The sequence below is a fragment of the Carboxylicivirga litoralis genome (assembly GCF_025499605.1).
In the GTDB taxonomy this organism is placed as follows: domain Bacteria; phylum Bacteroidota; class Bacteroidia; order Bacteroidales; family Marinilabiliaceae; genus Carboxylicivirga; species Carboxylicivirga litoralis.
The window spans coordinates 57,672-241,257 of record NZ_JAFMVC010000006.1 but is presented as its reverse complement, the minus strand read 5'-3'; the positions used below and the strand labels follow the sequence as shown (position 1 = coordinate 241,257).

The following is a 183,586-nucleotide window of genomic DNA, read 5'->3' as shown; positions in this document are numbered from 1 at the left end:
AAATACGGACTGATTAGAATCGCAAATGCGTTAATCAATCCAATAAATAACAGCGATTTAGATAAATGTTATAAACTTTTGTCATGTACTTAGGTCCAAAACATAAAGTCGCACCTTTATTATATCATGTAAATAAAGATGCGATACTTTTTTACTCTTGTGCTTACCGCTTCCTTTTTCCTTCTCCCTTATACGGGCTGTGATAACAAGGCATGGCACTAATGCCATTTTTTGATTTTGGCTGTTTCCCTTTGGGTTCATCACAGCGGGGTACAATACTCAAACCAAAACGCAGGTTGAGATTGCGTTGGTTTTCGAGTTTGAAGAAACCAAACAGGTTATCGGCGGCAGCATGCAGATGAAACACGCCCATCTTAACACCTAATCCGGCACCTATATTAAAGTAATCGCCATTGATGGCGGTATACGACAGCGACGCATTGAATCGTCTATAATCATAAGTGTTAGCCGATAGAGTGAAGGCCGGCATTAGTTTATTACGTTGCAGTCGGCTGTAAAAAACAGCTCCTGCGTTCAGATGATTGGTGAGCGTTCGCGTGGCTCCCAGGTAGAGCTCTGGCGTTAAGCGGGTGGTAAAACCGCCATTGTCGGGAACCGGCAAAAACTGGTGACGCAAGCTGTCATTAAGTTCCTGGGCATAATCGCCACTGTTAAAGTCGGTGGATGAATCGGTGCCTGTGAATTCAAACACCCCATCCGATACAAAGGTATTCAGATCGCTGCCCCAGCTGATAAGCCCCAGGTTAAGCAAACTGCCTGAGAACGTCGTCTTTTCATCGTATTGATAGATAAAACCAAAATCGAAGCCCATGCCCAGGTTCTTTTTGTTCATCATGTATTGCATCCAGTCAACATCTTCGCGTAATTCAATATTTTCGACATATCCTTCATCATCCAGCTCTACTTCAATGGGAAAAGACGTGTGGATTTTGGTATCTAAATCAATAAGCAAACCAAAATTATTGGAATTAGTGGTCAAGCCTCCTTGTGTTTTGGGCGTATAAACCGATCCTTTACCAAACAACAACTTGGCATGCACCCCTAATGTTAATCGTTCAGACACATCGCGCGCAATGCCCAGGGCATACTCCCTGAAATGCAGGCCATTTACTCTTAAACCATTGATGGAAGCCTGACGCCCCACAAATGGAGTGTTTCCATACCATACTAGTTCGGCCACTTCTTTAGGTACAGTGTTGTAAGACGTTATTTTCTCAGTCACTGATAAGGTTATCCAGTTATTCTTTAACCAGAAACCGGCATATAGCGGGGTATAATAAACCGATGATTGCACTATCTCGGTATTATTAAAATTATCAACCACCTGGTCGAAATTAAAGTAGGTTGAATCCACCGAGCTATCGTAGCGCAAGCCTTCATTCAGTGAAAAAGCACTGTTGTTATAATTAACATGCGTTGAAGCCAGCCCCGGGAAACCAACAATCCACTTGCATTGGTAGCTAACGGCCGGATTGACATAGTTGGCTTGTGGCACATCGTGCATCAGAAACAAAGTAAGGTTTTGTTGTGCTTCAGTGAGTTTGATGCTAAAAACCAACATTATAAGGAGTATATACCTGAGAGCTTTCTGCATCTAAAAGTTATTAATGCTATAATCGATTTGTGCCTGCACTCCGATAGCCGCTAACAGGCTATAATTATCAAAATTATTAACAACCTGCTGAGTCAATAGTAATTCATTAACAGCTCCTTTAATCACAATCTTTTCGGAGAATAATAAACCATCAATTTGTTCATCACTCAATGGAAGTTTATATGGGTATGGATCGGTGTGCATTTCTTGAATCACTCGTCCATTCTCATCAATTTCAGCCGCTTTTATAGAAAGTGGAGTAGGAGTTAAAGGAACATCCCTTCCATAGATGTCAATAAAGTACAGATCCACTTCAATTTCAGCCGGATAGTGGTTGGTAATATCAAATTGCAGCATCAACGAAACAATGTATTTGCGCTCGGCCACCGACGATTCAATGTTAAAGAAAACAGTATCCGACTCTGTCCAGCTAACCGGTGTTGAGCCAATAGGATCGGGTAAATCAAAAGGCAAATCAGTCACTTCATCGTACCGTGCTTCCAACTTACCCAGTGGCAGCGATAAGTTAGGTTTGAACTCGATTTCTTCAGATATTTTATTAGTATCTAAATCGGTGCAAGCCAACAAACTAAAAGCATATAGAAATATAAACAAAAGGCGTTGAAACATATTTCTCAAATTTGTGTAACTGGTGGTGCTTTATAATATTAACCATCAAGAAGACGAAAATATTGCCCGCTTAGTTGGCAATTTAAGGAATTAAAAAATGGTTTTCACTGAACTTCGTTTGTTAAAGGCTGTTTGATTTTTATGAAAGTCACTCTTCTTTTAATAGACTGTTTAATCATCTTATCGAGTGTCGGATGTCAATCATCACAAAAAAAAAGGAACATGCACACAAACGCTTTAATCAACGAAACCAGCCCCTACTTACTACAGCATGCACACAATCCTGTCGATTGGTATCCCTGGGGCGATGAGGCCTTGCAAAAAGCCAAAGAGGAAGATAAGCTGTTGCTGATAAGCGTTGGTTATTCGGCCTGCCACTGGTGCCATGTGATGGAGCACGAGTCCTTTGAAAATGAAGCTGTGGCAGCTATTATGAATGAGCATTTTATATGCATTAAAGTGGACAGAGAGGAACGGCCTGACGTGGATAAAATATACATGGAAGCAGTGCAAATGTTAACAGGACGTGGAGGCTGGCCCCTCAATTGTTTTGCCCTGCCCGATGGTCGGCCAGTTTGGGGTGGTACCTATTTCTCAAAACAACAATGGATACAGGTGCTTCAGCACTTAGCAGAATTAAATCAGAATGGCCAGGATAAACTACAGCAACAAGCTGAGGCTTTGACTCAGGGCATACAACAGCTGGAAATGCCATTAGCTGAAGCAATGGATACGCCTGATATTTATCAAGCGCTTGTTGATAGCCGCAGTCGATTTGATACTCACCATGGGGGCTTTGGTGCGGCGCCTAAATTTCCAATGCCTGTTTCGCTGCATTTAATCCATCAGCTGGGAAGCAACAAACAGGATAAAGAACTATTAGATTTTGTGCATTTAACGCTTGAACGCATGGCTTCTGGTGGCATCTACGACCAGGTGGGAGGTGGCTTTGCCCGCTACTCGGTTGATGAGCGGTGGTTTGCACCTCACTTTGAAAAGATGTTGTATGATAATGCCCAGCTCATCTCGTTGTATAGCAATGCCTATAAAACCACTCAAAATAAACTATACAAGCGCATTGTGGATGAAACTATTCAGTTCGTTGAGCGGGAGCTAACAGCACCCGAAGGCCTCTTTTATTCGGCACTCGATGCGGATAGTGAGGGAGAAGAAGGGCAGTTTTATGTTTGGAAGTTTCAAGAACTAAAAGATATAGTAGGCGATGACGAGCATTTTTTCCGTTATTTCAATATTGAAGCTTACGGCAACTGGGAAAAGGGTAACAACATTCTTCATGGTGATATAACACGTGAAGTATATGCTACTAACAACCAACTGCCTGCAGATGATTTTGACAAACAAATGACAGCCTCTCTACAGAAGCTATTAGAGGTGCGGGAGGGCCGCGTTCGACCCGGATTAGATGATAAAGCACTGACGGCATGGAATGCCCTGATGATAAAAGGTTTTTGCGAGGCTTACCAGGCCTTTGGCGAGCCAAGATATCTGTCACTGGCCGAAAAAGCGATGCACTACCTGATGCAGCATGCCAAACAAGAAAATGGCTCACTGCTTCGAACCACCAAAAACGGCATTAGTAAAATTGATGCCTTTCTCGATGATTATGCGTTTATGATTGATGCGCTCATCAGCTTGTATGAAGTAACGTTTAACGAAAGCTATCTGGATGAAGCAAATGTTATAACACGTTACACCATTGAGCACTTTTTCAACACAACGGCTCAGGTGTTTTATTATACGTCTAAAAGTGGCGAGCAGCTCATTGCCCGCAAAACCGATGTGCAGGATAATGTGATTCCTTCGTCGGTGGGTGCCATGGCGAACAACCTGATTCGTTTGCATCAGTTGTATCATATTCCCAAGTATGAAACCGTAGCCAATCAATTGATTCAAAAGATGTACAAATTAGCCTCAGAACACCCGACCTACTATGCACAATGGGCTTTACTAACACACTTACAAAATCAGCGACAGGAAATTGTTATTGCCGGTAAAGATGCTGAAAAGTTCAGAGGCGAACTACAAAAGCAGTTGCGACCGGGTGTTATTTATGCCGGCTCTTTGGATGGGGAATCAGAACTTGAACTATTGAAAAATCGCTATAAAGAAGGAGTGACTTTGATTTATCAATGTCAAAATAAAACCTGTGAGTTGCCGGTTGAAAAGCCTGAGGATATACAAACGCTTTAAAGTTAACCACAAAGGTCACTAAAAAAACTTCGTGTTCTTTGTGCATTAGTGGAATCGCATTTAAGAAATTCTTTTCTCAACTCAAGCCGTTGAGGCTTCCCCTTTTTGTTCATAAAAATTAGCCTTTGAAGGAATTCACGATTTACGCTACGCTTCAATTGCCTTCAGCGCAAAAAGGGGAGAAAAAGGCCGCCGACTAAAGCACTCGTTTACCCATTATGACATCACTACGGGAAAAATTTAATGATTGACAGCTTGGTATCAAATTTTTCTCCCCTCCGTTTATGCCAATGGGTCCCAAACTGCGTCACTTATGTCGGTATAGCGCAAGAAAAAACTTCATTAATTTTAAATGCGATTGCCGTGGTGGTAAAACAAAAAACATGCGAACCATCCTTCGATAATTCGCATGCAATCTATTAGGGTTGATTGTTATTAGTTAGATGATATACGAGTCCCCTTTCCTTTTTTATCAACAATAATTGATTCAATTGTGCCATCATCACCAAAAACTATTTCAACGCCTTTTTCTTTGTAATCCTTAATCATCTGAGCTTGCTCTTCCGGTGAGTAAGTCTTTTTGTTTTTCTCACGCTGCTGCTTAATATCCTCACCATCGTTTAGTGAAAAATTAATCGGCACTGTGAAACTCACATTAACTGCTTTTCCTCGTTGTTTTCCTGGTGTCCATTGTGGCATGGATGAAACAACACGAATAGCTTCCTCATCTAAAATAGAATGTCCACTACTTCGGGCTACTTTCACATCTTTTACGGTGCCATCATCAGCTACAATGAATGTAATATAAGCTCGTCCGAAGGCACCAGTATTTTGTGCTTCAGGCGGATACTTTACATTTGTGGCAATAAACTCGCGAAGCCCTTCCTCTCCCTTAGGGAATTCTGGCATTTCTTCAACTATAAAAAATACAGGTCCTGTCGTTCCCTTTAATTGGGCATTGGTATTTTCAACGGCTTCTTGTATCTCTATTTCGTCTTGTGTTTTTTCCGGCTCTATATCGCGCAGTTCACAAGCAAACAGCACTGCTACCAGCGATAAGGTAACAATGGCAAACACCGATTTTAAACTAAATAACTTTTGAATATTATCTTTCTTCATCATGGTAAATCGTTTTTTAGTAAGCGACTGGTTGAAGTTATTCACCGGCAGCAGGCGGGCACCCGTGGCCTGAAACAACAACAACTCTTTGTAACTTTTAGCTGAATAGCCCTTTTCGAGCACCTGCTTATCGGCCTGAAACTCGTGTAGCTCTTTGAGCAAACTGCGTAAGAACCACGCAAAAGGGTTGAACCATTGAACAATCAGCAGCAATTCGAGCAAAAGCACATCCCAACTGTGCCTGAGTCGAACATGGGTGAGTTCGTGAATCATAATCTGCTCCAGCTCCTTTTCGGAGTAGCGCGATTGATTGACAAACACCACATTAAAGAATGAAAAGGGATTGAACTGACCGGGCAGGTCAGCTACTTTATACCCATTAAAACTAATCAGTTTCACTTTACCGGCCAATCCGCCCAATCGGATAAAACCATAAAGCAAGCGCAGCAATAAACCACCGCAACCAATAATATAAAGCCATTTAAAAGCCGACGACTGTGCCACAACAGGCACTACAGCCGCTTTTGTGTTTTGGGCATAAACAGTAATGGCTTCCAACACATTTCCCACATATACTTCGCCTTCGAGCGCCACTGTTCTGTAAATTGAAAACGTAATCAGCGGAACAACGGTAGCAGCCAGCAAGGAGCTAAGCAGGTAAATGCGATTGAACTTAAAGGTTGGTTCGTAGTGCATTACCAAACGGTAAAATGCCGTTAGCAAGCCCAGTATGACAGCAGATTCAAATAAATAATTGACGATTAGGTTCATGACATTATTATTCTTAAATATATTAAGGTCGATGAAACATTAAATAAACACAGAGACGCAAAGACGCTGAGCTATTTAAGCTTGAAAAAAACACTCTGCGACTCAGTGCCTCAGTGTTGTTTTTTTCAGAGCATTTGTTTTTACATCATCCATCTTAATATGCATGATTACAAGTATTATTCTTTATCCAAATCTTTCTTTACATCATTCAGCAATTCCTCTAGTTGCTTGACATCCATTTTATCTTCTTTGGCAAAAAAGGACACCATGTTTTTAAACGAATCCTGAAAGTAGTTTGACATAAAGCGCTTCATAAAGGCTTTTTTATAAATCTCCTTTGAGACAATCGGAAAATACACATATCCCTTGCCGAGCTTTTCATGGTCGACAAATCCTTTGTTCTCGAGAATACGCACAATGGTGGATACTGTGTTATAGGCCGGCTTGGGTTCCGGCATTAGCTCTATGATGCTCTTCACATTGGTCTTGCCCAGTTCCCAAAGTTTTTGCATCACTTGTTCTTCTGCTTTAGTTAGTTCTTTCATTCTATTCAACTAAATTGTTAGTTCAAATATAAGGCATATTTTTAAAGGGAAGCATATTTTTCCACTATTTTTTTAGTTGGTAAAAATTCAGACCTCTTCTTCCTGCAAAATTTTCTCTGCTAAATCACGCACAAAATCGTGCTTCCTTATCTGCTCTTCTGCATCACCAAGGTCATAAGCTTCGAGTGTAAGCACATCAATCAACACCACGCCCAAAGCTTTAAATACCCGCTTAAATTGCTCAATGGTTATATCGCAGTCACCTTCACCCGAACCAGCAGGTAGTATCAATGCAGCACGTTTGCCATGTAGCTTTTTATTGACAAAGTAGGGTCTGAAGCGGTCAATCATTAGTTTTGTTTGTGCAGTGGGGCCAAACCAGTAAATGGGTGTACCAAAAATAATCACATCCGCCCATTCCATGTTTTTATATAAAACCGACATCCCATCTTTTTGGATACATTCCTGCTTGTCTACTTTACATCGGCGACAATCGATGCAAGGTTGAATTTGATGATGATACAGATAATAGGTTCGGCATGTAGCTCCGCTCTTGCTTAAATGCTCATCTAATCGTGTTGCGATAGTGGCTGTGTTTCCGCTCGTTCGTGGGCTTCCGATAAATATGGCAACGTGCATAAGGTTTTGATTTTATGTGTAACGCACAAAATACTAATGTTTTACAATTTAATCCATTTTACTTTGATTTTTAGGTGTAACAAATGAAGAAACCAGCTCGTCCTACCTCTGAATAACTTAAAACAAGGATGATGAAGAAAGCTATACTAATTATATCCATTATTTCAGTTGTATTACTCACATCAACGAATAGCACAGCACAAGAAAAATCGAAGAACCTTATTTCTGTTGAGGAAAAAGGAGGAAAGAATATTATTAAAGCACCCGGCGTAAAACTGGAAGTAGATGAACGCAACGACACCATCACCAAAATTACCATTGGTCGTCGGCGTTTTGAAGTGATTGAAGATTATAACCGGGCCCGCATAAGAATGGTGCGTGTGCCACGCGAAAAGTTTAAAGGCCACTGGGCAGGTTGCGACCTTGGTTTTAACGGTTATATGACCTCTGATTTCTCGACCGACCTGCCACCCGATGCCTTATTTATGGATTTAAACGCTTCTAAATCGGTTACTTTCAGCATTAACTTTTTACAATATAACATTGGATTGCAAAAACATAAAAACAACTTTGGTATGGTGTTGGGTGCCGGCTGGACATTCTATAATTACCGTACCGATCAGGCTTTTTACTTTGAGCGCGATGAAGCAACAGGCAAAACCATTGGTGTGCCGGTAGAAGATACGCGTAAGGTAGAAAAGAACAAGATTACCACGTCTTTTATTAATATTCCTTTGCTGTTTGAATGGCAGATACCCGCATCTGAACCTTTTCATCGTTTTTACATCTCAGCAGGGCCTTATTGTGGTTTTAAGCTGGGTGGACATACCAAAATCGTGTACAAAGAAGATGGCGATCGCAACAAAGACAAAGGCCGTGATGACATTAACCTGAACCCCTTCCAATATGGCGCCATGGTGCGCATGGGTTATCGCTTTATCAACCTGTATGCGACTTATAATTTTTCAACTTTTTATACCGATAATCGCGGACCTGAGCTTTATCCATTTACCATAGGCATCTCACTCATTCAATTTTAAAACACCAGCTACCATGCAAAAATTATTGGCTATATCATTATTACTTTTCACCTTCTCACTCTTTACGGCATCGTCGCAAACCATCGAACCTGAAATAGCTTCGCTGTATGAGCGCCATTGGGAGATTAAACCAGGGATTTACCGGGTATTGAAAGATGGTAAAGTAGGCATAGTGCAAGCCAGTGGAGAAATCATCGTGCCCTGTGAATATAACCAGGTGTGGAACCTGGATGATAATGGCTTTTTCAGAGTGTTGAAATCGGGCAAAGCAGGTGTTTTTCATATTAGCGGTCAAATTATTATTCCGGCTGAATATGATCAGGTTTGGCCGTTTAACAATGGCTTAGCCAAAGTGCTTAAACAAGGAAAATTAGGTTATTTCAATAAGCAGGGTCACCAGGTGGTGCCTTGTGAGTATCAGCAAATATGGGCTTTTGACAACGGACGCGCACGTGTGTTGCGAGCTGGTAAAATTGGCTATATCGATGAAAGCGGTAACGAAATTATTCCTTGTGAATACCAGCAAATTTGGTCATTCGAAAATGGTAAAGCCCGCATTTTAAAAGATGGTAAAGTTGGTTACATCGATTATATGGGTAACGAAATAATTCCACCCATGTACACCCACATCTGGGCCTTTGATGAAGGTAAAGCCAAAGTACTATTGGAAGGACAGATGGTGTGGATAGACGAAAGCGGTCAGCCATTGGATTTGCCGGTGCCGCAGAACGATTATGTGGAACCCTCATCAACCAAAGTAACAACTAAGGGCAAGGATGAAAAAGAAGTGCTGATAGAAGATGAAAACGGCAATAAAACGCATATCCGAATACTAGGCGGTGATATTGTGGTGAATGAGCGAGGTAATGACACTTATATTGAGATTGGTGGTGAAAAGCGTGATCGTTATCGCTATCGTAACCATCGCTTTAAAGGGCACTACACGGGTGTTGAGTTTGCTTTTAATAACTACCTCAACTATAATAACGAAACCGTATCGGCTAGTGACTTTATGGCGCTGGACGCTGGCAAATCGAACAGTTGGGCCATCAATGCCATCCAGTGGAGCATTGGTCTCGACCGAAGAGGCAACATTGGCCTGGTAACCGGTCTGGGGATTGAATGGAACAATTATCATTTTTCCAACCCCATACTATTAACGAAAGATGCCGATGGCAATATTACTTACGAAGATGCCACGCGTCCGCTGGATAAAAACAAGCTGGTAACAACGCATTTAAATATGCCATTGTTGATGGAGTTTCAGGTACCGACCAATCGTTATGGAAATACGTTCTATTTCTCGGCCGGTGCCATTGGCGGCATGCGCATTAACTCCTACAACCGCATTGTGTACGATGACAATGATAATCCGCACAAACAAAAGAAAAAAGGCAGCTACAATGTGCAGCAATTCCGCTATGGTGCCATGGTGCGCATGGGCTACCGCGCCATCAACCTGTTTGGCACCTACTATTTCTCAACCCTGTTTGAAGAAAACAAAGGGCCAGAATTGTACCCGGTTTCGGTGGGTTTAAGTATCTATCTGGATATTTAATAGAACGACTTTCGTAGCTTAAATAAGCTGTTAATAAAGATACGCTCCTTATTAAAAGATTAAACCACAAAGGCACAAAGTTGACAAAGTATTTCTTCGTGTTCTTCGTGCCTTTGTGGTAGATATGCCATACGTAATAAAACCTACCAACAAGCTATCAGCTAAGCCCCTTCTTTGGGATCAACCTCGCTGGGAGCGAGGTTAGGACGACCATGCCCCGAAGCTGTTACGAAGCGGTTCCTAAGGATGAATAACGGAAATACAATCTCTGCTTCACCTGACAGCAATATAGATTTTCAGTTGTCAAGGAAGGTCAATCAAACATTACTTTCATGCCTCTTATCAAAATATTTTATAAACACATGTAATTTATGTGTTCACTTGTTGGTGTAATCATATATTTGCCGGACTAACACTTTAAAACGTAATAAATGAAAAAAATTCTATTGCTTTTAACAGCTTGTTTAATTGCAGGAGCAGGCTATGCGCAAAAATTAAAAACCCTGGACGGAAAGCCGGATTGTATTAAGGGCGACCAAAACATAAACATCATATTTACTTATGATGATTTGAAGGTTGGTAAAATGAGTGAAGCTGATTACATTGAGCGCGAGACGGCTGAACGCAACGAGAAAGAAGCTGGCACTGGAGATGAATGGGCCGTTAAATGGGAAAAGGACCAGGAAGACAGATACCCACCTAAGTTTATAGAGCTATTCAACATTCACGGCGATAAGCTTTTTGGCTCAAAAGTAGTGGCAAACAGCGAAACGGCTAAATACACCATTTGTGTTAATACACCTTTTATCGAGCCAGGTTTTAACGTTGGTGTGATGAGAAAGCCAGCAAAAACCAACCACATCATCACTATTTATGAAACGGCTAAGCCTGATGTGATTTTACACAAATTAGAAATTATCGCCAGCCCGGGTACAGGAGCGGCAGGTTACGATTTTGATGCAGGTTATCGTATCCAGGAGGCCTTTGCTAAGGCTGCTAAGGAATACGCTCAGTTTATGTATAAGAAGCATTTGAAATAGGCTTCAAATACAGAAACGAAAATTAAAGAGGCTGTGTAAAAACACGAATATTTCTCGCAAAGTGCGCAAAGCAAGAAAATCGCAAAGAACGCATAGTATTGAAAAATAACAGTTTAAATTTTGCGACCATTGCGAAAATCTTAGCGGTCTTTGCGTGAATCTTTATTTTCGGATACCCTCTTTTTTCATGTCAAATGTGGTTTTTACCATTGGCCTAAAATAAAAGACATAAAAAAAACCCGGTGAACTCATTCCACCGGGTTTTAATATTTTAGAAGTCGACTTATTGAAAACGACTCTTAATCTTACAAATTCTTAAAGGCTTCGCGCATACTTACTTTTTTGCTGATAATACCCTGAAGATCTGAAATCTTCACGCGCTCCTGTTCCATGGTGTCGCGGTAACGAATAGTTACGGTATCATCTTCTAAAGCCTGGTGGTCTACCGTTACACAGAAAGGCGTACCAATGGCATCCTGACGGCGGTAACGCTTACCAATGCTGTCTTTTTCATCGTACTGACAATTGAAATCGAACTTCAGCTCATCAATAATAGCACGGGCTTTTTCAGGCAGACCATCTTTTTTTACCAATGGCATCACGGCCAGCTTAATTGGAGCTAATACCGGAGGCAGGTTCAATACCACACGGGTTTCTTTTTTGCCGTCTTTTCCTTCTATTTCTTCCTCATTATAAGCACCGGCCATAATGCTTAAGAACATGCGATCCACACCAATAGATGTCTCTACCACGTAAGGTACATAGCTCTTGTTTAACTCAGGGTCGAAGTATTGAATTTTCTTGCCCGAGAACTCCTGATGCTGCGATAAATCGAAGTCGGTACGCGAGTGGATACCTTCCACTTCTTTAAATCCAAATGGCATCTTGAATTCGATATCGGTAGCGGCATTGGCGTAGTGAGCCAACTTCTCATGATCATGATAACGGTACTTTTCTTCACCCATACCCAACGACTTATGCCAGCGCAAACGGGCATCTTTCCAGTAGTCGAACCACTTCATCTCTTCACCCGGACGCACAAAGAATTGCATTTCCATCTGTTCGAACTCACGCATACGGAAAATGAACTGGCGCGCCACAATCTCGTTACGGAAAGCTTTACCAATTTGAGCGATACCAAATGGCAGCTTCATACGACCTGTCTTTTGCACGTTGAGGTAGTTCACAAAAATACCCTGTGCTGTTTCTGGTCGCAAGTAGATGGTTTGAGCACCATCGGCTGTTGAACCCATTTCGGTTGAGAACATCAGGTTAAACTGACGTACATCGGTCCAGTTTTTAGTGCCTGAAATAGGGCAGGCAATTTCGTAATCAACAATAATCTGACGCAAATCTTCCAGGTCGTTATCGTTTAAGGCCTTGGCAAATCGAGCGTGCACTTCATCAATTTTCTTTTGATTAGAAAGAACACGAGGATTGGTTTCCAGAAATTGTGCTTTATCAAAGCTCTCACCAAAACGTTTCTCAGCCTTCTTAACTTCCTTATTGATTTTCTCTTCGAACTTCTGAATCAAGTCCTCGATCAACACATCGGCGCGATAACGTTTTTTACTGTCTTTGTTATCAATCAAAGGATCGTTAAAGGCATCCACATGGCCCGAAGCCTTCCAGGTTGTTGGGTGCATAAAAATAGCCGAGTCGATACCCACCACATTTTCGTGCAACAACACCATGGCATCCCACCAGTATTTCTTAATGTTATTTTTGAGCTCAACTCCATTTTGCGCATAATCATACACAGCGCCTAATCCATCATAGATTTCGCTCGATTGAAAAACAAAACCGTACTCTTTACAGTGAGCCACCAGCTTTTTAAAAACGTCCTCTTGTGCCATATTATATTGTTATGATTTTTAATCGGAAGCACAAAAATAGTTGAAATTTGAAAAGTAGGGAAGTTTTTTTGTGTTAACCTTTAATTGTTTTTGATATAAGCACTTATAGCTTCAATATCTCATGAACGATAAATGATGACCTTATCTTTACCCAATAAACCCTGATACCTGTCAGTTATGTAACTATTAGTGAGTTATCACGTATCTGACTTCTAGCAACCTAGTTCCAAAGTATTGAATATTATATTGAGCATTTGAGAGAAAGGCTTTACAAAGCCGTGGGGATTACTTTTTTGTGGATGAGGAAATATAACAAACCAATTTTATCAGAGGTTAAGATTGACACCAGTACATCGTTAATATTAATGAGTACTGTTTTAGGCGGTGGCAATGGCCAGGGTGGTGGCTGGGGACCTGGTGGAAAGCCCAAAGGTGCAGCCCAAGTTGACAATACTCAACTCACCAGTAATCCTTTTGAAACCAATCCTTTTCAATAATGCACGGTGCTCTCTAATCAAAAATCGAATATATTTTTACTTAAAAAGCCACCCCGAAAAACGGGATGGCTTCAACATTAAGATGTGTGTGTCCTGAATTTCACAGGTTTAAATTCTCGTTAGAATTTAAAGTTTAGTCCGCCGAGCACCATGCCCGGAATTTCATCCATATAAGCAAACTCTCTGTCTTTCATGTTAAGGATATTGCGTCCGTTAACAAAGAAGGTTAAGTTATCATTGGCTTTATATGATACTTTGGTGTTTAATAAGAACTTGCCAGCAATGTTTTCGGTGCTGTATTGCCCCTCGTAGGTTTGCTCGCCGTAGAAGTATGCTTGTGGGAAAATCTCCAGCTTCTTAATTGGGCGATAGGTTAATGAGAAACCACCGAAGTAGGATGGTGTTGATTTATGCTCGTAATCGTCTTTGGTATCTGTTGGCCAGGTTGATGATTCTGCATAGAAAATCTGCGACGGCACATCGGCAGGGGTAATAGCACCAGTAGCCAGACCGTAACCCAATTGCTGTAGTTTCAAAGTGGCAGCATCTGTTTGTTCGGTATTGGCGGATGCTCCAGCAGCTAAAAAGCCAATCAGCTCATTCCGGTTATAAGGCATATAATTATCCAGCTTCGTTTGCTGAACAGTGAAATGCGCATTGGCAACCAATTTTGCATTAATAACCCAGTCAATATTAATGCTTGCTCCCAATTGCTTCGATTTCAAATCTAAATTAGTATACTGAATATTTACTGAATCGGGAAGAACTAATGGCTGTGCTCCTTGTGTTAAAATTGCTAGCGGGTTTTTAATTGCCAAATTGGTATAAACTGGCATCAAGGCACCAAAGCCTTCAGATACATTGTAGAATGCTTCAAAATCAATCAATAAGTTTTTTGTGGGACGTGTACGATAGCCCAATTCAATCATGTCCATGGTTTTTAAATCATGGCTTTTGTTTCCATCGAACTGCATCACACGAGGATAAGGCATGTTGACAATATTCCAGGTGTAGTTAGAATACGTATTAACCAGGAATGATGACTGGTTAGCACGTGAATAAACGGCACGGATAATATTATTGTCATTTAGCTTGTACGAACCTACAAACTGCCATGAAGCATAAATATCATCAGGGTTGTTGTACTGCTCAGCGCGCAAAGCAGCCACTAAACGCAGCTTATCAGTTGGGCGGTAATCGAAGCGAGCACTACCGGCAAAGATATTGATGGTTTGCTCTTCATTTAGATAACCATTACCCACTTTGGCAATGTGTTTTGAATCATCATAAGACATCGACTGGTAGCTAACACCAGGACGGATGCTTACTTTACCCAAATTCCAATCATACTCGGCCTGAATATTGAACTGTTCATTATCCAACTCGAAGCCCTCGTTGCCGGCCATATAATCGATGGTTCCGCCATTATAGTTGGCCTGAAGACTCAGTCCTTTATAGTTCGCTCTTAAATCAACATATGATGTAGCTGCAACTTTTGTGGTATATGGTGTTGGTACATCACCCATACTTGAAGTAACAGCCTGTGATTGTTGATGTCCAGCCATCAGGTTGATGGTCGTATTCTCGTTTGGCATAAAATCCAGATAGGCATTTACCCCCATACGCTCCTTTGCCTGATCAGGATCAGGGAATGACTTATAAATATCATAGGTTTCACCTTTTACATCGTATGGAGGCCATAATGGCAATGTGCCATTTTGCATGCGGTTAATTTCATCACGAGTAAAATAGCCAGGATCAACCGGATTACCATCTAAAGAATACTGAGCTCCGCCTCTGTCATAGATGAGAAGCTCTTCACGTTCACGATCGCGGGTTTCGAAGTTCCCGGTTAAACCGATATTGAATTTATCGCTTATTTTTTTGCGAAATGCCACATCTCCCAGGTAGGTGTTTAATGTACCAGCTTGCACATTACCCGATACAAGAGGCGACTCTTTTGTAATATTCTGGGTGATGATATTGATTACGCCCGACAAGGCATTAGGGCCATACAGTGCACTGGCTGGGCCACGCACTACCTCGATTCGATCGATGTCCTCGAAACTTACCGGAAGCGTTTCCCATAATGTGCCACCATGCGAGTAGTTAAATACCGGACGGCCGTTAATCATTACCAGCGTATTCATATTTTCGGAATACAAAAGCATGTTTTTAGCCGGTAAGTTATCGTTACCACGAATGTGCACATCGTAGTTGCCATTCGTTTTCTCGCGTACAATAACACCAGGCACCAGGCGTAATGCTTCTTCGATTGATGTAGCTCCCGATGCAATAATCTGCTCGTGCGACAAAACGGTTGTTGACAATGGTGAATCGAACAGACTTTCTTCTGACTTTGATGCAGAAGTGACATCCTTATTCAATAGTAATTCATATAATTCTTCAAGCGATGAAACGCCAACAATATCAATGGCTGCCATCAGGTCGTCAAGATCCAAAGCACTTAACTCCTCTGTCGTCATCGATAAAATCTTCTCTTTCGTTAAAGATTTTTCACCTTCCTGAGCCATCGTATTTATGCCTAAGAAAAGTGAAACCAATAAAACTGTGATATATTTAATTCTTAACATTTTTTCGACTTTAAAACGTTGTTATTGCACTTGCATACCCAAACTGAGTACTTTTTGTGTCACCTTTAGGTTATGGCTTTCGATAATAGATGGGCAAATTTCGTAGCGCAATTTACCTCCTACAGTCAAAAATGAAATGCCCGCTCCTTGTTTACATAGGCCACCTTTGTCGGCCACCAACAAAACAGGCTTGCCTTCATTTTCGTGACTTAAAGTGTTCATCAACGAACTTTTTGCACTCCCTAAAAACACCATGTGCGTATCAGCAATGTCTTTTACGCTTCTCGCGGTAACAACCTTAATGCTTTTATTACCTGCTTTTTTAACTTTTGCAATCTTTTCCAGTTCGGCACTAATTTCATCATCACCCAAAACCGTAATAACTAACTCGCTACCAACTGCAGAAGCAGGCCATTCAATGTTTTTGGTAAAGTTGTACAGGAAAAGTGCTTTGAAAGTGGCAGTCTGCCCTTTCATCTCACTCATCATTGCGCCCAAGCACAGGACGCACAGTAACAGAATTGTTTTCTTCATTTGATTTGTTTGTTTTGCATGTATATCAATTTTAGATAGTTCCATTTCTATCAGGCAAGACAAACATTTAGATGACTCTGGGAGATTAACGGCATAGCACACTCATTAGTATTTCTACTGCATGTTACCGGTTGTGAAACCGACCATCACTTAATAGGATGTTTTTATACCGCTAATCCCAATGAGTTTTATATCCAAACCGATTATCTTCCCCAAATAACCTGCTCTTAATAATAATGCGGCGAAAATAGATTTATCGCCACTAATGCCAAAATAATTATGATTAAAGACCATAATATTATGACGAATGAAACAGGTAAAGAAGTACTTATTTCATATACTGCGACATATAATCCTTGATCGTGAAATAGCAAACGATTGAGAGTGGAATCGCTTACAAAAACCGGCTGCCTTTGTTAGAAATGTTTATTAACCCTTATGTTGTCAGTTAAATGGTCGATAATCATAAATGCTTGTGTTATTATCATTATTCGGTGAGTAATATTAGTTCTTCACTTCAATGCTACTATAACCAGAGGCATCTTTTTTCAATTCGATTTGAGTTGTCACACGTTCCTTAAGGGCAGGTACATGACTAATAATACCAATTGTTCGATTGGTTTCGTTCTGCAGTTTCTCCAATGCCGACAATGCCACATCCAGCGTATTTTGGTCGAGGGTTCCAAAGCCTTCATCGATAAACAAGCTACCAATGACCGTGTTTTGTCCTGCCAAATCAGATAATCCTAATGCCAATGACAAACTAACCAAAAAGCTTTCACCACCTGACAGGGTTTTAACCGAACGCTCGGCATTGCCATGATACATATCAACCACAAACAACTCATCGGTCGTATCGTTTTTAACGTGTTTCACTTTGTACCGATCGCTCAACAGTTTCAAATGGTTATTCGCTAATTGAAGCACTTGCTTTAAAGTCAACTCTTGCGCAAACCTTGAAAATTTATTGCCCGTTGCATCTCCAATCAAGCTGCTTAATTCATCCCAGCGCTGAAAATTCTTTTGTTGTTTCTCAATGGCTTGAACTTTCTCCTTTTGCTTCTCTTTATTTTTAATGTCTGTTGCGATTTTTTGTTGCAAGCTGCCCGCATTACCCAAATCAGCTTTCAGTTGCAATTCCTGCTGCGCGATAAGCTCCTTTAATTCAGGCTCGGTGAGTCGGTTGTTTTCAACGGCTGCTTTTATTTGGCTCAGCTTTTCATTTTGCTCTTTTAAAGAATGGTTTAATTCGGTAGAAGTCTTAACAAAAGCTTCTTGTTGCTGCTGTATGCGTCTTGCCTCATCATCTGTCAACAATAAAGAGAGGACATCCTTTATAGAGGCTAATCCTCTTTGTTTTAATTTTTCATTGAGTTGGTGGCTTTGCTGTAACAAATTTTGCTGCTCTTCTTTTAATTCCTTTTCCAAGTCGAATAAACGTTCTTCCAAGGTCTTGAACAGAACAGTTGACTTTTCCAGATTAACCTCCAACAGCTTGCGAGCTTCATCCAGTTGGCTTTGTTGTTTATTTAAGGCCTGTTCAACTTCTTCAGGCACACGGTCTCCGAATAATTTATGGCGTTTATCTTTTTGCTTTACAAGAACTTGCTTGACTTCATTCAACTCATTACTTTGCCTAGCAAAGTTTTGTATATGCTCTTGTAATTGTTTTCCTTTTTCTTTCCAGGCAGTTGATTGTGCCGATAGTTCTTTTTCCTCCAGCTGCAACTGCTCTTTCTTTTTAGCATACAAAGAATAGCTCTTTCTAAGGTTTTCGATGCTTTCACTCAAAGGCATTCCGGCGTTAAATCCAAATCCGGCAAGTTTATCTGTCACCTGATTTTGCAACTTTACCAATGCTTTCAAATCATTGGCCAGCATGGTATATTCTTTGTTTCTTGCAATTGCCTTCTCCAGGCGTTCAATGGTCGTTATTTGTTGCTCCAGTTTCTTAAAATCATTCAAATGCGACTCCCTGGAGTCTTTTACTATTTCCTCGGTAACCTCATTTAAGCCCAACGAATAATTATCAATTACTTGTTGAATTAAATTAGTGTAATCACCTAATTTATTATCACATACAGCTAATTGTTTTGTGTAATTTACAACTGTTGTTTTTAGAACCGACAGCTGTTCACCAAATAGTTTTTCTTTATTCTGCAGTTCGCGATGCTGAGCATTGGTTTTCTTAAGAGCCTCATCTGTCTCACTCTTTGTTGATTGGTAATTATCAATATACGGATGTTGATGAGAACCACATAGGGGACAAGCTTCATCGGGCTTTAAAAGCCGACGTGCATCTTCATACTTAGCCTCCAGTAATTCACGTTCGTGTCGGGCATTAAGTTCGTCAAGGCGTTTTTGATTAATCTCTAAGGCTTGACCAATCTTATTTAACTCTTTCTCCTTTATTGCAATGTTATTAGAGCTTATATCTAACTCTTTAGTTAAGCTTTCTTTTTCGGCCCAAACTCTTTGTTTTTCTCTACAGACATCCAACATGCGTTCAAAAGCCTGGCTCTTTTGCTGAAGTTTTTTAGCGTCTTCTTTTAGTGTCTCAATACCAGGGAGCTCTTTGGGCAAAATGTTTTTTTGGTCCTGAATAAAGCGTTCACTTTGTTCCACCACCTTTTGTACAAGTGTCAAACGCACAGCCTCCTCTGAAGTTTCTTGCAATGCCGTTCGGGTTTGTGCCGATTCCACCGAATTGATGCTATTGTTTACCAGCTCAGCACGATGAGTTATTGTTTGAAGTTGTTGCTCAAGGAGTGGCAATTGGTCACCGGCATTAGCTATGCGGCTATTTTTCTCAAGAAAAGTGGTAATGCTTGTTATTTCTTTTTCTTTTGAACTCAAAAGAGTTTCCTGCTTCTTAATTTCCAGATGCAGCTCATCAATTTGTTGGCCAATAGTTTTGTTCTGCTTCTCAAGTGATTGATAACTATTTTGAACAACCTGTATCTCCGAATCTAAAACACGGACTTGTTTAATAAGCAATTGTGTTTCTTGTTGCTTTTTATCAAAAACATCACTTTCCAGTTTTAGTGACTTAAGTTGAACTTTAGTTGCATCCTGTATCTCCTTCTCAGAATGTAATTTAATACTCTTGTCTGTTTTTTCTTTCTGCTTCTCTTTAATGTTTTTTTCTCTCTGTTCAACAGCAAGTATTTCAGCTTTTAGTGGTACTATTTCCTGATGCTTTTCGAGGCTGATTTGCTTCGTTTTAAACGCCTCTAATTCATTGTTTAGCTGAGCCAGGTGTTTTTTCTTTTCTTCAATTGAAGCTGTTAATTGATTGTATTCCTGAATTTTTTGTAATTGCTTTCTGAATTTACCTAAATCATCCTCGCGCTTTTTATTGCATTTTTTTAAAGTCTCCAACTCATTTTCTGCCGCTTGTCGCTGTTCTTCACTAAGTATCTCAATCCCTTCCAACTGTATTTTTAAATACTCCAGTTCTTTTACCTCTTTGCCGCGCCGCTCATAGCAAGCACGCCCCAATTGACGATAGATCTCTGTCCCTGTAATTTTCTCCAGCAATTCTCCTCGCTCATTGGCATTCGATTTCAGAAAACGGGCAAAATCACCTTGTGACAGCAAAATTGAACGTAAAAACTGGTCGAAGTTAAGACCTATTAACTTAGCATTTTCCTTGGGCACTTCATTTCGTTTGTCAGCCATACTTACAAACTGCCCATCATCTTCCTGCTTAGAAAGCACCAAAGTGTAATCGCGCAGATTACCATTACGATTGCGCGAAATTCCCCACTGAGAGCGGTAAGTAATGTTTTTTACCCGATAATCAAGTTGTGCCCAGGCTTCATCGGTGTTGCGAGTGATAATACTTCCCAGTCGGGCAATGTCATTTTTTGATACTGAACCACTGCGCGGTGTCTGGTTGTATAAGGCCAGAGTAATCGCATCCAAAATGGTGGATTTACCAGCTCCTGTTGGTCCGGTGATGGCAAACAAGCCGGTATTGCCAATTGGCCCTTTTTCAAAATCAATCAGGTGTTCACCTTTCAGCGAATTCAGGTTTTTTATGCGAAGTTGAAGTAATTGCATGTACTATTCGTTTTCCGATTGATGAAAGAAATCATCCATTAATTCAGCAAAAGTTTCCGATACGCTTTCTTGATTATGCACTTTTTTGGCCGATAATAAATTATCAAACACATCATTAATACTTAAATCTGCCAATGAGTTCACGGCTTCATAATCATCCAACTGATTATCGTTTATAAATCGTAAACTTGGCTTGGTAATAAGTAATTGATTATCTGTCTTATTAACATCTTCAATTAAAGTTTCAAACTTAGCTCTGATTGAAGTATCCAGAACCTGCTCTTCAATCATCACCTCAGCCCAGTCTTCGAGTTCCGAAGTGCCTTTATAGTTAGTTAGCTGCTCCGAAACCTCTTCAAAACTACCTTTAAAAGCGATCAACTTGCGGAAGGCTGGCACTTTAATATCACGGATATCTACTATCTTTTTTCCTTCAACCGATAATACGATAACCTGCTTGTTATCTTTTCTCTCTGAGAAACTTAAAGGCAATGGAGAACCTGAATAACGAATGGTGTCTTTAAACTTTTGCGGGCGATGAATGTGCCCTAATGCCACATAGTCAAATTTGTCCGGAAATGAATCCACCCTTAGACCTGCCAGGTTACCAATATGAATATCACGTTCGCTTTCTGACTGGCTGGCACCCTGCACATATAAATGGCCCATTGCGATAAGCGGACAAGTATATTTGCCGGCTTCTTCTGCCAATTGCTGGTAGTGTTTTACGATACCATTGTTAACAGCGTCTTTGGCTTCTTCATAAGATTCACTGGCATTAATCTCGCGAATATCTTTATCGCGCAAAAACGGAACGGCCGCTACCACACATTGCAGCTCATTATTAATAGATACCTCAATTAATTCGTCACTGATAGTCTCTTTTGCACCTCCAATTACCTGAATATTTAGCGCTGACAACACATCGGCAGGCGCTTCCAGGGTGCTAATATAATCGTGATTACCTCCTGTAATAATCACCTGACGACAGGAACTACCAATTAAAGAGGTTAAAAACTGGTAATACAGCTTTAGGGCGCTGTTCGAAGGAAAACCAACGTCGAATACATCACCTGAAATCAGGAGCACGTCAATGCCCTCATCCTGAATTTGCTGATGCAACCAATTAAATAATAACTGAAACTCCTCGTCGCGATCATGGCCATGCAATTTTTGTCCAATGTGCCAATCGGAGGTATGAAGTATCTTCATTAACAACTATTTAAATAATTCTTCCAAAATAATGATGGATGATTCAATGCACTTTGAACAGACTCTGTCTTTAAGCTTGTGCTCTGTGAAAAACTGCCTGCCGGCATCTGTTCTGATATCACATTCCAACAAATGAACACACTGATCGGTTTGGTGTCGCTGGCAAAACTCCTTGCGAAATGTTTGAATCATCTCAGGTGTTAACGTTTTTCGTTTATCAAAGTCGTCAATCACCTTTGAATTATGAAGTCCAATCACCATGTAAGCTCCAGTTACCGCGCCACAAGCTTTTTGCATTTTCCCCATGCCACCTCCAAAACCAAGGGCCATATCTAGGGCTTGTTGCTCGTTCACATCTAATTCGTCAACGTAGGCTTTTATAACCGATTGTGCGCAATTGTTGCCATTGTAGAAAGCATCAATTGCTGTAGTTATTTTCTTTTCCATGTGCAGGTGATTTGTTAGCACTGTAAAAATAACAAATGATTTGTTTTTTGTTGAGTATAACAGCTGTTGATTCTACTAAAAACAATATTGCAATTGAACTTTCCATTCTGTCAGCTGATTGCCATCTATCAGCTGGTAAGCTGAGCCTATCTCATCTAAATTGGAATAATTGGTATGAGCCAGCCTCGCCCAGATTCGAAGGTTTTTAACAGGCTTAACGCTGGCGTTTAAAAGCACCCTTGTGCCTTTATTCATATAAGCCGGAATGGTAAAAGCATACAGCACATCTGGCTCGTAAGCATAGATGCGACTGTTGTAATCTTCAATATTAAAAAGCACATAGCGAGCACTTAAGCTGAACTTCGCAGCTTTAAAACTCACATCCTGAAAAGCCATCCAACCGGCGCTTGATGTTTCATCTTGTTTATAAAAAGCTTGCTCAAGCTGTGTTTGAAAACGCCATCTATCACTTGGTTTATAAGTATAAAACAATCGCAAATTATCCTTCTGGTAATTAACTACTTTATACATAACTACACTTTCACTTGTGTTGATTTCTTTCTGAGTTGACTTGTAGCGTAAATAGGCCGAATGATGATTATTTAAATGATAATCGGCTTGAGCAAACCACTCAAATCCCGTTGAAGGACGATAGACATTATAACGTAACCAATCGTATGAAAACACGTCGGCAAAGGCTTTTAATGACAAGCGACTTAGGGGTTTCAGGCAGATGGATGCAAACGCACCAGATTCACCGCCTCTGCTGGATGATTCAGAAAATGGGTTGGAAAGGATGGCCGAGTAACCTTTACTATATTGACGATAAGCCACTGAAACAGCTATATCAAATCCAGGATTGTAAGTTAATCCCTGGTAAATACCATAATCTGTATAATTTTGGACAGCGACCTCGCCAAACAGGGTTAAGCGATTTAAGAATAAGGCATTGGATAACCATACTGTTTCCTGCTTATTGCCAGAAAAGCGGTATTTATCTTTTAAATGTTCTTTTTTCGCTATCGACTCATCAATCGACCAATTGACATAACCCGCATCCAAATGAAACAGATGGTGCCGATAGGCTGTTTGCAGACCATAAACGGTTTCATTTATTGCCAAACGATTATCCAACTCGGTTTGAGTGCGATGATAACCCGTTTCCTGTAGCGATGAGATGCTGAGCTCGTTAAGGGTATCGTTTACAAAGGATGCATCGCGCTTTTTGTACGAAGCAAAGGGCGACACCGACCAAGAGCCAAAATTAAGTTTAACAGCTGTTCCTCTTAAAAATGAGCTTTCATTAACCGATGTATAGGAATTGATACCTTTCGCACGCCGTCGTAATTGAGCTATCTCTGTCGATTTTGAAAAGGCCATATCTGTCCAAACACCTAAACCCTGCCCAAATGACAAGCGATAATCTCCTATAATCCATGTATCGATAAATTTTATGGGATTGTTGATACGTACAAATCCCGATGTGAAATCTGCTTCCGGGAAATAATTAGGAAAAGCCTTTTCACCCTGATCCTTTTCCAAGGTGAAGCCAGCCTCAATCTTATCTCCATAGTAAAAGCGTGCTCGCGCCAGCCATTTCTCTTTCGAACCCAAATAGGCAGATGGGGTGGTGTCATTTATAGCTTTATAGCCAATTGGTGTTTGCACCGTGCTTTGAACCCGAGACAAAACATTGCCGTAGAACCTGTTATTCTTCTTTTGCTCAGTTGGTTCAACCACCACAAATGGCAAAAGGTAAGAGATAGTCAGGCTATCCATTTGCTCCACTGCCTGCAGTTCATAAACAGAATGCAGCTCGCCATTGGTATAACGGTAATACAGGAAATTCTCAATCTGATAATCGTTTAAGAAAAACAGTTGCTCCAAATCTTCTTTTTTCGCCTCGTTTAGGTTAATTGGATGCTGACTAATCATTATTAGCTCATTAACCATTTCTTCGTAATCTATATTACCAAGCTGCTGGTCGGCCATCGTTTCCAGCATGTCGCTTATCATTTTTTGCAAATCATCAGTTTGTTGAGCAAACATCAATAACGGCCAGCACAAACAGACTGTAAATAACAATCGCTTTACCATTATTTTTGTTTCTTCTTAAATGAATACGTTAAACCAGCACCCGATGTGATGCCCAATTGCTGATGATGTGCAAAGCCAACATCGATGGCTAAACCTGCAATGTGGAAAGCTCCACCGAAAGTCAATTCAACAGGCTGACCTTTAACACCACCTCGAACAAACAACTTGTCTTTAAAACTAAACTGAAGTGCTGCTTTGTAAACCAGGTCATGCTCTAATTGCTTTTCGACTTCAACTACTGACATAAAACGTGAAGCAATAGAATATTTAATGGCAGTATTAAAGAAGGTTGGCAAGGCATATTCATCATCTTGGTATTTGATTTTGCCTTGCTCCGGATTTTGAATGTAAACACCCAGTTCAAAACTCCCTGAAATTGTAAATCCCAATCCTAACGAAGCATAAAAAGCATCGGCTCTATCGGCTGCTTCAATCTGATGCGATAAATAATTGAATTGCATTCCCGCTTTTACATTTTCGCCAAATAGGCGACTATAGGACAAAGCATATCGGCTATAATTACTTTTGGAATATCCTGTCTGAAAAACCAGTCCTGAGAAAGTGCCAACACGCGAAGGAAGCACCAGAGTTACGGCCCTAGAGCTGAGTTCATCCATATTAAAACGCATCTGATAGGCTGCTCCAACCGAAATGTTTTGATAGGCAGAAAGATTAGCTGTATTACTTAGACTGGCCCAGGGCGAATCTTCAAAAACTTTGGTGAATGCCAACGATGAACTGACAGGTCCTGAATAATCAAGAGATTGTGCATGGATTGAAAATTGAAAGCTATAAAGCCCCAATAAAAGGATTAAGGTTGATTTAGTCATATCTGGATTTTAGTCTTATCAATAAAAATATTTACATAAATCCAGAATGTCAAATGATACAACCAGGCTAATTGACTAAATGTATATAAATAGATATATATTGAGACCTCTTGAGGGAATCGTTAATGATGCATTTAGAACATGAAACCTTCTAAACTATTTTTCGTATTCAGTGCTCATGAGCCAATCTAATCACAATATAAAAAATGCTAACACCCTCAATCAGGTATTTTCAAGTCTCAATTCTTTTTTAATAGAACACCTTAAACACTCCATTGTTGTTATAGTTCAACTTGATGAAAAGCGTGATGCGGGTTATGTTAAGAGTATAGGAGGGATTAATAAGCCGATATTTAACAAACTCATTCGTATTTTAGGTTTAAATCCGGTTGGAAAATATTTCAAAAACACGACTTATGGTCGCAAGCACATCTATTCCTCGCGACACTTCAAACAATTCCCAAGCAATTTATATGAATTATCTGGAAAGCTTTTTCCGGAATGGCTATTCAAAACCATCGAAAATCTGTTCAATTTTGATAACATCTATTACAAAGGTCTTACGTGTGATAATCAGGCCATGGGTGCGGTCGTTGTGTTTACACGTGAAAATGAAGATTATAAACTGAGTGCTCTGGAAATCGAAGTGGACAGGTATGCCCTCAAAATGAAAGAAATCCTGGATGATTACAATAGCGAAATACTTGGCATTGGCATCAAAGAACGTTTTACCCATGCCTTATTGGCCAATATTAATCATGAAATTAGAACTCCATTAAATGGCATTATTGGTTTACTGGATGCGGGACTCAAACTTTTAAATGAAAATGAAAACACGCGTGAGCTTACGCATACCATTTGGCAAAATTCAATAGACCTAACAAACAAACTCGACAGCCTTTTGCTTATCTCCGAGTTTGAAGCCAAAAGCGTTTCCTTGAAACTCAGAATGCAAACCATAGAATCACTTATTATTCAACTAAACAATGTGATACGTGGGATAGGAAATGAATATAAGTCAAGAGAAATTAACCTGTTTTATAATGCGTCTGTCAATCTGGGTTTAACAACCTACATTGATTTGTATTATTTCGATTTTACTATTAGAGAGTTGTTGCGTAATGCAATCAAGTTTTCGGAAGAGAAAATCGACATTAAACTAAAAACGTTTAAAAATGCAATTGTGATTGATGTCATTGATAAAGGCATTGGAATGACGGCGCAAGAACAAGAGTTTCTTTTCTCGCGCTACTTTCAAAGCCATAAAAAAACAACAACACGTAATGGATTGGGAATTGGCTTAAGTATTATTAAACACATCGCCAGACACCATAACTGGTCAATTAACATTAAAAGTGAAACAAACAAAGGTACTTGTGTTCAATTACGCCTGCCTATAACCAGCTAAATAATTTTTCAATTGTTTGCTCTTTGCTTATTAACAGTGTTTGAAAACCCAGTTTAGCAGCAGCATTCAGGTTAATTTGCGAATCATCTAAAAACAATGTTGTCGAAGGGTTGAGCCCTGTCTCTTCAACCACTTTCTTAAAGGCCCCTAAATCTGGTTTGCTCTGCTTGATTTTATACGAATAAAATACCTCAGTAAAAAGCTTTTCAGCATTTTCATAACCATCGGCCATTTGCGTATATTTCTTACAGTGTAACTCATTGGTATTACTCAATAAATAGACTGGGTAGCGGCACTTTAGCTTTTCCACGACTTCAATGCGCTCTTTACGGAAAGCCACAATCATTTCGTTCCAGGCATTAACTATTTGTATGTCTTTAACTCGTTGAGGTAAAAGCTCCTGAATCTGTTCAATAAACTCATCCGTAGTAATAGCTCCCAGTTCATATTGCTTAAAAAGTCCTTGGTGATGAGCTTGTGTAATTTGCACATCCAGGTTTTTTAAACCCAGCCGGCTAAAAGCTTCAATGGCTGCAGCTGGACTGATATCAACTATCACTCCTCCAAGATCAAACAAATAAGTATCAATTTCAGGCCAGTTTATTTCCTTTTCTTGCATTGCGATGAGTTTCAAGCGTTGACTACAAATGTATAAACAGAAACAAGAATGATTATGCTTAAAAGATAAATAATTAATTGAATCTATCTTAACCTTATTACAATTTGTGGGCTTCATACCACTGTTAATTCATTTAAATTCTTAGTTTTGCTAACCTGAAATGTGCTAATGTTTTTTTAGCAAACAGAAACCTCAAATATCACCATCTATTATGTCAATATTGGAAAACATTCTGGAAGAAGCTGAAGAATGGGCGGTTAACAAACATAAGAAACCTGCCGACTATGACGAATCAAAGCTTCCAAAACTAACGCAAATAGCCAATACGATCACTTGCGGTTCGGTGCTATTATGCAGCGGTACTGCAGCCGAAAGCCGACTAATTGAAGAGATTGATGGCACCGATTTTAGTCATGCAGCTATGATTGTTAAATTTAAAAACAGCAAAGAGCTTTATCTATGGACTGCCGACACTGTTGACGAACTGGTTGATGAAATCAGGAAAGAGAAAGATATAAAACATGCCGGCACGCATCTATTGAAACTGGAAGAGTATGTTGCCTCTTTGGATAAAATTTATCCCTCGCCCGATGGTTCAAGCTATCGATTTGCCGTTGCGCGCCTGCAAGGTGTTGATGTTGACGAAAAAAAACTTTGGAACATATTATATAAGTACGATGGCACACCATTTCCGTCAACTGAAGATGAGTTGCTTCACTGGCTAGCCGGACAACTTGATATTGATGCAGGTATGGACACGTCATTTTGCGCTCAAATGGTGGCAAAAACTTACCAGGAGATGGGCTGGTTATCTTCAGATAAACCAGCTAATCATTACAATCCCGGATCGTTTGCTAAAACAGATGATATAAACGAAAAGTTAATTAACGGTGCAAAACTGGCATCCCCGGAATATTTTAAGTTGTAAAAAGGCGTCAAAAAGTGGTATAATTTGAGCTTCGAAACACAGAACATAAAACAGAACTTCAGACTTTATCTAGAGGAGATAACCATAAGGTATATACCGGCTTTTACCATCTCTGCTATGGTTATCATCTCTTGGTTTGCCTATTCCGATTTATTTATCCGTCAGAGTGTTAATGCATTTTATACCCGCCTTATTCCACTTGCGCTGGGTTACTCTCTATTGTTTTTCCACTACCTTAACAAAGGGAAAAACAAACGGCTTGAATACAATTGGTACAACATACTTACTTTAAGTACCTTATTAATGATGTATGCCAAATACCTGGTCTACCTCCCATACGAAGGTGACGCTTATTCGGTAACGGGCATTATTGTACTTATATTCATTCTGGCACTTGATTTTAAGGTTAGTTTGCCAAGTGCTATCTTGTCGTTTTTCGGACCACTGCTTGCTACCATCTTAACTTTCTTGTTTGTCGCAGAACTTCCTGATTCGAAATGGGTTAATTATTCCAACTTGTTTCCGATGACCATAATTGCTTTTATCGCAAATAGGGCTCACTACAGATTGAGGTACAAACTATTTAAATCAAATTATCTGCTCAATATCGAACAACAAAATGCGAAAGAGCTATACGAGGAAACGCTTTGTGTTAACGAATATCTGAATGAGAAGAATGAGAAAATTGAACAACAAAAAAAATCCATTATTGCGGCCAATAAAGAGCTTCGGAAATTAAGTCAAACCAAAGACAAATTTTTCTCTATCATATCACACGACCTGAAAACCCCATTTAATTCAATCATTGGATTCTCCAGCTTGCTGTCTCAACACTACGATCAGTTTTCAGATGAAGATCGTAAGAATTACCTGGATATTATTGAAAAAAGTGCCAACAATACGCACAAGCTATTAGATAATTTGCTTGAGTGGTCGCAATTACAGAACTCAAAAGACAACCTGAAATTAGAGAAAACCAACTTATTTCTGCTGGGGAATGAAATTATTGCCTTATTACAGCAAATGGGCGATGAAAAAGAAATAACACTAATCAACAACATCGAAGCCGATACCGAAGCAAAGGTTGATATCAATAAAATAAAAAGCGTAATGCGCAATCTGGTTTCAAATGCCATTAAGTTCACAAAAGAAGGAGGAAGCGTTACCCTTGAAAGCAATACTTCAAATGGAGCCCTTGAATTGTCCGTTGCTGATACAGGCATTGGTATTGAACCAGATAAAGTAAATCGCTTATTCAATATTTCTGAAAAAGTATCCACTCCGGGCACCAATAAAGAATCAGGAACTGGCCTGGGGCTGCTACTATGCGACGAATTTGTTAAACGTCACAATGGAAGAATCTGGGTTGTGAGCGAAATAAACAAAGGCACTACCTTTAAATTCTCGTTACCTCAAAACACCAATGTCAACTAACTCAATAAATTGTGTTAAACCAAGTTAAATCAACACAATAAGTCACTTTTTTACTGCACAAAGCAAAGTCAAAAACTTCATTTTTGATGAAAAGCATTATCTTTGCAGCACTTTTCTCATTTTTTGGACAGAAAAGGTAACGGTTGACAGTTAATTCTGTCATTTTAGTAATATTCTAAAAATAGATTAATAGAATGAGTACGTTGGAACTGAGCGAACAGGAAATTATCAGACGAAAAAGTTTAGAGGAGCTAAACAAGTTGGGTATTAACGCATATCCGGCAGCAGAATATAAAACCACTCATCTGTCAACTGAGATAAAACAGGAGTTTGATCCTGAAAAAGACAACATGAAAGAAGTTGTGATCGCCGGCCGTATCATGAGCCGTCGTATCATGGGTAAAGCTTCTTTTGCTGAGTTGCAGGATTCAGAAGGCCGTATCCAGATTTATCTGAACCGCGACGACATGTGCCCGGGTGAAGATAAAACCCTATACAATACCGTATTCAAGAAATTATTGGATATGGGAGATATCATTGGTGTGAAAGGTTTTGTTTTCCAGACACAAATGGGAGAAACTACCGTTCACGTTCAGGAAATGACGATTTTGAGTAAGTCCTTAAAGCCACTTCCAATCGTTAAAGAAAAAGATGGTAAAACATACGATGCCTTCTCTGATCCGGAGATGCGTTACCGTCAGCGTTATGTGGATTTAATCGTGAACCCACAGGTGAAAGAAGTATTCGAAAAGCGTCGCACCATCATCAAAACCATGCGTGAGATGTTTGACGATGCCGGTTATTTGGAAGTTGAGACACCAATTCTTCAGCCAATTCCTGGTGGAGCATCTGCGCGTCCGTTTATTACACACCACAACGCATTAGATATTCCATTGTACATGCGTATTGCCAATGAGTTGTATTTAAAGAGACTAATCGTAGGTGGTTACGAAGGGGTGTATGAGTTTGCCAAAGATTTCCGTAACGAAGGAATGGATCGCACACACAACCCTGAGTTCACGGTAATGGAAATCTACGTAGCCTACAAAGACTACAAGTGGATGATGGAATTTACCGAAACCATGATTGAAAAAGTAGCCTTAGCACTTCATGGAACAACAAAAGTAATGATCGGTGATAAAGAAATTGATTTTAAAGCGCCATACCGCCGCTTATCGATGATTGATGCCATTAAAGAGCACACTGGCATTGACATTAGCGGCATGAATGAAGAGCAATTGCGCCAGGTTTGTGACGATTTACACGTTGAAATTGACGAGACTTTTGGTAAGGGTAAGATGATTGATGAGATCTTTGGTGAGAAATGTGAAGGACATATGATTCAGCCTACTTTCATCACCGATTACCCGGTAGAAATGTCGCCATTGTGTAAGAAACACCGCGATAATCCTGAATTAACCGAGCGTTTTGAGTTAATGGTGAACGGCAAAGAGCTGTGTAATGCTTACACGGAGCTCAACGACCCGATTGACCAGTTAGAGCGCTTCCAGGATCAGTTGAAATTATCTGAAAAAGGAGATGACGAAGCCATGTTTATTGATATGGATTTTGTACGTGCCTTAGAATATGGTATGCCTCCAACATCAGGGATGGGTATTGGTATTGACCGCTTAACCATGTTTATGACTGGTCAGGATTCCATCCAGGATGTCCTGTTCTTCCCACAGATGCGTCCGGAGAAAAAGGTGTTGCCAGATAGTGACGATAAATTTGCCGAATTGGGTATTGCGCCTGAATGGATTGAGGTGGTTCGTGGCTTAGGTTACACGAAAGTTGATGCACTAAAAGAAGTAAAGCCGACAAAATTGTTCCAGGACCTTTGTGGCTACAACAAAAAGAATAAACTGGGCTTAAATAACCCATCGCAAGACGATGTGAAAGCCTGGTTAGCTTAAGAAACCGTTAATTACATAAGACAAAAAAGGCAATGTTTTCTTTTTTGTCTTATTTTTATCTCTCATTTATTAAACTAAACAACACAAAACATGGATGAATCATCAAGGATAGGTCTTATTGGTAGTGGAAGCTGGGCAACTGCTATTGCTAAGATGCTCTTAAATAATGTTCCATCCATCAATTGGTATTTCCGCAATCAATCACACATCGATGATTTTAAGCGCTATAAACACAATACCAATTACCTGACGAGCGTTGAGTTTAATCCTGATAAAATTGTTTTTTCAGATGACATCAACGAAGTGGTTCGTCAGTCAGATATTCTGATTTTTGCGATTCCATCCGCCTTTATAAAATCAGCGCTGGAAAACCTTGAAGAGCCCATCAACGAAAAGTTTGTGGTCTCAGCCATTAAGGGACTTGTTCCGGATGAAAACCTGATTATTGGTCAGTACTTTAATCAAAAGTACAATGTTCCAACCGAATCGGTTGGTGTTATCAGTGGGCCCTGTCATGCTGAAGAGGTAGCATTGGAGCGCTTATCCTATTTGACCATTGCGTGTCAGGATGTGAAACGCGCCAGGGCATTTTCAGACTTCCTGAAAACACCCTATATCATGACCACCATTTCGGATGATATATACGGAACGGAATATGCTGCCGTTCTTAAAAACATCATGGCCGTAGCATCTGGCATTTGCCATGGTTTGGCTTATGGCGATAACTTCCAGGCAGTGCTTATTTCCAATGCCATCCAGGAGATGAAACGCTTTGTTGATACAGTTCACCCGATTACCCGCGACATCAAGAGTTCTGCATATCTGGGCGACCTGCTGGTAACAGCCTATTCGCAGTTTAGTCGTAACCGCATGTTTGGCACCATGATTGGCAAAGGTTACTCGGTTAAATATGCACAGATGGAAATGCTGATGATTGCCGAAGGCTACTACGCCGTTAAAAGCATTCATGAAATAAATGATAAATACAAAGTAAACATGCCCATTTCTGAGGCCGTTTACAATATCATCTATGAAAAAATTTCGCCGGCGATGGAAATACGATTGCTGACGGAGCATCTGCGTTAATAGTGCCCGCAGATAAGTGCAGAAAGAAGCTAGAAACTAGTGGCTAGTATCTAGTAGCTCAGAAACAATCAATACAAACAAACAAATACTACTAACATGTTACCAGGTATTAATCCAACTACTACCAAAGCGTGGAAAGAACTTGAGGCCTATTATGCCGAGTTCCAGCACACGCATATGAAAGACCTTTTTACAAAGGATGGTGGGCGTTTCGACAAATTCTCGTTACGCTTTGAAGACATTCTTTTGGATTACTCCAAAAACCGTATCGATGACAAAGTGATGTCGTTGTTGTTTCAACTGGCTGAAGAATGCGGCCTGAAAGACGCCATAAGCAGTGTATTTGCAGGTGAAGCCATTAATGTAACGGAAAATCGCGCTGTATTACACACTGCACTACGAAATCGCAGCAATACACCAGTAATGGTGGATGGCAAAGATGTGATGCCGGATGTAAACCGTGTGCTCGACCAGATGAAAGCCTTCTCTGATAAAGTTATCTCTGGCGAATGGAAGGGTTATTCGGGTAAAGCCATTACCGACATTGTTAATATTGGCATCGGTGGTTCTGACTTAGGCCCTTTAATGGTGACCGAAGCCTTAAAACCATACAAACAAAATGTGAACCTTCACTTTGTTTCTAACGTGGATGGCACTCACATTGCCGAGGCTTTAAAAGTGGTAAACCCGGAAACAACGCTTTTTATCATTGCATCAAAGACATTTACGACGCAGGAAACAATGACCAATGCCAACTCGGCCAAGTCGTGGTTCCTTGAGTCAGCTAAAGATGAAGCGGCTGTTGCCAAACATTTCGTAGCCTTATCAACCAATGCAGAAGCTGTTGCGGCCTTTGGTATCGACACAGCTAACATGTTCGAGTTCTGGAACTGGGTGGGTGGCCGTTATTCGTTATGGTCGGCTATTGGATTAAGTATTGCCTGTGGCATCGGTTTCGATAATTTCCGTGAATTACTGGAAGGTGCCCATGCCATGGATAATCACTTCAAATCAACGCCATTTGAGCAGAACCTGCCGGTTATTCTGGCCATGATTGGTGTTTGGTACAACAACTTCTATGGTGCCGAAACAGAGGCTATCTTACCATACGACCAGTACATGCACCGTTTCTCAGCTTATTTCCAGCAAGGAAACATGGAAAGTAACGGAAAATACATCGACCGCAATGGTGAGAAAGTCAATTACCAGACTGGTCCTATCCTTTGGGGTGAGCCAGGAACCAATGGCCAGCACGCATTCTATCAATTGATTCACCAAGGAACAAAACTGATTCCTTGTGATTTTATGGCAACAGCCAAAAGTCATAACCCATTGAGCGATCACCATCCTAAGTTATTGGCTAACTTCTTTGCACAGACAGAAGCGATGATGGTTGGTAAAACAGCAGAACAGGTGACTGCAGAATTTAAAGCAGCAGGTAAATCAGATGAAGAAATTGCAGCGCTGCTACCATACAAAGTGTTCCTTGGTAATATTCCTACTAACTCCATTTTGATGAAGGAATTGAATCCTCGTACCTTAGGTGCCCTGATTGCCATGTACGAGCACAAAATTTTCGTTCAGGGAATTATCTGGAACATTTACAGCTTTGACCAATGGGGCGTAGAGTTAGGTAAGCAATTGGCCAATGCCATTTTACCAGAGTTGCAAAGCGATGACGAGGTGACCTCTCATGATGCCTCAACCAATGGATTGGTAAACGCCTACAAAGAGATGAAGAAATAGGCTTAAGATTCAAGAAGTAAGTCATAAGACTATTGACATACGATTAAAAGCAGAAGGCTTTGGGATTTTTCTCAAAGCCTTCTGTTTTTGTTAAAACACACATATCTCTCATTTAGATGGCATTATCGCGCAGATAATTGGCAATTTGTGGTATCGTTTTTTGCTATAATATTTTTAGACATGTCATCATTTCAAGACTGTTTTTTATTACATTCGCAGCGAATTTTTTAAAAAACAAATAAGTAAACTCTAAGAAATGGTCATGCTTGATATCGACGGCTTTACAATGACATACATTGCCATTCCATTGCTGATATTTTTGTCTCGGGTAGCCGATGTTACCATAGGCACACTGCGCATTGTTTTCCTTTCGAAAGGCTTTAAAGTTCTGGCGCCGGTTCTTGGCTTTTTTGAAGTTCTCATCTGGCTGCTGGCCATGACCAAAATCTTCGAGAACCTCGATAACTGGTTTTATTTTATTGCCTATGCCGGCGGTTTTGCCATGGGTAATTACATTGGACTAATCATAGAAGAGCGTATTGCCTTAGGTGTTGTTAATATTCGTATTATCACGCAAAAATCAGGTGTTGAATTGATTAAGAACCTCAGCGAATCAGGTTATGGTGTTACTCACCTGGATGCTCATGGCAGTAAAGGGCCGGTTCATATCATCTATTGTATTTTAAAGCGCAAAGATGTGGCCGAGGTCACTGAAATTATTAAACGTTTTAACCCAAAAGCATTTTACACATTGGAAGACATCCGCTTTACTAATTCAGGGGTGTTCAGAAAACGGGTACTTGGGCAAAAGAACCCGATTCCCATTAGAAAGGGTAAATAAGGATATAAAAATGCCTGGAGTTGCCTGCTTCCAGGCATTCACTATAAGTTTTTCAAACGACTTCAACAACGCTTGTAGCGATTACATGCTAACTAAATTTTATTGAGCCTTTATTCTCTTCGTTCTCATCGTAGTTATACATTTCACGGAGAATATCAGCATATTTTTTATAGATGACTCTACGACGCAGTTTAAGCGTTGGCGACAATTCTCCACTTGGTGATGTCCAGGCTTCGTGCACCAGGCGGAAACGCTTGATTTCTTCGTGCTTTCCAATTTGCTTGTTAAATCGCATGACTTCTTTACGGAAAATAGCAACCACCTTTTCGTTGTTAATCAGCTCCTGGTTATCACGGAAATGCACTTTGTGATCATGTGCCCACATGTGCAAGTATTCAAAGTTAGGTGCCAACAATGCGCCTGCAAACTTCTCACTTTCTCCAACGATAATAGCCTGCTCTATAAAATCCGATTCCTTTAACAAATTTTCAATGGCCTGTGGTGCAATATATTTGCCACTCGACAGCTTAAACATCTCTTTTTTGCGATCGGTAATCTTAAGGAATTTACCTTTTACCAATGTACCAATATCACCAGTATGGAACCAACCCTCTTTATCAATGACTTCAGAAGTTGTCTTCTTATCCTTGTAGTAGCCCATCATAATATTTGGGCCTTTGGCTAAGATTTCGCCATCATCATCAATGCGCACATCCACGCTGTCAAATACAGTACCAACAGTACCAATCATCAGTTTGCCGCTTTCTTCGGTGTAGTTCGACGCTATCACTGGAGCGGTTTCGGTTAATCCATATCCTTCCATCAATGGAATGCCTGCAGCGAAAAATAAACGGCTTAACCGAGGTTGAAGTGCTGCTCCTCCGCTCACCACAAAACGAAGCTTTCCACCAAAAGCCTTCTGCCACTTGGAGAAAACCAATTTGCGCGCTAATTTTAATTTAGCTGCATATAAAGGGTAGTTATTACCATTGGTTCGGTAACGTTCACCTAGCTTCATTGCCCAGAAGAAAACAGCTTTTTGTGCACCTGACAAGTCATTACCTTTAGATACCAACTTATCGTAGATTCGCTCAATCACACGAGGCACTGTTACAAAAGCAGTAGCTTGAATGTCTTTTAAATCCCGGGCGATGGTTCCCAGGTTTTCGGCGTAGTAAATACTACATCCATTAAACTGGTACAAGTAGTTTATCATGCGTTCATACACATGACAAAGTGGTAAAAAGCTTAATATGGTATCTTCACGGGTTAATGGATAACGCGGAATGGCATCTCGCATGTTAGCCATAAAATTCTCGTGGCTTAGCATCACGCCTTTGGGATTGCCTGTTGTGCCCGATGTGTAGATGATAGAAACCAATTCCTTTTCGGAGATATTATCACGAATTTCTTTAAACGTATCCTTCCACTTAATACGCTCCTGCTCACCCAAATTAGTTATCTCGCTCCAGTTGGATGCTTCTTTAATATCATTGAAGGTATATATTTCTTTGATGCTTTTAATATCCTTAGCCACTTCTTTAAGGCGACGGTACAAAATAATATCGGATACAATCAACATTTTAGCATCGCTGTGTTCCAATATGTATTTGTATTCTTCATCTGAAATAGTGGGATAAATGGGTACATGCACCACACCAATCATCGACATGCCCATGTCAACAAAATTCCATTCTGGCCTGTTGTTCGATACAGTGGCTATTTTATCACCTTTTTTAAATCCCTTGGCTAATAAGCCATAGCTGAATAATCTGGCTTGTTCGCTGTATTCCTTTACACTAAATTTAACCCATTCGCCATCGCGCTTGGCACACAATATATCCTCTTTGTTGATATTATGCTTGAGATTAGCAAGCAAATCAAACGTCCTTTTAATCTCCATAAAACTGATTTATTGGATTTTTCCACTCAAACTCAACCGACAAAGATATAATTTTTTTAAAAGTAGCATTTGAAGCGTGTAACGCTTTGGTGTTAAGATACAAACCTGTATTTTGTTTAAAACTTTAGTTATGCCTAAAAATCCGATAATAATTGAACAAACATTTAATTGTGCTGCACCACGTCTTTGGCAGGCTATTACCCATGTTGATGAGATGCGCCAATGGTTTTTTGATAACATTCCTAACTTCAGAGCTGAAATTGGATTTGAAACTCGTTTTATGGTTGATGCCGGTGAACGACAGTTTATGCATGTTTGGAAGATAGTTGACGTCAAAGAAGAGGCGTTAATTAAATACCAATGGATCTACGAAGGGTATGAAGGGATTGGTTTTGTGACTTTTAAAATCACGGATGGTGATGGAGTATCTTTATTGACGGTAATCAGCGAAGGTTTAGATAGCTATAAACCACAGGTGCTGGAATTTACGCGCGAAAGCTGCGCTTTGGGCTGGAAATATTTTATAAATGAGCGATTAAAAAGCTATATTGCGAAAGCAATCCGTTAACCATGAAAAGACACTGGAAGATAGTAATACATGCCATTGTATTTATAACTCTGACTTTACTGACTCAGATTGGTGGTGTGGTCTATCTTATGTCTTTTGTTTTTTGCGGTCGTATCAAATATTCGTTCCCCTTAAAAGGGCTCGCTGCTTTTTTAGTTATATATTGCCTCGGCACTTTTGTAACCACGCCTATGCTGGCTAAGCTGTTTTATCGCGAACGCATTGAGCATCACGAGAATCTGCGTCCGGCTAATTATATGACTATCTTGATGAATCGCAATTATGTGCGCCCCGAAGTAAACGAATACCTAGGTGCTGTATCTGAGCAATTGAAAGCGCAAGACAGCAAAGTGTGCATGCGCTATTTGGATGCTTGCTTCCCGTTGATTGATGGATTTCCGCTTCTTCCTCACCTGAGTCATAGTGATGGAAAAAAAGTCGACCTTAGCCTGGTCTATGAAAACAACCAAGGTGAGATTATCAATTCTTCTAAATCAGTGAGCGGTTATGGTGTGTTTGAAGGCCCCCGCTTTGGTGAAGTCAATCAAAATAAGGCGTGCCAAACAGCTGGTTTTTCTTTGTACGACTCACCCAAATACCTGACCCTGGGTAGTATTAACGACGAATTGCGCTTCTCGGAAAAAGGCACGAAACAATTAATGGATGCCTTAACACAAAACGATGCAGTTGATAAGGTGTTTTTAGAACCTCATTTGAAAGAGCGATTGCGATTACAGAATAAAAAAATTCGCTTCCAGGGCTGCCATTCGGTGCGGCACGATGACCATATTCATGTGCAGGTGAAGTAAAAGTCGGTAAACACTGTCTATAAGGTCGGATGAAACGCTTCATCAATGTGCTCTATAATCCAGTTATCGCCATTGGGGATAAGCGTCACCACATCAAAGCGCACTTCATTTTCTATATCCATTTCGTTGATATATGCTTCAGTTGCTTCAACTATAAAACGAATTTTCCCTTTCGTTATGGCTTCTTTGGGATTTTCCCAACCATCGGTAGTGCGCGTTTTTACTTCAATTACCACTAGGTAATTATCGTGTAGGGCAATTATATCAATCTCTTTGTGGTTGTATTGCCAGTTGCGTTCCAATATTTCAAAGCCTTTCTTTTCGAGATAGTCAGCAGCTATAGCTTCGCCTGTTTTACCCAATTCATTATGGTCGGCCATCGTTTAAAAAGTTAATTGACAAGTGTCTGATTCTACTTTCATGGTGACGCGCTTACCAAATACCAATGGTAAGTTCAGATGGTCGTGACCAGCCGGAAAACCCATCATCACAGGATAATCATAGTCAGCCACCGCATCTTTTACGATTTCAAAAGCATTTTGTCCAAAAGGATCATCATTGTCCTTCATATCAGTGAAGTCGCCAACAACTATTCCACTTAATTCTTTCAGGAATCCACTTAGTTTGAGGTTTTGCATCATGCGATCGATGCTGTAAAGGTATTCGCCAATATCTTCAATGAATAGTATTTTACCGTGTGGATTGGTATCGAGCGGCGTGGCACGTAAGGCATAAATAAGTGCCAGGTTACCACCAATCAATATGCCTTCGGTTTCACCTGCTCTGTTTAATTCATGAGGTTTAATAGTATAGTCAGGTAACTCACCGTGCAATAATTTAAAGAGTGCTTCAATATCTTCTTCATCATGTGCTTTGTCGGGGAAGTTTTTGGGCATAGGCCCATGAATGGAAGCCACGCCTGCTTTATTTTGTAATGCCGCGTGCAACACGGTTATATCACTGTAGCCAATCACCCATTTAGGGTGTTCGAGGTAGTGGGTAAAGTCAATCTGGTCAATAATCCGGATGGTACCATAGCCGCCACGGGCACAAAAAATAGCATCGATATCTGTGCTGTTGAGCATGTGTTGCAGGTCGGCCGCCCGATGCTCGTCATTGCCGGCGAATTGGTAAAACGAATTGCAAGCATTTTCACCTACTACAACTTTGTAACCTCTTTTGTGTAAAAACTTTTCTGCAAAATGTATGGTTTCAGCATCAATCTTACCTGCCGGGGCAACAATGCCAATGGTAGAGCCTTTTTCGAGTGATTTGGGGAATATCATAATAGAAGTATCAAGATTTAAGATAAAAGTATCAAGATAATCTCTAAAACGAAAATAGTCTGGCGTCTTGATACTAAAATCTTATGTCTTTTATCTTTCTTCTATAATAAATTACTTTGCATATCTTTGCGCCATTAAATTCAACCATAGAATAGTAGGTTGTATACAACCATAAAATAATTCAAGCAGAATGAAGCAAGCTGGAGATTTTAAAAGAACCTTGGTAACAACAGCGTTACCATATGCCAATGGTCCTGTTCATATTGGTCACTTAGCGGGCGTGTATGTACCGGCCGATATTTATGTGCGTTACCTTCGATTGAAGAAAGAAGATGTGTTGTTGATAGGTGGTTCAGACGAGCATGGAGTGCCCATTACCTTAAAAGCCAAAAACGAAGGTATAACCCCGCAGGATGTGGTGGATAAGTTTCACGGCATTATTAAAGATTCTTTTGAGAAATTCGGTATTTCATTCGATGTGTATTCGCGCACCACGAGCAAAACACATTACGAAACAGCTTCGGAATTCTTTAAGACCTTGTATGATAAAGGCGAGTTTATTGAAAAAGAATCAGAGCAATATTACGACGAGGAAGCCAAGCAGTTTTTGGCCGACCGTTATATCACTGGTACATGCCCTCACTGTAAAAGTGAAGGTGCCTATGGCGATCAGTGTGAAAGTTGTGGTACCTCATTAAACGCCACCGACCTGATTGATCCCCGATCGGTTGTGTCAGGAAGCAAGCCGGTGATTAAAACCACTAAACACTGGTACTTACCACTGGATAAACACGAGCCATTTTTGAAAGAATGGATTTTAGATGGTCACAAAGAATGGAAATCGAATGTATATGGTCAGTGTAAATCGTGGATTGACCTTGGGCTTCAGCCACGTGCCGTGAGTCGTGATTTGGATTGGGGGGTGCCTGTGCCAGTTGAAGGAGCAGATGGTAAAGTGCTTTACGTTTGGTTTGATGCACCTATTGGTTACATCTCGGCTACCAAAGAATTGACCCCGGAGTGGGAGAAGTACTGGAAGAGTGAAGACTCGCGTATGTTACACTTTATTGGTAAGGATAACATTGTGTTTCACTGTATTGTATTCCCATCGATGTTGAAAGCGGAGGGAAGCTATATACTACCGGAAAATGTGCCGGCCAACGAATTCCTCAACCTGGAAGGTGATAAGATTTCAACTTCACGCAACTGGGCCGTTTGGTTGCACGAGTACCTGCTGGATTTTAAAGATAAGCAGGATGTATTGCGCTACACTTTAACAGCCAATGCGCCTGAAACAAAGGATAACGACTTTACCTGGAAAGATTTTCAGGCACGTAATAACAACGAGTTGGTTGCCATTTTGGGTAACTTCGTGAACCGCGCCATTGTGTTAACGCACAAATATTACGATGGAGCTGTTCCGGCACAAGGCGAATTGACCGATTACGATAAGGAGACCTTGAATGAGATTCCTGTATTGGTTAAGAAAGTGGAAGACGCTTTGGATAACTTTAAGTTCCGTGAGGCCGTTAAAGAAGCCATTAACCTGGCACGTTTGGGTAATAAATATCTGGCCGATACCGAGCCATGGAAATTGATTAAGACCGATGCTGAGCGCGTGAAGACCATCATGAACATTGCGCTGCAGATTACAGCTAATGTGTCTATTTTAATTGAACCATTCTTGCCTTTTACTGCTAAGAAGATGCAAAGCATGCTGAACCTTGAAGGTTTAACATGGGCCGATTGTGGCAAATTGAACTTCCTGGCAGAAGGACATATGGTTAACAAACCTGAGTTGTTATTCGAAAAGATTGAGGATGAAACCATCCAGGGTCAACTGGATAAGCTGGAGCAAACGAAAATTGATAACGAAGCAGCCAACAAAACAGCCGCGCCTGCCAAAGAGAACATCGAGTTTGATGATTTTGTGAAGATGGACATCCGCGTGGGTACCATCCTTGAGGCTGAGAAAGTAGCCAAGACCAAGAAGCTACTTCAGTTAAAAGTCGATACCGGCATTGACCAGCGAACAGTGGTGTCGGGTATTGCTGAGTTCTTTAAGCCGGAAGATATTATTGGAAAGCAAGTGAGTATTTTGGTCAACCTGGCTCCGCGTAAAATTCGTGGTATTGAATCGCAGGGTATGATTTTAATGGCTGAAGATGCTAGCGGACAATTAGAGTTTGTGGCACCTGCTAAGGCTGTTAAAGAAGGTTCAGAAGTGAGATAATAATTGACTGAAGACAGAGGACAGAAGTCATAAAATATAGAATCGCATCAATTTTTTTGGTGCGATTTTTTATTTAAACACGGAGACGCAAAGTCGCAGAGGTTTTTAATAATAACATCTATCATTAATTAAAACCTTATTATTAGTGGTTCATTTAAATAGGCTCTGAATTGCCCAAAAGAATCATAGCTTAAATATGTAAGCTGTCAATCAAAAACGAGCCTGAAAACTTGGTCATGGGCTCACATCTTGGTTTGCATTAAGGTAAAAAGCTGCGATCTCATTCAAAATAAACTCTGTGCCATAGTGTCTCAGTGTTTATTTTAATCATATCCTGTAAATGATTCCACTTCTCATCTCTCGCTTCTTAATTTTGCGTCTCTGTGTTTATTCCTGTAACTTGCACATCGCAAATTCTGGCTTTCTGTGGGTCAGAAGATCAATCTGGATTTTATGTATTTAAAATATATCCTTACAGGAGTCGCACTGCTTATTGGTGGTTTACTGGCAGTGCAGGGAAGTATCAATTCGCAATTAGGAGGAATTCTTAAAAGCCCTTTTTTAGCTGCTTTTATCAGCTTTTTTGTTGGCACTTTAACTTTATTTGTGCTCAATGTGCTAATGCGGGCCGAGTTGCCACCTAAGGCTATTATTGCAGAAATACCTCTGTATTTGTTTATTGGTGGCGTTATTGGAGCCATTTATGTGAGCTCGGCCATTATCCTTATCCCTAAAATTGGCGTTGCTACCATGCTAGGAGCATCCATCGGTGGTCAGATGATTGTGGCATCCATCATTGACCATTATGGCTTCTTTAATATTGCGATTCATCCGATATCAACCGGCAGAATTGTTGGAATATTGCTTTTGATTGTGGGTGTATTTTTAATAGAACGGTTTTAGAATTAAAGAAATTTAGCATTAATAACTGACTGATTAAGTTTACGTTGGAGCTCAATTGGCATTCGTAAAGTATGAAGGTTCTTGCATATGTTATTGATTATCATGCTTTACAACACCATTAAAAACAGTTAAAATATCTATTTAATATCAACAAAAGGTTTATTTTTGCGCCTTGGAAAAAACAAACAGTTACATTATGGCAGATAAAACAAATCAACTGTTATTTAGTGATTTTCCGAAAATATCTACGCAAGAGTGGATGGATAAAATCACGGCAGACCTGAAAGGGGCAGACTTTGAGAAAAAGCTGGTATGGAGAACCAACGAAGGGTTCAACGTTCAGCCTTTCTATCGTTCTGAGGACCTTGAATCATTAAACTATCTTGAAAGCCAGCCTGGCGAGTTCCCGTATGTACGCGGTAACAATGCAAAATCGAACAAGTGGTTCGTGCGTCAGGACATCGTTGTAAAAGACGTGACAGCGGCCAATGAAAAAGCATTAACTATCCTGACTAAAGGTGTGGATAGTATTGGTTTCGTTATCGAAGACAAAGCGCTTATTTCAGAAGCTAACATTGAGGCTTTATTAAAGAACATCATTTCTGACGATGTGGAAATTAACTTCAACGCTTGTTGCGGTAATAAGGAGTTGATTGAAGCAGTTGTGGCTGTTCTTAACAAGATGAACCGCACACATGCGGAAGTAAAAGGTTCTATCAATTTTGACCCGATTGGTGATTTAACCATCAACGGAAAAGCGTGCTGCGAAACTGAAAAAGCATTAGACCGAGTTAAAGAAATTGCTGAAGTAGCGAAAAACTTCCCTCAGTTTAAAACTGTAGCGGTTAATGCACGTCACTTCAACAACGCCGGTGCTTCTATTGTACAGGAGTTGGCTTTTGGTTTAGCAATGGGTAACGAATACTTAACGCAATTAACTGAGCGTGGTATGGCTATCAACGATGTTGCAGCCAACATCAAGTTCAACATGGGTGTGAGTGGTAACTATTTTATGGAGATCGCTAAGCTACGCGCCGGTCGTCTGTTGTGGGCGAAGATTGTTGAAGCGTACAAGCCAACAGGTGTTGAGGTTTGCAAAATGCACGTTCACTCTGAAACGTCTGACTGGAACAAGACAATTTTTGATCCAAATGTTAACATGCTTCGTACTCAAACTGAGGCGATGTCAGCTTCATTGGGTGGAACACAGTCGTTAACTGTTCAGCCTTACGATGCATTGTACAAGGATTCGGATGAATTCTCTGAGCGTATTGCACGTAACCAGCAGTTGTTGTTAAAAGAAGAATCTCACTTCGAGAAGATTGTTGACCCTTCAGCGGGTTCTTATTATATCGAAAACCTAACAAACAGCATCGCCGAGCAAGCTTGGGCTTTGTTTGTTGAGGTAGAAGAAAAAGGTGGTTACTTAGCAGCTATGAAAGAAGGCTTTATCCAAGGTCTTGTGAAAGAAACAGCTGAAAAACGTCGTAAGGCGGTAGCTACTCGTCGCGAAAACCTATTAGGTACTAACCAGTTCCCTAACACAGGTGAAATCATCTCTGGCAACATAGATGCTAAAAAATTAGTGAAGTCATGCTGTTGTTGTGGCGAAGCCAAAGAAGTGGAGCCAATCAGCTTGTTCCGCGGAGCACAAGACTTTGAAGAATTGCGTTTGGCGACTGAAAATGCCACTAAGCGTCCAAAAGTGTTTATGTTGACTTACGGAAACTTAGCGATGCGTTTAGCCCGTTCACAGTTCTCTGGTAACTTCTTCGGATGTGCCGGTTACGAAATTCAGGACAACCTTGGTTTCGAAACTATTGAAGCGGGTGTTGAAGCAGCTAAAGCAGCTAATGCCGACATCGTGGTGCTTTGTAGTGCTGATGATGAGTATGCAGAAGCAGCTCCTAAAGCTAAGGAACTATTAGGCGATACACCATTGGTAATTGCTGGTGCTCCTGCTTGTGCAGATGAGTTAAAAGCAAAAGGTATTAAGCACTTTGTTAATGTTCGTTCTAACGTTCTTGAAACACTTCAGGAATTCAACGGGATGGTTTTAAATAAATAGATTTTAGTACAAAGTAGTGAGTGCTGAGTACAGAGTACAAAAACAAAAGTACATCATGCATAAGTTTAAGGAATTGAAAGTTTGGCAGAAGTCAAGGGTATTAGTTAAGAGTGTTTACCAATTAACTAAGAATTTCCCTGCTTCAGAGCAATTTGGGATAACATCTCAGATGCAAAGAGCTGCTGTTTCAATTCCTGCAAATATTGCAGAAGGAGCAGGTCGAAATACAAATAAAGATTTTGCCCGTTTTCTTGATATTGCCAATGGCTCATCTTTTGAGCTTGAGACTTTGGTCTACTTGTGTATTGATTTGGAATACATTTCTGATGAAGAATTTAATCATCTTAATGAATCTATATTAGAGGTTCAAAGGATGCTATATTCATTAAAAGAAAAGGTAAAGTTTTAAGTATCTATCTCACTACTGACTACTGACTACTCATTACTAAATTTCTAAAAAATTATGCGACCAAAATTTAATAACATAGAATTCAAAACCAAGCCTTGCGGAACGACTGATGCAAAAGCTTGGGAACAAAAACACGGGGTAAAAAAAGACTGGGTGACACCAGAGCAAATCCCTGTGAAACCAGTTTACAGTAAGGACGACTTAGAGGGAATGGAGCATTTAGACTATGCTGCTGGTTTACCTCCATATTTACGCGGACCTTACTCAATGATGTATGCGATGCGTCCATGGACCGTTCGTCAGTATGCAGGTTTCTCTACTGCTGAAGAATCAAACGCGTTCTACCGTCGTAATCTGGCTGCTGGTCAGAAAGGTTTATCTGTAGCATTTGACCTGGCTACACACCGTGGATACGATTCAGACCACAAACGTGTAGAAGGTGATGTAGGTAAAGCAGGTGTAGCTATCGACTCTATCCTTGATATGAACGTATTGTTCGATGGTATTCCATTGGATAAGATGTCTGTATCGATGACCATGAACGGTGCTGTATTGCCAGTAATGGCTTTTTACATCGTAGCTGGTTTAGAGCAAGGTGTGAAATTAGAAGAGATGGCTGGTACTATCCAGAACGACATCTTGAAGGAGTTCATGGTGCGTAACACTTACATCTACCCACCAGAATTCTCGATGAAGGTGATTGCCGACATCTTTGAATATACATCACAGAAGATGCCTAAGTTTAACTCAATTTCTATCTCTGGTTACCACATGCAAGAAGCAGGTGCAACTGCAGATATCGAGTTAGCGTATACCTTAGCCGATGGTTTAGAATACCTTCGTGCAGGTACACAGGCCGGATTAGATATTGACGCCTTCGCACCGCGTTTGTCATTCTTCTGGGCCATTGGTATGAACCACTTTATGGAGATTGCCAAGATGCGTGCCGGACGTATGTTATGGGCGAAGATTGTGAAGCAATTCAATCCTAAAAATCCTAAGTCGTTAGCGTTACGTACGCACTCACAAACTTCAGGATGGTCATTAACTGAGCAGGATCCGTTTAACAACGTTGGACGTACTTGTGTTGAGGCGATGGGTGCTGCCCTTGGTCACACACAGTCGTTGCACACCAACGCACTGGATGAGGCCATTGCGCTTCCAACTGACTTCTCTGCTCGTATTGCTCGTAATACACAGATTTTCATCCAGGATGAAACACAAATCTGTAAGGCTGTTGATCCATGGGCTGGTTCATACTACGTTGAGTCGTTGACTAACGAATTAGTAGAAAAAGCATGGGCTCACATTCAGGAGATTGAGTCATTAGGTGGTATGGCTAAAGCGATTGAGTCGGGTATTCCTAAGATGCGTATCGAAGAAGCGGCTGCTCGTACACAGGCTAAAATCGATAGCAAGACTCAGACTATTGTTGGTACTAACAAGTATCGTCTTGAGAAAGAAGATCCAATCGACATCTTAGATGTGGATAACATGGAGGTTCGTCGTTCACAGATTGAGCGTTTACAGAAGCTTCGTGCTGAGCGTAATGAAGAAGAGGTACAAGCTGCATTAGCTAAGATTACTAAGGCAGTTGAAACTGGTGAAGGTAACTTATTAGAGTTAGCAGTTGATGCGGCTCAAAAGCGTGCTTCATTAGGTGAAATCTCTGACGCTTGCGAAAAGATTGTAGGTAGATATAACGCAGTAATCAGATCAATTTCAGGAGTGTATAGCGCAGAAGCAGCAGACGACAAAGAGTTTGCAAGAGCATCAGAATTAGCAAAACAATTTGCTGAGAAAGAAGGCCGTCAGCCTCGTATCATGATCGCTAAAATGGGTCAGGATGGTCACGACCGCGGTGCTAAAGTAGTAGCAACCGGTTATGCTGATATAGGTTTTGACGTGGATATGGGACCATTGTTCCAGACACCAGAAGAAGCGGCTAAGCAGGCTGTTGAAAATGATGTACACGTGGTTGGTGTATCTTCATTGGCGGCTGGTCACAAAACTTTAGTTCCTCAGATTATTGCTGAATTAAAGAAACTGGGTCGTGAGGATATCTTAGTAATCTGTGGTGGTGTTATCCCGGCACAGGATTACCAATTCCTTTATGACGCTGGTGCCGTAGCTATCTTCGGTCCTGGTACTTCAGTTGCCAAAGCAGGTTCTGACATCTTGAACTTATTGATGGAGCAAGCTGCAGAATAGTGATTAGTTTTTAGTCAGTAGGCAGTAGTCTGTTGACGAAACAGATATAAGAAAGCCACCTCGTTTTGGGGTGGCTTTTTTGGTATATCTTCTTATACATGATTAATAACCGGGAGTTTGAAAGATGCACGAGGAGCCTGTTAATTTATTATTTCATTGATTAACTCAAATGGTTTCTTACTTTTACTGTAGTATCAGCTAACTATTAAAAGATGAAAAAATTACATTTATTTCTTATTGCCAGTTTATTTTGCGGGAGTTCGATATGGGCTCAACAAAATGCGAATAATATCCAGCTAGGCCTGGAGAAAAAAGCGCAGCGCAAAAACATAATCATACCTGACATTGAAGGTTTCCAGACGCTTAAAGGTGATTTTCATATTCACACTGTTTTTTCCGATGGATTAGTCTGGCCAACTATCCGTGTGCAGGAGTGCTGGACCGAAGGCATAGATGTAATGGCCATTACTGACCACCTGGAGTATCGGCCACATCAGGATTTTATGAGCAAAGGACATAATCATTCCTATAACCTGGCAGTAAATGAGGCGCAAAAGAAAAATATCATACTCATAAAAGCATCAGAGATAACGCGCCAAATGCCACCGGGACATTTAAATGCATTATTTATTAATGATGCAGATACGCTTCATCAGGGGCAGGTTGATGAGGTTTTTAAAATGGTTAAAAAACAAAAAGCCTTAATGATCTGGAATCATCCCGGCTGGAAGGCTCAGCAGCCCGATACTTGTCTGATTTATGAAGTACATGAAAAGCTGATTAAAGAGGGGCTCATCCAGGGGATGGAAGTGATGAACTACAATGAATGGTATCCCATTGTATTGCAGTGGTGTATCGATTATAACCTGGCAGTTTTTGCTAATAGTGACATTCATGGCGTAAGTGCTTATACCTATGATGTTAAAACAGCGCATCGTCCAATGACTTTGTTATTCGCAAAGGAGAGAACACAGAATGGTGTTCGTGAAGCGATTGAATCGGCCCGCACCATTGCCTGGTTTGAACAGCAATTGGCAGGTCCGGAAGATTTGATAAAGCAGTTGTTTGACGCTTCCGTTAGCCTTCAACCAGCTTTTTATACTGACGATAAGTATCAATATATGGAGTTCACAAATTTGAGTGATATTCAATTCTCATTCAGTAACGAAACCATTGGTAATGGGGCACCCGATAAGTTTGTGCTTCAACCTCGAAAAACCATTGTTATTCGTCTTGACAAGGATGCTGAATCTTTTAAAGTTACAGTGGATAATTGTCACACAGGAATGTTTAAGAACCTTGAAACAGATTTGATGTAAAACAACAGGCAGAATAGCTGATAAAGTTAATGCCGCTGTTCGAAGAGCCATCTCGTTATAGAGATGTTTTTTTTCGTTTAATGGACGCATTTATGATGTGTTTGTAACTGCGAATTTGATGTTAACATCCAGTATATGACAATTTAGAATATTTGCTTGTAATGTTCGGTATAACTTTTTGTAACCTAAGGATTTTGAGTCAGTAGAAAGGGCTATAACCTTATAGAGCTAGTACGCACCTGTGATGACTTATCTTTTGGGGAAGGATATGTAGGAGGGCTTAAGTTCTTTATAAAACAATTAAATGAAAAAAATAGTATTGGGAATGATGCTGGGACTAATAGGTCTTGCAGCTACTGCACAAAGAATTGATGAATTTAAAGCCGAAACATCTTATTTAACTTATCCGCGAATTCCGGTTAAAGACATCGACTGGAGTCAGATTAAGGCCGAAGTGGCTCACACCGACATTACGATGGGCGACAAAACGATGCACAAAGGGGCCAACCTGTGTAAAGCCAAAGGGGCCAGCCTTAAAGATGCCAAAGTGATTGAGAATTATTACTACGAGGTAAAGCACAAAACACCATCGGGCATTTTGCGCATTACAGATAATGCTGGCAAAGTATTATTTAGCAAAAAAACGTCTGAAGCAGGCAATTCAAGCACCATGTTTGGTAAAGACGATTGTTATTTTCTGGAAGCCATATTGGTTGATGTTTGGAAAAAGCAAGGTGAGGCTTACAAGGAAATTGTTGCAGCGGATGAATTTGCACATATACAGGCCAATGCCCAGGATTTTGTAAATAAGTCGGTGATGTTCCGTTATGTGCCTGAAGAAATTGAGGTGTTCTACCCAAAAACCAGCAAAGAGCATAACTACGATGCCTTACAAACGGTAGCACAAGAGACTGCTGAGGCTTATAAACTGCTGAATGCTGATTATCAGAATGTGGAGGCAAAAGCCACACTGGAGAAGGCCATTGCTGCCTGGGGAAAAGAGCTGGAGCAGACCAACCTGAACGATCGCAAATCGCGCATTAACAAAAAAGTGGCAGCTACTCTACGTGCCAATATGGCTTTAGCATATGCTTACATGCACCAATATAATGAGGCCATTGTGCAAGTGAATAAAGCACTTAATATTTACTCGGGCACTTCTAATAACCGTACCATGAAATGGGAGGTTCTACGTGATCGTTGTAACGAACAAAACGCCTACTATCTGTTAAACAAAGATGCAGAAGTTGATTTAACTGAGCGTAAGGTAGTGGTTGAAAACCGCGGACTGGAAGCTTATGAGGCATTTAAGAGCGATTATAGTGCCTATAATTCAAAGCAACAAATGGAGGAGTATGCAGCAGCAAAAGATGCGCAGGATAAAGCAATTGCTTCTGGTGAGTTAAATAAATACGAAGGCATGGTATCGCATACAGCCACACAAGGTTATATGTTAATGTATATGTCATTTAATAAACTAGGTGAGTTTCCGGAAGAAGTGTGTGAGTTGACTCAATTAAATCAGATATATTTTAAGAATCAGAATATTGAAAGTGTTCCTGAAGAAATTGGTCAGTTGACTCAGTTGAAGAAACTGGATTTATCTAAAAACCAAATCAAAAGTATCCCTGATGAAATAGCCAACTGTAAAGAATTGAAGACACTAATTCTTAAGGGGAACCCGCTTCCTCAAAGTGAGCTTGATAAGCTTTCGAAATTATTGCCTGATTGCAAGATTAAGATGTAGAAACAGTATACCGTTTATTATTAAAAGCCACCTCGTTATGGGGTGGCTTTTGTGTTTATTTAGTCAAATAATACCGGACTGAAATAGCGGCTCCAAAGTCATATACAATTCCACTGGCATCGCCAGGTTTATAGGCATGAGGCTCTTCATGACCTATACCTAAAAAAGCATTGCAACTTGTTGTAAGTTTCTTAAAAATGGTAGTTTCTACCCCTGCTCCGAAGTTGCACATGTAAAATTTACTATCGTAATATTTATCATCGGCCCACTTATAGCTGAAATGTATTTGATAAAACATCCTAGTCTTTTTGAGATTTTTGTAGGGATATATCTGACAGCCAATAGCGAGAACGTTTCGGTAGTAATCCAAATCATCTGCCGATGTGGCAATATCGTTTTCTTGAAATGTGCTGCGTTTTCCGTAGTGAGTAAACACTACCAGCTTGTTGAATTTATAGCCAATCATAGGCGATAGTTCAAAACTTTTAGAATGAAAGGAGTAAGCGTTGGCACCAATGATGAATCCTTTTTGTTGGTTAAAGCTATTGTCTTGGGCAAACAGCACTAATTGAGACATTAGTAAAAGCAGGGTAATGCATAGGTTTTTCATAAACGAATTGTGAGGTTAGAAATGTCTTCGAAAATAAATACTTAATTGAGGAAAGCCAAAAGGAATGTTGTAAAAAGTATTCTTAATATTTGTTATAAATATAAGGTTTGTATAGAAGGCTTATTGGTTTTATTATGGTTAAATTATTAGTTCTTTTTTGTTAACTTCTGACCACTGCATTAAAATTTATTGACTATTAAATTAATTTTTATTCCTCTGTTATTCTGTCTTTAAATGGTTCGGGTTAATTAACTATTAAGTTTTAAAAAATACAGACCGACCGTTTGGTCTAATGCAAAGAATTACATTACTTTGTTGCGCATGAAAAAAATTACCGATATAAAATGTCATTGACATAGAATAACCTAACCCAATCGAACCGGTTTATTCGATTTTGATGTGCATTGTGGTAATCAGTAAGATACGTTTATACTAAACACACATCTATAATTTAAACAAAATGAATAAATCAGTCTGTCAGCTTCTGTTGGTGCTATTTGTTTTAGGTTTTGTTGCCTGCGATAAAGAGGATGTAGCAAAAACAGAACCCACCAATGAAGTTCATTTAAACTTTGACCTGAAAGGCATTAATGCTTCATTGTTAGATAATCACCTGCTGGAAATCAGGAATTCAGAGGGAGAAGTAATAAAGGAATTTACCGATTTAGAAAACCTGCCAAGTCAGTTGGATTTAGCGGGTGGAGACTACGATGCTGTTGTTTACTCTGAGTTAGTAACTCCCGCTTTTGAACAGCCATTATATGGAGGAAAGCAAAGCTTCACAGTGAGTGACCAGCAAACCAGTAGTTTAAACATAACAGTTACACAGGCCAACTTTGGTGTTAAAGTGGTTTATGCCGATGATTTTAAAGCGGATTATACCAACTATTCAACGGTTATCACAAGTGCCGATGGAAGTCTGAGTTATCCATCAACCGAAACACGTTTTGGTTATTTTGTAAAGGGCCCAATAACGGTAACTTTGACATATACTGATGGTGATGGAGCGGTTCAGACTGAAGAAAATGTGCTGGCTGCCGATAATCCATCAATTGCTCCTGGTACTGCATTAACCATCAAATTTCAGGCTGGTGATAATGCCACTTACACTGGCTATTATGCTGATGCTTCTGGCAAAACAGGTCTCGAGCTAAAATCGACCTTGGGAGATATTATTTCAAGTGGTTTTAGAGACAGAAGTTATGGTGATTTATGGGATATCTACAAAAAATCCGATATACGCCCAGATGGCACAATCTGGGATATGTATTCAGATAATCCCAACGGGCCGGAAGCATATACTTATAGTCCGGGAAGTGACCAATGCGGAAACTATTCTGGCGAAGGAAGTTGTTATAACCGCGAACACTCAGTGCCTAAGAGTTGGTTTAATGATGCTCAGCCAATGCATGACGACATGGTGCATTTGGTACCAACAGACGGCTACGTCAATAGTATGCGTAGTAATTATCCTTTTGGCGAAGTTGGTAGTGCAAGCTGGGATTCCTCAAATGGTTCTTTGGTTGGCTCTGCTCGTAGCGACCTTGGGTATTCAGGCACTGTTTTCGAACCTATCGATGAATACAAAGGTGACTTTGCCCGCATCTACTTCTATTTTGTTACTCGCTATGATGACCGAATTGCCGGTTGGGATAATGCAGTCTTCAGTAGTGACGCTTATGGAATGGAGCAATGGGCCATCAATATGTTTTTAGAGTGGAGCAAGAATGATCCGGTGAGCGATAAAGAAAGAAATCGTAACAATCACATCGAAGATTTCCAGAACAACCGTAATCCATACGTCGACCATCCGGAATTTATCAACAAAATTTGGGGGCAATTAAAATCGACTCAGCAGCTAAAAAGTGGCATTGCCGTTAAGGCAAGCGAATTAAGCTTCTCAGTCAACTAAATCAGGGATAGAAAAAAATCAACTTATGAAGTTACTTACATTATTAGCTCTATGTTGTCTCAGCTTTTCGTTGTTGGCACAAAACAGCGGACTAAAAGGAGTCGTTGTGAATGCCGAAACGGGGAATACAATAGAAGGAGCTAAGGTCACTCTGGAAAGAAGCAATGTTTCTACTACAAGTGATCAAAACGGCACCTTTGAGCTAAAAGGAGTACCAGGAACAGAAACCTTAATTATTTCTTCTTCAACCATACAAACGATCACTCTTGAGGTACAAATTACAAGCAATGAGCTATTGGATCTGGGAGTGATTAAAGTTGAACCAACCACTGCTTATGTCAATGCCTTCTTTATTGGCGAAGACGAGATTAACATTGAGGATGATAATGACCAGGTTATTTCGGGCCTTTTGGTTTCATCCGATGATGTTTATCTCAGCAATGTAGGCTTCACTTTTAGCCCAATGCGTTTTAGAGTTAGGGGCTACGATCAGGAGATGACATCAACCTTTATTAACGGCGTTAATTTTAACAGTGCCGAACGCGGACGCTTCTACTATGGTAGTGTTGGCGGATTAAACGATGTGGTTAAGAATAAAGATGTGGTGAACGGCCTTGAAATGGGAACCTACAGCTTTGGTAACATTGGAGGTGCCACTAATATTAATATGCGTGCCAGCGATTATGCCCGTGGTGGACGCATCAGCACAAGCTACACCAATCGTTCGTATAACTTTCGCGTTATCGGGACTTACTCAACCGGACTAATGGATAATGGTTGGGCATTTACGGTTTCAGGTTCGCGTCGCTATGCCAAAGAAGGCTACATTGAAGGTACTTTTTACGATGCCTGGTCGTACATGCTGGCAGTAGAAAAAGTATTTAACGACAAGCACAGTTTATCGTTCACAACCTTTGGTGCACCAAGTGAACGCGGAAGTTCAAGTGCATCGTTTCAGGAGGTATACGATATAACAGGCGATAATTTATACAATCCCAATTGGGGCTATCAGAATGGTAAAAAGCGCAATGCCCGTGAAACAAAATCTTATGAGCCTGTAGCCATTCTGTCGCACGAATGGAAGATTAATGATGAAACTAAACTAACCACAGGTGTTGCCGGTCGCTACAGTATGTACAAGAAAACAGCGCTAAACTGGTATAAGGCCGAAGACCCTCGTCCTGATTACTACCGTTACCTGCCAAGCTACCAGGAAGACCCTGAAATAGCAGCTATGTATGAGCGCCTGTGGAGAAGCGATGAGACCATGCGTCAGATTAACTGGGACCGAATGTATGAAGTTAATAAGCTGAATAACGACGAAAACGATAAGTATGGTACCGAGAAGGGGTCCAGCTATATGATTGAAGGGCGCAATAACGATTACATGGAATTCACCTTCAACTCCACATTATCTACAGCCATTAACGAGCGTTTTAAGATAGTGGGAGGGATTGAAGCACGCAAAACTATTGGCATGCACTACAAAACTGTTGAGGATTTGCTAGGTGGCTCGCATTGGGTTGATATTGACCAGTTTGCTGAACGTGATTTTAGTGGCGATTCTTATAAACTGCAAAACGATTTGAATAACCCGAATCGTAAAGTAACTGAAGATGACGTATTTGGTTATGATTATGAGATGCATCTTACTTCGGCCAATGCCTGGTTTCGCAACGATCATAGCTTCTTAAACTGGGACGTATATTATGGCGCTAAAGTAACATATACAGGTTTTTATCGTGAGGGTAACATGCGTAATGGTCGTGCACCGCTTAACTCATATGGCAAAGGTAAAGAGCACCGTTTTGGTGATATTGCTGTTAAAGCCGGAGGTAAATACAAGCTAAGTGGTCGCCATATTATGGTTTTTAATGCAGCCTACGAAACTCGTGCTCCTCTGCCTTACAATGCTTATTTATCGCCACGTATTAAAGATAATGAAGTACCGGGTATGGAGAATGGTGTTATTCAATCGGGCGACATCGGTTATATTATGAACCTGCCACGATTCAAAGGGCGTGTAACTGCATACTATACTTTGCTCGATAACCAAATGGAGATTGATAACTATTACCACGATGCCTATCGCACTTTTATGAATGTGGCCATGACAGGTATTCAAAAAGAATATCGTGGGGTTGAATTTGGTGCAGAAGCTAAGGTGACGGATCAAATCACCTTAACGGCTATTGGTAATGTGGGTGATTACCGCTACACCAACCGCCCGGAAGCAACATTCAGCTTCGATAACGGAAGCCAGCCCGATATTACGGAGACCATTTATCTGAAAAATTTCCATGTAGCAGGAACACCAAGTATTGCCGGAAGTTTAGGTTTAGACTATTTCCATCCGAAGATGTGGTTCTTCAATGTCAATGGGAATTTTTACGATCGTACCTACCTTGATGTGTCGCCAACCAGAAGAACAGAAGCTGCTGTTCAGTTCCCAACAGATGGTATGACAGAGGAAGAGATTGATGCTAAGCTTAAGGAAATTACCGGGCAGGAAGAGTTAGGTAGCAAATTCACCTTAGATGTTTCTTTAGGTAAACTAATTTATTTCGAAAATAGAAACAGTTTAAGTATCAATGTAATGGTTCAGAATGTGCTGAACAATACGGATATGCGAACAGGAGGTTTTGAGCAGGGCCGCTTCGATTTTACTGACTATAATGTCAATAAATTTCCACCGCGTTATTACTACGCACAAGGCTTAAACCTTTTTGTGAACCTTGGTTACCGTTTTTAATATTATCCAAATCAGAACAAGAAAAAACTAAATATAATGAAACTAAGAAAGTATAGCTTATTCGTTTTAACACTGATTGTAGGAGTGTTTACAGCGTGTGACAAAAGGGACTATGATGTGCCACCAATCACAGCGCCTATTTATAAAGGGGAAGCAACTCATACAATCAAAGAGTTTAAAGAGCAATTTACTGATGATTACCAGGAAATCGATTATCATGTAGTGATAAGTGGTATTGTAACCGCCAACGATGAGTCGGGTAACCTGTATAAAAAAATGATTATTCAGGATGATGATCGCGCCATTGAGATAGGTATTGATAAAAACAGCATTTACAATACGTTCCGCGTTGGCCAGAAAGTGTTTATTGAGTGCGAAGGGTTGTACACAGGCACCTATGGCGATAAACAATTAATTGGCTATAAGTATCAGAGCAATGGCGAATGGACTGTTGGACGCATGCCGGCTGAGATATTTGAACAGCATGTATTCCGACATGATTTTCCAGGTGATAAGCCAACACCGGAAGTGATTAAAATTGCCAATTTGGAGGACTCAATGAAAGACAAATTGGTGACTCTTGAGAATGTGAAGTTCACGCAAGGAGGACAAGTTACATTTGCTGATGATTCACAAAACTCTACATCTCGTGCCATTGTGGATGTAGACGGAAAGTCAATTATTACCTACAATAGTAAATATGCCAACTTTGCAAACAAAACACTTCCCAAAGGATGGGGTACACTTACAGGGATAATGTCGAAGCACCGTGATACATGGCAATTGGTAATTCGTGATACTTTAGATATTGGAACTTTTATAGATGACGGAACAGATCCGACCCCGGATCCTGATACGCCGGTAACAACTGTTGATGAAGATTTTGAAAGTGCAGCTGATTATGATCCTGCTAATATAAACGGATGGTCAGTAGTAAGTGTGTTAGGTGATCGCGATTGGCAGATCAGAACTTACTCAGACAATTACTATGCGCAAGCTTCTGCTCATAATGGAGCTGCTGAGGACTATGAATACTGGTTGATTACGCCGCTTATCGATTTTGATAACGCTACCAATAAAGTCATGTCGTTTGAAACGGCTAAATCATTTTGGAAAAGTACATCGTCATTGGAGGTTTACGTTTTAGATAGCAAGGAAATAGCCAATGCGGATCTCATTAAATTAGATGTGACATTGGCTCAGGAGAGTGATGGGGATAATACATTTATTCCATCTGGTGATGTGGATCTATCGGCACAAACAGGACAGAAATACATTGGCTTTAAGTACGTGGCTAAGGGAGGTTCCCAAAACTCAACAACTTTCCGCATCGATAACTTCAAATTTGGTATTGAAAGCGGCGGTGAAGAACCTGACCCTGTAACACCGGTTACAACAGTTAGCGAGGATTTTGAAAGTGGAAATGATTATGATCCGGCATCGATTAACAACTGGACTGTGGCCAAAGTTTTAGGCGACCGTGATTGGCAAATCAGAAAGTATACTGATAACGCATCAGGAACCAGCAATAATTACGCTCAGGCATCAGCTCATAATGGCAATGCTGATGATTATGAGTATTGGTTAATTACCCCAGCCATAGATATGGATAATGCGACGAATAAAACCATGTCGTTCGAAACTGCAAAAGCCTATTGGAATAGTACATCATCCTTAGAAGTATATGTGATGGATGGCACCGATCCGGCAGCCGCTACTGTTGAGCAAATTACGTCAGCGACCATCGCTCAAGAAAGTGATGCAGACCATACCTTTGTTGCATCAGGCAATGTTGACTTGTCGGCACAAACAGGCACAAAGTACATTGGTTTTAAATACGTCGCCAAAGGCGGTGCCAGTAACTCAACAACCTTTCGCATCGATAATTTTAAGTTTGGAGTAGCTGAATAATTATATTTTTTATCAAACAATTAAACCTAATTAAAATGAAAACAAAATTGCTTTCGATAGCGCTTGGCTTAGCCGTGCTATCTGGGTGCTCAAACGTTAAAGATGATGTATCTGAAACGGGTACATTAGAAATTAAATGTGGTGTTAATACGGCAGTTACCTTAAAGTCAACAGCGGCAGTTAATCCTAACGATTTTATCGTAAAGATTAAAGATGGACAGGACGCTGTGGTAAAAACATTTGATCCGGTATCAAGTGCGCCCGACCAGGTTGAGTTAATGGCAGGTGCTTATACAGTTGAGGCGCTTTCGGAAGAGTTTTCTGCTCCTGCATTCGATAAGCCAGTTTATGGTGGAGAAGTGGTAGTTGATGTGGTACCTGACCAAAATAATACGGCAGCTGTTAATTGTACTCAAACAAACGCTGGTGTTAAGTTCTTATGGACAGACGAGTTCAAAGCTGCCTTTTCAGAGTATGCAGCAAAAGTGAAGCTGTCGGATAAAGCCCTGGACTTTCCAAAAACAGAAGGCCGTACTGGTTATTTCCCTGCCGGTGATGTATCAATCGATATTACTATCGGTACTTCACCTAATGATGCTACTTATAGCAAAACATTTACGCTTAATGCCCGAGAAGTGGTAACAATCAAACCTGTTGCTTCCGATGCCGGTTCTGGTACTCTAACTGTGACCATTACAGTGGATGAAGATGTTACTGAGCGCGAAGAAGTATTTGTGATTGGTACAGGTGGTAATGGTGGTGGAAGTGAAACAAAACCATTAATTGATGAGGATTTTGAAAGTGGAACTGATGGAGGGACTGCTGCCATTAATGGATGGTCAGTGGCAAAAGTTCAAGGTGATCGGGATTGGCAGATTAAAGAATATTCAAGTAATAAATATGTGCAAGCATCTGCTCATAATGGAGCATCTGCTGATTATGAGTATTGGTTAATTTCGCCAGCTATCGATATGGATAATGCTACCAGTAAAATCCTAAGCTTCGAAACAGCAAAAGCATACTGGAAAAGTACATCTTCATTAGAAGTTTTTGTAATGGATGGTATTGACCCGGCAACAGCTAACGTAGAGAAGATTGATGCCAAGGTTGCTGCAGAAGGCGATGCGGATCATACCTTTATTTCTTCGGGAAATATTGATTTAGCGACACAGACCGGCACTAAATACATTGGTTTTAAATATGTAGCTAAAGGTGGTCAAAGTAACTCAACAACTTTCCGCATCGATAACGTTAAGTTTGGCGAAGGAAGTACATCAGGTGGAGGCGACACTGGCGGTGACGACACTGGTGGTGATGATACCGGTGGCGGCTCAACAGGAAGCGAAGTATTAGCCGAAGATTTTGCAGATTGTACAGGTACTGTTGATAACTCACCAGCTTGGAATGGAAATGCAAGTTTTCCAACAGTGTCAGAAAAAGTATATGCAACAAATAGTTCTGTTAAACTTGGCTCAAGTTCAACAGCTGGTTCAATTGAAACAAAAGCGCTTGATTTATCTGGTAACGGTGGTGCATTTGCAGTCTCTTTTAAAGTTAAAGGTTGGTCAGGTTCCTATGATACCAAGGTGGTTGTAGCATGTGGTTCCGAAGAGCAAACTTTGGATTTTACCAGCACAGGTAAAGATGGAGATTATGCTACTGTTTCAGCTAATTTCACCAATGGACAGGCAAGTTCAACTATTGTTGTCAAAAATGCGTTAAAAACAGATCCTGGTTATGAAGGTAAACCAATGCGCGTTATTATCGACAATTTTAAAGTAACACAATAAATCCCGTGTATTTTCCTAAAGAGGTAATCCGATTATTGGGTTACCTCTTTTAATTATATTTAAGTCATGAGAACTAAATTTATTCTTCTTTTGCTGATTGTTCTGAATGTATATGTGCAGGCTCAGAATAATAAGTATGCTGTGTATGGCGTTGCCTTTTATAATGTAGAAAACTTATTCGATACAGAGGATTCGGATGACACCAATGATGAAGAATTCACACCCAATGGAGGCTATCATTGGAATGAGATGAAGTATGATAATAAGCTAAAGAATATTTCAACGGTTCTCAACCAGTTGGGTAATAAATATTGTCCGCAAGGTCCGGCAATTATTGGCCTGTCTGAGGTTGAAAATCGCAAGGTACTTGACGACCTGGTGGCCTATGGTGACTTCGCAGAGAAGAAATACCAGATTGTGCACGAAGAGTCGCCTGATTATCGGGGTATTGATGTGGCTCTAATTTATAATCCTGACTTATTTAAGCTCGAATCATACAAAATCTTTCCATTCGTTTTGCCTGAAGATAATAAGTATAAAACACGCGATCAGTTATTGGTAACAGGTCATATTTCAGGTGAAAAAGTACATGTAATTGTTAATCACTGGCCATCGCGACGTGCAAAATCAATCCGACGTGAGCAGGCCGCCCAAGTAACACGAAGCATTGTTGATTCTCTGTTAAACGATGATGCCGCTGCCAAGATTTTTGTGATGGGTGATTTAAACGATGACCCAACTAACAACAGCGTTAAAAAGGTATTGAAGGGCAAGCGTAAAAAAGCAGATGTTAATAGCGATGAAATGTATAACCCATTCTGGGATTATTATGCCCAGGGAATAGGTACTCTTGCGTATAAGGGAAGCTGGAGTCTGTTTGACCAGATTTTGATGAGCAAAGGGCTTATTGGCTCTAATAAAAAGGAATTGTTCTTTTGGAAAGCAGAGATTTTCAACAAAGATTTCCTCATTAGCCAGGAAGGTCAGTTTAAAGGCTATCCAAAACGCACGCATTCAAAAGGCATATATTTAAATGGATATAGCGACCATTTACCGGTGATAACCTATATTGCAAAACAATTATAATGTAATGCAAAGTGCTGTAAAATCATATTTTAAAATATTGAGTTGTCTGTTGGTGGGCTCTTGTATGCTTTTAGCTTGTTCTAATAATGATTCAACTTCAGAATTAACATTTGAATTAGTGCCCAATCCAGGTGAAATTCCATCCAGTGGCGGAGAGTATGAGTTACATATTAAATCAAACACAGCATGGACGGTAGAAGAAGACCTTAACTGGCTCTCTGTTTCAACACCCTATGGTGAGGGAGATGCCATTGTAAGGGTTGATATTAGTGTGAACAAGGACGAAAAAAGAAATGCTCACATTAAGATATCAACCAGCGATAAGGTCGATTATTTACACATTGTACAAAGTAGCGATGATAATACAAATAATGGTAATGGCGGCAATACAGGCTTGGGAGATATCTCAAAACGTATTGAAATACCAGAATTATCATCGGATAATGATGCAATGTTCGTGGCGCATACACTTGAGCATGAAAGCAAGAAAATAGCCAATTTTAGTCTTGAGTATGTTAAATCTCAACGACATGCCCGATGGGTAGCTTTTACATATTACAACGAAACGGCAGGTAACAACGTTGGTCGAACAGATGCCTGGGCTGACGACCCTCAAATACCTGATGAATACCGCTCTGTTCGTCAGGATTTCTATGGCTTCGACCGCGGACATATTGTGGCTTCTTCTGACCGTGTTTATTGCGAGGAAGCCAATCGTCAAACTTTTTATTATTCAAATATGACACCAATGTACGGTAATTTTAACCGTTATATCTGGACTAAATTTGAAGGCGCAGTGCGTGATTGGGGTAGAAGTACCTCATTTAGAGATACCCTGTATGTGGTGAAAGGTGGCACACTTGATAAGGTGATTGAATATACGACATCAGATACACATGTGCCGGTACCAAAGTATTACTACATGGCTTTGGTCAATTATAAAAATAAAAAGTATTCCGGTCTCGCCTTTTGGATTGAGCATCGTGATAATTATAACTCAGGAAGTATTAAAGTAGATGAATATGCCATTAGCATCGACGAATTGGAAGCTAAAACAGGCATTAATTTCTTTCACAACCTACCCGATAATATTGAAGATGACGTTGAAGCGCATCTGATTAAATCGGATTGGGGAGGGATGTAGGAGCTTTAATGATATATTAAAGACCGCATCCTTATTTTGTTGGATAAACCAAAATACTCTATTTACATTTGCGCCGTTGTTAACTTGTAGAGATTAAGCTAATTGGCGAAAGGTCTTGTATCTTAAGTCTAAGGTATTACTTTCTATACACAGAATAGATTTTTCGAAAAATACTCCCTAACTTATTTGAGCAAAAAGCCAGCAAAATGCTCAAAAAGAAAGATCGACATAGTATTCTTATCGACGATCACGAATTGGTGTATTATCGTTGCGGACAGGGTGAGCCTTTGATGCTGGTGCATGGCATCACCACCTATTCGTTTATCTGGCGAATGGTAGTGCCATATCTTAACGACAATTTTGAACTAATAGTGGTTGATTTGCTGGGGTGTGGCGATTCCGACAAATCCATTGATGTGGAATTTTCCTTAAAGAACCATGCGAAAATACTGGCGAAGTTTTTGGAGGCATTACATGTTTCTAAAGTGCATTTGGTAGGGCATGATGTAGGTGGAGGTATTTGTCAGATTATGTCTGTTCGCTATCCCGAAAATATTTTGAGTTTATCGTTGCTAAATACGGTCGCCTACGATTTTTGGCCGGTACAACCCATTATTACCATGCGCACACCTATAATCAGGCAATTGGCTATGGCTTCGCTCGATTTGGGTGCGTTTCGTTTTATTGTCAAACGTGGCTTGTACCACACCGAGCGCTTGAACAAAGAGTTGATGGATTATTTTTGGTATCCCATGAGAAGCAGTGATGGGCGAAAGGCTTTCCTGTATTTCTCACACTGCTTAAATAATCAGGATCTTCTGGAAATATCAGATGATCTAAGACGGTTGCAGATACCGGTATTAATCATTCGGGGCGATAAAGATGTTTACCTAAGCCAGCAAATTGCCGAGAAACTACATAAAAATATTCAAACAAGTCGGCTGGTGCATGTGCCCAGTGCAGGCCATTTTATTCAGGAAGATGAGCCGGAGTTAATTGCTCAGTTTCTACTAACCTTTTTACTCCGATAAATGGATGACCGTAAAAATAAAATACGGGTGCTGGAAGACCGCGTAAAAATACTTGAAGAGGAGAATAATGCCTTGTCGAATCGGGTGGAGGAAATGCTGCTTCTCAACCTGATTAACGAAAGCTTTGAGTCTATTACCGATGAAACGGTTTTGCTGCAATCTGTTCTCGAAAAAATATCGATTCTAAAAAACATCACTTATTGTGCCTGTTACGACTATAGTTCGGGCAAGTGTATTTGTATTGTGCAGTATTGTGCTTTGCTGAATATTGAACCATGCCAGGGCGCTCTTTTGTTCTCCAATGAACTTATTGAAGAGTTTAATCACGAACCAATCATTCGGTTTAAAGTAAAACAGCGACCTGATGCTTTCAATTTTGTGCATACAGACAACTTATTTGAGCCCAACGAATTTTTGGCTCTAACCTTCCATACGCGCATACTAGAAAAAGGGGTGTTTGTTTTTATCAGTAATGGTAATTCTGCAGCCACCTTTTCCACTGATTTACATCCTTTTCATCAAATCATACAAATTGTGGTAGAGAAATGGGATCGTTTGTGCTTACTTAACGAATTACAAAAGCTTAACCATGAACTGGAAGATAGGGTTAAAAGTCGGACAAAGGAGCTTCAGCAAAGCGAAGAAAAATACCGCCAGCTATTTAACGTAGCCAATGATGCCATTTTTTTATGGGAGATAGTGAACGAGGAAATGATTGGTTGTATTGAGCTAAATGATGCTGCGCATAAGTTGACAGGCTATAGTTTAGACGAGTTAGCTACTATTAATCCCTTTATGCTTATCGATGACAAGTATTCTGAAAAAGAAAAAAGAATACTTGAAAAGAAATTTTTAAAACCAAGTTCAATATATAAAGCAACAATTAAAGGTAAATACAAACCAATATCACTAGAGGTGCATACTCGTCGCTTCTCCCTTTTAAATCGCGAACTTATTCTGGCTATTTGTCGCGATATTAGCGAACAGCAGGCCTACGAAAGAAGTATCGTAGAAGCCAGAAACAAAGCGGTGGAGTCGGAGAAATTAAAATCGGCTTTTTTGGCCAATATGAGTCACGAAATACGCACGCCGATGAATGCTATTGTTGGATTTAGTGAATTATTGGGTCAGGATAAAATGAGTGAAAATGAAGTGAAAATGTATTCGGACATCATTTTTAAGAACAGTATGCATTTGCTCAACCTGATTAATGATATTGTTGATTACTCAAAGATAGAAGCAGAGCAGGTGCATATTTATAATGAGGCTATCAATATAAATGAACTGATATCGGAATTGTCGATTAATATGATTTCGATGTTACATAATGCCTCAAAAAACCATATTGATGTGTTAACGCATACGCCCTTAAATAATAGTGCGTCGGTGATATTAACCGACGGAACCCGATTGCGGCAAGTGTTAAGCAATCTGATAAACAATGCTATTAAATTTACGGATAAAGGTTTTATCGAGATAGGTTATAAAGTTAAAGAGGCATTTCTTGAATTTTTTGTTCGCGATACTGGTATTGGAATTGAAAAGGAGCATCAGGAAAAGGTTTTTGAGCGTTTTGTGCAGTTAAGAAACGAACAGGCGGTGAATGTTGGTGGTACTGGTTTAGGCTTAGCCATCTGCTCTAATTTAGTAGAAAAAATGAAAGGAAAAATGTGTTTGAGCTCAAACTCGGGAAAAGGCTCAACTTTTTATTTTACCATTCCATATGTTGTAAATGACTGATAATAAATCAGGCCTTTGGTCAGATTTTAATAAATGAACAAGGGTCTTTATTCTTTTTTTCTTAGCTTTAAATCAAGCTTATCCATTAAACTATCGCCGTTTGAATATTAGCAGAGTAATAATATTGATTCTTTGGGCTATCACTTTTCAATGTAGCTTGGCTAACAAATCTGATTTAAGGTTCAATCATTTGACCATTGATCAAGGTTTGTCAAACAATTACGTTACATCAATTTTGAAAGACGCGCAAGGTTTTATCTGGATTGGAACCTCCGATGGTTTAAATCGTTATGATGGATACGATTTTCAATTGATAAACAGTTATGGAGAGGGTGATTTAAAATTGAGCAATAATATCATCAATTGCCTGTTTGAAGATTCGGACGGTTGCTTATGGATTGGCACCATGGGCGGTGGACTCAACCGATTAGATAATGCACGCAGTACCGTTACGCATTTCGAATATGATACTTTAAAAAACAGTATTAGTTCCAACCATGTTTTCAAAATCGTTGAAGATAAAAGTGGTGCTATCTGGATTGCCACCGGTGGTGGATTAAACAAATTTGATCGTAGAAACGGACAGTTTAGCCACTTTAATGAGGCCGACGGTCTGGGCCACGATAACCTCGTATCCATGGAACTAGATGAGGATAAACTGTGGATCGGTACCTATGGAGGAGGAATCAACATATTTAATACCAAAAACAATGAAATTTCAACATTAATCACACCAAGTGGTATAATCGACAGTGATTTGGTGTGGGATATATTTAAAGACAGTGATGGTTTAATTTGGATAGCGACCGAAAAGGAAGGTTTATGTTATTATAATCCGAAAACTAAGAGCTATAGATATTTTTTGCAAAAAGAAGGGGCTTACAATTTTTTGAATAATAATTTCCCTGTTAATATAACTGAGGACGAAAAAAAGCGCATCTGGATTAGCACTGATCAAGGTGGACTTTATTGCTATACTAAAGAGGATGATAAATTTAAAAACATTGTCAACAATCCTTATTTGATTGAGAGCATTAAGACGAATGCGCTTACCAGATTGCTTATTGATGATAATAATATGCTGTGGGTTGGTACCTACGACAAAGGTGTTTCTTTCACCAATTTAAATCAGGAAAACATTATTCATATTACTCACCAGGTTGATGATCGAAGTAGCTTGTCGAATAAAAGCGTTAACTGCATTTATGAAGATTCGGATGGTGATATTTGGATAGGGACTGAAAACGGACTTAACAAAGTTGATACGGATTTTAATGTTATTCAAAAATACGATTTAAGTAATGGCTTAAGCGATAATGTGGCTTTATCGGTTCTGGAGGTGGATAATGAATTATGGATTGGGACTTATACAGGAGGCATAAGTGTTTTTAACAAAGAAACGGGTCAATTCCGTTATCTTAACAAAGCGTCTGCTAATGATGAATCGCGGTTAACAAGCGATTTTGTGAGGGTACTATTTAAAGATTCGCATGGGTTAATTTGGATTGGTACGGTAAGGGGCGGTGTTGATGTGTACAATCCTGCAACAGGAAAAATCACCAATTATCCTAATACTTATCCCGAAGGGGCTTATCTGAATAGTAGTAATGTGATGTCTATATATGAAGATGAGGAATCAAATATTTGGTTAATGACCTATGGTGGGGGAATTAACAAATTCGACCGGGCATCACAATCCTTTTCTTATTATATGCATTCAAAGGAAAATAAGAGTTCACTATCGAGTAATCAAGCCATTTGCCAATTGTTTGATAGTAGAGGAAATTATTGGGTTGGAACCAACTTCGGATTAAACCGGCTTAATGCCGATAGGCAAAGCTTTACCTCCTTCTATATGGAAGACGGGCTTGTGAGCAATGCGGTAGTGGGTTTGGTTGAGGATAATGATGGCAACCTTTGGATAACGACTCAAAACGGATTGAGCCTTTATAACCTTGAAACTGGCATATTTTCCAATTATTATCGTGAGGACGGCTTGCAGGAGAACGTATTTCACTACAATGCGATAACTCGCCTGAAAAACAACGATATTGTTTGTGGTGGAATTAATGGTATTAATGTTTTTAAAGCGGATGTTAAGCTTGAAGTTCGTCAGCCATTTCCTGTAATTATAACCGGCCTGTCTGTATTTAACAAACAGGTGAATTTTGGGACGGAGATTGATGGAAGAGAGATTTACGAAGGGCATTTGAGTGAGACCAATGCTATCAATCTATCGTACAAGGATAAGTTGTTTGAACTAACGTATTCAACCCTCGAGTATCGTAATGCGAAGCAAACCAGTTACCAGTATAAAATTGATGAGCTGCACGATGAATGGATTAACCTGGGAAGTAAAAATCACATCTCGTTCCATAACTTAACGCCTGATAATTATACCTTTAGAATAAAGTCAATTATCACGAACGGAAAGCTCGAAAGCGAAGAAACGGTATTGGCAATTAATATTGCACCTCCATTTTATACTACTTATTGGTTTTATGTGCTAATGGTCGTGTTGTTTGTATCCTTAGTGGTAGCATTTTATTTTATTAAGAACCGAAGTGCACGAAGGCAACGGGCTATTTTACAACAAAAAGTTGCGGAGAAAACAAAAGAGCTATGGTTGGCCAATGAAAAACTGGAGAAGCACAAGGGTAATCTTGAGCAATTAATTAACGAACGTACTAAAGATTTAAAAGCGGCAAAAGAAAAAGCAGAAAAGGCAGATGCTCTAAAAACAGCTTTTCTGGCCAATATGAGTCATGAAATTCGTACCCCAATGAATGCCATTCTTGGTTTTATTGATTTATTAAATGAGGCAGAGTTGTCCATTGAAGATAGTACCTATTTTAAAGGTCTGATACAGTCTAATAGTATCACTCTTATGCGTTTAATTGATGACATAATGGATTTGGCACGCATTGAATCAGGCGATATATTTATCAAAAAGACGCGTTTTGAGATAACTGCCGAAGTCGAAAAAATTTGTGCCATTTACCATGGTGAAAACAATGATTTGAAGGAAGGAGTGGAGTTTATCTGTAATCGGATTGAACAACCAATTGAGGTATATACCGACCCTGTTCGATTAAAGCAGATAATTACCAACCTTATTAATAATGCCATAAAGTTTACCGAAAAAGGCTCAATTACCTTCAATTATAGCATCGAAAGTGGACGGATGTCCTGTTATGTCAGAGATACAGGTATTGGCATACCGCAAAAAGAGATTGGTAATATTTTTAATCGCTTCAATAAACTTGAAGGTTATTCCGAAAAAGTATACCGTGGCACAGGCCTTGGGCTTGCCATTACAAAAGAACTTATCCGTTTGTTGGGCGGACATATTTATGTTGAGAGCAAACAAGGCGAAGGCTCAACATTTTATTTCGATATTGATTTAACTGAAAACTAGGCAAATAAAAACTTAAAGGCTTCTTCTATTTTATTGGCTTTAATAATTTGAATATCAAATTTACCTAGCTCTACCCCTTTAACATAACTTGGGATGATGATGCTTTTGAAGCCTAACTTAGCCGCTTCGCCAATGCGCTGATCTAGGCGTGTTACCGGACGTATTTCTCCTGATAAGCCAACTTCTCCTGTCATGCAAATATCAGGCGATATGGCCATGTCCATGTTAGACGATAATACCGCCGTTATCACTGCCAAGTCAATGGCCGGGTCATTCACTTTTAGGCCGCCGGCAATATTGAGAAAAACATCTTTTTGAGCCAGTTTGAAACCGGCACGTTTTTCCAACACAGCCAATAGCATGTTCAAACGGCGCAAGTCGAAGCCTGTAACCGAGCGCTGAGGGTTTTGATAAGCAGCAGTACTGGCTAGCGCTTGTACTTCAATCAGGAATGGTCGAACGCCTTCCAAAGCGGCTGAAATGGCCACGCCACTCATCTGCTTCTGCTGTGTGGCCAGTAATAATTCCGATGGGTTGCTGACTTCGCGAAGCCCCGTGCCCAACATTTCAAAAATACCAATCTCGTTGGTTGAACCAAAGCGGTTTTTAATCGAACGTAAAATGCGATACATGTGGTGGCGGTCACCCTCAAACTGTAGCACAACATCCACCATGTGCTCCAATACTTTTGGCCCTGCCAGGCTACCTTCTTTGGTAATATGACCGATTAAGAACACAGGAATATGCTTTTCTTTACAAACCCGCAGTATGGTGGCGGTGCACTCCCTTATTTGTGAAACGCTGCCCGGGGCCGATTCAATACGCTCGGTTTCCAAGGTTTGAACCGAGTCAACAACCAATACATCCGGCTTTTCATTGTCGATGTGTTTGGTGATGTGTTCCACCGAAACCTCACTTACTACATGGCAATTCTCAGCTGATGCACTTGAAATACGGTCGGCACGCAATTTAATCTGTTGTGGACTTTCCTCACCCGAAACATAAAGCACTTTTACATTGGGAAGGTTCAGCGCTGTTTGTAACACCAGGGTTGATTTTCCAATGCCAGGCTCACCACCAATCAATACCATAGCACCAGGAACCAATCCGCCACCCAGCACCCGGTTAAGTTCATCGTTGCCCGTGCTTAAGCGGGGTAATTCCTCCACCGAAACTTTCGAAACAGGCATGGGTTTTGTGCGTTCGGCAATCACCGTTCCCGGGCGGCTGTTTTTTGTTTTACCGGTTATTTTTGTCTCTTCAACAAAGGTATTCCACTCGCCACAAGCATAGCATTTACCTTCCCATTTGGGCGATTCATTGCCACAGTTCTGGCAAACGAAAACAGATTTGGTTTTGGCCATTTTATATTTTTTTGTATCTCGCGGAGTTAAGCTGATCTCTGCGAAAAATATCTTTACATTGACTCTTTTATTTTCTTAACAATGGAGGTAGTGGAAAAGCCTGGAACAAAATCAATGGTTTCAACTTTACCGCCTTTGGCCATCAGTATGTCGTAGCCAACAATGTCTTCGGCATTGTAATCACTTCCTTTGACCAGTATATCGGGCTGAAGCGCTTTGATTAATTCATAAGGCGTGTCTTCATCAAAGAATACGACTAAGTCGATAAATTGTAATGAAGCCATTAAAATGGCGCGGCTTTGTTCATCTACTACCGGACGCTGGGGACCTTTTAAACGTTGTACTGAAGCATCGGTATTTAGCCCAAGAATCAATTTAGAGCCTTTGTCTTTGGCTTTGGATAAATAATCGATATGTCCGCGGTGAACAATGTCGAAGCATCCATTGGTAAAAACCATGGTTTCACTGTTTTGACTCCATTGTTTTACTATTTCCTGCGCTTCTTCGCGGCTTTTAATCTTCGTATGTATTTTATCGAGTTGAGTCATTGTAGATGTTTATTTTGTATAATTGAGCTTTGCAAAAAAAAACGGCTCTTACGTTTCAAATAGTCAAAAATAATAAAACCCCGACATCTGTCGAGGTTCTACTATTATATTTTACGTTTGCCTTTTGGCTAATTCATCTTACACCAACGCATTGGTTGCGGTATCGGGGAAGATAAAAGTTGGTTTAAACGTTTTGGCTTCTTCCACTGACATATGGCAGTAGGTAATGATGATGATCACATCTCCAACAGCCACTTTACGAGCCGCAGCACCATTCAGGCAGATAACACCCGAACCTCTTTCTCCTTTAATCACATATGTTTCAAGGCGCTCGCCATTGTTGTTGTTCACCACCTGAACTTTTTCATTTTCAATGATGTTTGCAGCATCCATCAAATCTTCGTCGATGGTAATGCTTCCAACATAATTCAGGTTTGCTTCAGTCACTGAAACATTGTGCAACTTCGATTTTACAAGCTCAATATTCATGATCCCTATAATTTGTATGTCACGTTATCTATCAATCTAATTTCACCGGCAAATACCGCAATACAACCAACAATGTACTCACTCTCGTTCCAGTTGTCAACAGGCTGTAGCGTATATCCGTCCACTATCTCAAAATACTCAACATCTAATTCAGTATCAGTATTAATAGTATCTATAACTTGCTTTTTGACCCCTTCTACCGATGTATCGGGTACAAAGTTACATGATTCAAATAAAGTACGGGCAATCAGTGGTGCATTTTTTCGTTGAGCTTGGCTAAGCAACGTATTGCGCGAACTCATAGCTAAACCATCTTCTTCTCTCACGATGGCACAAGGAACCACTTCAACTGATAATTCAAGCTGCTTTGTCATGGCTCGGATAATAGCCAATTGTTGGAAATCTTTTAATCCAAAGAAAGCTTTATCGGGTTTAACCATGTCAAACAAACGGCTTACAACCTGTGCCACTCCATTAAAATGGCCTGGACGATATTGACCTTCCATCACAGTTTCCAAAGCACCAAAATTAAACTGACGATTATCTTCTTCAGGGTATACTTCATCCACCGCCGGGGCAAATACAAAATCGCATTTGACAGTCGATAGGGCATCTAAATCCGTTTGTAAGTCACGAGGATAGCGCTCCAAATCTTTTGAGTTGTTGAATTGCGTTGGATTAACAAAAATACTCACCACAACAATGTCACACTCATCGGCAGCCTGCTTCACAAGAGAAAGATGACCATTGTGCAGAGCGCCCATGGTTGGAACAAAACCTACTTTGCGCTTGCTTGCTGTAGCGACACTAATTTGTTTTTGTAGTTGTTTAACAGTATTAACTACCTGCATGGTTTATGTTTTTAATTGGCACAAAAACAGGTACTAAGCCTACTTAATTGTGTCAAGAAAATTTAGCTGGGCAAAGTAATAAAATACTTATCACATATATCCTAAAAAAAATCAAAAACCTTGTTAAAATGTACAGTCTTAATGTACATTTGCATATGTATATACAGTTATATTATTATGCAGCAAGGGCTTTATTTGTCAGGTGGTTTATTTTTCGTACTTTTGCATTTGCTAAAAATATTCTACCACTATAATAATGGAAAAAGCAAAAGTCTTATTCATCTCTCAAGAAATAACACCTTACCTTCCCGAGACAGAAATGTCTAAAATAGGTCGTTACCTTCCTCAAGGCATTCAGGAATCAGGAAAAGAAATCAGAACATTCATGCCGCGTTTTGGCTGTATCAACGAGCGCCGTAATCAATTGCACGAAGTGATACGTCTATCAGGTATGAACTTAATTATAGATGATACTGATCATCCGCTAATTATCAAAGTTGCGTCTATTCAGGCGGCTCGTATGCAGGTGTATTTTATCGATAATGAAGATTACTTTCAGCGCAAAGCTACATTGGTAGATGCTGATGGTAATGAATTTGAAGATAATGATGAGCGAACTATCTTTTTTGCCCGCGGTGTGTTAGAAACAACTAAAAAATTGCGATGGGCACCCGATGTTGTTCATTGTAATGGTTGGTTCACAGCTTTGGCGCCTTTGTATATTAAGAGAGCCATGAACGAAGACCCGCATTTCGCCAATTCAAAGGTAGTTTACACTGTTTACGACAATGAGTTCAAAGGCCTTTGGAGCGAGAATTTCAAAGAGAAATTAAAGCTGGAAGGTGTTGAAGATAGTGACTTAGAGGTGATGGCCGCGAATGACTATGTAAACCTAACGAAGTTGGCTATTTCTATGTCAGATGGTGTTATTCAGGGTAGTGAGACAATAAATCCTGAGATAAGTGAGTTTATTAAGCAGTCGGGTAAGCCATTTTTAGGTTATCACGACGAAGAAAGCTATGTTGAAGCCTACAATGGATTCTATGATTCATTGCTTGACTAACAAACAAAACGTATGAAGAAGTATTCTTTAAACAAGATATTATTATCAGCAGGCCAATTTATTTTGATTGGCCTTCTTTCTTTAACAGTAGCATGTAAAGATGAGCCTGCACGTTTAACAGGTGATGTATTGCCCGATGGAGAAAAGATTAATGGGCATAATTTTGATGAGCATTTACTTGCTACCAAAAATATTACCAGAGAAAGTGTGCGCACTGATGATGCCACTTATGGCATTATTGGTAAGTTTAAAGACCCTAAGTTTGGTAAAACAACTGCGGGTTTTGCGACTGATTTTTCGATTGGAAACAAGGTGGCATTTAGTGTAGATATACTTGATGTTACTGACCCGAATGATACGATAGAGCACAGCAACTATTATTTCTATCAGTTTAATAATAATAACGATACGATTGCTGATGTATGGGATGTTGATAGCCTTGTATTAAATCTTCAATACCAGTTTAATAATTGGTATGGTGAAATGTTGGATGAACAGCAAATTAATGTTTACCAGCTTTCAGGACCGCTAGGATCGATTTCGCAAGAGTTTTATAATGATCATGATATGACCGGGATGTACTATCCTGATGCGATTGCATCAATGACCGTTCACCCAAATAATGAAGTGCCTGATACCTTAAAATCGGAAAACTGGACTAACATATGGGCTTATCCAGATAGCTTATGGACATATCCGCAGTATTTATGGGATAATGTCAAGGTAGCAGCATCAAAAGATAGCTCGTGGTTAGATTCGGATTTCAATGGAAATACAACAACTACTAAAACATGGAGTTTTAAATTGAAAGATGAGTTGGCAAGTGAATTCTTTGAATTCACAGAGGATGATTTAGCGTCTACCGCTTCATTCAAAGATCTTTTTAACGGCATTTATGTGGCAATTGATGAGGGCGCAACACCGGACCAGATTGGATGGCTAACGAAGGTGAACCTGTTAAGTAGTTCATCTATTTCAACCAACTTAACGATGCATTTGTCGAGAGCACATAAGTATTTGAATAGTGAGTCAGAAATCAGAGACACCGTGTCAAATTATTCATACCAATTCCCGATTAACATTGAGAATGTTCGTTTTAACACTTATAAACACGACTTTGCTGAGACAGACATAGATTCTGATATTGAAAGTCCTGATCGTTTGTATGTGCAGGGAATGGCAGGTAGCTATATGCAATTGCAATTGCCTGAAGAGATTTTAACATGGACAGATTCTATTAAATCTCCTGAGAATATTGATGAAGATTACCATATGGTATCGAATATTGAGTTGTATATGGAAGTTGATACGGTAGCATCGAATCCTGAGCGTTATCCAATTCCTGAACAATTAGCAATAAAATGGCTGAATGATAAGGGTGAATTAGTTGACCCGATATATAAGATTGTCATTAATGGCAATGAAGTTTCCACACCCTTGTTTGGAGGAAATACCGATAGCCAGGGAAATAGGATTGGAATAGGGGAACGTGTTGGGCGACTAAGAGAAGATGGTGGTGTTGATTATTTGTATCGATTTATTATGCGGGCCGATTACTTTAATTACATCATGCGTAATGAAGACGGTGCTGGTTTAAACGATAAAGTGTTCTATGTTGGACCTGAAAGTACAACTGCCAACTTCCAGCGTGTAATACTATACAGTGGTGCAAAAGCCAATGAATCTGTTGAATTAGGCGGAGAGAAACTGGATAAGCGAATGAAGATGAATATTAAGTATTTTCAATATCGTCCACGATAGAGAGTATTAAGATATAAGCTTATGCGGGTTGTTCATTTTGAGCAACCCGCTTTTTGTATAAACACAAAATATCAATCGGAATTTGTAAAACTTCTCACTGCAGCACGTGAATGTCGTATCAATGACAATTGAGGGATCAAACAAAAGCAAACGTTCTGATTCGAAAGCAAAACATCTTATGTATTACAAAAATACCTCTTTCTAATCCTTTGGAAAGGCATTCGGCATTTACGATTTTATTATAAATAGCTTTCTTTTCATTCTCGTAGTATTTTAATAGTCAATTCTTTCCTACATTCGTTCACTGAATTATTGTTTAACTGAGAGAATGAGCAACTACCGGGTATTAACCCCAGATGAAATTAAAGTACTTGAAGCGCGCCATTGTATTTGTGCAAATTGGTCGAAAATTTCAGTGGACAAAGATTTTGAAGCTGAATCTTTACGCAATGTTTCTTTATCTGGAGAAATTAAGTTGGGTACTTTTAAGCGGACATTCACCTTTCCGGGTGGTGTTGAAAAGAAAGCTGGGATTTCAAATGCAACGCTTCACAATTGTACCATTGAATCTGATGCCTACATCAATCAGGTTAAAAATCATATAGCCAATTACCATATTCATTCTAATGTGGTGATTGAAAATGTTGATTCAATCATCACTGAAAAAGAGAATTGTTTTGGTAATGGGGTGCAGGTTTCGGCATTAAATGAGGCCGGCGGTCGTGAAATAGCCATATACGATGAATTATCAGCTCATACAGCTTATATCATGGCAATGTATCGTCATCGTCCTGAAGTAATAGAAAAGCTGCAGGATTTGATTAATAAGTACCGTTCTGGTGTTTGCAGTGCTATGGGAACCATCAGCGAAGGAGCGCAACTAATTAATTGCCGGACAATAATTGATACAAATATTGGCGCATCTGCTAAAGTAGAAGGCATTTATCGCTTATGCAACGGTTCCATTAATAGTTCAGCCAAGGCGCCCAGTTATTTCGGTCCCGGGGTGATTGCCGAGGATTTTATTGCAGCTTCGGGCAGTATTGTCAGGGATAGTGTGTTGCTTTCCAAATGTTTTGTTGGTCAGGGCTGTGAATTGGGTAAGCACTATTCCGCCGAAAATTCAGTGTTCTTTGCCAATTGTCAGGGATTTCATGGAGAAGCTTGTTCCATCTTTGCTGGTCCTTATACGGTTACGCATCATAAATCGACCTTGTTGATAGCCGGTTATTTTTCGTTTATGAATGCCGGAAGTGGTTCTAACCAGAGTAACCACATGTATAAGTTAGGGCCTATTCATCAGGGGGTAGTAGAGCGAGGTTCGAAAACAACCAGTGATTCATATCTCTTGTGGCCGGCACGCATTGGTGCTTTCTCGTTGGTGATGGGGCGTCATTATCGTAACCCGGACACATCGCAGCTTCCGTTTTCTTATTTAATCGAAAATAAAGACGAAAGTATATTGGCGCCTGGCGTTAATTTACGTAGTGTGGGTACTATTCGTGATGCAAGAAAATGGCCCAAGCGTGACAAGCGAACGGATGATAAGTTGCTGGACTTCATCAACTTTAACTTATTGAGTCCTTTTACCATTCAGAAGATGATTAATGGTAAAAAGGTTTTGAAAGAGTTGACGCTTTCTTCGGGAGTCACTTCAGACTATTACATGTACAATAGTGTGAAGATTGCTAATTCATCGTTAAATCGTGGAATTCAATTATATAACACGGGAATTATAAAATTTTTAGGTAATGCGCTGATAAAAAAGCTGGAAGATGTTATCTTTGAATCGTTAAGTGAATTAAGAAAAAGCCTTTCGAAAACTTCCGATTATGGTGATGGGGAGTGGATAGATATGGCTGGTTTGCTTGTTCCCAAAGAGCGGGTAATGACCTTGCTCGATGATTTGCAAAAGGATAACATATCGGATTTAGATGAGCTAAATAAGCGATATGCCGCATTGCACGACAACTATTTTGATTATACATGGACCTGGTGTCTGAAAGTTTTTAAAGACGAATTTGAGTTGGATTTTCAAACCGCTGAAATTGATCAGATTCTTTCTTTTGTAGACAATTGGAAGAAATGTGTAATTGATTTAGATAATATGGTGTATGCCGATGCCCACAAGGAGTTCACACTGAACAACCAGACGGGCTTTGGTATTGATGGATCGGAAGAAACACGTATCTCTGACTTTGAACAAGTGCGAGGTGAGTTTGAAAAACATCCATCAGTTCAAGACATCAGTAATCACATCAGGGTAAAAAGCAGACTGGCTGAAGAACTGAAAGAAAGGCTTATCCTCTTGAAGTAGAGAATAAACCTTAAATAGATTACTATGCGATTAATCATCGAGCCAGATTATCAACTGGCTTCTTCATGGACAGCAAGTTACATTGCACAAAAAATTAACAAACACCAGGGCGATAAGCCTTTTGTTCTGGGATTGCCAACGGGCTCGTCTCCATTGGGGACATACAAAGAACTAATCAGACTGAATAAGGAAGGAAAAGTATCGTTCCAAAATGTGGTGACTTTTAATATGGATGAATACCGCGAAATACCTCGCGAGCATCCGCAGAGTTATTACACATTTATGTGGGACAACTTTTTCAGCCATATCGATATAAAGCCTGAGAATACCAACTTGTTGGACGGACAGGCCGAAGACGCTGAAGCAGAATGCCAGCGTTATGAAGATAAAATTAAGGAGATGGGCGGTATCGACTTGTTTTTAGGAGGTATTGGTCCTGATGGACACCTGGCTTTCAACGAGCCGGCGTCATCATTAAGCTCCCGTACAAGGGTTAAAACGTTAACCTATGATACCATTTTAGCGAATTCGCGTTTCTTTGATAACGATCCGAATAAAGTGCCAAAAACCGCTTTGACAGTGGGTGTGGGTACGGTATTAGACTCAAAAGAAGTGTTGATTATTGTGAATGGTCATAACAAAGCAAGAGCTTTGCAACATGCTGTAGAAGAAGGAGTCAATCATATGTGGACCATTAGTGCATTGCAGATGCATCCTAAAGGTGTTATTGTTTGTGACGAAGCTGCCACCTACGAATTAAAGGTGGGGACTTATAATTATTTCAAGGATATTGAAAAGGACAATTTAGCACCCGAAAGTCTATTGAAATAGCAAGAAGGTATTTAAGCCTTTATCGGTATAACACACATTTGTTTGAAGAGGAACGTCTGCTGGATGTTCCTCTTTTTCGTATCTGCAGCTTTAAGAAGAATTTATTTAATACTGATTTAAGAATACTATGTGAGGAGAAGAAGTCTTACATCTTATGTCTTTTATCTTGATACTTAAAAAATATGTGTGGAATTGTAGCATACCTTGGAGGAAGAACAGCTTATCCGATTATTGTTAAAGGCCTACAGAGATTAGAGTACAGAGGATATGACTCGGCAGGTTTGGCGCTTATCAACAGTGAAGTCAATGTTTATAAGTGCAAAGGTAAAGTAAAGGATCTGGAAAATCATGCCAAAGGAAAATCTATTTCAGGTTCGATAGGTATGGGGCATACGCGTTGGGCAACACACGGCGAACCAAGTGATAACAATGCGCATCCACATGTGTCTCAAAATGGCAAATTCATTGTCGTGCACAACGGAATCATCGAAAACTATGCACATCTGAAAAAGGAGTTGATTAGTCGTGGGTATGAATTTCAGAGCGAAACAGATACGGAAGTATTAGCTAACCTAATCGAAAATATTTACCTCAATAAAAAGGTAGATGCCGAAATGGCCGTTCGTCTGGCTTTAACAAAAGTGGTTGGGGCCTATGGCTTGGTAATTACCTGTACCGATGAAAAAGACCAGTTGATTGCGGCTCGTAAAGGCAGTCCTTTAGTGATTGGCGTTGGTGAGAAAGAGTACTTCTTAGCTTCGGACGCCACACCAATAGTAGAATACACCGATCAGGTTATTTACATGAATGACGAAGAAGTGGCCGTCATTAAAAAAGATAAACTGACACTGAAGAGCATTCAGAATGATGCCTTGAAGCCTAAGATACAAAAGGTTAACCTGACTATTGATGAAATCGACAAAGGTGATTTTGAGCATTTTATGCTTAAAGAGATTTATGAGCAGCCTATTTCAATTGAAGATACATTCCGTGGACGTATTGCCATGGATTACTCGAGAATATTCCTGGGAGGTATAGCCGACGTAATGCCAAAATTGACACAGGCCAAACGCATTATAATTGTGGCTTGTGGTACATCGTGGCACGCTGGTATTGTGGGCGAATATTTATTTGAAGAGTTTGCCCGTATTCCGGTTGAAGTGGAATATGCCAGTGAATTCCGTTATCGAAATCCGGTTATCAATGAAGATGATGTGATTATTGCCATTTCGCAAAGTGGAGAAACAGCTGACACCTTAGCGGCGATTAAAATGGGCAAAGAGCAAGGTGCGACGATTCTAGGTATCTGCAATGTCGCAGGTTCTTCCATCCCACGCGAAACACACGCGGGTGTTTATACCCATGCCGGTGTTGAAATTGGCGTTGCATCAACCAAAGCCTTTACATCACAGGTAACGGTTTTAACCATGATGGCTTTCTTATTGGGCAAAACAAAAGGCCATTTGAAAGATGCTGATTACAAGGATTTAATTGGAGAATTAACGCAAGTGCCAGATAAGATCAGAACCATTTTGGAGGCAGAAGGAGAAATTAAAAAAATAGCCGAAACCTATAAGGATGCTAATAATGCCTTATATCTTGGAAGAGGTTATTTATTCCCGGTGGCGTTGGAGGGAGCATTAAAACTCAAGGAAATTTCGTACATTCATGCCGAAGGTTATCCGGCGGCAGAAATGAAGCATGGACCTATTGCACTTATCGATGAAAACATGCCGGTTTTTGTATTGGCTACCAAAGATAAGTCCTACGAAAAAATTGTAAGTAACATTCAGGAAGTGAAGGCGCGTAACGGTAAAGTTATTGCAATTGTTACCAAAGGTGACGATGTGATTAAAAAGATGGCCGACCACGTAATTGAAGTGCCCGATTGTCACGAAGCGATTGCACCTTTACTAACATGCATCCCGCTTCAATTTATTTCGTACCACATTGCGGTTATGCGTGGCTGTAATGTGGATCAACCGCGTAATCTGGCTAAGTCAGTAACCGTGGAATAATTAAATTGCATTACTTCGTTGTCATTCGTTCTTTGAATGACATTCATTGTAATATTTTAAGGTTTATCTCTCAGTAAAAGCCCGTTTGAAACGTCATACGGGCTTTACTTTTTTTGTTGATTTTGTGTATTTTAGTCAGATATTATGAATTAATACCCATCATGTATGATACGCCTTGTTCAAATGGAAGATGCACCCGTCATTGCAGCCATTTATAACCATTATATAAGTCATAGCATTTCAACCTTTGAACTCGAACCCATTGAAATGGCCGAAATGGCCAGGCGTATTAAAAGTATCAGTCGGCAATATCCTTATTTTGTTTATGAAGAGGATAATCAACTATTAGGCTACGCCTACGCCAGCGAGTGGAAATCACGTAAAGCTTATTTGCAAACTGTGGAAAGCTCCATTTATTTACATCCAGAAGCACAAGGAAAGGGTATTGGTACAATGCTTTATACCCGCTTAATTGATGAGCTTAAAACATTGAATATCCATGCTGTTATTGGCGGTATATCTTTGCCCAACGAAGCCAGTATTGCCTTACATGAAAAACTGGGCTTCGAGAAGATTGGCCAGTTTAAAGAAGTTGGTAGAAAGTTTGATAAATGGGTGGATGTGGGGTATTGGGAGTTGGTGCTGTAAGAATGCTATTATTGATCGTTGTAATGAATAATTTATGATATTTTAGTGCTTGATTTATTGAAGTACCTATCATCATGAAAAATCGCTTATCAAATTGGCTTAACCGTCATGTAACGCCGTCTTTTTATTTTGTATTATTATTTATTGTTAGTGTATCTTTCCTTCACGCTCTAAGCTTTGATAAAATGCCAACCAGCGTACATGCTTGGGCGCAGAGCGATCATTATGCTTTAGCATTGGGCTTTCTTGATAATGGGTTTGATTTCTTTCATCCACAAACGTATGCTTTGAGTCACCAATTTCCACCTGCAAAGGATTTAAAGGTGGCTGCAGGAATTACAGCAGTTGATTTTCCAGTTTTACACTATGTTGTTGCTGTTTTTATGAAAGTAACAGGCGACACTAGCCCCTGGATTTTTAGATTAATTTCACTAATGGTGAGTTTTATTAGTCTGTTATTTGTTTTCAGGGTAATAAACAAGGTTAAGGGCTTTTGGTTGGCACTGATTGCAGTCGGTTTCGTTATGTTTCAGCCTATATATGTCTATTATCAAAATGGATTTCATGTTTCATCTGCAGCATTTAACGTTCAGTTGGTTGGTATAGCATGTATGCTGAACTATCGTCATTTTAAGGTTCAGAAAGCATTTTATTGGGGTATTGTTTTTTTAACGCTTGCTGCATTGATGCGTTTTACACAGATTATTACCTTAATTGCTATTTTTTGGGCAGTACTTGTACAAGCCTATCAGGAACGAAAATTTGATAAACGATTATTTCTGATTGGATGTGGCTTATTGCTTGTGGGTGCCTACTTCGTTTATAACAAATATCTAAGTTACCTATATGGTTCTGTTTTTTTAGGAAGTCCATTGCCAGCTGATTCAATTAGTGATTTGCTAGTGCAGTTATTTCGTATCGGGAAGTCTTACTTGAGAGGCTTTCTTCCATTTATGCATTTGTTAGGATTCATTATAGTTATTTCCTTGTATTTAAAACAGAAAGGACGGGATATCAAAGTTGATGAGTGGAACTTGTGGCTATTATTTTCGTTCCTGGGTACAACGATGTTTACATTAATAATGTCATGGAGTTTATCAGCTCATGATTACTATTCATTGGATACCTGGTTAGCTCCCTTGGTTTTAGCTTTTATCTATTGTTTGTGCAGTTTAAATCTGGAAGAGTATAAAACGGGAATTGTCGGGGTGGTTGCTGGATTGTTCCTGGTTGGCACTTTTTCTGTTGCTCTTGAACACCAGGTCCGAAAGTATGATGATAAAGTGGAGATAAGAGGGGCGGATTTGACCATTAAAAATTTTACCGAAAGCGCAACTTTCCTTAATTCGTTGATTCCAAATGACGCGAAGGTTTTGATTATAACTGGAACAGGTTGGAATACTCCCATGATGGGATGGCAACGACCAGCTTACAGGATAGCATGGAAGTTTGAGGAACAAATACCAGACTATCTGGGTCAGGATTTTGATTTTATTGTAACACAAAACCAATATTTCGAAGGTGAGGTTATTGATAGTTATCCATCATTTAATTCACATGTAGAATTATTAGACACCAATGAAAAAGTCAGTGTTTGGACAAAGAAGTAATGAGAATTTAAAATGTAATCGTCATTATCCAGTACAATTTGTATCGACACTTTTTTTAGTTTCTCCCCGATACAGCGTATATCGTCAACTTTGTACCTGGAGATGGCGATACAACTTGTATCAGCACTTTTTGCTACTAAAATGAGTGGATACAACTTGTATCCGTCCATTTTATTACTGAGCCGGGCCGATACAACTTGTACCGGGACTTTTTAGTGCTCAGGCAGGTCGGTACAGCTTGTATCGTTGAGTTTTGGCCCCGGGATGGCTAAACACACCGTGTATCGATGTGGAATAAAAGAAAAGCCCGGTTTTATACGGGCCATTTTCACTAATTTTCTTCCATTACTTCATTTAAATCAATGCTGTCGGCGTTGGCCAGGGAGTAAAGTCCAAGGTAAAGCCACTTACTCACATCCTCCATTATTTCTGGCACCAGTGTTTCGGGCGTATCAGCCGGGTGATGGTAATACAGTTTTTTAACCCGGTCGGTGCAGTGCACGCTGAGCGCTCTGTAGCCTTCCTGCAATAAGGCCATGCCATCGGTGCGCGGGCGACCTTTATAGCTGCGGTTTAAATAACGGGTTTTAAGTGGTCGGTGAATGTAGTTGGTGTTGGCGGTTTCAAAATGCTTATAGATGTCGGGGAAAGATGAGCCACCACCAAAATACAAGCCGGTTCCGTTGCCCACCATATCGAGGTTAATATAACAGATGGTCTTTTCTTTGGGAAACAATGGATCTTTGGCATATTCGCGTGCGCCCAACAATCCTTTTTCTTCAGCGCCAATAAAAAAGAAAGCAATGGTGCGTTTAGGAGCTGGTAAGTTGGACAAGGCTCTGGCGGCTGCCATAATATCGGCAACACCCGATGCATTGTCCAGTGCTCCCGGAAACAACTCACCCAAATTACCCTGTCCATCCAAATGGGCACCAACCATTATTACTTCATCTTTCAACTGTGGATCGGAACCTGGAATTATACCGATAACATTGGCATACGAACCATTGGCTTTATACTCGGTATCTGCTGTAATATTTATAATATGTTCTAGTGATTGACTTTGCGGTTTATTCTTGGTTTTTAACGCCTCTGTTATGTTTTTATAATCCTTATTTCTTGCAAAAAAGAACTCTTCTACCACTTTCTTATCAATATGGCAGTAAACAAGTCCTTCATGGTATTTCATGCCAGGACTAGCTAGTTTGGAGATGTATAGAACCCCCTTGGCACCGTGCTTCACAGCGTTAGTCATTTTCTCAGACGAACCAGCATATTCGGCCCAGTCGTTCCATTCTTTTGCTGTTTCAGGTTGGGGGTGACCGGGTTCAATCAAAACAATTTTACCCTGTACATCCACATTTTTGTAATCGTCGTAGTTGTGTTGAGGTGCTGTGATGCCATACCCCACATAAACCAGTTCTCCTTTAACTGTTCCATTGGCTGAGTTGGAGCCAGGAAAGTAATGTTCAGGAAATGAATATGTCTTTTCAATAGTATTACCTTTTTTATCGACGAATGTTGCAGAAAATGAGCCTATCGACTTTACTACGGTGTAATCTTGCGGAAAATGCTTGAAATATGTTTGGCCGTAACCAGGTGTAATATCCCACTCTTTTAAATGAGCAGCGACCCATTCTGCCGACTTGGTGTAACCCGGACTTCCGGCCAGGCGACCATCGAATTGTGGTTCTGAAAGCGTTTTGGCATAACCAAAAACTTCTTCAGCCGTTATGCTGTGAAAATGCTTTAAAATCTCAGCTTCATCCTGCGCAAGAAGTGATGGCACCCAAAATAATACAAGTGATAAGAGTAGTAAATTTCTCATAGTGTTTGATATGGAGGTTTAAAATCTAAAAGTAGCATAAAACTCTGAACTGGCATGGGTGCATCAAACGTATTTACAGCATCTGTCGATGCAATTCACCAACTCCAGGGCATTTCACGTAATTACATTGATGAGCTAGAGCAGGCAGAGTCTCCACGGCTATCCTGCTTTTAGCGTGGAAGATAAACGTTTTTATTTGGCTGAGTTATGAACATATGTCAAAAATAATTTTGATAATATAACATATAGATATGTAGATATAAAGAAATATATCTACATTTGTACATGTTAAATAATCAAATCAAATGACATTATAATTATAGAGGTATGAAGTATTTAATTGTAGGAGGAGTTGCAGGAGGAGCTACAACGGCTGCTCGTTTGCGTAGAATCGATGAGCAAGCTGAAATTATCATGTTTGAGCGTGGAGAATACATTTCATACGCCAATTGTGGTTTACCTTATTATATAGGAGGCACAATAAGTGAGCGTGAGAACTTGTTTGTTCAGACGCCAGAGAGCTTTGGGAAACGGTTTAATATGGAGGTGCGCACTCAACATGAAGTGGTTGCGATTGATAGAGAAGCCAAAGCGGTAAGAGTAAAAAAAGTAGCTAGCGGTGAGGAATATACCGAAACGTACGATAAGTTAGTGTTATCGCCTGGTGCCGAACCTGTAAAGCCACCACTGCCGGGCATTAATTCAGAGGGGATTTATACCTTAAGAAATGTGCCGGATACAGATGTTATCAAGGCTTATATTGACAAGCACAATGTTCAGCACGCAACAGTTGTTGGGGCTGGTTTTATTGGGCTTGAGATGGCAGAAAACCTACATGATTTAGGTGTCCGTGTAACCATTGTGGAGATGGCCGAACAGGTGATGACACCTTTGGATTATTCGATGGCTACCTTGGTGCACCAGCACCTTAAAACGCAGAATGTTGAGTTTTACCTGAATACAGCCGTTAGCTCTTTCTCCAAAAAAGATGGTGAACGTCTGAATGTACACCTAAATACAACACGCACCATTGAGACCGATTTGGTTATTTTGTCGATTGGTGTTAGGCCGGAAAGCAAGCTGGCAAAAGAGGCCGGACTAGAAATTGGTGATACACACGGCATTGTGGTAAATGAATACCTGCAAACTTCCGATCCGGAAATATATGCCCTGGGTGATGCCATTGAGTACGAAAACCCAATCATCGGGAAAAAGATGATCACCTATTTGGCAGGACCAGCTAACAAGCAAGGCCGTATTGTTGCCAACAACCTGGTGCGTGGGAATGAGCATATGTACAAAGGGGCAATTAACACAGCTATTGCCAAGGTGTTTAAACTGACAGTAGCATCTACCGGTGTATCAGGTAAGTTGCTTGGTGAGCATAATATCCCGCACATTGATTCTATTACTCACTCGTCATCACATGCCGGTTATTATCCGGGTGCTGAACCGATGAGTATTAAAATATCATTCGATCCGAAGGACGGACGATTGTTAGGGGCTCAGATTGTGGGTTATAAAGGTGTGGATAAGCGCATTGACTTATTTGCTGAAGCGGTGCGAAATAAGTATACCGTGTATGATTTGACGGAGATAGAACACGCGTATGCACCACCATATTCATCGGCTAAAGACCCGGTTAATATCGCCGGTTTTGTGGCTGAAAATATTCTGAATGGTACGACGAGAACAATCTGGTGGCGCGACTTGGTGGCCGGTAAAACGGATGATTATTTTGTTGTAGATGTGCGAACCAAGGATGAAGCAGAACTCGGCGGTATAGAAGGTTCACTAAATATTCCTTTGGATGACATACGTGAGCGTATGGGTGAAATACCAAGGGATAAAAAAGTGGTGCTGTATTGTGGAGTTGGCCTCAGGGCGCACGTTGGATGCCGCATTCTGATGCAACGCGGTTATGATCAGGTGTTTAACCTTTCCGGAGGTTTAAAAACCTACGAGCACGCTATTCAAAAGCAAAGCAACGAAGATATTTTTGCCAATAATTACATTGGTAACGATGATAATATTTATCGTAAAACAAAGCAGCCCGAAGAACAGCAGGCTGATGTGCAGGTAACCGTAGAAGCCGATGCCTGTGGTTTACAATGTCCAGGGCCAATCCTGAAGCTGAAGAAAACTATGGATACGGTGCAGGATGGTGAAAGCATTAGAATTAAAGCATCCGATCCTGGTTTTTTCAATGATGTAAAAAGCTGGGCAAAAATGACTGGCAACCAGGTAGTGGATGTGGCGCAGGATGGTTCGATTATTACTGCTGTTGTTAAAAAGGGTTCGAAGGTATTGGCACCAAGTCGAACTGTACAGGCTACCAAGAAATCTTTAATTTGTTTTAGCGATGACCTGGACAGAGCATTAGCCACCTTTGTTATTGCCAATGGAGCTTTAGCGGCAGGTCATGAGGTAAGCATATTCTTTACTTTCTGGGGATTAAATGTGATAAAGAAAACGGATGCTCCAAAGCTTAAGAAGGATGCCATCAGTAAAATGTTTGGCAAGATGATGCCATCATCAGCTCGCGAACTGACCCTTAGTAAAATGAATATGGGGGGAGCCGGTACTAAGATGATGAAAAATATTATGAAGAAGAAGAATATTGATTCTTTGGATAATTTAATACAATCGGCTATTGATGGCGGAGCGAAATTCATTGCCTGTCAGATGAGTATGGACGTGATGGGCGTACAGAAAGAGGAGCTGCTCGATTCGGTTGAAATTGGTGGAGTGGCAACTTATTTGGAGCAGTCAGAAGACTCAAACTTGAATTTGTTAATCTAATCAAAAACAAAACAATAAAAGAAAAGGCGGCCAATATGGCCGCCTTTTTTACTAGCAATCTTCAAACTATCAATCTAACTTTGTCCGAAATAATAAATCAGATTCTTAAAAACTATGATTGCTTCGATACCTGTTCCATGCCAATGTTTAGATATCGAATTTATTTGCGTCAACACCTTCGTTTACTTTAATGGTTTCAAACACAATGTCGAATGACTGTGGGCCTACCACTTGTGTCATTTTCTTTGGGAATTTAACGCCATTTACTTCTGTGTATTCACCATATGTACTGGCCATCGTTCCCTGAGGAGTTGTGCTTACTTCTTTCACTTTTAAACCAGTTGAACGGCTATAGAAAACGGTTTGTTCTTTACCCGATGGGTTAACAATTTTCATTTTAACCACATCTTGTCCGTCAACATTATCCGCACCAAGTAACTCTAGTTTGTAACCTAACTCAGTATATTGTGTTTCTGGGAACAAAATTGATTCAGTTTTCATGTTTTCTAACATTTCACCTTCAATCTTTTGCTCGCCCATTGGGCTTACCACCTTACCAGCTTCGCCGTTAAATACCTGCTTCGAAACCAGGTTGTCCTGCATGTAGGTTTCAACACATTGGTGATTTGGACGGCGGCTGTAAATTTTCATTTTTAATGGCATGCCTTGTACGCTCATGCTTCCTTCCATGGCGTATTCATTAACAGCATTAAGCGCATCGGCACCACCAATGGCGTTAACGTATTTAGCAATAACTTTTTCAGCTGTTAAATCGGCTGGTAGTGGCATCGCCTTAACTACATTGCCATAAAAATCATACATCTCCACTTGACCATCTTGAGCAAATTTTGAAAGACTAGCTTTCATATTTGGCACATCACCAACGGCAAGAATTAATGCATTATTGGGCTTCAAATATTTTTCAGCCATAGCTTTAACATCTTCCGGAGTCACAGCATTTAGCTTTTCAAGATAAGTCTCGTAATAGTCAGCAGGCAGGTTATACTTTTCAATGTTTAAAGCAAAACGTGCAACAGTGGCAGGATCTTCCAGTGAACGCGAGAAGCTTCCGGTTAATGAGTTTTTAACCATCGTTAAATCTTCCACAGGAACCAATTCAGTGCGCATACGATCCATTTCATAAATAATTTCGGTGAAAGCGCTGTCGGTAACACTTGTGCGAACATTGGCACCAGCATTGAATGAACCAACTAATTCATCAGAGCTTAATGATGAGTAGGCACCATAAGTAAAGCCTTTGTCTTCACGTAAGTTCTGGAATAAACGAGCGCTAAAAGAACCACCACCTAAAACCTGGTTCATTACGCGTGCTTTGATAGCATCCGGATTACCTGGCTTAAGATCGACATTGTATGATAATGAAATGGTTGATTGTGTAGAACCATCCTTGTTGGCAACAACCACTTTAGGTTGTTCAAAAGCTTTAGGCATATCATACTTGTAAGTAGGTACTTCTTTTGATTCCCACTTGGCAAAGTATTTTTTAGCCTGTTTTTTAGCCTCCTTAACAGAGATATCACCAACAATGACCAAATAAGCCACATTTGGTCGGAAGTAGGTGTCATAATATGCTTTTAGGTCATCAACAGTGATGGCTTCAACCGTTTCATCGGTTAAAATTTCGCCATAAGGGTGGTCTTTACCGTAGCGTAAAACACTCTTAATGTTAGAAGCAATGGCATTAGGGTCGTCTTTTTGAGATTGTAAACCAGTCAGCATTTGCTTTTGGGCTTTCTCAAGTTCTTCGGTAGGAAAAGAAGGATTGTATAAAACGTCGGTCATTAGGTCAAGAAGTTCGCCTGAGTGTTTCTTAAGTGAAGAAGCATACATGCCTGATGAATTGGTTCTTAATCTCGCACCAATAAAATCAACGGCTTCGTCAATTTCTGCTTTTGTGCGGTTGGTTGTTCCGGTGCTCATTAAATCACCAGCCATACTGGCATATCCGGCTTTGTTTCCTTCAACTATCGGGTCAAGGTCAAGTGACAGAGTATAGGAAACAACAGGAACTTTATGATTTTCCACCACAAATACTTTAAGCCCGTTTTTCAATTCAAAGGACTTTGCTTTACCAATGTTTACCTTAGGTGCAGGGCCTGGTTTGGGAGGAGTACTTCTATCTAACTGGGCATTTATATTAAAAGCAACAAGAAGCGCTAATAAAAATAAAACTGATTTCTTCATTCTGTTTTGTTTTTTGAAACCAATTAATCTTGGTTTTATCTTTTTATAATCAGTAATCTAACTCTATGTGTAATTAGTTTTGCTGCGATTTAGGCAAATAATACAATACTACACGGTTATCTTTTGTGTAATACTGATTGGCCACACGTTTAATGTCTTCACGTGTTACCGCTAAATACTTATCCAATTCTGTATTAATTAAATCAGTATTATTGAAATAAGTATAGTTGGTTGCCAGATTCTCAGCGCGGTTTGCCAGCTTTACATTTGATTGTACAAATGAATTTTCTACCTGATTACGAAGCTTTTGGAATTCACGTTCTGAGATAAGCTCATTTCTTACTTTAGCTACTTCTGCATCAATAGCAGCCTCTAAATCCCCACAGTCAACTCCCATATTAGGCAATGCATACGTTAGGGCTAGTGAAGGATCCTCATAAGGAAATGCGAACGAGCCTGCCTGTAATGCTTTTTGCTGCTCATCAACCAACGACTTGTACATGCGTGAGCTTTGTCCACTGGAAAGCAAAGTGTTTAACATGCTAACTGCATAATAATCATCGGTTCCGATAGCTGGAGTGCGGTATGCTTGTGCAATTAAAGGTAATTGAACGTTATCAAAAATGGTGTCACGAACTTCGCCGCCAAGTGGCTTTTCAACAATGTTAGGGCGATAAATTTCTTTTTTACCCTTAGGGATTTCATTGAAATATTTGCTTATCATTTGTTTGGCATTGTCATATTCAATGTCTCCGGCAATTACTAAAACTGCGTTGTTGGGCACATAAAACTGATTGTAGAAATCAACGAAATCTTGATCTTTAGCTGCAAAAATGTGGTCGGCAGCTCCTAAAACACGCCATTGATATGGATGTTCTTTAAAAGCACGTTTCGTAATTTCTTCAATTAATGTTCCGTAAGGTCGGCTGTCAACTGTTTGTTTCATTTCTTCAGTTACGACCTGTTTCTGAGTTTTGATACCAATTTCATCTACTTTGGCATGTAGCATTCGTTCCGACTCTAGCCATAATCCCATTTCTAACTGGTTCGATGGCATTATTTCGTAATAGTAAGTACGGTCGGTAGATGTATTGGCGTTTAATGTACCGCCGGCACGCTCTACGTAGTTAGAATATTCGCCACGAGGAATGTTAGCAGTACCTTCAAACATCAGGTGCTCAAAAAAGTGTGCGAATCCGGTAAGTTCGGGGTTTTCATTTTTCGAACCTACATGATACATGACTGAGACGGTCACAATTGGGGTCGATTTGTCTTGATGCAAGATAACGTGTAAGCCATTATCTAAATCATATTCTTCAAAGCTTATTTTATTCGATTGGGCCTCAATGGCGCCAACGCCGGCTAAAAAAAGCGAAAGAGCCAATAATAAAAAACGGTTCTTCATATTCAAACTTCTAAGTTTAAGTTAATGACGCGATTTTATCAATTAACAGACCGAAAATTACAAGTGTCAGAAAATGAGCACCTAGTGAATAAGAGAGCTTGCTGGCGATTGTTCGTTAATGAACAATAATCTGTTCGAATTCGTACATTAAGGACACTTTTATTTTTTATAATATTTTTTCGTCTTGTTCACTTCTTTCTTATTCCTTCCTGTTATTTTTGTAACAAAGCTTTTAGAATGAAAACAAAATGGATTGGACTGCCACTTTTAGTATCTCTTCTTGTATACATGGCCGCCTGTGATGAAAGCGATTTATGTTTGTCGGGGCAAAATGCCATTCAGGCCGGGTTATACTCAGCCGCATCGGGTGAAGAAAGTGATACAACATTAACCGGTGTGTATTTGTGGGGTTTAGAGGCAGGTACTGAAATTGCAAAAGAAGTATTAATTGATAGTGCAAATGTTTCAGGCATGTATATACCTACTGATTTGGACAGGGATACAACAAGCATTGTGCTGCGCGAGAAAACAGGACCAAGTGACTTACGGGATACAATGGTTTTTGTTTACGAACGTCATTTGAATTATGTATCGGGAGAATGTGGGTTCTCTTATAATCTGAAATTAGATACGGTTCTATACACCATCAATTTAATTGATTCGATTGTTATTAGCTACCCGGATGTATTGTATAACGAAACTCTTGAAAATGTTAAAATATATATTGAGCCTTAGTTTGTTGGTTTGTTCGTTGAGCAGTTTTGCGCAACAGGGTAAGGAAATGACAAAAGAGGAGAAAAAGCTGGCTAATAAAGGTAATCCTGGTTTATCTATTGGAATTGATCTGGCACCATTTATTAATCATATTTTTTCTGATGAGCGGTTTGGCGTGGAGGCTAATGCGCGTTATACCATCAACCGTAAGTGGCAAATTGCCGCCGAACTAGGATATGAAAATGTGGATTTGGACAATGATAAAATGACCTATACTTCAGATGGTAGTTTTATCAGGACCGGAATCGATTATAACCTGTTTCGCGTTGAAGAGATAGGCAATAACGATAATATTTTATTGGGTTTCAGATATGGCGTGGCTGTTCAGGAGCAAAGTTGCCCTCGCTATGTTGTAAAAGAAGACTACTGGGGCGATGTAACCAATTCATTAGGTTCGTCAACGGTGGGATCGCATTGGGCTGAGTTTGTTTTTGGTTTGCGCTCTGAGATAATCAAGAATTTTTACATGGGATGGTCTGTTCGATTTCGTACGATTGTTAATGTGGGCACGGAAAATGAATTAGAACCCTATTCAATACCAGGTTACGGGAGAAGGGATCGCACAACAAACATGGGATTTACATACACACTAGAGTATCATATTCCATTTAGCAAGAGGAAATAAGCTAATGACTGATGTGAATTTGAAGGATACTGACTGGCAATTGGTTATTAATCAGATTACTGATGAGGTAAAACCATTATTGCAGCATGGTAAAGTAGCAGATTACATACCAGAACTGGCAAATGTGGATAGTAACTCTTTTGGAATATCAGTTAGCTTGCTTGATGGTCGCGAATATACTTGCGGCGATGCACAAATGAAATTCTCGGTTCAGAGTATCTCAAAAGTGTTTAGTTTAACCAAGGCCTTTTCTATTCTTCAGGATGATCTGTGGAAACGGGTTGGGAAAGAACCTTCTGGTAATCCTTTCAACTCGCTGATTCAGTTAGAAAATGAAAATGGAAAGCCACGGAATCCCTTTATCAATGCTGGAGCCATAGTTGTGGCCGATTGTGTTGTAAGCCATACCGAAGATTCACTAAATACCATTATCAATTTCATTAGAGAGCTGGCTGGCAATAAAGACATTAAAATGAACCATGCCATGTTTCGTTCCGAAAAAGCATTTGGTCACCGCAATGCTGCACTGGCTCATTTTATGAAAAGCTATGGCAATATTGAGTCTGATGTTGATGAAGTATTGGATTTTTATTTTGGTCACTGTTCCTTGTCGATGAGCTGTGAAGATGTATCCCGTGCTTTTCTGTTTTTGGCCAACCATGGTATTCATCCAATTAGCAAGCGAAGATATTTAACAGCGAGCCAGGCCAAGCGCATCAATTCGCTTTTGCTCACTTGTGGTACTTATGATGCGGCTGGTGATTTTGCATTCAGAGTAGGATTGCCGGGTAAGAGTGGAGTAGGAGGTGGCATAGCTGCCATTATCCCGGGTTTGTTATCCATTTGTGTGTGGAGTCCGGGTTTAGACAAACACGGTAATTCGCTGACAGGTGTTAAAGCCTTGGAGCTGTTTACCACCAAAACAGGAATTTCCATCTTCTAAAATGAAAAGTATATGATTGCCAAAACATTTAAAACGGCTGGTCAATTTATATTACGCTATGGTTTAGCCATTACTTTTATCTGGCTGGGCTTAATGAAATTACGAAATAGTGAGGCTGATTATTTAAAGCAAGTATTGTCAAACTCCTCTATGTTTAGCTGGATGTTAAAGTATATCACGTCGTATGCTTTTTCTCAAATGCTGGCCTATCTGCAAATGATAATTGGTGTTTTAATAGCGCTTAAACCGGTGGCACGAAAAGTGTCGTTTTGGGGAGGAGTTGCCGCAACTGTTATTTTATTGATAAGCGTTTCAACGCTTTTTACATCATCATATGTCTGGCAGGCTCCATACGGTTTTCCAGAGTTGTCAAAACTCGGACAAAGCATACTGAAAGATGTTATTCTGTTGGGAGGGGCCATGTGGTGTGTTGGTGATTCGGCCTGATTGTTATGGACTTAAATTGATTTTAGATGAAGAATGTTACTGTATTTTGTGCATCGAGCCCCAAAGTGGATGAGGTATACATGAATGAAGCAGCCTTATTGGCTGAAGAATTGGTAAAATCAGGTTATGGTATTGTCTATGGAGGTGGCGCAGTTGGTTTGATGGGAAGTTTGGCTAATCGGGCTTTGGAACTTAATGGGCGAGTTAAAGGGATTATTCCACATTTTATGGTTGAAGTGGAGTGGGAACATAAAGGCGTTAAGGACATGGTTCATGTGGAAGATATGGCAGAACGTAAAAAGCTTTTAATCAATGAAAGCGATGCCATTGTTGTGCTTCCCGGGAGTGTTGGGACTTATGAAGAATTATTTGAGGTTTTATCGCTAAAGAAATTAGGCCAGGTTCAGCATCCGGTTATCATTGTAAATACAAAAGGATATTTTACACCACTTGTTCAGGCTCTTGAAAAAATGATTGATGAAGATTTTATGCGCGAAGAACACCGGGCATTATGGCATGTGGTTGATTCGGCTGCAGAGGTGTGTGATGCAATAGAGCAAGTGCCCAGTTGGAGTGCTGACGCCTTGAAGTTTGCCGCTGTGAAGTAAGGAGTAAGTATAAAACCTTGACAATTTTAGTTACTTTTGTTGAAATTGCTTTCGATGGGGGAGACAGCATTGACATATCAGCAAGTACAAGGCGTAGAAAACCAGCAGGTTGTTAACAAAGATAGTTTGTCAACAGCCACGAGTCTGCGTACCCCAATTCAGCAGTTGGAGATCAAAGAGCCTCGCCATCTGCAAACACAGCAAGTGGTAAAGCCGAAAAAGGTAGTCTATCGCACCTGGTCAGTTGAAGACTCCATTTATTTTAATCTTAAAAAAAGTGACCAGGTCATCAATCAGGTGACACAAGTTAGTGCGAGTGACGTTAATGTTGTAGCAGAGGAAATAGCTCCAGTAGAGCCGAGGCCGGAAAATGTTGTTAAAGAAGAAACAAAGCCCGAAGTAGTAGTACCTTCCCCTCCGGTTGTTGCCCGTAAAAGTGCACCATTTGATGGCTCTAAAGAGTGGTTGTCAGGTTTTATATTGTTGGCAATAATCATTGCTGGTTTTGTTAAACTTTCAGCAGGGAAATATTTAAGCGAACTATTTTCATCCATCCGTTACCAACAATCGGCCACTAAATTGTTTTCAAGTGGAAACCTGCAAAATCAAAAACCATCAGTGGCACTAACTTGTTTATTTTTTCTTTCAACCTCCATGATGTTGTTTGAATTTGCTCATATAGCAGGAAAGAGTCCGCAACAAGTCAGTTCGTTTGTTTTTTTCCTTTTGGTAATAGCAGCTGTCATTTCTTATTTCTTCATAAAAAACGTTTTTTACCTGTTTGTAGCATCGGTTTTTGATGTTCAACAACCGACAAAAGAGTATTTATTTAACGCCAATATGTTGAGTAAGGTGTTTGGAATGGCCTGTTTGCCCATTGTGGCAGTGGTTCCTTTTGTGGATGTATTAACTGCTACATTCCTTTTAAAAGCAGGGCTGGCGCTGTTTCTAATCATGTATGTGGTTCAATTACTTCGGGGGGCAAAAATTATTTTACATAGCCCGCTTTCAATTTTTTATATGTTTTTGTACTTTTGTGCCCTAGAAATTTTACCCTTGTCAATACTTATTAAGGTAATGATATACTAGGGAATAGTAAATGAGGTAAAGGTTTAGTTGAATTTAAATTGAAGTACATTGAAGATTAAAAGAATCCTGGTTTCACAACCCAAACCCTCAACACCCAAATCTCCCTACTTTGATTTGGCTGAAAAAAGCAATCTGAAAATTGATTTCAGACCTTTTATTCAGGTAGAAGCGGTTCCTGCAAAGGAGTTTAGAACGCAAAAGGTTAATATTCTTGACCATACAGCGGTTATTTTTACAAGTAGAACAGCCATTGATCATTACTTCCGCATTGCAGAAGAAATGCGTGTGACTGTGCCGGATACGATGAAGTATTTCTGTATCTCGGAAGCAACAGCCTTCTATTTGCAAAAGTACATTGTGTATCGTAAGCGTAAGATTTTCCATTCGACTGGTAAGTTTGCCGACTTGGCTGATGTGGTTAAGAAACACAAAGACGAAAGCTTCTTAGTACCTCTTTCTGATATTCATAAGCAAGAAATACCAACATTGCTGAATAAAGCAAAAGTGAAATATACAAAAGCCATTTTGTATCGTACTGTAAGTAGTGATCTGAGCGATTTAAAAGACGTTAACTACGATGTGTTGGTGTTCTTTAGCCCATCAGGGATAGCATCGCTAATGCAGAATTTCCCTGATTTTGTTCAGAACGAGACAAAAATAGCATCATTCGGACCAGCTACTGCCAAAGCAGTGAAAGATGCTGGTTTACGTCTTGACATTCAGGCACCAATGCCGCAAGCACCGTCTATGACAATGGCTTTGGAGCAATACATCAAGAAGTTTAACAAAGGACAAAAATAATACAAGCAGCCCGAGGCTGATGAATCCTCTTTGTCATTGGCAGAGAGGATTTTTTTATCTTAATAGGATGGAACAACAACGATTTACCTTTAATAAGAACGAACGCCTGTGTAGTCGCACGACTATTCAGGAGCTGTTTACAAAAGGGAAATCGTTTGTAAAATATCCATTTCGGGTAAGTTTTATGCCCATTAGTCCTGAGGAGCAAGGCAATGCTCAGATTTTAGTTAGTGTGTCGAAAAAACGCTTTAAACGCGCCTACAAACGGAATCGGTTAAAACGTTTAACCCGCGAAGCCTATCGCTTAAATAAAGCGTCATTTATAGCTGCCTTACATGAAAAGGATGTGAAATTGGCAGTTGCTTTTATCTATTTGCCAACCGATATGTTAGATTATGCATCTGTTGAAAAAGGGATGAAGAAAGCCTTAAAAAAAGTAATTAATGATTTGAGCAATGAAGGATAGAATTGTCATACGATTCATCAAACAATTGATTTCAATTCTGCGAAGTGGTCTGGTTGCTCTTTTGCTGATTCCGGTAAAATTATACCAATGGTTTATTTCTCCTGTGTTGGGTGCTTCGTGTCGCTATACGCCAACTTGCTCGCAATATACCATCGAAGCACTTAAAAAACACGGCCCGTTCAAAGGTTTGTACTTATCTATTAAACGTATTTTAAGCTGCAACCCCTGGGGTGGACATGGGCACGATCCGGTTCCTTAATTTTCAGCTTATTTTACTATATTGCCGACCAATTGTTTTTTTGAATAGGTTGTATGATAATGCTTTGAATATGAAGAAATACTTATTAAGCCTGGCGTTAATGCTGTTGTCTTTGACGATGTTTGGGCAGAAAAACACCAAAGTAGTTGGCACCTGGTTAACGCAGGATGGGGATTCGAAAGTTCAGATTTCGCAGACAGAAGAAGGAGTGTTTAAAGGTCAGGTTATCTGGTTAAAGAACCCAACAGAAAAGGATGGATCTGATAAGCTGGATAAACACAATCCGGATGAAGAGTTAAAGCAGCGTAAAATAATGGGATTGGAATTGCTGAAGAACTTTGAGTATGACGAAGACGATGAGGAATGGACTAATGGAACAATTTACGATCCGAAAAGTGGGAATACTTATAAATGCTACATGTGGTTTGAAGGAAACCCAAATAAGTTGCAGGTGAAAGGCTATATTGGTTTTTCACTAATTGGTAAAAAAGTAAGCTGGACACGTGTGGTAGGCGATGCCTAAAACATTAATCCAAACTGAAAAGATAAATAATCGGCTACGCGTCCGTGAGCCTTAAGATTTACGCCCGTCATAAGATGGGCGTTTATTTTATAGCGTAAATAATAGTTTTGCAGTAACTGGTTGGGTGCCTTTTCTCCCTTTAAAAGATATGGTCCAATCTGTTGGCCAAAACGCAACCTGCCAAGTAGAAATTCATTGCCAACTAGTGGTGCGATACTCCATTGATCGATGCTCTCCTGGTAGTCGCCTATTTCTTGAAATTCAATTAACCCGGATAGTGTTAGTGCATTAATGCGCGATACCTGCCAGCTTTGGTTAATAATTAATGTGGCAACCTGAAGGTTATTGGTATTGGTAGTGTCTTCTTTGAGCGAATAACCTGCCAGCAAATCAAATCTTTTATCTTTTTTAAACTGTCGCAATTTCTTTTTGGGTGGAACCATGTAATAGTTATTCGAAAATTCCATCCCTATTGCAATTACAGGATAGTTAATCCCCAGGTTCGGTTGTTTGATACCTCCGTTCGAAATATGTTGATACGAGGCTGTTGCCTTAATGGCTAGTTGTTTGTTGAAATAATAATAAGCACTTGCTCCCCCAAATATTGGGAAGGCGAATTGAGTGCTGTAGGTAAGGTTCTGTGGGTTGCTCATTTCATCATATGGATGACTCATATAAGCCAGGCCTCCGCCAATCTTTATGGAGTAACGCCAGCGTCCGCGAGGCTTGATGTATGGTTCTATATATGCGAGTCCTGTAATAGAATAACCTAAGTCCTCATGAGTAAAGTTAACATAGTTCAAGCCAAGTCCCCATTTGATAAAAGTGCCAAATGTTTCGCGAATATTGTCGGTAAGCAAGAGTTGACTTATTTCAAATTCAACACCATAAGGATTGGTACCGTTATAAGGGTACAATGATTTGGTATGCACCTGAAATTTGCCATAATATAACGATGCACCATAAAAAAGCGGTTTGTCAGATTGGTTTGTCTGACCAGAGGCTAATGTGCTAAATGCTAGAAAGGTAATAAAAAGTATGAATGGTATTTGCTGCGATTTTGTGTGCATAATAATAGCAATATAAGACATAATGCAGTTAATTTCCCGACAAATATCTTTTTAGGTTCATTTTTTTCAGCGTACTTTTAAGGAGCTTACCATAATCTGAGAATCATGTTTTTAAAAAGCATTAATCCGGCAACCGGAGAAATAATAAGAGAATACGAAGAATTCCATTCGGATGAAATAGATAATGCCATTGAGGCCAACTATCAGGCTTATAAATTATGGCGTAAACAACCAGTAAGCAAAAGGGCTGATTTGTTGTTAAAAGCTGCACAGGTATTGCGTGAAAAGCAAGAAGGTTTGGCATTTAACATTACTGTTGAGATGGGAAAGAACATCAAGGAAGCCCGGACTGAAGTTGAAAAGTGTGCCAAAGTGTGTGAATATTATGCCGAGAATGGTGCTGAATTTTTGTCCAATGAAATCATCGCTACCGAAGCACAGGAATCCTTCGCTTCTATCCAGCCAATAGGTCCGGTGTTGGCGATTATGCCCTGGAATTTTCCTTTGTGGCAGGTCTTTCGCTTTGCGGCTCCAACATTAATGGCCGGTAATGTTGGCTTATTGAAGCACGCATCGAATGTGCCTGGATGTGCTTTGGCAATTGAGAATGTGTTTGTGGAAGCCGGTTTTCCTCAAGATGTATTCCGAACGCTTTTGGTACGTAGCAGCAAAGTTGAGAAAATTATTGGCGATAAGCGGGTGAAAGCCGTTACCTTAACAGGTAGTACACCAGCTGGAAAAGCTGTGGCGGCAACGGCAGGTAAATATTTAAAGAAGTGTGTATTGGAATTAGGTGGAAGCGATCCGTATCTGATACTAAAAGATGCTGATTTGGATGCTGCCGTTGAGGCGTGTGTTGCAGGTCGTATTTTAAATGCAGGCCAAAGTTGTATTGGAGCCAAACGTTTTATTATTGTAGATGAGGTTTATGAAGAATTTGCCAACAAGTTTACGGATAAAATGCGCGACATCACCCTTGGCGATCCGTTTGATGAGAGTAAAGATATCGGCCCCTTAGCACGTTCAAATTTCCGTGAAGATATTCATCGACAAGTAGAAAACAGTGTGAGTAAAGGGGCTAAGCTATTAACTGGTGGTTATATCCCTAATCGCGATGGAGCTTATTACCCGGCAACAGTGCTTGGCGATGTGCAAGAAGGCATGGTGGCGTATCACGAAGAGTTGTTTGGCCCGGTGGCTTCCTTGATTCGGGCAAAAGATGAAGCAGATGCCATTCGCATTGCCAATGATACAGTATTTGGATTAGGGGCTGCAGTATTTACAAAAGACATTGAAAAAGGCAAATACATTGCTGAATATGAGCTGGAAGCAGGCTGTTGTTTTGTCAACGATTTTGTGCGTTCCGACCCACGTATGCCATTTGGTGGTGTTAAAGAAAGTGGCTATGGGCGGGAGTTATCCTACCATGGCATGATGGAGTTTGTGAATGTGAAAGGGGTATATGTAAAGTAAAGTATCTAACTTATCTGTATGGATTACCGTCAGGCACTTAATAAAGCAGCTGCTTTGTGTTCGCGCAAAGAGTATTGCAGCGCCGATATTCAAAAAAAACTGGTAAATTGGGATTTGTCTGAAGAAGAGGTGGATAAAGTGCTCAAGTGGTTGATTGATGAAAAGTTTATCGATGATGAGCGTTATGCCGGCTACTATGTGCGCGATAAGTTTCGCTTTAATGGCTGGGGACGCATAAAAATTCGCTTTCAGCTAAGGGGTAAACATATCGCATCTTCACTGATTGACGAAGCTTTGGAGCAGATAAATGAAGAGGATTACATTGAAAAGCTGGCAGAATTATTGCATAGTAAAAAGCGGCAAATCAAAAACAAGGATGTTTGGCAAACAAAGGCAGCTTTAGCCCGGTTTGCGCAATCCAGAGGTTTTGAACCCGATGTGGTTTTTCGACAAATAGACCAGATTTTAAACGACATAACCTGAAGCATAAATAGTATGAAGAAACTTATTAAACAAAGGAGTAAGACAGAAGACGGAAGACAGAAGACGGAATGCAGGGGTGTTTTCCCGATTAAAAAGCTGGCAGGTTCCGGATTTATTCTGGCACTGGCCTTTTTGTTTTTATTGCCTCTAAATGCAGATGCCAAAAAGAAGCCCGCCTGGGTAAAGCAGCGCCCCAATGATCCAGCTTATTACATTGGCATTGCTATGGTGCCTAAGCAAGGCAGTGCAGTCGAGTATAGGGAAAGTGCACGCGGGGCAGCGTTAAAGCTGATGAGTAGCGAGATTCAGGTCAATATCTCATCCAATTCAGTACTTAAGAAAATCGAAACCGACTATCAATATAAAGAGTCTTATGAGTCTAAATTGCAGGCTTCGGTTGAGCAAACGCTTGAGGGCTACGAGGTATTAACCTGGGAAAACCGTAAAGAATATTGGGTGATGACCCGCTTATCCAAGGAAAAATATGCACGCGCAAAACAAATGAAATTGGATAAGGCCAAGATGATGGCCGGTTCATACTTGTCTGATGCTCAAAAAGCCATTGATAACTATGATGCCTATTCGGCTTTAAACTACTTGGCCAAAGCTGCTGTCAGTCTAAAAGATCACTTGCAGGAGGATTTAACGTATAAAACGGTTGATGGAACTTATAATGTCGGTACAAAGGTTTTTGGAACAATTCAGGATGTATTCCGTCGTATTGAATTGGAACCAGTGCAGTCGCGCTATCAAATACAGTTTTCTAAAAAGCTGGAAGTGCCCATTGGTGTCAATGCATCATTTTTAGGTAATAATGGAGAAAAACGACCTCTGGCTGGGTTTCCTTTAAAATATCAATTTACAAAAGGCGAAGGTATCTTATCGTCGCAAAGTAAAACCAATCTCGATGGTTATACATCGGTGTCAATAACCCGACTTATATCAAAACGAAAAATGCAGGAAATAACTGCGGGATTTGATTTTAGTCACGTAGCCGAAGCGGAAACAGATGAGGAAGTTAAGCGCTTATTAAAAGTGTTTTTTCCTCAAAAACAAATGCCAACGGTAGGAATTGCAATAGAGGTACTGAAATCAAAGGCTTACCTGATTAGTGAAGAGAAGGTATTTGGAGAATTAAATGAAAGTGGTGCGTTTACCGGCATGCTGAAGACTGAGCTTAACGAAAACTTTTTCACCTTCACTAATAATATGAGCGAGGCCGATTTCGTCGTAAAAATTGCCTCTAATTTTGTTTCTGGCGATGAGCGCAAAGGAGAAGGGTATTCAGTTTTTACTGTGTTTGCCGATTTTACGATTTCAATCAAGGACTTAAATTCGCAAACCGAGATATTTACCGATAATTTAACAGGTATTAGAGGTATGCGTCCGGGTAATTTCGAATATGCTCTGAAAGATACACGAATCAAGTTGATTGCAGAGTTTAGAAAGAATATAGAGCCGCGATTGGAGCAAGTGGATATGTAATAGAAGGCCGGTTAGTTCAACTAACCGGCCTTTGTTTATTTTAAAAATCGATAGCGTATCCCAACATTACCGTAGACATACACATTTGAATTTCCAATTTGATTATCAAGTTCAAGTACTATGCTAAATGATTTCTTCTCGAATGGGTAAAAATCCATACCAATTGGAATCGAAGCCAGATCAAAGTCTGTTCCTACAAAACCAGCTCCGATATATCCACCAAAGTCATCTTTTTTTAGTAACTCTGCCTTAAAAGTTGCTTTAATTGTTGAATCTTCAAATTTTCCATCGTTAAATCCAAGTTCAACCCTGTATTTGTCATTAAACTTGTAATCAATAGAAAAATCTTGGGAGACGTTGGCGCTTACGCTCAATTGCGAATAAGATTCAATGCCCACAAGGCACAGAAGTGTTAATAATAAAACTCTCATAAATTATAAATTAAGATTAATATAAAGCAAGCAAATGTATTGCAAAATATTTATAATTAAGTTGTATAATTTACGCTTTACTCATCTAAAACCAGAAACAATTAACATTTGCTTGCGTATGCTTTCATAAAGTCATCTTATGCTTAAACTTTCGATTATATTCTCTTTTCTGCTATTAAGTGTTCTAAGGCTAGATGTTCAAAGTCCCAGGCGCGTCAGTCCCAAGCTTTTTTATTCACTTACTCAAAAGCATCCAAAGGCCATGATATTTGATGTGCGCCCTTCGGAGAAATATGCGCAATACCGTATTGAGGGTGCAATTCCTTTGCCCGAAAAGAAACAATTGTTGGATGTGGCAAAAGAACTTCCCCGAACCGATACTATTTTTATTTATTGCGAATTTGAATCACGGACAGGTCGTGTAGGAGAAATTCTCGATAGTCTTGGATTTAAGACTGTTTATGAATTAAAAGGCGGATTGATTAGCTGGCGAAGAAATGGTTTGCCATTGGATAATACCCAGTTGAAAAAATAATGCCTGATCAATATTTACTGATCAGGCACTATTAAGAATCGGATGTGTAATATATTATTCTTTGACCTTAAAGAAGCCAATCACTTCATTTAATTTATTGATCTCTTCAGAGAACGACTCGCTTAATTCAGATATTTTGTCTGCTGCCGCAGCATTGCCTTGCGAAACGCCATCCAGCTCAAGAATGGCATTGTTAACCTGTTTAGAACCTTCGTTTTGCTCATTGGATGCAGCAGATATTTCAGAAACAAGGTTGTAAGCTTTCTGAATATCCGGCACAAGCTTGTCAAATATTTCACCGGCTTTAATAGCGATTTCTACACCCGAGGTGGCATTGTTACTAATTTCATTGGCCGACTCACGACTTCGTTCAGCAAGCTTACGAACTTCGGCAGCAACTACTGCAAAACCACGCCCTTCTTCACCAGCACGCGCAGCTTCAACAGCAGCATTCAGTGATAAAATGTTGGTTTGCATCGCAATCTCTTCAATCAGCTGTACTTTTTCAGCAATGGTTTTAATGCCTTCTACAGCTTTCTTTACGATTTCACCTCCGTTACTGGTATCTTTAAAGGCTTGCGACATTAGTTGCTCGGTCTGTTTCGAATTATCTGCATTTTGACTGATATTGGCACCCATCTCTTCCATCGAAGCGGATACCTCTTCGGTTGATGTGGCCTGTTGCATCGAACGGCTCGATAATTCATTGGCCGAATCGGTTAATTTTGTTCCGCCTTCAGATATTAATTGAGCAGTTTGTTTGGCTTGTAAAATAACCTCTTCGATTTTTCCTGTCATATGACCAAAGGTCTGTGCTAGCTGACCTATTTCATCATTTCTCTGCTTTAAATCTTCATTGATTTTTACCGAAAGGTCACCTTCCGATAAGGAGTCGGCAATTTTGATTAGCTCAAGAATAGGCTGTGCCAGTGAACGTGATATAAAGTAGGCGGTTACCAATGAAAGTATAATGAAAACAATACCGATGATAAACGAGATGTTACGGATTGGATTGAGCATTTTAACCAATTCGTAAGTGGGCACCGACATCACTATTTTATGGGCAGTATTGCCAATGTTCATATAAACAAGTTCATAGGCGACATCATTGATTGGGTATTCACTAATCAGGCCATTATTGGCATCGTTGAGGATAGTTTTTGAAGCATCACCAACTATTTCACTTAAGGCTTTATTGATATCTTCGTTGTTTTGTGAAAGTTTAACAACGCCTTGGTTATCAACAACCCACAGCAGGCTGTTGTCACTAAATTTACGTTGAGTAAGATCACTTACCAATTGGTCGATGTTAATGCCAACACCAGCAACACCAAGCGGCTGATCTAAATCGCCCATTATAACATTTATAAACAGGGCAGTTTGATCTAATTCCCGATTATAATCGAGGTTCGATTGAACACGTTTTTGACTATTTAATGTATTGAAAAACCAGGCATCATCCGGGTCGTCTTTAGAAACAACATCCAGCTTTTGATAATTATGAGACCAGAAGTTGTGAGTGGTAGCATTAACTGCAAATGAGGTCAAATAACCAAAGTCATTAACGACATCATCTAATTTTTTTAGGCTGAGCGATTTTAGGTTTTCATCCATTTCTTCATCGCTAAACCAGTTCATAATTGTTGGATCGTTAGCAATGGCTTGCGATGTTTCAATTGCTTTTTCGAAGCTTGTTCGAAGGTCACTTTGCGAAGCTTCTGCAAAATTATGCAATTGCTGGGTTCTGATGTTTTCTGTTAACCGATCACTTACGGTGTAATAGAAGGTCAGGCTTATGGCTGCAATCACCATAAAAACCACAGATCCAAAAGACAATAATATCTTGGATCGAATGCTACTTAGTTGCATACAACATACTTTTATTTTCCTACTTTATTCGGAATAAATTAAACACTTAAGATTCCCCTTATCGATATTTTTAAACAGGCTATTCACCCCTGTTTGATTTCCGATGGTTACGAATACGGATGAAAGTCAAAAAAGTTGTATGATATATGAGTCAACTATGTACGAATGCGGTTAATGTGCAGGTAATAAGGCATTAATGGAAGTATTAAATGATTGTTAACTTGGCATGAATGGATCCAAAATTAAATCATACTAGTTATTATGCTGCCGTAATTGGTGTTTAGAAATGGTTTTGACCATTCTTTTTGTCAACAAGGCGCAAATTGCTCTGCGCCTTATTATTGTTGAATTAGCAATTATTTATCTGTCACTATATTGTTCGTTGTAATAGTTCTCGTAATCACCTGATATAATGTTATTCAGCCACTCTTCGTTATCCAGATACCAGTCAACGGTTTTTTCAATACCTTCTTCGAATTGAAGCGAAGGCTGCCAGTTGAGCTCTTTAGTGAGCTTAGTAGCGTCAATGGCATAACGCATATCGTGCCCTGCACGATCCTTCACAAAGGTGATGAGCTGTGCCGATTCGCCAGCTTGGCGTCCCAGCTTTTTATCCATCACTTCGCACAGTTTATGGATGAGGTCGATGTTAGTCCATTCGTTAATGCCGCCAATGTTATAAGTCTCGCCATTTTTGCCTAGGTGGTAAATGTCATCAATGGCACGGGCATGGTCGAGTACATATAACCAATCGCGTATATTCTCACCTTTGCCGTAAATAGGAATGGGCTTATTGTTTTTGATATTATTGATGGACAGTGGAATTAGTTTTTCCGGAAACTGATTGGGACCGTAGTTGTTGGAACAGTTACTAATAACCACCTGCATGCCATAAGTATGATGGTAGGCGCGCACCAAATGGTCGGAACTGGCTTTTGATGATGAATAAGGACTTCGCGGGTCGTAAGCGGTGGTTTCGGTAAAAAGGCCGGTTTCGCCCAAAGAGCCATATACTTCATCGGTCGAAATATGATAGAACAAGTGTTTATCCATGTTATCCTTCCAGGCTGATTTGGCTGCATTCAACAAATTAACCGTTCCTAATATGTTGGTTTTGATAAAAGCCAGTGGATCGGAAATGGAACGATCGACATGTGATTCGGCTGCCAAATGAATGACCCCATCGAAGGTGTATTGGGCAAATAATTCGTTCATTTTATCAGCATCGGTTATATCGGCCTTGATAAACGAATAGTTGCTCTTCGACTCAATATCTTTCAGGTTTTCAAGATTGCCAGCGTAGGTGAGAGCATCCAGATTGTAAATATGGTAATCGGGGTATTTTTCCACGAACAAACGAACAACATGTGATCCAATAAATCCGGCACCGCCGGTAATCAATATCTTTTTCATCGAATTAGTTATCTATGTGAGAAGCAAAAGTATTAAGATTATTAGTGGGCTGCAAATCCTTGACCTACGACTCAATTCGTCGTATATTCCATATATGGCTAGTCGAAGTAAAATATTGTATTGGACACCCCGTGTCATCTATATAGCAACCGTTGCATTTATATCGCTTTTTGCTTTAGATGCTTTTGATTCTACTTTCAATACCTGGCATCAGATACGGAATTTTATTATGCACATGATCCCTTCTTTTGCATTGATAGCATTCTTAATTTATGTTTGGCGCAAAGAATTAACAGGAGGGAGTATTCTCATTTTTTTGGGTTTGGCTTTATCAGTATTGGTGTTTCGTCATAATTTCAGGATGAATCATTCGGTTTTTAAAAGCCTTCTGCCCGTTTTTTTATTGACACTTCCATTTTTTATTACTGGCATTTTATTCATTATCGATTACTTTCATCGGAGAAAACGACGTAATATTTTGCATTAAAACAGTATCACATTGTTGTGGATAATGCTGTTAAGCCTATTCTTTTCAGATAGTAACTTTTGTCCGAAGCATATTTTGTTACTTTTGTAACAAGCAATCTTAAAATATGCATAAAGACGATAAAAAACAGAGAAAGCAGTTTCTGCTTGACCAACGCTATCTGGCCATGGCACGCATATGGGCACAAAATTCCTATTGTGTTCGCCGGCAAGTGGGGGCTATTATTGTTAAAGATAAGATGATTATCAGTGATGGCTATAATGGCACACCATCGGGTTTTGAAAACGAATGTGAAGATTGTGATAACAAGACGAAACCTTATGTGCTTCATGCCGAAGCGAATGCGATTACTAAGGTAGCGCGTTCAAATAATAGCTCCGATAATTCAACTTTATACGTAACTGCTTCACCTTGTATTGAATGTTCTAAACTTATTATCCAGGCAGGAATCAAACGTGTTGTCTTTGCCGAAAAATACCATAATACAGACGGGTTGGATCTACTAACCAGGGCTAACATTGAAGTTGTTCATATCGAAGATGAACTCATTAAGGTAGAAGACGGTTTAATAATTGGAAGCTCACAACAATAGATACGACTTATAGCATAAAACTAACGAAACATGTCAAATACACGCAAGCAAATATTTATGCCATTCCTGTATGCTCTTTTGGTGGCATTAGGGGTTTTTATAGGAAGAAATTTTATAAAATCTCCAGGCCCGGGCAGTAGTAATCCTTTGATGATCTACCCACAGGCCAATAATAAGTTGGATGGTATAATAACTCTGATTGAAGATGAATATGTTGATACGATAGATCGATTGAGTATTGAGGAGCGAATTATTCCGGAAATCTTGAAAGATCTTGATCCCCATTCGGTTTATATACCTGCCAAAGATTTAAACAAAGTGAACGAGGAATTACAAGGGAATTTTGGCGGCATCGGCGTGCAGTTTAGCATGCAGAACGATACCGTGATGGTGATTCAGGTGATTCAGGGCGGGCCATCGGAGAAAGTTGGTATTTTGCCGGGTGACCGCATTGTAGCCGTTGATGATTCGATTATTGCCGGTAAAAATATTGCCACTAACGATGTAATGAAGAAGTTGAGAGGTGAGATGGGGACCGATGTTAAAGTTGGAGTGCTTCGTCGTCCTAATAAAGACTTGATTGATTTTAATATAACACGTGGTAGTATACCAATCTATAGCGTTGAGGTGAGTTATATGGTGAACGAAACCACCGGTTATATTAAGGTTGACAAGTTTGCACAAAATACATATCAGGAGTTTTTAACGGCGTTGGCAAAGCTTAAGGCTAATAATTGCCAGGAGGTGATTATTGATTTTCGAGGAAACTCGGGAGGGCTGTTAGATGTAGCGATTCGCTTGTGTAACGAATTTTTACCGGCGAAAGATTTGATAGTGTATACAGAAGGAAAAGCACAAAAACGTCAGAATGTGCATGCCAACGGCGCCGGAACCTGCCAGGACACAAAAGTGATTGTGCTGATAGATGAATTTTCAGCCTCAGCCAGTGAGATTTTTGCAGGTGCTATTCAGGATAACGACCGAGGGTTGGTGATTGGTCGACGTTCCTTTGGTAAAGGACTGGTGCAACAGCAAATCCCTTTATCCGATGGTTCGGCATTACGTTTAACGGTTGCTCGCTACCATACGCCTAGTGGACGATTTATTCAAAAACCATATGACAATGGTAATGAAGATTATTACGAAGATATCTATAAGCGTTATGAACATGGCGAATTCTTTAATCAGGATAGCATTGAGTTTGATGATGAATTAAAATACACCACTAAGAATGGACGTACTGTATACGGAGGAGGTGGCATAATGCCCGATATTTTTATTCCTCGTGATACAAGCATGATAACAGATTATTTCTACAAACTAAGGATGAATGGTATTATTTATCGCTATGCCTTACAATATACCGATAATCATCGTGCAAAATTAGAGGCGTATACTAATGCTGAAGCTCTGGAAAAATACCTGGACAAACAGGCATTATTGAGCGATTTCCTCCGCTTTGCCAAAGATAAAGGTGTTGAATATAGTAGTAAAGAATATCAAACGTCAAAACAGTTGATTGAGATTGAGTTAAAGGCTTATATTGCCCGTAATATGATAGATAACGAAGGGTTTTATCCAATTCTCCACCGGGTAGACGATATTTTCCAAAAAGCGGTTGAAGAAGCTGGGAAACTGGAAAGTTAGGACTGAATTGTGACATTAAATACAAAGGATCGCATCTTTACTTGTTTTATCGCAAATAAAGATGCGATCCTTTTTTTCTTGAAACCGTGCCATTCTGTCAACTAAAACAGTTTAGAGTATGAATACTTGACATGAAGATCCCTTGCACTTAACTTTTGCACGATAATTGTCGTAATCATCTTATCTTTGATTAAAACTAATTGATATGCTTGTAGGTCTTTTTAAAACAATATTTTTTCTAATCACATTTTATTACCTCTTTAAAATAATTGGGCGCTTGCTACTTCCTTACCTGATGAAAAAAGGAGTTGAACGAATGCAGAAGCAACAACAAGGGGCTGCCAGCAATTATCAACAACAAGCACAGCAACAAGAAGGAAAAGTAACGGTACAAAAAAACTCTCAAAAGAAGTCAAACCATGTAGTGGATGACAATGAAGGTGAATATGTTGATTTTGAAGAAGTCAAGTAGGTTTTGACTTAATAGGATTTTTTATAATTTTATAAAAAGTCCAACCCTATGAAAACTTCACTTATTTTTTTAGTCTTATTATTGCCCTTTGCTATAGATGCACAAGATTATCTGGCTTCACCTGAATTTAATAAGTTTTGGCGAGATGTCGAACAAAGCCACTTTATAGAAGGAAAGGAAGAAGCTAATTATAGCGGGACTCCTTATCTGTTTGAAAGTAATTTTTCATCAATTCTGCTTCAAGATGGACATATAATTGATAGTTTGACCATTCGTTATAATGTTTATAATGATAGGATGGAGATTAAAAAAGGTGAGAATTTTTATGCCATTCCGAAAGAAAAACTATTTCCGCACATTGTGTTAGAGGATCGTCACTTCTATTTAAAGATCTTTAAAGAAACCAGTAAAAGGCAGATAGGTTATTTTGAATCTATTGTTAATGATTCGTTATGTAGTTTGTATTTGAGGCATAATGTTTTTCTACAAGAAGCAAGTGAACCAAAACCCTTCCAGGATGCAAAACCTGCAACGTTTAAGAGTAAGCCCGCAGACTTATTTATCACGTTTGATGCAGAAGTTTTGCTACTAATAAAAAACAAGAACGACTTTCTGGATATTACTCCTGATCATCAAAAAGAATTAGCAGCTTTTATTAAAACCAATAAAATTAAGTTTAAAAAGCCCGAAAGTGTCAAACTATTGGTTGAGTATTATAATGCACTTTGATAGACATCAAAATACCAAATTTATATAGATGTTCCTTTATTACCCATACCCAAATAGTTAAATTATGAAAAACTTAATTACAAGTGTCGTTCTCATTATAATAGGACTTTTTTCAATTAAAGCTCAAACCGGAAGTATTCCGGATTATGAAGTTTTTATGAGAGAACTGGGCTCCTCAAAAGTTAGAGTGTCCGAAAGTACAGCAACTTATAAAGGGTCGCCCTATTTATTTGCCGTTGAAGATGCAAGTATTATTCGGTCTGACAAAGAAGTTGTTAAGGATTTAAAAATACGATATAATGCTTATGAAGATCAAGTTGAAATTGATAAAGATGGTCAGTATTATATTGTTCCTAAAGAGGATATTTTTTCTGAACTCAAACTGGGAGATAAGATATTAGAATTGAAAGCATACACCTCAACAGCGAAGAAGAAAACAGGATATTTTGTTACAGAAATTAAAGGGAAACTGACCTTATATTCACAATATCGAGTTATTCTCAATGAACCTGAAGAGCCAGGTGCTTTTAAAGATGCAAAGCCTGCTGAGTTTATCAAGAAACAGCCAAAAGCTTTTATCGCATGTGAAAATGGCGATTTAATGAGCATTAAAAACAAAAATGACTTTCTAGAATTAGCTCCTGATCATCAAAAGGAATTGGGTTCTTTTATCAAAACGAATAAAATCAAGTTTAAGAAGCTGGAAAGTATAAGATTGCTGGTGGATTACTACAATTCTCTAAATAATAAATAATTATATTATAATTAGGCTTTTGACTGAGAAAGTTTTAAATTAGGTCTAGATAAACTAAACCTATTTTATATGAAAGCAGTTTTTTTAACTCTTAGCTTAACTTTAATTACTTCATTGGTTGTCTCTCAAGATATGATAAGTCCCCAATTTGAAGAGTTTTGGATGGATTTTAAAGGTCAAGAAATAATTGATGGAGTTCAATCTGTCAACTACAAAGGGTCACCGCATATTTTTGAAACAACTAGCGCTTCAGTTTATCTTGATGAAAGAAAGAAGATTGAGGGATTAACAATACGTTATAATGTTTATAATGATTTGATGGAAATTAAGAAGGGAGAGAAGTTTTATAATATACCGAAGGAGAGACTTGTTCCAAAAATTCAATTAGATGATCATTTATTTGTGCTGAGGTCGTTTAAGCTTTCGAAAAATAAGGAGATTGGATATTTCGAATCCCTCTTTGAAGAAGAGGGAAAATGTAGTTTGTTTTTAAAGCATAAAGTTATACTAAAAGAGGGAGAAGAGCCAAAGCCATTTCAGGAAGCGAGACCTCCAGAGTTCAAAAAGCACGCTCCAACTACATTTATGACGTTTGGTGAGGGGTATTTAGTTCCTGTTTATAACAAAAATGACTTTATTAGGCTAATACCCAAGCACCACAATGAAATAGCTCAATATTTGAAAAGGAACAAAATCAAGTTTCGTAAGCCCGAAAGTGTCAAAGAATTAGTTGAATACTATAACTCCTTATAGTTTATTTCTTCTTTTTCTTTGCGCGTTTCTTTTTGATGGCCATAAATTCGGCTTCATCTTCTTCTGCTTGTCGCATCAGTGTTTTCCAATCGGCATGCGTTTCGGTTGAGAAGTCAATGGTATCGGCATATTCTTCGTGGTCAATGTCGGTTACATCAATAGGATAGCCAGTATATTCTTCAATGGTGGCCAGAAGCTCTTTTTCTTCTTCGCTGCAGAAAGCAATGGCGGTTCCTTTTTGCTTACCACGACCTGTTCGTCCAACGCGGTGAACGTAATTCTCAGGTTGCTCAGGTAGGTCGTAGTTAACCACAATGTCTACATTAGGGATGTCGATGCCTCGTGCGCTTACATCGGTGGCGATAAGAAGCTTAATTTCACCTGTCTTAAATTGCTTCATAACCTGGTCGCGTTCGTCCTGTGTTTTGTCACTGTGAATGGTGACAGCCTCCATCTTCACTCGTTCCATGGCTTTAAGCACACGTTCGCAACGTACTTTGGTGCGAACAAAAGCCAGAATTTTTTTATCAGGATTACTTCTCAGTACGCGTTCCAGAAAGAAGCGTTTATCGTCCATCTTGATAAAGGCCACCGAATGCTCAATGTTCTTGGCCACAGGGTTTTTAGGCGATATCTGAATGCGAATAGGTCGACGAACCAAAGAATAGGCCAGCTTTTTGATTTTTTTATCAATGGTTGCTGAGAAAAACAAAGTCTGACGTTGTTTAGGCAAGTATTTTATTAAGTCCTGAATGTCCTTGTAAAAGCCCAAATCGAGCATGTGGTCGGCTTCGTCCAGGACTAAAATCTCAGCGTTATAAACCTTCACCACGCCTTGGTTGATATAGTCGAATAAACGTCCGGGTGTAGCTACTAACACATCTGTACCTTTTTTCAAACGCTCCACTTGTTCGGTTTGGTCAACACCGCCGTAAATAGCTGTGAATTTTAACGCCGTATTTTTACCGATCTGTTTAAACACATCGGTGATTTGCTTGGCCAGCTCGTGCGTTGGTACCATTACGATACAGCGTACACCAGCGTCGCGGTTTTTACGCTTTTTCTGAAGCAACTGAAGAATTGGAATGACAAAAGCTGCCGACTTACCTGTACCTGTTTGGGCAATGGCCAGCACATCTTCTTTCTCCAAAATGGCAGGTATTGCTTTAAACTGAATATCAGTGGGGCGCTTGTAGCCTAATTGGTCAATGCTTTTGGTAATCTTCTCGTTTAAGCCAAACTCTTCAAACTTCATCGTGTATCAATTTTCGGCAAAGATACGATTAAAAGTAAGATTGTGATGGTTGTTAGTACTTTGATGATGATTGCAACTGATGTTATCACGTTGAGTGATAACATCAGTTACTTTTTAATATTGAAATAGTCTGCTAATTGTTGATTTTCAGGCGTAATAAATACCAACATACATATGCAATAAAAAATAAAGATAAGCCATAAATTGTGCTAATGCTGGCTGCTTTTAATCCCCCTGCTAAGGCCGATTGTGACACACTTCCCATGCGCTGAATCACGTCTAAAATTTCATACATGCCAATGGCATTCCATACCAGACCGGCAAAGAACGCAAGACTACCAAGATAAAGCACACTGTTCAGTTTCTTTTGTGATGCCTCTTGGCCTTTAAAAAGATAATACGCATTTAGGATGGCCATAACAATGGCTGCAATGCCAAAGCCTGTAATAACAGACATTCCCAGAATGCCACCTTGTACTAAAAAATCAATCATGATGAATTAATTTGGTTTAACAATATATGCCAAACATATGGGGCAGCCATAGGTATTCAAAAGAAATGCGATGAACGTTATTAAAAGTAAGCTGAATGAATCAGAAACGATGTTTACGGTACTTTGTGTTGTTGGTCGCGTGTGACAAACCGTTGAACGCAAATTTGGTTCAGATTTAAAGTTGCCGGGCAATTTTTACTAATTTGGTGCAATGCTAACGATGGAGAATATTAATAAGCGACAACTCATCATAAATGGTGTCTTTGCTCTTTATTGGTTGTTTGCCTATTATTTCTTTAAGCTGTTTTATGGAGGTTGGGATGCGCCGGAAAAGGTGTCGCTCACGTTTACATTGATATTTCTATTTATCTCTTTTGCCTGTGTCGATATTCACCATCGCTTTGTAACAAAGACCAATCTTGCTGGTCGGCGATATTTTCGTTTTATAATCTTCTCACTCTTTGTGTTTGTAACAGCTTTTTGGCTGGAGAGTATCCTAACCTTTATTCTGCACTTTTTCTTTTGGAGTTTCGATAATGCTGATAAGATAGAAGAAGCCAATCGTGTCAGATACCAGGTGGGAGGTGTAAATATGATTGTATTTGGAGGGGTGGCTTTTCGTTTTGTTGTAGAAACATTAAGCCTTCAACGGCAGAAGGAAGAAAAGGACAAACAGGCCTTTGAGGCTCATTTAAAGGTTAAAGAGGTAGAGCTCGATTTGCTCAAAAGCCAGGTTAATCCACACTTTTTATTCAATGCACTAAACTGTATTTATGGCTTAAGTCTCGAAAAGTCGGAGCATACGCCGGAGGTGATTATGCAACTGTCAGAGATACTGGATTATATGTTGTATAAAAGTAATGATGAGGTGTTGTTGAGTGATGAAATAAAGCAAATTGAGAACTATACAGCCATTCAAAAAGTGCGTTTTGGAGAGAGTTTACAACTCACATTTACCAAGGAGCTGGAGCGAGATTTTAGCATGGCACCTCTCTTGCTTCTCACTTTAGTAGAAAATGCCTTTAAGCATGGAAAACCGTCAAAAGATGGCATCCTAAAGGTTGATATCCATATAAAAGCCAAAGAATCTATCCACTTTTTTGTGTGTAATTCCTGTAATGGAAACGAAAAAAGTGAAATAGCGACAGGCGGTATTGGTTTAACCAATCTCAAGCGACGTTTAGAGTTAATGTATGGTAATCGATTTATGCTTACAACCGAAAGGGATGAGGCCACTTTTGAAGCCATCTTAACCATTAATTCAGTAGGTAATGAAGAAGAGTAAATGCATTATTATTGATGATGAGCCAATTGCAATCAGAATACTTGAAAGGCATCTGAAAGCTTTCCCTGAAGTGGAAATAGCAGAATCATTTACTTCAGCTTCTAAGGCATTAACATTTCTGCGCAACCATCAGGTTGATATCATCTTTTCAGATATTGAAATGCCACTAATGAATGGTATTGAGTTCTTAAAGTCATTACGCCATCAGCCAGCTGTTATTTTTACTACGGCTTATCGTAATTATGCCGTAGAAGCCTATGATTTAGATGTGTTGGATTACCTGGTTAAACCTATATCTGTTGAAAGACTGGGGCGTGCCATTGACCGCTATTATGAGCGCTTAGGGATTCATACAACAAATGATGTAATCAATGATAAGGCGATAATTAATATAAAAGCCAATAAAGAGATTATTCGCCTGTCAATAGACGATATTTGTTATATTGAAAGTTTTGGTGATTATGTGATAGTTTATCACCAAAATGGGAAACTTACTTCGCGCGAACGCCTTAGTCACATGGAAGCGCAACTAACTCCGAATGGTTTTATTCGAATTCATCGTCAATATCTGGTTGCCAGTAAATATATAAAAGCCATTAAGGGCAATGTGTTGCAAGTTGGCGGCCAACTGCTGCCCGTGGGGCGCACATACCGGAGTTGCATCAATAAGCTTTTGACAGGTCTGTAATTTCTATCAAGAGGGAAATTATTTTTCTTCCTGATGAAAATATATTTTCATCTTGATGGAATTTTAATTGTCTCTTGACGAAAAACTTTTGGTAAGAGTGTATTGACTTCGAAATGCCAGGCAACTTTTAAAGCTCCCTACTTTTTCACTATCATTGTTGCCGTTTTCTAACCTAAAACAAAACGATGATTTACAACAGTCACATCCACACCTTTAAGGATGCGGATATTCCACGGGGCTTCCTGCCATTAGGACTTGTCCGTGTGTTATCAACTAAGCCGGGCTTTAAAGTTATATCCCGCATCTTAAACAACATCAACCCATTTTCGGATAACGATGCTTTCGACCGCTATGTTAAGTTTGTAGAGATTGGTCGCCTGGGTAACCAGGAAGCTATATTTAAAGAGTGCCAGCGCTTTTATCCAGCGAACAGTAAATTTGGTGTGCTGGCTATGGACATGGCCTACATGGGAGCCGGCAAAGTGCCACGGGCCTATATTGAGCAACTACGCGAGTTAGGTGAGTTAAAGCAAAAGCATCCAGAAGTGATGCCTTTTGTACATATCGACCCGCGTCGTGAAGGGTATATGGATATTTTAAAGCAATGTGTTGAAGAGTGGGAGTTCAAAGGTGTGAAAGTGTATCCGCCATTAGGTTATTTTCCTTATGATGAACGCATGTATCCGGTGTATGAGTATTGCCAGAAACATACTTTGCCTATTATCACGCATTGTAGCCCGTTTAACCCGGTACATTTCAAGGGGAAGAAAAAAGAGCTTAAGAAACTGCTGAAAAAGTCGCACGATAAGATTGATACACGAGGCATGAGCCGTAAGGTGATGTGTTCACAGTTTACCAATCCGCTCAATTGGAAGTATGTGATGGCCGATTTTCCTGATTTAAAAATTTGCCTGGGACATTTTGGTTCGTCGCATTACTGGAAAGAGTTTCTGGATAATCCTGGTAATAAGGATAATTGGTTTTTAATCATTAAAGAGATGATTGAGAAATATCCGAATTTGTATTCCGACATTTCTTTTACACTCAATGAGCAGGAGTTTTTCCCGATGCTAAAAGTGTTGTTACAAGATGAGGTTTTAAAGCCGAAAGTGCTGTTTGGCTCCGACTATTACATGGTGGAGACTGAAGCTACCGAGCGCCGTTTTAGCATTGATTTAAGGGCTTATTTGGGAGAAGATGATTTTAGGACAATTGCCAATGATAATCCGGAACGGTTTTTTAAAACAAACCTGGATGATTAATTCCAGCGTTATTGCGAACAATTTTAAAAGTTAATGATGTCATCGCTAAGAGCGATGACATCAGTTTTGTACAAATTATAAACCGGCATGGGACACTTTAGCGCTATACACAGCTCTTTATCTATTGATTTGCTCGTTTACTATTTGTAAGTTGCTGATATGAGTAACGAAGAGGATAAACAGTTAACAGTTGAGGTGTTCTCAGGCACGTTATGGGAAGCAGAAATGATACGTACACTACTGGAAGCTTCTAATATTTCTAATTTCATGAAAAACAGCTTACTAAATGTACATTTATATGAACCCATTCAATCAGAGGGTGCTAAAATTATTGTGCTGGAAAAGGACGAGAAAGAAGCTCGCAAAATAGTGACTGACTATATTGATAACCAAAATAAATGATTGTATGAATGTATTAGTATTAATGGCCGGAATCGTAGCCGGACTGGCAACATTAGGGCACTTCACTGCCGGAACAAAGATGTATCTGAAACCTTTCCTGGCATGCGATTTAGAGACAATACCCAAAAATGTGATTCTATCCGTTTTTCATTACATCTCGGTTTACCAGATTTTATCATCGCTGGTTTTGATAATGGTAGGTATCAACTACGAAAACTGCATGTACGACCCAACTATGGTACTTAATTTTATTGGGATGAATTATGCCTTTTTTGCAGGTGTACAGATAATTGTTGGTCTTTCTTCATCGGTTAAGGGAGGCTTATTCAAAATGTTCCAGTGGGTTTTCTGGGTGTTGATTGCGGTATTGGTTTTCCTTGGATAAGTAATTCGGAAGGATGCCATCCTTTTGTTTCGAAAAACAGGCTGCTCAAGGATTGAGAGCAGCCTGTAAAAATCAAGTTAAACTGATTTAATGGGTATTTTTAAGAAACCACTTTGTTGGCAGTCACCCACTCGTTGTAGGCACCATCGTATACTTTAACATTTTTGTAGCCAAGTTTGGTGGTCATAATGGTGTATAATAATCCGGCACGTGTACTTGTCTGGCAATACAGAATCACTTCTTTATCTTTTGTTACGCCTTTTGACGCGAACAACTTGTTTAATTCCTCGGCCGATTTTAGTAAGCCTTTGTCATCCCGCATCAGGTCAGAGTTGATGCTGACAGCGCCTTCGATGTGACCCTTGCTTTTGGGGTCGGTGCCATTGAAATATTCATCTTTACGGGCATCAACCAATACTACATTAGCATTACTTTTTTTAGCTTTAACATCGGCCATCGATAAGTAAACCGACTTATTTAGTTTAGCCGTAACAGTTGTTTTCTTAGGCATTTTAGGCATGCGTGTTACCGGTTTGCGAGCCGCTTTCCAGGCATCCAGGTTGCCATCTAGTAATTTCACATTAGTAGCGCCCATCATTTTCATTATCCAGTACATTCGGCCTGCATTGCTGCCTTTGTTGCAATACAACACAATCTCTTTACTGAAGTCAACACCGTGGGCTCCCATTATTTTGCACACTTCGGCATCGCTTTTTAATAGGCCTTCAATCGGTGTTTTGGTTGATAATTCTTCGACCGGAAAGCTAATGGCATTACGTATGTGTACTTTCTTATATTCTGCATCTTTGCGGGCATCGATAATGATGACCTCTTTGCTGTTGATTTTACCAGCCAGTTCTTTAACCGAAATAAAATCGCCCTGTGCAGCTGCTCCCAGTGTATAAATAACAAGCGCTGCTATTATACTTATTCTTTTCATCTTCTTTGTTTTTATCGATTAAAATTTCACTTGTAGTTGCATGTAAAGACCATCGTTTTTTACTTCTGTTGGGTCTTCTGCTCTGTATAGGTAATTTACTTGCAGGCGCGTCCAGTCGTTAAAGAAGTAGTTAACGCCAAATGTCATCACGTCTTCACGATAGTCATTAATACCAGCATCAAAAAATTCATATTTAAATACTGGCTGAACATTATACTGCGTCATGTACATGGCTTGCACATAGGCACCTTTACGCTCGTCGCCAATAGGCAATAATTCGCCTCCGCAACCACCACCTAATGAACGGTCGATAGCGCCTTCATCATAAATATATTCACCTAATAACTTAAAGTTACCATAGTTAAATTCAGCTTCAACAGCATAAGAAGTTCGTTCTTCGCCTTCGTCGGCCAAAGGATATGCTTTACGGTAACTACCACCAAGGTATAAGGCGTCAAATGGATGTAAGATAATTCGTCCTACAAAATCTTTTTTATTGTTATTTTCATGATTTAGTGTTCCAACACCATTCATAAAAGCAAGGCGATATTGCAAAAATGTTTCGCGGTTACCACCAAGCACCATGATGCCCATATCGCGCTGAGGTACTATAAACTGGTCGACAGCGCGCGAACGAAAAATTGTATGAAGACCGCTACAAGCTGTACCGCCTAAATCCATACTAAATGGGTTTTTAAATGAACCAACAGATATCTTGGCCCAATCCCAACGGTTATATGAAATAAAAGCATCTAACAAATAAGCGCTCCCATTTCCGCTAATCATCGGGCTCATTTCCATTAAAACGTAGTAGGAGAAGTCGTAAGGAATATTGCCAGTGGCTCCTATGCGGGCACGCCTGAAGTTAAAGGCGTTTTCTGTGTCATCAGTAAACTGATAATTGTATTCCGTTTGTAAGTAACCAAACATTTTAAGCATCTGGTCGCCTTCGGCCGGTTCTTCGCACCCCTGAGCAAACCCTTTGGCCGGCAGTAATAGGATGACTGCAAAGGCCAATAGAAAAATATTTTTAATCATAGTAACTTGATTTTTAATGTGTGAAGCAAGCCGCTTTTGCAAACGGCTTGGTAATAATTCCTGATTACTGGACGAGTGGTAAATCTTTAGAATTAGAGTCACCACCCCATTGGTTAGTTGACCAGCTATCTTCTGAGTTGAATAGCTTATTCATTCCAAATGTTAAGCTATACGCATCGTATCCCAATACTCTTAAGTAAGCCGTAACAACAGCGGAAGTTTGACCAGTATAGCAATAGGTGATGATATCTTTACTTGGGTCAATATTAGTCATCGATGCAACAGCTGCTGATGATGGATTAATTAATAACTCATGTAAACGGTAAGCACCATCAATATGGCCAAAAGCACCATAATCAGTTGTGTTAAAATAGTTGTTAATGTAGTAGTTGGTAGGAGTGGCTAAAACATCACTTGCTTTTGCTGTTTTAAAACCTTGTGACAAAACATACTCCACTCTTTCCTTAAGAATAGCTTCACCTGTGGTGGCTGTCGTCATAAATTCAGGGATATCATACACACTTGGTGTTGGAGCTGTAGCGTTGTAACTCCAGTTAGCATGTCCATCGGCTAAATCATCAGTTTGAGCAGACCAGCTGTCAGTAGCTGAGTTCCAACCACTCATACCCCACTTAAGCGCCTGAGCATCATGGTATCCGTATAAACGCAATAGTGAGGTGGCATAACAAGCTGTTTGGCCTGTATAACAAACCACCAAAATTGGTTTGGTTGCACTGGCAGCTTCTGTTAAAATATTAGCTAGCTGAACATTGACCGCTCCTGAAATATGGCCTGAAGCAAAAGCAGAAGCCTCACGAATATCAATGACATGTTTGGCGCTCAAATCACCATCAGCAGGGGCTGCCATTACAAACTTTTGTCCATCTGCATTTTTGAGCACGTGGTTCAAATCCATGTCAATGGTTACCAGGTGATCCATTAATACTTCAGCAGGATTAACTGCAGGTGTTTCATCACTATTATCATCTTTACAACCCGTAAAAAGCATTGCACTAATGGCAAGCATTAAAAAAGAATAACGAAATAGATTTTTCATAACTAAAAAGGATTTAATAAATAAACTGTATATAATCGATTGAATTATTTCACATTAACATCCACCACCATCGTCGTGCTCAGCCGGGCCACCAGCTAACATTTCCAGGTTTTTGTCGCAATAGTCGGGGTAAGTCAGTTCCCAGTTTTTCCAGCCACCTTCAAGTACCAAAACTTTCTCATAACCCATTGACATTAATGTCTCGGCCGTTAGCGTGGAGCGTTTGCCTTTTTTGCAATACAGGATTAATGTTTCTTTCTTTTCAGGCATATACAATCCTTCTGTTTCCCAGAATGATTCGGTGGCTATATTGAATTCGATGCTTCCGCGAGGGATATTGACGGAACCAGGAATAAATCCATAGTAATATTCATTGCTCTGACGTACATCAATCACATTAAAGATTTCTTCTGTTTCCATTATTTGCATCAGCTCGGCTGGCGTAACCTTTTTTACCACTTCGTTGGCCTGATCAACCATCATGTCAACGGTCAAGTTTGTTGGCCTCATTTGGCAGCTCATTATTGCCACAAGGCATGCTGTGTATATTAATAGCTTTTTCATAAGGTGTTATTTTGTAGTTTCTACTTGAACTTCTTTTTCATCATCATCCAATTCTTCATAACCTGTTATCATGGCTTGCAGGTTTGATGTAACCGTATGTCCGGTCGAAATCAGGTACAGGTGAGCAATCACAAAGGCCACCAATAGAAATGCACCCAATGTGTGCAGTACAGCAACTGTTTCTAAACCTTCCAAGGCAAATGGTTTATTTGGATAGTGGAAGAACAGGTAAAGGAATCCAGTAATCAGTTGAACAGGAAATACCAGAATGATTAACCCGAAATAGATATTCCGTTGAAGTGGATTTAACTTGCAGTCAACGGTTTTTTTCACGGGGTGAGGCGCTTTTTTAAAGATGCCTACCAGGTAGTACATCGCTTGTTGTTTCACGTTGTTGCGAACAGGTATAAACTGTTTGCTTTGTCCGGTTACCAGCATCCAGAAGATGGCAAATATGGTCAGTATTAAGAAGGCCCAGCCAGCTGCCGAATGCAAGCGAACCGATGTTTCAAAACCAAAAGCTTCGAAGGTACTGTGGATTTCAAATCCAGTTATCATTAATAAAAGGATGAGCACCATTTGCGTCCAGTGCCAGAAGCGTTCGAAGCGACTGTATATCTTTACGTTGTTCATAATTATCTGTTTTTAAAGAAGACCACGATGCGGCCAAAGAAATGGGCAACAATGCCAATAAGTGTTAAAAAGATGAGGCCAAAACCAGCATAGTCAACCGTTTTATTGTAATCACGTCCCGGCAGGTAAAAGTCGGTTAAGCCAGCTAGGCGTCCATCGCGTTGATGACATTCAGTACAAGTCAGCGTTTGTTCTTTTGGAGAAACCATATGATTGATGGGCCAATACACTTCTGAGGCCACAAAGTCGTAGTTTCCACTATATGGACGTTCATTGTATTCCATGCCAAGGCGTGCTGCTTCATCCCAATCAAAGTCTTTCCAGAAAGCACCATCACCTACATTCTCAGCCCAAAGCTTCAGGCTAATAAGTGTTTTGTGCTCTGTATCGAAAATCTGTTTGCCTCGGTGCACTTTAACCGGCCAAATTTTGGCGGTTGAGTCGCGATACTCGCCAAATAAGGTGTTAATTTTAACCGGCACTTCCGAAATGGTATCTGTTGATAAGTAATGATCGACAGTGCCATTAAACCAGTAATACTCTGGTTTGACATGATCATCCCACACAAAATTACCTTTGATAGAAAGGTAGTTGTGGTTACCATCAGCATCATTTTCAGAATAGCCATGACCATTTTCGTCGGTTAATCCGGCTGAGGACCAGTCCCAATACAACTTGGTGGCATTTACTTTAGCATACTCAGGAATGTGGCAGGTTTGACAAGCCACCTTCTCAAAGTGATTGTCTAATACTATATCATTGTGAGGCGTTGTTGTGTGACACTGGTTGCAATGAATACGATTAGTATTGGCCGAAGAAACCGAATATAATTTACCCATAATGTTATGGCGCTCGGTTGTGTGGCAATCGATACATGCCATATCGGGTCCATTCATGGCCATGTGCACGTCCACATCTTTGGTACACGATAATAATGCTTCTTCCAGATCGCCATGCTTCACGTTGTTGCCACCACCACCGTAGAAGTGACAGATGCCACAATTGTTTTTCTTTGGCAAGCCAACGTTTTGAGCGACGTAAGGATAATCAGGGACCTGATAAGCTGAATTTGCTGTTTCTGCAGTTGCCGGCATTCCAGCTTGGCCTTTTTGTTTAAAATAAGTATCTGTTTGATCGTGACAAACCAGGCAGTCGATGTTACGATTATTGCTAAAATCAAAGGACTTATCTTCCCAACCATAACCAATATGGCAGCGCATGCACGAGCCATTGTTACCTGCAGCACCTGTGCAGAAATTGTTAAGCAAGTTCTTTTTACCGACAGAAACAACCCCGCGGCCGGGAATTTCTTCTTCGCGCTCCCATTTCCAGTGGGCCGTGGCCATTACTTCTTCATCGCGCCCTGTATGGCATGATAAGCAGGCTTCGGAAACAGCGTGTGGTGTTTCAAAATCCTGTTGCAGAATTTCGAACTGCGAATGGTCAACCGATGAAATATGCTCCGACTTTAGTTTTACATCAACTGTGTTTGGTTCACCCTTGTAAGCGGCTACTTTAACAATTAACAGTAATACTGCAAGCGGGAGCAGCAGACTTACCAGTAGTGCCATTGCTGATTTAGAGAACTGATTTTTCATGCGTTGTATAGTTTTTTATCAACACTGAAACTCCCATTGTTTCATTGAGGCGTTTCATTTAAATTGGATTTGGAGCAAAAATAGCTTTGAAGAATTTTTTCTCTATATAAACTGAGCTGCAACAAAACGTGACCAGATGAGTAACTAATAATCTTAAAACCTGATCCAGATCAACGAAAAGACTGATGCATTACGCTTGTATTTGTGTAACTGTTTTAAACTATAAGTATGCTAGTACATAATAGTTATTAATTTGTGCTATTATTTGCTTGTTTTGTGTTGATTTATAACTGATTGAAAATTTGAAAAACTTTGCTTAAGTGCATGTTTCTTTAGAAACTATCGTTATTTTTGGCTAACCCTTTAAAGTTAGCGATATGCCAAAGTCAGTGGTTTATAATGGATGTTCAGTTGGAGAGAATCCTCTTTGTTGCTTTGATGATTTAACACAAGAGGAACTGGATTTTGTTGAACAGAATAGTGTAGAGGTCGAGTATAAAAGAGGTGAGACGATTTGCAAACAAGGCTCTTTTGCATCACATATTATGGTGATAAAAGAAGGTTTGGCCAAGATATACCTGGAAAATGGTAATGACACCCTTATTCTTAAGATTCTTCCTGCAATTAATATTATAGGCTTGCCTTCATTATTTGATGGCAATAATACCTTTCCATATAGTGCGCAGACGTATATGGATTCAACCGTAAGGCAGATAGAGATTAGTGCTTTTAAAAAGTTAATTGAAAGTAATGCTAAGTTTGCCGGCCAGGTCATTAGTATGCTGGCTGAAAATACAGTGATTATTAATGGTCGCTTTTTTTGCCTGACCAAGAAACAAACTTATGGCCGGTTAGCCGATGTGTTACTTTGTCTGTCAAATCGTATTTATAAAACGGATAAGTTTCCCTTGCAATTAACACGAAAAGATTTAGCTGAGTTGGCCAGTATGTCGGTTGAAAGTACAACACGTATATTGACCAAGTTTAAAGATGAAGGTTTGATTGCGGTGCATTGTCAGGAAATAGAAATCTTAAATGCTGATAAATTGCTTGAAATAAGTACTATTGGTTAAGCTTTAGTTCAATTAAGGAATTCACAACTGCATAAATATAAACGGCCACTAATTTAGCGGTTCGGTTGTCAGCATCAAATCGTGGAGATACTTCAGCTATGTCCATGCTACATAGCTTACCTGAGGCAATAATACCTTTGATTAGTTGCAAAACGATGTCAGGCTCAAGCCCGAATGGCTGAACGGCCGAAACGCCTGGTGCATGGGCAGCAGAAAGTACATCGGTGCAGATGGTAAGATACACTGTGGGTTTATCTCTTAAATAGTCCATTACTTGCTGTTCAATGGATTTAATTGTTGCAGAACTGATATCTTTTGCCAGGATATAATCAGCACCCATTTCTTTCGCTTTATTGAATAAGCTTTGCGTGTTGGCGTATGTTTGTGCCCCAATGCAGAGATAATTAAAAGTCTCGTTGTGCTCTTTACATTGTTGATGGATTTGGTTAAACATGGTGCCTGATGAACCTTTGTCGATTACGGGTCTCAAATCGAGATGTGCATCAAAGTTGATTATAGCCGGAGTTGCATTATTTTTTATTAAACCATTAAAATGCCCCAGTGCTATTTCGTGCCCACCACCCAATAAAATGGGGAAGAAGCCATTTTGAGATATGATATCAACAGCTTTAGCCAAGGCTTCCTGTGCCTCTTCCAGGTTGCCATCTCGGCAAGTAATATCGCCGGCATCAAACAATTGAGCATGAGGCAGGCAATTGGCAGGCCAATTCGCCATCTCTTTTCGAATACTCGCTGGCCCTTTAGCAGCTCCCGGACGTCCCAGGTTGCGCTTAACACCTTCGTCGCAGCAAAAACCAAGAAAGCAGATATTGACTAATGCCGTGTCAAATTTGATAGCTTTGGTTAGGTCAATCGGTTGAATAATCTGATGCCACCTGAATGCATCAGTATCTGTAGAGCTGTCAATGCGACCTGTGAGTGGTGTTGGTGGCTGATATCTGTTTTTCATGGCTATGTTTTTTACAAATATGAGCCATATCTATTAGCAATTATCTGATTTGCATCACTTCAACTAAAAAAGGCCCCTTGGGGCCTCTTCTCGCTATTATAAAAAGTATAACATCGCTACCAATTCATGATGTTATAAACGATATCAATTTCATTATCGTGAAAGGGTGCTGGCCGTAATGTGTAGTTGCCACTCAGCTGATTTGGTTCGTAGTTTGAACATGAGCAACTTGAGTTTTTAAACCCGGGCCATCCATTTTGAGGACTCAATATAAAAGTATGTGAGTCATACGAATTCCAGTATATGGTGATTTTAAATATCTGTTCGTTGTAGCGCGGATAGTAGATGTAACCTCTGGTACCCGCTGCATTAACCTGTGCCCGATCAAATGGAACAGATTGTTCGTTAACAATTACACGACCGCCTAGCAAGTCAACAGGTCGGCTGTTTTTATCGCGCACAAACACTTGTACTTCTTTTTCGTCATGAACATTCTGTTCTATCTTAACCTTGACCCTTAATAATTGCGGGTCGGTTATTTCCATATCGCTCAAAACTGATTTTGAGCAGCTGGTTGAGATGATGGCTATCAGTATTAATAAATATTTCGCTTTCATAACTTGAGTTGTATTCTGGTTTAACAAGCTACAGCGAATGTGTAAGGGCCCTGATGACATTCTCACTGTTGTACTAGTAAGACAGCCTAATGAAGTTTTACACGTAAAAGAAAAAATAAAAAGAAGAAATTAGTGCCCGTTGCTCGGCACAAATCGGTTAATGGTTGAAAGCAAGTCATCGTAGCCAATTGGCTTGGCAATGTAGTCGTCGCATCCCGCTTCGCGCGACTTTTCTTTTTCTTCCGACATGGCATAAGCCGTTTGAGCAATAACAGGTACTTTCCTGCTCAGGTTTTTGATTTCGCGGGTAGCAGTATAACCGTCCATGGTTGGCATTTTAATGTCCATTAATACCAAATCGATACCACTAACACGTTTAAACACATCAACGGCTTCTTGTCCATCGCGTGCCCAAATTAAACTGGCATTTGATAAAGCTAAAGCCACCTCGATATACCTGAAGTTGTCTTCTTCATCCTCAGCCACTAAAAAGGTTTTGCCTTCCCAGTTGAACTCGCGCACTTGAGTTTTTTGCTCATCGACAGCCTTTACAGGTGTGGTTAGGCGATGATAAGGAATTGTGAAATAGAATGTTGTGCCAACCAAAGGCTCTGATTCAACCCATATTTCACCACCCATAAGTGTTACCAGGTGTTTGGCAATTGATAAGCCAATACCTGTACCACCGTATAAGCGTTCTTTGTCGCTGTTGAATTTTGAGAAACGCTCAAATATTTCACTTTCCTTACCTTTAGGCAGGCCAATTCCAGTGTCCTTTACATAGAAACGCAGGAACTGGTCGTCTTCCTGGGTGTACCCAAATTCGACAAAGCCACGTTCGGTAAACTTCACGGCATTACCAACCAGGTTAACCAGTATCTGCTGTAAGCGATGTTCGTCACTTAAAATACGAATATTGTCGTCGCTAATACCTTCTTTTAAATAGAGCTTGAGGTTGAAAAGACCACGTCGTTTAATATCGTCTTGAAACGAATCATAAACTTGATTTAGAATCTCATGTAGCTTGCAAGGCGCATTTTTAATTTGTAGTTGTCCGCTGTCAATCTTCGAAATATCAATAATATCCTCAACTAAAGTCAACAGGTTTTTACCATTAATACGAATGAGGTTAATGAATTCTTCCTTTTCGTTGGCGCTAATATCTGGATGAGATAATAGATTAGAAAAACCAAGGATGGCATTCATTGGCGTTCGTATTTCGTGAGACATATTCGATAAAAATGCCGTCTTCAGATGATCACTCTCTTCGGCCTTGCGCTTAGCCAAAGTCAGGTCTTCATGCTCGCGTCGTAATAATCGACGGAAGCGGGTTTCTTTTTCCAGATTAAATAGTAAGCCATTTAGCAAACTTACCAGCGGGAAAAGGGTAACCAGCATAATGACTAAAAATACGATGGATGATTGAATGTATTCGTTAAGTGGGATGGAGGCGCTAAACGGTAATGGAATCATAGAATTATATAACACCACTCCAATAAGAACCAAAGTACATGAAATGGTGAAAACCGAAATCCAGGCACGTTTTTGACTCACCAAAATACCTGATAGCAGGGCATAGGAGATAAAGAAAGCATAACCCAATGATGAACTATTGGTTTCGAGCAATGAATAAACCCCTATGAGGTAGATCAGAAACAGCAGCCACGAAACCCTGAACTTGAGAGGTAAACTTCTCACTGTTGTTGCGAATACGGCTGAGAAGAATACAAAAGAGGCAAAAATGGCGTAGGCAAACTCACCTTTTTTCAAAAATGAAAGTCCTAAATAAAGATAGACTACAAGTCCGATGAACAGTACACCAATAGAAAAGAAATGAAAGATGCGTTCGCGCCAATATTGCAGCCCATCACCCGAACGTAAGCTGGTTGGACCTAACCTCCTACGAATAAAGATGTCTAGTTTTCGATATAGTCTTGCCTTACTAACTTTTCCCATCGTTTAATGAAGGCCTTATTTGGTGCGCAATGTAACCGGTTTATTAGAATTCTTGCTAAAGTTAAATAATTAAAACACTTAATCTAGCTATTTAAACGAATTTTTACAGGCGATTTATCAACAGATGATTTTTGTTGGTAAATAAGATTTTACAAAGGGTTGATAACCTGCGAATGGATGAACTTAAAACAATTTCTTACCCTCAGGACAGTTACGACAGATTGTTATTTGAGAACGGTCGCGGAAGATTTGTTGTTTAAATAAGATACTTTTGTCTCCTTGCCATATTTCTTGTAAGGAATTGTCATGTGAATTGCCAAAAGCATATTCAGCATCTTTGTCGTAACAACAAGGAGCTAAGCGGCCATCCCAGGTGACGGTTGCCGAGTGCCATTGCCGCCAGCAGCGATTGTTGGATTTTGTTTTTAATTGTTGTCCTAAACTATCGGCATAGCGGCTAAAGCGCGCATTGAGTGGCGGACGCATGGAGCCAAAGTCATTGAGCTGAGCTGTTTTAATTTCCAGTTTATCCACTTTTAAGCGACGGGCCAGTTTTTTAATTTGTGGCAGCTCGCGTTCGTTATGACGAAACACCAGGAACTGCATGACAATGATTGGGTAAGCTGAACGAGCCCTGGCTTTAGCGCGAACAACATCGATTATGCTCTGTCTAACTTTATTAAAGTTTCCACCAACCCGATAGAGTCCATAGCTCTCCTGGCTGGTGCCATCTACTGAAAAGATAATGCGGCTTAAGCCGCCCCTGACAAGAGCGTTAGCAATTTCAGGACTCATAAAGTGGCCGTTGGTAGAGGTAGATATGTATAAGTTGTGTTGTGATGCCAGGCTCACCATTTCGGGAAACTGTGGATGCATAAATGGCTCGCCCTGGACGTAGAGGTTCAGATAAAACAATTCTGGCGACAATTGTTGTAACAATTGACGGTAATGTCGTATGTCCATTAAGCCACGCGGACGCTTTAGTAAATTAGCACCGGTTGGACATTCGGGACATTTAAGGTTGCAACTACTGGTGGGCTCAATGGAAAAGGCCATTGGTTTACCATGCAGCCCAACGTGTTGCTTCAGGTAACTTTGAAGGTAAGAATAAATTAACTTAAGGGCATTGCTCAGGCGGCAATAATTCATGACGCGAATAATTGCCCATGTTTCGAGAAAGAAGGCCCTTAGTTGCATATTATTCCATTTCTAATAAATCAAAAACTTCCGACCAACGAGGTGTTAAAATAATCTCTGTACGACGGTTTTTCTGCAAGGATGACGGTGTATTGCTCTCATCAAGAGGAATATGTTCGCTTCGCCCGGCAGCAGTGATACGACGTGGATGAATAGAACTGTTATCGGTTAATATTCGCACCACTGAGGTGGCTCGTTTAACACTTAAATCCCAGTTGTCTTTTAATTCGCCTCGTCCCTTGTACGGAACGTTGTCGGTATGACCTTCCACCATGATATCGATATCCTCGTTTTGCTCCAGTACGCGGGCAATTTTTTTCAAGGCGGCCACACCTTGCTCATTCACATTGTATCGCCCCGACTGGAATAATAATTTTTCTTCCATCGATACATATACTTTGCCGTCTTTCATGTGTACCTGTAGTTCATCGCCCGAGTAGCCTTTAAGCGCATCGCTGATAGTGCTTTTTAAGGCATGCATGGCATCGTCTTTTTGCGATAACATCTTCTCCAGCTCAATCAGACGTTTGTTTTGCTCTTCAAGCTTCTGGCGAGCCATATCCAGTTCAGACATTGCATTTTCCAAGCTTCTTTTTTTATCATTCAAAGCTTGTTCCGATGCGATAAGCTCATCTTCGCGTCGTTGCAAGTCCTCTTGTAACTCTTGTAAAAAGGCCAGCAGCTTTCTGTTATCCGTGTTATTGGTTGAGCTGGCTTTTAAACCGAGTAGCACATCGGCATAGTTTTTATTTAAATCGTCGTAGCGGTGTTGCAGGCGACGGTTCTGACGGCCTAAGCGTGCCGTGTCTTGCGCCAGTAATTCTACTTTTTTACTCAATCGTTTCTTTTCCGAAGAAAGCTCTCTGTTGTCTACCCGGAAGGCGTCATTTTCTTTCGCCAGTACATCGGCGTCGTATTCCAGTTGTCGGTTTTCATCCTGTACTTCCTGAAACTGTTTTAGGGGAATACAAGAACTAATTAAGGTTGAAACCAGGAGTATATAAAATAAATTCTTCATGTTATGTTGATTGTTTTCGATTCAAAGATTACAAAAAAACCTGAAAGGTCAATAAATCACCTTCTGACATCAAGCCTGCGCATAAGGCAAAAATAAAGCCAAACTATACTGAGGCGCAAGGTTATTGCAACGATGTGTGTGCGAATACTACCATTCTTATTATCTTTGCCTTGTTATTTTATACTTGGAACACACTATTTAAATCAGCTCACAGAGTTACGCATATGAAGGAAGGCAAAAGCTGCTTGTTGGATTCTATTGATTCGCCATTGGATTTGAAAAAGCTGGGTGAAGATGAATTACCACAGGTATGTGATGAATTACGTGATTTTATTATCGATGCTTTGTCTTGCAATCCCGGGCATTTTGGAGCCAGTCTGGGTGTTGTTGAGCTGTCGGTTGCTTTGCATTATGTATTTAACACTCCCGATGATAAGATTATTTGGGATGTGGGGCACCAGGCCTACGGGCATAAAATACTAACGGGTCGACGCGATGTGTTTCATACCAACCGTAAGTTTAAAGGCATAAGTGGATTCCCTAATATTTTTGAAAGTGAGTATGACGCATTTGGCGTGGGGCACTCATCAACATCGATATCGGCAGGCCTGGGTATGGCCGCGGCTGCCGCGATGGACAACGATCCGGACAAACATGTGGTAGCAGTTATTGGCGATGGAGCCATGACGGCCGGTATGGCATTTGAAGGTTTGAACAATATGTCGACACTTAAGGCCAATATGCTGGTTATTCTTAACGATAACAATATGGCCATTGACCCGGCTGTCGGCGGTTTTAGCGAATACCTGGTAGATATTGCTACCTCGCAGACCTATAATAAGTTTCGTTCCGAAGCATTTAAAGTGCTGGAAAAAATGAAACTGACCGGTCCTCGCTCCAAGGAAATGATTACCAAGCTAAACAACTCCTTAAAGAATCTGTTAACGAAGCAAACCAATATATTTGAAGGACTGAATATTCGTTATTTTGGTCCGGTTGATGGGCACGATGTAGAGCATCTGCGCAGAGTATTGAGCGATCTGAAAGATATACCTGGTCCTAAGGTGTTGCACGTTATCACCAAAAAAGGAAAAGGATTTAAGCTGGCCGAAGAAAATCAAACGGCCTGGCATGCTGTCGGTAGTAAGTTCGATAAGGCAACGGGCCAAAACCTTGAAGCGAAATCGACAGTGCCTAAACCGCCTAAGTTTCAGGATGTATTTGGTAATACCATTGTGGAGCTGGCCGAAAAGAATGAAAAGATTGTGGGTGTTACACCCGCGATGCCAACTGGTTGTAGCCTCAATATTATGATGGAGAAAATGCCCAATCGTGCTTTTGATGTGGGTATTGCCGAGCAGCATGCCGTAACATTCTCGGCAGGGATGGCCATCGCCGGTTACACGCCTTTCTGTAATATTTATTCTTCGTTTATGCAGCGTGCCTATGATCAGGTCATTCACGATGTGGCTTTGCAAAACCTGAACGTGGTGTTTTGTCTCGACCGGGGAGGTTTAGTAGGAGCCGATGGAGCAACCCACCATGGAGCCTATGACCTGTCTTATATGCGCGGTATTCCTAATATGGTGGTGTCATCGCCAATGGATGAAGAGGAACTGCGTAAGCTGATGTATACAGCCCAGTTGCCTAACCAGGGACCATTCTCTATTCGCTATCCACGTGGTAATGGCTCGTTAATTGACTGGCAGCGTCCAATGGAGGAAATAAAGGTGGGAACCGGACAGCAGTTAAAAGACGGAGATGATATGGCCGTTATTACGATTGGCCCCATTGGCATCAAGACCGGGCAGGTGATTGATAAGATAGAAAAAGAAGGTGTGAGCATTGCACATTACGATATGCGTTTTGTAAAACCAATTGATGAAGCCTTATTACACGGGGTATTTAAAAAGCACAGTAAGCTCATTACCATTGAAGATGGTACCATAATTGGTGGAATGGGAAGTGCAGTCATCGAGTTTATGGCCGATAATGACTATTGCGCTAAAGTAAAACGCCTGGGTATTCCGGATGAATACATTGAGCATGGCACACAGACGGAGCTGTATGGCGTATGCGGATTCGATAAAGAAGGGATCGAGAGCGCTATTCGTGAGATGCTGAATAAATAATTAAAGACATTCAATAAGACAAAACCCGTCAGTTTTTTAGCTGACGGGTTTATTTTTTAAAAAAAGTTTTACTGCTGTTTCTTTAGCATCAACCCTGCCGCAATGATGAGCAACAGAATAATGATGGAGCTAATGGTGGCCAGTGTTTGGCCAATGACAAACGACTGTGGCTTGAAGCGGAACTCAATATCATGGCGTCCTTCCGGAATCATCAAACCGCGCAACAGGTAATTGGTGCGGATAATTTCTGCTTCTTCGCCATCGATGTAGGCTTTCCATCCTTTATCGTAATACACATCGCTAAACACGGCTAATTGTGCTTGTGGTGCGTCCGATTCAAAAATCAGGTAGTCGGGGGCATAGCTGTTCAGCTGTATTTGACCCCTAATAGAATCAACTGAATAGCCCTGTACTTTATCGATAAAGCGTTTTTCAACTACAGCCGTGGTTTTCAGGTCGGTTGTGCCCAGGGCTGCAATCTCTTCATCGGGGTTAGCCACTTCTTTCACCGTTTTTACAAACCAGGCATTGCCCATGTACGATGGGTTGAAGATGGGGTTGGCTCCCGGGTTAAAAATGATGTATTTGGTATTCATCATATTCAGTACCGGCATGTTAACCATGGCTTCTTCCAGTTCGCCCGGTGTTTGTGCGGTTTGTAATATGCGCATCAGCTCTTGCCAGTCGTTCATCAGGTAATGGTCGGCCACATCCTGATAGCGACGCAATTTAGCCCCGTGGAATCCACCTACCGACTTATGCCAATAGGGTGTAAAACCATCTTTAAAGGGGTCGCGGTAAATAGGGAAGACACGGAAATAGGCGTCTTTATCTTTCAGAATGACCTGGTCGGCTTTTGATTGAGCCAGTTCCTGGCGTTCTTTTGATTTAGTAATAAAATCATCGTTATTCAGGTAGCGCTTCGATACACCCCACAGGTCGATCACCACAATCAGCGCCAAGCCCCACATCAGGTAGCGTTTTTGCAGTTTGCCCTGGGCATACAACCAGATAGAGGCTGAGCCAAGCAAGATAAACACAAATGATCGCCAGGCGTCGGAAGTTAACAATACCTGACGAGCTGCTATCAGGTTGCTTTCGATTAAGCTAACAATGCTTGGATCATTTATCTGTTGGGAAATACTCGACATTTCACTTTCCGTTATAAAAGAGTAAAACGTTGTTGGGAATAATGCTAATATCAGGCTTACTCCACCGGTTAAAGCAAAAGCAATGGCAAACCACTTACTGTCTTTTTTAATTACCTGAGGGTTTTCCAACAATGTTTTTAGGCCAAGAAACCCGAGTAGCGGCATCGCCATGGAGGCTAATACCAATGCCATCTCAACAGTCCGGAATTTATTGTATAGTGGGAAGTTGTAAAACATAAAATAGTTAAAGGCCGGGAAGTGTTTACCCCAGGCCAGCATAATGGAAAAGATGGTGATACCAATCAGCCACCAGCGTTCTTTGCCTTTATAATAGAATGCCCCAATAAAAAACAGGAAGCAGATTAAAGCACCTGCATACACCGGGCCACTGGTAAAGATACGACCTCCCCAATATTGCGTAAAACTTCCGCCAATAGATTCTTTTAAGCGCGGATCCACTTGTTTCATGGCTTCATCGGAGCTGGCCAAAGCAGCCGACTCGCCACCAACAACGTTGGGTATTAATAGTGTTAATGTTTCGTGTGTGCCATAGCTCCAGCCAAAGGCATAATCTACATCCAGACCAGAGTGTTCCTTTTGTCCTTCATCAGGCGTTAATTCAGAAGCACCGCGGATGGAGTATTTACCATATTCGTAGGTCGTCCACAGGTTAGTGATATTGGGTAATACAGCTAACATGGCTGCTATAACCAAAATGCCTGTTGTCTGGGCAAAAGGTTTTATGGCTTTTTCTTTGATGGCATAAACCAATCGCGACAGTACGATAAAACCAACCATAAAAGCCAGGTAGTAGGTTATCTGAACGTGGTTGTAGGCGATTTCCATGCCCAGGGCAACGGCCGTTATAATACCACCAATATACTTATTACGGTTGTAGGTAAATAACACGCCAGCCACTACCGGCGCCATCAGGGCAATGGCATAGGTTTTAGTAATGTGCCCGGCAATAATAATTATCAGGTTATAGGAGCCAAAAGCAAAAGCAATGGCACCAATCACACTTAGCCAATGGTCCACTTTCATACTTAACAATAGCAGATAAAAGCCTAGCATGTATAGGAAAACAATGGCAACGGTTTCGTATGGTAAACCTAATCGTGTTGCCTTATTCAGGTAGCTGAAAACGTTTTTCGATGAATCGCCTTTAATTTGGTAAGCCGGCATACCTCCAAACATGGAGTTGGTCCACATGGCTTTTTCGCCCGTTAGCTTCTCATAATCCTTCAACTCTTTCGACATGGCCTTGGCATGCGTATTATCAAGCTGCGGCAATTTTTTGCCTTCTAAAACGGGTGAGAAATAAACGAAACTGAGAACGATAAATAGTAGAAGTGCCCCTAAATAAGGCAGATAGCCTTTTATCTTGTCGAACATGGTATTGTGTTTATTATTTAGCTTGTGAAAATACGTAATGTTATTGGAATAGAAAAAGCTTATAGCTGTTAGCTAATGGCTACTAGCTTTAAATTACCTTTGCAAAAATTACCGTTTATGCTCGAAATCGTTTATCAGGATCAATACCTGGTAGCCATTAATAAGCCACTCGGATTGCTGGTTCACCGCAGTTCTATTGCCGCCGATGCACACGAATTTGCCTTGCAGATGGTGCGTGATCAGATTGGTATGACGGTTTATCCGGTTCACCGCCTGGACAGGAAAACATCGGGTCTGTTGGTTTTTGCCTTAAATAGCCGGGTAGCTGCCAAATTGAAAACTATATTTGAAGACCCGCAAACACAAAAAGCTTATGCGGCCATTGTTCGTGGTTACTTTCCCGATGAAGTTGTGGTGGATTATCCGCTCACCAATGATCGCGGCAAAACACAGGACGCATTGACGCATTTTAAAACCATCAAACGGAGTGAGTTGTCGATTCCCTTTGGTAAATTCGATACATCGCGCTATTCATTGATTGAAGCCTATCCAAAAACAGGCAGGATGCATCAGATTCGTAAACATCTTAATCACCTGAGACATCCTATTATTGGTGATCGGCCACATGGGTGCAACAAACAGAATCGACTGTTTAAAGAACGCTGGAATATGACCACTATGTTGTTGCATGCGAAACAACTCGAATTTATGCATCCAATATCAAAAGAACAGTTGGTATTAAAGGCAAAGCCCTTTGGAGAATTTAAACGGATGAGAGAGGTGTTGAAATTAGATTAGGTTAATAGGTCATTAGAATGATGTTGAAAATGAACTGTGGTTGAACTTGATAAAGGGACTCTAAAGGGCTGATGTGTTGGTTTAGATTTTAACATCAAACTGTACCAATATTATTAATTCCAAAATAAGATTGGTAGTACTCGTAAGTGCTTGGTGTGAGAATTTTACTACTTTTGATTTAAAGCTTAATTCTATGAAAAAAATCAGTGTTGGCAGTATTTTGTTGGTATTTCTGGTATTAGCGGGCTGCAAAAGCATAGAAGTCACAGGAAGCGGACACGAAGAATATCCGCAGTTTAAAGACGGTTACAGAGATGGCGATCCGGATGCACCCAAGCAAATGACCCTGGAAGAATGGAAGAAGATGCAGGAAGAAGAAAAGGCTAAGGAAGCCGAAAAAACTAAACGTAAAAAGAAGAAATCAGATAATACATAAAAAAAAAACGAAGCCCGGCTGGATTTTCTCAACCGGGCTTTGTTCTATTCTTTTATTAGCAAAACTAGCTTAACTGATTCTTCACTATTGAAACGGCTTCTTCAATAGCGACATCCAGTCCATCAAGGTTTTTACCACCAGCAGTGGCAAAGAATGGCTGGCCACCGCCACCGCCTTGCATCTTTTTAGCAGCTTCGCGCACAATGGTTCCGGCATTCAGGCCTTTCTCTTTCACTAACGTATCTGAGATAAGAATAGCTAACTGTGGTTTGCCTTTAATCTCGGCGCCTAATACAGCTACCACATCGTCCAGCTCCTGTTTAATTTGAAAAGCAAGGTCTTTCAGCGAGTTGGCCAGCATTGGCTTCACACGTGTTGCAATAATTTTGATGTCGGCATGGTCGGCAGCACCATCAATCAAATCGCGTTTCTCAATGGCCATAATATTCTTTAACATGCCATCGGCTTGTGTGCTCAACTTGCTGTTTTCGCTCATCAGGTTCTCGATGTTCTTTTTCAGGTTGGCCGGGTTTTTAAACATCTCGCCCAGTTCCCTAATTAAAGCAAATTGTTGGTTGATAAACTCTTCGGCTTTATCTCCTGTTACGGCTTCAATACGACGGATGCCAGCTGCAATAGACGACTCGCTAATAATTTTAAAGAAACCCATTTGTCCGGTTGCATTGACGTGTGTACCACCACACAATTCAACTGATGAGCCAAATTTAATGGCACGCACAAGGTCACCATATTTCTCACCGAATAAAGCCATAGCGCCCATTTTTAAGGCTTCGGCATGAGGTATTTCACGCATTTCTTCCAACTGCATATTGCTGCGGATGCGTTGGTTAACCATGGCTTCCACCTGTGCTATTTCTTCGTCGCTCACTTTTTGGAAGTGCGAGAAGTCGAAGCGTAAATAATCGGGGTGTACCAATGAACCTTTTTGCTCTACATGTTCACCTAAAACTTCACGCAAGGCTTCGTGCATAAGGTGTGTAGCCGTGTGATTGTTGGCTGTGTTCTGGCGGGCCTTTTTATTTACCACAGCTTTAAATGTAGCATTCAGGTCGCTTGGTAGTTTTTTGGCCAGGTGCACAATCAGGTTATTTTCTTTTTTAGTATCGATGATAGATACTTTTTCATCGCCTTGCTCGATGTATCCGCTGTCACCTACCTGGCCACCACTTTCGGCATAAAAAGGTGTGATATTAAACACCAGCTGATACAATTCTTTATTCTTTTGTTTAATCTTGCGGTAGCGAGTGATAAACACATCTGACTCCAGGTAATCGTAACCTATAAACTCTTCACGGTCATCTTGCTGAAGCACTACCCAATCATCGGTTTCAATAGCTGAAGCACTACGGGCGCGATCTTTCTGCTTTTGCATTTCACCTTCAAACTCCTCGCGATTTACCACAAGGCCATTTTCTTTCAGAATCAACTCTGTTAAATCCAATGGGAAACCAAAAGTATCGTATAGTTCAAAGGCAACTGCACCATTGACCACATTGTAATTTTTGGCTTTGGTTTCCGCCATTATTTTATCCAGCATGCTGATACCGGTGGCCAAAGTGCGTAAGAATGATTCTTCCTCCTCTTTAATTACTTTTTCAATCAGTGTTTTCTGTTTTTGTAACTCAGGGAAAGCATCACCCATGGTGGCAATAAGCGTATCCACTAATTTAAAAACAAAGGCTTCTTTGCTGTTTAAGAAGGTATAACTGTAACGCACGGCACGACGTAAGATACGACGAATCACATAGCCGGCTTTGTTGTTCGATGGCAACTGACCATCGGTAATTGAGAAAGCAATGGTGCGCACATGGTCCGCTACCACACGCATGGCAATGTCAATCTCTTCACTTTTGCCATATTCGAAACCCGATAATTCAGCAATTTTATTGATGATAGGGGTGAAGACATCACTATCGTAGTTCGATGATTTACCCTGGATAACACGTACTAATCGCTCAAACCCCATGCCGGTGTCAACATGTTTGTTGGGCAGTGGTTTTAATTCACCGTTCGACATGCGGTTAAACTGGATAAATACGAGGTTCCAGATTTCAATCACCTGGTCGTGATCCATATTCACCAACGATTTTCCATCTACCTTGGCACGCTCATCATCAGGGCGCATATCAATATGAATCTCGGAGCAAGGGCCACAAGGGCCTGTTTCGCCCATTTCCCAGAAGTTGTCTTTTTTGTTACCGTTGATGATGCGGTCTTTTGAAATCCACTCTTCCCAGGCCTGTGCAGCTTCATCATCACGTCCCACGTTATCTTCTTTACTGCCCTCGAAAACGGTTACGTACAAACGGTCTTTGTCAATCTTTAATACTTCAGTCAAGTATTCCCAACCCCAGGCAATGGCTTCTTTTTTAAAATAATCGCCAAACGACCAGTTACCTAGCATTTCAAACATGGTGTGGTGGTAGGTGTCGTGCCCTACTTCCTCCAGGTCGTTGTGCTTACCCGAAACACGCAAACACTTCTGCGAATTGGTTACACGTGGACTTTCAGCCGGGTTATTCCCCAAAAAGATATCTTTAAACTGGTTCATCCCTGCGTTGGTAAACATGAGTGTCGGGTCATTTTTTACCACCATTGGTGCCGATGGCACCACCTTATGTTGCTTAGAATTAAAGAAATCAAGAAAACTCTTCCTTACTTCAGAGGCCGTCATCATATCTCGTAAATTTATATCAAGGTGTTATGTACAATAAAAAACCTTGCAAAGTTAGATTATTTAAGTAATTTTGGGGCGATTAGTCCCTAATTTTTCTAATTAAAAAGTAAAACACCTACACTATGTCAAAAGTTAAGTATCGTTATAATCCAGAAACGCTTAGCTACGATAAAATTGATAAAGGTTACAAATATTATATCTCACGGGCATCCATTTATTTGCTGTTTGTATTATTAGTTGGAATGCTCACCTACTTTATCTACCCCTATGTGTTTAAGAGTCCGGTAGAAAAGCGTTTGGAGAGAGAGAACCAGCAATTATTATCGCAATACGATATCATGAATAAGAAGTTGGACCAACTTGAATTGGTGCTCGAAGATATTGAGTTACGCGATGAGAATATTTACCGTACTATTTTCCAGGCCGACAGTATTCCTAATAGTATCCGACGCGCCGGTTTTGGAGGAGTAAACCGTTATCAGCATTTAGAAGGTATGGACAATGCTGAATTGGTAACATCAACAGCTAAGCGTTTAGATATTGTGATGAAGCAACTATATGTACAGTCCACATCTTTTGATGAGGTTATTGGTTTAGCTAAGCGTAAAGAAGAGATGTTGCGTTGTACACCAGCGATTATGCCCATTGCTAATAACGACTTAAAGCGGACTGCCTCTGGATGGGGCTGGCGTATTCACCCTATTTACAAAGTGAAAAAATTTCATGAAGGGATGGATTTTTCTTCACCGATTGGCACTGATATTTATGCCACAGCTGATGGCAAGGTAACCAAGATAACAAACCAGAAAACGGGTTATGGAAAACGCATTGAAATTGATCATGGTTTTGGCTATAAAACGCTTTATGCCCACCTTGATAAATTCAATGTAAAACGTGGTCAGAAGGTGAAACGTGGTGATGTGATTGGTTTTGTGGGAAACACAGGAGGAAGTACTGCTCCTCACTTGCATTATGAAGTGCACGTAAAAGGTAAAAAAGTAAACCCTCAGCATTACTACTTTAAAGAAGACCTTACGGCTGAGCAATACGACAAGATGATTCAGATTTCATCCAATTCGAACCAGACCTTTGATTAAGAAAATTCAATAATTATATAGTAAAGAGGTAGCAGCGATGTTACCTCTTTTTTTTGATGCTTTTCATCCGCTTGGCGAATCTATAGTAGCTGGTGAATCTCAATTTTCTTATCCAAACGATTAATCTTTCTTCCCCATTTAAGTGGGAAGTGCCGTCGATAGACGGAGATGGGGGATTTTAAAACAAGCAAATTACGTTGTAAGTACTCTGCCGCACAAAAAAAAAGGTGACCCAAAGGCCACCTTTAAATTATATTGTAATGATAAGTCTATTTTTCCAACTTATCCAATTCAACCGCTAATTGATCCACCAATACATCCAGTTGATTGATAACAGCCATAATGGTTTCTTCTTTTGTTAAATCCACGCCGGCTTTTTTCAATTGCTCCATCGGGTGGTCGTTGCCACCTGATTGTAATAGAGTGATGTAACGCTCAAGCGCTGCTTTACGGTCTTTCTTTTTACCTTCCGTAACATCTTTGTAAATCTGTGCCGATGAAGCAAAACAAGTGGCATACTGATAAACATAGAACGGTGAGTTGTAGAAGTGAGGAATACGTGTCCAGGCATAACCGGAGTACATGGTTTCTTCTGATACATCGCCATAGTAGGTGTCAGCTAAACCTTTCCAGATGTTAGTCAGTATATCGGCATTAACCGGACGACCCTGTTCGGCCAAAGCATGCACCTGGTACTCGTAGTCGGCAAACATGGTCTGTGCATAGAAAGTGCCAATAATACCCTGAATTGCTTGGTTTAATAAAGCAATTCGCTCTTTAGGGTCTTTGGTATTCTCCATCATATAATCCAACAACAGACGCTCGTTGAAGGTAGATGCTACCTCGGCTACAAAAATGGTATAGCTGTGTGTGGCAAAAGGTTGTGTTTCATTTGATAGTGTGGTGTGCATAGTATGTCCCAACTCGTGAGCCAAAGTGAACACATAATCCAATGTTTCATCGTAGTTCAGCAACATGTAGGGGTGAACACCATAAACGCCAGCCGAGAATGCGCCCGAACGCTTGCCAGGATTCTCATAAACATCTAACCAGCCGCTCGAAGTAGCTGTTTGTAATTTAGCCTGGTAGTCTTTACCCAATGGCAAAACCGACTGCGTTACAACCTCTACAGCCTCTTCATAAGGATATTTCTTATTGAAATCAGTCAGGCTTAATGAACCATCAAAACCATAGTACTTTTCAAGACCTAATACTTTCTTACGAAGTTTTGTGTATTTCTGAAGTGGTTCAGTATGTTTCTTAACCGTGTTGATAAGGTTCAGGTAAACTTCTTTAGGAATGTTGTTACCTTCTAAAGCAGCATCCAGACATGTCGGGTATTTTTTAGCGCGTGCATTGGCCCAGTCCGACTGCACAATGCCGTTATAGATAGCCGCATATGTGTTTTTATTCTTGTAATACACATCGTAGAAAGCCTCATAGGCTTTACGACGGTCTTCCTGGTTTTTATTGTTAGTCACGACGTTTGAGTAACCGCCAGGCGTCACTTTTACTTTCTCGCCCGTTGATAATTCTACTTCAGGGAATTCAACATCAGCAGTAGAAAGAGCTGTAAAAACAGCACCTGCCGTTCCTGATACCTGTGAGAAGTAGGACACCAATTCTTCCATCTTTTCACTCAATACATGCTTTTGCAAGCGGTACATATCGGTTAATTCAAACTCGTACACCTTCAGGCCTTCGTTATCGGCAATCCATTGCTTCATTGTTGCCTCTGGAATGGCAATCATCTCCGGTGCCATCCACGACATGGATACGCCAAACTGAGCAAACATCAGCTGTACCTTTTGCAGTTTGCCTTGCAGCTCAGTATTACGTGTGTCAACGGTGCTTTGGAATGAAACAAACTGGTATGCTTTGTAGGCCTTTTTCATTAAGCTTTCCTGCAGGCTCATCATGGCCAATAAATTATCAGCACTTTCGCCCAATTTACCTTTGAAGGTCAGCATGTCATCCATATCTTTCTGGATGGCTACTAAGTCAGCTTCCCAGGCATCCCAGCTTTTGTAGATGTCTTCGAAATTCCATTTGTATTTATCAGGAATCTCCTCACGGGTTTTGTAATTGACTTGCGCGATGCTTGGTAGCAAGGATGCCACAGCCAAAATGCATACTAATGCAATCTTTTTCATAGTTATTGATTTTTGTGTGATTTGGTTTAAGAATATATGGGACGATTCTTAAGTTTTATTTGTCGAATAATTAAGGGCTAACCACCCCGCCTAACGGAACCCCTCCTTAGAAAGGAGGGGAATGGCTCACTCACTTCTCCTCCTTTCTAAGGAGGAGTACTTCGCCTTTGGCGAGGGGAGGAGGTTTTTGCCTCTGTATCTACTTAATGCCTAATTTCTTTTTAATAGCTTTAGGAATAGCTTCTTTATGCACCATAATAGCAACGGTGTGCAGGCGCATGTAGCTTTCCGACATATACAGGTAACCTTCGTAACCACCGCGGTCGGTGCCCCAACTGTTCTTTGTTTTGTAATAAGGCGTGCCGTTTTGGTCTTTCGACAAGCCGGTGATGTGCATCAAGTGGTCGTCGGTCGATTGCCATGATAAGAAAGCTTCCTGACGAACTTCAGGTGTAATCTCTTTTTCTTCCTGAGGGGCAAATCCTTTTTCTTCATCTACGGGTACAATGGCAGCGCCTTGCTTGTGCGAGAAGAATTTTTCGCTGACATCGCCATCCCAGGCAAATGAATAACCATTTTCGAGTGCATTATCCATCACCTGTATTAGTTCATCCAATGGCAGGTTGTAATAGAGGTCGTCGCTCCAGTTATCCGGTACTTCAAGGTTAAAAGCTTTATAGTATGGATGATGCGTATAAGATGTTAACTCCACATAATTATCAGCGTCAATCATCATCGCTTTTGCAAATTCCTGTGGTGTTTTGCCGTCTACTTTGGCAGGCACTTCACCCAAATAAATATCCAAAATAGCACCTTGTACCTCGTACCAAACAGGAGAAGGAGATGCTTTACGACCTTTAATGTAATTGTCTAACAGAGCTTTTTGTGTGGATGCTAATTCGGAGTGGTTATGAGGTTTTGTCACATCACGACGTCCCGGATAAGCTTCTTCAGTGGCCATACCATACTCGCGGATGATTTTGGTAACATCATGTGCCTGGCCACCCTGGCTAAAGTTGCCTTGTCCATGGGCCATAACATACAAACGGGCTTTCTCGGGATAGGCGTAACGCACAAAATACATTTCTGAAAGGTCTAACTCAGGACCTCCCTGGCGGAGTACTTCTGTTTCAATAAAAGAAGTAGTGGCATATGACCAGCAAGTACCTGTTCTGTCCTGGCTTTTTACAGGCGTGGTTTTAATGTTGTGTACCGGCGTAAATTCAATGGTGCTTTTTTCTTCTTCCTGAGCCGATGCGCCAAAAGCAATAGCACTGGCCAGTAATAGTAATTGTAGTTTCTTCATGATTTGCTTTTAATCTATAGTTTTAAGTGAGTAATCGTGGTCAGTACCACTTGCTACCGTCAAGTCAAATATAATTAAATTACATGCCCCCATCGCCTGTCGACACTTCCCCAAGGGGAAGATTGGTATAGTGTAACATTCTCCCCTTGGGGAGATACCCGAAGGGAGAGGGGGGTATATTTTAAAACAAAGCATTTGAATTGACTTGTAACTACTGACCACAGACTAATGTTTATTTTTTTCCTTCACTAACTGTAGCTTCCACTTCATCAACGGTGATTGGAATACGATTGCCCAGGATGCGGCAACCATCTTCAGTTACTAAGATATCATCTTCTAAGCGAACGCCTCCAAAGTCTTTGTAAGATTCTACTTTGTCGAAGTTGATAAACTCTGCATTAGTGCCATCAGCTTTCCACTGATCAATTAAAGCAGGGATAAAGTAGATGCCCGGCTCGTTGGTAATGCAGAATCCTGGCTGAAGAGTACGACCTAGGCGCAATGCCGATAAACCAAATTGCGTGCTGCGTTCCATTTCATCCATGTAACCAACCAAAGTGTCGTTGTAGTCTTCCATATCATGCACATCCAAACCTATCATATGGCCTAAACCGTGTGGCATAAATAAGGCGTGGGCTCCTGATGCCACAGCAGCATCCACATCACCTTTCATCAAACCAAGGTCTTTTAAACCGGATGCGATAACGCGCGCTGCCACCAAGTGAGCTTCTTTGTAGGTTACGCCCGGCTTAGTTGCTTCGCGACTAATATTATTGGCATCTACCACAATCTGGTAAATTTCTTTCTGGCGCTGCGAGAATTTACCGCCTACAGGAGATGTGCGTGTATGGTCGGTTGCGTAGTGCAAAGGTGATTCGCTACCGCCATCAACTAATAATAGATCACCCGTTCTTAATGTGTTGCTGTGGTCGTGGTTGTGTAAAGTCTCGCCACGTTTGCTGCAGATGATAGGGAACGACACCATACCGCCACCGCTCATTGAAATGCCTTCTAGGGCACCGGTAATTTGTTGCTCCGTTACGCCATCTTGTGCCATGCGCATGGCTGTGGTGTGCATTTGGTAGGCAACCGCCATGTGGCGCTCCATTTCTTCAATTTCGCAAGGTTCTTTAATCGAACGAATCTCAATACAAGCTTTAGTCAGCTCTAAAGATGTTTTCTCTTGTACTTCGTTATGACGGCAAGCTAATAAATCGGCCAGCCACATAATGTTTTCGCCACGATATGGTGGGTTGAAATGAATTTTACGGCCTGATTTCATGGCATCACCAATCATTTTTGCCAAGTCGGCCATTGGGCGGGTATTCTCAACACCAACAGAGGCTGCTTTTTCAGTCATCGTTGGTTGAGGTCCCATCCAGATAATATGACCAATTGATATATCATCGCCAAATAAATATTCTTTGTTGTTGTCAATATCTATAATGGCAGCATGGTCTTGCAAGTCGATACCAAAGAAATACAAGAAGGTACTATCCTGGCGGAAATGGTACACATTGTCTTTGTAGTTCATTGGCACGTCGGTATTACCCAACATCAAAATTAGTCCCGACTCAACTTTCTCAGCCAGTCGCTTACGTCTATTTATATACGTCTCTTTTGAAAACATGTGAATTGATTTTTAAAATTGGATTTCAAGATAAGGTTTTTAATCACAAAGGGAAACGATATTTGTCAGCTTGGGTTCATAAGAGGCTATAAACTAACTTTTAGAACTTAGATATAAAGGAGTGTCTTTGGCACTATAAAACAAGTTAATAAAAAACGTAGTGATGATTTAAAAAAAACGTAAGCACGTTTTGATCAAAACATCACTACGTTTTTGTAAAAACATAAGCATGTTTTTTACAGGTGTTTATTCGCGTTGTAAATGAGCTGGTTATAAAGGTGTTGATTTGACATATATTTTCTTCATACAATCTTCACCTTTTTAAAGGGGGAGTACCTTGACGAAGAAAGGGAAGGGGGTTATTTTCTGCAGTACTCCCATCGTCTTTCAGTCACTTCTAATGGAGAATATTTTATGAACGAAGTGGCTAAAGCTATAAGCTGACAGCATATTATTCAAAACCTGATTTTGCTCAATTTGCATTTTGTCATGTATATGAACAAAATATGCTTGTAATTTCGCTCAAAATAGAAAATTAAAAACTTAAAATATATGGATACTAAAGCGTTTCAGGCAGCAATATTAGAGGGTATTCCTGCGGTATTGCCGGCACCAAAGCCGTATGAGGTCAATATTAACCATGCGCCTAAGCGTAAGGAAATATTAACAGAAGATGAGAAGAAACTAGCTTTACGCAATGCTTTGCGTTACTTTCCTGAGAAGGATCATGCAGAACTAGCACCTGAGTTTTTACAAGAGCTAAATGATTATGGTCGTATTTATATGTACCGTTTACGTCCTGATTACGAGATGAAGGCACGTCATTTAGACGAGTTTCCACACCAGTCGCGACAGGCAGCTGCTATTATGCTGATGATTCAGAATAACCTGGATTATGCTGTGGCTCAGCATCCACACGAGTTAATTACTTATGGCGGTAACGGAGCGGTTTTCCAAAATTGGGCGCAATATCGCCTTTGCATGAAATATTTGGCTGAGATGACCGATGAGCAGACTTTGGTTATGTACTCAGGTCATCCAATGGGCTTGTATCCATCGCATAAAGATGCACCTCGTGTTGTTGTTACGAACGGTATGATGATTCCAAACTATTCGAAACCGGATGATTGGGAGAAATTCAATGCATTGGGGGTAACACAATATGGTCAGATGACAGCTGGTTCGTTTATGTATATTGGCCCACAGGGTATTGTGCATGGAACAACCATTACTGTATTGAATGCGGGTCGTAAGATTTCAGGTGGTAAAACAGACTTAGCCGGTAAGTTATTTATCACGGCTGGTTTGGGCGGTATGTCAGGTGCTCAGCCAAAAGCAGGAAATATTGCCGGTGTCATCAGCATTACGGCAGAGGTGAATCCTAAAGCAACGCACACTCGTCATTCGCAAGGCTGGGTCGATGAAGTTATTTCGGACTTAGATGAGTTGGTGGCTCGTGTTGAAAAAGCCAAAGAGGGCAAAGAAGTAGTGTCTATCGCCTACCAGGGTAACGTGGTTGATGTGTGGGAGAAATTTGCTGAAGAAGGTATTAAAGTCGATATGGGTTCCGACCAGACATCGTTGCATAACCCATGGGCCGGTGGTTATTACCCGGTTGGTTTATCATTTGAAGAAGCCAACCAGATGATGGCCGAAAATCCTGAGTTATTTAAGGAAAAAGTACAAGAAAGTTTGCGTCGTCATGTGGCGGCGGTCAATAGATGTACCGACCAGGGCATGTATTTCTTCGATTATGGAAATGCTTTCTTGTTAGAATCGAGCCGTGCAGGTGCCGATATCTTAAACGAAAAAGGAGATTTCAAATACCCATCGTACGTGCAGGATATTATGGGTCCTATGTGTTTCGATTATGGTTTTGGTCCGTTCCGTTGGGTGTGTTCAAGCAACGATCCAAAGGATTTGGCCACAACCGACCAGATTGCAACCGATGTTCTGGAAGAATTAATGAAAGAATCGCCAGCTGAGATTCAGCAGCAGATGGCTGATAATATCCTATGGATTAAAGAAGCTGGTAAGAATAAGATGGTGGTTGGTTCGCAGGCACGTATTTTATATGCTGATGCTGAAGGGCGTATGCGCATTGCTGCTGCTTTTAATAAAGCCATTGCCGAAGGGCGCATTTCAGCACCTGTTGTATTAGGTCGCGATCACCACGATGTGTCAGGTACGGATAGTCCTTATCGTGAGACATCTAATATTTACGATGGTTCGCAGTTTACAGCCGATATGGCGGTTCAGAATGTGATAGGTGATTCGTTCCGTGGTGCTACCTGGGTGTCTATTCACAATGGTGGCGGTGTAGGCTGGGGCGAAGTAATGAACGGAGGATTCGGTATGGTGCTGGACGGAAGTGACGATTCGCACCGCCGCTTAACCAATATGTTGTTCTGGGATGTGAACAATGGTATTTCACGTCGTAGCTGGGCCCGTAACGAAGGTGCTGTATTTGCTATCAAGCGTGCTATGGAAGCGAATCCGAACTTAAAAGTGACCTTGCCTAACTTTGCCGACGACCAACTAATTGAAGGATTGTTTAAGTAGTAATGGATACTATAAAGTTTAGTTTGAATGGGGCTTGTCGTTTGGCAAGCCCTTTTTTTGTGTATAAAAAAGCTGCCATCCTAAAGTAAGGATGGCAGCCTTTGAAATATTTGAGAGGGAAATATTATTTCAGTTATTTCTTGATAACCTTTTGAGTAGTTGAAGTACCATCTACAAATTCAACTTGTAAAATGTACAGACCAACAGGTACGTCAGCGGTTTCGATAGTTTTGGTAAAGCCGGTTACATTTTTAATAACCTGACCTGCCGTATTGAATAAGCGAACCGTTTTAATGTCGCTGGCTGATTCAATTCTTAACTCATTATTAAAAGGGTTAGGGCCAACTTTAAGTTCAGTAGCTTTGGTATCACCAATGGCAGTAGCCTTATCTTGGTCAATAATTTCGATGTCATCGATAGTCCAACGACGAGCAGCAGTTGTGCTATAATATTTAAAAGCGATGTAGGCTTCATCAGCAATCGCAGTTAGGTTAATGATACCAGATTCTGTTTTAGTTGTAGCGGCTGACGGTTTAGTAAAGTCTAGTTCTACCCATGTTGAACCTGAAGGATCACCTAAACCAGGATAATCTGTAGAATACATTAGTTTTAAGTAGTTGTTAGCATCATCGTTACCGAAATTATACTCTGTGTTAAAAGTCATAACCGGCTTAACGTAGGCACTAAAATCAACTCCTTTTAGTATTAACCATTGTTCTTCAGGATTAGCTCCTTTATAACCATTACCTTGCGCCGCATTGTTGTATGTACTCCATGGCTTATTACCTGCCACAGTGTAGGTATATACATTATCTAAATCATTAGTAAAGTCTTCTGTATAAGGTAAAGTTGTTGTCATAGGAGCAATTACTTTACCAGTACAGCTAACAGTTTTGTTATCTGCATCCGTTGAGCTTAAGGTGATGTCTTCGTTGTAGTCACCGGCAGTTAGCCCACCTTTTAAACGAACATAAATAGTTGTTTCATCTACAGTGCCACTCGTTTGGGCTAGAGTTATCTGTGATGTTGCAGGAGCGATAAATCCACTCATTAATGTCATTTCGTAATTGGCAGGAGCTTTAATAGTAATTCCATCTGTTAGATTGCTACCGGATACTTTAAAGCTTTTTTCTTCACTTGGATCACTGTCGATGGTTGTGCATTGGTAACCAGTAAGTGAAGTCGAAGATAATGTTATTAAAGGATCAGAACTTGGCGCATCAAATGTATGTGTTCCCGGCGTAAGGAATGAAGACAAGTCACTTCCCTGGTTATCTAAAGTATTGGGTGCTGCAATCGTCCATTGCGTAGATAAGAAACCTGTATTTGGTGTTAATACATTACTATTTCTATAAGAATAACTGTCAGTGTATTCCCAATCTTCACCCGTGCCATCTGTTCCTTTAACTCCATAAACATCAATTGTTGCATCGGCTGCAGTTGCTAATTCATAAACATCATCACCATTATTATTGATGTTATTTGCACCATAAATTGCATGTGTTGGGGTTGTTAAGTTGTAATCAGCCCACTTCGTATTATCAGCAATGTTTACAACAACTATTGAGGCCTTGGCCGGCAAATCGAATGAGGAAAATGTGTAGGCTGTAGAAGCTGTGGAACTGCCATTTGAATATTTGTTAATTTTTAATCCATCTAAGTTAATAATGGCATCGGTTGGATTTGAAATCTCAACATACCTAGGAGTTGCACCAGAACCTGTTCCATCAACTACCTCTGTAATTAATAGTGTTTGTCCAAGGGCAGTTAAAGGCAGCATAAAAACTAGAGCAATAATAAAGAGTAATGTTTTTTTCATATTAGAAATTTTAGGTTAAAAATTTTTATATCACGAATATAAACATAAAAAAATACGTAGCAAATCTATTTAAAACCTTATACATTAAGGGATTGTTAAATAAAAACAGACTAATAGGTCTGGTGAGTAGATGCAGTGCGGAATAGAGATTATTAAAGAAAGTTATTCTATTGAATAACAGGTTGGAAAGAAATCTGAATGTGTTAATTTAATCTTAGGAGTGCGAGTGCCTACTCGTTAGTCATTGAAGAGATGATACGTGAGATATCTTGTTTGTATTGCCCGGTATTCAGATATTGAGCTTCTATAAGATACTGGTTTGCACGGATGGTGTCGTGTTGAAGTAGTTTGATTTTAGCAGCTTCAATTGCCGCATGGGGGCCAAAATAGCGAGTGTCGTCCTGGCTTAACCTCATAACTTCATCGAAGCATATCAAGGCAGCATTGTTCAGTTTTAGCTCCTTGTTTATTTTTCCCATCCGATAATGGTACTCCGGGCGGTAGTAAGAGTTTATAGTAGAGGTGTCAATCTTTGTCAGAATTTTCTTTGCTTGTAGGTAGTGGGCACCATCGAATAACAAACGGGCTTTTAATAGTGAAACGGGTTCGTTGGCCAATGAAGTGATTTCTTTTTGTGCCTGTTTGTCGTTAGATGTAGGAAGGTGTTTTTGCTGCAGCACCTGGTTGATCAGGCTATCTCTTTTTAGAGTTTCTTCCTGAATATGAAACCACCAGGCTTGGCGCATCAAAGCATCTGTTCTGAACGAATAGCCTTGATAGTTGCCATCAAAAGCCTTTAGAGAGGTGAGGCAAGCTGAATCGAGCTGATTGAGTAATAAACGACCCTTCAGGTATCGAATGAGTGGAAATGATTCAAAAGCCTTCTTGTCAATTGTGTTGATATAGGTTAAGCCTTTGTCACTCATCTTGTTTTTAACAGCTAATGAACCAATTACAAATTGTAATAGAGGTGAGTGGCAATCAGCCGATTCTTGCATTAATAATTGGACTTGTTTGTTGTCTGCCTGGCCAAATTTAAGTTGGCAATAGGCTTCTAATACCAGTGCTTCACAATACGAATCCGCATGTTGTTTGGCAACTAATGTATATTTCTCCAATTGTTGAAAGCCTAACTCGATATTACCCTCTAAGCCAAATAATGAAGCTAAGAATTGAAACTGCTCAGGTATCTGGCTTAAAAATATATTGAAAATGGACTCCAGTTTTAAGTAATCGTCGGTATACTGTTTTTTATCCAATTTTCTGAAGAGGCGATGCGCTTTATAGAACGATCGGGCGCCATCTGTCAGCTCGTTCTGGTTCCAATGCAGCAGGCTTTGCTGAATTAGCAAGGTAACGAACATGATCTGACTCTTCGGGCTTGGCTCAAAAGATGTTTCAAACTGTTGTAAACCCTTGTGAAAACTATTTAAATACAGCTTTCGCTCATAGGCCTGAAAGGCGATAAATAAATGATACAAACGCAAGTACTCACCCTCAGGCGTTGGCTTTTCGGGCTGAGTCATTAATGACAAAAAATCGTTTTCTGGTGATTGGTAGATTTGAAGTAGTTTCTTCTGACCATTGTTTGAAAGTATTGTTGTTTCTTGTGCTGAGCTTACAAGAAAGGACATAAACAAGAGCAGTATGGTCAGGTAGCATTTCATTTGATAGTTCGATAGGTTATTAGGTTGGAAGGTCAATTGGTCATTAGAAAATTTTGATAAAAGCCTTTAGTTTTTTAAAACTCTGCGTCTTCGTGTCTCTGAGTTTGTTTTAAAGATAGCAAAAGCCACAAACAAAAACAGCCGGAACAAGTCCGGCTGCTATATCTTTATAAACGGTGCTGTTATTCGTCTTCACCACCAATAGCGCTGTCAACCAAAATACGACCGCAGTACTCACAAACGATAATTTTTTTGCGAGAAGCGATGTCCATCTGGCGCTGAGGTGGAATTTTGTTAAAGCAACCACCACAAGCATCACGCTCAACTGTTACAACAGCTAATCCGTTGCGTGCATTTTTGCGGATACGCTTAAATGCTACTTGCAAACGCTCAGGAATGGTGTTCAAAATCTTGTCTGATTTTTCAATCAGTCTTTCTTCCTCTACCTGTGTTTCGCCTACAATCTCTTCCAGCTCTTTTTGTTTAGCTTCCAAGTCAGCTTTACGGTCTTCAATTAAGGTCTTTGATGACTCGCCAAGCTCTTTTTTATTCTTTAATTCAGCTGTAAACTCTTTAATACGCTTTTCGCACAATTCAATCTCTAATTTCTGGAACTCAATTTCCTTCGATAAAGAGTCGAACTCACGATTGTTACGCACATTACCTTGCTGCGCTTCGTATTTCTTAATAAGTAAATCAGCTTCTTTAATCTCGTTCTTTTTACTCAGGATGGCGTCATTTAAATTTTTAACCTCCCCATCAAGGTTGCCCAATCGAGTTTCAAGCCCCTCAACTTCATCCTCCAAATCCTGAACCTCTAAAGGAAGCTCGCCACGAAGGGTGCGAATTTTGTCAATTGATGACTCTACGCTTTGAAGGTCGTAAAGCGCTTTTAATCGCTCTTCTACCGTCATTTCTTGTGCATTTGCTTTCGAATCTGCTTTTGCCATGCTGTTATAAATAATTTACGGGATTCGTATTCACGTTTGATAAATGGATTGCAAAATTAGAGAATTTTTTTGTAAGTATCTCAAAAAAAACTTCTTTAGTGTACTGTTCGCTCTCAAAATGTCCAATATCAGCAATTAAAATCCGGTTTTCGGCATCGGCAAACTGATGATATTTAAAATCACCGGTCACAAATACATCTGCTTTTTCGGCGATGGCCTTGCCTAACAAGAAACTACCAGAACCGCCACAAACGGCCACCCGCTTTATTGGTTTGTTCAATAAATTGGTATAACGAACGCCACCGGCCTTAAAAATGTTTTTCAAGCGATTCAAAAAAGTAGCTTCATCTATGGCATGTGGCAACTCACCAACCATGCCCAGACCTGTTGATACCCAGTCGTTGACCAATGGATATAAATCGTAGGCCACTTCTTCGTATGGATGAGCATTAATAAGCGCTCCCACAACGCGTCCTTTCAAATAATCGGGTAGTACGGTTTCAATGCGCACTTCCGCTTCTGTATGAATTTCGCCTTTTTCGCCAACAAACGGATTGGTGTTATCGCCCGCCCTGAAAGTGCCTTCACCATTAAGGTTGTAACTACAGGCATCGTAATTACCAATGTGTCCGGCACCGGCTTTAAAAATAGCTTCACGTACTTGTTCGGCCTGCTCTGTGGGAACAAAAGTGACCAGTTTTAAGAGACTTTCTTTTTTAGGCGCCAGTATCTTACAATTCTCAAGGCCCAGTTTCTCACACATTTTGCCGCTTACACCATTCATCACCGAATCGGCATTGGTGTGTGAAGCATAAATGGCAATGTTGTTCTGAATGGCTTTAATCACAATGCGTTCGGTAGCATTGCGCCCATTTATTTTTTTAAGACCCGACAGCATAATAGGGTGGTGCGACACAATCAGGTTACAGCCGCGTTCAATGGCTTCGTCAACCACGTCCTCGGTAACGTCCAAAGTAATGAGCACACCGGTGGCATTTTTACTGGCATCGCCAAGCAATAAGCCAACATTATCAAAATCTTCTTTGAGGGCCGATGGAGCGAAGTGCTCCAACTCGTTAATTATTTCCTGAATCTGCACGGTTCTTTCTTAATCTATGTTATCACGAATTTCGACTAATAGCTCACGGATGTCTTTTAATTTCGACACCACTTCAAAGTTATTCACGGTGTCGTCGTGATTTTCTTTCAACTTTTTTTGAGCACCTTTTAAGGTCATACCTTTTTCTTTCACCAGGTGGAAGATGAGGTGAAAATTCTCCACATCTTTAGGTGTAAACATGCGGTTGCCCTTTTTGTTTTTGTGCGGCTTAATGATATCAAATTCTTTTTCCCAGAAACGAATTAATGAAGTGTTAACATTAAACATTTCAGCAACTTCCCCAATGGGGTAGAACAACTTTTCAATTTTTTGCTCTTTGTATGGCATGACTTTGATTTTTATTTTGCGCAGTTGATGCTTGATGTAACACAATATTAACGGTATTTTGGCGAAAAGCCAAATGCTGCTTAAGCGACAATGAGGCAAAATTGTATCTTTATCAACTAAATTAAATGAGCATGTTTCGATTATCAACTATCACAATTATATTTCTCCTAATAAGTACGACAATTTATTCACAAAATAACACCGGCTTATCCTTTGTTGGAGTGGGTGATATGATGCTAGGAACGCATTTTCCATCGGCCAATTATTTGCCGCCCAATGATGATCCCTGGCCACTTTTAGAGCAAGTTGCTCCTGTGTTTGATGGTGCCGATGTGGTGTTTGGTAATTTGGAAGGGGCTTTTCTTGACGAAGGTGATGTGTTTAAGCGTTGTAAAGATTTAAGTAAATGTTACGCCTTTAAAACACCTACCCGATACGCGCCTGTATTGAAGAGGGTCGGCTTTGACTTGTTGAGTGTAGCCAATAATCATATTCGCGATTTTGGTCCGGAAGGATTGAAAACGACGCGCCACCTTCTGGATAGTCTGGATATTGCTTATGCTGGCCTTATCAACAAGCCATCGGTTATTGCAGAGATAGAAGGTAAGAAAATAGGCATGTGCGCTTTTGCACCCAATACAGGAACGGCGCAGATTGGTGATATTGATGGTGCCGTTGCCATTGTAAAATCACTGGCTGAAAAATGCGATTATGTGATTGTGTCGTTTCATGGCGGGGCCGAAGGCAAGAAGCACATGCATGTAACGCGCGAAACCGAAATATTCTATGGCGAAAACCGGGGTAATGTGTACAAGTTCGCGCATGCGATGATTGATGCTGGTGCCGATATGGTATTTGGCCACGGACCACATGTGCCGCGCTCCATCGAGATTTATAACAACCGTTTTATAGCTTACAGTTTGGGAAATTTCTGTACCTACAGCCGTTTTAACTTATCGGGAGCCAATGGTTTGTCGCCTGTTGTGCAGGTTTGGGCCAATGATGATGGCTCGTTTGTCAGAGGAAAAATTCATTCGTTTTACCAGATTAAAGGTAAAGGTACTTTACGCGATCATGGTAATGCGGTCGTTTATAAAATGCGCGATTTAACCAAAATTGACTTTCCGGAACTCAACCATCGCTTAATTATCGACGATGATGGTGATTTTTATATGCCATTCGAACAATCAATTCAATCCAAGGGATTTTCCATGGAAAGTGCGCGTGTTGAAGTTCCTAATCAACTTTAGTGTTCCATTTGCTTATCATCAACAGGCCAATAAATGCAAAGGCGCCATTGTATATTAACTTCTCAAAGCCCATGGTGACGTTGTAGTCCAATATGCCGATTGCAACAGGTGATAATAGGGCGATAAGTGGTACAAAACGGTCATGTACTTTTAGCCTGGTAAATAAACCAAAGGCGTATAAACCTAGCAAAGGACCATAGGTATATCCGGCCAGATTAAATACCGTGCTGATAACGCTATCGTTGTTAAAGATGCGGAATAGTAAGATGACGACGGCTAACAGAATGCTAAAGCCAATATGTACCTTAAAGCGTGTCTTTTTAGCTTCTGTGCTTTCCTTTTTTTCAACCCCCAATATATCAACGGAAAACGAAGTGGTTAATGATGTTAGTGCAGAATCGGCACTGGAATAGGCGGCGGCCACCAGGCCAAGCATAAAAAAGATGCCAACAATCTTAGGTAAATAGCCCCCGGTGGCAATAATTGGGAATAAGTCATCGGAACGTTCTGGTATTGCAATGCCTTGGTTAGCGGCAAATAAAAACAATAAGACGCCCAGGCTTAAAAATAGTAAGTTAACCGGCATAAACGAAAAGCCATACCAATACATATTTTTCTGGGCATCTTTCAGATTTCGACAAGTCAGGTTTTTCTGCATCATATCCTGGTCAAGCCCCGTCATCACAATGGTGATAAAAGCACCAGAGAAGAACTGCTTGATAAAATGTTGTTTCGATGTCCAATCGTTGAATTCGAATACTTTCGAGAATTCACTATCGGCAATGGTGCTAATCATTCCCGAAAAGGATAAATTCATTGTTTTACTGATGACAACAACAGTGATACCCACGCTCAAAAGCATAAACAATGTTTGTAAAGTGTCGGTCCAGATGATGGTTTTTATTCCTCCTCTAAAGGTGTACAGCCAAATTAGTAGAATGGTGACCAAAACAGTCACTTCAAACGGAATGTTAAACGCATCAAAAACCGCAATTTGCAGAACGTTGGCCATCAGGTAAAGTCGGGCGGAGGCACCAATTGTGCGCGACAATAAGAAAAGGACAGCACCCGATTTATACGACCAAAATCCAAAGCGTTCATCCAGGTAAGTATAAATGGATGTCAGGTTGAGCCGGTAGTATAGTGGTAAAAGAATATGAGCGATAACCAGGTAGCCCAGAAAATAGCCCAAAACCATTTGCATGTAGGTTAAACCTGTTGAACCCACCCAGCCAGGCACCGAGATGAAAGTGACACCGGACAAAGAAGCACCTATCATGCCAATGGACACGATATACCATGGCGATTGTTTATTCCCTCGAAAGAACGTATCGTTATCCGATTTTTTACTCGTTAAAAAAGAAATAAGAATTAATACGCCAAAGTATCCGGCGATGATGGCTGCTGTTAATGCTGGATTCATTTGATTTTGAATTTTTCAGCACTAAGATAGAATTATTAGTTCGAAGCACGAAGCCCAATTCCACAGTCATTGACCATTAAAATAAGTTATCGAATTTGGATGTTCTTGGTGGGAGTAAGTTATCAGTTTAGCGTTGCCTGTTTTGAGCGTATTGATTTGAGGAACTGGTTGTTTGCAATAATGGAGGTTGAATGTTTTTCTACAATCACTCTAATAAAAAAAACTATACATTTTATTTTGATACATCATAAATCTATGTATATTTGTTCTATGTATTCAAAAGAACTCGTAAAAGGCACCCTATTAACTATTATCCTAAAATTGTTGAATGATAATGACAGGATGTATGGCTATCAAATTACACAAAAGGTAAAAGAATTATCGGAAGACAAAATTCTAATTAAGGAAGGCTCGTTGTACCCTGCTTTGCACAAGCTTAAGAGTGAAGGTCTGGTATCTGTTGAAACGGAACATATTGGCAAACGGGTTAGGCATTATTACCGCTTAACAGAGATGGGGAAGCAGACAAAAGAGGAAAAGGAAGCCGAGCTTTTAGATTTTATAGAGACTATTAATAAAGTTATAACATCATAATATCAATATAATGAGAAATTTAACCGAACTGGAAATTGAGGCTATTACGCATCGAATTAATAGCAGCAATATTAAATCAAACGAAATGAGGGAAGATTTGATTGATCATTTCTGTTGTTCTGTTGAGGAAGATATGAAGCGGGGTGTAGATTTTGAACAGGCTTATCAAAAAGCCTATCAGAGTGTTTGTCCGGATGGCTTTGATGAGATTCAACGAGAAACGATATTTCTCCTTACCTATAAAAAGATTAAGACCATTAAAATGGTGATGTATTTATCTGCCTATTTATGTGTAGCAAGTCTTATTCTTACGTTCTATCTTGATTTGACACATACAGCTGGAGCATCTATTACATTGTTGACTGGCTCAGTAGCGTTTCTGTTTCTCTTTTTACCAGCATTCTTTATAAACCTTTATAAAAGACAATTATCAAGAAGTCTGTCAAATAAATTGATGTTTGTATTTGGATTTATTGGTGTGGCGGTTTTTATGTTGTCTGTGGTGTTTAAAATGTTTCACTGGCCAGGGGCGAAGATGCTTTTTCTAACATCTATTGCCGTTGTTAATCTCGCTTATTTCCCGATGCTTTTCTTTAAAATGTATAAGAAATCCCTTAGTTAAGTAAAGTCAAACGATTGCCAAATAATAAGCTGACCCATGAGAAAAATAATTGGACTATTAGCCTTGATAAGTTTTATTGGATGTAATCCTAAGACGGAATGTACATATCAAATACCCGTTGATGTTAATGATGGATTAAGTGTGTCAACGCTGGAGGAACACAATCTTTCTGAGAAGGCATTTGATGAGGTAAACGCGGATATTTGCAACGGAGTTTATGGTAATATACACAGTGTTCTGATGATTCATAAGAACGACCTTGTTATTGAGCAGTATTATAATAAGTGGGACCGGGATGAACTCCATTTTTTAGCGTCAACAACTAAAAGCTTTAGTGCTATAATGACAGGAATTGCCATTGAAGAAGGGGCAATTAATGACATCAACCAAAAAATGACCGAATTCTTCCCTGGTTATTTTCAGGAAAGTGATTCATTAAAAAATCAGATTACAATAAAGCATTTACTAACAAGTACATCTGGCTTTGAATGGGATGAGGTATCTTTGCCAGTTGATGATCCGAATAATATGGGTTATCAAATGGATAAGGTCGATAATTTGTTTGAGGCATCAATAAATCTGCCTATGGCGTCAATTCCAGGGGAGAAGTATGAATATAGCGGTCCCAATAATATCATCATCGGTGAGATAATTAAAGCATCCACTGGAAAGAATATAGCAGAGTATACAGATGAGCATCTCTTTAAACCACTTGGCATAAAAGAGTATAAGTGGTTTAATAAAAACGGCGTTTATGATGTTGGAGGAGGATTGCAACTTAAAAGTAGAGATATTGCAAAATATGCACTATTGCAATTGAATAAAGGAAAATGGCATAACCATCAGATTGTGTCGAAAAAATGGATGGAGGAGATTTTTGAGCCTTATGTTGAAATTAATCATCCATTATATGGCTGTTATCAGTGGCAAATGATAAAAACGGAATATGGCTTTAATTCCTGGTTTATCCCGGGTAATGGGGGACAGATTATAAATATTGTGCCTGAGTTGGATTTGGTCATTGTGATTAATGCCGATAACAGAAAAGTGCCGAAATCAAAACGTAAACCATTGGAATATCTTATAAAAGATTTAACGAAGGTTAATCAGGTAATTTAAGTGAGAAAACTTCCTTGTTCTTGGTTTGTTGATTCTGGTTACTTTGGACTTCAGGTATAGAACTCCAAACTTAATTTTACATCATAAATCGCACTTCTGGGAGTTACGCACCTCGTCGTTCGGCAACAATCATCAAGGCTTCTTCGCGAATGATTTCGGGTGGGTTAATCTGGCGAATTTGAAGACTTTTTAGCCAGCCGGCCACTTCGCGTTCCTTAAGAGTAAAAAGCACTTCGCGGAACTGCTCTATTTGGTCATCTGTGTAGTCTGTTGATGATTGACCCTTGTATGAGTCCAGTTCTTCATCCTCGTAGTATTCAGCTTTGTCGCTGCTGCTTAATAAGCTATCGGCCTCGCAAACCTCGTGTGCGCCACAGCAGTCATCTGCCACAACAACTTGCTCTTCTTCCACTCCATTGGACTTACGTGAGAAAAAGTAAGCCACTACCAATGCTGCTACAATGCCTGCTAATAAATAAATCATGCTGCAAAAATAATAATTAGTCAGCAGTTATTAGTCAGTGGTCAGTAGTTTAACATTCTTTACCACTGACTACTGACTCTTAACTAACTGTCCGTTTAATACCTCCATTTGTTCGCTAGTGCCACTAACGACAACATAACGGGTACTTCAACCAATACGCCAACCACCGTTACTAATGCCGCGGGCGATTGTAACCCGAATAATGCGATGGCTACGGCAACGGCCAATTCGAAAAAGTTGCTGGCACCAATCATGGCTGCCGGTGAGCAAACCGCATGGGGCAACTTTAATTTGCGTCCTCCAAACCAGGCAATAAAAAAGATTAAATAGGTTTGTATGATTAAAGGGACTGCTACCAATACGATGATTAAGGGATTCTCGGTAATATTGTGCCCCTGAAAGGCGAATAATAAGACCAGGGTGGCCAATAAAGCAAAGATACTTACCGGTTTAAACTTTGGTAAAAAGGTTTTGGTAAACCACTTGACGCCATGTTTCTTGACCAGGAAACGATTGGTTAATGTGCCTGCCAATAGTGGAACTACCACAAATACCACCACGCTGGTCACTAAGGTGTCGTAGGGAATGGTCACATTCGTGACGCCTAATAAAAATCCTACGATTGGGACAAAGGCCACCAGGATGATTAAATCATTAACCGATACCTGAACTAAGGTGTAGTTAGGATCGCCATCGGTTAGGTATGACCAAACAAAAACCATGGCTGTACATGGCGCCTGCAATATATTCGCCGGCCAGCTCTGGTTCGATAAAAGCCGCATAGAGTTTGGTGAAGAATATCCAGGCAAAAAAGGCCATGGTAAAAGGCTTAATCAGCCAGTTCACAATCAAGGTCAGAATTAATCCTTTAGATCGTTTCCCCACATTTTTAATGCTAGAGAAATCGACCTGGAGCATCATGGGGTAAATCATTAGCCAAACCAAAACGGCCACCATGATGTTTACACCTGAAATTTCTAGTCCACTTAAAACCTTAACCGTATCGCCAAAGAAGTGGCCAATTAAAATGCCACCTCCAATACACAATGCCACCCAAAGTGTGAGGTATTTCTCAAAAAAACCGATTTGTTTTTTCTTTTCTGTCATGATGAAAAAGATGCTGAGGATGTATAAATAACAAAGACTGATCATCGAGCGAAGTCGAGATGTTATCTATAAAAACATTTGTCATTAGCATAACGCTTCGACTCCGCTCAGCGAGCGAAAGTTTAAGCATCCTCTTTGGTTTATTTAATGTTTTCAGAGTAGAACTTGTAAAATCCGTCTTTGATTTCATCGCGAACCCGGTGGAACTCACTCATGATAAATTCATCTGTTCCTTCTGCGTGCGATGGATCATCAAAGCCGATGTGTAAACGGTGTTTAACATCGCCCATAAAAGCCGGACAAGATTCATTGGCGCCACCGCAAACGGTAATGACATAATCCCATTTTTCGCCCAGGTATTTCTGCACCGAATCAGAGGTGTGACCGCTGATATCGATGCCAATTTCGCTCATCACTTGTACAGCTTTTGCATTTAATTTGCCCGAAGCCTCAGTGCCTGCCGAATATACTTCAATGTCTTTGTCGAATGATTGTAAAAAACCATGTGCCATCTGGCTTCGGCAACTGTTTCCGGTGCATAAAATTAAAACTCTCATTGTATTGTATTTTAGATTATTAACACTCTTTTGTCTCACAACTATTGGCATGCTGAAGTTTTGCACAAAAGTCAATACCAATTTTATTTAGTTTTTCAATAACGCAGGGGTTGAGACAGTAATTGGTTTTGGTACCATGGATAGTCCCTTTAATCAATCCGGCTTTTTTTAATTCGGCAATGTGTTGATTAACTGTTGTTCGACCAAGAGGAACTATTTCAGTAATGTCTCCGGAGAAACATGTGTCTCTCGACCCCAAGAAAGTTAGTATTTGAAGCCGTGCCGGGTGTCCTAAAGCTTTGAATAGTTGAGCTAACTCCTGTAGGTCACTATCAAATAAATCTGTTTTAGCTTGTGACATTTTTTATTGATTTATTGTCGAATTTTTCAACTGATGATTTACAGCTTTATAAAACTTTAAACTATCACGACGTAAAAATACGTCAGATGTTCGACGTAAAAATACATCGAGCTGTTTTTAATGTTTTTTTAACATTGGAAAATGAAAAAAGGGAAGCTTTTGCCTCCCTTTCATATTTTATATTCGAAACGAATCTTTAAATATCCATATTCATGGCAGCACGAACTTCTTCTAATGTTTTTTGAGCTACATTGCGCGACTCGGCAATACCTTCTCTTAAGATACTTTTCACAAAGTCTAAGTCATTTTCTAATTGACCACGGCGCTCGCGTATGGCTTTGAAATGTTCGTTAATTGATTCCGTCACTACCTGCTTTAGTTTACCGGCACCTTGTTCTCCAATTTCTTCAGCAATTTTTTCAGGAGTACCTCCAGACGACAGGGCTGCCAAACGTAATAAGTTAGCCACTTCAGGACGATTTGTTGGATCGTAGGTAATCATACGCTCCGAATCGGTTTTAGCCGACTTAACAGCTTTCATGGTTTCGTCAGCAGTAGCTTTAATCATGATCGTATTATTACGGCTTTTACTCATTTTCTGACCGCCATCCAATCCAAGGATCATTGGTGTTTCGCTTAACAAACCAGTTGGCTCGCGGAACACGCGTGCTTTAAATTTCTTATTGAAACGCTTGGCGATGTTACGCGTCAATTCAATATGTGGTAACTGGTCTTTTCCTACAGGTACAACATCGGCTTTGCAAAACAGGATATCGGCTGCCTGGTGAACAGGGTAGGTGTACATACCTGCGTTTATCACGTTTTGTCCCGACGCCTGTATCTCTTCTTTAATCGTAGGATTCTTACTTAATTCAGAGTTAGAGACTAAGGATAAGAAGGGTACCAACAACTGGTTCAGCTCAGGAATATGACTGTGAGGGAATATGTGTGTTTTAAATTGATGCGGATCCAATCCACATGCCAGGTAATCGATGGTTAATTCCAGCACATATTTGGAAATATCTTTAAACACATCGCGGTCGGTCAACACCTGGTAATCGGCAATAACAATAAATGTTTCAACACCAAGGTTCTGAAGGCGCACGCGGTTTTGTAACGAACCAAAATAGTGGCCAATATGTAGGTTGCCTGTAGGGCGGTCTCCAGTTAAAACACGGTGTTTTTCAGGATTTGCCTGTAAATCGGCTTCTAAGGCATTACTTTTTTGAACAGCTCTTTCGAATGATGCGTTGATGGATTCAACAATGTTTTCTTCTGCCATCTGGAATTTATTTTATCAATGTTTTATTATCTATAGTTAGTTATGTGAAAATGTGAAAGATAGATAGTGCTTTTTGTTACTTTCTGCGCCATGTTAATCGTCTCACTACTCACATCTCAAATCTTATCATCTAAACGTCTAATCTGTTAATAAAGAGCTGCAAAAATGGGGAAAATTGTGATGATTTGAAAATATGAATTGTGTAAAATAGTTAATTAGCCAGAAGGCTTTGATGCATCTTGCAAATAGCTATCGGCTAGAAGCTAACTGTTGATGGTTATTTTACTGAAACCAATTAATGATTTCCATGGTGACTAAGGCCCAAATGATGTAACGGACAAGTTTACCAATTAGCATGCCAATAGCCGCTAACCACACATTCACTTTTAGTAAACCCAGCAATACCGCAATGACATCGCCAATGCCCGGAAGCCAGCAAAACAAGGCTATCCATAACTCTTTGCCAGCTATTAATTGTTTTGTCTTTTCAATTTGCGCGTGTTTTATCCTGAGGTATTTCTCAATCCATTGGGTTTTACCCATCCAGCCCAATCCGTAAGAACTCATTCCTCCCAACCAATTGCCTAGTGTAGCCAGGCCTAGGCACCAATACATATTGTAGTCGGTAGCTAACATTCCCGAGAGCAGGGCTTCAGAACTGAATGGCACAACTGTGGCAGCTAAAAAAGAGGCTAAAAACAAGGCAAAATATCCCGACTCAAACAGCATTTCTAATCATTTAAAGCACAAATGTAAGAAAATATAGGGTTTGTAGTGAAATTTTTTCTATTGCTGCAGCCCTTTATTTATAGGCCTTGTAGCTTTTTTTACAAAAATATTTCAAAAAAATATGGTACTATGTATTGCAAAGTACCATCTTATGACCGTATATTTGTAATGCATAATTCATTGTTTTAAATAGTATTTTGTCATGCAGTCCCAATATCTATTAAGTCGAATGTTAAAAACAAGTTGTATGATCTTGTTATTATTTGCTGGAGTCAGTCTTAGTGCTCAAACGGCGAAGGCTGATAGCTGCAAAGCGGAACAGAAGGAACAATGCACGCAAGTGAAGCCTGAAAAAGAACCCGTTTTGGCGACATCAAAGCAAGTTTCAAAAAAAGGTAAGAAAGAAAAGAAAAGCGCAGGCAGGATGGAAGATGGATTCTTGTTTAAGCGCCAATCGATTAGTCAATTATAACTCTATAAAACCGGGAGAATGAATGTAGAAAATGCTAAAGCGCAAATGCGGAAGGGAGTTTTGGAGTATTGTATTTTGCTCATCCTGTCTAACAACGATGCTTACGCTTCTGATATTATCAATCAATTGAAAGAAGCCAAGATGATTGTTGTGGAAGGAACACTATATCCGCTTTTAACGCGATTAAAAAATGCTAAACTTCTTAGCTATCGCTGGGAAGAGTCGACGCAAGGGCCACCGCGAAAGTACTATGCTTTAACTGACGAAGGCCGCACTTTTTTAGGCGAAATGGATGCCTCATGGAATGCATTAGTGAATGCTGTTGATTTAATACACCAAACCAAAAACGTAACAGAGCAATGAAAAAAACGGTAACGATAAATATTAGCGGGCACATGTTTTACATTGATGAAGATGCTTATGCGCGCCTGCAAACCTATCTGGATAAAATCAATTCGACCTTTCGTAGTCAGGAAAGTGGTGATGAGATAATTTCAGATATTGAAAACCGCGTAGCCGAAATATTTAATGAACGCATTAATAAGGAAACTGGAGTTGTTACGCTTGAAATGGTGGATGAGGTGATTGCTACTATGGGCGAACCTGAGCAGTTTGAAGAGGGTGAAGCAGAAGAAAAGAAAAGTTATACGCCGCCAACTACCATGGTGTTTCGCAAGGCTAATCGACGCTTCTATCGCGATGTAGATAATCGTGTGTTGGGCGGTGTTTGCGCTGGCATTGCTGCATACTTTGATATCGATGTTGTTTTGGTGCGTGTGTTAACAATCATCTTTACTATTCTAACATCAGGCACGCTAGGTTTGATCTACCTTATTCTTTGGATTGCGCTGCCACCAGCTCGCACTACTGCGCAAAAATTACAGATGCGGGGAGAGCGTATCACCATCGAAAACATTGAGCGTAGCATTCGCGATGAATATGATGAGGTGAAAAAGAAGTTTGGGAATTTCAAAGAATCCAAAACTTATAAGAAAGGCGAGAGCTTCTTTAGTCGTTTTTCGAGGCAAGAGAAAACAACGATATTTATAATAGCGGCCATTGTAGGTGCGGCCTTGCTATTTAATGTACCTCACTTTTATGGTTTTCATGGCGTAACAGCAGCTTTTACCGGGATAGGAGCGCATTTTGTGCCAACCTTTAATCATATCTTCTTTCCGGGTGCCTTTATGATTATATTGGTTTTACTGGTGGTCGGTCTTATTTTTAAAACAGTCCTTAAAATTATCTTATACCTAATTGCCTTTATTCTTTTAGGTTCGCTGGCATTGAAAGTAATATTCTGGCTGTTCGGAGGTTTTATGCTAATGTGTTAAACTGAAGGTTGTAATCTAATTATACTATTCAATATTCTAAAAAAATGAATAAAACGATAAATATAAATCTGGATGGATTAGCCTTTAAAATAGAAGATGAGGCTTATGATCGACTGAATGCCTATCTGGATACCATTAAGCAACGATTGGGCAATAATGATGAGGCACAAGAGGTGATTGCCGATATTGAATCGCGCATTGCCGAATTGTTTCAATACAAATGTCAGGGATGTACCATTCAACTGAATGATGTGGAAGAGATTATACACACCATAGGTGAACCAGCCGATATTGTAGACGAAGAAGATGCAGAAGAGACATCATCGCAAGAAAGCAAAAGTAGTTCAGCGTCGTCGACAAGGTATGTGGGCAAGCGTTCGCTTTATCGCGATCCGGATGATCGCTTCCTGGGTGGTGTTTGTGCTGGCCTGGGGGCCTACTTCGATGTTGATCCATTGGTATTTCGGATTATAGCAGCGGTATCGGCTTTTGCATCCTTCGGCATTACGGTTGTCGTCTATATTATCCTGTGGATTGCCATGCCGAAAGCAAAGACACTTGGACAGCGTATTGAAATGCGGGGCGGTATCACCTTTAAAAAAATGGGAGATAACATAAAGGAAGAATACCAGGCGGTGACGTCTAAATTTAAAGATTATAAAAACAAACCAAATTATAAGCGTATGCAACATCGAGCAAATAAAACAGGCGATGCCATGGCCAGTGGCTTGTATCAGCTCTTAAACATCTTCGGAATAATTTTAGGAGTAGGTATTGTTATTTGGAGTGTACTTTCAATAATGGGATTGGTAGGTTTCTTTGCTTTTAAGGATACCATCTTTGGCTTAGCTGTGACAGATGGTCATCATTTTATCGCATCGGTACCCGATCGTTTTCTGTCCTATATGGATCAAACTTTATTAACGTCAGCTACTTTGCTGGTTATTGGAATTCCATTTATTGTTATTCTTTATCTCGGTTTAAAACTGATATTCCGTTTTAAAAGTCACGGTAAGTTTGTTGGCATGACAGCTCTTATTCTTTGGTTAGCAGGTATTGTGTTGGTGTTTTTTACCGGAATACGCATTGCCAAGAGTTTTGAGGAAACCACTTCTGTTTCAGAAAAACATGTCCTTAAGATGACCGAAGCCGAAACTATCTACCTAAGAGCATCAGAGGTAGAGTCGGGGAGTGCTGATCGTGATTACCTAATGGATATCGATCATCTTGAGCTTTTTACCGAAGATGGTGAGTTGATGATAGAAGGCGCACCGGTTATCAATATTAGCCGTGGCGATAAATTCCAGATGGTGATTGATAAAAAGGCGCGTGGATTAAATGATGACGATGCTGAATTTAATGCCTCAACAACTGTTTATAACTGGTCACAAAACGATTCTGTTATTTATCTTGATAAGAAGTTTGTGATTGCTGAGGAAGCATTGGTGCGTCATCAGAAAGTGGTGGTGAATATACAGGTGCCGTACGATAAAAAGCTGGAAGTGAGTCCCTATTTGGACCGATTTATTGATGAGTATTAAAAAAACTAAAAGCCTAAAACAAAATAGTATGAAACAGATTTTTGCAATTGTAATGATAGCAGCATTCTCATTGAGTATGAATGCACAAAGTCGTCCATCGGATAAATTATTTGAAAAGATGGCACTCAAACCGGGCATCACTATGATGTCGTTCTCCAAATCCATGTTGGATGCCGTTAACCTGAATTTTGATGATGATGAAGGCGACGAGAGTAATGTGACCGGCGATCTGACCGAGGTGAAACTGATGATTTATAAAGCCCCTGAAAATGAGGAAACAATAGATTTTAAAGAAGTGACCTTAAACTACCTGCCCTTAAGTCGTTATGATAAAGTGGAAGATGATGATCCGGATGAAGATGTTGATATTCGGATTTTAAGAAGAGGAAAGAAAGTTTCAGAATGTCATATTCTGTTTCAAGGTGAGACAAATGGTGTTCTGCTTTCTTTCTTTGGCGACTTTAAAATTGAGGATGTGGATGAATTAGCTGAGAAGATGGATAGCTATAAGTAGATTTATCATCTGGAAAACAGAAAGACCTTAAGGTTTTGAACACCTTAAGGTCTTTTATATTTTAAAGCTATTAGTAAAATATACTGTCAGCTTTATTTTTTCGCATATTTATCGCCATCGTAGCCCCATTTCAGGTAAATGGAACCCCATGTAAATCCAGCTCCAAAGGATGCTAATACAATGTTATCACCTTTCTTCAATTGCTTTTCCCATTCCCATAAACACAATGGAATAGTCGCTGAAGTCGTATTTCCGTAACGTTCAATATTAATCATGACCTTTTCTTTGGCCAGATTCATGCGCTCAGCAGTAGCACCAATAATACGCAAGTTAGCCTGGTGAGGTACAAGCCAGGCGATGTCTTCGTGCGTCATGTTGTTGCGTTCCATGATTTCAACCGATACATCAGCCATTTTAGATACGGCATTTTTAAATACTGGCTGTCCTTCCTGATATACAGAGTGTAATTTTTTATCAACCGTTTCGTGTGAAGCTGGCATTACCGAACCTCCTGCTTTCATATGCAGGTGATGGCGGCCAAAACCGTCGCTATGCAAAATTCGATCACGAACACCAATTTCTTCTTCAGTAGGCTCTACCAAAACAGCGGCAGCTGCATCGCCAAATAATACACACGTGGTGCGGTCGGTATAGTCCGTAATGGAAGACATTTTTTCGGCTCCAACAACAATAACCTTTTTGGCGGCGCCTGACTCAACATAACGCGAGGCAGCATCTAAACCATATAGAAAACCAGAACAAGCACCATTCATGTCAAAACCGTGACCATTTTTGATGCCGCATTTATCGGCAATGATGTTGGCAGTGGCAGGAAATGGGTGATCGGGTGTAACGGTGGTGCAAATGACCAAATCGATTTCTTCTGGCTTTACACCTGTTTTTTCAAAAATTTCCTTGATGGCTTCAACACCCATGTCTGAGGCTCCTAAGCCTTCACCTTTTTGGATGTGACGTTCTTTAATACCCACACGGGTCATAATCCACTCATCAGTGGTATCAACCATTGTACTCAACTCGTGATTATCTAAAATATAATCCGGAACGTGTGCTCCAATGGCTGTAATTACTGCACTGGTTTTTTTCATTTGACTTTCTTTTTTCGCTGATGCCCGATGACATCGACATATGGAAACATTCAAAAATTAATTCTTAACTCCACTCATGAATTATTTTTTCGGCTTCCTGTATTTTCAATAACACTTCCATGGCACCACACCTGCCAAGGATTTATCAACTTACCAACGATAAATTTTCAGATATATTTGATAAGATAGTTAATAAACATTCGTTTAGGGCAAGTACAAATGTAAGAAAACACTTATAGTAAACAAACGTTTCAAACTAAATGCCCTAAAACAAAATTTGCCTTCAAATTTCTTTGAAGGCAAATTTTATTGAATGCGGATTCAATAAACTATGCTGTCACTTCTTTTTCTACAGCTAATTTCCCACGGTAATAACCGCACTCACCACACACTGTGTGCAACTTTACTGTAGCGCCACAGTTTGAACATACTCCCAATGCAGGTGCTACTGCTTTGTAGTGCGTTCTTCTCTTGTCTCTTCTCGTTTTCGAGATCTTTCGCTTAGGATGTGCCATTTTTCAACCTATTTACTTGTTATCCATTAAATTTTTCAGAGCCGCCCAACGCGGATCCATATCATCGTCCTGCTCCCCATCCGTTCCTTCTTCAACCAAATAGTTATTCAATTGATTCAGCATTTCAGTATTGCAGGTAACGCTGCCATTTTCGTCTTCAGGGTGTACATGCCTGATTGGAAGTGCTACACAAATAAACTCATAAATCAACTGAGCTACGTTGATTTCGTTTTCTTCGTGTGGTAAAACTATAATTTCTTCCGTTGGTTCGTCGTATTCCTCGCCAAACTTAATGTACATCAGCGATTCGTTTTCCACCGGAAGAGTTAAAGCTTCCAAACAGTTGTCACAAACGGTTTCAACTTCTCCTTCAATTTTAAAAGATAATGTTAAAAGTGCCGAACTTTTATTTAGTTCAACAATTGCTTTTAACGCTCCTTTTTCAATTAAAGGTTGTTCAAACAACTCAAAGAATCCAGCGCCTATGTCATAGTTAAACAGGTGCTTACCTTCTTTTAATCCCTTGAACGGGATACCGTAGTTTTTTAATCTGTCCACTTTTCCCTTTCTAAAAACTGTGCAAAAGTATAAAATAAACCAATGTAAGAAAAGAAAAGTACTTTTTTTTACTTTTCTATTTTTAATAAGTAATGTTGTTTCAGGCTTTTGGAAGTGTAATTCTAAACGTTGTTCCTTTGCCCTGTTCAGATTCTTTGACAAAGAGTTTACCTCCGTGATAGCCTTCAATTATGCGTTTGGCTAATGATAGGCCTAGTCCCCATCCTCTTAATTTTGTTGTGTATCCAGGCTTGAAAATAGTTTTAAATTGCTTGCGTGCTAATCCTTTGCCGGTATCGCTAATGTCGATATTTACATGTCCGTTAGGGTTGGCTATGCTTATTTCGATAGTGCCTGAGCCTTTCATGGCATCAACGGCATTTTTACAAATATTTTCCACTACCCACTGAAATAAAACCTTATTAATATTGACCATCAGGTAAGGAATATCTCCAGCATTAATTTTTATGTGAATGTTTGCAGCTGTGCGGCGTTTCAGGTAACCGATGATTTCTTCGATAGCAAGAATAAGAGGTTGTTCATTCAGCTCTGGTTTTGAGCCAATTTTTGAGAAGCGGTCGGTAATAACCTGCAGCCGCTCAACATCCTTCTCCAGTTCTTGTGCTATTTCGTCATTTTCTTGTTTTAGCTTTAATAAATCAACCCAACCTAGCAATGATGATGTGGGTGTGCCTAGCTGGTGAGCTGTTTCTTTTGACATGCCCACCCAAACCTGATCCTGCTCAGCTTTGCGGGCACCATTAAAAGCTATGTAGGCAATAAAAATAAACAGTGCAACAACTGATAGTTGGATGATTGGAAACCATTCAAGTTTCTTGATTAAAACCGAATCGTCGTAATATAAATATTGTATCTCATCACCGCCTAAATCGATAATTAATGGTTCCCCATTTTTCATCATCTTATCGAGCAGATGCTGTAAAGTCTGTTCTGTTGTGTCTTTTGGCAATCTTAGGTTTCGGTGTGAGTTGATGGTCGTATCAGCCTCAACAATAATAATAGGAATGGTTGTGTTTTGACTAATGACTTCAAGCGTCAATCCTAATTCATCTTCACCGGCACTGCTTTGAGTAATTTGCTTAATGGCCTGAATCCAAATTTCAACACTTTTGCGCTCTTCTTCTTTTAGTTCTTTTGTTAGATTATCGGTATAAACCAGCGTGAAGAAGCCAATGGTGATTGCTCCAATGAGCAGCAATAGTTTCCAAATGCGCTTATGTGTATAAAAACTCATTAATTATTGGTTTGAAGTACATCAACACAAACGGTGATTATTCAGTTTTATTTCGTAATGCTCAGTTGACTTAATTCTTATGTGCATGTTTATACATTACACCACTTGGCAATCATACGCGAAAGATCTTCTACTTTTGTGGGTTTAGTAATAAAATCATCCATACCAGCTTGAAGCACCCTGTCTCTTTCCGATTCGTCAACACTTGCTGTCATGGCAATAATCGGACAGCTTTTTTCGTCTTTACGCATGTTCTGAATAGCTTCAATGCCATCCATTTGTGGCATTAAAACATCCATAAATACAATATCGTATTTCTTTTGGCGCATTTTATTAACAGCTTCAAGACCATTTGAGGCCAGGTCGATTGAGTGCCCAATTTTACCAAACAAATTTATGGCAACGCGTTGGTTTAAAACGTTATCTTCCGCAACCAATACCTTTAGTGGTTGAGTGGTTCGATACTTTGTTATGTCGGTTTTTCGCTCGGGTATATTTTGGAAGAAACGCAGGATGAAATCTTCAAGTGTTTTGAGTTCAACCGGTTTATTAAGGAATACATCAGCGCCAATGCGTTTGGCCAAAGAAGTATTGGCTCGCTCAAAATCAGAGCTCTGCAATATGATTGGCATGCGTTTGTGAAGGCGATGGTTGTATATGTTTTGCAGAAAGTCTAAACCGTTAAAATCGGGTCGATGATCAATGATTAATAAATGATGTTTATTGTCCGTTCTGATGATGTCGATGGATTCGTTTGATGGTGGTAATATTTTATAATCAACATGTAATGATGCCAGGTTTTTAATCAATGTTCGAACCTGTAATGGTTCATCGGAGATGATGAATGCCCTCACTTTGCGAAGCGATGTAATATGGTTGTAGTTGTATGTTTTATGATGTGTTTTTGACTTATAAGGAATCGTAAAAGCAAATTCGGTTCCAGGGTATTCAGGTTGCTTAGAAAGGCCTGATGGGCTGTTTACCCAGATTTCGCCACCCATCATATTAACCAATTGTTTTGAAATGGATATACCAAGTCCGCTTCCTCCATATTTGCGAGTCGTACTTTCATCTTCTTGTGAGAAAGAGTTGAAAATCGCATCCAGTTTTTCGGCCTTAATACCAATGCCTGTGTCTTTTAATGAGAATAAAATAGCTGGAGAGCCGTTAATGCCGCGCGCTTGTTTTACACTAAGATGGATACGGCCTTGTTCTGTAAATTTCACCGCATTGCTCAAGAGGTTATTCAACACTTGTCGAATGCGGATTTGATCGCCCAGATAATGATCAGGTATTTTAATCATTGAAGTCCAGGTTAGCTTAATGTTCTTTTCTTGCGCCCTTTGCCTAAAAGATTGAATAGTCGATTCAACTTCTTCGTGTAGGTCAAATGGGATGGCTTCAATTTCAAAACGACCAGCTTCCATTTTTGAGAAATCCAATATGTCATTGATCAGTGCCAGCAAGGTATCGGCCGAGCGTTTTACAACTGATAACAGGTTGCGCTCGTGGTTATCTTGTTCTGATGATAGTAGAATGTCCGTCATTCCAATAATGCCGTTGAGTGGTGTGCGCAGTTCGTGGCTGATATTGGCAATAAACGTTGACTTGGCCTTGTGAGCCATTTCTTCGTCTTTCCGCTCTTTTTCAAGCGAAGACACCTCCATGAAAACCTGAATAGTATACTTCTCACGTAGGATAAAGAATGGTATCTGTTCATGAAGAATAACGGACTCTTCGTTTGATTTACTTTTTAATATGTATTTATTCGATTGTGTGGAATAAGACGTTTTATCCAAACGTGTTTTATTCTCAAACAAAACATCATCAGTGGCAAATCGTCCAACTAATTGGTCTTCGTCATCAAAAGCAAAAAGCTTTAAAGCAGCTCTGTTAACCTGTCGGATACGGTTGCGGTTATCCATCAACACAACACCTACTGGCATGTAATATACCATCTTGCGCAAGGCTTGTTCTGATTTTTTCAGGGTCTGTTCATCTTCAGCATACCGACGTTGGTAAATGCTAAAGACCAGTATTATCAGGCATATAATGAATAGAGAGATGCCGCCAACAAGAAAAGAATAACGGGCGATGGATGCTGTGATGTTTTTTTGTGGCATTGAAAAAGCCAGGTAATAGCTAACGCCGTTAAAATAGAGCTTGCTAAACATGGTTAGCACGGAAGAGTGCTCGCCGTCTATTTTTAAAGTATGTACTTTTGAAAAGTAGTCTTCAGTACCAATTTTATCATCAATACCCTCAATAATTGGGATAAATTCATCTATGTTGAGGGTGTTATAGACAACCTCACCATTGGGCTTCATTACCCATTGGAAGTTAACGTCTTTAACATTGAAGTTGTGAAACACAGATGTAAAGAAACTTTTCAGGTTCATGTCAAATTTAACAAAACCAATAATTTCACTTTCATGATGGAGTGGCTGGATGTAAATGATTCGTGTGCCCTGCGGATTTATCAGCACTTTAGACTCACGGACATTAATATGCTCAGAATTGGTAAAAGTTGAGATGAAGGTGCCTTGTTTACTTCGGCGAAGTTCGAAAGCATTGCCATTAGTATCGTAAACAGATAGTTCATTAAGTTGCTCGCTAAAGCTATTGTATAATAATTCCAATCGCTTTTGTACTTCAATGGATTGACCTCGTGAAATGAATAGCTTATCAAGTTCATTTTGAGAGATTAAAATAGAGATGCTTGTATTTGTCTTGTTAGCAAACTGGTCAAGTTTATCGCGCACCATTAACGATTGCTTCAACAGGATTTCTTCCTGAGTGTTAACTTGCCAATTGTAGGTGTCGAGGTAATAATAGACGTTGGAGACTATTAGAAAAGCTATGCTGATAAATGATATGACAAAGGCTTTTTTCATTATTGGGGGCGTTCAGGCACTTTATCTGTATTTATCGTTTCGGTTCAACAAAATGCTTAGGTAACTTTCGTAACGCGAATAGGCAATGTCGCCATTTTCAACAGCCGCTTTAACTGAGCAGCCGGGTTCGCTATAGTGGGTGCAGTTGTTAAAGCGACAGTCTTTTGCAAATTCAAATATTTCTTTGAAATAATGATACAACTCTTCCTTTTCGATGTGGATTAATCCAAATCCTCTAATGCCAGGTGTGTCAATGATATAGCCGCCAAAACTGAGAGGGTGCATCTCGGCAAATGTTGTCGTGTGTTTGCCCGATTGATGGATGGCAGAAATTTCTGCAGTTTTAAGGTTTAGAGCAGGTTCAATCCGATTGATAAGTGTCGACTTACCTACGCCCGAATGTCCGCTTAAAACGGATATCTTGTCTTTTAGCAGGGCTTCTACTTCGCTAAGGTTCTCTTGTTTTTTTGCCGAAACAGCAAGGGTCTTATAACCTATGCTCTCGTATAGGGTGCGCCATTCTTTTAGAATGTCGAGGTGCTTGGCATCGTATCGGTCTGTTTTGTTGAATATTATTGTAACCGGAATGCTATAAGCTTCGGAGGCTGCAATAAAGCGATCAACAAATACGCGCGAAGTCATTGGATAATTGATGGTGACAATTAAAACGGCCTGATCAACATTGGCCGCAATAATATGCGATTCTTTGGATAGGTTAGTCGCCTTTCTAATGATGTAGTTCTTACGTTCTTGAATAGCCGAAATTACTCCTTCACCCATTCCGTCATCGTCATATACCACACGATCGCCAACCGAAACAGGATTAGTACTTTTGATGCCTTTAAGTCGTATTTTACCCCTGATTTGACAAACGATTGTTGTTCCATCATCTGACAAGACAGTATAACGGCTACCGGTTGATTTAATGACTAATCCATTCTTTTGCTCCATCCAAAAACATTTTTCTCAAAAATAGCGATTGATTTAAAAATACCCATTTTATGCAGGTACTTTTTGGACGAATATTTAAACTTTTAATCAGAAATCGATTTTACTCGCGCTTATTATTGTCAAATAAGGAATATACATATGTAAAATGTTCAATTTTTTACACGAACGGCTTATTTTCATTTAGCAACGAAAGTGTTTATGCTTGTGAAAAACCTATTTTTGTATAAAAGGAGAGTCTTGTTATTTAAGTGATATTTTGAAATAGAAACGTGGAAGAAAAGAACGTACAAACATTATTAGCTGAGAATGCACGCTTAAAGCGAATGATGAAACGTATTTATGGAGGTGCGTTGGGCGCTCCTTTTAAACCGGAAGGAGAATCATCTTCTATTTCAACAGGTTACCTGCCACTTTATCTATCTTCAGTTTTATCTTCTGACAAATCATTTAATGAACGAATTGGTAATGCACTAGGTGTATTGGGGCAGTTTGCCGATGTAAGCCGTATCTATATTTTTGAAAATCATGATGATGAACAAGCTTTCTCCAATACCTACGAATGGTGCAACGAAGCTGTTAGCCCGGAAATTGATAACCTTCAGAGCTTATCGTATAATGATTTTCAAGAGTGGCGTCGTTTGTTAATTGAGGAAAATGTCATAAAAGCAACAGATATAACTACTTTGCCTGATGAAGTTCACGAGTCGCTTACTCAGCAAGGAATAAAGTCTATTCTGGTTTATCCTCTTTGGGTGAAAGAACAATATTTTGGTTTTATTGGCTTTGATGAGTGTAGCTTTTATCGCGAATGGTTGCCTCACGAAACAGATTTGCTACAGATGGCAGCCAAATTGATTTCCAATACTTACGAGCAAGAAGTTAGAACGGTTGAAATTCGAAGGAGTCATGCTGAGATACTGAAAGTTAATCAGGAGCTGGCTGATAAAGAGCGTTTCTTGCAAAATATACTGAGTTCTGCGCCAGTAGGTATTATCCTGGTTCGCAATCGGGTCATCGAATATATTAATGAAGCAACATTGTTGCATTCGGGTTATGCGAAGGATGAACTGATTGGTCAGAATATTGCAGACTTGTATTTTGATGGCCGACAGAACGAAGTGGCAATTCAACGGTTTTACGATAATATCAACAAGAATGGTATTGGGACCATGGATGCCCACATGCGCGACAAGCATGGAGAAGAGTTAATTGTTAGGGTGCTGGGAACGCCTGCTCCACAATCGGTAGGCGAAGATTGCTACCTGATTATTGGTGAAGACATTACTCAGGCAAAAAAGACAGAGGTGCATCTGCGTGAAAGTGAAGAACGTAACCGCAAGCTTATAGAGGCTACAATTGATGGTATCCTTATTATAAATGCTGACTTGAAGTTGATGTATGCAAATACTTCGGCATGCGAAATGTTGCATTATACACAAGAGCAAATTTTTGAACTGTCCGTTCAGGATATTTTACCGAATAAAGAATGTTTTCAACGGCTGAATGATTCTATCGAAGGAGTGAAGCAGGGAGTTGATTATAGAGGCGATACGCAATTGGTTAACAAACAGGGGCAAATAGTGCATGCCGAAATCTATATGACAACACTGAATCTGGAAGGTGATCTGCACTATTACCTTTCTATCCATAATATAACCAAACGTATTAATAATGAAGTTTCATTAAGAAATAGTGAAGAGAAGTTTAGGGCGTTAACCGAAAACTCACCCGATCATATTATTCGTATAGATAATGCTGGTGTTTTATCGTTTTGTAATCAGTCGTTTTTAAGTGATTTTGGCTTAAGCGAACATCAATGTTTAGGGCTTCATTTGACAACGATAAAGGAATTGCCGAAAGAGTTGGTTGAGGGTTTATCGAAAGGTATTGATAAAGTAGTGCATTTGGGCACTTCAACAAATGTAGAACTTGAATACCGATTTAAAGATGTGATTCGCGCCTTTGACTGGACGATTACGCCCGAAACGAATAGTGCACAATTGTCGTCGTTATTAATTGTTGGCAGAGATTATACCCAAAAGAAAAAGGCAGAGCAAGAGTTGCTGGTGGCGAAAGAAAAAGCTGTTGGAGCAGACAAATTGAAGTCAGCATTTCTGGCTAATATGAGCCATGAAATTCGTACACCACTTAATGCCATTGTTGGGTTTACCAATTTGTTGAAAGAAGATAATATCTCGGAAGTTGAGAAAATAGAATACATCGACATCGTTAACAAGAGCTCAGAAAACCTGATGGAGCTGATAAACGATATTGTTGATCTCGCTAAGATTGAGAGTGGAGAATTGCGCTTGGCTAAGGAGTCGTACAATATAACAAGGTTGCTAACAGAACTACATTTGCTGTTTGAAAAACGAATGGCCATTGATCAAAAGACACACCTTAAGTTCTACCTTAATTTACCTCAAGAAAATGACGTATTGAATGTTGTTTGTGATCATCGTCGATTACGTCAGGTGTTTATAAATCTCTTGGGCAATGCCTTTAAATTCACTCAAAAAGGTTTTGTAGAGTTCGGATATACAGTAGAAGATAATCATGTGCGCTTTTACGTGCGTGATACTGGAATAGGAATAGAACTGGATAAGCAGTCGTTAATATTTGAACCATTTAGGCAAGCAGATGAGAGTACCTCGAAAAACTATGGAGGCACAGGCCTAGGTTTGTCAATTTGTAAACGTTTGATAGCAGCGCATGGTGGAGAGATTGGATTAGTTTCAGAGCCAGAAACGGGGTCGGAGTTTTATTTTACGCTCCCTTTAAAGACTAACGGACATGTGAATGGACGTGTTAATGGTATTCACTCAAACGGAGCTGTTTCGAAAGTAGAGAAGGAGAAGCCCGTTATAAAAACGCCAGCTAATTACACTTGGTCTAACAAAATGATGTTACTGATTGATGCTACCAGTACAGCTCAATTGCAAATGCGTAAAGTACTCGATCGTACAAAAATTACGCTGATATCGGCACGAACTCAGAAATCAGCACGCGAATTATTGTTGAAGCGTAATGATATACATATTGTTCTAATGGATTTAGAGATGCCCGGGCTTGAGTTGGAAGGTTTTATTCCAGGTATTCGTCAAATGGGTATTTATGTGCCCTTTATTGGACAAACCTGCCAGTCATTAAGTGCAGAAGATAAACTAAAATATCAAAATATGGGTTTTGCCTATGTATTTGAAAAACCGGTTGATAACGATGCACTATTGCATGCTTTTAACGATTCGTTAAATGGGGCTTCGATAAAATAAGCAGCTAAACATCAATTCCTTTTCTGGCGTTGTCAACATGATCGCGCACATCATCAAATTGTAAATAAGGAAAAACGGACGGTGCAATCGATTTTAATGGTCCGTATAAATGCGATGATTCTTTCTGCTCTTCAGGAATCAGGCTATACGTCTTTTCGAAACTTCCTAGTATGGCCATGATAACGCTGATGATAAAAGCATATTTAAGAACACTAAAGATGGCGCCGAGCACTCGGTTTATCATGCCTAATGCAATGGTAGAAACTAATTTATCGACAGCTTTGGCAATCAAATGCACCCCTACAACAATCAAAATAAAGGTAATGATAAAAGCTGCTACACCGATGTATGACGAATCGATATATTCAATTAAATAAGATTCGGTAATGCTGCTAAACTGGATAGCTCCAAACAGCCCTAGAACCAATGCGGCTAATGATGCCAATTCAATGATTAAGCCGTTTTTAAAGCCTTTAATAATTGCCAGAATTAGTATAATGCCTGTTACGATGTCGAAATAATTCATGATTTATAGCTTAGCAGATGATCCCGATTGAATCTGCATTTGTGCGGATAAAAATAGGAAAGAAAAGAAAATAGAGAACAAAAAAGCCTGCAAAATTTGCAGGCTATTGTAATGTTTTGAAAGTGAAGTTGGTAGTCCCGACGGGAATCGAACCCATATCTACGGTTTAGGAAACCGCTATTCTATCCGTTGAACTACGGGACCATCATTGTGGCTGCAAAAGTAATGGTTTCATTGAAAAGAACAAAAGTCAAACTTCTTTTAGTCGCTTGGCAGCTTCCTCCAGAACTTCGTCTGGTTTGGCAAAGTTAATGCGTATATGATGGCGTTGTTGTCGCTCACTAATAAACGCACTAATAGGCATAACGGCAATCCCATGCTCTTTTATCAGGCGTACCACCAGGTCACGATCCTTTTCTTCGCTTATCTGACTATAATCCAATAACTGGAAAAAGGAGCCTGATGACTTAAGTGCTTTAAAACGGCTTCCCTCCAACAAATTCAGGAATTTATCTCGTTTGTTCTGGTAAAAAGCGTTGAGCTTTTTATACTCCTCTTTTTCATCTAAAAAATCGGCTATGGCCAATTGGAAAGGAGAATTAACGCTGTACATCATCGCCTCGTGTACCTGGCGGAACTCACGCATGATTGCTTCAGGTGCTGCACAGTAGCCTATCTGAAATCCTGTTACATGATAGGTTTCACCAATGGATGATACAATGACGCTTCTTTCGGCCAGTTTTGGAAAACAGGCTATGCTTTGGTGCAGATGACCATCGAACAGCACGTGTTCAAAGGTCTCCTCACTCAGTACTATGATTTTAGAACCGTTGATAATTTTCTGTAAGCGTAGCATATCAATTTCACCCATTGCCCAACCTGTAGGTGCATGTGGTGAGTTAATTATAATCATGCGAGTTTTATTCGAAATCATTTGTTGTACCAACTCCCATTCAATATGGTATTCTTTTCCTGACATGGGAATGGTGCGAACCTGACCACCATTTATCTCAATGGCAGGTGCATAATACTCATTGGCCGGTTCGAAAACAATGACTTCATCACCTTCTTTGACTAATGCAGCGATGGCTGTATAAATGCCTTGCGCTGCGCCTGCAGTTATTGTTATCTCTGTTTCTGGATTGTACTGGCGATCGTACAGAGCATTAATTTTGGCAGCCATCTTTGTTCGAAGCATCATCTCACCTGCAGCATCAGCATAATTATTTAAACCTTCGCGCAAGTGTTTTTCAACTAAAGAAATAAGCTTAGGTGAACAATGGAAACCTGTGTGTCCTGAGGCTAAGTCAATAGCGTTAAACTCTTTAATTAAAGGTTTTAGAGTTGTTAGGAAGCTTGGTTCCAGATTGTGAAACTTCGAGTTTATTTTCATGATGATGTTATACGGATATAGGCTAAAGTGATTAAGTAACTCAATTTAATCATTAAGTTTTTAAATTGCGATTAGTTTTGTGGAAACATCGGATTTGTACAGTCAATGTACCTAATTCTTTGACTAACGATTATTTTCTTTTTGTCAATCTTTAGTGCTTATTCATCGTGAAACAACTGATGAACAATAGGAAGAGATTTTAGTTCGCCTAATGAGTCAATGTGCAGATTGTAATATTCCAATAAGTTTTCGAGCAATTGATAACGTTCCTGGCCGCTTAATTTTATCTCCTGAAGATTTTGTATTTCAATCGAAAAAAGTTTCTTCCAGTTGACTAATGACTGACCGCTAATGCTGAAACCATGCGAAGGTTCGGTGCTGGTAAAGTAACCATTCATTAGATCAAAGAAGAGGGCATCAATGTGATTGGTTTCCGGGCCAAAGCCTAAAAATCGGGTTAGCTGAAACAGGAAAAATAAGTGAAAATTATAATCGCCGTTGATGCCGGTATCAAATACCTCTACACTGTGGTATAAAAAATTAAATAAGTCGGTATTCTTTTCTTCTTCCATTAGAACTTTGCTCATTAGTTCGGTTAAAAAAAAGGCCATAGCCCTTTTTTCCTGTTTAAATGGAATGCTACTTAGTGGATGAGCTACTTTAAAATCCTTAATCCGCTGAATCTCTGACTTTGGACGATAATATACTTCCATGTCGAGCAAAGTCATTGGCTGGAGCAAGATGGAGTTGCCTTTGTTGCGTTTGGTACGCACGTTGTTAACCATATAGCTCTGTCGGCCAAATTGTTGTGTGTAGATATTAACAATAATACTGGTTTCTTTATACTTTATATGATTGAGCACAATGCCTTTGGTTGGGTGTATCATTGTTATAGGTCTTTTTGCAAAGGTAATATTTCAGAATTGACTGTCGATGTAGGGTAAGCGATGATTTAGATGTCTGATTCTATATGGTTATATTTGGCGATAAATGTTCATTTGCTGACATATGTAAACATTTCGCAAAAAGAAAGTAACTATTTTTGTGATTTATAGTATTACTATCATGTGAAATTAAATTGAGAGAAATTAATAATAAACTACTTTTTTATGACTGGGATTGTCAATTTTTTTAAACGGTTCAGTAAAGGTTTCTGGGTGGCTAACTTTGCTGAGTTATTAGAACGAGCTGCCTATTACGGTGTATTTATTGTTATCACATTGTATTTATCTCGAATCCTAGCCTTTTCAGATGTTGAGGCTGCTTTGATTTCGGGTACTTTTAGTGCATTGCTATATTTTCTTCCAACTTTTACTGGTGCTTATGCCGATAAAATTGGCTTTAAAAAGTCGTTGGTTGTTGCATTTGCTTTCTTAACGGTTGGTTATGCAGGTTTGGGTGTTTTTCCAACTTTTCTTGAAGGAGCTGGTTTAGCACAGTATGGATTTACAACGGAATTTACCGGATTGAAAGATGCCAATGAAAAGTACATCATCATTCCTATTATGGCTTTGATTATAATTGGCGGTAGCTTTATTAAGTCGGTAATTACGGGTACGGTTGCAAAAGAAACATCGACTGCAACACGAGCAACCGGTTTTTCCATCTTCTATACAATCGTAAATATTGGTTCTTTCTCAGGAAAAACAATTGTAAAACCCTTGCGTGAGGCAATGGGTAATGTTGGTTTAATTAATATCAGTTACTTCTCGGCTGGTATGACTCTGTTAGCACTGGTTGCTATCATTTTCTTTTTTCGTCCGAGTGTAACACACGGAGAAGGTAAATCCATTAAAGAAATTTGGAAAGCATTGGTTCGAGTTGTTCTTAACTTCCGATTGTTGATTCTGATAATCATTATCACTGGTTTCTGGATGGTACAGCATCAGTTATATGCCACTATGCCTAAATATGTGTTGCGGATGGCTGGTGAAGGAGCTTCTCCATCGTGGTATGCCAACGTCAATCCATTGGTGGTGTTTACAACAGTAGGATTGATAACCTCGCTTTTCAAAAAAAGAAGTGCGTTGTTTTCGATGACTGTTGGTATGTTTATTATGCCGGTTTCGGCCTTTGCCATGGCTGCTGGTAATATGATTGGTGGAGACAGCATGGGATTTGTTAATATGCACCCGGTGGCCTTTATGATGATTGTTGGTATTGGATTCCAGGGATTGGCAGAATCCTTTATTTCACCTCGTTTCCTTGAATATTTCTCATTGCAAGCGCCAAAAGGAGAAGAAGGACTGTATCTTGGTTTTAGCCATTTGCACTCATTCTTATCATCCTTATTAGGGTTTGGGTTGTCAGGTGTTTTATTGGAGAAATGGTGTCCAGATCCATTGACATTAACTGAAGCTGAGAAGTTAACCGCATATGATCATGCACATTACATTTGGTTTGTTTTTGTGGGTATTGCTTCTGTTTCGGCTGTTTCATTAATTGTTTATGGATATGTAACCAAAAAAATGGATGCTAATAAAGAGCTAGTTAGCACAGAGGTCTAAATAAAACTGAAACATTTTATTGATTTTTCTTGCAGGACAAAGGATTTGACTTATCTTTGCAACCGCAAAAAGCTCAATAGAGTGTTTGCCCAGATGGCGGAATTGGTAGACGCGCTGGTCTCAAACACCAGTGATAGCAATATCGTGCCGGTTCGATCCCGGCTCTGGGTACCAAAAGAAAGCCTGATACATTGCGTGTCAGGCTTTTTTATGCTTTCCACCTGTTCTTAAAATTCTATAGAATTCTCTGCTCTTCAGGTATTGAATATGAATCGTTGTCTTTCTTATAATTGTAAAATGAAGTCCGTCAGGTTGTCTTTTGCAGATAGGTCTAGTTTTTTTCGTACACGCGATCGGTGATTTTCAACCCCTCTGACCGAAATACCCAATAAGGAGGCTATCTCTTTTGATGACAGGTTAATCCTAAGATAGGCACATAAGCGTAAATCGCCCGGGGTGAGATTGGGGTAGGTTGACTTTAGTGACTTCAAAAAGGCTTCGTGAGCTTGTTCGAAATTGGTTTCAAATAATTTCCAGTCATCTTGTCCGGTTATATTTTCATCAATCTGTGATAAAAGCTCTTTGTAATATTTATCCGGATAGCGTGATCCTAAGTCTGATTTGTGTCGCTTTATCTTATGCTTAAGCGACATTAGAAATTCATTTTTCTTGATGATGCCCATAGTGGACGTTGCAATCTGCTGACTTTTAAATGATAATTCAGACTCTAGCTTTTCATTCTTTAGTTTAATAATCTTTTTCTCTTTCTCTTCTCGAATCCGTTGTTCTTTCATTTTAATCTTACGCTTTGTGATATTTCTCGATAGGAGAACTAAGAGAAGAATTATCGTCGCGTAAATGATTATTGCAGGAATAGATTTATACCAAGGCTGACTAACAGAAATTGTAATTTGGTGAATTTGCGAACTATTATTCCAAATATTGATGGCTTTAACACTCAATGTATATACACCAGAAGGGATTCGGTTAATTTCAAAAATTGGTTTATCCATTGGTGCCGACCAGTAATCATTTAAGTTTGATAACTTATACTGATAGACAACTTTTTCATCATTGAGAAGCGGAAAAGCATAATTACAGTTGATGCTGTTGTAGTTAAAAGGAACTGATACGTTTGTTGAGTTTATCGATAGTGCCTTTGTTTTACCATTTTTCGTCCTGATTTCCAGTTTTCGAAGTAGTGGTTTGTGTTGGGTAATCTCATCAGTGACTGTTTCTATATTTGTATTGATGAGAGCATAACCATTCTCGAGGCATACCAGAATATTATCATCATCCAGCGGAAGCAAGTTTTCATAGGTTGGGACTAAGTGGTTTTCAAATATACTGGTTGGGTATTCCGAAGTTTTGCTAATGCTATTGGGCAATATCTTAAAACATCCTATGTATTGCTTAGTGATAAACCAATAGTGGTGATTTTGACCTTTAATAATGCGATGTGCCGAAGCATAATGTCCCAGGTTAGTATTTAAATATGTATATGGTACTATGGAATCATTTAAGTCATTGTAGGTAAACAGTTGTTGGCCTGATGTGAAAACTAATCGCCCTCCAATCTTAAAGACACGGTTATTAGATTTATTTTTGAAGTCTGCAATTGGTAAATCATATTGTTTCACAGATATCACACTATCGCAGCGTTCATTTAATTGTAGTTTATAAATATTGCCATATAAATGGCATGCCCATAAATTGTTGATGTGATCGAACTCAATAAAGCGAATTAGGTTATTAAATCCTTTGATTGTATTGGTAAAACGCCATTTACCACCTTTACGTTTAAATAGTTCTAAATGGGCGTAAGTGCTTTGTATTGCAAGGTCTGGATTAGAAGGGTGTTGAATAATTGAATAACCTCCAGATTGCTCTGATATTTTTGATAGATTATCACCATCAATGAGGAAAGTGCCAGAGTTGTGTCCAATAAGCAATTGGTTGTCAATTATTTTACAGTCCCATACTTGTTGCTGGGTATAAGGCAATAACTTGTAATCATCCATATTACCGGGCCATGATTTACAATATAAACCCTGATTGGTTCCAAGGTATAAGTTATTGTTATAGACAGCAGCGGAATATACGGCTCCTAATTTTTCATTGTTGATGATTCGATAAGGCTTTTTATCTGGTGAGCACATAAGGCTTATTCCTCTGTCAAGTGCCATCCATATATTATCGTTTTTGTCCAAAGCTACTCCTAAAACCGTGTTACTTTGTAAGCCTTGTGTCTTATTGTGTGAGAAAAGCAATTGTTGATTGACATCAATGCCCAAAACTCCATCAAGTATGGTTCCGATGATTATCTTTTCGGAATGAACTTTTAGCCCGCGATTTATTTTATTGCGTGCAAAGAAATCTGTTAGGTGGGGGGCAAATTCTTTAAACTGATTAGTAAGAGCATTATATGAAAACAATCCATTTGATTCAGTGCCAATAAGGTAACTGTTAGGATTATTTAAAACCGTAAAAAACCGTACTATCTTATCCTCAAAGAAAGACGACTCAATAAAGGGCACCATTTGTTTGTCTGTTATTTTATAAATGCCTTTTTTCTGAATGGATGCAAATAAGTCTCCATCAATTTCTGTTGAGTAATTGATGAATCCACCTGGCTTTAGAACTTGAAACTGTTCTCCATCATAACTATATATTGCTGAGAACGATTGGAAGTATACTTTGTTTTTAACAACCAAAATATTCCATATTTCTTCGTTTTGCGTGAAGTATTGTTCTACTAAAGAGGTTAAAGAATGATAAATAAGTGCATTAAAGCGATTTCGCTCCCAATAACCAACCTCTCTATAGCCGGCAGTGTAAATGCGAGAAGTTGAATCGGTAGCTACCGCCCTGATGATGGAGCCATTAACCGAAGGATGAAGAATCCATGAAACACCATCAAACTCCAGTAAACCCAAGCTGTTACCAAAGTAT

151 protein-coding genes and 2 tRNA genes (1 of these 153 running past the window's edge) are annotated in these 183,586 nt (G+C 39.9%); 82 read left to right on the top strand and 71 right to left on the bottom strand.

Features of this window, described 5'->3' with window-relative positions:
- Window positions 1-163: 163 nt before the first annotated feature.
- Together J1N10_RS08535 and J1N10_RS08530 are read right to left on the bottom strand one after the other, a co-directional pair.
- Window positions 164-1,615, bottom strand: coding sequence for a DUF5723 family protein (locus J1N10_RS08535; protein WP_262326275.1), 1,452 nt, complete (start codon window positions 1,613-1,615; stop codon window positions 164-166).
- Complete coding sequence (locus J1N10_RS08530; protein WP_262326274.1) at window positions 1,616-2,245, bottom strand: hypothetical protein; 630 nt, start codon at window positions 2,243-2,245, stop codon at window positions 1,616-1,618.
- Window positions 2,246-2,467: 222 nt separating this feature from the next.
- Here J1N10_RS08530 and J1N10_RS08525 point away from each other — a divergent pair, with 222 nt between their 5' ends.
- A complete protein-coding gene (locus J1N10_RS08525) occupies window positions 2,468-4,456 on the top strand; it encodes a thioredoxin domain-containing protein (protein WP_262326273.1) in 1,989 nt (662 codons plus the stop codon).
- Window positions 4,457-4,891: 435 nt separating this feature from the next.
- On the opposite strand, the gene J1N10_RS08520 is transcribed toward J1N10_RS08525, so the two are convergent.
- The 3 genes from J1N10_RS08520 to J1N10_RS08510 all read right to left on the bottom strand — a co-directional run bounded on the left by J1N10_RS08520 (window position 4,892) and on the right by J1N10_RS08510 (window position 7,530).
- Window positions 4,892-6,346, bottom strand: coding sequence for a M56 family metallopeptidase (locus tag J1N10_RS08520; RefSeq protein ID WP_262326272.1), 1,455 nt, complete (start codon window positions 6,344-6,346; stop codon window positions 4,892-4,894).
- A 176-nt stretch (window positions 6,347-6,522) separates the two neighbouring features.
- On the bottom strand, window positions 6,523-6,891 hold the full coding sequence (locus J1N10_RS08515; protein ID WP_262326271.1) for a BlaI/MecI/CopY family transcriptional regulator: 369 nt from the start codon (window positions 6,889-6,891) through the stop codon (window positions 6,523-6,525).
- An 87-nt stretch (window positions 6,892-6,978) separates the two neighbouring features.
- Window positions 6,979-7,530 (bottom strand): flavodoxin family protein, encoded by a 552-nt coding sequence (locus J1N10_RS08510; protein WP_262326270.1) that lies wholly within the window; start codon window positions 7,528-7,530, stop codon window positions 6,979-6,981.
- A gap of 131 nt (window positions 7,531-7,661) precedes the next feature.
- Between J1N10_RS08510 and J1N10_RS08505 the strand changes: the two genes are divergently transcribed.
- The 3 genes from J1N10_RS08505 (at window position 7,662) to J1N10_RS08495 (ending at window position 11,168) form a co-directional block, all read left to right on the top strand.
- Window positions 7,662-8,570 carry a porin family protein gene (locus J1N10_RS08505; RefSeq protein ID WP_262326269.1) on the top strand — a complete coding sequence of 303 codons (909 nt, stop codon included), beginning with the start codon at window positions 7,662-7,664 and terminating at the stop codon, window positions 8,568-8,570.
- Between the two features lie 13 nt (window positions 8,571-8,583).
- Window positions 8,584-10,128 (top strand): WG repeat-containing protein, encoded by a 1,545-nt coding sequence (locus tag J1N10_RS08500; protein ID WP_262326268.1) that lies wholly within the window; start codon window positions 8,584-8,586, stop codon window positions 10,126-10,128.
- A 431-nt stretch (window positions 10,129-10,559) separates the two neighbouring features.
- A complete protein-coding gene (locus tag J1N10_RS08495) occupies window positions 10,560-11,168 on the top strand; it encodes a hypothetical protein (RefSeq protein WP_262326267.1) in 609 nt (202 codons plus the stop codon).
- Between the two features lie 305 nt (window positions 11,169-11,473).
- Here the strand turns inward: J1N10_RS08495 and J1N10_RS08490 are convergent, their stop codons facing one another.
- Complete coding sequence (locus tag J1N10_RS08490; RefSeq protein ID WP_262326266.1) at window positions 11,474-13,024, bottom strand: glycine--tRNA ligase; 1,551 nt, start codon at window positions 13,022-13,024, stop codon at window positions 11,474-11,476.
- A gap of 299 nt (window positions 13,025-13,323) precedes the next feature.
- Between J1N10_RS08490 and J1N10_RS08485 the strand changes: the two genes are divergently transcribed.
- Window positions 13,324-13,521, top strand: a complete 198-nt coding sequence (locus tag J1N10_RS08485; protein WP_262326265.1) for a hypothetical protein — start codon at window positions 13,324-13,326, stop codon at window positions 13,519-13,521.
- Between the two features lie 119 nt (window positions 13,522-13,640).
- Here the strand turns inward: J1N10_RS08485 and J1N10_RS08480 are convergent, their stop codons facing one another.
- The 7 genes from J1N10_RS08480 to J1N10_RS08450 form a co-directional block, all read right to left on the bottom strand.
- The gene (locus J1N10_RS08480) at window positions 13,641-16,115 is read right to left on the bottom strand and encodes a TonB-dependent receptor plug domain-containing protein (RefSeq protein WP_262326264.1); all 2,475 of its coding nucleotides are present in this window, start codon (window positions 16,113-16,115) and stop codon (window positions 13,641-13,643) included.
- A gap of 21 nt (window positions 16,116-16,136) precedes the next feature.
- On the bottom strand, window positions 16,137-16,649 hold the full coding sequence (locus tag J1N10_RS08475) for a YfiR family protein (protein ID WP_262326263.1): 513 nt from the start codon (window positions 16,647-16,649) through the stop codon (window positions 16,137-16,139).
- 504 nt (window positions 16,650-17,153) lie between these two features.
- A complete protein-coding gene (locus J1N10_RS08470; protein WP_262326262.1) occupies window positions 17,154-20,714 on the bottom strand; it encodes an SbcC/MukB-like Walker B domain-containing protein in 3,561 nt (1,186 codons plus the stop codon).
- A gap of 3 nt (window positions 20,715-20,717) precedes the next feature.
- A complete protein-coding gene (locus J1N10_RS08465; RefSeq protein WP_262326261.1) occupies window positions 20,718-21,926 on the bottom strand; it encodes an exonuclease SbcCD subunit D C-terminal domain-containing protein in 1,209 nt (402 codons plus the stop codon).
- A gap of 6 nt (window positions 21,927-21,932) precedes the next feature.
- Window positions 21,933-22,373, bottom strand: coding sequence for a C-GCAxxG-C-C family protein (locus J1N10_RS08460; protein WP_262326260.1), 441 nt, complete (start codon window positions 22,371-22,373; stop codon window positions 21,933-21,935).
- Window positions 22,374-22,448: 75 nt separating this feature from the next.
- Window positions 22,449-24,389 (bottom strand): helix-hairpin-helix domain-containing protein, encoded by a 1,941-nt coding sequence (locus J1N10_RS08455; RefSeq protein WP_262326259.1) that lies wholly within the window; start codon window positions 24,387-24,389, stop codon window positions 22,449-22,451.
- Between the two features lie 80 nt (window positions 24,390-24,469).
- Complete coding sequence (locus J1N10_RS08450; protein WP_262326258.1) at window positions 24,470-25,300, bottom strand: hypothetical protein; 831 nt, start codon at window positions 25,298-25,300, stop codon at window positions 24,470-24,472.
- A gap of 178 nt (window positions 25,301-25,478) precedes the next feature.
- On the opposite strand from J1N10_RS08450, the gene J1N10_RS08445 reads away from it, so the two are divergent.
- Window positions 25,479-26,708 carry a sensor histidine kinase gene (locus tag J1N10_RS08445; protein ID WP_262326257.1) on the top strand — a complete coding sequence of 410 codons (1,230 nt, stop codon included), beginning with the start codon at window positions 25,479-25,481 and terminating at the stop codon, window positions 26,706-26,708.
- Here J1N10_RS08445 and J1N10_RS08440 read toward each other — a convergent pair.
- Complete coding sequence (locus J1N10_RS08440) at window positions 26,695-27,327, bottom strand: HAD family hydrolase (RefSeq protein WP_262326256.1); 633 nt, start codon at window positions 27,325-27,327, stop codon at window positions 26,695-26,697. The two genes, J1N10_RS08445 and J1N10_RS08440, sit on opposite strands and share 14 nt — an antisense overlap.
- A gap of 211 nt (window positions 27,328-27,538) precedes the next feature.
- On the opposite strand from J1N10_RS08440, the gene J1N10_RS08435 reads away from it, so the two are divergent.
- The 6 genes from J1N10_RS08435 to J1N10_RS08410 all read left to right on the top strand — a co-directional run bounded on the left by J1N10_RS08435 (window position 27,539) and on the right by J1N10_RS08410 (window position 35,278).
- On the top strand, window positions 27,539-28,255 hold the full coding sequence (locus J1N10_RS08435; protein WP_262326255.1) for a hypothetical protein: 717 nt from the start codon (window positions 27,539-27,541) through the stop codon (window positions 28,253-28,255).
- 24 nt (window positions 28,256-28,279) lie between these two features.
- Window positions 28,280-29,689 carry a sensor histidine kinase gene (locus tag J1N10_RS08430; protein WP_262326254.1) on the top strand — a complete coding sequence of 470 codons (1,410 nt, stop codon included), beginning with the start codon at window positions 28,280-28,282 and terminating at the stop codon, window positions 29,687-29,689.
- Between the two features lie 194 nt (window positions 29,690-29,883).
- On the top strand, window positions 29,884-31,605 hold the full coding sequence (lysS, locus tag J1N10_RS08425) for a lysine--tRNA ligase (protein ID WP_262326253.1): 1,722 nt from the start codon (window positions 29,884-29,886) through the stop codon (window positions 31,603-31,605).
- A 90-nt stretch (window positions 31,606-31,695) separates the two neighbouring features.
- Window positions 31,696-32,691 carry an NAD(P)H-dependent glycerol-3-phosphate dehydrogenase gene (locus J1N10_RS08420; protein ID WP_262326252.1) on the top strand — a complete coding sequence of 332 codons (996 nt, stop codon included), beginning with the start codon at window positions 31,696-31,698 and terminating at the stop codon, window positions 32,689-32,691.
- 96 nt (window positions 32,692-32,787) lie between these two features.
- Window positions 32,788-34,437 (top strand): glucose-6-phosphate isomerase, encoded by a 1,650-nt coding sequence (pgi, locus tag J1N10_RS08415; protein ID WP_262326251.1) that lies wholly within the window; start codon window positions 32,788-32,790, stop codon window positions 34,435-34,437.
- Window positions 34,438-34,699: 262 nt separating this feature from the next.
- The gene (locus J1N10_RS08410) at window positions 34,700-35,278 is read left to right on the top strand and encodes a DUF2179 domain-containing protein (RefSeq protein ID WP_262326250.1); all 579 of its coding nucleotides are present in this window, start codon (window positions 34,700-34,702) and stop codon (window positions 35,276-35,278) included.
- An 88-nt stretch (window positions 35,279-35,366) separates the two neighbouring features.
- On the opposite strand, the gene J1N10_RS08405 is transcribed toward J1N10_RS08410, so the two are convergent.
- Complete coding sequence (locus tag J1N10_RS08405; RefSeq protein ID WP_262326249.1) at window positions 35,367-37,181, bottom strand: AMP-dependent synthetase/ligase; 1,815 nt, start codon at window positions 37,179-37,181, stop codon at window positions 35,367-35,369.
- A gap of 130 nt (window positions 37,182-37,311) precedes the next feature.
- Between J1N10_RS08405 and J1N10_RS08400 the strand changes: the two genes are divergently transcribed.
- Window positions 37,312-37,749 carry an SRPBCC family protein gene (locus J1N10_RS08400; RefSeq protein ID WP_262326248.1) on the top strand — a complete coding sequence of 146 codons (438 nt, stop codon included), beginning with the start codon at window positions 37,312-37,314 and terminating at the stop codon, window positions 37,747-37,749.
- A gap of 2 nt (window positions 37,750-37,751) precedes the next feature.
- A complete protein-coding gene (locus J1N10_RS08395) occupies window positions 37,752-38,558 on the top strand; it encodes a hypothetical protein (RefSeq protein ID WP_262326247.1) in 807 nt (268 codons plus the stop codon).
- A 17-nt stretch (window positions 38,559-38,575) separates the two neighbouring features.
- Here J1N10_RS08395 and J1N10_RS08390 read toward each other — a convergent pair whose 3' ends face one another.
- Window positions 38,576-38,938 carry a YraN family protein gene (locus J1N10_RS08390; protein WP_262326246.1) on the bottom strand — a complete coding sequence of 121 codons (363 nt, stop codon included), beginning with the start codon at window positions 38,936-38,938 and terminating at the stop codon, window positions 38,576-38,578.
- Window positions 38,939-38,941: 3 nt separating this feature from the next.
- Window positions 38,942-39,844, bottom strand: a complete 903-nt coding sequence (locus tag J1N10_RS08385; protein ID WP_262326245.1) for a S66 peptidase family protein — start codon at window positions 39,842-39,844, stop codon at window positions 38,942-38,944.
- A 190-nt stretch (window positions 39,845-40,034) separates the two neighbouring features.
- Here J1N10_RS08385 and metG point away from each other — a divergent pair, with 190 nt between their 5' ends.
- From metG to J1N10_RS08350, 7 genes are all read left to right on the top strand, one after another.
- A complete protein-coding gene (gene metG, locus J1N10_RS08380; RefSeq protein WP_262326244.1) occupies window positions 40,035-42,077 on the top strand; it encodes a methionine--tRNA ligase in 2,043 nt (680 codons plus the stop codon).
- Between the two features lie 453 nt (window positions 42,078-42,530).
- A complete protein-coding gene (locus J1N10_RS08375; protein ID WP_262326243.1) occupies window positions 42,531-42,980 on the top strand; it encodes a DMT family transporter in 450 nt (149 codons plus the stop codon).
- Between the two features lie 196 nt (window positions 42,981-43,176).
- A complete protein-coding gene (mutA, locus tag J1N10_RS08370) occupies window positions 43,177-45,048 on the top strand; it encodes a methylmalonyl-CoA mutase small subunit (RefSeq protein ID WP_262326242.1) in 1,872 nt (623 codons plus the stop codon).
- A gap of 55 nt (window positions 45,049-45,103) precedes the next feature.
- Window positions 45,104-45,457: a four helix bundle protein gene (locus J1N10_RS08365; RefSeq protein ID WP_262326241.1), complete on the top strand. Its 354-nt coding sequence runs from the start codon at window positions 45,104-45,106 to the stop codon at window positions 45,455-45,457.
- Window positions 45,458-45,511: 54 nt separating this feature from the next.
- Window positions 45,512-47,668, top strand: a complete 2,157-nt coding sequence (scpA, locus tag J1N10_RS08360) for a methylmalonyl-CoA mutase (RefSeq protein WP_262326240.1) — start codon at window positions 45,512-45,514, stop codon at window positions 47,666-47,668.
- A 212-nt stretch (window positions 47,669-47,880) separates the two neighbouring features.
- The gene (locus J1N10_RS08355) at window positions 47,881-48,987 is read left to right on the top strand and encodes an Sb-PDE family phosphodiesterase (RefSeq protein ID WP_262326239.1); all 1,107 of its coding nucleotides are present in this window, start codon (window positions 47,881-47,883) and stop codon (window positions 48,985-48,987) included.
- A 304-nt stretch (window positions 48,988-49,291) separates the two neighbouring features.
- A complete protein-coding gene (locus J1N10_RS08350) occupies window positions 49,292-50,734 on the top strand; it encodes a leucine-rich repeat domain-containing protein (protein WP_262326238.1) in 1,443 nt (480 codons plus the stop codon).
- Between the two features lie 55 nt (window positions 50,735-50,789).
- Here J1N10_RS08350 and J1N10_RS08345 read toward each other — a convergent pair whose 3' ends face one another.
- Window positions 50,790-51,344 carry a hypothetical protein gene (locus J1N10_RS08345; RefSeq protein WP_262326237.1) on the bottom strand — a complete coding sequence of 185 codons (555 nt, stop codon included), beginning with the start codon at window positions 51,342-51,344 and terminating at the stop codon, window positions 50,790-50,792.
- A gap of 460 nt (window positions 51,345-51,804) precedes the next feature.
- Between J1N10_RS08345 and J1N10_RS08340 the strand changes: the two genes are divergently transcribed.
- The 9 genes from J1N10_RS08340 (at window position 51,805) to J1N10_RS08300 (ending at window position 68,128) form a co-directional block, all read left to right on the top strand.
- The gene (locus J1N10_RS08340) at window positions 51,805-53,256 is read left to right on the top strand and encodes an endonuclease (RefSeq protein ID WP_262326236.1); all 1,452 of its coding nucleotides are present in this window, start codon (window positions 51,805-51,807) and stop codon (window positions 53,254-53,256) included.
- Window positions 53,257-53,281: 25 nt separating this feature from the next.
- Entirely contained in the window at window positions 53,282-56,008 is a 2,727-nt protein-coding gene (locus J1N10_RS08335; protein ID WP_262326235.1) for a TonB-dependent receptor, read from the top strand.
- Window positions 56,009-56,044: 36 nt separating this feature from the next.
- Window positions 56,045-57,919 carry a DUF5689 domain-containing protein gene (locus tag J1N10_RS08330; RefSeq protein ID WP_262326234.1) on the top strand — a complete coding sequence of 625 codons (1,875 nt, stop codon included), beginning with the start codon at window positions 56,045-56,047 and terminating at the stop codon, window positions 57,917-57,919.
- A 35-nt stretch (window positions 57,920-57,954) separates the two neighbouring features.
- On the top strand, window positions 57,955-59,709 hold the full coding sequence (locus J1N10_RS08325; RefSeq protein WP_262326233.1) for a DUF4493 domain-containing protein: 1,755 nt from the start codon (window positions 57,955-57,957) through the stop codon (window positions 59,707-59,709).
- Window positions 59,710-59,775: 66 nt separating this feature from the next.
- Window positions 59,776-60,795 (top strand): endonuclease/exonuclease/phosphatase family protein, encoded by a 1,020-nt coding sequence (locus J1N10_RS08320; RefSeq protein ID WP_262326232.1) that lies wholly within the window; start codon window positions 59,776-59,778, stop codon window positions 60,793-60,795.
- A gap of 4 nt (window positions 60,796-60,799) precedes the next feature.
- Window positions 60,800-61,939 (top strand): DNA/RNA non-specific endonuclease, encoded by a 1,140-nt coding sequence (locus J1N10_RS08315; protein WP_262326231.1) that lies wholly within the window; start codon window positions 60,800-60,802, stop codon window positions 61,937-61,939.
- A 206-nt stretch (window positions 61,940-62,145) separates the two neighbouring features.
- Window positions 62,146-62,970 carry an alpha/beta fold hydrolase gene (locus J1N10_RS08310; protein WP_262326230.1) on the top strand — a complete coding sequence of 275 codons (825 nt, stop codon included), beginning with the start codon at window positions 62,146-62,148 and terminating at the stop codon, window positions 62,968-62,970.
- Window positions 62,971-64,710, top strand: a complete 1,740-nt coding sequence (locus tag J1N10_RS08305) for a PAS domain-containing sensor histidine kinase (protein ID WP_262326229.1) — start codon at window positions 62,971-62,973, stop codon at window positions 64,708-64,710.
- A 190-nt stretch (window positions 64,711-64,900) separates the two neighbouring features.
- Window positions 64,901-68,128, top strand: coding sequence for a hybrid sensor histidine kinase/response regulator (locus J1N10_RS08300; protein WP_262326228.1), 3,228 nt, complete (start codon window positions 64,901-64,903; stop codon window positions 68,126-68,128).
- On the opposite strand, the gene radA is transcribed toward J1N10_RS08300, so the two are convergent.
- The 4 genes from radA to panC all read right to left on the bottom strand — a co-directional run bounded on the left by radA (window position 68,125) and on the right by panC (window position 71,380).
- A complete protein-coding gene (radA, locus tag J1N10_RS08295) occupies window positions 68,125-69,492 on the bottom strand; it encodes a DNA repair protein RadA (RefSeq protein ID WP_262326227.1) in 1,368 nt (455 codons plus the stop codon). The genes J1N10_RS08300 and radA overlap by 4 nt on opposite strands.
- A 53-nt stretch (window positions 69,493-69,545) precedes the next feature.
- Complete coding sequence (gene rfaE2 / locus J1N10_RS08290; RefSeq protein WP_262326226.1) at window positions 69,546-70,040, bottom strand: D-glycero-beta-D-manno-heptose 1-phosphate adenylyltransferase; 495 nt, start codon at window positions 70,038-70,040, stop codon at window positions 69,546-69,548.
- A 138-nt stretch (window positions 70,041-70,178) separates the two neighbouring features.
- The gene (gene panD / locus J1N10_RS08285) at window positions 70,179-70,529 is read right to left on the bottom strand and encodes an aspartate 1-decarboxylase (protein ID WP_262326225.1); all 351 of its coding nucleotides are present in this window, start codon (window positions 70,527-70,529) and stop codon (window positions 70,179-70,181) included.
- A gap of 5 nt (window positions 70,530-70,534) precedes the next feature.
- Window positions 70,535-71,380 (bottom strand): pantoate--beta-alanine ligase, encoded by an 846-nt coding sequence (gene panC, locus J1N10_RS08280; RefSeq protein ID WP_262326224.1) that lies wholly within the window; start codon window positions 71,378-71,380, stop codon window positions 70,535-70,537.
- Window positions 71,381-71,636: 256 nt separating this feature from the next.
- Between panC and J1N10_RS08275 the strand changes: the two genes are divergently transcribed.
- The 7 genes from J1N10_RS08275 to J1N10_RS08245 all read left to right on the top strand — a co-directional run bounded on the left by J1N10_RS08275 (window position 71,637) and on the right by J1N10_RS08245 (window position 81,628).
- Entirely contained in the window at window positions 71,637-72,443 is an 807-nt protein-coding gene (locus tag J1N10_RS08275) for a glycogen/starch synthase (RefSeq protein ID WP_262326223.1), read from the top strand.
- A gap of 12 nt (window positions 72,444-72,455) precedes the next feature.
- Complete coding sequence (locus J1N10_RS08270; protein WP_262326222.1) at window positions 72,456-74,204, top strand: DUF4270 domain-containing protein; 1,749 nt, start codon at window positions 72,456-72,458, stop codon at window positions 74,202-74,204.
- Between the two features lie 328 nt (window positions 74,205-74,532).
- On the top strand, window positions 74,533-76,521 hold the full coding sequence (locus J1N10_RS08265) for a DUF4954 family protein (protein ID WP_262326221.1): 1,989 nt from the start codon (window positions 74,533-74,535) through the stop codon (window positions 76,519-76,521).
- Between the two features lie 24 nt (window positions 76,522-76,545).
- Window positions 76,546-77,352 (top strand): glucosamine-6-phosphate deaminase, encoded by an 807-nt coding sequence (gene nagB / locus J1N10_RS08260; protein ID WP_262326220.1) that lies wholly within the window; start codon window positions 76,546-76,548, stop codon window positions 77,350-77,352.
- Between the two features lie 182 nt (window positions 77,353-77,534).
- Window positions 77,535-79,370, top strand: a complete 1,836-nt coding sequence (gene glmS / locus J1N10_RS08255; protein ID WP_262326219.1) for a glutamine--fructose-6-phosphate transaminase (isomerizing) — start codon at window positions 77,535-77,537, stop codon at window positions 79,368-79,370.
- Window positions 79,371-79,535: 165 nt separating this feature from the next.
- Window positions 79,536-80,018 carry an arsinothricin resistance N-acetyltransferase ArsN1 family B gene (locus tag J1N10_RS08250; protein WP_262326218.1) on the top strand — a complete coding sequence of 161 codons (483 nt, stop codon included), beginning with the start codon at window positions 79,536-79,538 and terminating at the stop codon, window positions 80,016-80,018.
- A 185-nt stretch (window positions 80,019-80,203) separates the two neighbouring features.
- Window positions 80,204-81,628 carry a glycosyltransferase family 39 protein gene (locus J1N10_RS08245; RefSeq protein WP_262326217.1) on the top strand — a complete coding sequence of 475 codons (1,425 nt, stop codon included), beginning with the start codon at window positions 80,204-80,206 and terminating at the stop codon, window positions 81,626-81,628.
- 331 nt (window positions 81,629-81,959) lie between these two features.
- On the opposite strand, the gene J1N10_RS08240 is transcribed toward J1N10_RS08245, so the two are convergent.
- Complete coding sequence (locus J1N10_RS08240) at window positions 81,960-83,456, bottom strand: M28 family peptidase (protein WP_262326216.1); 1,497 nt, start codon at window positions 83,454-83,456, stop codon at window positions 81,960-81,962.
- 327 nt (window positions 83,457-83,783) lie between these two features.
- Between J1N10_RS08240 and J1N10_RS08235 the strand changes: the two genes are divergently transcribed.
- Entirely contained in the window at window positions 83,784-86,258 is a 2,475-nt protein-coding gene (locus tag J1N10_RS08235; RefSeq protein WP_262326215.1) for an FAD-dependent oxidoreductase, read from the top strand.
- A 147-nt stretch (window positions 86,259-86,405) separates the two neighbouring features.
- Here J1N10_RS08235 and J1N10_RS08230 read toward each other — a convergent pair whose 3' ends face one another.
- Together J1N10_RS08230 and J1N10_RS08225 are read right to left on the bottom strand one after the other, a co-directional pair.
- Window positions 86,406-88,463: a M16 family metallopeptidase gene (locus J1N10_RS08230; protein ID WP_262326214.1), complete on the bottom strand. Its 2,058-nt coding sequence runs from the start codon at window positions 88,461-88,463 to the stop codon at window positions 86,406-86,408.
- Window positions 88,464-88,536: 73 nt separating this feature from the next.
- Window positions 88,537-89,868, bottom strand: a complete 1,332-nt coding sequence (locus tag J1N10_RS08225; RefSeq protein ID WP_262326213.1) for a M16 family metallopeptidase — start codon at window positions 89,866-89,868, stop codon at window positions 88,537-88,539.
- A 237-nt stretch (window positions 89,869-90,105) separates the two neighbouring features.
- Between J1N10_RS08225 and J1N10_RS08220 the strand changes: the two genes are divergently transcribed.
- The 10 genes from J1N10_RS08220 (at window position 90,106) to J1N10_RS08175 (ending at window position 96,403) form a co-directional block, all read left to right on the top strand.
- Window positions 90,106-90,603 (top strand): DUF6452 family protein, encoded by a 498-nt coding sequence (locus J1N10_RS08220; RefSeq protein WP_262326212.1) that lies wholly within the window; start codon window positions 90,106-90,108, stop codon window positions 90,601-90,603.
- Window positions 90,578-91,267: a DUF6048 family protein gene (locus J1N10_RS08215; protein ID WP_262326211.1), complete on the top strand. Its 690-nt coding sequence runs from the start codon at window positions 90,578-90,580 to the stop codon at window positions 91,265-91,267. Before J1N10_RS08220 ends, J1N10_RS08215 begins: the two co-directional genes overlap by 26 nt.
- Window positions 91,268-91,271: 4 nt before the next feature.
- The gene (locus J1N10_RS08210; RefSeq protein WP_262326210.1) at window positions 91,272-92,210 is read left to right on the top strand and encodes a glutaminase; all 939 of its coding nucleotides are present in this window, start codon (window positions 91,272-91,274) and stop codon (window positions 92,208-92,210) included.
- 12 nt (window positions 92,211-92,222) lie between these two features.
- Window positions 92,223-92,657 (top strand): DUF417 family protein, encoded by a 435-nt coding sequence (locus J1N10_RS08205; protein ID WP_262326209.1) that lies wholly within the window; start codon window positions 92,223-92,225, stop codon window positions 92,655-92,657.
- Between the two features lie 26 nt (window positions 92,658-92,683).
- Window positions 92,684-93,265: an LOG family protein gene (locus tag J1N10_RS08200; RefSeq protein ID WP_262326208.1), complete on the top strand. Its 582-nt coding sequence runs from the start codon at window positions 92,684-92,686 to the stop codon at window positions 93,263-93,265.
- A gap of 54 nt (window positions 93,266-93,319) precedes the next feature.
- Window positions 93,320-94,354 (top strand): DUF4271 domain-containing protein, encoded by a 1,035-nt coding sequence (locus J1N10_RS08195; protein WP_262326207.1) that lies wholly within the window; start codon window positions 93,320-93,322, stop codon window positions 94,352-94,354.
- 48 nt (window positions 94,355-94,402) lie between these two features.
- Window positions 94,403-95,155, top strand: coding sequence for a uroporphyrinogen-III synthase (locus tag J1N10_RS08190; protein WP_262326206.1), 753 nt, complete (start codon window positions 94,403-94,405; stop codon window positions 95,153-95,155).
- 67 nt (window positions 95,156-95,222) lie between these two features.
- On the top strand, window positions 95,223-95,621 hold the full coding sequence (gene rnpA / locus J1N10_RS08185) for a ribonuclease P protein component (protein WP_262326205.1): 399 nt from the start codon (window positions 95,223-95,225) through the stop codon (window positions 95,619-95,621).
- Entirely contained in the window at window positions 95,611-95,880 is a 270-nt protein-coding gene (gene yidD, locus J1N10_RS08180; RefSeq protein ID WP_262326204.1) for a membrane protein insertion efficiency factor YidD, read from the top strand. The genes rnpA and yidD overlap by 11 nt, the downstream gene beginning before the upstream one ends.
- A 70-nt stretch (window positions 95,881-95,950) precedes the next feature.
- Window positions 95,951-96,403, top strand: a complete 453-nt coding sequence (locus J1N10_RS08175; RefSeq protein WP_262326203.1) for a DUF2147 domain-containing protein — start codon at window positions 95,951-95,953, stop codon at window positions 96,401-96,403.
- On the opposite strand, the gene J1N10_RS08170 is transcribed toward J1N10_RS08175, so the two are convergent.
- Window positions 96,400-97,473 (bottom strand): acyloxyacyl hydrolase, encoded by a 1,074-nt coding sequence (locus J1N10_RS08170; RefSeq protein ID WP_262326202.1) that lies wholly within the window; start codon window positions 97,471-97,473, stop codon window positions 96,400-96,402. The genes J1N10_RS08175 and J1N10_RS08170 overlap by 4 nt on opposite strands.
- Before the next feature lie 105 nt (window positions 97,474-97,578).
- On the opposite strand from J1N10_RS08170, the gene J1N10_RS08165 reads away from it, so the two are divergent.
- The 3 genes from J1N10_RS08165 to J1N10_RS08155 are packed head-to-tail and all read left to right on the top strand — an operon-like array spanning window position 97,579 to window position 100,914.
- Complete coding sequence (locus J1N10_RS08165; RefSeq protein ID WP_262326201.1) at window positions 97,579-98,946, top strand: NAD-dependent succinate-semialdehyde dehydrogenase; 1,368 nt, start codon at window positions 97,579-97,581, stop codon at window positions 98,944-98,946.
- Between the two features lie 18 nt (window positions 98,947-98,964).
- Window positions 98,965-99,429, top strand: a complete 465-nt coding sequence (locus tag J1N10_RS08160; RefSeq protein WP_262326200.1) for a regulatory protein RecX — start codon at window positions 98,965-98,967, stop codon at window positions 99,427-99,429.
- 12 nt (window positions 99,430-99,441) lie between these two features.
- Window positions 99,442-100,914, top strand: coding sequence for an LPP20 family lipoprotein (locus J1N10_RS08155; protein WP_262326199.1), 1,473 nt, complete (start codon window positions 99,442-99,444; stop codon window positions 100,912-100,914).
- Window positions 100,915-100,949: 35 nt separating this feature from the next.
- On the opposite strand, the gene J1N10_RS08150 is transcribed toward J1N10_RS08155, so the two are convergent.
- Window positions 100,950-101,345 carry a hypothetical protein gene (locus J1N10_RS08150; protein ID WP_262326198.1) on the bottom strand — a complete coding sequence of 132 codons (396 nt, stop codon included), beginning with the start codon at window positions 101,343-101,345 and terminating at the stop codon, window positions 100,950-100,952.
- 139 nt (window positions 101,346-101,484) lie between these two features.
- Here J1N10_RS08150 and J1N10_RS08145 point away from each other — a divergent pair, with 139 nt between their 5' ends.
- A complete protein-coding gene (locus J1N10_RS08145; protein WP_262326197.1) occupies window positions 101,485-101,880 on the top strand; it encodes a rhodanese-like domain-containing protein in 396 nt (131 codons plus the stop codon).
- Between the two features lie 54 nt (window positions 101,881-101,934).
- Here J1N10_RS08145 and J1N10_RS08140 read toward each other — a convergent pair whose 3' ends face one another.
- Window positions 101,935-103,749, bottom strand: coding sequence for a methyl-accepting chemotaxis protein (locus J1N10_RS08140; protein WP_262326196.1), 1,815 nt, complete (start codon window positions 103,747-103,749; stop codon window positions 101,935-101,937).
- Between the two features lie 360 nt (window positions 103,750-104,109).
- Entirely contained in the window at window positions 104,110-105,162 is a 1,053-nt protein-coding gene (rfbB, locus tag J1N10_RS08135; protein WP_262326195.1) for a dTDP-glucose 4,6-dehydratase, read from the bottom strand.
- A 16-nt stretch (window positions 105,163-105,178) separates the two neighbouring features.
- On the opposite strand from rfbB, the gene J1N10_RS08130 reads away from it, so the two are divergent.
- From J1N10_RS08130 to J1N10_RS08100, 7 genes are all read left to right on the top strand, one after another.
- Complete coding sequence (locus J1N10_RS08130) at window positions 105,179-105,649, top strand: DUF7670 domain-containing protein (RefSeq protein WP_262326194.1); 471 nt, start codon at window positions 105,179-105,181, stop codon at window positions 105,647-105,649.
- A gap of 106 nt (window positions 105,650-105,755) precedes the next feature.
- On the top strand, window positions 105,756-106,241 hold the full coding sequence (locus J1N10_RS08125; protein ID WP_262326193.1) for a deoxycytidylate deaminase: 486 nt from the start codon (window positions 105,756-105,758) through the stop codon (window positions 106,239-106,241).
- Window positions 106,242-106,271: 30 nt separating this feature from the next.
- Window positions 106,272-107,888 carry a S41 family peptidase gene (locus tag J1N10_RS08120; RefSeq protein WP_262326192.1) on the top strand — a complete coding sequence of 539 codons (1,617 nt, stop codon included), beginning with the start codon at window positions 106,272-106,274 and terminating at the stop codon, window positions 107,886-107,888.
- 205 nt (window positions 107,889-108,093) lie between these two features.
- A complete protein-coding gene (locus tag J1N10_RS08115; RefSeq protein WP_262326191.1) occupies window positions 108,094-108,360 on the top strand; it encodes a DUF4834 family protein in 267 nt (88 codons plus the stop codon).
- A 48-nt stretch (window positions 108,361-108,408) separates the two neighbouring features.
- A complete protein-coding gene (locus J1N10_RS08110; RefSeq protein ID WP_262326190.1) occupies window positions 108,409-109,089 on the top strand; it encodes a hypothetical protein in 681 nt (226 codons plus the stop codon).
- Between the two features lie 64 nt (window positions 109,090-109,153).
- Complete coding sequence (locus tag J1N10_RS08105; RefSeq protein WP_262326189.1) at window positions 109,154-109,843, top strand: hypothetical protein; 690 nt, start codon at window positions 109,154-109,156, stop codon at window positions 109,841-109,843.
- Between the two features lie 69 nt (window positions 109,844-109,912).
- The gene (locus J1N10_RS08100) at window positions 109,913-110,596 is read left to right on the top strand and encodes a hypothetical protein (protein WP_262326188.1); all 684 of its coding nucleotides are present in this window, start codon (window positions 109,913-109,915) and stop codon (window positions 110,594-110,596) included.
- A gap of 1 nt (window position 110,597) precedes the next feature.
- On the opposite strand, the gene J1N10_RS08095 is transcribed toward J1N10_RS08100, so the two are convergent.
- Both J1N10_RS08095 and J1N10_RS08090 read right to left on the bottom strand, forming a co-directional pair.
- Complete coding sequence (locus tag J1N10_RS08095) at window positions 110,598-111,851, bottom strand: DEAD/DEAH box helicase (RefSeq protein WP_262326187.1); 1,254 nt, start codon at window positions 111,849-111,851, stop codon at window positions 110,598-110,600.
- 133 nt (window positions 111,852-111,984) lie between these two features.
- Window positions 111,985-112,344 (bottom strand): MotA/TolQ/ExbB proton channel family protein, encoded by a 360-nt coding sequence (locus J1N10_RS08090; RefSeq protein WP_262326186.1) that lies wholly within the window; start codon window positions 112,342-112,344, stop codon window positions 111,985-111,987.
- A 220-nt stretch (window positions 112,345-112,564) separates the two neighbouring features.
- Between J1N10_RS08090 and J1N10_RS08085 the strand changes: the two genes are divergently transcribed.
- The 5 genes from J1N10_RS08085 (at window position 112,565) to J1N10_RS08065 (ending at window position 116,366) form a co-directional block, all read left to right on the top strand.
- A complete protein-coding gene (locus J1N10_RS08085) occupies window positions 112,565-113,629 on the top strand; it encodes a sensor histidine kinase (RefSeq protein WP_262326185.1) in 1,065 nt (354 codons plus the stop codon).
- The gene (locus tag J1N10_RS08080) at window positions 113,616-114,317 is read left to right on the top strand and encodes a LytR/AlgR family response regulator transcription factor (RefSeq protein WP_262326184.1); all 702 of its coding nucleotides are present in this window, start codon (window positions 113,616-113,618) and stop codon (window positions 114,315-114,317) included. The genes J1N10_RS08085 and J1N10_RS08080 overlap by 14 nt, the downstream gene beginning before the upstream one ends.
- A 185-nt stretch (window positions 114,318-114,502) precedes the next feature.
- A complete protein-coding gene (locus J1N10_RS08075) occupies window positions 114,503-115,579 on the top strand; it encodes an amidohydrolase family protein (protein WP_262326183.1) in 1,077 nt (358 codons plus the stop codon).
- Between the two features lie 159 nt (window positions 115,580-115,738).
- Window positions 115,739-115,981, top strand: a complete 243-nt coding sequence (locus J1N10_RS08070) for a DUF2007 domain-containing protein (RefSeq protein ID WP_262326182.1) — start codon at window positions 115,739-115,741, stop codon at window positions 115,979-115,981.
- A 4-nt stretch (window positions 115,982-115,985) separates the two neighbouring features.
- On the top strand, window positions 115,986-116,366 hold the full coding sequence (locus J1N10_RS08065; RefSeq protein ID WP_262326181.1) for a hypothetical protein: 381 nt from the start codon (window positions 115,986-115,988) through the stop codon (window positions 116,364-116,366).
- Window positions 116,367-116,466: 100 nt separating this feature from the next.
- Here the strand turns inward: J1N10_RS08065 and J1N10_RS08060 are convergent, their stop codons facing one another.
- The 6 genes from J1N10_RS08060 to J1N10_RS08035 all read right to left on the bottom strand — a co-directional run bounded on the left by J1N10_RS08060 (window position 116,467) and on the right by J1N10_RS08035 (window position 122,196).
- On the bottom strand, window positions 116,467-117,306 hold the full coding sequence (locus tag J1N10_RS08060) for a sulfurtransferase (protein WP_262326180.1): 840 nt from the start codon (window positions 117,304-117,306) through the stop codon (window positions 116,467-116,469).
- An 18-nt stretch (window positions 117,307-117,324) separates the two neighbouring features.
- On the bottom strand, window positions 117,325-118,344 hold the full coding sequence (locus tag J1N10_RS08055) for an OprO/OprP family phosphate-selective porin (RefSeq protein ID WP_262326179.1): 1,020 nt from the start codon (window positions 118,342-118,344) through the stop codon (window positions 117,325-117,327).
- 64 nt (window positions 118,345-118,408) lie between these two features.
- Window positions 118,409-119,401 (bottom strand): rhodanese-like domain-containing protein, encoded by a 993-nt coding sequence (locus J1N10_RS08050; RefSeq protein WP_262326178.1) that lies wholly within the window; start codon window positions 119,399-119,401, stop codon window positions 118,409-118,411.
- A 54-nt stretch (window positions 119,402-119,455) separates the two neighbouring features.
- Window positions 119,456-119,911, bottom strand: a complete 456-nt coding sequence (locus J1N10_RS08045; RefSeq protein ID WP_262326177.1) for a rhodanese-like domain-containing protein — start codon at window positions 119,909-119,911, stop codon at window positions 119,456-119,458.
- Window positions 119,912-119,971: 60 nt separating this feature from the next.
- Window positions 119,972-120,598, bottom strand: a complete 627-nt coding sequence (locus J1N10_RS08040; RefSeq protein ID WP_262326176.1) for a cytochrome b/b6 domain-containing protein — start codon at window positions 120,596-120,598, stop codon at window positions 119,972-119,974.
- Between the two features lie 2 nt (window positions 120,599-120,600).
- The gene (locus J1N10_RS08035) at window positions 120,601-122,196 is read right to left on the bottom strand and encodes a tetrathionate reductase family octaheme c-type cytochrome (RefSeq protein ID WP_262326175.1); all 1,596 of its coding nucleotides are present in this window, start codon (window positions 122,194-122,196) and stop codon (window positions 120,601-120,603) included.
- Between the two features lie 377 nt (window positions 122,197-122,573).
- Here J1N10_RS08035 and J1N10_RS08030 point away from each other — a divergent pair, with 377 nt between their 5' ends.
- Complete coding sequence (locus tag J1N10_RS08030; protein ID WP_262326174.1) at window positions 122,574-123,269, top strand: Crp/Fnr family transcriptional regulator; 696 nt, start codon at window positions 122,574-122,576, stop codon at window positions 123,267-123,269.
- On the opposite strand, the gene hutG is transcribed toward J1N10_RS08030, so the two are convergent.
- The 5 genes from hutG to J1N10_RS08005 all read right to left on the bottom strand — a co-directional run bounded on the left by hutG (window position 123,259) and on the right by J1N10_RS08005 (window position 129,027).
- A complete protein-coding gene (gene hutG, locus J1N10_RS08025) occupies window positions 123,259-124,239 on the bottom strand; it encodes a formimidoylglutamase (protein WP_262326173.1) in 981 nt (326 codons plus the stop codon). The genes J1N10_RS08030 and hutG overlap by 11 nt on opposite strands.
- 116 nt (window positions 124,240-124,355) lie before the next feature.
- Window positions 124,356-124,856, bottom strand: coding sequence for a hypothetical protein (locus tag J1N10_RS08020; RefSeq protein WP_262326172.1), 501 nt, complete (start codon window positions 124,854-124,856; stop codon window positions 124,356-124,358).
- 129 nt (window positions 124,857-124,985) lie between these two features.
- Entirely contained in the window at window positions 124,986-126,812 is a 1,827-nt protein-coding gene (locus J1N10_RS08015; RefSeq protein WP_262326171.1) for an ATP-binding protein, read from the bottom strand.
- 183 nt (window positions 126,813-126,995) lie between these two features.
- The gene (locus tag J1N10_RS08010) at window positions 126,996-128,009 is read right to left on the bottom strand and encodes a radical SAM/SPASM domain-containing protein (protein WP_262326170.1); all 1,014 of its coding nucleotides are present in this window, start codon (window positions 128,007-128,009) and stop codon (window positions 126,996-126,998) included.
- A gap of 1 nt (window position 128,010) precedes the next feature.
- Window positions 128,011-129,027: an OmpA family protein gene (locus J1N10_RS08005; RefSeq protein ID WP_262326169.1), complete on the bottom strand. Its 1,017-nt coding sequence runs from the start codon at window positions 129,025-129,027 to the stop codon at window positions 128,011-128,013.
- A gap of 224 nt (window positions 129,028-129,251) precedes the next feature.
- On the opposite strand from J1N10_RS08005, the gene dxs reads away from it, so the two are divergent.
- The gene (dxs, locus tag J1N10_RS08000) at window positions 129,252-131,159 is read left to right on the top strand and encodes a 1-deoxy-D-xylulose-5-phosphate synthase (RefSeq protein ID WP_262326168.1); all 1,908 of its coding nucleotides are present in this window, start codon (window positions 129,252-129,254) and stop codon (window positions 131,157-131,159) included.
- Window positions 131,160-131,227: 68 nt separating this feature from the next.
- On the opposite strand, the gene J1N10_RS07995 is transcribed toward dxs, so the two are convergent.
- Window positions 131,228-133,705, bottom strand: coding sequence for a YfhO family protein (locus tag J1N10_RS07995; RefSeq protein ID WP_262326167.1), 2,478 nt, complete (start codon window positions 133,703-133,705; stop codon window positions 131,228-131,230).
- Between the two features lie 117 nt (window positions 133,706-133,822).
- On the opposite strand from J1N10_RS07995, the gene J1N10_RS07990 reads away from it, so the two are divergent.
- Together J1N10_RS07990 and J1N10_RS07985 are read left to right on the top strand one after the other, a co-directional pair.
- Window positions 133,823-134,503 (top strand): pseudouridine synthase, encoded by a 681-nt coding sequence (locus tag J1N10_RS07990; RefSeq protein ID WP_262326166.1) that lies wholly within the window; start codon window positions 133,823-133,825, stop codon window positions 134,501-134,503.
- A 193-nt stretch (window positions 134,504-134,696) separates the two neighbouring features.
- Complete coding sequence (locus J1N10_RS07985; RefSeq protein WP_262326165.1) at window positions 134,697-134,939, top strand: hypothetical protein; 243 nt, start codon at window positions 134,697-134,699, stop codon at window positions 134,937-134,939.
- A gap of 64 nt (window positions 134,940-135,003) precedes the next feature.
- Here J1N10_RS07985 and alaS read toward each other — a convergent pair whose 3' ends face one another.
- Entirely contained in the window at window positions 135,004-137,637 is a 2,634-nt protein-coding gene (alaS, locus tag J1N10_RS07980) for an alanine--tRNA ligase (protein WP_262326164.1), read from the bottom strand.
- Between the two features lie 122 nt (window positions 137,638-137,759).
- Here alaS and J1N10_RS07975 point away from each other — a divergent pair, with 122 nt between their 5' ends.
- A complete protein-coding gene (locus J1N10_RS07975) occupies window positions 137,760-138,734 on the top strand; it encodes a M23 family metallopeptidase (protein WP_262326163.1) in 975 nt (324 codons plus the stop codon).
- A 269-nt stretch (window positions 138,735-139,003) separates the two neighbouring features.
- On the opposite strand, the gene pepF is transcribed toward J1N10_RS07975, so the two are convergent.
- The 3 genes from pepF to J1N10_RS07960 all read right to left on the bottom strand — a co-directional run bounded on the left by pepF (window position 139,004) and on the right by J1N10_RS07960 (window position 143,823).
- Complete coding sequence (gene pepF, locus J1N10_RS07970) at window positions 139,004-140,887, bottom strand: oligoendopeptidase F (protein WP_262326162.1); 1,884 nt, start codon at window positions 140,885-140,887, stop codon at window positions 139,004-139,006.
- Window positions 140,888-141,086: 199 nt separating this feature from the next.
- Window positions 141,087-142,193 (bottom strand): C1 family peptidase, encoded by a 1,107-nt coding sequence (locus J1N10_RS07965; protein WP_262326161.1) that lies wholly within the window; start codon window positions 142,191-142,193, stop codon window positions 141,087-141,089.
- Between the two features lie 232 nt (window positions 142,194-142,425).
- Entirely contained in the window at window positions 142,426-143,823 is a 1,398-nt protein-coding gene (locus J1N10_RS07960; protein ID WP_262326160.1) for an aminopeptidase P family protein, read from the bottom strand.
- A gap of 552 nt (window positions 143,824-144,375) precedes the next feature.
- Here J1N10_RS07960 and J1N10_RS07955 point away from each other — a divergent pair.
- Window positions 144,376-146,385: a urocanate hydratase gene (locus tag J1N10_RS07955; protein WP_262326159.1), complete on the top strand. Its 2,010-nt coding sequence runs from the start codon at window positions 144,376-144,378 to the stop codon at window positions 146,383-146,385.
- 133 nt (window positions 146,386-146,518) lie between these two features.
- Here the strand turns inward: J1N10_RS07955 and J1N10_RS07950 are convergent, their stop codons facing one another.
- The 5 genes from J1N10_RS07950 to J1N10_RS07930 form a co-directional block, all read right to left on the bottom strand.
- The gene (locus tag J1N10_RS07950; RefSeq protein WP_262326158.1) at window positions 146,519-148,204 is read right to left on the bottom strand and encodes a lamin tail domain-containing protein; all 1,686 of its coding nucleotides are present in this window, start codon (window positions 148,202-148,204) and stop codon (window positions 146,519-146,521) included.
- A 230-nt stretch (window positions 148,205-148,434) separates the two neighbouring features.
- A complete protein-coding gene (locus tag J1N10_RS07945; protein ID WP_262326157.1) occupies window positions 148,435-149,871 on the bottom strand; it encodes a hypothetical protein in 1,437 nt (478 codons plus the stop codon).
- Window positions 149,872-150,053: 182 nt separating this feature from the next.
- On the bottom strand, window positions 150,054-150,821 hold the full coding sequence (locus tag J1N10_RS07940; RefSeq protein ID WP_262326156.1) for a zinc ribbon domain-containing protein: 768 nt from the start codon (window positions 150,819-150,821) through the stop codon (window positions 150,054-150,056).
- 4 nt (window positions 150,822-150,825) lie between these two features.
- Complete coding sequence (locus J1N10_RS07935; RefSeq protein WP_262326155.1) at window positions 150,826-151,920, bottom strand: Nif3-like dinuclear metal center hexameric protein; 1,095 nt, start codon at window positions 151,918-151,920, stop codon at window positions 150,826-150,828.
- A gap of 9 nt (window positions 151,921-151,929) precedes the next feature.
- On the bottom strand, window positions 151,930-152,268 hold the full coding sequence (locus tag J1N10_RS07930; RefSeq protein WP_200463263.1) for a MerR family transcriptional regulator: 339 nt from the start codon (window positions 152,266-152,268) through the stop codon (window positions 151,930-151,932).
- 131 nt (window positions 152,269-152,399) lie between these two features.
- Between J1N10_RS07930 and J1N10_RS07925 the strand changes: the two genes are divergently transcribed.
- Window positions 152,400-153,518 carry a CapA family protein gene (locus tag J1N10_RS07925; protein WP_262326154.1) on the top strand — a complete coding sequence of 373 codons (1,119 nt, stop codon included), beginning with the start codon at window positions 152,400-152,402 and terminating at the stop codon, window positions 153,516-153,518.
- On the opposite strand, the gene J1N10_RS07920 is transcribed toward J1N10_RS07925, so the two are convergent.
- Window positions 153,505-154,941 (bottom strand): sodium:solute symporter, encoded by a 1,437-nt coding sequence (locus tag J1N10_RS07920; RefSeq protein WP_262326153.1) that lies wholly within the window; start codon window positions 154,939-154,941, stop codon window positions 153,505-153,507. The two genes, J1N10_RS07925 and J1N10_RS07920, sit on opposite strands and share 14 nt — an antisense overlap.
- Window positions 154,942-155,010: 69 nt before the next feature.
- Here J1N10_RS07920 and J1N10_RS07915 point away from each other — a divergent pair, with 69 nt between their 5' ends.
- The 3 genes from J1N10_RS07915 to J1N10_RS07905 are packed head-to-tail and all read left to right on the top strand — an operon-like array spanning window position 155,011 to window position 157,276.
- Window positions 155,011-155,535: a PadR family transcriptional regulator gene (locus J1N10_RS07915; RefSeq protein ID WP_262326152.1), complete on the top strand. Its 525-nt coding sequence runs from the start codon at window positions 155,011-155,013 to the stop codon at window positions 155,533-155,535.
- A gap of 10 nt (window positions 155,536-155,545) precedes the next feature.
- A complete protein-coding gene (locus J1N10_RS07910) occupies window positions 155,546-156,157 on the top strand; it encodes a hypothetical protein (RefSeq protein ID WP_262326151.1) in 612 nt (203 codons plus the stop codon).
- A gap of 36 nt (window positions 156,158-156,193) precedes the next feature.
- Window positions 156,194-157,276 (top strand): serine hydrolase domain-containing protein, encoded by a 1,083-nt coding sequence (locus tag J1N10_RS07905; protein ID WP_262326150.1) that lies wholly within the window; start codon window positions 156,194-156,196, stop codon window positions 157,274-157,276.
- Window positions 157,277-157,379: 103 nt separating this feature from the next.
- Here the strand turns inward: J1N10_RS07905 and J1N10_RS07900 are convergent, their stop codons facing one another.
- The 7 genes from J1N10_RS07900 to J1N10_RS07875 all read right to left on the bottom strand — a co-directional run bounded on the left by J1N10_RS07900 (window position 157,380) and on the right by J1N10_RS07875 (window position 161,796).
- Window positions 157,380-157,760 carry a hypothetical protein gene (locus tag J1N10_RS07900; RefSeq protein ID WP_262326149.1) on the bottom strand — a complete coding sequence of 127 codons (381 nt, stop codon included), beginning with the start codon at window positions 157,758-157,760 and terminating at the stop codon, window positions 157,380-157,382.
- Window positions 157,761-157,855: 95 nt separating this feature from the next.
- Window positions 157,856-158,482, bottom strand: a complete 627-nt coding sequence (locus J1N10_RS21430; protein WP_430812990.1) for an arsenic resistance protein — start codon at window positions 158,480-158,482, stop codon at window positions 157,856-157,858.
- A complete protein-coding gene (locus J1N10_RS21425) occupies window positions 158,442-158,867 on the bottom strand; it encodes an arsenic resistance protein (protein WP_430812989.1) in 426 nt (141 codons plus the stop codon). The genes J1N10_RS21430 and J1N10_RS21425 overlap by 41 nt, the downstream gene beginning before the upstream one ends.
- 140 nt (window positions 158,868-159,007) lie before the next feature.
- Window positions 159,008-159,424 (bottom strand): arsenate reductase ArsC, encoded by a 417-nt coding sequence (locus J1N10_RS07890; protein ID WP_262326148.1) that lies wholly within the window; start codon window positions 159,422-159,424, stop codon window positions 159,008-159,010.
- Window positions 159,425-159,443: 19 nt separating this feature from the next.
- Window positions 159,444-159,785, bottom strand: a complete 342-nt coding sequence (locus tag J1N10_RS07885) for an ArsR/SmtB family transcription factor (RefSeq protein WP_262326147.1) — start codon at window positions 159,783-159,785, stop codon at window positions 159,444-159,446.
- A gap of 196 nt (window positions 159,786-159,981) precedes the next feature.
- Complete coding sequence (gene trpS / locus J1N10_RS07880) at window positions 159,982-161,067, bottom strand: tryptophan--tRNA ligase (protein ID WP_262326146.1); 1,086 nt, start codon at window positions 161,065-161,067, stop codon at window positions 159,982-159,984.
- Between the two features lie 282 nt (window positions 161,068-161,349).
- Window positions 161,350-161,796, bottom strand: coding sequence for a YqaA family protein (locus J1N10_RS07875; RefSeq protein WP_262326145.1), 447 nt, complete (start codon window positions 161,794-161,796; stop codon window positions 161,350-161,352).
- A 247-nt stretch (window positions 161,797-162,043) separates the two neighbouring features.
- Between J1N10_RS07875 and J1N10_RS07870 the strand changes: the two genes are divergently transcribed.
- Genes J1N10_RS07870 through J1N10_RS07850 form a run of 5 tightly spaced genes read left to right on the top strand, consistent with a single transcriptional unit; the run spans window position 162,044 to window position 165,657 of the window.
- Complete coding sequence (locus J1N10_RS07870; protein WP_262326144.1) at window positions 162,044-162,268, top strand: hypothetical protein; 225 nt, start codon at window positions 162,044-162,046, stop codon at window positions 162,266-162,268.
- 18 nt (window positions 162,269-162,286) lie between these two features.
- Window positions 162,287-162,631: a PadR family transcriptional regulator gene (locus tag J1N10_RS07865; protein WP_262326143.1), complete on the top strand. Its 345-nt coding sequence runs from the start codon at window positions 162,287-162,289 to the stop codon at window positions 162,629-162,631.
- Window positions 162,628-163,602, top strand: a complete 975-nt coding sequence (locus J1N10_RS07860) for a PspC domain-containing protein (protein WP_262326142.1) — start codon at window positions 162,628-162,630, stop codon at window positions 163,600-163,602. Before J1N10_RS07865 ends, J1N10_RS07860 begins: the two co-directional genes overlap by 4 nt.
- 44 nt (window positions 163,603-163,646) lie before the next feature.
- On the top strand, window positions 163,647-165,143 hold the full coding sequence (locus J1N10_RS07855; RefSeq protein WP_262326141.1) for a PspC domain-containing protein: 1,497 nt from the start codon (window positions 163,647-163,649) through the stop codon (window positions 165,141-165,143).
- A gap of 28 nt (window positions 165,144-165,171) precedes the next feature.
- Complete coding sequence (locus J1N10_RS07850; RefSeq protein WP_262326140.1) at window positions 165,172-165,657, top strand: DUF4252 domain-containing protein; 486 nt, start codon at window positions 165,172-165,174, stop codon at window positions 165,655-165,657.
- Window positions 165,658-165,749: 92 nt separating this feature from the next.
- On the opposite strand, the gene J1N10_RS07845 is transcribed toward J1N10_RS07850, so the two are convergent.
- From J1N10_RS07845 to rsgA, 6 genes are all read right to left on the bottom strand, one after another.
- The gene (locus J1N10_RS07845; protein WP_262326139.1) at window positions 165,750-166,763 is read right to left on the bottom strand and encodes a beta-ketoacyl-ACP synthase III; all 1,014 of its coding nucleotides are present in this window, start codon (window positions 166,761-166,763) and stop codon (window positions 165,750-165,752) included.
- A gap of 329 nt (window positions 166,764-167,092) precedes the next feature.
- Window positions 167,093-167,278 (bottom strand): 50S ribosomal protein L32, encoded by a 186-nt coding sequence (gene rpmF / locus J1N10_RS07840; protein ID WP_212188993.1) that lies wholly within the window; start codon window positions 167,276-167,278, stop codon window positions 167,093-167,095.
- Window positions 167,279-167,290: 12 nt separating this feature from the next.
- Window positions 167,291-167,836, bottom strand: coding sequence for a YceD family protein (locus J1N10_RS07835; protein ID WP_262326138.1), 546 nt, complete (start codon window positions 167,834-167,836; stop codon window positions 167,291-167,293).
- Between the two features lie 100 nt (window positions 167,837-167,936).
- Window positions 167,937-169,091, bottom strand: a complete 1,155-nt coding sequence (locus J1N10_RS07830) for a sensor histidine kinase (RefSeq protein WP_262326137.1) — start codon at window positions 169,089-169,091, stop codon at window positions 167,937-167,939.
- A gap of 89 nt (window positions 169,092-169,180) precedes the next feature.
- Complete coding sequence (locus J1N10_RS07825) at window positions 169,181-171,985, bottom strand: response regulator (RefSeq protein WP_262326136.1); 2,805 nt, start codon at window positions 171,983-171,985, stop codon at window positions 169,181-169,183.
- 21 nt (window positions 171,986-172,006) lie between these two features.
- Window positions 172,007-172,936, bottom strand: coding sequence for a ribosome small subunit-dependent GTPase A (rsgA, locus tag J1N10_RS07820; protein WP_262326135.1), 930 nt, complete (start codon window positions 172,934-172,936; stop codon window positions 172,007-172,009).
- Between the two features lie 269 nt (window positions 172,937-173,205).
- Between rsgA and J1N10_RS07815 the strand changes: the two genes are divergently transcribed.
- Window positions 173,206-176,208, top strand: a complete 3,003-nt coding sequence (locus J1N10_RS07815) for a PAS domain S-box protein (protein WP_262326134.1) — start codon at window positions 173,206-173,208, stop codon at window positions 176,206-176,208.
- A gap of 4 nt (window positions 176,209-176,212) precedes the next feature.
- Here the strand turns inward: J1N10_RS07815 and J1N10_RS07810 are convergent, their stop codons facing one another.
- The 4 genes from J1N10_RS07810 to recO form a co-directional block, all read right to left on the bottom strand.
- Entirely contained in the window at window positions 176,213-176,734 is a 522-nt protein-coding gene (locus tag J1N10_RS07810; protein ID WP_262326133.1) for a CvpA family protein, read from the bottom strand.
- A 129-nt stretch (window positions 176,735-176,863) separates the two neighbouring features.
- A tRNA-Arg gene (locus J1N10_RS07805) sits at window positions 176,864-176,938 on the bottom strand.
- A 46-nt stretch (window positions 176,939-176,984) separates the two neighbouring features.
- Window positions 176,985-178,127, bottom strand: a complete 1,143-nt coding sequence (locus tag J1N10_RS07800) for a methionine aminotransferase (RefSeq protein ID WP_262326132.1) — start codon at window positions 178,125-178,127, stop codon at window positions 176,985-176,987.
- 158 nt (window positions 178,128-178,285) lie between these two features.
- Window positions 178,286-179,014, bottom strand: a complete 729-nt coding sequence (recO, locus tag J1N10_RS07795) for a DNA repair protein RecO (protein WP_262326131.1) — start codon at window positions 179,012-179,014, stop codon at window positions 178,286-178,288.
- 222 nt (window positions 179,015-179,236) lie between these two features.
- On the opposite strand from recO, the gene J1N10_RS07790 reads away from it, so the two are divergent.
- The gene (locus J1N10_RS07790; protein WP_262326130.1) at window positions 179,237-180,634 is read left to right on the top strand and encodes an MFS transporter; all 1,398 of its coding nucleotides are present in this window, start codon (window positions 179,237-179,239) and stop codon (window positions 180,632-180,634) included.
- 87 nt (window positions 180,635-180,721) lie between these two features.
- Window positions 180,722-180,808: transfer RNA gene (locus J1N10_RS07785), tRNA-Leu, on the top strand.
- A gap of 110 nt (window positions 180,809-180,918) precedes the next feature.
- Here the strand turns inward: J1N10_RS07785 and J1N10_RS07780 are convergent.
- Window positions 180,919-183,586 carry the 3' portion of a sigma factor-like helix-turn-helix DNA-binding protein gene (locus J1N10_RS07780; protein WP_262326129.1) on the bottom strand. It continues 176 nt past the right edge of the window, so the window shows 2,668 of its 2,844 coding nt (coding positions 177-2,844); the start codon falls outside the window, past its right edge; the stop codon is at window positions 180,919-180,921.

Excerpts from the sequence above, each read along its gene's own strand:
- J1N10_RS08530 (WP_262326274.1), bottom strand. The coding sequence starts at position 2,245 with ATGTTTCAACGCCTTTTGTTTATATTTCTATATGCTTTTAGTTTGTTG.
- J1N10_RS07810 (WP_262326133.1), bottom strand. The coding sequence starts at position 176,734 with ATGAATTATTTCGACATCGTAACAGGCATTATACTAATTCTGGCAATT.
- J1N10_RS08060 (WP_262326180.1), bottom strand. The coding sequence starts at position 117,306 with ATGAAAAGAATAAGTATAATAGCAGCGCTTGTTATTTATACACTGGGA.
- J1N10_RS08475 (WP_262326263.1), bottom strand. The coding sequence starts at position 16,649 with ATGAAGAAAACAATTCTGTTACTGTGCGTCCTGTGCTTGGGCGCAATG.
- J1N10_RS08200 (WP_262326208.1), top strand. The coding sequence starts at position 92,684 with ATGAAGAATGTTACTGTATTTTGTGCATCGAGCCCCAAAGTGGATGAG.
- J1N10_RS08350 (WP_262326238.1), top strand. The coding sequence starts at position 49,292 with ATGAAAAAAATAGTATTGGGAATGATGCTGGGACTAATAGGTCTTGCA.
- J1N10_RS08390 (WP_262326246.1), bottom strand. The coding sequence starts at position 38,938 with ATGGCCGACCATAATGAATTGGGTAAAACAGGCGAAGCTATAGCTGCT.
- J1N10_RS08250 (WP_262326218.1), top strand. The coding sequence starts at position 79,536 with ATGATACGCCTTGTTCAAATGGAAGATGCACCCGTCATTGCAGCCATT.
- J1N10_RS08505 (WP_262326269.1), top strand. The coding sequence starts at position 7,662 with ATGAAGAAAGCTATACTAATTATATCCATTATTTCAGTTGTATTACTC.
- J1N10_RS07950 (WP_262326158.1), bottom strand. The coding sequence starts at position 148,204 with ATGAAAAAAACATTACTCTTTATTATTGCTCTAGTTTTTATGCTGCCT.
- J1N10_RS08225 (WP_262326213.1), bottom strand. The coding sequence starts at position 89,868 with ATGAAGAACCGTTTTTTATTATTGGCTCTTTCGCTTTTTTTAGCCGGC.
- J1N10_RS07945 (WP_262326157.1), bottom strand. The coding sequence starts at position 149,871 with ATGAAATGCTACCTGACCATACTGCTCTTGTTTATGTCCTTTCTTGTA.
- J1N10_RS21430 (WP_430812990.1), bottom strand. The coding sequence starts at position 158,482 with ATGGTTTTTGTTTGGTCATACCTAACCGATGGCGATCCTAACTACACC.
- yidD (WP_262326204.1), top strand. The coding sequence starts at position 95,611 with ATGAAGGATAGAATTGTCATACGATTCATCAAACAATTGATTTCAATT.
- J1N10_RS08220 (WP_262326212.1), top strand. The coding sequence starts at position 90,106 with ATGAAAACAAAATGGATTGGACTGCCACTTTTAGTATCTCTTCTTGTA.
- rpmF (WP_212188993.1), bottom strand. The coding sequence starts at position 167,278 with ATGGCACATCCTAAGCGAAAGATCTCGAAAACGAGAAGAGACAAGAGA.
- J1N10_RS08520 (WP_262326272.1), bottom strand. The coding sequence starts at position 6,346 with ATGAACCTAATCGTCAATTATTTATTTGAATCTGCTGTCATACTGGGC.
- J1N10_RS08125 (WP_262326193.1), top strand. The coding sequence starts at position 105,756 with ATGCATAAAGACGATAAAAAACAGAGAAAGCAGTTTCTGCTTGACCAA.
- J1N10_RS08310 (WP_262326230.1), top strand. The coding sequence starts at position 62,146 with ATGCTCAAAAAGAAAGATCGACATAGTATTCTTATCGACGATCACGAA.
- J1N10_RS08330 (WP_262326234.1), top strand. The coding sequence starts at position 56,045 with ATGAAACTAAGAAAGTATAGCTTATTCGTTTTAACACTGATTGTAGGA.
- J1N10_RS08140 (WP_262326196.1), bottom strand. The coding sequence starts at position 103,749 with ATGCAACTAAGTAGCATTCGATCCAAGATATTATTGTCTTTTGGATCT.
- trpS (WP_262326146.1), bottom strand. The coding sequence starts at position 161,067 with ATGGCAGAAGAAAACATTGTTGAATCCATCAACGCATCATTCGAAAGA.
- J1N10_RS07870 (WP_262326144.1), top strand. The coding sequence starts at position 162,044 with ATGATCTTGTTATTATTTGCTGGAGTCAGTCTTAGTGCTCAAACGGCG.
- glmS (WP_262326219.1), top strand. The coding sequence starts at position 77,535 with ATGTGTGGAATTGTAGCATACCTTGGAGGAAGAACAGCTTATCCGATT.
- J1N10_RS08440 (WP_262326256.1), bottom strand. The coding sequence starts at position 27,327 with ATGCAAGAAAAGGAAATAAACTGGCCTGAAATTGATACTTATTTGTTT.
- J1N10_RS08315 (WP_262326231.1), top strand. The coding sequence starts at position 60,800 with ATGCAAAGTGCTGTAAAATCATATTTTAAAATATTGAGTTGTCTGTTG.
- J1N10_RS08040 (WP_262326176.1), bottom strand. The coding sequence starts at position 120,598 with ATGAACAACGTAAAGATATACAGTCGCTTCGAACGCTTCTGGCACTGG.
- J1N10_RS08045 (WP_262326177.1), bottom strand. The coding sequence starts at position 119,911 with ATGAGGCCAACAAACTTGACCGTTGACATGATGGTTGATCAGGCCAAC.
- J1N10_RS07955 (WP_262326159.1), top strand. The coding sequence starts at position 144,376 with ATGGATACTAAAGCGTTTCAGGCAGCAATATTAGAGGGTATTCCTGCG.
- J1N10_RS07990 (WP_262326166.1), top strand. The coding sequence starts at position 133,823 with ATGCTCGAAATCGTTTATCAGGATCAATACCTGGTAGCCATTAATAAG.
- J1N10_RS07790 (WP_262326130.1), top strand. The coding sequence starts at position 179,237 with ATGACTGGGATTGTCAATTTTTTTAAACGGTTCAGTAAAGGTTTCTGG.
- J1N10_RS08450 (WP_262326258.1), bottom strand. The coding sequence starts at position 25,300 with ATGACTAAATCAACCTTAATCCTTTTATTGGGGCTTTATAGCTTTCAA.
- J1N10_RS08435 (WP_262326255.1), top strand. The coding sequence starts at position 27,539 with ATGTCAATATTGGAAAACATTCTGGAAGAAGCTGAAGAATGGGCGGTT.
- rsgA (WP_262326135.1), bottom strand. The coding sequence starts at position 172,936 with ATGGAGCAAAAGAATGGATTAGTCATTAAATCAACCGGTAGCCGTTAT.
- panD (WP_262326225.1), bottom strand. The coding sequence starts at position 70,529 with ATGAATATTGAGCTTGTAAAATCGAAGTTGCACAATGTTTCAGTGACT.
- J1N10_RS07940 (WP_262326156.1), bottom strand. The coding sequence starts at position 150,821 with ATGGCAAAAGCAGATTCGAAAGCAAATGCACAAGAAATGACGGTAGAA.
- J1N10_RS08480 (WP_262326264.1), bottom strand. The coding sequence starts at position 16,115 with ATGTTAAGAATTAAATATATCACAGTTTTATTGGTTTCACTTTTCTTA.
- pgi (WP_262326251.1), top strand. The coding sequence starts at position 32,788 with ATGTTACCAGGTATTAATCCAACTACTACCAAAGCGTGGAAAGAACTT.
- J1N10_RS08205 (WP_262326209.1), top strand. The coding sequence starts at position 92,223 with ATGATTGCCAAAACATTTAAAACGGCTGGTCAATTTATATTACGCTAT.
- J1N10_RS08465 (WP_262326261.1), bottom strand. The coding sequence starts at position 21,926 with ATGAAGATACTTCATACCTCCGATTGGCACATTGGACAAAAATTGCAT.
- J1N10_RS07905 (WP_262326150.1), top strand. The coding sequence starts at position 156,194 with ATGAGAAAAATAATTGGACTATTAGCCTTGATAAGTTTTATTGGATGT.
- mutA (WP_262326242.1), top strand. The coding sequence starts at position 43,177 with ATGGCAGATAAAACAAATCAACTGTTATTTAGTGATTTTCCGAAAATA.
- J1N10_RS07875 (WP_262326145.1), bottom strand. The coding sequence starts at position 161,796 with ATGCTGTTTGAGTCGGGATATTTTGCCTTGTTTTTAGCCTCTTTTTTA.
- J1N10_RS07995 (WP_262326167.1), bottom strand. The coding sequence starts at position 133,705 with ATGTTCGACAAGATAAAAGGCTATCTGCCTTATTTAGGGGCACTTCTA.
- J1N10_RS07825 (WP_262326136.1), bottom strand. The coding sequence starts at position 171,985 with ATGAAAAAAGCCTTTGTCATATCATTTATCAGCATAGCTTTTCTAATA.
- J1N10_RS08075 (WP_262326183.1), top strand. The coding sequence starts at position 114,503 with ATGATTTACAACAGTCACATCCACACCTTTAAGGATGCGGATATTCCA.
- J1N10_RS08500 (WP_262326268.1), top strand. The coding sequence starts at position 8,584 with ATGCAAAAATTATTGGCTATATCATTATTACTTTTCACCTTCTCACTC.
- J1N10_RS07985 (WP_262326165.1), top strand. The coding sequence starts at position 134,697 with ATGAAAAAAATCAGTGTTGGCAGTATTTTGTTGGTATTTCTGGTATTA.
- J1N10_RS08265 (WP_262326221.1), top strand. The coding sequence starts at position 74,533 with ATGAGCAACTACCGGGTATTAACCCCAGATGAAATTAAAGTACTTGAA.
- J1N10_RS08490 (WP_262326266.1), bottom strand. The coding sequence starts at position 13,024 with ATGGCACAAGAGGACGTTTTTAAAAAGCTGGTGGCTCACTGTAAAGAG.
- J1N10_RS07975 (WP_262326163.1), top strand. The coding sequence starts at position 137,760 with ATGTCAAAAGTTAAGTATCGTTATAATCCAGAAACGCTTAGCTACGAT.
- J1N10_RS08015 (WP_262326171.1), bottom strand. The coding sequence starts at position 126,812 with ATGGGAAAAGTTAGTAAGGCAAGACTATATCGAAAACTAGACATCTTT.
- J1N10_RS07960 (WP_262326160.1), bottom strand. The coding sequence starts at position 143,823 with ATGTTTTCAAAAGAGACGTATATAAATAGACGTAAGCGACTGGCTGAG.
- J1N10_RS08070 (WP_262326182.1), top strand. The coding sequence starts at position 115,739 with ATGAGTAACGAAGAGGATAAACAGTTAACAGTTGAGGTGTTCTCAGGC.
- J1N10_RS08485 (WP_262326265.1), top strand. The coding sequence starts at position 13,324 with ATGAGGAAATATAACAAACCAATTTTATCAGAGGTTAAGATTGACACC.
- J1N10_RS08335 (WP_262326235.1), top strand. The coding sequence starts at position 53,282 with ATGAAGTTACTTACATTATTAGCTCTATGTTGTCTCAGCTTTTCGTTG.
- J1N10_RS08080 (WP_262326184.1), top strand. The coding sequence starts at position 113,616 with ATGAAGAAGAGTAAATGCATTATTATTGATGATGAGCCAATTGCAATC.
- J1N10_RS08345 (WP_262326237.1), bottom strand. The coding sequence starts at position 51,344 with ATGAAAAACCTATGCATTACCCTGCTTTTACTAATGTCTCAATTAGTG.
- J1N10_RS07910 (WP_262326151.1), top strand. The coding sequence starts at position 155,546 with ATGAGAAATTTAACCGAACTGGAAATTGAGGCTATTACGCATCGAATT.
- lysS (WP_262326253.1), top strand. The coding sequence starts at position 29,884 with ATGAGTACGTTGGAACTGAGCGAACAGGAAATTATCAGACGAAAAAGT.
- J1N10_RS08510 (WP_262326270.1), bottom strand. The coding sequence starts at position 7,530 with ATGCACGTTGCCATATTTATCGGAAGCCCACGAACGAGCGGAAACACA.
- J1N10_RS08110 (WP_262326190.1), top strand. The coding sequence starts at position 108,409 with ATGAAAACTTCACTTATTTTTTTAGTCTTATTATTGCCCTTTGCTATA.
- J1N10_RS08165 (WP_262326201.1), top strand. The coding sequence starts at position 97,579 with ATGTTTTTAAAAAGCATTAATCCGGCAACCGGAGAAATAATAAGAGAA.
- J1N10_RS08245 (WP_262326217.1), top strand. The coding sequence starts at position 80,204 with ATGCCAACCAGCGTACATGCTTGGGCGCAGAGCGATCATTATGCTTTA.
- recO (WP_262326131.1), bottom strand. The coding sequence starts at position 179,014 with ATGATACACCCAACCAAAGGCATTGTGCTCAATCATATAAAGTATAAA.
- J1N10_RS08365 (WP_262326241.1), top strand. The coding sequence starts at position 45,104 with ATGCATAAGTTTAAGGAATTGAAAGTTTGGCAGAAGTCAAGGGTATTA.
- J1N10_RS07885 (WP_262326147.1), bottom strand. The coding sequence starts at position 159,785 with ATGTCACAAGCTAAAACAGATTTATTTGATAGTGACCTACAGGAGTTA.
- J1N10_RS08460 (WP_262326260.1), bottom strand. The coding sequence starts at position 22,373 with ATGGAAAAGAAAATAACTACAGCAATTGATGCTTTCTACAATGGCAAC.
- hutG (WP_262326173.1), bottom strand. The coding sequence starts at position 124,239 with ATGAAAAACAGATATCAGCCACCAACACCACTCACAGGTCGCATTGAC.
- J1N10_RS08035 (WP_262326175.1), bottom strand. The coding sequence starts at position 122,196 with ATGAAAAATCAGTTCTCTAAATCAGCAATGGCACTACTGGTAAGTCTG.
- J1N10_RS08195 (WP_262326207.1), top strand. The coding sequence starts at position 93,320 with ATGGGGGAGACAGCATTGACATATCAGCAAGTACAAGGCGTAGAAAAC.
- J1N10_RS08150 (WP_262326198.1), bottom strand. The coding sequence starts at position 101,345 with ATGAGAGTTTTATTATTAACACTTCTGTGCCTTGTGGGCATTGAATCT.
- rnpA (WP_262326205.1), top strand. The coding sequence starts at position 95,223 with ATGGAACAACAACGATTTACCTTTAATAAGAACGAACGCCTGTGTAGT.
- panC (WP_262326224.1), bottom strand. The coding sequence starts at position 71,380 with ATGCAGGTAGTTAATACTGTTAAACAACTACAAAAACAAATTAGTGTC.
- J1N10_RS08115 (WP_262326191.1), top strand. The coding sequence starts at position 108,094 with ATGCTTGTAGGTCTTTTTAAAACAATATTTTTTCTAATCACATTTTAT.
- J1N10_RS07930 (WP_200463263.1), bottom strand. The coding sequence starts at position 152,268 with ATGCCATACAAAGAGCAAAAAATTGAAAAGTTGTTCTACCCCATTGGG.
- J1N10_RS08215 (WP_262326211.1), top strand. The coding sequence starts at position 90,578 with ATGTTAAAATATATATTGAGCCTTAGTTTGTTGGTTTGTTCGTTGAGC.
- J1N10_RS08395 (WP_262326247.1), top strand. The coding sequence starts at position 37,752 with ATGAAAAGACACTGGAAGATAGTAATACATGCCATTGTATTTATAACT.
- J1N10_RS08495 (WP_262326267.1), top strand. The coding sequence starts at position 10,560 with ATGAAAAAAATTCTATTGCTTTTAACAGCTTGTTTAATTGCAGGAGCA.
- J1N10_RS08235 (WP_262326215.1), top strand. The coding sequence starts at position 83,784 with ATGAAGTATTTAATTGTAGGAGGAGTTGCAGGAGGAGCTACAACGGCT.
- J1N10_RS08085 (WP_262326185.1), top strand. The coding sequence starts at position 112,565 with ATGGAGAATATTAATAAGCGACAACTCATCATAAATGGTGTCTTTGCT.
- J1N10_RS08270 (WP_262326222.1), top strand. The coding sequence starts at position 72,456 with ATGAAGAAGTATTCTTTAAACAAGATATTATTATCAGCAGGCCAATTT.
- J1N10_RS08160 (WP_262326200.1), top strand. The coding sequence starts at position 98,965 with ATGGATTACCGTCAGGCACTTAATAAAGCAGCTGCTTTGTGTTCGCGC.
- J1N10_RS07830 (WP_262326137.1), bottom strand. The coding sequence starts at position 169,091 with ATGAGTTTTTATACACATAAGCGCATTTGGAAACTATTGCTGCTCATT.
- J1N10_RS08055 (WP_262326179.1), bottom strand. The coding sequence starts at position 118,344 with ATGATTAAAAATATTTTTCTATTGGCCTTTGCAGTCATCCTATTACTG.
- J1N10_RS08240 (WP_262326216.1), bottom strand. The coding sequence starts at position 83,456 with ATGAGAAATTTACTACTCTTATCACTTGTATTATTTTGGGTGCCATCA.
- nagB (WP_262326220.1), top strand. The coding sequence starts at position 76,546 with ATGCGATTAATCATCGAGCCAGATTATCAACTGGCTTCTTCATGGACA.
- J1N10_RS08515 (WP_262326271.1), bottom strand. The coding sequence starts at position 6,891 with ATGAAAGAACTAACTAAAGCAGAAGAACAAGTGATGCAAAAACTTTGG.
- J1N10_RS08170 (WP_262326202.1), bottom strand. The coding sequence starts at position 97,473 with ATGCACACAAAATCGCAGCAAATACCATTCATACTTTTTATTACCTTT.
- J1N10_RS08030 (WP_262326174.1), top strand. The coding sequence starts at position 122,574 with ATGCCAAAGTCAGTGGTTTATAATGGATGTTCAGTTGGAGAGAATCCT.
- J1N10_RS07855 (WP_262326141.1), top strand. The coding sequence starts at position 163,647 with ATGAATAAAACGATAAATATAAATCTGGATGGATTAGCCTTTAAAATA.
- J1N10_RS08210 (WP_262326210.1), top strand. The coding sequence starts at position 91,272 with ATGACTGATGTGAATTTGAAGGATACTGACTGGCAATTGGTTATTAAT.
- J1N10_RS21425 (WP_430812989.1), bottom strand. The coding sequence starts at position 158,867 with ATGACAGAAAAGAAAAAACAAATCGGTTTTTTTGAGAAATACCTCACA.
- J1N10_RS08095 (WP_262326187.1), bottom strand. The coding sequence starts at position 111,851 with ATGAAGTTTGAAGAGTTTGGCTTAAACGAGAAGATTACCAAAAGCATT.
- J1N10_RS07865 (WP_262326143.1), top strand. The coding sequence starts at position 162,287 with ATGAATGTAGAAAATGCTAAAGCGCAAATGCGGAAGGGAGTTTTGGAG.
- J1N10_RS08355 (WP_262326239.1), top strand. The coding sequence starts at position 47,881 with ATGAAAAAATTACATTTATTTCTTATTGCCAGTTTATTTTGCGGGAGT.
- J1N10_RS07890 (WP_262326148.1), bottom strand. The coding sequence starts at position 159,424 with ATGAGAGTTTTAATTTTATGCACCGGAAACAGTTGCCGAAGCCAGATG.
- rfaE2 (WP_262326226.1), bottom strand. The coding sequence starts at position 70,040 with ATGACTCAACTCGATAAAATACATACGAAGATTAAAAGCCGCGAAGAA.
- J1N10_RS08065 (WP_262326181.1), top strand. The coding sequence starts at position 115,986 with ATGAATGTATTAGTATTAATGGCCGGAATCGTAGCCGGACTGGCAACA.
- J1N10_RS08525 (WP_262326273.1), top strand. The coding sequence starts at position 2,468 with ATGCACACAAACGCTTTAATCAACGAAACCAGCCCCTACTTACTACAG.
- radA (WP_262326227.1), bottom strand. The coding sequence starts at position 69,492 with ATGGCCAAAACCAAATCTGTTTTCGTTTGCCAGAACTGTGGCAATGAA.
- J1N10_RS08385 (WP_262326245.1), bottom strand. The coding sequence starts at position 39,844 with ATGATATTCCCCAAATCACTCGAAAAAGGCTCTACCATTGGCATTGTT.
- J1N10_RS08010 (WP_262326170.1), bottom strand. The coding sequence starts at position 128,009 with ATGCAACTAAGGGCCTTCTTTCTCGAAACATGGGCAATTATTCGCGTC.
- J1N10_RS07845 (WP_262326139.1), bottom strand. The coding sequence starts at position 166,763 with ATGAAAAAAACCAGTGCAGTAATTACAGCCATTGGAGCACACGTTCCG.
- J1N10_RS08145 (WP_262326197.1), top strand. The coding sequence starts at position 101,485 with ATGCTTAAACTTTCGATTATATTCTCTTTTCTGCTATTAAGTGTTCTA.
- J1N10_RS08535 (WP_262326275.1), bottom strand. The coding sequence starts at position 1,615 with ATGCAGAAAGCTCTCAGGTATATACTCCTTATAATGTTGGTTTTTAGC.
- J1N10_RS08105 (WP_262326189.1), top strand. The coding sequence starts at position 109,154 with ATGAAAAACTTAATTACAAGTGTCGTTCTCATTATAATAGGACTTTTT.
- J1N10_RS08405 (WP_262326249.1), bottom strand. The coding sequence starts at position 37,181 with ATGGAGATTAAAAGGACGTTTGATTTGCTTGCTAATCTCAAGCATAAT.
- J1N10_RS08275 (WP_262326223.1), top strand. The coding sequence starts at position 71,637 with ATGGAAAAAGCAAAAGTCTTATTCATCTCTCAAGAAATAACACCTTAC.
- J1N10_RS07925 (WP_262326154.1), top strand. The coding sequence starts at position 152,400 with ATGTTTCGATTATCAACTATCACAATTATATTTCTCCTAATAAGTACG.
- dxs (WP_262326168.1), top strand. The coding sequence starts at position 129,252 with ATGAAGGAAGGCAAAAGCTGCTTGTTGGATTCTATTGATTCGCCATTG.
- J1N10_RS07900 (WP_262326149.1), bottom strand. The coding sequence starts at position 157,760 with ATGATTTATTTATTAGCAGGCATTGTAGCAGCATTGGTAGTGGCTTAC.
- J1N10_RS08230 (WP_262326214.1), bottom strand. The coding sequence starts at position 88,463 with ATGAAGAAATCAGTTTTATTTTTATTAGCGCTTCTTGTTGCTTTTAAT.
- J1N10_RS08090 (WP_262326186.1), bottom strand. The coding sequence starts at position 112,344 with ATGATTGATTTTTTAGTACAAGGTGGCATTCTGGGAATGTCTGTTATT.
- J1N10_RS07860 (WP_262326142.1), top strand. The coding sequence starts at position 162,628 with ATGAAAAAAACGGTAACGATAAATATTAGCGGGCACATGTTTTACATT.
- J1N10_RS08410 (WP_262326250.1), top strand. The coding sequence starts at position 34,700 with ATGCTTGATATCGACGGCTTTACAATGACATACATTGCCATTCCATTG.
- J1N10_RS08470 (WP_262326262.1), bottom strand. The coding sequence starts at position 20,714 with ATGCAATTACTTCAACTTCGCATAAAAAACCTGAATTCGCTGAAAGGT.
- J1N10_RS08420 (WP_262326252.1), top strand. The coding sequence starts at position 31,696 with ATGGATGAATCATCAAGGATAGGTCTTATTGGTAGTGGAAGCTGGGCA.
- J1N10_RS07965 (WP_262326161.1), bottom strand. The coding sequence starts at position 142,193 with ATGAAGAAACTACAATTACTATTACTGGCCAGTGCTATTGCTTTTGGC.
- J1N10_RS08050 (WP_262326178.1), bottom strand. The coding sequence starts at position 119,401 with ATGAAAAATCTATTTCGTTATTCTTTTTTAATGCTTGCCATTAGTGCA.
- scpA (WP_262326240.1), top strand. The coding sequence starts at position 45,512 with ATGCGACCAAAATTTAATAACATAGAATTCAAAACCAAGCCTTGCGGA.
- J1N10_RS08400 (WP_262326248.1), top strand. The coding sequence starts at position 37,312 with ATGCCTAAAAATCCGATAATAATTGAACAAACATTTAATTGTGCTGCA.
- pepF (WP_262326162.1), bottom strand. The coding sequence starts at position 140,887 with ATGAAAAAGATTGCATTAGTATGCATTTTGGCTGTGGCATCCTTGCTA.
- alaS (WP_262326164.1), bottom strand. The coding sequence starts at position 137,637 with ATGATGACGGCCTCTGAAGTAAGGAAGAGTTTTCTTGATTTCTTTAAT.
- J1N10_RS08320 (WP_262326232.1), top strand. The coding sequence starts at position 59,776 with ATGAGAACTAAATTTATTCTTCTTTTGCTGATTGTTCTGAATGTATAT.
- J1N10_RS08005 (WP_262326169.1), bottom strand. The coding sequence starts at position 129,027 with ATGAAGAATTTATTTTATATACTCCTGGTTTCAACCTTAATTAGTTCT.
- J1N10_RS07920 (WP_262326153.1), bottom strand. The coding sequence starts at position 154,941 with ATGAATCCAGCATTAACAGCAGCCATCATCGCCGGATACTTTGGCGTA.
- J1N10_RS08325 (WP_262326233.1), top strand. The coding sequence starts at position 57,955 with ATGAAAACAAAATTGCTTTCGATAGCGCTTGGCTTAGCCGTGCTATCT.
- J1N10_RS08445 (WP_262326257.1), top strand. The coding sequence starts at position 25,479 with ATGAGCCAATCTAATCACAATATAAAAAATGCTAACACCCTCAATCAG.
- J1N10_RS08175 (WP_262326203.1), top strand. The coding sequence starts at position 95,951 with ATGAAGAAATACTTATTAAGCCTGGCGTTAATGCTGTTGTCTTTGACG.
- J1N10_RS08155 (WP_262326199.1), top strand. The coding sequence starts at position 99,442 with ATGAAGAAACTTATTAAACAAAGGAGTAAGACAGAAGACGGAAGACAG.
- J1N10_RS08375 (WP_262326243.1), top strand. The coding sequence starts at position 42,531 with ATGTATTTAAAATATATCCTTACAGGAGTCGCACTGCTTATTGGTGGT.
- J1N10_RS08020 (WP_262326172.1), bottom strand. The coding sequence starts at position 124,856 with ATGAAAGCGAAATATTTATTAATACTGATAGCCATCATCTCAACCAGC.
- J1N10_RS08340 (WP_262326236.1), top strand. The coding sequence starts at position 51,805 with ATGAATAAATCAGTCTGTCAGCTTCTGTTGGTGCTATTTGTTTTAGGT.
- J1N10_RS08455 (WP_262326259.1), bottom strand. The coding sequence starts at position 24,389 with ATGATAAGCGACATGCTGGAAACGATGGCCGACCAGCAGCTTGGTAAT.
- J1N10_RS08305 (WP_262326229.1), top strand. The coding sequence starts at position 62,971 with ATGGATGACCGTAAAAATAAAATACGGGTGCTGGAAGACCGCGTAAAA.
- metG (WP_262326244.1), top strand. The coding sequence starts at position 40,035 with ATGAAGCAAGCTGGAGATTTTAAAAGAACCTTGGTAACAACAGCGTTA.
- rfbB (WP_262326195.1), bottom strand. The coding sequence starts at position 105,162 with ATGAAAAAGATATTGATTACCGGCGGTGCCGGATTTATTGGATCACAT.
- J1N10_RS08120 (WP_262326192.1), top strand. The coding sequence starts at position 106,272 with ATGTCAAATACACGCAAGCAAATATTTATGCCATTCCTGTATGCTCTT.
- J1N10_RS07800 (WP_262326132.1), bottom strand. The coding sequence starts at position 178,127 with ATGAAAATAAACTCGAAGTTTCACAATCTGGAACCAAGCTTCCTAACA.
- J1N10_RS07850 (WP_262326140.1), top strand. The coding sequence starts at position 165,172 with ATGAAACAGATTTTTGCAATTGTAATGATAGCAGCATTCTCATTGAGT.
- J1N10_RS08100 (WP_262326188.1), top strand. The coding sequence starts at position 109,913 with ATGAAAGCAGTTTTTTTAACTCTTAGCTTAACTTTAATTACTTCATTG.